Source organism: Corynebacterium marquesiae, assembly GCF_030229635.1.
GTDB classification, from domain to species: Bacteria; Actinomycetota; Actinomycetes; order Mycobacteriales; family Mycobacteriaceae; genus Corynebacterium; species Corynebacterium marquesiae.
This window is the reverse complement of record NZ_JASPII010000001.1, coordinates 1-230,686: the sequence shown is the minus strand read 5'-3', so window position 1 is coordinate 230,686 and position 230,686 is coordinate 1. Positions and strand designations below refer to the sequence as shown.

Below are 230,686 nucleotides of genomic sequence, written 5' to 3'. Positions count from 1 at the left end.
TTTATGAGATGATCTTCCAAGACGAGCGCCTGGCCATCATCTTGCAGGGACTTACCACGGACATTTTGGATAAAGTCTTTACCGTCCTCATTGCCTGCTTGGTCCTGCGCTTTATGCCAAAGGCAATCGCCCGGCACTACACGGTGACTTTCAACCACGAGGTGATGAGGAAGGTGCTGCATGCGCCTGACCCGCATGCAGGGCCAGACGCATCTGCGCAGTCAACAAAACAGCGAGCGACCGTCTAGGCGGCTTGGCTGAAGCCGGCGAAAAGTGACTCGGGGGAGTGGACCGGCTGATAGGAGCTATCCACGAGCCACACATAAGTGGCATTCGGGCCGCGGGAGACCTCGTGGACTGCACCAACCATCTCTGCCGGCACGAGCGTGCGTATCCAGCCCTCGGCCACAGCCGGATCTACCGGCTGACCAAAGTTCTCGGTAATGCGGATGGTAATCAGATACGCCGGAATACGGTCTTGCCCAAAGCCACGCACGCGGGCCTTCACGCGCGCACCCACGCGGTGGCGGGTGATGCTCATGCAATACTCTCCGCCCGGTCCACCGGCGGGCGTCGGCAGTTGCTTTATCGGTGGGCGCCAGGTGGGAGTAGGGCGCGCCAGGGAGCGTGGGTGGTGCATGATGGCGGCGATGGAATTGATGGTGTCATATTCGTGGTAGAGCAAGTCCGCCGCAATCTCGGAAGCGGACTGGGGCAGGTTCATTGCGGTGGGCTGGGGAAACTTCTTTTGTACGTTGTGCATGGCCATCACACTAGAGCCCAGCGTGGACATCAACCCACCAAAAGCAAACAGCTGTTCGAACATGAACTGCAAATGGCTTTCCCTGACGCCAAGGATTAGAGTTGCAGCCGATATGATGAATACACGCAGTGGGGAAGTAGAACACGGGGAAGCGCCAAAGATCCCGCGCGAAATCTGGGTCATGGTTACCGCCGCCTTTATTATCGCTTTGGGCTACGGCCTCATCGCCCCGCTGCTTCCGCAGTTCGTGGTGAGTTTCGATGTCTCCATGGCTGCCGCGGGCCTTGTGGTCTCCATCTTCGCCGCCTCGCGCCTGATCTTCGCGCCCATGTCCGGATCGCTTGTGGATCGCGTCGGCTCGCGCCGCGTCTACCTCATCGGGCTTATGACCGTCGCGGTGACCACGGGCCTAGTCTCCATTGCGCAAAGCTACTGGCACATCGTGGCCCTGCGTGCCCTGGCCGGCATTGGCTCGACCATGTTCACTGTCTCCGCCATGGGCCTTATCGTGCGCATGTCCCCACCGACGATTCGCGGCAAGTGCTCTGCCACCTACGCCACTGCCTTCCTGCTCGGTAACGTCGCCGGCCCAGTTCTTGGTGCCAGCCTGTCCTTCCTGGGGTTCCGCTGGCCTTTTTTCATCTACGGCGTGGGCGTGGCGCTGGCCGCGTTCGTCGTCTGGTGGCAAATGCCTCGCGTGAACCATAAACAAGCCAGCAAGGATAAGCTGCCACCCATGCGCTTGCAGGAGGCCTGGGGCGATACTGCCTACCGCGCGGTGCTGACCTCCAACTTTGCCCATAGCTGGATCAATATGGGTGTGCGCGTATCCGTCCTGCCGCTTTTTGCGGCCTCCATCTTCCACAATGGCGCGGCCGCCTCCGGCCTGGCACTCGCAGTCTTTGCGGCCGGCAACGCCATTGTGTTGCAGTTCTCTGGCAAGTGGTCCGATATCCACGGCCGCAAGCCACTTATCCTCATCGGCCTCCTTGGCTCCGCCATCTTCATGGTGCTCATGGGCATGGCTACCAGCGTGTGGTTCCTCCTGCTCGTCTCTGCCTTTGCCGGCGCCTCTTCCGGGCTAATCAACCCCTCCCAGCAGGCCGCGGTGGGTGACATCGTGGGAAATGATCGCTCCGGCGGCAAGGTGCTATCCACCTTCCAGATGGCCGGAGACTTCGGTCAAATCTTGGGTCCCATGCTCATTGGTCTGCTTGCCGACGCCTCCGGCTTCCCCCTCGCCTTCACCGTCTGCGGCGCCATCGCCTTCATCGGCATCATTGCCTGGGCATTCGGCCGCGACCCGCACGCAGGGGTGGGGAACAAGCCCAAGCGAGTGCCGCAGGGGAAGTAGGCACTTATTCTCGGCTAGAGAATTTCAGCCAATTGGGAAACGCATAGATAAACGAAGGCAACGGAGATTACCGCCATCAACGTGTTGACGATCCAACCGTTTCTCCATTGCTTTGGGGTGTGTTTGGTATTGAGTAGGACCAAAAGCGTAAGGCCTAAGAACGGCATAAACAAAGCGCCCAGGACTCCGTAGGCGATGATAAGGCCGGTTGGCTTTCCGAGGAGCAAAAGCAGCATTGGTGGGAAGGTTAGCCAGATGAGGTAAGCGCGGTAGTACTTTCCACCAGTACTGGTTCGGGGATCGCCTTGCGGGATCTTTTTGAGGTGACCTATGTAGTCGGCAAACATCAGGGATACACCGTTCCAAACACCAAGGCAGGAAGAGAACGCGGCGGAGAAGAACCCGACGATGAACAACTTAGACATGAACGTTCCGTAGCGGTCCTCGAGAACGTCTGCCATATCAACGAGCCCCTGATCATTATCGGAGACCGCGACGTTGGCGCTGTAGAGTAGTTCGGCACCCAGTGCGAGTGTGGCCAAGACAAAAATTCCGGTAACAGCGTAAGCCACCGCATTGTCCATGCGCATGACCTGCATCCATTTCGGTGTGTACCATTCCTTTTCTCTCAGCCAGTAGCCATAAGCGGCAAGCGTGATTGTGCCGCCCACTCCGCCGGCGATGGACAACACGTAGACGAAGGAGCCATCCGGAATCTGCGGTACCAAACCGCCGATGACTTCGGGAAGATTCGGGGCTGTAATGGCTGCTATACCCACCACGGTGACAAACATGATTCCGACCAAGATGGCTGATAGCTTCTCAAAAAGCTGATACCGCCCAAGCCAAGTTAGAGTAAAGCAGGATATTCCGGCAATAATGGCCCACATTTCTAGGCTGGTTCCTGGGAAAAGGGCGCTGAGGGCGAGGCCAGCGCCGGACATCGATGCGGCACCGTAGACAAGGCCCCAAATAACGATATAAGGGGCAAAATACCAGGAAGTCCACCGTCCCAACTCGCGCCAGCCATGGAACATGGTGTTTCCGGTAGCAAGGCTATACCGCCCGACACCTTCGACCAGCACAATTTTCATTATTGTTCCGATAATGACCGCCCACAGGAGAGCGTAGCCATAGCGTTGACCGGCAATCATGGTGGCAACTAGGTCGGCTGCGCCGACACCCGTCGCTGCCGCAACTAGCCCCGGACCGATCAGGGTCCATTTCACTCTTGTCTGGTCGGTTGATTCTGTGTCGTGCTTGCCCCCTGCAGGCCGGGCGGAACTCGATTCGCTGGTCTGGTTCATAGCACCCTCTCGATTCATTGTGTTTCTAATCACTATAGGGAGAGTGCTGCCTAGTATCAGGAAAACGAGAAATTCAATTCCCCGAGCGGAGATTTAAGCCACCGTTCTTCCCGCAGCATAGAGAGCCTTGGGCATCGACCTTTGGAGCTTCCACTCAAACTGAATCGGCTTTTCCCCATGGTGGGAAACATAATCCACTGCACCGAGGTAGGTATATGCGCTCGCTGTCCCTACTTCGTTTTTCTTGGTAAAGCGCGAGGCAATGAGGATTTTCCCATCACGTTCCTGATGGCCGATATATCGCCTAGCCGCCTTTGATTTCAAAGTCGTTGTTGATTGAGATTCCCAGTGCAAGAGATCGGGTGATATTGGATAGTCTCGGTAGTTCGTGGAGGCACTAACTTGTTCGTCCTTTTGGAACGTCACCAAGAAAAGATCAGTGTTGATATCGGGAAAATATTTCACACCTTCGCGTGGCAGGTTTACAAGCTGCTGAAGGCTTCCTGACTCTAAAGCGCCAATAAGCTCGGCCAACGAGTAATCCGCATGCGTTTCCAAAACTGAACTATCGCTATGCTGTGGAACGATACGCGAGGAGTCACTGCTCAGTTGCATAACCTGTTTCAACTCCCAAGCAACTTGTGGGTATTGGCGCAAAATCGTCAGGGCCGCGTCATAGGAACCAGGGTGCGGAGAATTTGAGTTTGCCCAGAATCCGAGTACGAGCATTCGGGTGAAGGCCTGGTCGGATGGCTCCATGTCGGCGTAGTGAAGACTTGGGGTGGAAAGGATGCGCAGATAGGCATCGATTCGGTGTGGATCGTTGACGTGAAGGAAGACTCGAATTCTGTTAAGTAGAAATGATTCGGTCTCATCGGCGTTTTGCTCTAGTAGGCCTTCTTCTCGAAGAAGCCGTGTCCACGAATATTTCGACGGGCGGTAGATATCCTCTAGTTGCAGGTTAGAATCCTCAAGGAACTCTTTGAGATTCGTGGTTCGAATTTCCGAGAGCAATGCCCGCACTTTGCGTAAGGAATTTCGTGAGACCTTCTTGACGTTTCGGAGAACCTGCTCGGTCGTCGATTGATCGAATTGAATATGCGAACCCGGTGGGGCGGTGGGAAAGCCCTGTTCAATTTCTTCAACCAAGCGCTTGCCGCGTTTTCTGGTTAAGGCATGGAACTTTCTCTCAAAATCAAAATCGACATGCTGCTGGCCAATGAAATCGAGAATGACGCAGGAGTCCTTGCCTGGAGATAGACGAAGACCGCGACCCAGTTGTTGTAGAAAGACCACAGGGCTTTGTGTCGGGCGGAGCAAAAGAAGGGTGTTTACAGCAGGGATATCAACGCCCTCATTAAATATATCTACTGAGAACAGGACTTTGACGTCGCCAGTCTCCAGATCTTTAATGGCCTGAGCACGCTCGGTGGCGGTGAGATCGCTTGTGACCGCTCGCGCTGGGATGCCAAATTGCTGGAATTGGCGCGCCATATATTCTGCGTGAGCAATCGTGACGCAAAAGCCGATAGCTTTCATATCTGAGAGATCGAAGATGCGTCGGTTTAGCTCGTTAACAATGAAGCGGGTGCGCTTCTCTCCCGCTTTGATGTAGAACTCGGAGAGCTCTTCTGTGTTGTAGTCCTTTTTTCCTCGGCTCCAAGTCAATGAGGAAAGGTCCGTTCCGTCGGCAATCCCGTAGTAATGCATAGGGACTAAGAGCTGTAGACGCAAGACATCCCATAAACGCAGTTCATGAGCTACGCGATAGTCAAAGTACTTCTGTACGTTTTCGCCATCACCACGTTCTGGTGTTGCCGTTAAACCCAGGAGCTCTTGAGGCTGGAGGTGGTCCAAAAGTGCTCTATAAGTGGGGGCCTGTGCGTGATGAAACTCGTCGATTACTACGACATCAAAATGCTTGCTATTTAGGTTTTGTAAACGGGAAGCGCTGAGAGATTGCACACTGGCGAACACATAGTCCCAGCGGCGAGGCTGAGCGCCGTCGACTAGCAGCTCGCCAAAGTCCGCGTCTTTAAGCACTTCCTGGAATGTCCGGCGGGCTTGTTGAAGAATTTCTTTCCGGTGTGCAACGAAAAGCAGCCGAGGGCGTCGCTTCCATTGTTCGCATAGGTTCCGGTAATCCAGTGCGGCAACTACTGTTTTTCCTGTTCCTGTAGCAGCAACCAGGAGGTTCCTATGCCGATCTTTTACCTCACGCTCTGAGCGTAGAGCCTCGAGCATTTCTTCTTGGTAGGGGTAAGGAGTTACCTCAAGGCCAGATAACTCCAGTTGGCGAAGTGCTCCGGAGGCCTCACTACCCTTGGCAACGCGGAGAGACTGCTCGAGTCTCTCCATGTCGCGATTTGGGTCGAAGGTCTTGAAATGGCTGTCGTGCCAGTAGCTATCGAAAGTCTTGATGAATTTATCGATTACTTCAGGAGTCGCGGTATTGGACCCGCGGACATTCCACTCCCAACCATCGACGAGAGCAGATCGGGAAAGGTTGGAACTTCCGATAAAGGCAGTATCGAATCCGGTTTTTCGGCGGAATAGCCAAGCTTTGGCATGAAGACGAGTGGATTTGTGCTCATAGCAAATCTTTACTTCGGCCTGATACTTGTCAACCAATCGCTTGAGCGCAGCTGCGTCGGACGCACCGCAGTAGGTAGAAGTGAGTAGACGGAAAGGGATCTCGTTATCGCGAAGGTACTCGAGTTGTCTATCAAGAACGCTGATGCCGGAGTTCTTGATGAACGCACAGAGCAAATCAACCGAATCAGCAGTTTTGATTTCTCTCTCGATTTCGCTGGTTAAACTAGATTCTCCTTGGGCGTTAGTGAATAGTGCACTCTTGGTGAGAGACACATCCGGAAGCAGGGGAGGGTCCGCCAATCCGGAGTTGTATACGGCGTAGAGGAGTTCTTCGGAATCAATTTCCTCATCTTCGCCCAGTAGAAGCGCGATGTTATTGATTAGGGCAACCCGGTCTTCGGGTGACTTCAAAGCGTATAGCCGTCGTTCTAGAAGTGAACCAATGTGGTGTGAAACCGCCGAGGTATAGCGGCCATGAGCTTCTTCGTCGGAGCTTCTTCCAATACCGAATCCTGCAGCAGGATGTTGGCTTAACGTTTCGTTCATGCGTTCACGGATTCGGGCCGTAATAGGGGTCTCGTAAACGCCGAAAGGTAGGGAAGAGTCGGGGTTAGTACTCATAATGACCAAATTTTAAAGGCTTCGGAATGCAAATTGGCTGATTCAAGGATTGGCGAATTAATTTTCTCCAGACGGTGTTGCCCTAAAGTGATCTTCATTGTTTGCACTCCTCAGAGACTTTGAACTCGATTAAGAAGTGCAATCCCAGCAGTCTAAATTTTTATCCCTTTTGATTGGAGAATGGATTGAGAAGTCCAAAGTGGCTACGAGATGAGATTCTGTTGGTGGCTGAAATCGGAATCCGTTTAGGATGGCCGGCTTCAGGACCTAAGGAGGAAATATCTCGGGTTTCCAATCTTCTGGCCAGGGGAGTCATGTATGGAGCCGAGTTCCAGCCAGGTCCTAAATTTAGGAATGTCAATGGCGTGAGGCGGAAATATTTTGATCTCTACTCGGCGCGCCCCTCCTATGAAGGACAAACGACAAACGGAGGGAAGGCAACGCAGGAAATCGCAGCATTAGCGGAATCCGACCCGCAATTGGTAGTGCGATTAGCAGAGGATATCCGCCGCATGCTGGCAGAAGGAGGATACGAGAGGAAGAATCTTTCTTTCCTTAGCTGTGACTAGAAGCAATAACTTCTACTGCCGGGATATCAGCGGGGGCCCACGTCAGATGCGCGGCCTCTGCGGAGGTAACCCATCTTGTATCGTCATGGTCGGTCAGGCGTAGGTCGCCGTCGACAAGCGTGCAGTAGAAAGTGGTTAGCTCAATGGTCGCAAAATCATACTCATAGGTTGTTGTCGTCACTTTCTGGCCGACCTCGGCGATGAGGTTGAGCTCCTCGCGAATTTCACGAGCTAGAGCTTGCTCAGGGGTTTCACCAGGCTCGATCTTTCCACCCGGAAACTCCCAATGGCCTTCCAGTGGCTTGCCTGGTTTCTTGCGGCAGGCGAGGAACCGCTCGCCGTCGTGGAAGACGGCGCCAACGACGCGAATGGGGTTAGACATGACTCCATTGTGCCTTGGATCTCGGAAACATCTAGACAGTGAGCTGTTACTTAGATAACATATCCCCAATGTTCGCGTAAGGCTGTCACGCGGGCTTGATTTTTGTATGCAAGCTTGAGGGGACGGTTTTACTGTGACTTCTACCGAATCTGTCTACACCTCGCACCAGAGCCACGACGGGGAAATCCCGCAGCCTGGGGGACGGTGGAAACTCTTTTTATATAGCGCCATCGGCGCGTTCGTATTCTTCCTGCCGGTGACGTATCAGGATAAGCGCTCCATTCCTTTGGACCACATGGTCACCATGGTGCGCGAGGGGATTCCAGCGGCGGTGCCGTGGATTATCTTTGCGCTTGCGGTCTATGGCACGGTGCGCAGCTTTACCACTGGGGCGTTTAAGGAAAGCGCGCTGCAGGCAGTCTTTGCGGTGCTCAACATTGTGGGCGCGGTGGTCTCTTTCCTCATGGTCATCGATGCGTTGCCGTGGGTGCTCGGCGATGAAGACCTGGTGCCGTTCCTGTGGAACTCCATCGCGATTCCGGTAGGCCTCATCGTGCCTATCGGCGGGGCGTTCCTGGCATTTCTCATTGGCTTTGGCCTGCTGGAATTTGTTGGCGTGCTCATGCAGCCCATCATGCGGCCGCTGTGGAAGACGCCGGGGCGCTCCGCCATTGACGCGGTGGCCTCGTTCGTGGGCTCGTACTCGCTGGGCATTTTGGTGACAGACCGCGTCTACCAAAAGGGCGGCTACACCGGGCGCGAGGCGGCCATCATTGCCACCGGCTTTTCGACGGTCTCTGCGGCCTTCATGGTTATCGTGGCCAAGCAGCTTGACCTGATGAAGATCTGGGGCACCTACTTCATTGTCACGCTCATCGTGACCTTTGTAGTGACGGCCATTACCGTGCGCATTCCGCCGCTGCGCACCATTCCGGATGAGTACTTTGCAGACGCGCACCCAGACCCGGAAAAGCCGGTGGAGGGCTCGCGCATCAAGAACGCGTGGCGCGAAGCAATGCTGGCGCTGCAGCGCGCGCCGTCCTTGTGGGAGTCCATCTGGGAGAATCTGCGCGATGGCGTGCGCATGGCGGCGGCCATCGTACCTTCCATCATGTCGGTGGGCCTTATTGGCCTACTGCTGGCGCGCTTTACGCCCATCTTCGAGTGGATTGGCTACCTGTTTTATCCGTTCGCGTGGGTAGTGCAGCTGCCGGAGCCGGTCCAGGCCGGCAAGGGCGCGGCCATGGGTATTGCGGAGATGTTCCTGCCCGCCACCGCAGTGGCAGGCAGCGACAGCATGGTGCTCAAGTTCGTCATCGGCGTGGTGGCAGTTTCTGCCATCATCTTCTTCTCCGCACTGGTGCCGTGCATTCTGGCCACCAAGATTCCGGTGAAACTGACCCACCTGGTCATCATTTGGTTTGAGCGTGTAGCGCTGACCATTCTTATCGCCACGCCGATTGCCCACCTGCTGTTTTGATAAGTTGAACCCAAGACGGATAAGAGGATCGATATCGCTGGAGAGCAATGATGCTTATAGCCACTATCGCAGCTGAGGTAGCTTTTTGGCTTTGCTTAGTGGCTGGCTGTCTCTTGCGCTACGTCTTTAATCTTCGCAACCTTGGCTTGATACTTATGGCCGCGACCCCAATCATCGACCTGCTGCTCTTGGTATTTTTCTATGTGAGCCTGAGCCAAGGCGGTACGGCCGAATTCATGCACGGCTTCGCGGCCTTTTATATTGCTTTCTCGGTTGTCTTCGGCAAAGACATTATTGGATTCGTTGACCAGAAAGTTTCTGGCGGCAGCACTCGCACAGGGCCCAAAGATGACCAGCGCAGTTTCACACAATGTGTCCTCGCAAGTGGAGGCGCAGCGCTTTTGCTGCTCATAGGCATTGCGGTGACTGGCTTAGCGGGTAGCTTCTGGCTTGTCTACTGGCTCATTGCCGTTGCCTTTACTCCCGCTATGTGGTGGGGAGTCCAACGCTGGATGAGTAAGAAAGCTACCCGATAAACTGCACGGCCCGGGTAAACCCCAAGGCCGTTGGCGTTTAGCTAGTGAGGTGCGACGTGGCGATGTCGTCGATGAGCCGCGCCGCTGCCTTGGCGGTGCGGTTATCTATGTCAAAGGTGGGGTTGAGCTCGACGACGTCCACCAGAGCCAGCTTTCCAGTCCGCGCAATAGCTACGGCCATAGCGCGGATGCGCTCATAGCTCACGCCCAGAGACGCCGGGGCGGATACGCCCGGCGCGGTGGACGCTGGCAAAACGTCGAGGTCGATAGATAGGTGGACCTTGTCCTTGCCCTCCGTGGCGCGGGCAGCGAGCTCGCCGCACTCGGCCGGGGAGAGGTTAACGAGCTCTTCGTCTAGGGTGATGGCCACGCCGAGGGATTCGGCTTCGTCGAAAAGCACTGCGGTGTTATTGGGGCGGGAGATACCCAGCACGGTGTAGTCGAAGTCGTCGGTGAGCTCCGAAATCTGCTTGAACGGGGTGCCGGAGGTGGCTTGGTCCGCCTGGCGCAGATCGAAGTGGGCGTCCAGGTTGATGATCTTGGTGGCGCCTATAGCGCGGTAAAGGCCGCGGTGGGAGCCAAAGGCAGTCTCGTGCCCGCCGCCCAAAATGATGGGGAGGGTGCCGGCCTCGACGAGTTGCTGCACCTTGTTAGAAAGCGCGTCGTGGGCGCCGTCGAGGTCATCGGCCTGGGTGGTGATCGTGCCGGCGTCGGCAAGCGCGTGCTCATGGTGCACCGCCAAGGAACCCAGCGCGGAACGCAGCGCGGCCGGGCCTGCGGCTGCACCCTGGCGGCCGCCGTTGCGCAGCACGCCTTCATCAGACGCAAAGCCTAGGAGGGTTACTGGGGCGGGGGATTCGGTGGACTGATTGATAACGCTATGCCAGCGAGCGTGTTCTGGTCCCGGGCCATCGGAGCGGCCGGACCATTCGGGGGCGGGGGTGAAAAGTTCAGCTTTTTCGGTGTTCATGGTTTTCGATGTTAGGCGGTGAGTTACATCAGCGCAGCGATGCCGTAGGCAAACGGCGCGGCGATGATGGTGGACAAAATGACGCGCTCGAACCAGATTATGATGATGTTCTTAATGCTCAGTGGAATGTCCGTGGCCAGCACGGAAGGCACCATAGAGGAGAAAAAGAATACCTGGGAGACTGACACCATGGCGATAATAAGCCTCAGGACATCGGATTCCGCGCCGGCAACCAAGGTAGCTGGTAGGAAGAGCTCAGATAGGCCAATGGCAAGTGCCTCGGAGCCAAGGCCCGGGTCCGGTACTCCCAAGATCCACAGCACTGGGTAGAACAGGTAGCCAAAATAAGTAAAGAACGGGGTGTAGAAGGCCACTACCAAGCCAAGGAAGCCCACGGACATGATGCCTGGTAGAACCTGCATGGTCATGAGCAGGCCATCGCGGAAGTTGTGTCACAGTACCTTCCAGAGCGGTGGTGAATCACGGAGAACTGCCTTTGCTTCTTCCCAGGCAGTGTGCGCACGGCTGTCATTGACCTCGGATTCCGGGTTGGGTTCCGCGCCGGGGTAGTAATCCTCCGAGATGGTAGCGATGGGTGGAATGCGCACCATTATTACTGTCACCAGGAAGGTGACGATAAGGGTGGCTCCGAAATACATTCCCCACACACTCATAAGGTCAAGGGCGCGGGCGATGACCACCATGAATGTGGCGGAGGCGGTAGAAAATCCAGCAGCGATGATGGCCGCTTCTTTCCCGGTATATCCACCGGCCTTATACACGCGGTTAGTCACGAGCAGGCCTAGCGAGTAGCTGCCGACGAAGGAGGCCACTGCATCAATAGCTGAGCGCCCAGGTGTTTTGTACAGCGGCCGCATGATGGGTTGGACCCACACGCCCATGTACTCCATGAGGCCGAAGCCAACCAGTAGGGCGAGGAAAATGGCACCCACAGGGATTAAGAGGCCTACGGGGATGACTAGTTTATTGAGGAGAAATGGACCGAGGTCTTCTTCAAAGACGAAGGCGGGGCCGAAATTAAACACCAGCATGGCCGTGATGAGCACCGCCAAGATATTCAAGAAGGCGAAGACCATGCGTGCGGCAGAGGACTTCCATGTGCCCGTGGCAAATGGGGCGATGGCACCGGCAACGATGAGCAGCAGCACTACGTACTTGGAGCCGCTACCTAGGGTGTCAGAAATCCAACCCACCAGGTGATCGAGCAGGATGGTGTTTTCTCCTCCGAAGGGAAAGGGGACGAAGAAGGCGAAGATGCCGAGTCCGCTATATACAAAGAATCGCCAGGTGTTTTTCACTGGAGGGGTGGAGGTTTTAGTGCGAGGATTTGTGGTGTTAGTCATGGTGTTTCCATTTCAGAATCATCCGCGCACCGGCTCAGCGAGCCATTCGGGGATATGGGCGTTGTGCTCTCCTAGTTGCGGTGCTGGCTCCGGCTGGCGCGAGCCAGTCAGACGCAGGGGAGAGCTTAAGGTAGTAAATCCATCGGATTCGGTAAAGAGAACTTCGCGTTCAGTGCCTACATCTCCGTGCAGGGCTTCGTCAACGGAATGGACCGGCGCGGTGGGAACCCCGTGTTCTTGGAAGAGGGCGAGCGCTTGCTCGACGGTCTTGCCCCGCAGGGCGTCCTCAATAATGGAGCGGACTTCTTCGCGGCGCTCTTTGCGGGCGGGATTGGAGTTGTACCGCGGATCATCGACCATGTATTCCAAGCCCAAGGCGCGAGTCAGGCATCCGAAGAGCTTCTCATTCAAGATGGCGATGACCACCTCACCGTCATCCACACGGTAAGTACTGAAGGGGACGGTCATGGCGTGGTCGCTACCAACGGCCGTGGGTACCTCTTCTTCATACAGGTCTCGCATGGCGACTGATTCCAGGATGGATACCAAGGAATCAAACATGGCGACGTCAACGTGCTGTCCATGGCCGGTGCGATGGCGCTCCTGCAAGGCGCCGAGCGTGCCGATAGCACCATAGAGTCCGGGGATCAGATCTCCCAGACTGATGCCTGCACGGGTGGGGCGCCCGCCTGGCCAGCCGGTAATGGACATGATGCCGCTCATAGCCTGGGCGACGAGATCGTAGGCTGGTGCCTTGCTCATCGATCCGGTTTGACCAAAGCCACTGATGCTGGTGACGATGAGCTGCGGGTTGAGCTCCATGAGGGATTCTGGAGAAATGCCCAGTTTTTCCATTACGCCGGGCCGGAAGTTTTCTACCAGTACGTCGGCACGCTGCACCAACTCGCGCAACGTGTTCAAGTCAGCCTCTTCTTTGAGGTTCAAGGTGATGCCCTTCTTAGACCGGTTAAATAGCCGGTAGTAGGCGGAGTCACCTTTGAAATCTGGGCCAAAATTGCGGGAGTCATCACCCCAGGGGGTTTCGATTTTGATGACCTCGGCCCCTAAGTCAGCCAGAATCATCGAGCAAAAGGGACCTGCTAGCACGCGTGACATATCCAGCACGCGCAGGCCTTCGAGGGAGTGTGGGTGTCCGGTATCGACCATGGGGGAGCTCCTTTCCAGAGAAGTGGTTTAGACAAAGGCGGAAATGCCGGTGATGGAACGGGCAGCAACGAGTTGGTTGATATCGAAGGTGCCTTCGTAGGAGTAGATTGCTTCGGCATCGCAGAAGTGCTTGGCGGCGGTGTAGTCAGAAATGATGCCGTTTCCGCCGAGGAGTTCGCGGCCAAGTGCGGCGGACTCGCGCATCAACTTGGATACGTGTGCCTTAGCTAGTGCAGAGTGCTCGCCGCGGGTCTCTCCTCGGGCCTCCAGGCGAGTAAGGGCCGCCATCATGGATTCGGAAGCGATGAGGTTGCCCAAAATGGTGGAAAGTTTGGACTGGTTAATCTGGAAGCTAGCCAGCGGCTTTCCAAATTGATTGCGCTTGCTGGTGTAGTCCAAGGCAGTATCCAGTACGCCCATTTGTAGTCCTACCGCTTGCCAGCCCACTGTGGAGCGGGCGGACTTCAACACCTTGTTGGTGTCTTTAAAAGTATTGGCGTGGGCCAGCTTGTAATCATCTGGAACAAAGACGTCGTTAAGCGTGATATCGGCATTTTGCACGGCGCGAAGCGCAATGCGGTTGCGCATGAGGGTGGCTTTGTAGCCTTCCCAGGAGGTATCGACGAGGAACCCCTTGACGTGGTTGTCTTCAGGGTCACGAGCCCAAACGACGACGTAATCGGACCAGGTAGCGTTGCCAATCCAGCGTTTCGCACCGTTGAGGATCCACCCGCCGTCGACCTTCGTGGCGGTGGTGGACATATCTTGCGCGACGTCGGAACCGGCATCCGGCTCGGTGATGGCGAAGACGCCGGTTTTCTTTACCGCGTAGATGTCTGGGAGCCACCGCTCCTTTTGCTCCTCGGAAGCGAGCAGCTCAATGGATCCCGTGAACAGACCATCCTGGCCACTGAAAAACGTTCCGACGGAGGCATCGGCGCGGTGAATTTCCGCCGTGACTAGGCCAGCCAGCAGATGGGAGCGGCCCTGGTGGCGAACCAAGCTGATGATGTCGAGTTCTTGGATAGAGGGGAGTAGCTCGTGGGGAAATTCGCAGCGATTCCAGTAGTCGGTGGCGATGGGGCGAACCTTGTCGTGGGTCCAATCGCGGACCTTGTGGAGAATCTCAAGTTCTTCCGCGGGTAGGTCCTGTTCGAATCCGTAAAAGTCTCCGTCTGGGTAGCGGCCGGGCATAGGGTTCTCCAATCCGATAAGTTAGACAAAACACATTCGGTGACAGAATGTAATCTGTAACACTATGTGTGGGATAGGCTACGGTGAGTGGAATGGGAAAGCACTAGTCGAATCGGGTGGAAAGTCTTGTATATGAGACCGTTAAGAAGTAAGTTATTTCTGTAAAGTAATAGTTATTTTCATAGTGGAGGCGGTTGACTGTGGCTAAATCTCATGTTCCAGCGGCGAGAAACGTGCTCGCTATCTTGCGGCTGCTTTCCACTATTGATGTCCCAATCTCTGCCAGTCGCATCCGTTCTGAACTGGACCTTCCCCGCTCGTCCACTTATCACTTGCTTAATGAAATGGTGGAATCCGGATTCGTGGTTCATATTGAGGAAAATCAAACCTACGGACTTGGTCTTGCGGCATATTCCATGGCTTCGGCTTATTCGACCCAGCAGCCCCTCGTACGCTTGGCGACAAGCCAGCTGCGCGACATTGCTACTTTCGTGGCTGGCTCCGGGCACATCGCCCGCATGTCTGGTGCTGAAATTGTCTACCTGCAAGAGGTCCGGGCGCCGGGCGCTGTGTCTCTGGTGACGGATAAGGGGGTTCGATTGCCGGCCTATAAAACTGCTTCCGGAAAGATCATGATGGCTTTTCAATCGGAGAGTGAAGTGCGCGCTGCATTTTCGGATAAGGGGGCATCTGCCTATTTCGCTCCGTATAAAAAGCAGGTGGGCACCTTGCGTGCGCGCGGTTGGGCGGAGGAGAGGGAAGAGGTATCTAAGGGGCAGGCCACGGTTGCGGTGGCAGTCAAGGATCACCTCGCCCGGCCGTCGGCGGCATTGGCGGTCACGTTTTCCATCAACGAGGAGAACCTTGCCAGGGAAGCCGCGGTGGTTGACCGGCTGGCGCTCTTGGCTGCAGAACTTTCGCGTCGCATTTATGGCAAGAAGGCGGCAGATTAACGGCCGAGCCCTCGCATGGTGAAAATATGATGTAGCATACATTCATCGCGTTAGGCTGTCGCGTGACACATGGAATTTATTGATCCCTTATTTAAAGGAGTTTTTGCCATGCCTAACGCCTACCCAACTACCGTGACCGTTAACATTGGCGCGCTGAGCATCGAGGATGTCGTTGCCGTTGCCCGCTATGGGGCGACGGTGGAGATTGCGCCCGAAGCCTTAGAAGAGGTGGCCGCCACCCGCGAGCGCGTAGAAGAACTCGCGCAAGATCCCACCCCGGTGTATGGCATTTCCACTGGCTTTGGCGCGCTCGCTCGCCGGCATATCCCAGAGGAGATGCGCGCCCAGTTGCAGCTTTCCCTTGTGCGTTCGCACGCTGCAGGCACCGGCCCAGAGGTAGAAGAAGAAGTTATCCGCGCACTGATGCTGCTGCGCCTGTCTACCCTGTGCACCGGCCGCACCGGTGTGCGCCCCGTGGTGGTGGAAACCTATGCCAAGGCCCTTAACGCCGGCATTGTGCCGGTGGTGCGAGAGTATGGCTCACTGGGCTGCTCCGGCGATTTGGCGCCGCTTGCTCACTGTGCGCTCGCCTTGCTAGGAGAAGGCGAGGTGCGCGTAAACGGCGAGCTGCAGGATGCGCGCGACGCCCTGGTCGCGGCCGGCATCGAGCCGCTGCAGCTGCGCGAGAAGGAAGGCCTAGCGCTTATCAACGGCACCGATGGCATGCTCGGCCAGCTCTGCCTGGCCATTACTGACCTGCGCGCGGCCGCAAAGACCGCCGATATTGCCACCGCCATGACCGTGGAGGGCCTGCTGGGTACCCTCGTGGTCTTTGCGGATGACCTGCAGCAGCTGCGCCCGCACCCAGGTCAGGCTGATGCCGCGGCCAATATCCTCCAGGTAGCCGAGGGATCACAGATCTTGGAAGCTGCACTCGAGGAGTTCAAAAAGAATCAGGTACAAGATGCCTACTCCGTGCGCTGCGCCCCGCAGGTAGCCGGAGGCTTCCGCGATACCTTGGCGCATACCACCCAGGTGGCCGAGCGCGAGCTCGCCGCCGCGGTGGATAACCCGGTGGTAACCAAGGATGGTCGCGTGGTCTCCAATGGCAACTTCCACGGCGCGCCGGTAGCCTATGCGCTCGACTTCCTGGCTATTGTCGCCGCGGACATGGCCTCCATTTCTGAGCGCCGCACCGACCGCTTTCTGGACCCGGCGCGCAACCGCGGGCTGAATGCCTTTCTTGCCGACGACCCTGGTGTTGACTCCGGCCACATGATTGCCCAGTACGCCCAGGCCGGCATCGTGAGCGAAATGAAGCGCCTAGCCAACCCATCTTCGGCCGATTCCATTCCGTCTTCGGCCATGCAGGAAGACCATGTGTCTATGGGATGGTCCGCCGCCCGCAAGCTGCGCAAGGCCGTGGATGGCCTACAGCGCGTGCTCGCTGTAGAGATCCTCACCGCCGCCCGCGCCATCGACATGCGCGAGGGCACCCCGGCCAAGGGAACCGGCGCGGTGATTGAGAAGCTGCGTGAAACCGTCAAGGGTCCAGGTGTGGACCGCTACCTGTCTCCGGAAATCGAGGAGACTGTACGCCTAGTCAAGGAAGGCGCTCTTGTCGGCGCCGTCGAGGACGCTACTGGAAAGCTGCGTGGGTAATATGTCGACCATTTCCTGGCATCCGTAGACCGAACCTAACCCCTTGCCATTTTCGCCCTTTAAGGCGAGCACGGTGGCACGACCTATTGGTTGGCTCTCTAGCGTCGACGGCCAAGGGTGCGAAAATATCGCTCCCTATAGCCAGCGGCAAAACCTCACCTTCGATCCACCCATGGTGAAGTTCTCGGCCAACCAGTACCCGGATGGTCGTCGCAAGGACACGGTGCTTAACGCAGAGGAGACCGGCTGGTTCGTGTGGAATATGGCCACCTATGACCTACGCAAGGAAGTCAATAAATCCGCCCAGGTGCTCGACTATGGCGACAGCGAGTGGGACCGCCTGTCCGTTACCAAGGAATATGCGGACAATTACCGCATTCCCATGGTGAAAGAATCGCCGGTGAAGTTCGAGTGCCAGTACAAGACCACGCTGCGCGTGCCTGGCAATTCCAAGGTGGGCAGCATCGACCTCGTGGTGGCGGATGTCAAGACCATTCACATCGATGAATCCGTCATTGACGAGGACGGCAAATTGGACATCCTCAAAATTAAGCCCATCGCGCGCATGGGCTACTTTGACTACACCGTGGTTACAGAGCGGTTCGAGATGCGCGTGCCCGGTTCCGATGAGGCCGCGCGCGCCGGACTAGAGGGCAGCGCGTAGCGCCTGGGCCATTGCCACCTGTCCCGCGTGGGTGGGATGCATGGGAAAGGAATCAGTCTCCTGGCCTGTGAAATCTACCCACGGTGAGGGGGAGCAGGCGGTGTGGTCTAGGGCGGCGTCGGCAAGCACGTAAGTAGCCCCGTTGTGCTCGGCGGCCTCGCGTACCGCCTGGTTGATGCGCTCGATGGACTCTGCCAACCATTCCCGGTCAGTGGCCGGGATTTTTTCTATGTAGGGGCAGGTCTCTCCAGGCTTAATCAATGGCAGATAGCCGGTGGCGAGGACCTTCGCATTAGGGGAGCGGTGGTGGATTTCCTCATAGACCTTGTCGAGCCGGCGGGGCAGATCGCGGATTTCTAAGTCAATCTGCGCGCCTGATTCCGCCTGGCAAATATCGTCCGTGGCGCACTGGGTAAGCCGCACGAAGCTGGCGTCATTGCCGCCGATGGATAGGCTGACCAGGTCGGTGTCTTCGCGTAGGGCGTCCACCTGGGCGGGGTGCTCGCCGGCCGAGGAGAGTACGTCGAGGGTGCTAGCGCCCTGGCAGGCAACATTGGTGAGCTCCGCATCCATCTCCTTGGCCGCGAGCTCGGGGTAGGAATCTTGTGCGCGTACGCAGGTATTGGGCGGATCTAGGGGCAGCGTGGTCGAGCCCATGGCTGCATAGGAATCTCCCAGCGCCACATAGTGGGGTGGCTGCGGTTCCTCGGCGGGGGTGGAACAAGCGGCGAGGAGGGCCACGGAAAGGAGGGGGATGAACCGACGCATGCAGGCCATCGTAGATCATTCCGCGGGTGTCTCATATACGAGACAGTTAGGGCTTATGTGTCATGGTACACAGAGCTGCGTCACAGTACCTTATGACATGTGACGCCGAGCAAGTCCTCGGGGACAGCCCCGGGAAACCGGCCTAGGGGGCTTGGGAGGGTGTCGAAAAGCACGACGAAAGGAAGCCATGTCTCAACCACGCGAAGTACGCGCGCCGCGCGGAACCGAATTGTCCGCCAAGTCTTGGCAGACCGAAGCGCCCTTGCGCATGCTCATGAATAACCTCGACCCCGAGGTTGCCGAGCGCCCCGAGGACCTCGTGGTCTACGGCGGCACCGGCCGTGCAGCGCGCAGCTGGGAAGCTTTTGATGCCATCGTAGAATCCCTTAAGGGCCTGGAATCTGATGAAACCCTGCTGGTGCAGTCCGGCAAGCCGGTGGGCATCTGGAAGACCAATGAGTGGGCACCGCGTGTACTTATTGCTAACTCCAACCTGGTAGGAGACTGGGCTAACTGGGAGCACTTCCGCAAGCTCGAGGATGAAGGCCTGATGATGTACGGCCAGATGACGGCCGGCTCTTGGATCTACATCGCCACCCAGGGCATCCTGCAGGGCACCTTCGAGACCTTTGCGGCCGTGGCTAAGAAGCGCTTTGGCGGCAGCCTGGCCGGTACTTTCACCCTGACCGGTGGCTGCGGTGGCATGGGCGGCGCACAGCCGTTGTCTGTCACCCTCAACGGCGGCGCCTGCCTCATCGTGGACGTGGACGAGACCCGCCTGAAGCGCCGCCAGCACAAGCGCTACCTCGATGAGGTGGTCACCGACCTCGATGAGGCCCTCAAGCTGGTCCTCGAGGCAAAGGAAAACAAGAAGCCGCTGTCTGTCGGCCTGGTAGGCAACGCCGCCGAGGTCTTCCCAGAGGTCCTGCGCCGCCAGCGCGCCGGGGAATTTACCGTCGACATCGTCACGGACCAGACCTCCGCACACGACCCGCTGTCCTACCTGCCTTCTGAAATCACCGTGGAGGACTGGCATAACGAGGCCAAGGCAGACCCAACCACCTTTACCAAGAAGGCCCGCGAATCCATGGCCGCTCAGGTCCAGGCCATGGTCGAATTCCAAGATGAAGGTGCCGAGGTATTCGACTACGGCAACTCCATCCGCGATGAGGCCCGCAAGGCCGGCTACCAGCGCGCCTTCGAGTTCCCTGGCTTCGTTCCGGCCTATATCCGCCCGCTCTTCTGCGAGGGCCTAGGCCCCTTCCGCTGGGCCGCGCTCTCCGGCGACCCAGAGGACATCAAGGTTACCGACCAGGCGCTCAAGGAGCTTTTCCCAGACAACGAGCACCTGCACAACTGGCTCGATGCCGCCGAAGAGTACGTCGAGTTCGAGGGCCTGCCGGCACGCATTTGCTGGCTGGGCTACAACGAGCGCCACAAGGCCGGCCTGCTCTTCAACGACCTTGTGCGCGAGGGCAAGATCAAGGCACCGATTGTCATCGGCCGCGATCACCTGGATTCCGGCTCCGTGGCATCCCCATACCGCGAAACCGAGGCCATGCTCGATGGCACCGATGCCGTGGCTGACTGGCCGCTGCTCAATGCCATGACCGCCGTATCTTCCGGCGCTACCTGGGTTTCCCTCCACCACGGCGGTGGCGTGGGCATGGGCCGCTCCATCCACGCAGGCCAGGTCACCGTTGCAGACGGCACCGAGCTCGCCGCGGCCAAGTTGCGCGCGGTGCTCACCAATGACCCGGGCATGGGCGTTATCCGCCACGTCGATTCCGGCTACACTCGCGCGAAGGAGGTCGCCGACGAGCGCGGCGTCCGCATTCCAATGGAATTCAAGGCAAGGGACTAGATGAGCACACTTTTTACCGGCATTTCAGAACTCCGTACGGTCAGCGAGCGCGGCACGCTTAACGACGCCGCAATTATCGCCCAATCCGGCACCATCGCCTGGGTCGGCCCAGCCTCCGAAGCGCCGGCGGCCGACGAAAAGGTGGACCTGGGCGGCCGCGCCGTCCTGCCCGGCTGGGTAGATTCGCACACCCACATGGTCTTTGACGGTGACCGCTCCGCCGAATTCGAGGCCCGCATCTCCGGCGGTTCCTATGAGGCAGGTGGCATCGCCGTGACCATGGACGCTACCCGCCAAGCCGGTACCGACCGCCTGGACAAGCTGGTGGCGGACCGCGTAGCCGCCGGCCGCCGCGGTGGCACCACCACCTTCGAGACCAAGACCGGCTACGGCCTTAACACCGAGTCCGAGGTGGAGGCCGCCAAGGTAGCCTCCCGCCACGTCGATGACGTGACCTTCTTGGGCGCGCACCTGGTCCCGCCGGGAGCGGACGCGGAGGAGTATCTCGATGAGGTCGTTGGCCCCATGCTCGAAGGCGTTGCTCCCTATGTGCAGTGGATCGACGTCTTCTGTGAGCGCGGTGCCTTCAACGAGGAACAATCCCGCCGCGTGCTGGAAGACGGTAAGAAGTTGGGCCTTGGCCTGCGCGTGCACGGCAACCAGCTGGGCGAGGGCCCAGGCGTTGCCCTCGCCGTCGAACTGGGCGCCGCCTCGGTAGACCACGTCAATCACTTGAGCGACGAGGATGTCGAGCTGCTGGCCAATTCCGATACCGTGGCCACGATGCTGCCGGCTTGCGATCTGTCCACGCGCGAGCCGCTCGCCCCAGGCCGCACGCTTCTCGACGCCGGCGCCACCCTCGCTATTGCCTCCAACCTCAACCCCGGCACGTCCTATACCTCCTCGATGAATTACTGCGTGACCACCGCGGTCCTGCAGCAACACCTCTCCGTCGATGAGGCCATTCACGCCGCCACCACCGGCGGGGCGACCGCCCTGCGCCGCCACAACGTGGGCAATGGTCTCGACCCGCAGGGCCGCCCTGCTAAGGGCACCATTGTGGAGGGTGCCGCAGCGGACCTGCACGTGCTCGACGCCCCCAGCGCCGTGCACTTGGCCTACCGCCCGGGCATGCCGATGAGCTACCGCACTTTCGTCGCGGGCGCTTAGGATATGGAGTTTGGGGCGGCAATCGCGTAGGGTTGGTGAAGCAATGAGCATTACCGATAACGCCACCGGCGGCGTCAACGAGCCGGAAGATTTTAATAAGTCGGAATCTCAGGACAACTCGCAAGGTGTCACCAAGGACACCAGGGCTGCGAATACTTCTGAGGACACCGGCGCTGAGTCCCAAGATTCAGCCAACGACAACTCCCAGGGGTTCGCGCATCTTGGCCTGCCAGAGAAAATTCTGGAGGCCGTTGCGAAAGTAGGCTTCACCAAGCCGTCCCCCATTCAGGAAGAAACCATCCCGATCTTGATGGAAGGCCGCGACGTAGTTGGCCTTGCCCAGACCGGTACCGGCAAAACCGCAGCCTTCGCGCTGCCGGTTCTGTCGCAGATTGACACCAAGGCCCGTCATCCGCAGGCACTCGTGCTCGCCCCAACCCGCGAGCTGGCCCTGCAGGTGGCGGACTCCTTCCAGTCCTTCGCCGAGTCTCTCAAGGGTGTCGAGGTGCTGCCTATCTACGGCGGCCAAGCCTACGGCATTCAGCTATCCGGGTTGCGCCGCGGTGCGCAGGTCATCGTGGGCACCCCGGGTCGCGTCATTGACCACCTAGAGAAGGGCTCGCTGGACCTGTCCCAGCTGCAGTTCCTCGTCCTCGATGAGGCCGATGAGATGCTGAACATGGGCTTCCAAGAAGACGTCGAGCGCATCTTGGAGGACACCCCGGACCGCAAGCAGGTGGCGCTTTTCTCGGCCACCATGCCGAACGCTATCCGGCGCCTCTCTAAGCAGTACCTCGATAACCCCGCCGAGGTTACGGTGAAGTCCGAGCGCCGCACCAATGACAACATTACGCAGCGCTTCCTCCTCATTCCGCACCGCGCGAAGATGGATGCCTTCACCCGCATCCTTGAGGTCATCAATTACGACGCCATTATCGTCTTTTGCCGCACCAAGCACGAGACCGAAGAGGTAGCCCAGACCCTGCGTGACCGCGGTTTCAGCGCCGCCGCCATCAACGGCGATATTGCGCAGGCGCAGCGTGAGCGCACCGTCGATCAGCTCAAGGATGGCCGCCTAGACATCCTCGTGGCTACCGACGTCGCCGCCCGTGGCCTCGACGTCGAGCGCATCACGCACGTGGTCAACTTCGATATCCCGAACGATACCGAGTCCTACGTGCACCGCATCGGCCGCACCGGCCGCGCGGGCCGCTCCGGCGAAGCCATCCTGTTCGTCACCCCGCGCGAGCGTCGCATGCTGCGCTCCATCGAGCGCGTGACCAACGCCCGCTTGCAAGAGATGGACCTGCCGTCCGTCGATGAAGTCAATGAAAAGCGCAAGGAAAAGTTCGCGCAGTCCATTACCAACTCCATGGACAATAAGCAGGCGGACTTCTTCCGCACCCTGGTGCGCAAGTACTCCGAGGACAATAACGCGGCTATGGACGACATCGCTGCGGCCCTCGCCGTCATGCTGCAGGGCGGCAAGAACTTCCTAATGGAAGACAAGCCGCTTCCCAAGCCGAAGCGCGACCGCGACCGCCGCGACGATCGCAAGCGCGATTTCAAGGGCGGCGGCAAGGGCCGTGGTCCTAAGCGGCCGGACGGAGACTTTGAGACGTACCGACTGGACGTCGGCAAGCGGCAAAATGTGCGCCCGGGAGCCATCGTGGGTGCTATTGCCAATGAGGGTGGCCTGTCTGCCAAGGACTTCGGCCGTATCACCATCGCGGTGGGCCATACCCTGGTTGACCTGCCAAAGAACCTTGACCCGGCAGTGCTGGACCGACTGAAGGATACCCGCATTTCCGGCCAGTTGATCAAGATTCAAAAGGACACCGGCCGCCCGCCACGCCGTGATCACGGCGGCGGACGCAAGCGCGGTGGACGCTGGCGCGATTAGCAATTTCGACTCAATGGGCCTCTTCGGAGGCCCATTTTTCGTGCCATTTGACCTGCGGTTTTACTATAAACGGGGGTAGGGTGTCGGAGGGGTTTTGTATACTGAAAGCGCAAACATGTTCTAGAGAAACTTCTGCGGGGAAGTCCATGAATGCGCCCTTCTTTGCCAATACCAATCCAGCAAATTCCACCTCACAAACAGCTACAGACATCCGCAAGGCCGAATATCTCCTTTGGAAGCGCCTGCATCCAGACCCGGATGACGATATCGAAATAATTAGCCAATCACTGTCGGATCTCACCGGAACGCGGCAGTCCCGAATTAGAAATATTATTTTCGCCTTTGAGCGATTACAGGAGCTGCCGCGCCTTAAAGCCCGGCAGGAAGAGCTTTACCACTTAGATTTAGACCGGTTAATTACTATTGACCAATCGCTGTCCAAGTTGGGCGAGATTGGCACCGAACAATGCCTGCTTATCGACGCCGAATTAACCACCTACCTCACCCCCAAACGCCCCAACCAAAAATTACCGTCCCATCGCAACCTGCGGCGAAAGCTGCGGGAGCTCATTGTCCGCCTTGATCCGACCATCGCCGCACGCGACCCGCGGCGCAAAGAGACTTATCACCTGGAGCCCACGGGCGGGGAGTGGGCCGCAGTTTGTCTCAACGTCGGCTTAGAAACTGCCGAGATCATTGATCGAAATATTCGCGGTGTGGCCGCGGAGAAGGACATTCCTTTGGCGCAAGCGGCGGTCGAGTTGCTTACTGGCGCGGCTGAGGCCAAGGCAAAAGTGGTGCTCAATATGTACCGCTGCGACCTGCCGGATGCGCCTGCTTTCGTCCAAAACCTGGGTTGGGTTTCGCCGGAGGTTGCGGATGACATGCAGTCGCGCGCCACGACCGTGCGCGACATGGATGCAGCAGCGGAGGATGAAAGCGGAAACTACGTCACACCGCCGCATATCCGCGCCTTTGTGGAAGGGCTCGATGGGACCTGCCGGTGGCCTGGATGTACGCGGCCGGCGATGGCTTCCCAGATGGACCATCGACACGATTTTGCCGAAGGGGGTCCTACCTCTGCAGCAAATTTGACCTGCCTTTGTCAACACCACCACAACATAAAGACCGATGGACGAGCCTTCTATATTAAGGACCCGATTAGCGGGGACGTCGTCTGGCTCTTTGAGGATTCCACTTGGGTCTATGAGGAGGCTAGCGGTCCTCTTGCACCGAAGAACCGGCGGTGGGCACAGACGGTGGCGCAGGCGACGCGGCGGCATCGAGAAAATGCGCACGAAGATGCACAAAAGTTGAAGGAGGAGCTCAAAAACGAGAAAAGGGACAGTGAAGACACTGTCCCAGAAGAATAAATGGCCTCTTAGAAGGCCACTTAGAAGTTGACGTACATCAGGATAAGGCAGACAATCCACAGCAGGTTGAACACGCCGCCGAATGCGGACAGTGGCTTCTTAGCAGCTGCATAGTCAAAGGTGGAGTTGGATTCTAGGGCCGTCAGGGACTTCTTCTGCTTCGGCAGAATAACGAAGAACAACAGGCACCACGCGATGATGGCCACGAGGATAGCGATGTGGAAATTGACTGCGGACTTGTAGGCGTCGATATCGGAAAGGAATACGCCGAGGCCCAGGATAGGCACGATGGCGGAGATGTAGCCGTAGGTATTGGTGATGTTGTGTAGAACGCGGGCGGAGCCAAGGGCTGCTTGGTCACCTTGTGCTGCCTTCGCCATTTGGGTCTGGTAGGAGGAAGTGGATACACACACCGGGCCAATCAAGAGGATGGCCGCGGCCACGTGGAGGAATACAAGGAAAGAAGTCATTGAAAGAACCCTTCAATCGTGGAAAGTTGCCACGTCAACCCTAATCAATTTCCAGTCAGGAGGGCTAACCGACATTGCCTTTGCATCGCGCGTACATCCTTGGAAGGTAGAGGAAGGGAGTACTTGCGGGCGATGTCGGCGAGGCGGCGCGAGTAGTCGCAACGGTTGGCCGGGGGAAGCCATTCCGCAGGGAGGGAATCTGACTTTTCTTGGTTGAGCTCACGGCTGGTGGCTACGAGGTTGAGCGGATCGTTGCCAAAGCGGACCTTGGTTTCGCGGTCCCACTCGGAAGCACCCATGTCATAGGCCGCGGAGAGGGGAAAAATGTGGTCGATCTCAATAGGGGAGGTAGCGGGAATCGTGGTGCCACTATAGGGGTCATAGAGAGTTCCGCTGCGGGCGTGGCAGGCGTGGAGGGGATCGCTGGATTGGCTTTCTAGAATGATCTCGCGAGTGGTGCAGGCGCCATGGGGTTGCCAGATGCCGAAGTCTTCACGGTTGTAGCCGGCGGCTTCGGGGCGGGAGGGGAGCGTGGTGACGTCAAAACGCGGAAAAGGCCACGCATACCATGCGCCGATAAGGACGGTGATGCATGATAGCGCGGCCAGGTAATAGGACTTCATGTCCTATTGGACTGCGCGGAGTCCGCGTTGGTTCCGACTATTTATCGGTGACCTTCTCTGCTGCTTCCTCGAAGTCGAGGTTGGAGTTATTTTCCACGAGCTTGGCCAGCTTGGTGGACTCTTCAAATTCGGCCACAACCTCTGGCTTAGGCTCCTTGGTGAGCTTGGCGACAATAACTGCCACGATGAGGGCTAGGAAGAAGCCTGGGACGATTTCATAGAGGACGTCGGAAAGCGGAGACATACCCCAGCCAATAGCAACGATGGCACCGGTAAGCATGCCGGCAATGGCACCGGCGGAGTTGAGGCGCTTCCAGTACAGGGAGAGCAAGATGATCGGGCCGAAGGCAGAGCCGAAGCCTGCCCAAGCGAATCCAACCAGACCCAAAATGGAGTCAGATGGGTTGATTGCCAGCAGGGCGGCAATGACCGCGATAGCTACGATGGCGGTGCGGGAGAGGTTGATGAGGACCTGCTCGCCTGGCTTCTTCTTGGCAAAGATGAGGAAGAGGTCCTCGATGAGGGAAGTAGAGACGACGAGCATCTGGGACGACATGGTGGACATAATGGCGGCTAGAACCGCGGTCAGGACGAAGCCTGCGGGCAGTGGGTGCATCATGGCCTGCGCCATATCCAGGAAGATGGTTTCGAAGTTTTCCTGGTCGGTGATGCTGTGGCCGGTCTGGGTGAAGTAAACGGTGCCGGATAGGGCGACGAAGATAGCGCCGATGACGGATAGTCCCATCCAAGTTACGCCGTAGAAGCGGCCTTGGCTGGCGTCGGAAGGCTTACGCAGCGCCATGAAGCGGACCACGATGTGCGGCTGGCCAAAGTAGCCCAGGCCCCAAGCCAGGTTGCCGATGATGACGCCAGCGGAAACGCCCGCGAACATAGAGAAGTAGTTGTCATTTTCCACTACGCCATCGGTGCCATAAGGATTATCTGCGGCAAACGTGAAGATCGAAGACGGATCGCTGAGAGAGACAATGGCCATAATCGGCACGATCATCAGGGCGACGAACATAAGAACGCCCTGGACGACGTCCGTATAAGACACCGCCAAAAAGCCGCCGACGAAGGTGTAGAAGATGGTCACCGCAGCGATGACGAGCATGCCGGTGAGGTAGTCACCACCGAAGGTGGACTCGAAGTAGCGGCCACCGGAAACCATGCCCGAGGAGACGTAGAAGGTAAAGAAGAAGATAATGATGGCTGCGGAGATGATGCGCAGCAGGCGGGACTTATCGTGCAGGCGGTTTTCAAAGAAGGACGGCACGGTGATGGAGTTGGCCGCGATTTCTGAGTAAGAACGCAGGCGCGGTGCGACCCACTTCCAGTTAGCCCAGCAACCGACGAGCAGGCCGATGGCCATCCACAGCTCGGACATACCGGAAAGGAATAGGGCGCCGGGCAGGCCCATCAGTAGCCAGCCGGACATATCGGATGCGCCAGCAGAAAGAGCCGCTACGAATGGGTGCAGGCCACGGCCGCCCAAAACATAATCGTCATATTGGTCGGTTTGTTTGTAGCTCCAATAGCCAATGGCTGCCATTGCGAAGAGGTACACGATCATCGCAATGACGTACCAAGTTGAATCTTGCACGTTTTACTCCTTGTAGTGATCTGTAGGACATACCCACGTTAACGAGGTCACAAGGTTAACCCAAGCGAGAATACAGGTGTGGCGCATATCTCCGTATGGATTTTCTATCGTTCAACTGGGAAAAGGGGAGAACATAACGAGCATGTAACAAAATGGGAAGGGCTGCTATGCTGGCGGTTATGGCTTCTTACCTCGTGCATGGACTGTGGCTCCCCGTTACGGGACTTAGTCTATGGATTGAACAGGTAGAAGGGCACAAGATTGTCATGCCGAATGCCGTTCCTGAAGGCACCTTCCCGCCGGCGGTGGAGTCCATCTTGGCGAAGAAATCCTTCCGCAACCGAGCACGGGTATCGCTGCGCACGCCCAAGGGTAAGGATGTGTCCTTGATGGTGCCGATGGCAATGTTCGGCCCAGAAGAGGCCGTGGCGGCGCTTGCTCAAATGGAACACCTGAATCACAAGCCGCCCGCCACCATCGCGCCGGATCTCCAATGGCTGATCCATGCTTACAGCGGGCTGTGCAAGTTCGTGCGCGCCGGGCGCGTGACCTTCCGGCTTGCTTACCAAGCCAATGAGTGGTTCCCCATGTGGCAGCTGGCCTCCGGCCTGGGTGAGCGCGGATGGCTTGCGGAGATGATGGCGGCTGCGCCGGGCATCTTGCACGTGAATAATCGGGCGCTGTCGGATGATATGGCCGATGAGCTCACCCACTGGATTGCCTTCCACGAGCTGCGGCCCGTGGCGGAGGCACCGCGGCCAATGCCATGGCACGAATTCGCCCGTGCGCTGCTCGATACGCGGCCGATCCGGCGTGGACGCGCGCAGCTTTTGCGCGGGCTCAATGAGTGGAAGAATTCCATTTACGAGGTAGAACTCCAGCTGGTCTACATCGTGGAGGAACCGCTTGACGATGACCCGGATGCAGCCAAGTGGCCGGTGCGCGTGCGGGTACGCTCGGGCACGGATTCTCCGCGGCCGGTGTCGGCGCAGAGTTTGGATAGGGCGAGTGTGGAAAAGCTGCGCGAGGCCCACCGCAAAGCCGTGCGCATCGCACCCACGCTGGGGGAGAGCGCGCAGCTGCCGCAGCCTGGCGACGGCGACTGGGACGTCTACCTTGAAACCCACCAGCTCACTCATTTTATTACCCACGAGGTGGATAAGCTCAAGGCCAGCGGCGTGACCGTCATGCTCCCCAAAGCATGGGCACAGATGGAGACCAAGGCCAAGCTGGAAACCCACGAGGCCCGCGATCCGGCCGAGGCCGCCACGAAGAAGCACATCGGCATGAATAAGCTGGTGGACTATAACTGGCGCATGTCCGTGGGCGATGTGGAGCTGACCGAGGAAGAGATGGAGGACTTGGTCAATTCCAAGTCCGGCCTCATCCAGCTGCGCGGCAAGTGGGTCATGGCCGATAAGCAGGTCGTTTCCCAAGTCTCCGGCTACATGGACGCGCTGAAACAGAAGTCCATCGCGCGTAAGAAGAAGGAGCTCGAGCAGCTAGCCGCCTCCGCGGAAATGGCCAAGCAGCTCGACCAGCCAGGGTGGGAAGCCCTGATGGCGGATGTGGAGCGCCGCCGCCAAGAATTCAACGAGGGCGGCGAGGAGCACGAACAGGTCACCGTGGCCGAACTGCGCGAGCTGGCGTTGGAGTCCATGACCCAAGAGCCCATCGAGTTCACCGGCAGCACCTGGCACACGGCGCTGCTCGGTGGGGTGGATAAGGTTGCCCCAGAGCGCGTGGAGATTCCCGCATCCGTACACGCGGAGCTGCGCGAGTACCAGCGCCGCGGCGTCGACTGGTTGTATTGGATGTCGCGCAGTGGCATTGGTGCCGTGCTTGCCGACGACATGGGGCTCGGCAAAACCCTCCAACTACTCTCCCTCCTTGCAGTGGAGAAGGAGCGCGGCGAGCAGACCGGCCCCACGCTCGTGGTGGCACCAACGTCCGTGGTGGGCAACTGGGCCCGTGAGGCTCAGCGCTTCGTTCCAGATTTTAAGGTCATGGTGCAGCACGGCTCGAGCCGCCCGCGCGGCGAGGACTTTATTAAGGAAGCCAACGAGTGCGACCTCGTCATCACCACCTATGGCACCGTGGGCCGCGACTTTAATGACATGGGCGAGGTGAGCTGGCAGCGCGTTGTCCTCGATGAGGCCCAGGCCATCAAGAACTCCGCGACCCGCTCGTCCAAGGCCGTGCGCTCGCTGCCCTCAGAGCACCGCGTGGCGCTGACCGGCACCCCGGTGGAAAATCGACTCTCCGAGATGCGCTCCATCCTGGATTTCTGCAATCCCGGAGTGCTGGGCACCGCCTCGTTCTTCCGCAATCACTTTGCCAAGGCCATCGAGCGCAATAATGACGAGGAAATGTCCGAGCGCCTCCGCCAGCTCACCGCGCCGTTTATCCTCCGCCGCGTCAAGACGGACCCGAATATCATCGATGACTTGCCGGAAAAGTCCGAGCAGATCCTCACCGTATCCATGACCACCGAGCAGGCCGCCCTATATAAGGCACTGGTCAACCAGGTAAAGAAGGATCTGCAGGAGGCTACGGGCATCAATAAGCGCGGTTTGGTGCTGGCCTCGCTAACCCGCATTAAGCAGATTTGTAATCACCCCGCGCACTACCTGGGCGATAACTCGCCGGTGACGCTGAAGGGCAAGCATCGCTCCGGCAAGGTCAAAGAGCTCATGCGCATCGTGGACGAGGCCACCGAATCCGGCGAGCGACTCCTCGTCTTTACCCAGTACAAGGCCTTTGGAGATATCCTGCAGCCCTATCTGAGTGACCAGCTGGGCCGCGAGATCCCCTTCCTCCACGGCGGGGTAAGCAAGAATAAGCGCGACCAGATGGTGGAAGATTTCCAGTCCGAGGACGGACCGCCGGCGATGATCCTTTCGCTCAAAGCCGGCGGCACTGGTCTGAACCTGACGGCCGCATCTATCGTCGTGCACATGGACCGCTGGTGGAATCCGGCGGTGGAAAACCAGGCGACGGACCGTGCCTTCCGTATTGGCCAGCGCCGCAATGTGCAGGTATATAAGATGATCACCGCGGGTACGCTGGAGGAATCCATCCAGGACATCTTGGACGGTAAGACGCAGCTAGCCGGCGCCGTGGTGGGCGAAGGCGAGGGCTGGCTCACGGAGCTGGACCCAGATCAGCTGGCTGCACTCATGAGCTACCGGGGGAGGGAGTAATCCATGGCCGTCAAAGGCGACGACAACGTCATCTATGCCAATTTTGGCACCCGCAAGCGGGTAAGCACCCCGGCCGAGGTCAATCACGTGGACCGCAGCGGGCGCATCCTGTCCACTACGGCTTCGCGGATCGCGGCCTTTACCTCCCACGGTGCGGACCGCGGCCGGATTACCCGCGGCCGTCAGTATGCCGAGGGAGGACACGTCGTAGGCCTCGAGGTGCGCAACGGCGCTATCCACGGCCGCGTGGCTGGCTCCCAGAACGAGCCCTTTGCGGTGCTCATCCAGCTGCCGTACCGCAATAACGATGATATTGCCCAGCTGGCCACCGAGTTCGCCCGCACCCCCAATTCCGTGGCCAATGCGCGCAAGGGCCTGCTTTCCGACGCCGCCCTGGACACCCTCTTTGCCCCCGAGGCCGAAGACCTGCGTCTGACCTGCGACTGCCCAGATGGCGAGTACGTGTGCAAGCACATCGTGGCGGTGGGCGATAAGCTCGCCACCCGTGCTGATGCGGACCCGGCCGTCATCTTTAATATGCGCGGGCTGGACTTTGCCCGGCTGGAGCGCATGGTCTTAGAGCAGGCCAAGACGGTAAGCCGCGAAAGCTTTACCCCGAGCGACCTGTCCGAGGAAGAAAAGAATGACATCTTCTGGAACGGCCGCGAGCTGCCGAAGCTGCCGCAGCCCAAGGTAGCCCCAGCCATCGATGACTCCGATCCGGACCTGTTGCGCAAGGCCATGCGCTCGGTTTCACACACCAATCTGGATCTCCTGCGCGCGGTATCCGATATTGAAGACCTCTACTATCACCTCTCGCACTAATGACTGCTACCACGTTTATCCATACCTCCGATTTTCAGCTGGGCATGACCCGGTGGTTCTTGAAGGGCGAGGCCCAAGGCCGCTTTAATGATGACCGCGAGGCCGCCATCGTCCGGCTGGGAGAGCTGGCTCAGGACACGGGCGCGGACTTCATAGTCGTGGCCGGCGACGTCTTTGAGCATAATGCCCTCTCGCGCGACATCCTCGCCCGCGCCACGGAGATGTTCAAGCGCCTGCCGGTGCCGGTCTATGTTCTGCCCGGCAACCACGACCCGCTGGTGGCGGATTCGGTCTTTTATAAGACCAGCGCGGACAATGTCCACGTCATCGCAGACTCGGAGCCCATCGAGGTCGCACCCGGCGTGGAACTGGTTGGCGCGCCGTACCTTTCCAAGCGCGCGAACCACGACTTGGTTCGCCAAGCGCTCGAACCGTTGGAGCCGGCTGCGGGCATTCGCATCGCCGTCGGCCACGGCCAGGTGGATTCCCGCTCCGGCGAGGATGACGCCGATACCATCGACCTTGCTTTCGTCGAGGACTGCCTGGACCGCGGGGTCATCGACTACCTCGCGCTCGGTGATACCCACTCCACCGCGAGCCTTGGCACGACCGGACGGGTGTGGTTCTCCGGTAGCCCGGAGACCACGGACTATAAGGAAACGAGCACTGGCGGCGGCGAATCCGATTCCGGCAATGCGTTGGTGGTGCGCGTGGGGGATGAGGTGGACGTCGATAAGCGCCGCATCGGCCGCTGGACCTTTGAAGCCCTCGACGCTGCCGTGGATTCCGCCGAAGACGTGGAACGCTTCCTTGCGCGCCTAGGCGAGTACCCCGATAAGGTGCGCACGGCCGTGAAATATAGCCTGCGTGGCACGCTCGGCGTCGCGGCCCATGCCCGCCTGCAGCGCGGCTTGGATGAGTACGAGGCCGTATTTGCATCCCTGCGCCCCCGCGAGCGCACCATGGATCTCTACTTGGAGCCCAGCGAAGAGGAATTGGCCAGCCTCGATATCTCCGGCTACGCGGCCGAGGCCTTGCATGAGCTGTTGGAGAACCGCGAGGATCCCGTCGCCCGCGACGCCGCCAACCTGCTATTCCGCCTGGAGGGACAGTCCTAATGCGCATACATCGCCTAGAACTTAGCAACGTCCGCGGCATTGAGCACCTGGTCCTCGATGAGCTGCCTGAGACCGGCGTCGTGGTCATCCATGGCGAGAACGAGGCCGGCAAGTCCACCATCGTGGAGGCGCTCGACGTGGTGCTCACCGAAAAACATAGCGGCCGCTCCAAGCGCATTCGCGCCCTGCAGCCGGTCGGCAAGGACGTTGCACCGGAAGTTACGGCCGAGCTGAGCGTGGGGGAGTACCGCTTCCGCATTGCCAAGCGTTGGCTATCTAAGAAGTCGTGCGAGCTTAATGTCACTGCTCCACGGCCGGCGCAATTTACCGGCAGCCAGGCCGACGATGAACTGGAGCGTATCCTTTCGGAGCACTTGGATCGCTCGCTTGTCGACGCTCTCTTTATGCGCCAAGACGACACCGGCGAGGCCATCTCTGCCGTCGGCATTCCCAGCCTGACCCGCGCGCTCGAGCGCGAATCCGGCCTGGCCGAGGACGAGGTTTCCGGCGATGATTCCGCGCTGCTGGCCCGCGTGGACAAGGAATACCAGCGCTACTTCACCGCGGCGAAGGGTAATCCGGCCGGTGAATACAAGGAGTCCGCCGCAGCTCTAGCGCGCGCCGAAGAAGAATGCGCAGAGGCTACCCGCGTACTGCGCGAGCTCGACTCCGTGGTCGAGCGCTACGAACAACTCGAGCGCGACCAAGCCGCCGCCGAAGCAGAGCTTCCCGCCGCCCGCGCCGACCTCGCAGAGAAACAAGCCCAGGCCGAGGAAGCCGCCACCGCGCAGGCCACCCTGGACTCCCATAAAGCCACGCTTGAGTGTGCCACGGACGATCTCGCTCGTGCGCAATCCGCAGTCACCGAGCGCGCCGAGCTCGTCACCGCCGCCGAGGAATCTGCCAGGGCCACCGAGGTGGCCCAGTACAAGCTCACCGCCGCGCAGGACAAGGCTAAAGAGGAGGCCGAGGAGAAGGAAAGATTAGAAAAGCGCCTGGCGGAGGCCAAAGAGGACTATGCCGCGGCTCGTAGCACACTTAAGCAAGCGCGCCGCCAGCAAGATAAGCAGAAGTTTGAGCAGCTCAGTGCCCGGCTAGAAGCGCTTGACGCCCTTGCCGCCGAGGCGGATCAAGCCCGCGCCGTCGTTGCGCAGCGCGGCCGCGAGGTGACCGCGGCCGATATCACCGGTTTGCATAAGGCGGACTCGGCCCTTTCGGTAGCAGAGCGCCTACACGAGGCCGCGGCCGCCAAGGTGCATTTTTCTGGGCCGGCGGGTTCTACCATTCGCGTCGATGGCGAGGACATCGAGGTGGGGGAGGGTGCCGCCATCGAGCTTGTTGATTCCCGCGTTATCACCATCGGTGATATCACCGCTCGCTTCTCGGCCGGTTCCTATTCCGCGGAGGACACCCAGCGTGATGTGAAACAGGCACGCATGCGGCTGCAAGAACTGCTCGATACCCTGGGCGTAGGTTCAGCAGCTGCGGCCGAAGAAGCCCATGAGACGCACCGTGCGCAGAACGATGCCCTCGATGCCGCTACCCGTGCGCTTAGTGTCGAGCTGGGTCCAGATGACTTGGCCGGCTTGCGCTCCCAGCATTCCGCGCTGGCCGAAAAGGTCGCGGACCTTGAAGATACCGCCGAGGTAGACCTTCCTGCCGCCGAAGCCGCGGAGGAAGCCGCGAGCGAAAAGGTCGATGCGCTCGACCGCGAGCTTGTGCCGTATCGCGAAAGCCGCCTTGCTCACGAGGTGGTGCGCCTAGATGCCGAGCTGGATGCCGCCCGCGAAAATGCGCAGCGCGTGACTCGAGACCTTTCCTCCGCGCGTGAACGCGCCGCCGACGAGGACCTGCGTGCCGAGGTTATCCGCCTAGAATCCGTAGTGGCGGGCCTGCGTGGGCAACTGGATCAGATGGAAGCTGTGGACCTTAAGACCGCCAACTCCTTGGTGGAAGGCGCGCAATCCCATCTGGATTACCTCACTGAACGCATACAGCGCTGCGAGGTGGACCTCGGCCGGCTCTCTAGCGAGGTGAACTTCCACTCCGGTGCCGCCGAGCGCGCACAGCAGGCCACCGCGGCGGTAGAGATGGCTCGGGCGGTGTACGAGAGCGTCGATAAGCGCGCCCAAGCAGCCCGTTACCTGCGCGACATATTGCTCAAGCACCGCGATGCCGCTCGCCAGCGCTACGCCGCGCCCTTCGTGGCTGCGCTCTCACAGTTGGCGCGCACCGTTTATGGTGGCGAAATCACCTTTGAACTCGATGAAGATCTACGTGTGATCGCTCGCACTCAGGACAATGAGACGGTAAGTCTGGCTAGCCTTTCTGGTGGTGCCCGCGAGCAATTGGCCATCCTCACCCGCTTTGCCATTGCGCAATTAGTGGGGGCGGAGTCGGTACCGGTCATCGTCGACGATGCGCTGGGTTCTACTGACGCACACCGTCTGCAACTTATGGCCACGCTCTTTTCCCATGTCGGCCGGGATAATCAGGTATTGGTCTTTACCTGCATGCCAGAGCGCTACTCCCGGGTGCCGGGACGCGACGAGCGCGACATAGCTTCCCTCAAAGGGGTAATCTAGGCCCATGTCTTATCAAACTCGCTGGTTAAACGACGAAGAACAGGAGCTATGGCGCCTGTTGCTTGCCGCTGTGCGCAAAATAGATAGGGGAATGGATGAAACGCTGAAAGCCGGCGGGGAAGTCTCTGCCTCCGAGTTTGCCGTCCTGGTCGCTCTTTCAGAGGCACCCGAACAGCGCCTGCGCCTGCGCGAGTTGTGCACGCAGCTGGAGTGGGACCGCTCTAGGGCCTCGCACCAGGTAACCCGAATGGAAAAGCGCGGCCTATTGTTTAAGGAACCGGACGAGGACGATGCCCGCGGCATCCAAGTGTGCGTGACTCATGTTGGCCTAGAACACCTACGCCGTGCCGCCCCCGAACACGTGGAATCGGTGCGGCGCATGGTCTTTGATCACTTGAAGCCCGAAGATATCCCGGCGCTTAAGCGCTTTTTCACCGGAGTTGTGCAGGTGACTAACCTGCCAGGCTACGAGGGGTATGTGCCGGATTCACTACTACACGGAAAGGATTAAGCTTCATGATGGGCCAAGAGCTCTTTGAGCACCCAAAGAAGCAATATAAAACCTACGGCATCACCGCGCTGGAGGAGCTTAGCCCGCGAATCGGCGACCCCGAGGCACACTTGGAGGATACGGCTAGCGCAGAACAAGTCGCCGCAATGGAAGAGGCGCTAGAGGCGTACCCAGACTCCGCGCTGACCTACGACCAAGACACCGAGCTGTGGATCGTAGGCGCGGAGGAAGACATCGAGCGCATGCTCGCGGATCGCGAGTCTTTCGTAGAAGCGCTGCTTAATAACGAGGACCCGGGGATCTAGAGTTCGGACTTCGGCGTCAATCAAAAGTGCGAGGAATGCGGCCTTGTAAGCACTTAACTGTTAAGATATCCGTAGTTAATCCTCGGTGGATCGAAAGGTTTTATCATTATGAACGAGCGTGAGGCTCAGGAACAGCGCGAAGCAGCAGCTCGCGATAAGGGCAATGGCTGGGTTCCAGTATTCCTTCAGTGGATTCCTTCCATGCTGCTATCCGTAGTGATGCTGGCAGCCATGTTCCTCGGCATGTACTACATCGAGCACGGCACCTTGGACATCACCCAGCCGATCACCAACGAGTTCATTACTCAGTAGCTTCGGCACATAGAAGAATCCGGCTCCCCCTGCACAAGGCGGGGAGCCGGATTATTTTTATTTGCCCAAGGCTTGGCGCCAGGTCATCTTGCGTCCATTATTCAAAATGGCGCGGCGGTAGATACGGCCGACTAGCACGATAATCAGTGCGGTCACCACAGCCATGAGCACATAGCTAGCTAGCAAGCCCAACCAGCTGAGGTTGCCCCCGGCCACCTGCAGCGGAGCGACCAGCATGGACACCGGCGGCAACCAGGTCATGACTTGCATCCACGTGGCATCCAGGTGCATCCAGCCGAACATCGGTACATACATGGTGGCAAAGACGAGGAACAGAATCGGTGTCTGCGTGGACTGGAGATCCTCGGTGCGCTGCACCATCGAGCCGGCTGCAGCGTAGAGGCTGCCGAAGAAAAGCAGACCTAGAATCTCACCAACAAGGAGGACCGCTACCAAGCCATAGTCCAGCTCGAGGTCACTAGCCAGACCGGACGCTGCAAGCGAGATCGCGCCACCACCCAGGATGAGGAGGGTGGCCAAGAAACCGATGATGGTATTGCCCAAAATCTTGCCGGCCAGGAAGTCCGCTGGGCGCACGGAAGATAGGATAATTTCCACCACGCGGGAGGACTTTTCCTCGGTGACGCGGCCGCCAATCAGACCAGCGAAAGTCATGACGGAAAAGACTACGACCATGGCTCCGATCATGACGGTGGCAACGCCGGCCCACTTTTGTTCAGTGCCGTCCTCTTCTTCTAGGTTCACCTGATTGACCGTGGTGGACGGGGTAGCCTTTTCTAACTCTTGCGGGTCGATATTGAGCTTATCCAGCGCCGTTGCTTGTGCTTGAGAAGCAACGATTTGGTTGACCGTGGTAGTTACCGCGGCAGGCGTATCGCCCTTGCTGAGGAGATCCCAACCGTCGTTCTCTGCCGGTACTAGGGCGGCATCGGCCTCGTCATTTTCCACCAATTGCTGGGCTTCCGCGCGGTCTTTTGCCTCTGTGGCATCGATACCGGAATCATCAAAGGCAGACGCTTCCATCCCCACGATAGCTACGGAATCCGGTTCGTCATCGCCGCTGAAGAAATTGATAGCAATGGGTGCGATAATGGCGCCGAGGATGAGTAGCAGCATTGTGCCCACTACCATCTTCGACTTCAGTGCGACTGCCATCTCACGCTTGGCTACAACCCCGATGGTCTTCATTGCAGAATACTGCATGGCTTAGGCCTCCTCATTCTGGTTGCTGGTGACGACGTCCTGGAAAAGCTCGGTCAGGTCTGGGATCTTGCGGCCGAAGGAATGCACCGGGCCTGCGGCAAGGGCTGCCTGCAGGATTGTCTGATCATCTACGGCGGGATCGGCTTGGAGCACTACGGCATCGGCAGTTTCTGTCACCAGCTCTGTGCTTTCCGGGTACCAGCCGCGCGCTGGGGTAGCGACCTCGAAGCGAGGCGGGCCTTGGCTGCGCAGCTTATCGACGCCCCCTTCAGCCACCATATGCCCCTTCGTCACAATGCCCACGCGGTCACACAAGCGCTGCACCAGGTCCAACTGGTGCGAGGAGAAAATGACGGGCACCCCGCGGTTGGCGCGCTCGCGCAGCATGTCTGACATGACGTTGACCGCAACCGGGTCTAGGCCGGAGAAAGGCTCGTCCAGAATCAGCATGTCAGGATCATGGATAAGGGAGGCCGCTAGCTGCACCCTCTGCTGATTGCCCAAAGACAGGTCATCGAGCTTATCGTCCATCCGCTCGCCCAGCCCTAACTGTTCAAGGAGCTCAGTGCCGGCGCGCTTGGCGGCGGGCTTATCCATGCCGTGCAGCGTGCCGAGGAAGACCAGCTGGCTAAGCAGCGGCTCTTTGCCATAGAGCCCGCGCTCTTCTGGCATATAACCAATGCGGCGGCGATTATCGTCATTAATTGGGGCGTTATCGAAGTAGACTTCGCCGGAGTCTTTCGCCAGCACACCAAGTGCAATGCGCATGGTGGTGGACTTTCCGGCGCCGTTGGATCCGACGAAACCGAAGATTTCGCCGTCACCCACGCTAAAGGTCATATCCCGCAGGGCTTGAGTGTCCCCGAAGGACTTATTGAGGTGGTCAATGGTCAAGGTGGGCATGTCTAGTCCTCCGAGGTCTGGTTGAAGGTCAGTGCGTATCCGACAGCGGGCAGGGTGCCAGAGATGAAGTAGCTAAAAAGTAGGTAGTAGCCGACTCCTAACAGAAATTTGGTGCTATTTATTTCGAAGGTATCTCCGTTCAGAAACCGAAAATTAGATGCGAAAGCAGCCAATCCTCCGACGAATAGCAATGTCGTTGACAGCTTGAACGCCTTTTGCCGCCAGTCGTCCAGCACTTGGGCCTCGTATTCATCGAGGGCGGCCAGAGGTTTTGTGTCCTTGGTGTCGATGGAAATTCGCAGAATGGTCCACGGGATGCACGACAGTGCGATTGTTATCGACGTAGCAAAGAGGGCCCAATAGGCGGAAAATGTCTGGGCAATGATGAGGAAAATCGCGGATACGGCTACGCAGCCATACATTGAGGCGATTAATCCACGGGTGGGGCCGGGCCTGCGGAACCGTTTGGCGCGGATCGTTGTTGAAACTGGGGCGTCGTTTGCTGTCATGCACCCAAGTGTTGCATAAACCCAACACTCTGGCAAGAGATTCTGCAGATTTTCTCCGGCGGTTGACCCTGACGCAGCGTAAGGCGCGACAATGAAGCCATGGACGACATCGATGAAGTTCTCTATACCGTTGGCGAGGTAGCAGCGCTCTTCCGCATCACGGTGCGCACTTTGCATCACTGGGAGGCACAAGGCTTGCTGTCTCCAACGTGGCGCAGTTGGTCCAACTACCGGCTGTACACCGAAGAAGACTGCGCCCGCGTGCAGAAGATTCTGATCTATCGCGCCACCGGTATGAAATTGACCGATATTAAACAGCTGCTAGATGGCGGTGCCTCCGACTTAGAACATTTGCGGAGGCAAAAGGAGAGCCTGCTCGCGCAGCGCGACAGCCTTACTGACATGCTGGCAGCAATTGACACCCTGATGGAGGATGCAATGAATAACCAAAAGCTCACCACCGAAGAAATCGGACAGATTGTCGGCGATGCCAACTTCGCCGCGCATCAACAAGAAGCAGAGGAGGCCTATGGATCGAGTGAGGATTGGGCTGTGTATCAGCAGCGCACTGCCGGCTGGTCGAAGGACAATTGGAGCGATGCGCAAGCCGGAGTCGCTGAGGTCGAAAAAGAGCTGGCCCAGGCCGTAGCGAGCGGTGTGGGTGCGGGGTCGGAGGAGGCCCAGGGGATCGTCGAAAAGCACCGCGAAGCATTAAGCGCCTTCTTTCCCGTCACGCCAGCGAAGCACTTCCTAATCTCGCGCGGCTACGTAGCTGACGAGCGCTTCCGTGCCCACTATGAGACGCAGCAGGAGGGGTTGGCGCAGTGGCTGGCAGACGCGATTGAGCATGCAGCTAAGGCACAAGGGGTGGATACGGACAACCCGGAGTGGGCATAGCTAGCGGGCCGGAAGATAAATAAACCGCTGACCACTAGACAGTCCTAGTGGTCAGCGGGGGAGATTCGGATATTCACTCTCCCAGCCGGTATGCCGGTTCCGGTTGAAGTTGATTCCCTAGCAGGATACCCGCCGATTCCCTATGGTGTAAGAAAGATTTCCGCGAGGTTAGCGAGAACCTCTTCCATAGCGGCGGGTGTAATCCCGTCCTGTGATAGACAGTCTTGTAGGTCGCTTTTGAGAAGGCGCTGGCAGTGGTCGACCCTCACCCAACTTCTTTTACGCAGCCCTCCTTCGTAAGCGGCAATTTTAACGTCGAAACTCGATGAGTTACCTCCACTTGAGAGGGGACACACGAAAACGGCCTCGTTTGACTCATCGCTATTCACTTTGTCGTGGGAGACCACCAGAACCGGGCGACGGGTGTCATGCCAGGTTCGCTTACCATTGGAGACGAATGTTATTTTCTCGTCGCTCACGAAGTAGAGGCGGCCTCGCCGGACAACTTTCGGGAAGGGTGAACTCATCGTTCGGTGGCGTGTCCGGCAAAAATGCTGTGGATTAGTTCTTTGTTTAATCCATCCGTTGAGTACGCGTCAATATGCGGGGGAAGAGTTTTGAGAGCGTCAACTCGGCGTCGCATTTCGGGTGAACGTTCAAAAACGTGGAGACCATTAATGAAGTCCGGCCACGCGTCGTGAATCTCATTCTTCGGGATAGTGATACCTCGAACGCCGACTCGATAATGGTGTTCATAAGGACCGTAAGTGTGCGTGAAGTTTCGCAGTTGAGTGGCAGTCATCCCGCCGAAGTTTTCCCAAATGCCATCGAAGATTTCCTCGACATCGCGCGGTATAGCGTCACCCGTCGAAAATGGCTCCAAAGGTGCGGCAGGGCTATCGCCAACCCGAGACTTGATAAACCGGTACAAATCTGGCTGCGCCGGTCCGTGGTCCCAAGCCTGGAAGGTTCCGTCGGATAAATCGCGGTTTTCCAAGTGTCCATAGAGGCTCTCCGCGAGGTAGGACAACTTCTGTGCCTTCATATTCGTAATCGAAGGGGTTAGACCTTCATCAGACTCACGTCGGGTAGCCCATGAAAGGAACTGCAACAGGGGTTCCATAACTTCACCTCCTCAACTTCTATTTGATCCTAACACTAGATTGGTTCGTCCCTTCGTATCCTCGGCTAGAAGGGCGGCAATCGACACCTGCATTTTGTTTTACAGGCAGGTTCGACATCGTCCCTAAACTAATCGAACATATATTCCCCATGTTATGAGGTCGTATTCATGCCCCGGGTGAACCGCGCAGGGAAATCGCCCTCCAAGTCGGCCGGTCGGCAAAAACAGCCGGGAGGTTGGTCACCTCCCGGCTGTGTCTTGGGAACTTGATTAGGAATAGTCAGTCGCTACGTCAGATGAGTACACGCTCACGGCACTATTCGCGTTCTTCACAGCGTTGCGGACAACCTCCTGCTGCATGTCCAGTACCCGGTACGTCCCGTCAATCTCGGCGACCGCCTCGATACGACCAAACGCCCCACCGTGGCGCTCCGCGTAGCGGGCAAGACCCTGGAGTTTCGCCAGCGCGTCACCCAAGTGCGCGCCGTGCGGGTCGACAATGTTCATCTCCACGTCGTCGCCGCGCTTGGTGAAGAAAATGAAGTCCGGGCACATCGCGCGCCACTCGTCCTCGTAGAGGTAGGGCACCACCACACTCGACGAACCGGCACGAGAGGGGTTGCGGTACCAGAACTGGTGCTTATCGTGCGCCTGCTCGGTTTCGAGGACGTGCCGCTCCCAGGTGTTCAACTCGACCGGGAACAGCCCTTTTTTGTCAGCGATGACGTGGCCCGTGTACGTCGCAGTGGTGTAGGCGTACTTGTCGCGCACCGGCTCACCATCGGCGTCGCGGACCTGCTCGCGCTGCACCATGATTTTGCTCGGCAGCACGAAGTCGGTCGTCAGTGGCTCGGCACCGGAGGCGATGACGCGCTCATAGTGCGAACGCTCCTCGTCAGATAGCGCCTTGCGCGCCGTGCGAGTTTCGGTCAACAGGGTCTTCACGCGGGTCGCTGCGTCCATACGCGCGCGGTCCACAACCTCGTCAACCCACCCTGCGGCAACACCTTGCAGCGTGGCGTCATAGGTGTCCATCGGGTTTTTCGGGTCGTCGATAAGGGAGTTGATGTACTTGTTCAACTGCCTGCCAGATAAGCCCCGCTCGGCCATCTTCTGCGACTGCTGAATCGAACGGTCGTCGGCAACCATCGTGTACTCGGACGCGGTGTAGTCGACGCCGCCGCCTACAACAGCCGTCACGTCCCGAAGTGAGGCGGTCTCGATGTCGCGCTTCGCGTCCTCGACTTTGTCCTCGTACATGTGGGCGGCAGCGCGAATCGCACGGGTCATAAAGTCGTCGGCCTGTGCGACACAACCCTTGATAATGCCGTGCTGGCTAAGCAGCAGGGACAACTCATTCAGTCGCCGAATGTCGTCTCGAATCGTCCTCGGCACGGCATAGGTCGGCACAGCGGAAAGCGCGCGCCACAGCGCCTTGTCGTTATCCACCTTGGGGTTGCGGCCGAGCGGGATTGCGTCGATGAGGACGGTCGGTAGCAGCGTGCCGCCGCCACCGAACTTGCCCTTGCTAATATGTCCCGCCATCGCCTTGGTGGTTTCCTCGTCGAAGCGCGGCAAGAGGCACCAGGTTGAGTTCAATAGGCCGTTGCCCTCGATACGACGCGCCAGCGGCGAGCGCACCATGCGACCGATAGTCTGTGTGATGTGGGTCTGGTCCTTGGCTGGTCGAAGCGACACCAACACCTCCGCACGCGGACAGTCCCAGCCCGTTGAGATAGCGGTCTTGGCGAACACGACGCGGATTCGCTCACGTCCCTGCACCTTGTCCGGCTCGATATACGGAATGTGCATGGAGCCGGGCAGCGCGATGTCCTGGTGCTCGCCGAGCACGTTGCAAAACGCCTCCGGTGCGATGTCGATGGTGTCGGCAATCGTGGAAACCCAGCGGCCAAAGTCCTCCGGTTTCGCGCCGTCCGGCACCTGGACCACCATCAACGGAATCACGTCAGCGAGTTGTTCGTCGCCCGCGGTGTACTCGGCCCACGCCGCGTGCGAGAGTGCGAGTTTCTCGGCACCCGCGCGCAACACCGTGGTCTCGAAGTCACCGACCTCGGTGGGGAACGTGAGCACAATCTCGTCTTTGATAATGCCGGAGTCCCGCACCCTCGCCGGGTCGACCTCGACGTTCGAGATGGTGTCGCGGTCGGCGATAGTGCCCATCGTCTCCTCGAATCTTTCCGGGGTGGCGGAGATACCGAAAAGAATCGGCACCGGGGGAGCACCGTGCGCGCCGTCGACGAGTTTTCGCACGATGGTGGTCCGGTTCTTCGGGTTCATGCCCCTGTGCGCCTCGTCAAGGAACATGTAGACGACCGTGCCGTCGTCGGCCGTGTTTCGCAGCACGTCCCAAAAATTGTGCTGGGCAGTGTCAGGGCGCGCCAGAAGGGGCTCTTGCTCGTCGTCCTGGGCACCGCGAACGAGACGTCCGTTCTTCGAGAGTTTGTCCGAGTTCAGGAAGTAGACCATGCCGGGGTCGAGTCGCTCGGCGGCGAAATCGGACTCGATGGTTTGGGTCCTAAACGCCAGAACCTCGCTCGCCTTGATAAGGCTCTTGCGAGATTGCTCGTTCAGACTGGGGTCGTCGGAGAACCATAAAATTGCTGCATTGGGGTCGGGCTCGAAGAGGTTGTCCTCACGTCCCTCGAAAATGGCCTCGATGACCGCCGCGGCCATGACCGTCTTGCCAGCGCCGGTTGTGGCTGACAGCGCGAAGGCGGACGGGGTGCCGTCGAACTCGAAGTTTCGCTTGGCGCGGGTGAGTTTTTGCAGTACCTCGCGCACTGCGTCTTCCTGGTAGTCCTTGAGGATATAGCGCATGGTTTATGCGTACCTTCCTGTGTTGACCTGAAAGTTTGTCAGGTACGACTCGTAGAGGCGCACGGTGTCGATACCGCTGGGCAGAAGGCCCGCGACGTGCTGGAACTGACGACGGTCGTCGGTGATGATGTAAATGAGGTCCGGGCGCTTGTCCTCGACCTCGGCGATGAAGTCGTCGAGGTAGTCGAGCGACTCAATAACGCCGTAGTAGGCGGAGACGCCGTAGCCCCTGTCGGTGAGGTCGTCGATGACCGGTCCTTGTTGGCCCGCGCGCAGCCACAGCAGGGGAGCGATACGGCTAAACCCGCGCGCGAGTTGGATAGCCAGCGGGTCCTCGTAGGTGAGCGTGAAGAACTTGGCGTTGGCTCGCATGCCGTCAGAAAAATCCGAACCGTCTTCACGGCGGCCGGTGATTATCGTTCGGGTACGTGGCTTAGTGACGTATTCGTAGACACCCTGGGATTCCCACTCGACGTCACCCTTGCGCAGACCGTCTTTGGTCATCGCGGCAGCCTGTTTCTTACCGACCTCGTTGTTGGTCACGACAATCGCGCGACGCTGTGACGAGGAGCGTTGGTTGACGAGCGCGACCGCCTCCAGCGTGGAACCGGAGCCGCCGAAGAAGTCCAGGACCACGCCGTCGCGCGGGGAGCAGACTTCAATCCATTGCGCAAGTACGGTGACGTCCTTCGGATTAGGAAAACGGTTCTCCGCGAACACGCCGCGAACTTCACCCTTGTTGTTCCAATGCAAGTGCCGTGAGCCGTGCGTTCGCTGCCGGTCAAATGCCGACAACAGGACAGTCCCGGAAGTCTGTTCCAGGGGTTGCTTGAGGCTGACCGGTTTGGTGTGGTCCTTACGAAAAATGACCCGCCCCGCCTCGACCTCTTCCTGCATACGCTCGGAAGTGGAGAAACGCCAACCTCTATCGGGAACAGGCACCGCCTTGCCCGTCACTGGGTGCAAAACGTCGTAGGCCGGACCGCCGCCACCCGGCCAGGTGATGTTGTCATCTCGGCAAAGGGTTCCATCGGGCAGGAAGTAGTTGTATCGCCCGAATGTCTTTCGTACGGGGTCGTCCGAGGGAAATTGCCGGTAGAACGCTCGCATACGCTGCTCTCCGTCCAGTTCCGCGCGTCGAAACAGTTGCTTCTGGTCGTCGGCGGGCAACACCTGGTTAATCGACGTATACACAGCGTCGAAGGCGGTGTTGTCTCCTGCACTCGCTAGGCGTGAGAACTCTGCGCTATCGGAGCCGAACTGTTGCTCAACCGCAGTAAGCCGTGCCTCACGCCAGACCTCGGCGCCCTTCTCAAGTACGGCCTCGTATCCCTCTTTCGGGGCGCGCCAGCGGGCACCTCTCTCCACAATGTCGTCGGCGGTTTCTAAACTGCTCACGTCCGGGGAGTCTTTGACCTTCACGCCCTCCTTAATCCACGCTGTTTTATCCTTGGCGTAGACGAGCATGTAGTCCTCTCCGTTGGAGACGAATCGGGAATCGTTCTTACGACCGCCATTCCATGTGACGTTGGAGAGGAAGTTTGTCTCCCCGAAAATCTGGTCGATGAGCATACGAAGGCGGTGCTGCTGCTCATTGCCGATGGCTACGATAATGACGCCAGTAGGACGCAGAAGGTCCCTCGCAATCCGAAGTCGTCTCTCCATGAAGGCGAGCCACTTCGAGTGGCGGTAGTCATCGGTGGGTTCGATGTAGCGGTCGCTGTAGATCCACTCGTCCTTTCCTGTGTTGTACGGGGGGTCGATGTATATGCAGTCCAGAGAGTTTTTGTGGGTGTAGGTCAACATCTCCAGCGCGTGATAATTCTCCGCGTTAATCACCACATGAGCAGGGTCATCGACGTCCCCACCGTTGACCTCGCCGTCCGGGACCAAGCCGGGGTAGATGGTGTCGTTGAACTCGGCCACGGCGACCAGGTCCTCAACCGGCCGCTCGGTCTCCTCAACCTGCTTATCCGTGCCAATGAACCGAAGAGTTGCGGTGTCGTCGTCTAGGGTCTTCACAGTCCATACTCGCCGGTCCACCTTCGTGGTTTCCCCGCGCGGTGGCAGCATGCGGACCTTCGAGCCGCGGCGGACCTTGCGGCCCGGGAGGTTCACTGACTCTGGTAGGTGGCGCTCGAAAACGAGCCCGAACTTGCGTTGGCTGTTAAGGTCTCGAACCTCGTTTTCGAGGTCTCTAGCGAGGTCCGGGTCGACCGAGCGCGCACGCTCAATCAATTCGGTGAAGTTGGACAACGTCCCACGTCCTTTCATCACGGTATCTCCCCAGCCTACCTTGACCGGTCGACACCACCTCGACAACACACACCGGGTGCTGATGTCACGTCCCCAGGCCACCGCCAAAAGTGGGGGTCTACGGCACCGTTCGAGGTGGTCTACAGACTGCGACACGCCGATGGGCGATTTTTGACGTACAAACGTGAGAACTCAAAATCGTTAATCACGAGGCAATAGTGTCGAGTCTCGGTCAAGCATGTCTGATGGGAACCTGTGCAAGATCGAGGCTGTGTTTTCGTCAACTCATGCTGGAGTTATGGGCATGAACATTTGTACGATTCACGGCCTAGTCGCCCTGGCGCCACAGCGGGCGAGCGCGTGGCCTCCGAAGCCTACGTCTGGGCCACAGGCGGGTGTCGAGCGCGCGCTCCATGACCGCAATGGACTGCACGCTCGGCCAGGTTTCACCCCGCAGGTAACGGTGCAGCGTCTTTTCGCTGATTCCCACGCGCAGCGCGAACTCGGTGTCGCCGCTGACCCAGCCCCGGCGAATCGCGGTATCGAGTTCCGACTGCAACGCGCGAGTGAACTCCCACACCTCCCGATAGGGGGTCTCCAGGTCAGCGGCATCCACTCCCGGCCAGTCGGGGAAACGGCGCTTGGGAACGGGCCACTCGGTCGAGGCCATTTAGCCGAGGAACTCCGGTTTGCTATGTGTCACGTCCCCGGTAGTGCTCGGCCAAATCGGTCGTTCAAGGGTGACCTCCAGGTAGGCGATAAGACGTGCCTGCGGCCAGACGAGACCGCGGGAAAGTCTCGACAGGGTGCTCTTCGGAAGGCCAAGTCGCGCAGACAGGTCAGCCTGGCTGGTGACCCAACCCTCGTTCACGAACTCGTTCACGACCGCGTTCAGGTTGTCGCGCAATTCGGCGGCGACCCGGTAGACGGGGTCGTCGATGTCGGCGGGGGAGAGGCTTACCCAGTTGGGGTGTCTGGTGGCGGGTGCCTCACTTTTAGCGGGCAGTTCGGGCATGGTGTCAGACTACGAGGGACGGACACCATTCCCGCGTATTGCGAGGGGGTGTCGCATGGGCAAACTCGCTGACCGTTACGCATGGGCTGACAAGGTCGCCCGGTCGTACACGCCTACCAAAACTCACGTCAATCTCGATGTATGGGACCACATACGTGACAACGTCGTCGAAATTTCGACCCGTTACTTTGAGGAGTCCCGCTGTGTTCCCGACTCAATGAACCGGGCGGACATCTCGTTTGAGCCGACCGTCTACCAAACGATGAGGGTTATCGCGGCACTTATGGGGTCCGGGTATGAGCAGGGTCGAACCTCCCCGGGAGAGGTCTTTAACGAGCGGTTCATTCTCTGGTACTTGAACAACTCGGGGATTACCGTGAATCTGCAACGGTCCACCCGAAAATACGCGATTCTCATTTGCGAAGAACTCTTTCCGGGTGTGAATCTGGAGGAAATTCGGGACTTCAAGACCCCCTCCCACAAGCGACTCCCGACGTACACCTCGGACGAGGTTTTAGAGTTTCGTCAAGTTGGTTTGGAAATTGGGCCTGAAAGCCGTCGCGTCCCGTATCTCGGTGCGCTCGCGCTCACGCTGGGTGCTGGGTTCAACCTCAAGGACATGCTCGCGGCTCGCGGGGCCGACTTCGCTAGGACGGACGGGATACTTACCGCGACCGTCACCGATGATTACACCCGCGTCGTGCCGGTTGCGCGGTCCTGGACCGACGACCTCCTGGCTCTCGTGGACGGTGTCGGTCCCGAAGAATATGTTTTCTACCACGGAGTTGAGGAGTACAAGCGCCGCGGCAGGCTCAAGGTTCCCCGGCTCACGCGCCACTATAAGGGTGACCGGGGTATTCCGAGGTTTACAACTCTCCGCAACACCTGGCTCGCAGGCTTAATCAACGAGGGGCTTGACTACGAAACCATCGCCTACCTGGCTGGTTTCCCAAACACCGAGTCTGTCGCTCACGCCGCTTACCGATTGGAGCAAGCCGGACCGCGTGACCCGAGGCGGGAACCCCTCGACCCGTTCATGGCGAACCGGGTTGCCAACTTGCGCTCGGGGGTGGGTCTCTAATGCGGCGTTGCAGGTTCCCGCACGCGGTTGGGGGTACACGGATTCCGAGAGGTTGCCTACAGGCAACCGTGACGGTTGAATCGCGCGTAAGAGTTGCGTACACGCAACCACCTGTCATGCACACCCCCGCGCGGTCTGACTCCACAATTAAGGCCGGGCGACTACCCGGCACTACGGGCTACTTCCTGGTGCCACGAAGCGAGTTTGCCGTGCTCGTTTACACGCACTACCGGCCCGCTCACCTCCACTGGGACTACTGGGACGAGATTCGATTCTTCGTCACGAAAGCGGTCTCCACCGTTTTGAACAACGAGGACGACGAGGACGACGAGGACGACGTTGTCCGCCGCTACATGCGGGTCTTCGCCTGGTTTTGCTACGACATGCACACCACCTCGGCGGGCGCGAACTGACCTACGAGTCGCTGCTGACGCGGGCGAATATCAACTACCACGTCGGGCACTACCTCAACGACAAGTCCGACAACGTCCGCGGAGCCTCGCGCGGTGTCCTAGAAGCACTTGCCCGAGCACTCAACCCGGATTGGGACGGCGACGACGGCAAGCGCCGATTCGGTGACTCCACGGCGGTCGCACCGTACACCCCGGACGAACTCGCGCTGGTCCGCAAATTCCCGGTGGCGCAGACGAACAAGGACCGCGTCGACAAAGCCCGTGTCCTGCTCGGGCTCACTCTCGGGGCAGGTCTGCGCCACTGCGAGGTTGAGGGCCTGCGCTACTGCGACGTTCGCGCCATTGGCGACACGCTGTGCGTGTACCCGTCCGGCTACCGGGGAGCGCCCGTGCGCGAGGTCCCGGTAAGCCACAAGTACGACGAGTGGTTGTCGTACTACGTCCAGATTCTCTCGGAGAACTTTCCGGCGCAGCGGGGTTTTCTTTTTGCTCCAGGCCGGGAGGTAGCGGACTCGGGCGTACTGCGCATGTTCCTGCGTAGAGCCGGGAAAGTCGGCGTGCCTATCCGTCCGGGTCAACTACGGGCTACCTGGATTGTCGACCACATGCAGGCGGGAGTGCCGGATTCGGTCATCTGCGCTGCCGCTGGTCTGCAAGACCTCCAGCACTACAAGCGTTACCGCCCGCCTGCGACCGGTGAACAGGCTCGGCGGCTCCTCGCGGGACCAGGTGGACCACAACCACTTCGACTCGTTTAACAGCACATTCGTTGTCCCCTGACTAAACCGAGAGGAGGTGAAGCACATGACCTACCGTGTCGCCAACCGTGACGTGTTCGAGGCCCTATCTGGCGACCTCGGCCTCGCACCCGACTACACGAGCGAGCGGGTCGCCGGTCGAAAATCGCTCTACCGAATTGACGCCTCCAAGGTGCGTCATGCGCTCCGCCTCTACCGCTCCTCGGACCTTCCACGGCTACTTGAAACGTGGCGCCGGGAGGACAACGAACTCACCAACCCCCGCGGTGCCGGGCCAAAACAGATTTTCAGCGACGAGGTTGTTCTCACACTGCTGCTCGTCCTCGCCCGCGACGGCAGGCCGATGTACCTCTCGACTCTCGCCGACCTGTTCGTGGACGGCGGGATTACCGACAATGCCATCGACGTGCTGGGGCTTACGGATAAAGCGACGCTTATCCGTGGGTTATCAAAGCGCAAAGACCGGCAGGAACAGAAGCGTGCCTGGTACGACCCGCTTTGGTACACATCGAAAACCGTTCGCAATCTCATCGACCCGTTCTGGGATATTCCCCGACAGCACCGACTCGTCAAGGCGGAGTTCGACCAGCGTGCCGGGGGACATGACGGAATTATCAGTCAGCGAGCACTTCGTCTCATTGCCCAGCGCGACGGCGAAACATTCACCGAGGCGCTCAACCGCCGCAGGGAAGTACACCGGGTGCGTGCGCTGGAGTTCGGCAATGCTCTTGCGCGAGCAAGCCACCTAGAGGTCAGTGACGAACTCTGGCAAACCTGGGACGGCTCCATCTCCCTCGACGCGACTCCAATCCGCGCACCCGGCCGACCCAACCCCAGGAACGCGCCTGAACACATGCACCGGAAGATGGGCTCCAACTTCGAGGCCGGTTGGTACAACAAGGAGAAAATCGTCAACGGCCTGGACGTTACGAAACGGCTCTGGGCGTACGAGGCGACCCTCGCAGTGGCGGTCGGCGGGGGATTCTCCGGCGAGGGTACCGTGCCAGGGCTCATCATGGGAATGAGTTTTGAAAAGCCCCACGTCCGTCCCGGCACCATCGGTATCGAGGCGCTCCGGTGGCTCATGGACGACCCGGACGTACCCAAGGGCTACCTCCTGTCGGACCGCGCGTATGTTCCGCAGCCGAAAGCGAAAGACTTCCAACTGCCGGTGCGCTGGGCGGGATACAAGATTGTCGCCGACCAGCGCAGCGACCAGTCAGATATCCAGTACGTCGACCCGTCGGGCGCGACCCTGGTGGACGGAAAGTTCCACTGCCCGCTAGTGCGCTACCTGGAGCACGGGATTGACCCCCGCGGCGACCTGCGAGACGGGGAGATTGACGACGACCAGTTCGAGCGCGTCATCGAGCAACGTCGACTCCTCGAACTGCGCCCAAAGGGCGGCATAGACCAAAACGGCAATCAGAAAATGATGTGTCCCGCAAAGGGGTCCGGCGCTCATGTGGTCTGTCCTTTTGTGAAGCGTCGCCACGTCAACGACCCGAACGGCTGGCCCATCGACCACCTTGTCGCCAAGGCCCGCAAGGCGAAAGACCCATCGTTGACAACCAGCCCCGCTGCTGCACAAACGTGTCGAGCGTGACCGTGCCGGTAAGAATCCCGGTGGAGCAAGCCCAGGACTCGACCGACCCACTCACTAGGGCAATGAAGTTCGTCCAGGACGGACCTGCGGTGTACTCGAAGCAGTGGGCCGAAATCTACGTTCGGCGCAATTCTGTCGAGTCCGTCAACGGCACACTCAAAGGTCCCCTCGGTGCGTTCATCGACGACCCAAGGACCCGGCTCATGCGAGGCTGGGCCTCGCAGTTCTTCTTGACGGCCTTTGCCGTGGCGGGCACGAATCACCGACTCATTGTCAGCAGTGCGAAGGACGACGTTTTCGACCGCGGCCCGGACCCGAAGCGTCCCGAGCCGCCGAAGCGCCGGAGGTTCGTCTCCGAGTACGAGGACGACGATTCAGACCTCGACTTCTACAAGAACCGTCGAACGAGGGGACCGGACCTCGTCCCCGGCGTAGCCTAGACCGACCGCAGATATGCGCTCGGTCTACTCGTCGTGGTGAAGCGTCGAAAAGGGACGTGAAGTCGAACAGATGAACGGCCCCGGTTCCTCATTCTTGAGGCTCCGGGGCCGTTTTCGTGCCGTTCATCGGCGCTGGTAGCCCGACGGTCGGCGCGGAGGGGTTTGGAGTTTAATTATCCGAACGAACATCGTCCAAATGTCCGAAACCCCCAGCGGTGAATGTGTCCCCGACAGGGATCGAACCTGCGACCTTCGGTACCGGAAACCGATGCTCTAATCCGCTGAGCTACGGAGACATCGCTGGGAAAATTCCCAACGATGTGATTTTAGCGCATGGGTTGGCGGGGGACTAAATCAACCCGGGGGCGTCGGCAGTAGTGGCTTCGCCGGTGCGCAGGTAGTGCACGCCGATGTCATCAACGACCTTATTCTTAGAGGCAAAGTGGCCATGACCAGGACCATGGACGGTGACCACGCGCGACTGCATCGGCTTCGAGAGGCTGGTGTGGTACTGATACGGTGTTTGTGGGTCGCCCGTAGCCTGGATCTGGAGGGGCTTGGTGGCCAGCTTGGAGCCGTCGAGAGGCGCCTGGCCCGTGATCGGCGCGCGGCCACCGCAGCCCGCGCCGGAGCCGTAGAGGGAATTGATGAGGGTGAAGGGATCAGCACTGACGAAGTTGGTCCACAGATAGCTCGGGTATAGCAGCGGATTGCCGGGCACGGTGTTTTCATTGCAGACGATGAGGTTTTGCATATTCATCGCTTGAGCGACGGACTCTTGATGTTTGCGCAGTGCCTCCGAGTCGGGCTGCTCAGCATCCATGGGCTCGATGCCGTTTAGGTGCTTGGCAAAGGCGTCCCACTGCGCAGGAACCGGAACGAGGATTCGTGTCATGTTCAATAGCGGGGAGGCTACCTGCACAGCGTTGGGGTTTTGAATTTTTTGGCTGAGGAACTCCGCCTGCACGCGCAGTGGGCCGGTGGCGGTCATAATGTCCGCACCAGGCTGACCAGCAAACTCGAGGCCTGGAGGCAGGTCACCAATCTTGGCGTTCGGTGGCAAAACTGTGGGGCGAACGCCGGCCTCGCGGGCTACCTTCTGTGACCATTTTTCATAGACCTGCAGCGGGGTGGTGCCGAGGTGGTACTTGGCGTCATTTTTGGCAATAAACCCGAAGAGATCGTGCAGTCCCTTTTCATAGCCACGCTGTTGCGAAGCAAAGATGCCATTCCACGCCAGTGTGGGGCTCATGCCCGAATCCAGCAAGACCTTGCCGGTGTGCTCTGGATACTTGGTGGCGTAGGCGGAGCCGAGATAGGTGCCATAGGAGGTACCGGCGATGTCAATCTTTTCCTCGCCCAAGGCGCGGCGCACCATTTCCCAATCTTGCAGGGTATTCGCAGTGGTCAGTGAGTTGGTATAGCCCGGAGTGTTCTTTTCACAGGCATCGCGGGTGAGCTTTCCTACTTGGAGGCTGCCTTGGATCGGATCGCTGGTGGCCGTGGCATCGCACTTAACTGGGGTGGAGCCCGGTAGGCCACGCGGTTGTACGCCGATGGTGTCCCACTCATCGCGCACGGCCTGCGGCCACGGAACAGCGGTATTTCCAGCCCACATATAGGCATCACCACTTGGGCCACCAGGGTTGGTAAACAGCGCGCCACGACGGGCGCCTGGGTTGGCGGCGGGAACGCGCACGAAGCCGACGCTAATGGTGCCGGCATCAGGGTTGTCGTAGTACGTAGGGACCTCGATGCGGCCACACTCGGCGCTGTCGATGTTCACCTGCTCTGGGCAGTCTTCCCAGGAAATGGCGGGCTTGGTGTCTTGTGGCGCGGCCATGGCAATCGGTGCAGTAACACCAATGGCGACCGCAGCAGCACCGAGCGTGGCCGCAAGTTTAGAAGAAAAAGAAAGCATAGGTTAGGTCTCCAGAATAAAAATTATTGGTAGACCTAGCCTATGCTTTCTTGATGCCTTTGGCATCATATTCACAGTAGGTGGGTGCCCTCATTGGCCGGAGCGGGTGAGGGGCTACGCAGAGCTACTTGACGATGAGAACGATAAGGTCACGCGGGCCGTGTACGCCCTCGACGCGAGCGAGCTCGATATCAGAGGTAGCGGACGGGCCGGAGATCCAGGTTGCGGGCTTTTCCGGGTTCATACGGGAGATGACCTCGGGGATGCCGTAGACGATCTCATCCTGGTGGACAATGCACAGGTGGCGATCCGGAACCAGGGTGAGCGCGCGACGGCCGCAACGCTCATCAGACTGGAGCACGATGGTGCCGGTCTGGGCGGAGGTGACGTGGGAATAAGTGACCACAGCGTCGGTCTCGTTCAGTGTGCGCGGATCGACAGATTTATCATCTGGCTTGGCGTCGAACCCTTCGAAGAGGCTGGCATCCAGGCCCTCAGCGTAGCGGATGTCATCGCACTTGCGGTCATTGAGGATCTTGGCGATGGCTTTCTTTAGCTCGCCTTCCTCGGTGACGTGCACCTCGGCCTTGTAATCCTCGAGTCGGTCAATGAGCATATTGCGCAGCTCGTCCGCGTTCAGGGTGCCCTCGTGGTGGTAGTCACGCGGGGCATCAACGTGGTCGGGGAGACCAGCCTGCTTCTGAGCGGAGCGGATGCGGCTTAGGATTTCCTGCTTTGCGTTCACTTTTGGGACTCCTCACGGGCCTCGGCAAGAAGCTCCTTGCCTTCTTCGGACTCGAACCACTGGCGGAAGGACTTCTTTGGCGGAACCGCGGTATCGCGGCCTTCGGACCAACCGGACATAAACAGTGGCAGGGATTCGATGGTCTTGTTGGTGCCACCCAAGATGCGGCCCAAGGCGACCATGTGGGTTGCCTTGTTCCACAGCTTCGGGTTGCTCCACAGCAGCTGAATGGTCTTGAAGAGCTTCGGCTCGATTGGTGGGGTGGCGTGGGTGACCTTCTGGTGGCGGTTTTCCAAAATGACGTCGGAAAGCGGAATCTTCACCGGGCACACCTCGTCGCAGCGGCCGCACAGGGAGCACGCATAAGGCAGGCTGGCGGAAGGATCGTTGTGGTCCTTCATACCGGTCAGCTGCGGCGTCAGGGAAATGCCGATCGGGCCAGGGTAGACGGAGCCGTAGGCGTGGCCGCCGGCGCGCTCGTAGACCGGGCAAACATTCAGGCAAGCCGAGCAACGGATGCACTTAAGGGCCTGGTGGCCAATCGGGGAGGACAGGGCCGCGGTACGGCCGTTATCCAGCAGCACCACGTGGAAGTTCTCCGGGCCATCGCCCTCAGTAACGCCGGACCACATGGAGGTGTATGGGTTCATACGCTCCGCGGTGGAAGACCGTGGCAGCAGCTGGAGGAAGACCTCCAAGTCCTGGAAGGTTGGCACCAGCTTCTCAATGCCCATGACGGTAATGAGGGTCTCTGGCAGGGTCAGGCACATGCGGCCATTGCCCTCGGACTCCACGATGTTGATGGTGCCGGTTTCTGCCACGCCGAAGTTGGCGCCGGAAATGGCAACCTTTGCCTGCATGAACTGCTCGCGCAGGAACTGGCGGGAAGCCTCAGCCAACTCTGCCGGCTCTGCCTGCAGGGAGTCATCGGTATTTGGCATCTTGTTGACGAAGATATCGCGGATCTCCGCGCGGTTGCGGTGGATAGCCGGAACCAGAATGTGGGAGGGCTTGTCTTCACCTAGCTGCACGATGAGCTCTGCGAGGTCGGTCTCGCGAGCGTTGATGCCCGCTGCCTCCAGGTGCTCGTTCATGCCGATTTCCTGGGTGGCCATGGACTTAACCTTGACCACATCGGTCTCGCCGGTGGCGCGAATCAGACCTTCGATGATCTGGTTGGCTTCCTTGGCATCGCGTGCCCAGTGGACAACGCCGCCGCGAGCCTTGACTGCCTCTTCGAACTGCTCGAGCAGTTCGGGCATGCGAGCGGCAACATCTTCCTTGATGGCGGAACCTGCAGCGCGCAGCTCCTGCCAATCGTCCAGCTCTTCTACAGCGTTGGAGCGCTTTTCACGAATAGTGGTGGTAGCGTGCTGCAGGTTGTGGCGCTGGGTGGCGTTATTCAGGCCAACGTGTGCCAGGGGAACAAAGGCCTTGCTGCCGCGCAGGTTGCCGTAGCCTTCCGGCGCGCGCGGTGGGGTGGTATCGAGGAAAGAGGTCATTAGAGCATCGTCTCCTTGGAGTAGGCGGCGGAGGTAGGAGTCCATGGGTGCTCCTTGGTAGAAGCCAAGATCTCAGCCATGTGAACGGCGCGGATACCGGAACGCTGGCGGCTCAGGGCACCACCGATGTTCATCAGGCAGGAAGAGTCACCGCCGGTGACGTATTCAGCCTCGGTTTCCTTAACGTGGCGAGTCTTATCGGTGACCATCGCGCGGGATACCTCTGCGTTCTTAATGGCAAAGGTGCCGCCGAAGCCACAGCATTCTTCCTTATTAGGAAGGGTGACCAGTTCGATGCCTTCGACTTCCTGCAGTAGCTGCAGTGGGCGGTCGCCCAGCTTCAAGAAGCGCAGGCCGTGGCAGGAAGGGTGGTAGGTCACGCGGTGTGGGAAGAATGCCCCCACATTGGTAACGCCTTCTACGTCTACCAGGAATTCCGGCAGGTCCAGGGTCTTCTGGGTGGTCTTGCGGGCGCCGTCGACGTCGGCGGAGTTGCCGTAACGGTCGGCGATGCGCTCGTGCTGCTCACGAACGGCACCCACGCAGGAACCAGAGGCAGCAACAACGTAGTCAATGGAAGGATCTGCGAAGGCATCCGCATAGGAGCGGATCATGCCCAGGGTTTCCTTCTGGTAGCCGGTATTAATGTGCATCTGGCCGCAGCAGGTCTGTTCCTCCGGGAAGACCACCTCGTGGCCCAAGCGGGAGAGAACCAATGCCGTTGCTTTTTGTACGTCCGGGAAAAGGGCGTCACCAATGCAAGTGGAAAATAGCGCAATGCGCATACGGTGCTCCTCGTTGATTTTTTACATGGGGGATAGACACAACCCTACTACCTTTAAGCAGTACGTGCGTAATGCGTCCCTTTGTTGACCAGCAATTATTTCGCAATATCAATGTTGCAAAAAGTTGCTATCAAACGTTTGGCCTGCAACGGGGAATATTCTGGCGCGGCCTTTTTCACACTTGACTTTTCAGTCCACTAGAATCGTGCGACATGACACCAGCTGATTTGGCCACATTGATTAAAGAAACTGCCGTTAAGGTCATGGAAAGCCATGAGCTTGATTCTTCCGTTTTGCCGGAAACGGTAACCGTAGAACGCCCACGTAATCCTGAGCACGGCGACTACGCCACCAACGTGGCGTTGCAGGTGGCCAAGAAGGCCGGCGCAAACCCGCGCGAGCTGGGAGGCTGGTTGGCAGAGGCCTTGGCAGACAATGATGCCGTTGCAGAGGCCGACATTGCCGGCCCTGGTTTCATTAATATCCGCCTTGCTGCCGACGCCCAAGGCGAGATCGTCGCGCAGATCCTTCGCGCCGGCACGAAGTACGGCTCTAACGAATCCTTTGCGGGTAAGAAGGTTAACCTGGAGTTTGTCTCCGCTAACCCCACCGGCCCGATCCACCTCGGCGGTACCCGTTGGGCGGCCGTGGGTGATTCCTTGGGCCGTGTGCTGGAGGCGTCTGGCGCTGAGGTGACCCGCGAGTATTACTTCAATGACCATGGTGGCCAGATTGACCGTTTCTCCCGTTCCCTCGTGGCTGCCGCGAAGGGCGAGCCTACTCCGGAGGATGGCTACGGCGGAGCCTATATCCAGGACATCGCTAAGGCCGTGGTGGAGAAGAACCCATCCGCGCTAGAGGGCAGCGACGAAGAGGTCCAGGAGGCTTTCCGCGCAGACGGCGTGGAGATGATGTTTGCGCAGATCAAGCAGTCCCTGCACGAGTTCGGCGTGGATTTTGATGTCTACTTCCACGAAAACTCCCTCTTTGAATCCGGTGCAGTGGATGCCGCGTTGGAAAAGCTCAAGGCCGAAGGCCATATGTACGAGGCTGAGAACGCATGGTGGCTCAAGTCCACCGATTATGGCGACTCCAAGGATCGCGTGGTGGTTAAGTCCGATGGCAATGCAGCTTATATTGCAGGTGACATCGCCTACGTGGCCGATAAGTTCGACCGCGGCCACGATTTGAATATCTACATGCTGGGTGCTGACCACCACGGCTACGTGCCGCGCTTGAAGGCTGCCGCAGCGGCCTTGGGATACAACGCCGACGCCGTCGAGGTGCTCATCGGCCAGCTGGTTAACCTCATGCGTGATGGTAAGCCAGTGCGCATGTCTAAGCGTGCGGGCACGGTCATCACTATGGAGGATCTCGTGGCTGCCATCGGTGTGGACGCCTCCCGTTATTCCCTGGTGCGTTCATCTGTGGACCAGAGCATCGATATTGACTTGGGCCTGTGGGAATCCCAGTCCTCCGATAACCCCGTCTACTACGTGCAATACGGCCACGCCCGCCTGTGCTCCATCGGCCGCAAGGCAGCCGAGCTGGGCATCGATTCGGACGGTGCAGACCTCTCCTTGCTCACCCATGATCGCGAGGGCGACCTCATCCGCACCCTGGGCGAGTTCCCGGCCGTGTTGGAAGAAGCCGCGCAGCTGCGCGAGCCGCACCGCATCGCCCGCTATGCCGAGGACCTCGCTGCGGTCTTCCACCGTTTCTATGACTCCTGCCAGGTCCTTCCCAAGGCTGGCGAGGACGAAGCTCCTATTCACGGTGCCCGCCTCGCGTTGGCGCAAGCCTCCCGCGTGGTCTTGGCCAATGCCTTGACCATGGTGGGCGTAAGCACCCCGGAGAAGATGTAAGTGGCGGATTTCAATGAGCTGCCGGCTCACGTCTGGCCGCGCAATGCCCAGCGCGAGGAAGACGGCGTAGTAACCATTGCTGGCGTTCCGCTGCCGGATTTGGCGGAGGAATTCCAGACCCCGCTCTATGTCTTCGACGAAGATGACTTCCGGTCCCGCTGCCAAGACATGGCCCGCGCGTTCGGTGGACCCGAGCACGTGCACTATGCCTCCAAGGCCTTCATCTCAAAGAAGATCGTGAACTGGGTCAATGAGGAAGGCCTGTGCTTGGATGCGGCCTCTCTCAATGAGCTCAAGATTGCCTTGGCCGCAGAGTTTCCGGCCGAGCGCATCACCACGCACGGCAACAATAAGGACGATGAATACCTGCGATTGTGTGTAGACGCCGGCGTGGGCCACGTGGTCATTGATAACGATCTCGAGCTGGAAGAACTCAATCGCATTGCGGGCGAGGCCGGCAAGGTCCAGCCGGTGATGATCCGCGTCAAGCCGGGTGTTGATGCGCATACGCACGAATTCATCGCCACGGCGCATGAGGACCAAAAGTTCGGCATTTCGCTCGCCACGGGCGCGGCCTTTGCTGCGGCCAAGCGTTGCTTGGAGGCGGATAACCTGCACCTGAGCGGCCTGCACTGCCACGTGGGATCCCAGGTCTTTAATGCGGAGGGCTTCAAACTTGCCGCGGAGCGCGTCATGGGGTTGTACCGCCAGATTTATACCGAGCTGGGCGTGACGTTGGAAGAGCTCGATCTGGGCGGCGGCTTTGGTATTCCCTATATGCCTTATGAGGAGGCGCTGGATATCGAGCGCGTGGCCGGCGATATGCTCGGCGCGGTCAAGCACACCGCAGAGGAGTTGGGCATTGAGGCGCCCTTCCTCTTGGTTGAGCCTGGTCGCTCCTTGGTTGCCGGCTCTGCGGTGACCGTCTACCGCGTGGGTACCGTCAAGGATGTAGAAACTGGCAAGTCAGATCTGCCGCTGCGTCGCTATATCTCCGTCGATGGTGGAATGTCAGATAATATCAGGCCAGCGCTCTACGGTTCGGCCTATGATGTGCGGGTGGTCAACCGCTTTAGCGATGGGGAAGAGGTGCCCTCCCGCGTGGTGGGCTTCCATTGCGAGTCCGGCGATATTCTCCTTGAGGACGGCGAGCTACCCAATGATATCCAGCCGGGAGACTTGATCGCCTTTGCGGCGACTGGCGGCTACCAGTACATGATGTCCTCGCGCTATAACGGTGCGGTGCGCCCGGCGGTCGTCGCCACGCGCGTAGGCGAGACCAAGCCTATGCTGCGCCGCGAGACCATCGAGGATCTTCTTTCCCTCGAAGTGGACTAGCCCGGCTACTCGGTCCCCGTCACAGCGCCTAATTTAATTCAGGCCCTGTGACGGGGGATTTTCTATCTATAGACCCATTTACGGCGAAAGTAGACAGCTTGTTCTGTATAGTGTCCTGTATCCGCAATTAGCGGGCACAACACCTTTACCCCCAAACCGCACAATGGAGACGGATTATGGCTGCATCTACTAGCGAGCTTCAGGCACACAAGCATTCCGGCAAGGGCGAGGGCGAGACCGTTGGCATCGCCCTGCTGGGCTTTGGCACCGTGGGTGCTGAGGTCTTCCGTCTGCTGGGAGAAAATGCTGATGCCTTTGCTCATCGCATCGGTGGTCCAGCCGAGATTCGCGGCATAGCCATCCAAAATAAGAATAAGCTGCGCCCAGGCGTGCCCCAGGAGCTTTTGACCGATGACGCCAAGGCGCTTGTCGCCCGCGATGATATCGACCTCGTGGTTGAGGTAATCGGCGGTATTGACTTCCCGCGCGAGCTGGTGCTCGCCGCACTTAATTCGGGAAAGTCCGTGGTGACCGCCAACAAGGCCCTAGTGGCCGCGCATGCTGACGAGTTGGCGGAAGCCGCCGACCGCGCCGGCGTAGATCTTTACTTCGAGGCTGCCGTGGCCGCTGCCATCCCAGTGGTAGGCATGCTGCGCCGGTCCTTGGCTGGCGATCAGGTAGAGCGCATCTCCGGCATCGTCAATGGCACCACCAACTTTATCCTGGACGCGATGGAGTCCACGGGCGCTTCCTATGACGAGGCGCTGGCAGAGGCTACCCGCCTAGGCTATGCCGAGGCCGATCCCACCGCGGATGTAGAGGGCCACGACGCCGCTTCTAAGGCCGCCATCATGGCGTCTTTGGGCTTTCACACCCGAGTGAAGTTCGAGGACGTCCATTGCGAGGGCATCACCAAGGTCACCGCCGCGGATATCGCCGCGGCAAATGATGCCGGCTATTCCATCAAGCTACTGGCCATTTGCGAGCGCCTCCAGCGTGCCGATGGCTCCGAGGCGGTCAATGCCCGAGTGCACCCCACCTTGGTGCCTAAGGAGCACCCGTTGGCTTCCGTGAGCGAGTCTTATAATGCCATCTTCGTTGAGGCAGAGGCCGCAGGTTCCCTGATGTTCTACGGCAACGGCGCGGGCGGCAATCCTACGGCGTCTGCCGTGCTTGGCGACGTCGTCGGGGCAGCCCGCAATATCGTCCACGGCGGTCGCGCACCGGGCGAGAATACCTATGCCAACCTGCCTATCGCAGACTTCGGTGAGGTAGAAACCCGCTACCACATCGATATGGAAGTCCAAGACCGCACCGGTGTGCTGGCCGCCATCTCCGCTGTCTTTGCCGACAATGACGTTTCCCTGCGCACCGTGCGCCAAGAAGACGGCGCGGACACCGCCCGCCTCATCGTGGTCACCCATGCCGCAAAGGAGGCCACCTTGGATACCATTGTGGCTGCTTTGGGCGAGCTCGAAGAGGTCAAGGCTGTTCATTCCGTAATCCGCCTCGGCAGCTAGCCCAGAGCAATAGACTGGACAGCTATGAGTATCGAAGTTGAAGTCGGCACCAAGGCAATTGTGACCGTTCCTGCCTCCACAGCGAACCTTGGCCCAGGATATGACACCTTGGGCATGGCGCTGAGCCTGTATGACACGGTCGAGGTAGAGGTCACCACCTCGGGCCTTGTGGTGGAGATTTTCGGCGAGGGTGCAGAAGACCTGCCGCGCGATGGCTCCCATTTGGTGGTCAAGGCGATTCGCTCCGCACTCTCGGCGGCCGACGCCACCGTGCCGGGCCTGCGCGTGGTCTCGCATAATACTATCCCGCAGTCGCGCGGCCTGGGCTCTTCCGCTTCCGCGGCAGTGGCAGGCGTGGCCGCCGGCAATGCGCTGGGGGGAAGCCCCCTGACCCAGGAGCAGGTGGTGCAGCTTTCTTCCGCCTTTGAGGGCCATCCCGATAATGCCGCCGCCTCCGTGTTGGGCGACGCCGTGGTGTCGTGGACAAATGTCCCCGTCGACGGCCATTCTTTGCCGGACTACCGCGCCGCGTCCATCAAGGTGCACGAAGATATCCGCGCCACCGCGCTCGTGCCAGATTTCCATGCCTCCACCCAGGCGGTGCGCCGCGTCCTGCCGTCGCACGTGACGCATTCGGATGCGGCGTTCAACGTCTCGCGCACCGCGGTCCAGGTGGCGGCGTTGCAGAACTACCCGGATCTCCTGTGGGAGGGAACCCGCGATCGCCTGCATCAGCCGTACCGTGCGGATGTGCTTCCAGTGACCGCGGAGTGGGTGAACCGCCTGCGCAATCGCGGCTATGCGGCCTACCTATCCGGCGCCGGCCCCACCGTGATGGTGCTGCACACCGACGACATCGATGAGGGCATTCTTGCCGACGCCCGCGAGCACAACCTCCGCGTCATCGATCTCACCGTCGCCGGCCCCGTCAGGGTGGAGCTTACGCAGGCTTAATCTTTAGCCGGCACACGTTGTGAGGCTGGCGCGGCACCAAGTTAATGATGGTGTCTTCATCGCTGGTTTCTTGCAGGAAGCCAGCGTGTACCGCACACAGGAACGGCGAAGGCGCAAGACCCGAAGAGACAAACGGGCAGGCATGGAGCTCGATGTCGGTTGAATCAGGCTTGGTGGCAGGATCAAAGCCCATATCGCGCAGGGTGGCAAAGAGCGTATCGAGCGCGCCATCGGAGGCTTCGGCACCTGCGGCGCGCGCCCAGCGTCGCCCGATCTCGAGGGCCTTGGCCGAGGCGGCGTCATCAAGCTCTTCCTTATCCGCTAGCATCGTGGTCAGCACTTCCACCAACGTGATGTATTCCTCTGCCACCGCTTTATTATCCGGTACGCGGGCTTGGAAGATGAGGGAGGGGCGCCCGCGGCCCTTACTCGGCGCGGAGACTACGTTGACGGCCCCAGCGTTGACCAGCTCATCGATGTGTCCGCGGGCGGTGTTGACGTGCATGCCTAGTTCCTCGGCGACGGTGCCGGCCTTGGCGCCTTCGGGGTGGCGCTGCACAGCGGTGAGCACCTCGCGCTGCTTGGGCGAGAGGTTGAGGGCCTCCGGAAAGAGTTCGGTGGTGGGCCGGGGAAGTGAATCAGGCATGGTGGAAATCCGCCTTGGGATCTGCGAAAACAGAAATATTAGTTGGGGTGGACAAAAACGTTTGCTTTAGACACTGTTAAGGATACGATGTTACCCACCCCAACGTCTAAAGCGAACTCGCGGTTTATCGGTACGCACGCCTCGTGGCCGCCCAGATCAACGCGCAGCTGCATCGCCGCGAGGCCGGTGGCCTCGATTGCAAGGACTCGCACCGTCCACTGATTGCACGTTTCCTGCGCGGCGCCAATTGTAGCCGCATGCGGGTCAAAGGTCACCGCCACCTTCTGGCCGGGCGCAAGAGGCGCATGCTCCGTGGCCGCCAGAACGGTAATATCGCCGCACGCGACTTCTACCGCGGACGCGCCGATCTCGGCTACGGTGCCCTCGAGGCGGTTAAGACCCGCTAGCGCCGCAACGAAGCCCGTTGGCGGTGCCTCAAGCAGACGCGCGGTTGCGCCGTGCGCCCGCACTTGGCCGGATTCCATGACCAGTATGTCCCGCGCCAGGTTCGCAATGTCGAGCGCATCATGGGTCACAAGCAGTGTGGTGCGGTCTGCGCGGGCCGCGTGCAAGAAGCGGCGCCACCTCTCGGCCGAATTCACGTCGACTGCGGCCAGGGGCTCGTCCACAATCAACACCGCCGGCCGTGCGGCCAGCGCGCGCACCAGCGCCACGTGGGCGGCTTGGCCGCCGGAGAGGGCGGGAACGGGGACGTCGGCAAGCTCGTGCAATCCCGCTGCCGCCAGGAGCTCCTGCGCACGTACCTTATCGCGGGTGACCATGGCCACCGCCTCCACGGCCGTCGAGCGCGGCGGCAACCCCGGCCGCTGGGTGAGCAAGACGACGTCGGCGCCCTCCGGGGAGACCTCACCGCCGCTCAGACGCCCAGCAATGCGCCCCATGAGCGTGGTTTTACCGGAGCCGTTTGGGCCCACTATGGCGGTAATAGCGCGTGGGGAAAAGTCCGTGCGCACCCCATCGACCTTCACGGAGACGGCCGGAACCTCAGCGGGTTGGGTGAGCTCGCGCAGCTTGTCGACGTCGAAGGTGTGCAACTTCCGCGCCCGCGGTTGGTAGTGCCTCCGCCGCAGGACAGGCAAGCCTGCTAGTGCCAGGCATAGTAATGCCAGGCCGATGAGCAGCGCCGAAAGTACATAAGCGCCGTCCGCGTCGACCTCGCGCTCTAAGTAAATGCCCAGCGGCATGGTGCGGGTAACACCGGGCTGCGAGCCGGCGAAGGTTAGGGTCGTGCCGAATTCGCCTAGGGATCGGGCGAAGGCTAAGCCGGCACCGGTAGCCAAAGCGGGCGCAATAGAAGGCAGGGTGATTTTGCCGAGTATCTCCCAGCGCCCCAAGCCCACGCCGCGCGCAGAGGCGAGGATTTCCTGGTCTAGCTGGCGCAGCGCCGAATCGACCGCCACCACCACAAAGGGCAGCGCCACAAAGGTCTGTGCCATAACGACTCCGGGGAAGGCGAAAGCGAAGTGGATACCTAGGGCGTCGAGAAGCGGGGCCAGATACCCCTTGCGGCCGAAAGCTGCGGTAAGTGCCAAGCCGCCCACCACCGGTGGCATGGCCAGAGGGAGGTAGACCAAGAGGCGTACTACGGCGCTGCCGCGGCCGAGCTGCTGCACCCACAGGGCCAGCCCCAAACCCAGCACGAGCGCAAGGACCATAGATTGGAAGGCGGCTGCCACTGAGATGAGTAGCATGTCTCGGATCTCGTCGCGCGCGAGGTAGTCGCCGATGCGATCCCACGGCACGCGCAGCCCGAGGGCCGCCACCGGAACAATGATGGTGGCTACCGCAATGAGGCCAATAAGGCCGATGAGCAGCGGGGCTTTGGGGCGAAGGGGCTGGGGTGCGGACATAGCCTACTCCGCCCGGGTGAAGCCGCGGTCGCGCCAGGTGGAATCAAAGTCAGTGGCCAAAAGATCTAGGACTTCCTGCGCCTCCTTGGGGTGTTCGGCTTCGGCCGTGACTGCGCCGACGATCTGGTTGGCGAATTTGTCTGCCCCAGGAATGTCCATTACTTCGACATCATCGCCAGCTGCGGCGGCATCGGTGGAATACACCCATCCGGCATCGGCTTCACCCGCGGACACTTTTCCTAAAACGTCCGCTACCTGGCGCTCTTGGGAGGAGGGGTGAACGTCGAGGTGCTTGTCATCGATGATCTGAGAGGAGATATCGCCGCAGGGTACCTGCGGATCACAGAGCACAAAGTGGCGGGCGCGGGAAAGATCCTGCAGCGAGTGAATATTGGCCGGGTTTCCCTTAGGCACCACCATGACCATGACGTTGGTGGCAAGCACCTTAGGTTTGGTGACGGTGCCATCTTTTACTGCTTGGTCCATGGTTTTCTTGGACGCCGTTAGGAGAAGATCTGCTGGGGCGCCCTCGCGCAGCTTGCTCACGAGATCGGAGGAGCCGCCATTGTCAAAGCTCAGATTCATTGGCGGCTCGAGCTGGCCTGCGCGCTGAGTGAGTTTTTCATTGATGACGCGGGTGGAGGACGCAGCCAGGACATTAAGCGTAGGAGCATCCGTGTCCTGGGCGGAGGTCGTTGACGTTGGGGGAGCGCAGGATGTAAGGGCGAATGCGATGGCGGCGAGGAGTGCGGCGGCGCGCTTCTTCATCTGCGGAGGGCTCCTTCTACAGCGGAGAGTGTGACCTATCCAGGATAGCCCTCCGCTCCGCGAAGGTTTAGCTCACGCGGGTGAACTTGATGTGGAAGTCGTTTTCTTCTTCCTTGAGGTAGTCCAGCTCGAATTTTTCCTCGCGAGCCTCGACTTCCTTGAGCAGTGGAACTGGATTATGCGGAGCGATGAGGATCATGGATTCGCCCACGTTGAGGGTGCCCAGCGCGCCATGGATGGCGCCGTGGCGAACGGCGTGCGGAATTTCGGAGGCGTTCAGAGTAGGGATGGAGTGCGGCTTATTGGCATCGGAAATGGGCAGTTGCATGGTTTGTAGTCCTTTCTAAAGGGGTGCGAGTTTCGCTCTGCTAGTAATATTAGTACGATAAAACCCGTGCAAAATAATAGCGTGGCGCATCGCTTCATCTTCCTCGCCTTCGCAGGCCTATCGCTTCTGGTAGGCCTAGCTGCGGGCGCCACTCTATTGGGGTTGACCGCCACCCCCGGCGCGTCCTTTGCCGCCGACCACGGACCGCTCATGGTCTTCGGCTTCGTGGGCGGAGCCATCGGACTGGAGCGCACCGTCGCTGTGCGCACCTCGTGGGCATGGGCCGGGCCCGTATGCCACGTTGCCGGCGTGCTGGGCATTCTCGCCGGCCTGCCGCGTGCGGTCCCCGCAGTGTGTTTTGCCGCCAGCTTCCTTGTGCTTGGCTTCATTTACGCCACCATCTATCGCCGCCAGGCGAGCCTCGCGATCTTGGTGCAGGCAGCTGGCGTTATCGGGGGAGTAGCAGCCGCTGCACTGTGGGCCATGGGCCCCGGGTTCGCTGCGGCGATGCCGTTGTGTGTCCTCTACGCCGTGGCCACCATCATCGGCGAGCGCATGGAACTAGCGCGCGTCACCATGGCCGGAACCCGCGCCGAAAACCACCTGACCCTCCTAGTTCTGGGGCTGGCGGCGGCCAGCGTCATCTACGTGCTTGCCCCTGTGGTGGGCTATCGCGCCATGGGCTTGGTACTCATCGCCATCGCTGCGGCCACCGCGCGGGTAGACGTGGCCAAGAATCTGGTGCGCTCTCACGGCCTGCCGCGCTACTCGGCAGCGTGCATGTTGGCTAGCTATGGCTGGCTCGCCCTCGGCGGTTACCTCTGGCTGCTGCACGGACAGTCCACCGGCTTTGCCTATGATGCCTCAGTGCACGCCATCTTCTTGGGCTTTGTCATGTCCATGATTTTCGCGCACGCTCCTATCATCTTCACCTCCGTTATCCGCCGCCGATTGCCGTATCACCCGGTGCTCTATGTGCCGGTGGTGCTCTTACATGGCGGCCTCGCGTTGCGTCTCCTTGCCGATTGCGCCGAGCACACCACTGCCCTCCACACCGGCGGGGTGGTTACGATATTCGCAGTGTTAATTTTTCTCGCCTGCGGCATTGCCTTGACCGTAAAGGAGGCGCGACGTGCGCATTCATGACGTATCCCTGGCCCCGCGCGGCCGCTGGCATACCCTGAGCGCCGCCATCATTGGCTTGTGGATCTTTATTGGCCTCGGTCTGCTCATTGCGGGATCCTTGGGTGCTCCCGTGGTGTGGTGGGATATCATCCACCCCTTTACTATTGGCGCGCTGACCACGGCGATCATCGTCTTTTCCACCCATTTCACTGAGGCGTTGACCCGGACTGCGGGTGGGGACTATCGGGGCGTCGGCAGTCGCGTGGGCCTAGTGCAGCTCGGGCTAATCCTGCTGCTCATTGATAGGGCGGGCTATGACTGGGGCCCGCTTGCCGACGCCGCCTCTGCCCTCATCATCGCCGCCCTCACCTGGCACCTGTGGTTCGTCGCGCGGCGCCTACGCGGCTCATTGTCTGGTTCTTTTGCCGTGACCGTGCCTTTTTATATCGCGGCGGCCGTGTTCATGATTGCCTCCGTGGTGCTTGTCATCCTCAGCGGTAATGGGGTAGGCGAGTATTCCCTCCTCGTCAGCGCCCACTCGCGCGGCATGATCTGGGGCTTCGCGTGGCTTACCGTCATCGGCACGGTGGTCACGTTGCTCCCCACGCTATCGGCCACCGCGATATCGCCCACCGCCCGCGCGCGGTGTACTCGCGCGCTCATCGTGCACTGCGTTGGCCTGTCCTTGGCGATGGCGTTATACGCGGTGGGCCTTACCCGCGTCGCAGGCGTGGCCCAACTGCTCGTGGTCCTCGCGGCGGTGCTCGTCATCCAGCCGGTGCTTGCCACCGTCATGGGGCGCTCGCCGCGGCTGACCACCGCCACCGTGTCCGTTATCGCCGGCCTGGTGTGGATGCTGGCGCTGTGTGCCGGTGACGCCATTTCCGCAGCGGTGGGCGCCTACCCGCGCACCATCACGCTGGTTTTGCTGCCCGCCTTCCTCGGTGCCGGCCTCTTGCAGTTGGTTACCGGTGTCCTTCACCACTTGCTACCCATCCTTACCGGCGCACGCCCTAATAGCACCGAGCGCACCGGCTACGCCCGTCTGCTGCTCATCAACGTGGGCGGACTGCTGACATTGCTAGGCGCTACCGTGGCCGGGCTTATCATGATGGGGATAGGCCTTGCCACCAACGTTATTGCCGTCGGCCGAGCCATCTACCTACAGAAAAGACTGGAGAGTTAAATGCTGAGCGTTTCTTCCTCACAACCTGCGGAAAAACCCGCGCCGAAGGATTCATCGTGGGCCTCGTGGCTGCTCATCGGCATCGCGCTGGCGGCGGTCATCGCGCTCGCCGTGGTCAATTCCACCGGCAAGGGCACGGAGTCTGCCGCACCGGTATCCTCTGGCGAAACGCAGACCATTGACGTGGGCGTGGATGGTATGGCCTTTACCCCCTCGTCCATTGACATCGAGCCCGGCACCCACCTGGTGGTCAACTTCACCAACTCCGGCGACCAAGTCCATGACCTTAAGATTGGCGACGCCGAGACCGGCCGCGTCGACCCCGGCGAGACCGTTCAACTCGACGCCGGAGTCATCGACTCCTCCGTGGAAGGCTATTGCACCATCGCCGGCCACAAGATGCAGGGCATGACCTTCCAGGTCAACGTGGGAGACGGCGCCGCTGCAGGACATGACCATGCGGTGTCCTCAGCTAGCAATCCGCACGTAGACGTGCCAACTGCCGCCGAACTCGGCGCACAGCGCGACGATTTTTCCGCCTTTGACGCCACCTTGCAGCCGGCCGCTGAGACGAAGACGCACAAAGAGACCTGGACGATGACCGAGGAAGTCGTGGAGGTCGCCCCTGGCATCAAGCAGATGCGTTGGCTCTTCAACGGCCAAGCCCCGGGGCCCACCCTGCGTGGCAAGGTGGGCGATAAGTTCGAAATCACCATCAAGAACGAGGGCTCCATGGCCCACTCCATTGACTTCCACGCCGGCGAGGTCAACCCAGATAAGACCATGAAATCCATCCAGCCGGGCGAAGAATTGACCTACAAGTTCACCGCGAACCGCTCCGGCATCTGGATGTATCACTGCTCCACGATGCCCATGTCCCTTCACATCGCCAACGGCATGGCCGGCAATGTCATCATCGATCCGCCGAACCTCAAGCCCGTTGACGCGGAGTATAACTTCATGGCTACCGATGTCTTCCTGGGCGAGGAATCCACCGGCGCCGACGCCCAGCGCGTTGCCGACGGTCGTTTCGACCTGATGGCCTTCAATTACTACCCTGGCCAATATGACGCAGAGCCCATCAAAGCCAAGGTAGGCGATACCGTCCGCCTGTGGTTGACCAATTTAGGCCCCGACCAGCCGCTGAGCTTCCACGTTGTGGGCGAGCAATTCGATACTGCCTACAAGGAAGGCGCCTACCTCATCAAAAATGAGGACTCGACCGGCTCGCAAGCTCTGGACCTCCTCCCGGCGCAAGGAGGATTCGTCGAGATGACCTTCAACGAGCCCGGTACTTATTCCTTTGTCAATCACATCATGACTAACGCGGAGAAGGGCCAGCACGGCAAGTTCATCGTCACCGAGTAGTCCTCCCGCGGTTCGGCTCCTCTCGCCGCTCGGTCCTCCCGCCCTTCGCGCTCACCAGCGACCGTTCGTGGTCACATTTGGTGCCCACCGTGAGCGCGAAGGGAGGGGAGGCCGAGACTTCTTCCCTTGGCGCTCAGGTGAGTTAGGTCAGCGGCTGCCGGTGAGCGCGAAGGGCGGTGTGGGGAGGGAACGCAGGAAGCTCGCGCAGCTCCGAACGGGTGTCGTAGTCGCGTTCGGCGCCGGTGCCGGGAATCTCGATGAAGTCGGCGCCATGGATGAGGCGACGGACGGAGACGTTCCGAGCCGTAGGAAGGGAATCGAGCTGAGCTTGGAGCGCGGGAGCGCGCCAGAGGGAACACAGCGGCTGGAGGTAGCCGTCGGCGGCGCGGGTGAGTACGGCATCGGCCGTGGAGAAGGCGAGGGTCGAGCGCAGACGGGGAAGCAGTAGCGGCGAATCGGGGGCATCCACGGCGAAGAGGGCGAGCTCGGAGCAGTGGGATAACGCCTGGGCACCGGCCGCGATGCCGGCGACAGGACCACCGTAGAGCGGTGACTCGCACACCTGGGGCACGCCGAGGCGATGCGGGGAGACAACCACGGTCGGGGTGCCGTAGGGAAGCTGGGCGAGCAGGCGGTCGATAAAGCGCGTGCCGTGGACAAAAAGGGAGGCCTTATCGGCGCCGCCCATGCGCCTGCCGTGGCCGCCGGCGAGGATGACCGCGCCGAGCATTAGGACTCCGGGAGGGTGCGGGACCAGTCCCCGGAGCGGCCGCCGGATTTCGCCACGATTCCGCAGCGGCGGATATACGCGGAGCGGTCCACGCCCTTGACCATGTCGATGATGGCGAGCGCGGAAACGTTCACGGCAGTCAGAGCCTCCATTTCCACGCCGGTGCGGTCGGCGGTGCGGACGGTGGCGGAGATGGACACGTGGTCGTCGGCAAGCGTGAGCTCGACTGCGCAGCCGTGTACGCCGATGGTGTGTGCCAAGGGAAGTAGCTCGGGAACCTTCTTGGCGGCCGAAATGCCGGCGATGCGGGCAACGGCGAGGACATCGCCCTTGGGCACGGTGCCATCGCGCAAGGCGGTCATGACTTCCGGGGAACAGGCTACCTCGCCCTCAGCGGTGGCGGTGCGCACCGTGGGCTGCTTCTCGGTGACGTCGACCATGTAGGCGGCGCCGTCAGAGTTCAGGTGGGTAAATTCCATGGTTACTCCTTAATACAGATAAACGGTGATGTCCTCGCCCATGGCCGGCGGCGCGGAGTCAATGAGGCAATAGCCATTGGTGCCGGCCAGCGACACGATGCGGTGACTGCCGTGGGGCAGGTGCGAGGTGATGGCGGGCGCTGCCTGAAAGTCTACGGTGACGGGAACAATGGTCGGCCGTCCGCGGGAGGCGGGAAGGGGCGAATCCACCCGGGCGCGCAGGTTGACCCGCTGGCGTGGTGCGGGGTGTCCGGACAGTGCGGCGATAAGTGGCCGGGCATAGAGCTGGAAATCGACGAAGGCCGCTACGGGGTTGCCGGGCAAGCAAAGCACCGGGGTGTCATTCCACAGCGAGTAGCCCTGCGGGGCACCCGGGCGCTGATCGACGTGCCCGAACCACGCGGAATCCGTGCGCCCGAGTACGGTGTGGACGACGTCGAAGGCGCCGGCGGATACTCCACCTGAGGTGATGATGAGGTCGTGGGACGGGGCTAGCTCATCTAGTGCAGAGGCTAGGTCCGCAGGGGCATCGCCCACATGGACGTGTGTGTCTGCGCCACAGAGAGCGGCGAGCATCGGGCCATTGGAATCCGGTAGTTGGCCGGGGGCGAGCTCTACTGGGGAAGGGACGAGTTCTTCGCCGGAAGAAATGACCGCGATGCGCGGGCGCCGGTAGGCCGCGACGGAATATACGCCGGCGGAGGTGAGGGCGGCGATGACGGCGGCATCGATAAGCGTGCCGGCGGTGGCGACTGGCGCGCCGGGCTGGATGTCCTCGCCGGCGGGGCGGATGTGCGACTTGGCGGGGGCCTCCGTGATGGTGACCTCGTCCGGAAGTGCTACGGGGCCGGCCGGGGTGGTGGTGGTTTCGACTGGGACGACGAGCATCCCTGCGGTATCGGCCACGGGGGCGCCGGTCATGATGCGGACGGCGTGGCCGGCGGGCACATCGATGGGAGCCGCGCCGGCCGGTACATCGCCGGCGACGGGGAGGGTCCACGGTGCGGAGGAAGAAAGATCCGCGGCATGGACGAGGAAGCCATCCATCGCTGAATTGGCATGGGGTGGCACGGGAAAGCGCGCGGTGGCGTCGGCGGCGAGGATGCGGCCGATGAGGGAGGCATCGACTGGTGCGGACTCGGCCGGTGGCGTGGAAGCCAGCGCGAGTACGGCGTCGAGGTGCGCGGAGATGCTGCGGGGCGTGGACATAAGACTCAGGTTAGCCGCCGATGGCGGACATCGGGCGGTCTGGTTGGAGAAAGCCCTCGTCGTCGATGCCGTGACCGGGCTTTTTGCTCCACATTTCCCCGGCCCAAGCCTCCATGATGTCCTCATCGCTCGCGCCGGAGCGCAGCAGGTCTCGCAGTGGGGTTTCGGAATTGCCAAAGAGGCAATTGCGAATGGCGCCGTCGGTAGTAAGGCGGGTGCGGTCGCAATCGCCGCAGAAGGGGTGGGTGACCGAGGCAATGATGCCCAGCGTGCCGCGCGTGCCGTCCGGAGCGCTGACCTCCCATAGGGCGGCGGGGGCGGAACCGCGTGGTTCGCGTGCCGGCGCCATAGAAAAGTGGGTGCGCAGGCGGGCGAGGATATCCTCGGCCGTGACCATGTCCTCGCGGCGCCACTGCTCGCGGGGACCAAGCGGCATCTGCTCGATGAAGCGGAGCTGGGCGCCGTGGTGGACGGCATAGTCCGCCAGTGGAACGATGTCTTCTTCGTTGACCCCGGGCATGACTACGGCGTTGATCTTGATGGGATGCAGGCCCGCGGCATCCGCGGCGGCGATGGCCTGCAACACGTGGTCGAGCCGATCGCGGCGGGTGAGCGCGGCGTAGCGCTCACGGTCGATGGTGTCGAGCGAGATATTGATGCGGTCGAGCCCGGCCGCGGCGAGGGCGCCGGCGCGCTTTTCCAAACCGAGTCCGTTGGTGGTCAGCGCAGTGGATGGGGAGCGGCCTTGGTCGGTGCGCAGCTGTTTGGTCGCGGCAATAATTTTCTCCAGCGACTTGCGCAGCAGGGGCTCGCCGCCGGTAAAGCGCACTTGGCGGATGCCTAGCTTGCCGACGCCTATCCGGATCAGCCGGATGGTTTCCTCATCGCTCAAGGTTTGCTCTGTGGGCATCCACTCCAAACCTTCGGCCGGCATGCAATAGGTGCAACGCAGGTTGCAGCGATCCGTGAGGGAGACGCGCAGGTCACGGGCTTGGCGTCCATAGCGATCCAGCAGTGCGCGCGTGCCATCAGCGGCCGGTGCAGGTAGATCCGCCGGCGGTTTCGCTCGGCCTACGGTAGGGAGGGGCAAGGAAACCACGGGCTGCTGGGAGGAAGAGGTCATTGGTGCCAGTCTAAGAGAGGGGACGAGGTACACCAAGCTGCAACGGCGACTGACGCGAATTTATTCCTAGTTTTCCCGGCTTAAATCGGCGGCGCCGGTGACGTCGAGCCGCTGGGATTCACCCGGGCCCTTGAGCCGGATGATGTTGTACTCGCCCTCTGCCAGGTGGGCGCGCAAATCTTTCTTATCGAATTTGCCCACGGATGTCTTATCGATGGACTTCACAAAGGTCCAATACTCCGGCAGCATCCAGCTCGGCAGTTCCTTGCGCATGCTGGCGCGCAGGCGCTCCGCAGTCTCGATGGTGGGTGAGGCGCCCTCGGCCAATACGGTGACGGCGAGTGGGCGCTCGACCCATTGCTTATCGGGGTAGCCAATGACGGCGGCCTCGACGACAAGCTCGTCGGACATGATGAGGTTTTCTAGCTGCACGGAATAGATCCATTCGCCGCCGGAGCGAATGACATCGCGGGCGCGGTCCTCCACGGTAAGGAAGCCGTCCTTGGTAACAGAGCCGACGTCGCCAGTGCGCAGCCAGCCATCGGCGGTGAACTTATCCTCCGCGGCCTCGACTTGTTTGCCGCGGAATTCGGAGGCGATTTCGCCCGGCTCAGCGGTGGGCGAGTGGTAGTAGGAACCGGTGACCAGGTTACCGCGCACCTGCAGCTCGCCGGCATTGCGGTCGGTGCGAGCGACGACTTGCCCGTCGTTGACTACGCGGTATTCCAGTGAGGCGGGGATGCGGCCTTGGGATACGCGGTAGGCCCAGCGGGTATCGCCGGAGGCGCCCTGGGGCGGGCGGGCAACGCTGCCTACGGTGGAGGTTTCCACCATGCCCCACACGTGGACCACATCGACGCCGTAGCGCTCCTCCCACATCTTGATCAGCGTCGGCGGGACGGGGGAGCCGCCGGCGTAGATCTCGGTGAGCGTCATGCGCTCTGGTGGATGGTGCATGTAGTGGACAAAGAGCTGAATCCAAATGGTGGGCACGCCGTGTGCCACGCGCGGAGAGGTAGCGGCGATGGCTTTGGCTAGGGTGGGGGCGGACACATCGGCGTCGGGAAGCACCAGCGGGGTGCCCGTCATGAAACAGGTGAAGGGAACGCCCCAGCTGAGCACGTGGCAGATAGGAATGCAGCACAGGAAGGTCTCGCCGTGGGTAATGCACAGCGAGTCTGAGGAACGCAGCTGCATGGCCTCCAAATAGAGAGACCGGTGTGAATACAGCACTCCCTTGGGCGCGCCCGTGGTGCCCGTGGAATAGCACAGCGCCGCGGCCGTGCGCTCATCTAGTTCGGGCCAGTCATAGACGGTAGAGCGGCCGTCGATAAGAGCCTCATAGGAATACACCTCAACCCCGCGGGGGAAAAGGTGAGCAAACTGCTGCGCTGGTTGGGCGCCGGTGATGATGACGCTTCCCACGGAGTCGGTGCCCACGAGCACCTTGCCTAGCTGCTGCGCCAAGCGGGGATCGCACACGATGGCGGAGACTTCCGCATGGTTAATAATGTGGCGGATCTGGTCATTCATCAGCTGCTTATTCAGCGGGGCAAAAATCGCGCCCTTGCAGGCGGTGCCGAACATTACCTCCAAGTGCTCGGCGCAATTCCACATAAAGCTGCCCACGCGCTCATCGCTGGTGATGCCCAATTCATCGTGAATGGCGTGGGCGAACGCGGCGGCGCGGGCAGCGATATCGCGGAAGGTAACTTCCTCGGCCGGATCGAATTCTGAGCCGGTGCCCTCACCGTGCCAGGTGGTAACCGTGGTGTCCCCGTGTACCGAGGCACCGTATTCCAAAATGCGGGTCAGGGAGAGGGGGATATCCATCATCGTGGAAAGCATGCCTCTACTGTAGCGGTGTCATGGTGCGGGCGTTGCTCCCTATGCGTTATACTTGTTCGCGACTGGTAGGAAACCGGAAAATTTTAGCTCCCCTTTCCTATGCATTCGGGCCCAGAGAAGTAGTTTTGCCCGCAGTCGTTTCTTGATTTCTTCCGGTTCGTGCACTCGCTGTGCGAAGTCTCCACAAGGACACGGAAGAGGCCTCATACTTATTGCCCGGCAGGACGCGCATGCGCCTTGGCACGAGGGCGAGAAGTCCTAGAAAAATACACATTGGCTTCCAGTGCAACGCCGCGAGCATAGGCTGCGGCGGCTCCCGCATAATCGGACCTGGTCAAGCAACGAAAGGATATCCGTGAGCGAAACGGACAACACCGCAGCACAGGATCTTGCATCCCTGAAGCTGCCGGAATTGCGCAAAATGGCCGCAGAGCGCGGCCTACGTGGTGTCTCTGCCCTGCGCAAGGGGGATCTCATCACCGCCATCAAGACCGGACAGGTTCCGCCTAAGGCCAAGGCCAAGGTGGAAAAGGCCGTTCAGGTAGAAAAGGCGGAGAAGCCTGAGAAAGCAGATAAGCCGCGCAAAAAGGCGCAGGAAGATGCGCCGCAGAAGGCGGAAAAGCAGGAAGAATCCGGCGAGAAGCAGGATAACCGCCAGCAGAGCTCTGGCGAGGAGCAGCGCTATGAATCGCGCTCCCAGGCCCGCCGCGCTCGCCGCAACCGGGCCCGCCGCCAAGAGCGTCAGGAGCGCCAAGAACGGCAAGAGCGCGAGGAGCGCAACCGCAACGAGGAGCAGGGCGGCGCTAAGGACAACCGCGACAATAGCTCCCAGGATGGCTCCGATAATCAGGGCGAGAAGAATGACCGCGGCGATAATAAGCAGCGCGGCAACCGCCACGAGGACAACAATAACCACGAGCGCGGCAACCGCCGTGGGCGCCGCAATCGCCGCAACCGCCGCGGCCGCGGAAATAACAATGACAATAATGGCGGCAATGATTTGCAGGTCCGCGAGGGCGATGAGCTGCAGGCTGTCGGCGGCATCTTGGACGTCGTAGACAATAATGTCGCTTTCCTGCGCACCACGGGCTACCGCGCCGCGGCTTCCGACGTCTTTGTCAACAACGGCATCGTCCGCCGCCTAGGTCTGCGCTCTGGTGACGCCATTACCGGTCAGGTCAAGGTTTCCGGCCCGACGCATACGCACGGCAATGGCCGCAACCGCCGCAAGTACAATCAGCTGGTGCAGGTCGATACCGTCAACGGCATTGATCCGGAAGGCGCAAAGCAACGCCCGCACTTTAATAAGCTGACCCCGCTGTACCCGAATAAGCGCCTGCGTTTGGAAACGGATCCGAAGATCCTCACCACCCGCGTCATTGACCTCATCATGCCGATTGGTAAGGGCCAGCGCGCGCTTATCGTCTCCCCGCCAAAGGCCGGCAAGACGACGATTCTGCAGAATATCGCCAACGCGATTTCTACCAATAACCCGGAGTGCTACCTCATGGTCGTCCTCGTAGACGAGCGCCCTGAGGAAGTTACGGACATGCAACGCTCCGTCAACGGTGAGGTAATTGCCTCCACCTTTGACCGCCCGCCATCAGAGCACACCTCCGTGGCGGAGCTGGCTATCGAGCGCGCCAAGCGCCTGGTGGAGCAGGGCAAGGACGTCGTGGTCCTGCTGGATTCCATTACCCGCCTCGGCCGTGCTTATAACAATTCCTCCCCGGCTTCTGGCCGCATTCTCTCCGGCGGTGTGGACTCCAATGCGCTCTACCCGCCAAAGCGTTTCCTGGGTGCCGCCCGCAATATCGAAGAGGGTGGTTCGCTGACGATTATCGCCACCGCCATGGTGGAGACCGGCTCTACCGGCGATACCGTCATCTTCGAGGAATTCAAGGGCACGGGCAACGCCGAACTGAAGCTGGACCGTGGCATCTCTGAGCGTCGCGTCTTCCCGGCGGTGGACGTCAACCCGTCCGGTACTCGTAAGGACGAGCTGTTGCTCGTTCCAGAGGAAGCACGCATCATGACCAAGCTGCGTCGCATCCTCTCCGCCCTGGACTCCCACCAGGCCATTGACCTGCTCATTAAGCAGCTGAAGAAGACCCGCTCCAATGGCGAGTTCTTGATGCAGGTGGCCTCCTCGGCCCCGATGGCTGCGGATAAGGATGAAGAAGATTATGTCTAATCAGGTTTCGCTCGTTGATGACATCGTGTCCGAGTACCAAGGCATTGAGATGCAGATGGGCGATCCGGAGGTTGCCGGCGACCAGAAGCAATTCCGCAAGCTCTCCAAGCGCTACGCGGAACTGCGTCCCATCATCATGGTCAATGATGAGCTCACTCAGGCTCGCGAGGACCTCGCCGACGCCAAGGAGATGGCCTATGAGGACCATGACTTCCAGGAGGAAGCGGATCGCCTAGAAAAGTCCGTGGAGAGCTTGGAAGAAAAGCTCGCTGACCTGCTCGCGCCGCGCGATGAGCAGGATTCCGAGGACATCATTATGGAAATCAAGGCCGGCGCGGGCGGCGAAGAAGCGGCCCTCTTTGCCGGCGACTTGGCCCGCATGTACGAGCGTTATGCGGACAAGACGGGCTTTAATTGGGAGGTCTTGGGCCTCAATGAGTCCGATTTGGGCGGTGTGAAGGATATGACCATTTCCTTCCGCTCCAAGTCCCCGTCGCGCGATGGAGCCTGGTCCGTATTCAAGTTTGAGGGCGGCGTGCACCGCGTGCAGCGTGTTCCGGTTACCGAGTCCCAGGGTCGCATTCAGACCTCTGCCGCCGGCGTGCTGGTCTACCCGGAGCCGGAAGAGGTCGAGTCCGTCAATATCGATGACAAGGATATTCGCGTCGATGTCTACCGTTCTTCCGGTAAGGGCGGTCAGGGCGTGAACACCACCGACTCCGCGGTGCGTATTACCCACCTGCCTACTGGGCTTATCGTGACCTGCCAGAAGGAGCGTTCCCAGATTCAGAATAAGGCGCGTGCGCTGCAGGTTCTGCAGGCCCGTCTGGATCAAATGGAGCGCGAGGCGCGCGAGGCTGAGGCCGGCGAGCAGCGCGCCTCTCAGGTGCGCACCATGGACCGTTCCGAGCGCATCCGCACCTATAACTGGCCGGAAAACCGCATTACGGATCACCGCATTGGTTACAAGGCTAATAACTTGGATTCCGTGTTGAACGGTGACATGCATGACCTTATTAAGGCCCTGCAGGACCAAGAGCGCGCTGAGCGCCTCGAGGCCGAGGGGTAACTCAGCGTGGATAACACGTATGGACGGGCGCTGCGCCGCGGGGTGCAGCGCCTTCGTGCTGCCGGGGTGGCCAGCCCTGAATGGGATGCACGCATCATGGCCGCGCACCTAATCCACTGCGGCCACATGGATATCCCGCTCGATCAGTCTCCTATGCCCGGCTTCGACGTGGCCTTTGATGCACTGCTGCGCCGCCGGGAGGCCCGCGAGCCTTTGCAGTACGTACTAGGCAGCGCCTGGTTCGGCCCGCTGGAGCTCAAGGTGGGCCCGGGCGTGTTTATCCCGCGGCCGGAAACCGAGGTTATGGCGGACTGGGCGGTGCGCAATGCCGAAGGCCCGCGGCTGGTTGATTTGTGCACCGGCACGGGCGCGTTGGCGCTCTACCTCCACCACTATCTACCTGACGCGCAGGTGAAGGCAGTGGAGCTTGCCGACGCCGCCTTGGCCTACACTCAAGCCAATACCCATAACACCGGGGTAGAGGTCATCCAGGCTGACGCCACGGCCGACGATACCTTGGCGGACTGGAATGGGACCGTGGACCTCCTCGTGACTAACCCGCCCTATGTGCCGGAGACCCCGGATCTTGAACCGGAGGTATATCACGACCCGCATAACGCGGTCTTCGCCGGGGCGGATGGGATGGGGGTCATCACCGGCCTTATCCCGACCATTGCGCGCCTTGTGCGCCCAGGCGGCAAGGCGGCCATCGAACACGACGATTCCACGAGCGAGGCCGTACAATCCGCATTGGCCCGACACGGCGGCTTTAAACAGATCGCCCCGCTGCAAGACCTGACGGGAACGCCCCGGTTTGTCACTGCGGTGCGCGGGGTAGACTAAGACACCATTGAGGGCAAGAAGGGGAAAAGATTATGCAAGGAAAGATTTTTAACTGCGCCAACGATGCCGAGCGCGAAGAGGGCATGAACATTGCGGTCAAGGCTGCGCAATCCGGTCGCCTTGTGGTCATGCCCACCGATACGCTCTATGGCCTCGGCTGCGATGCCTTTGATAACGATGCCGTAGCCAACCTCTTGGCCACCAAGCAACGCGGCCCGGATATGCCGGTGCCGGTATTGGTGGGTTCCTGGGATACCGTTCGCGGTCTGGTTGCTTCCTATACCGATACCGCGCGTGACTTGGTGGAGGCCTTCTGGCCCGGTGGTCTGTCCATCGTCGTTCCGCAAGCGCCGTCGCTGCCGTGGAACCTCGGCGATACCCGCGGCACCGTGATGCTGCGCATGCCATTGCACCCCATTGCCATCGAGTTGCTGCGCGAGGTTGGCCCCATGGCAGTGTCCTCCGCCAATATTTCTGGCCACCAGCCGCCGACCACGGCACTTATGGCCAAGCAGCAGCTTGGTAAAGCCGTGACGGTTTACTTGGATGCGGGAGAGACGGCCGTCGGCAAGCCGTCGACCATCATTGATCTCTCCGGCGAGCGCCCGTACCTGCTGCGCGAAGGAGCGCTCTCGGCCGAGGAAATCGGCGAGGTTATTGGCGTCGACGCGCAGACCCTGCGAACCCGCCCACAGGCTTAAGGGGGAATTCGCGTGAGCGGCAGTGGTGTCCCGCTGCGCGAGCTGGCCCTCGTCATCCTCGTCGCAGCAGCATTTACGTATCTCACCACCGGTGTGGTGCGCTCCTTTTTGGTGCGCACCGGCCGCGTGGCGGAGATTCGACTGCGCGACGCCCACACACAGCCCACCCCGCGCATGGGTGGGGTGGCCATGTTTACCGGCTTCGTGGCGGCGATATTCCTCGCAGCCCAGCTTCCAGCCTTGACTCGGGGCTTTATGCCCGTCACTCCGGAGATGAATGCGGTGCTCTGGGCGGCCTTGGCACTCGTGCTCGTCGGAGTGGTTGATGACTTGGTGGAACTGAGTGCCATAGTGAAGCTTTTTGGTCAGCTCTTTGCGGCCACCTTGATGAGCGGGCTGGGCCTTACCTGGACGCTGCTTTTCATTCCTTTTGGCGGCGGTACCACGGTCGTCCTCGACCAATTGCAAAGTACCCTGCTTACCGCATTCTTTACCGTTCTGCTCATCAATGCCATTAACTTTGTTGACGGCCTCGATGGTCTAGCGGCAGGCCTTGGCATGATTGCGGGCGGGGCAATTCTGGTATTTTCTTTGACGGTTCTCCACGACCAAGGCGGTGCAGTCTCGGCCTACCCACCGGCCATTATCAGCGCTGCCCTGGTGGGAATGTGCGCTGGATTCTTGCCGCATAACTTCGAACCGTCTCGCATCTTCATGGGCGATTCTGGCTCGATGCTTATTGGTCTTTTGCTCGCTGCGGCCTCGACTTCCGCGTCTGGCAAGATTAACATGTCGCTTTATGGCACGGTGGACATTGTCGCCTTGATGTCGCCCATCATTGTGGTGGTCGCAGCAGTGTTTATTCCAGTCCTAGACCTTGTCTGGGCGGTGATTCGCCGTCTGTCTCAAGGGCGCTCGCCGTTTGCTGCAGATAAGGCGCACATCCATCACCGCCTACTCTCGCTCGGCCATACTCACCGCCGGACTGTGCTGGTCCTTTACCTGTGGGTCTCCGCCGTGGCCTTCGGCGCGGTGTCCTTTTCCATCGTGCCCGCGCCGGTGGCCATCGGCGTCACCATCGTTGCCTTGGTCCTTGCGTTTGCGGCGACCCTGGTACCTTTGCGGCAAGGAAAGATTGGCCCCGCTGTGCGGGAGACTGTCGTGGTGAAGGAATCCGAGCCCACGTGAGGTAGGGTGTGTAGCCGTGAGTGAAGCACAAGCGACTACGCAACCCTCGGAATTTGATGACCACCGCCGTCCTATGCAAAGGGCGGTCAAGCTGGGTGGTCTTGCCCTGCTGGTTATTACGGTGGTCTCCTTAGCCGTTTGGGGCGGTATCAGTGGCCTGCCCGGTATTTGGGGAGTCCTAGTCGGTGCCGCTATCGGTGGCGGCTTCGTCTTATTTACCGCCTTGTCGGTCCTGCTGACTGCCAATACCACTCCTGCCAACACCATGGCCGTGGTGCTGGGCGGTTGGCTGCTCAAGGTCATCGTCTTGGTCATGGTGCTTCTCGTAATCCGAGATATGGATTTCTATGACAACGTGGCGCTGTTCGTGACCGTGATGCTGGCCCTTTTTGCCACTTTGGGCACGGAGGTATGGGCCGTCGTTACCTCGCGGGTCACCTACGTCTCGTAGCAGGCAAGTGGCCTTTGTACGGGCCCACCGCTTTTCCTTAAGGAAAGGTGGTGGGCCCTTTTGCTCTGTGTGCATGCAATCGTTTCTGTTGGGGTTACCCCCGTCAAGGTGGGGAAATAGGCCAGTGTGATGAACTCCACGTAGCAGGATTTCGGCAGAATGTGGCCTTTTTGTTGTGAATTTGTGGCGGAATTGAGCCTGCAGTGGCGAAACTAGGGCCGTTAGTGGCCCCCCACGTGCGAAAACTCTTGATCTAACTGATACGCTTTTCTTCGGGTTACCGCGGGCTAGCGCAAAAGCTGGCTTTCGCAGCGGTGAATCCCTGTCTTGCGCACGCTGATGTGCGACGGAGTCCGTGTGTGAGGCAGAGAGTTTGAGACGTCCATCGCACCACACGGCCTTCGACAAGCTGTGTGGCCCGAACACGGGAGAGAACGCTGAGCGTTACAACATTGGCCATGAAGGGTAGCTTCCACGCACCCGAACTGGACCCAGAATTTTTCCCGGGGCACGTAACCGAAGATGGCGGAGTCGTTGACCTCTGGTTGAGCGATTTTGCCAACGGTTGGTTCGCTTTGGATCGCATCATGCTCGTTCGCCTTCTGATGGCGGCCGTGCTGGTGCTCCTATTTGTTGTCGCCTTCAGGAACCCCAAGCTGGTTCCTAAAGGAATTCAAAACGTAGGCGAGCATGCGATTGACTTCGTGCGAGTTCAGATCGCAGAAGACATCTTGGGCAAGAAGGAAGGACGTCGCTTCCTTCCACTTTTGGCCTCTATCTTCTTTGCAGTTTTGTTCTGGAACCTCACAACTATTGTGCCGGGTCTGAACATTTCTCCGAACGCCCGTATCGGTATGCCAATCGTCTTGGCAGCTGTTGCGTATATCGCCATGATTTACGCCGGCGCTAAGCGCTATGGCTTTGGCAAGTTCATCAAGTCCTCGGTGGTTATTCCTAACCTGCCGCCGGCCTTGCACATTCTTGTCGTGCCGATTGAGGCATTCTCTACGTTTGTTATGCGCCCAGTCACCCTGGCTCTTCGTCTTATGGCGAACTTCCTGGCTGGCCACCTCATTTTGGTCCTGTTGTACTCGGCTACGAACTTCTTCTTCTTCCAGTTCAACGCCTGGACCGCAGTGGGTGGCTTGACCCTGGTCGCAGCGGTTCTGTTCACGCTTTACGAGCTTATCGTCATCTTCCTGCAGGCATACATCTTTGCCCTGCTGACGGCGGTATACATCGAATTGTCGTTGCATGCAGATTCGCACTAACAACAACGCGAACCTCGCGGTTAACTAAATACCCCAAAATCAAACCAACACCGCCCCGCAGGACACTCCCGCGGGATATACATTGAAAGGGAACGACTTTCACATGAACGAGATCATCCTGGCTCAGGACGCAGCAACCACCTCCTTCGACGGCCTTCAGTCCCTCGGCTACGGCCTGGCCACCATCGGCCCGGGCCTGGGCATCGGCATCCTCGTTGGCAAGACCGTTGAGGGCATGGCACGCCAGCCTGAGATGGCCGGCCAGCTGCGTACCACCATGTTCCTGGGTATCGCCTTCGTTGAGGCACTTGCCCTCATCGGCCTCGTTGCAGGCTTCCTGTTCTAAAGAACGCTTTACACAAGTAAATCGAACTTTAAGAACGGAGTCCCATGAACAACGTCATTTACTACCTTGCAGCAGAAGGAAGTGAGCACCTGCCGCTGGAGAGCGGCAACTCCATCCTCCTGCCCAAGATGTACGACTTAGTCTGGTCAATCATTCCGTTCGCCATCATCTTGCTGATTTTCGCGAAGTTCGTTCTTCCGAAGTACAGCCAGATGCTGCAGGAGCGTGAAGACCGGATCGAGGGCGGCTTGAAGCGTGCCAAGGCTCAGCAGGCCGAGGCTAAGGCTGCTCTGGAAAAGTACAATGCTCAGCTGGCCGATGCCCGTGCAGAGGCAGCCGAGATCCGCGAGCAGGCGCGCGAGCGCGGTAAGCAGATTGAGGCCGAGGCTAAGACCAACGCGGAAGAAGAGTCCCGCCGCATCGTCGCCAATGGCGAGAAGCAGCTGGAGGCTTCCCGCTCGCAGGTTGTTACTGAGCTGCGTTCCGAAATGGGCCAGAACTCCATCAACCTGGCGGAGAAGATTCTGGGCGGCGAGCTTTCCGACGCCTCTAAGAAGTCCTCCACCATTGATGGCTTCTTGTCCGAGCTCGACTCTGTGGCACCGGCCGGAAAGTAGGCAACTATGAAGGCAGCTAGCCGCGAAGCACTCGCAACCTCACAAACCCGCTTGGATGAGATCCTGGGAGGCGACAACAATGTCGCGACCGCCGCGCAGGCGGGCCTGGATATCTTCGAGGTTGTCGATGTCTTGGATGCAGACCGCGAATTGCGCGTCGCATTCACCGATATCGCCGCCCCGAGCGAGGCACGCAAGTCCCTGGCTGAGACCCTGTTTGGCTCCAAGATTTCCGATGGCGCATTGCGCATCATCCAGGAAGCTGCGGCCGCACAGTGGTCCACCCCGAAGGACTTTGTCAAGGGCTTGGTGTCCCTGGGCCGCCGCGCACTGCTGCGTGGTGCTGAGGCGCAGGGTCAGCTGGGCCAGGTAGAAGACGAGCTCTTCCGCCTGTCCCAGATTCTTGACCGTGAGGGCGAGCTCACCCAGCTGCTTTCCGACCGAACTGCTGATTCCGCCCGCAAGCGCGGATTGCTGGCAAACGTGCTCTACGGCAAGGTCACGATGTTTACTGAGGCCCTGGTGCTTCAGTCCATCTCCCGCCCAGAGCAGAACCCGATCGATGACGTAGCCGCTCTGGCTGATTCTGCAGCTGACCTGCAGGACCGGACCATTGCGCGCGTTACCGCAGCGGGTGAACTAAACGAAGGTCAGCAAGCAGTACTCGCTGAGAAGCTGGGCAAAATTTATGGTCGTGCGATGTCCATTCACTCTGAGGTTGACACCAGCCTCCTCGGTGGCATGCGCATCCGCGTCGGCGATGAAGTCATTGATGGCTCCACGGCAGGCAAGATTGCCCGCCTGCGTGCCCAGATGGCGTAGCCGAAACGACAGAAACGATTTAAGTAAGTGCTGGAAGATACTACCGAGAGCAGGAAGAACATGGCGGAGCTGACGATCTCCTCCGACGAGATCCGTAGTGCGATTGCGAACTACACCTCGAGCTACTCCGCGGAGGCCTCCCGTGAGGAGGTCGGCGTGGTCATTTCGGCAGCTGACGGTATTGCGCAGGTTTCTGGCCTGCCGTCCGTTATGGCGAATGAGCTGCTCGAGTTCCCAGGCGGCGTGATTGGCGTCGCACAGAACCTTGACACTAACTCGATCGGTGTCGTGGTCCTGGGCAACTTCGAGTCCCTCAAGGAGGGCGACGAGGTTAAGAGGACCGGCGAGGTTCTCTCCATCCCAGTGGGCGAGGAATTCCTCGGCCGCGTAATTAACCCATTGGGTCAGCCGATCGACGGCATGGGCCCAATCAACGCTGAAGAGGAGCGCGTCCTCGAGCTGCAGGCACCATCCGTGCTGCAGCGCCAGCCGGTTGAAGAGCCAATGCAGACCGGCATCAAGGCTATCGACGCAATGACCCCGATCGGCCGCGGCCAGCGCCAGCTGGTCATCGGTGACCGTAAGACCGGTAAGACCGCGGTCTGCATCGATACCATTTTGAACCAGAAGGCTAACTGGGAGTCCGGCGACAAGGACAAGCAGGTACGCTGCATCTACGTCGCTATCGGCCAGAAGGGCTCGACCATCGCTGGTGTGCGTCGCACCCTTGAGGAGCACGGTGCACTGGATTACACCACCATCGTGGCCGCACCGGCTTCCGATTCCGCCGGCTTCAAGTGGCTAGCGCCGTTCTCCGGTGCAGCGCTGGGCCAGCACTGGATGTACCAGGGCAACCACGTCTTGGTAATCTACGATGACTTGACCAAGCAGGCTGAGGCCTACCGTGCCATTTCCTTGCTGCTGCGCCGTCCGCCGGGACGCGAGGCATACCCAGGCGATGTGTTCTACCTGCACTCCCGCCTGCTGGAGCGTGCTGCAAAGCTTTCCGACGACATGGGTGCCGGCTCCATGACCGCCCTGCCGATCATCGAGACCAAGGCAAACGACGTCGGCGCCTTCATTCCGACTAACGTCATTTCCATTACTGACGGCCAGGTCTTCTTGGAGTCCGACCTGTTCAACCAGGGCGTTCGCCCGGCTATTAACGTCGGTGTTTCCGTCTCCCGTGTCGGTGGCGCTGCACAGACCAAGGGCATGAAGAAGGTCGCCGGTAACCTGCGTCTGGACCTGGCTTCCTACCGTGACCTGCAGGCCTTCGCGGCATTCGCATCTGACCTTGATGCTGCCTCCAAGGCTCAGTTGGAGCGCGGTTCCCGTCTGGTCGAGCTGCTGAAGCAGTCGGAGTCCTCCCCGCAGCCGGTGGAGTACCAGATGGTGTCCATCTACCTCGCCGAGGCTGGCATCTTCGACGTCGTTCCCGTTGAAGACGTCCGCCGCTTCGAGGACGAGGTGCACGAGTACCTCAATGCCAATACCCCAGAGGTCTTTGAGCAGATTTCCGGCGGCAAGCCGCTGACCGATGAGTCCAAGGACGCATTGGTTGCGGCAGCTAAGGACTTCCAGCCGACCTTCCGCACCTCCGAGGGCCACAACCTAGGCTCCGAGGCGCCGGTAGAGCCGTTGGATGAAAGCGACGTAAAGAACACCGAGCTCAACGTCTCCCGCAAGACGGCTAAGTAGAGTTCAGAACTCAAAACTAACCGTCTAGATTAAAGAAGGGAGGAGAAACGATGGCTACTCTTCGCGAACTACGTGACCGCATCCGGTCCGTCAATTCGACTAAGAAGATCACCAAGGCCCAGGAGCTCATTGCTACCTCGCGCATTACCAAGGCGCAGGCTAGGGTAGAGGCCTCACAGCCGTACGCGGCTGAGATGACCAGCATGATGAACAAGCTGGCTGCGGCTTCTACGTTGGAGCATGACATGCTGCGTGAGCGTGAAGACGGAAACGTCGCCGCCATCCTCGTGGTCACTTCTGACCGCGGTATGTGCGGTGGCTACAACAACAACGTCTTCAAGAAGGCGGCACAGCTGCAAGCTCTCCTGGAAAGCAAGGGCTACGAGGTAGTTCGCTACGTTACCGGTAATAAGGGCATCGGCCACTACAAGTTCCGCGAGGACGAGGTAGTTGGCAGCTGGGGCGGTTTCTCTCAGGATCCTACCTGGGAGACCACCCACGATGTGCGCCGTCACTTGATTGATGGCTTTGTTGCTGGTTCTCATGGCACTACTAAGGGCCGCGACGGCCTGCATGCGCAGGGTGAGGGCGCCGGTGTACGTGGCTTTGACCAGGTACACGTTGTCTACACTGAGTTTGAGTCCATGCTGACCCAGACTGCGCGTGCTCAGCAGCTGTTGCCAGTTCAGCCGGTTATTCAGGATGAGGAGTATCACCTCGGTGAATCCGCTCTGACTGACTCCGAGTCTGCGGACGATGTCGCCGCAGGATTCGAGTTTGAGCCAGACGCAGATACGCTGATGGAAGCGCTGCTTCCGCAGTACGTCTCGCGTATCCTGTTTGCCATGTTCTTGGAAGCTTCTGCTTCCGAGTCCGCTGCACGCCGTACAGCTATGAAGTCTGCTACTGACAACGCAACCGAGATGGTCGAGGACCTCTCTCGCGTGGCTAACCAGGCCCGTCAGGCACAGATTACCCAGGAAATTTCAGAGATCGTCGGTGGCGCTGGCGCGCTATCTGACAGCGCAGAAAGTGACTAGATTATGACTACAGCTCTGCAAGAGCAGAATGCACAGTCTTCGGCAGTCGCCGGTCGTGTCGTGCGCGTCATCGGTCCGGTTGTGGACGTGGAATTCCCACGTGAGGCACTGCCGGCCCTGTACAACGCACTGCACGTCGACATTAAGCTCGAAGCTGTTGCAAAGACCGTCACCCTCGAGGTCGCTCAGCACCTCGGTGACAACCTTGTCCGTACCGTGTCCATGGCACCCACCGACGGCCTCGTCCGCGGTGCCGAGGTCATCGACTCCGGAAAGCCAATTTCCGTGCCGGTCGGCGACGTCGTCAAGGGCCACGTCTTCAACGCCCTCGGTGACTGCCTCGACGAGCCGGGTCTCGGCCGCGATGGTGAGCAGTGGGGCATCCACCGCGAGCCGCCAGCGTTCGACCAGCTTGAGGGTAAGACCGAGATTCTGGAGACCGGCATTAAGGTCATTGACTTGCTGACCCCGTACGTTAAGGGCGGCAAGATTGGCCTCTTCGGCGGCGCAGGTGTGGGTAAGACCGTTCTCATTCAGGAGATGATTACCCGTATCGCCCGTGAGTTCTCCGGTACCTCCGTCTTCGCCGGTGTCGGCGAGCGTACCCGTGAGGGCACCGACCTCTTCCTGGAGATGGAAGAGATGGGCGTGCTGCAAGATACCGCACTTGTCTTCGGCCAGATGGATGAGCCGCCAGGAGTCCGTATGCGCGTGGCTCTGTCCGGCCTGACTATGGCGGAGTACTTCCGCGATGTGCAGAACCAGGACGTGCTGCTGTTCATCGACAACATCTTCCGTTTCACCCAGGCCGGCTCTGAGGTTTCGACCCTGCTGGGTCGTATGCCTTCCGCTGTGGGCTACCAGCCAACCCTGGCTGATGAGATGGGTGTCCTGCAGGAGCGCATTACCTCGACCAAGGGCCGTTCCATTACGTCCCTGCAGGCCGTTTACGTTCCTGCCGATGACTACACCGACCCGGCTCCAGCAACGACGTTCGCTCACCTGGACGCCACCACCGAGCTGGACCGTGCTATTGCTTCCAAGGGTATTTACCCAGCAGTGAACCCGCTGACCTCTACCTCTCGTATCCTCGAGCCGGGTATCGTTGGCGAGAAGCACTACGAGGTTGCACAGCGCGTCATCGGTATTCTGCAGAAGAACAAGGAACTCCAGGACATCATCGCCATCCTTGGTATGGACGAGCTGTCCGAGGAGGATAAGGTCACCGTTCAGCGTGCCCGCCGTATCGAGCGCTTCTTGGGCCAGAACTTCTTCGTCGCACAGAAGTTCACCGGCCTGCCGGGCTCTTACGTGCCGCTGTCTGAGACCATCGATGCTTTCGAGCGCATCTGCGATGGCGAGTTTGACCACTACCCAGAGCAGGCTTTCAACGGCTTGGGTGGTTTGGACGACGTCAAGGCTGCATACGAGAAGTTGAACGAGAAGTAGGGAGAGGCACATGGCTGACATCACCGCCGAATTGGTTTCCGTCGAGCGCCTGCTGTGGTCTGGACAGGCCTCCATGGTCACGGCTGAGACCACCGAGGGTGAGATCGGCGTGCTTCCCGGTCACGAGCCAATGATCGGTCAGCTGATCGATAATGGCGTGGTGACCATCCACCCAGTGGACGGCGAGCGCCGCGTCGCCGCCGTGCAGGGTGGTTTCCTCTCCGTTACCCAGGACAAGATTACCGTCCTCGCTGATTGGGCCATCTGGTCCGATGAGGTGGATGAGGAGAAGGCTCAGAAGGATGTCGCTTCTGAGCACGAGCTCACCAAGTCCCGTGGCGAGGCCGCACAGCGTGCAGTTCGCCGCGCCAAGGCTTAATACCTTGGATTGGTAGGAGAGGGCAGCAATAGCCGCCCTTCCTGCTCTCTTAAGGCGCATCGGTTTATAGCCGGTGCGCCTTCTTCGTTTTTTCTTTGCCTATTCTTATTGGCATACTGGGACCGCTAGGCGCTACAATTCAAGAAATCAGTATCTCCACAGAGCGAGGATGGCGTGAATTAGCCCATGAATTCAACGTTTGTTGCAGTGCTTCTGTGGGCCTTCGGAGTGGCCCTGTTATTAGTCCTCTTTTTGGCGGCGCTCCGGTTTTTTACTATCCGCTCTCGCGGTACCTCTGTGCTTTTGCGCCGTTATCCTGCCAGAAACTCCCTTTCCTGGCGCCATGGTTCGTTGCGTTATGAAGGCGAATTTGTGGAGTATTTCAAGCTCCGTTCTGTCTCTCCGCGCTGCGATCTGCGCATCAATCGCCTCGACATCGAAGTAGTAAGCACCCGCCCGCTTGATGATGACGAGGCTTCTTTTATGTCCGCTGCCACCGAGGTCGTTCGCTTTCGGGCCAAGGGGAAAGAATATGAGCTGGCGTCCGACGCACACGGCATCATGGCCTTCGGGGCGTGGGTAGAAGCCGCTCCATCAAAGCGCCAGCAGCGCTTTGACTTCCGGGAATTGCGCGAGCGTGCTACCCGTCAATCCAAACGATAACTCCACCCGCTAGGGTAGAGAACATGCGTTTAGTAATCGCCCGATGCTCAGTAGATTACGTGGGCCGCTTGGATGCCCACCTGCCGATGGCAGACCGCCTGCTCATCGTCAAAGCGGACGGTTCCGTGTCCGTACATGCCGACGACCGCGCTTATAAGCCGCTTAACTGGATGACACCCCCGTGCACCCTGAAGGAGTCAGCGATTGAGGACCTCGACGGGGAAGACACCGGCGAAGTTTTGTGGCTGGTGGAAAACCCCAAGGGCGAGCAGTTGCGTATCACCATTGCTGAGATTCATGAAGAAATCTCCTATGAGATGGGCGAGGATCCAGGCCTAGTCAAGGATGGCGTCGAAGCTCACTTACAAGAGCTCTTGGCGGACCAGATTGATACCTTGGGCGAGCGCTACACTTTGGTGCGCCGCGAATATCCCACGGCCATCGGTCCTGTGGATATTATGGCTAAGGATGAGAACAATAATAACGTCGCCATCGAGGTAAAACGCCGCGGTGGCATTGATGGCGTAGAACAGTTGACACGGTATCTAGAGCTGCTTAACCGCGATGAGCTTCTCGCCCCTGTGTCCGGTGTATTTGCGGCCCAGGAAATCAAGCCGCAAGCTCGTACCTTGGCTGAGGACCGCGGCATTCGGTGCGTCGTACTGGATTACCAAGAGCTGCGTGGGCTTGAGTCTAATGAATTGCGGCTGTTCTAATGCCACGGCGGAATAGGCGTAAACCCTTAGAAGTTCGATCCCTACCTAAGGACGGCTCAACCTTCCTGGGCTCGCAAACGGTCGAGGGACCAAGCTGGACGCACGGCGAACCCTACGTCATGCGGCATATCGGTTCTGCTCGCGCTCAGAAGTACTACTTGTGCCCTGGCTGTAACCAAAACATTCCGCCCGGGGTGGCGCACATCGTCGCCTGGCCGCGGGACGTGGGCCGCCAGGGCGACGATCGCCGGCATTGGCACCGCCACTGCTGGGAGCGTAGGTAGACTAGCGGGCATGATTGTTGCATTTTCTGTAGCCCCTGCGGTGGTCAATAATGACTCCCAAGAAATGGCCGATGCCGTGTCCGAGGCTGTTCGCGTGGTCCGCGAATCCGGCCTGCCCAACGAGACTAATGCCATGTTCACCTTGCTAGAAGGCGAATGGGACGAGGTCTTTGACACGATTAAAAAGGCCACTGATGCAGTGCGTGCGGTTTCCCCACGCACTTCTTTGGTAGTCAAGGCCGATATTCGCGAAGGCGTAACTAATCAGCTAACGGACAAAGTGGATGCGGTTAACCGCCGCCTTGCAAAGGAGGACTAGATGACTTCACCAAATAATGCTTATGTAGGAGGAGCGCTCGACCTCAGCCAGGTCAAGGCGCGAGCCGAGGCTCGGCAGAAGGCGCAGGAATCGCCGCAGACAAGTGCCGGCGGCGTCCAGCCCTTCTTCACGGTGACCGAGGCCAACTTCGATCAAGATGTGGTTCGCCGGTCTACGGAAGTTCCGGTCGTGGTCCTCATCGGTACTGCTCGCTCTACCCAGTCGGAGCAGTTGAAGACTGACCTTGCGGATTTGGCCGCGCAAGGAAACTTGAGCTTCTTGGTTGCTTACGTGGATGCGGATGCTACTCCGCAGGTTGCGCAGGCCTTTGGTGTTAAGAATCTGCCGACAGTCGTGGCCTTGGGCGCTGGGCAGCCACTGACGAACTTTGAGGGTGCGCAACCCAAAAACGCCCTAAAACAATGGGTCGATACCCTGGTGCAAAATGTTGGACCACAGCTGAAGGGCCTGCAAGGCAATGAGGCATCGGAACAGCCACAAGAGGAAGAAGAGGATCCGCGTCTCCAGGAAGCAGAAAGCTTCTTGAACGCCGGTGACTTTGATGGCGCTCTCAACGTCTACAACTCCATCTTGGAATCCGAGCCCGATAATGTGCAGATCAAACAGGCGCGCGACACCACAGTCTTGCTCCAGCGCCTCGATCCTGCCAACCAGACCGAAGACCCGATTGCGGCCGCGGAAGGGGATAAAGGGGACGTCGATAAGCAAATGCGAGCTGCCGACGCCGAGGTGGTAGCCGGAGCCCCAGAAAAGGCCTTTGATCGCCTCATCGAGACGATGAAGACAACAGCTGGTGATGAGAAAGCGCACGTGCGCGAGCGCCTGCTGGAGCTCTTTGGCCTTTTTGAGGGGAATGACCCGCGCGTGATGGAAGCTCGCACCAAGCTGGCAAGTGCCTTGTACTAGCTCGGTAGTATAAAAGCATGACTTCAGTGCTTTTCCTGTGTAATACAAATCGCGGCAAGTCGCAGATGGCTGCGGCGCTAGCCGCCAAGCATGCGCCTGACTGGGATATTTACTCGGCTGGGGTGCAAACTACCCCGGAGCATACCCAGCAGGGCATCAATCAAGAAGCCAAAGCTTCCCTCGCGAAGGTGGGCGCAGAAATGACTGGTACCCCTGCTCTAGTGGATCCCCACCTGGCTGCCGCTGTCGACCACGTCATCGTAGTAGGTGATGCGAAATATGAGGGGCCAGCGCAGCGGTGGGACATCGAGGATCCTTCGCTGCGTGGTTTGGAGGGTGAAGAGCGCATGGACGCGTTGCGCGATGACATAGATGCTCGCGTAGCTGAGTTCGTGCGCGCCCAGCGATAATTCTCTATCCTTCCAGCACGTACCACTGCACGGAATTGGCCGGCAGATGCAGCGTCGTGGAGTTGTTCTCCACGCGGATGCGCTGGGGAAGTGGGTTCCCAGCGCCTTCGTAGACGGCGTCATCGGTGTTGAGCACCATCTGCCATTCGCCGTCCTGTGGAACCCAGAGGCCATAGTTGGGGATGGAAGAGCCAGAAAGGTTGCACACGGCGAGCAGAGCAGAGCCATCTGCACCGTAGCGGACGTAGCCTAGGACGTTATTGGTTGAGTCATCTGCCTTGACCCATTGGAAGCCATCCTGGTTGAAATCCTGGCTCCACAGTGCTGGGGTATCGCGGTAGACGAGGTTGATATCCCTTACGAGGCGCTTGATGCCCTGGTGCCATTCGCTGCCCCAACCGTCGAGGTTGCTCCAGTCCACGGAATACCCCTCGGCCCACTCGGTAGTCTGGCCAAACTCCTGGCCCATGAAGAGCAGGTTCTTGCCGGGGTGGGAGAACATGTAGCCATAGAGGGCGCGGAGGCCGGCGGCCTTATTCCAGTCGTCGCCAGGCATGCGCTCCCACAGCGAGCCTTTGCCGTGCACAACTTCGTCGTGGCTAAACGGGAGGACATAGCGCTCAGAATAGGCATAGACCATGGAGAAGGTGAGCTCGCCGTGGTGATAGGAACGGTGAATGGGCTCGTGCTTGAAGTACTCCAAGGTGTCATTCATCCAGCCCATATTCCATTTCAGGGAAAAGCCTAGGCCCTTTTCAGAGGTGGGGGCGGTAACGCCCGGCCAGGAAGTGGATTCCTCGGCAATGGTGAGTACGCCTGGATGCGTGCGGTTGAGGGTGGCGTTGGTTTCCTGCAGGAATTGCACGGCCTCCAGGTTCTCGCGCCCGCCATATTGGTTGGGCAGCCACTCATCGCGGGAGTAATCGAGGTAGAGCATGGAAGCCACGGCGTCTACGCGCAGGCCGTCGATGTGGAATTCTTCGGCCCAATACAGGGCGTTGGCCACGAGGAAATTGCGGACCTCATTGCGGCCGAAGTCAAAGACATAGGTGCCCCAATCGGCCTGCTCGCCGCGGCGGGGATCGGGGTGCTCGTAGAGAGCCTGGCCGTCAAAGCGACCCAGGGCCCAATCATCCTTGGGGAAGTGTGCGGGCACCCAGTCCACGATGACGCCGATGCCATTCTCGTGCAGGGCATTGACCAGCTCTCGGAATTCATCCGGCGAGCCCCAACGTGCAGACGGCGAGTAGTAGCCAGAGACTTGGTATCCCCAGGACCCGCCGAAAGGATGCTCGGCCACGGGCAAGAGCTCGACGTGGGTGAAACCGTGCTCCTTAAGGTATGGGATGAGATCCTCGCGCAAGCGGTTGTAGTTGGCGCCGATCTTCCATGAGCCGACGTGCACCTCATAGATGTTCATGGGCACATCGAGGTTGCCGGTACGCTTGTCCATCCAGGCAGAATCGGACCAGGCGAAACTGGTGGAATCCACGATAGAGTCCGTCTCCGGCGGGCAGGCGGTGCGCTTGGCTAGAGGATCGGCCTTGTCCTTGCGGCCCTCGTGGCTAAAGATGGCGAACTTATAGTGCTCGCCAGCACCGATGTCCGGAACAAAGACCTCCCATACGCCGGTAGAGCCGAGTGAACGCATCGGATAGTGGGTGGGGTTCCAGCCACAGAAATCGCCTACTACGGCAACGCCCTGGGCATTGGGTGCCCACACGGCAAAGGAGACGCCGGAAACGGTACCCATTTCGGTGTCATAAGAACGCAGGTTGGCGCCGAGGACATCCCAGAGGCGCTCGTGGCGGCCTTCCCCAATCAGGTGCAGATCCAGCGAGCCCACCGTGGGAAGGAAGTGATAGCCGTCTGCCACGGTGCGGGTAGGTGCCTCTGGATAGGAGATTTCTAAGCGGTAATCGCAGTTATCGCCAATTTCTGCCTCCCAGATGTCGTCGCCGACCAATTCCATGGACACGGATTGCGTGGGAGTGTGAAGCTGCACCTCGCAAGCGCCTGGTTGGCGGGTGCGGACGGTTCCTTCGTGCCAGCCGTAGAAACCGTGCGGGTCATGGTGGCGGCAGTCATTGAGGCGGGCGAGGTCAGCGGCCGGGATAGTCATACAATCAGAGTACCTAGTTCGAGTGCGGTCCGGTGGGCGAATATTTACGGGCGATAGTCGCTAACTACGCGCCAGGTGAGCTGTTCCTGGAGGGCGTGGTCGGCAGGGGGAAGGACGAAGACATGGGCGACGTCGCGAAGCGGCTCTAAGCGCACAAAGTTGCGCTCGGACCAGTGGTAGGCAGAGCCGGTAATCGTGTCCTGGACGGTATAGGACTCGCCGGGGTGGCGGCCGATAGCCTGCATATCTACCGTGACGGTGGCTTCCTGTGCATTGCGCGGATCCAGGTTGACCACAACGAGGACTACATTGCCGGAGGCTGGATCCGCCTTCGAATAGGCAATTATGGCTTCATTGTCGGTGTCATGGAAGCGCAGGGTGCGCAGTTGCTGCAAAGCGGGATTATCGCGGCGGATCTGGTTGAGCAGCCGGATATAGGACTCGAGGGAATCTCCTGACGCAGCCGCCGCCGCAAAATCGCGCGGGCGCAGTTCGTACTTCTCAGAGTCGAGATATTCCTCGGAGCCTGGGGCTACCGGGGTGTGCTCGTAGAGTTCAAAGCCGGAGTACACGCCCCATAGAGGCGACATGGTGGCGGCTAGGACAGCGCGAATGGCGAACATGGCACGCCCGCCGGTCTGCAGGGACTCGTGCAGGATATCCGGAGTATTAACAAAGAGGTTAGGGCGGCAGATATCTGCTTGTTCGACGTGCATCCGGCCAAACTGGGTGAGTTCTTGTTTAGAGGTCTGCCAGGTGAAGTAGGTATAGGACTGAGAGAAACCCGCCTTCGCTAGACCGAAGAGGCGAGGCGCGCGGGTAAAGGCCTCCGCCAAGAAGATGACATCCGGGTGGGTGGCATGTACGCGGGTAATCAGCCAGTTCCAAAAGTTTGCCGGTTTGGTATGCGGGTTATCCACGCGGAATATACTCACCCCGGCTTCCACCCAAACCATCAAGGTCTCATAGATCTCGTGGTAGATGGCTTCAGGAGCGTTATCGAAGTTAAGCGGATAAATATCCTGATACTTCTTCGGCGGGTTCTCGGCGTAGGCGATGGAGCCATCCGGAAGGACGGTGAAAAATTCTGGGTGGCTGCTAGCCCATGGATGATCGGGCGATGCCTGAAGCGCGAAATCAAGCGCTACCTCCAGGCCGAGTTCCTGGGCGCGGGAGACGAGTTTTTGGAAATCCTCCATCGTGCCCAGGTCCGGATGGGTGGTGGAGTGGTCCTGGATGGCCCAGGGGCTTCCCACATCGCCGGGCTCGGCCACGACCGAATTATTCTTTCCCTTGCGGTGTACCTTGCCGATGGGATGGATGGGCGGAAAGTACACCGTATCGAATCCCATATCGGCCACCCGCTCTAGTGCCTTGGCAGTGGTATCAAAAGTGCCGTGGACTGGATTTCCCTCTTTATCCCAGCCTCCCGTGGAGCGGGGAAAAAGCTCATACCACGAGTTATAGAGTGCGGCCCGGCGCTCCACATATACCTCGTGGATTGCGCCCTCCACCAGCAGGTCGCGCAGGGGATGCGAGTGCAGGATGCCTGCTACTTCCTCCGAGAGCGCTACCTGCACGCGCTTATCGACGTCCGAGGACTCATCCTCCAAGTCCCGAGCGGCCGTAAAGAGCGGTTCCACCACATCCGACGGGGTTTGCAGAGCCGCACGAGAAAACAACTCGGCGCCATGCTGCAGGTCATTGGCCAGCTCAGCAGCGGATTGCTCAGCCGCCATTTTCTTGGTTACCGCGTTCTTCCACGTGGCGATGGGATCGGACCAGGCATCGACGCGGAAGTACCAGGTGCCTTGGGTGCCCGGGGTAAATACACCGTGGACGCGATCCTGGTCATCGGGATCGACTTGCATGGTGACGGAGGAGGTAGCCGTGGTTCGTGCCGCCCACGCAGACAGGGTTGCCGAGACCGCATCGTGACCCTCGCGCCAGACGAGGGCGGTGACAGGAATTACCTCGCCTACAACGGCTTTGGAGGCTACAGAACCGGCGGAGATAAGCGGGCGGACATCGTCAATACCAAGGCGAGTAGTCATGCCCATAAGACTAATGCAGCTGTGTCAATTTCACCGGGCAAAGAACAAATCAGTCACAATGGAAGGCGTGAACGACGTAACTCCCACTGATCAAGATTGGCTCGTAGATTTTCGCGGCGTCGAGCTGCGCCGTGGCGGCAAGACCCTCGTCGGACCCGTGGACTGGCAAGTAGAGCTCGATGAGCGCTGGGTCATTATTGGCCCCAATGGCGCGGGCAAGACCTCGCTGGTGCGCATGGCCGCGGCCGAAGAGTTCCCCTCGAAAGGCACCGCCTTTTTGATGGGGGAGCAAATCGGCAAAACCGACATGCGCGATCTGCGTGCACTCATAGGCATCTCTTCCGCGGCGGTGCAATCGCGCATCCCGGACACTGAGCGAGTAGACGATCTAGTTGTCTCCGCCGGTTACGCTGTGTTGGGCCGCTGGCGGGAAGAATATCAGGACATGGATTTCTCCCGCGCGGATGACATCTTGGCGCAAGTTGGTGCCACCCACCTCAAAGAGCGCACGTGGGGAACCCTGTCTGAGGGAGAAAAGAAGCGCGTCGTCCTCGCTCGCGCACTCATGTCTAACCCGGAGTTGCTCATCCTCGATGAGCCGTCCGCAGGAATGGACCTGGGAGGCCGCGAAGACCTCGTGGGATACCTTGGCAATCTAGCCATGGACCCCGATGCCCCAGCGATTGTCATGATCACCCACCACGTGGAGGAGATCCCCTATGGCTTCACCCACGCCATGCTGCTGGATGAGGGTAAAGTTGTGGCAAAAGGACTGATTAATTCCGTCCTCACCTCCGAAAATCTGACTCGCGCCTTCCACCAACCCATACAGGTGGACCGCATTGGACAGCGATACTTCGCCCGCCGAGCTTCTCTATGACCAATCCTTTTCATGACCGTCTCGATGCCATTGACGCCAGCGATACCACCGGCTTCCACGGTGGACGCCTGGCGGCAACCGTCCTGCTCCTACGGGACGGCGCTGACGGTCTTGAAGTGTGGGTACAAGAGCGCGTCCACACCATGCACAACTACCCGGGACATTCAGTATTTCCGGGCGGCGGTGTAGACCCACGTGACTTTCCGCCGCGTGCCTGGGACTCGGGCGAGCTGTGGGCCGGAAAGTCTGTCATCTCCATGGCGCGCCGGATGGGGGTGACCAAGTACAAGGCCCACGCCCTTGTTTTCGCCGCTGCCCGCGAGCTCTTCGAAGAGGCCGGCACCCTTTTCGCCATCCGCGAGGACGGCATTGTCTCCAATGCGCGGCGCTATCACAAAGAGCGAAAACTACTAGAAAACCACACAATTTCCTTTACCGAATTCCTCAGCAATAACGGAATGCGCGTCGACGCCGATATGCTTCTTCCTTGGGCCCGCTGGGTAGGAAAGGGGAAAAGCCATTGGTTCGACACCTTCTTCTTCGTTGGGGTGTTGCCCTCCGGCCAAGAACCCGACGGGGATACCGATGAAGCAGACGATGCCGGATGGTTCTCCCCGCAGCTCATCCTGGACGGCTGGCGCGCCGGGCTGGTGCGCCTTGCCATCCCCACGTGGGCACAGATGCAAAGGCTGAGCAACTATTCCTCCGTACAAGAGGTCGTAGAGGACGCGTCCTTTTCGGACCTGCGCCCCGTCATTGGGGATCCACGCGAAGATCCCCGTTACCGCGAATTCTTTTCCACCACCCCTTTAGACCGAATATGAGTTATACCCCCGCAGAAGTCGACTTCCTTGCCGAACATCAAGAGGAAATAGCACACCTCGACCTCACCTTAACCAAGGCTTCTCGGCTCAAAGACACCGAAATCCTCAAAGCTAAGTTCGGTGAGTATGGCCGCGCGGTCATGGAGCTGGTAACCGCCCGCAGTTCCGGAAAGCTCCCGCACGATTGGCTTATGGACACAGACTCTGCCCAGCAAGCAACCCCCATCGAAGTGGCGGCGTATCGGACGAAATTCCTTGCCGAGCAGGGGGTGCGCAGCGTCCACGACGTCACCTGTTCCATCGGCACCGAAGGCTATAATTCTCCGCTCGACTACATTGGCTCAGACCTGGATGAATCACGGGTAAGAATGGCGAGACATAACCTCTCTTCCGCCAAGATTTTCCGTGCGGATGCGCTGACGACTACTACCACCGCTGATGTTCTCCTTGCAGACCCGGCCCGCCGCGCCGGTGGCAGGCGAATCACGCGGCCGGAGGATTTGGTGCCACCGCTCCCGGAGGTCGTCGATAAGCATCGCGACAAGGAACTGGCCATCAAGTGCGCTCCTGGCCTTGATTTTAGCGAGTGGGACGGCCTCGTCACCGTCGCGAGCGTCGATGGCGGGGTAAAAGAAGCCTGCCTTTATACCCCAGGCCTTGGCAGCGGCCGAAGAGCGGTAATGATTCGAGGAAACAAGCTGGATGTCCTCGATGACCACGCAGACAACCTACCCGATGCTGGAGACATTGGCAGTTACCTCATCGACCCGGATGGGGCCATCGTTCGAGCGGGATTGGTCCAGCACTACGCGGCCAGGGAAGGGCTGCACCAAATCGATCCGCGCATCGCATACCTGACAGGAGAGAGGATTCCGGAGGGGACTTCGGGATTTCCATTCATAGAAAAAGTACCCCTAAAGAGATTAAAATCCGTACTTAAATCCTATGACGCAGGAAGCTTAGAAATCCTTGTACGCGGGGTAGAAGTGGACCCTGACCAGCTGCGGAAGAAGATGAAGCTGAAGGGGACGAGGCCTTTTGCGGTCATCATTACGCGAATTGGCTCACAGGGAATCGCCTTGCTGTGTCAACCCCGAGTATCATCGTCCGAGGATAATTACGCAACATAAATATATCGGAAAGGTGAGTGCCCAATGCCAACTATCGTGGCTCTGGTCAAACACGTGCCGGATACGTGGTCTACCAAGTCTTTGAACGATGACCACACCCTGGATCGCACCTCCGTGGATAACGTCATTGATGAGGTTAATGAGTACTCCGTGGAACAAGCCCTGCGACTGCGCGACGATAACCCCGATGCGGGCTACAAAGTCGTAGCACTGACGATGGGGCCGGCCCAGGCCGACGAGGCACTGCGTAAGGCTTTGGCTATGGGCGCCGACGATGCCGTGCTCGTCTCCGATGATTCCTTGGCCGGAGCGGACGCGCTATCGACCGCTTGGACCCTCAATGCTGCGCTCAATCAGCTTGACGACGTCCAGCTGATCACCGCCGGCACCGAAGCTTCCGACGCCTCCACCGGCCTGCTTGCCGGCCTGCTCGCCGAATACCGCCAGCTGCCGGCCCTTACCGGCCTGCACAAGGTAGAGCTAGCTGACGGCACCCTGCAGGGCACCCGCGATGATGCGCGCGGCACCTGGGAACTCGAGGCGCCGCTGCCAGCGATCGTTACGGTGAACGATAAGAGCGACAAGCCACGATTCCCCAACTTCAAGGGTCTTATGGCAGCTAAGAAGGCGGAAATCACCACCTTCACCCTGGCTGACCTGGGCATCGAGGCCATCGCGCCGACAACCTCCGTGTCGGCCGCTGAGAAGCGCCCACCGCGCACCGCCGGCGAAGTTATTTCGGAGCCCAACCCGCAAGATGCAGCGAAGAAGATCGCTGACTTCCTGTCCGCAAAGAACTTGATTTAGGAGTAGATATGTCGCACGTTTACGTACTAGTTGAGCACGACGCGGACAACCTCCTTCCCGTTACCGGCGAGCTGATTACGGCCGCGCGGGAATTGGGTACGGTGTCCGCAGTGGTCGTCGGCAAGCAGGCCGATAAGTTCGATGCCGACCTTGCCGCCCTCGGTGCCGCACAGGTGGTTCAGGCAACGGCCGAGGATTATGAACAGCGTTTCCTCACCCCGGAGGTCGATGCCCTGCATGCGCTTGGCGCTGCGAACCCAGCGCCCATTGTGCTGGCCGCAACTCCGGCCAATAACGAGATTGCCGGCCGACTTGCGGCTCGCCTCGCCTCTGGCGCACTGGTCAATGTTAGTGGCATCGCCGCCGATGGCTCCGCCCAGATGAGCATTTTCGGTGGTTCCTATGAGACCACCTCTACCGCCGCTGGGCAGTGCCCGATCTACACCCTTCGACCGGGCGCGGTTGAGGCTGCACCACAGCAGGTGGAGGCGCAGCCGGCGCCGATGCCGTTGCCGGCCGCCACGGACAAAGACGTCAAGGTAACTTCCTTTACCCCGGCACAGAAGTCCGCACGACCAGAAATTACCGAGGCCAAGGCAGTTGTCGCCGGCGGCCGTGGCGTGGGCGACGAGTTCGGCGCCGTTGTCGAGCCGCTTGCCGATGCCCTCGGGGCCGCAGTCGGCGCCACCCGCGACGCCGTCGATGAAGGCTTTTATGACGCCGCCTATCAGATCGGCCAGACCGGTGTTACCGTCTCGCCCGACCTCTACATCGGCTTGGGTATCTCTGGCGCTATCCAGCACACCTCTGGCATGCAGACTTCCGGCACCATTGTGGTGGTCAACCAAGACCAAGATGAGCCGTTCTTCCAGATCGCTGATCTCGGCGTCGTGGGCGACCTGCATGAAATCGCACCTGCCCTGACCGAGGAACTGAAGGCGCGCCGGTAATGCCGCACTACTTTGACTATGCCGCTACCCAGCCGATGCGTCAGAGCGCGATTGACGCGTGGGTGGCGGCGGCTGGATCCCTCAACTCCGGCGCGCAGTATGGTTCTGGCCGCAAGGCTCGGTCCGTGCTGGATGATGCCCGTGAAAAGGTGGCTTCCCTCCTCGGCTGCGAGCCCATCGAGGTCATCTTTACCTCTTCTGGCACCGAGGCGGACAATATCGCCATTCAAGGTCTCTACGCGGCTGGGCAAACAAACCGCATTATTTCTACCGATATTGAGCACCCGGCCGTGCGCGATACCGTCTCTAAGCTGGAGAAAACCGGAGCAGCTGTCGATATCCTTCCCGTCGACCGTTCCGGGCACATTGCAGATCTATCGGCCCTAGACACGCTTGCCGACGTCGCTACCTGCATGTGGGCCAACAACGAGACCGGGGCCATTCAGCCCATCGAAGAGATAGCCACACGTGCGAATGCGACAGGCACACCCGTGCACGTGGATGCGGTGCAGGCTGTGGGCAAAGTTCCCATCAATTTTTCTGATTTAGGGATCACCAGCCTCGCCGCCAGCGCCCACAAGTTCGGCGGCCCCCGCGGCATCGGTCTGCTTTTGGCCAAGCGCAGTCCTGCGCCCCAGCCGATTGCTTACGGCGGTGGCCAAGAACGGGGCATCCGCCCTGGCACCGTGGACGTGGCGGGCGCTTCCGGTCTAGCTGCGGCATTGGAGGAATCCGTCTCCGAAATCACCGCCCAGGGTGAGCGAATTACTGCTCTCCGCAATAAGCTGCGCGACGGAATTTTCGCCACCATCGACGACGTAGTGGTCAACTCTGCCGAGCCGTGCTTGCCTTCCCATCTGCACGTCTCATTTCCCGGTGCTGATGGCGATAGCCTCATCATGCTGCTGGATTCCTTGCAGATCGAGGCCTCTTCCGGCAGTGCTTGCAGCGCTGGCGTAAACCGCATGTCTCATGTCCTCGAGGCAATGGGCGTAAGTGAGGCGGAAGGAATCGGTTCCCTGCGTTTTACTCTCGGCAGGCTTACTTCGGAAGAGGATGTTGACTACGTCTTGGCTCATCTTCCGGAGGTTATTTCCCGAGCCCGTTCCGTCTAGTTATCATTCCTTTCTTTCGCCGCAGCTCGCCGGGCGGCGATAGCTTGGCCTACCGTAAGCGCCCAGTTCTTGTTCTTGGGCGCTAACGGTCCTTGGGGCTCATCATATTCCCAGCGGCCATCGTCAAAGAGCCATACTATGTCTCCAGTATGCGGATCCATGATGTAGAAGGCACCACCATCGGTTTTGATGTTGTGGTGATGCTGGCAGAGTGATGCCAAGTTGCTCCCCGCCGTTTTCCCTCCCTGTGCATGGTCAATCCGGTGGTCCTTTTGGCAGTTCTCTGCGGGGCGATTACAACTTGGCCAGCGGCACACGCCATCGCGGCCTTCCACGTAGGCGCCAACGAGCGGGGGAGTAACGTAGCTTTCGCTCTCCATCCTTTTTGCAAGGTCCATATCCCGCGTCTGGGTGGGACGCAGACTGTCAGCGGTCTCAGGGCTTACCCATCCGAATCCCCGGATAAATGCGGGAGCAGCCTCCTGGTCGAGGGCTCGGTACATATGAAGAACCACTTTTGCCCGCGACTCAATTTCGCCCAGAATCAACTTGGCTAGGGCTTCAGCTTTCGTGAGGTTATGCTCTTCGGCTGCCTTACTAACGTGTTCATCGATGGCTAGCATGGTAGCTTCATCGAACTCCACTGCTAGCCCAGCCTTCCCGCCGAAACTGTGGTAGGTGAAATAGGAGTCGTTCCCTGCATCAGGCTCCTTATCTTCATTGGGGTGTGGGTCCTCCACAGCGATGAGGCCATTTAGCTTTCGCCGCAAATTGGTATTCGAAGGCAGTACCTGGCCGGGCTTCGTGGGGGTCAGGTAACGCGCAAGCTCTTGGTCTATCCGCTCGAGAATTTCGGTCGGGATGTCGCCCAGCTTGCTAAGCACGGCGTCGATAGTAATAAGACGAGAGAAATCCAGGAAGTAATAGGTTTCCTGGAGCGCCTTTGTCAGTGGTAGCTCTGCGAGTCGATAAAGGGCCATTGTTATGTCTCGCGTGCGCCGCTCGCTTAAGCCCGTGCGGGTGGAAAGTGTGTGGCAAGATATGTCGAAATCTTCTTCTAGGTCTGGCTTCACCTCATTCCAGAATAGGTAATCTTGTTTTCTGATTTCTGTGGCTTTAACTGCAAGCGGATCGTTGGGGTCATTGACTATGTAGTAGGCGTCCAAGATGAAATCCCCCGATTTGTAGAACATGTGTACTTAACTCCATGGTGAATATTTTAAGCCGTGCCCTGCCCCTTTGCAAGGGGTGTGGGCAAAGATATGTTCTAAAGGGATGTATTCCAAGAGGGAGTGAAATGGAGGTAAAGAAAATTATTTCAAGTGGCGCGTGTTAAAGATGTGACACGAGTGAAGGCCTTGCTAGACTCACGCGCATGACATCAAAGAAGGCACTCCGAAAGAGCATTACTGCGGTGGTCACCGTGGCTGCACTAGCCGTAAGTGGTACCGCCGTCGCCCAGGCGGTGAGCCTCGGTGCACCTAAGGGCATTGACGTTGCAGCGCACCAGCATCCAGGCGGTACACCTATCGATTGGTCAAAGGTGCGTACCGACGGTCAGTCCTTTGCATTCGTGAAGGCTACCGAGGGCGGTGATTGGGTAAACCCCCACTATGTAGAGGATATTCAGGCGGCTAATGCTGCTGGACTCAAGACCGGTGCATACCACTACGCACGTCCGGCTGGCGACGCCAAGACTCAGGCGGCCAATTTTGCCGCGCAGATCGCCCTAGCCCCGGATCAGACATTGCCTCCTGCACTTGATATCGAGGTGGCGGAAGGAAAGTCTGCGGCACAGCTGGAGCAGTGGATTGAAGAATTTACTAGCGAGCTCAAGCGTCTTACCGGTCGCACGCCCATGATCTACACCTACAAGTACTTCTGGATGGGGCAGATGAATAACTCCCAGAAGTTCTCGGATATGCCACTGTGGCTCGCGGCCTACCAAGATCAAGCGCCCGATGCCGTAGGCGGTTGGAACAAGCTATCCTTCTGGCAGCGCTCTGGCTCCGGCAAGGTGGCAGGCATTCCTACCGACGTCGACATGAACCTGTTTAATGGTTCCAAGCAGCAACTGCAGTCCTTCAGCGACGGCAACTACGTAGACGTGGGCGGCGCGCTAGAGCAGCTGGTTGTGAGCGATGGGCTTGATTTGAGCTCCGATAGTACGCCGCTCATCGGTGCTATTTTGGCCTTGGCGGCGGGGCTGATTGCGATTCCGCAGCTTGCCGACGCCGCCGAGAAGTCCGGCCTCGATCCCCAAGCGGCGGAGGGCTTGGCTGGCTTCGTAAAGACCCTGCAAGACAAGGACGCCCTTCCAGTGGAGGACCTGGGCGATATGGCCAAGGGCAACTTCTCCGTCAGCGACCTAGCTATCCTGCTGGACAATGCCGGTCACGTGAACAACGTTAAGTCAGGCAACGTCTCCGAGTCGGAGGTATCGGAAGCTAAGAATGCCGCCAAGAACGCCGGCGCTGACGTACCCGATTTTGACGCGGGACAAGTAGCTACGCTGCTTAATCGCGTACTGCAGTAGCACCGGTGAAAAACGCGCGGATCCAGGCCTCGTCTTTGTAATGGGCGGGCACGGCCCCGCCTAAGAGTGCCTTTGCCAGCTGGGCGGCTTCGACGGAGCCCTCGGCTGGCATTTCTGTATCTGAGGCTACCAGGATGATGTTCCCGTAGCGCCGACCCTTGAGCATCGGTGGGTCCGCGATGACGGCGAGGTGGTCAAAAACTCGATCGAGGCCCGCCAGCTCGCTCTTTGCCAGCTGTAGATCGGAATGGTCGCCGCAGTTGGCTACGTAGAGGCCACCCGGCGCCAGCGACTGCTTTGCAACCTGAAAGAACTCCACGGTGGTGAGGTTGGCTGGTGTCTTGTCGCCAGCAAAGACATCGCGGATGATGATGTCGCGGCTGGACGGCAGGAACCCCTCAGTTTCTTGGCGGGCCTCGCCGGCACGGATTTTGACGGTGGGGGAACGGGGGACGTCGAAAAGCGTACGCACCAACTCGCCCAACTTGGCGTCGAGTTCGACCACCGTGTGGCGGCTGCCCGGAAGCTTGCTGGCAAAATAGCGCGGAAGGGAGCATCCCGCGCCGCCTAGGTGGGTCACGCGGAGCTTATTCGCTGGCCGAGTATTGAGGTGCTCAACCGCCGCCGCAATCCAGCGCATGTACTCAAACTCCAGCTCCTCCGGCTCACCGAGTACAATGTGGCTGCTCGGCACGCCATTAACGTTGAGAATATAGGCGCGGTCGCGAAACTCATCCGGCACAACCTCGGCTGTGCCGGTAGAAATATCGTAGGTGCCGGTAATTCCCGGATCGGTGGAAGCTCGCTTTCTGCCCATGTCACACAAGCTTAGGGAATGGATTCGATTTAAACCGCGTTGGGGCTAGGGAGTAGACTTTCGGGCCTGTAGTCAAGGTGAAATGGGGAGCACAATGCGAGTATTGGTTGCCATGTCCGGCGGCGTGGACTCATCGGTTGCCGCCGCCCGTGCAGTAGAAGCCGGCCACGAGGTAATTGGCGTTCACCTCGCGCTGCACAAAGACGCGCAGCAGACCAGGGAGAAGGCCCGCGGTTGCTGCTCATTGGAGGATTCGGCCGACGCCCGCCGCATCTGCGATAAGCTGGGCATTCCCTTTTATGTCTGGGATTTTTCGGAGGAATTCAAAGAAGAGGTCATTACGGACTTCGTGGATTCCTACGCCCGCGGCGAGACCCCCAATCCCTGCCTTCGCTGCAACGAGAAGATTAAGTTCCGAGCGCTGCTGCAAAAGGGCATGGCGCTTGGCTTCGATGCGGTTGCGACGGGCCACTATGCCACTATCGACGAAAACGGCTATATGCGCCGCTCCTTGGACGAGAATAAAGACCAGTCTTATGTGCTCGGCGTGATTTCGGCCGAGGAGTTGGAGCACTGCTTTTTCCCCATCGGCGATACTCCTAAGCCGCAAATCCGCGAAGAGGCTGCTGCGCACGGATTTTCCACCGCGAAAAAGCCGGATTCCTATGACATTTGCTTCATTCCCGACGGCAATACGCAGGCGTTTCTGGGCGCCCGTATTGGATTGCGCCCCGGCATGATCGTGGATCAAGAGGGCACGGAGCTCAAGGAGCACGATGGCGCGTGGAACTACACCATCGGCCAGCGCAAGGGCCTGGACATCAAGGCGCCGGCTGCCGACGGCCGCCCCCGCTACGTCACCGATATTGATGCTGCTACCGGCACGGTTACCGTCGGCGCCCGCGAGGACTTGGCCGTAACCTCGATTCAGGCCGATCGCCTGAAGTACCTCCACCCGGGCATGGATGGGGATTTCGAGTGCGAGGTTCAGGTGCGCGCACACGGCTCCGTGGTGCCATGTACCGCCCACGTTGACCGCGAGGCGGACGAAATGCACCTCGAACTCAAGGAGCCGCTATCTGGTGTCGCCCGCGGCCAAGCGGCGGTGCTGTACTTGCCTTCGCCGGATGAGCTGGGAGACATCGTCATCGGCTCCGGCACCATCTGTGGAACTAATTAAGCACGCAGTTGGCAATGAGCCGATCTAGCGCTCGGACATCGATATCGGGGCCAATGTTGATTTTGAATTCGCCAGCCCTAGTCCACAGCTGCAGCTCAGCATTGAAGTCAAGGAGCTTTCCCGCGTTTTCCGTAGACCACATGTTAATGGAGGAATAGGGCAGGGAGTACATTTCTACCTTTTTGCCTGTAAGGCCTTGCGCGTCGCGGATGATGAGGCGCCTATTGGTAAATACGGCGGCATCGCGGACTGTCTTGAAAGCGCAGACGGGATATTCCTGTTCGGCCAAAACAGTGGAAATGTCCTGGGGAATTTCGCACTCGTTGTAGAAGGTCCAGCCGGAGTATTTTTCCACGCCCATAGTAAGGTTCCTTTCGAAGTGATACGTCGCGTATCGGATGGATAATTTTGAGAAATAATACTAGCGCCGAGGTGAATATGGACGCTTTTGGCTTAGGCCCTATGCCGGGATACTCCATGAGTGAGGCGGCAGACATCGTGATGGGTGAGACGGGTGGTCTCCCGCACCTTCCGCAGTTACCGGACCGCGGGATTTATGCTGGGGCCATTGGGCGCACAGCGAGCTTGTTGGAAGCAGTCTCCATTGACCGCGGACCGCGCTCGTGGGTGCTCAGTGATCGGCCACAGCTCATTTCGCACCGGATTGTTGACCAGATGAGCCGCGACCTGGACGAGATTCAGGAGGTGTGGGGCGAGTCAGTTCCCCGTATCAAGATTCAAGCGGTAGGCCCGTGGAGTTTGGCGGCCGCTGTGGAGCTAGGGAACGGGCACCGCGCGATTACTGATTCGGGTGCTTTCCGGGACCTGTGTGGTGCACTATTGGCCGGAATTCAGGAACACAAGGCACAGGTGGCACAGCGCTTTGGGGCAGAAGTGCGAGTGCAGCTGGACGAGCCTCTGCTTGCCGACGTCCTTTCAGGCACCCTTCCAGGCACCACCGACTTTGATACGATCAGGGCTTTTCCCGCGGACCAGGTCAATGCGACATTGGTGGAGTTTGGCGCGGACTACCTTCGGCTTCGCGAGCCATTATGGGAAGTGGCGGCGAAGACGGTGCTGCTCGATTTTGTTGGTCTGGCCTCGCCCGAGCATCTCGATGGCTTGGGGCAGTGGATTGATGGCGGCGCTCGCGTCGGATTGGGCGTGGCAGGGCAAGATGCTCGCACGGAGGCTATTTCTATTGCACAGCACTTTGACCGCATGGGCCTGTCGCGGGAGCGAATTCCAGAACAGGTTGATATCTTCCCCTGGCCGGTGGAAAAGGCCGCGCCCAGCTATTCTTTTGCTGCTGAGGTGGCGGGCATCCTCATTCGCGACGCCGGTGATCTTTAATCGACGCGCCCGCGGCTATCCGTGGTGGTGAAGTATTCGCCCATATAGGGAATGACATAGCGCAGCTTGCCGTGTGCGGTGGGTTCGATGAGGTCGGCGTCGATAAGCCGCTGGCGGGTGGCCGACAGTGAGCGCACCGTGCGGTCCATGTGGCCCGCGATGTCTGCGATGGTGGCGATGCCATCGACTTCGACTGCGGCCATCGCTTCCAGGAACTCCCGCTGCGCCGGCGGCAGGGCTAGCGTCGCAGGCTGGTGCACCTGCGCGCCCATGATCGATATTGCATCTGGGGCGATAGAGGCGATTGTCTGCTGGGAAATGCCGCCTTCTTGGTTGCGGCGACTGCGCTCCCATGCCAGTGAGCCGACCAATTGCACGAGGTAGGGGTAGCCGCGGGTGAGCGCGGCGGCGTCGGTAATCGCTTCGTGGCTAAACTCCAGCCCCGACCCCGAGGCCGTGTGCTCTAGGGCCTGCTCCGCATTGGCTGGCGACAAGGGGCCGAGCACGAATTTTTGGGCCCGGCGCAGGAAGGTTACCCCGGGCAGGTCCAGCAAGTGGTTGACTCCCTGCGGCAGGCCAGCGGCGACCAAGGCGATATCGATTTCATCGCGTACCAAATCTTGGTAGGCCACGGCGATGGTGGTGAGCTCTTCGACGTCGGCGTCTTGAACCTCGTCGATGGTGAGGAGGATGCCGGTGCCTTTCAGCTTGGAGGAAAGCTCGCGTAGGCGAGTATTCAACGTGGGGGTGAAGCGGGTTTCATTCTGGTGGTCGAAACCGATCGATCCTACGCCGCCGATGCCGATGCGGCTGACCTTCTTCTTATCGCTGGGCGAAAGCCGCTCGAGAAGCCTCGGAATCGTGGTGTTGACCAGTTCCTCCACCATGGTGGAGCGCCCGGAGGCGCGTAGCGTTACCCAACCGCGCGCTTCAGCAATATCTTCCAACTCGTTGATAAGGACCGTTTTGCCGATGCCCCTAGCGCCGCTTAGCACCATGGAACGGGAGGCATTACCTGCTGAACCATCGAGGGCAGTGCGGAAACTATCGAGCACGACGCCGCGGCCGACCCAGAACAGGGGAGGGGCGCCGAATGTCGGGCGGAATGGGTTGTCCATGCGGCTAGTGTAACCTGTTTTGTCGGAGATTTGGGAGACTTTCGGCTCAATGTGGAGATTTGGGAGACTTTATAGGTTTCTTACTATGGAGACAGCCTAGGCGCCAAGCGATGGCACCGATATGAAGAGAGCCAGCGGCTACGAATGCGTACCACCATCCAAAATCTACTGCTCTGTACCACGGCATTGCAATGCCGACAAGCGTAATGATGGCGATCGTGAAGATTGCGTCTATAACCAGCATAGGGGAAGAAACTGGCTTCTTTAGGGTCTTCCATGCAGACCAGAGTTCGAACGCAGTGATAGCGGCAGGGATTAATGTGAGGAGCATTGCGGTTTCCTAAATCCTCTCGAAAAGCGCTTCTGTGAGTCCTTCAGTTCCCGCTGGCGAGTCATTATTTGCGAAGGCAGCGCGATTTTCCTTCGGGTCAATGACGAGCATTGTGGAATAGCCAGAGGTACCGCCGTTGTGCCAGAAACTCTTGCCGTCATCATTCTTCTGCCATCCATAGCTAGTGTCGCCATGTTCCATAAACCATGCAGTGAAAGCTGCCATGTCCTGGGCGGTGGACCGAACGGCTCCAGCTGCGGCAGGGCATCCTTCCATCTCCCAAGGCTCAGCTTCTCGGCCTGCGGCCGTGAGCCCACGAGGGGCATCGTCAGGGACGGAACCTGGTGTCATAAGGTAGGTTTCCTTCATTCCGGCGGGCTTAAGGATTCTCTCGTGGAGCAATTGTTCGTATGGCGTGTCGGCGGCGGTTTCTAAGGTGTGGCCGAGCAGTGCGTAGCCCAAATTGGAATAGGATTCTGTGCCACGATCTGCAAGCTCTGATTCGGTTGCTGAATCCACGATATCTTCTGTGGATACACCTGCGTACGGGTTTGAACCGGTGATGCTAAAGACAGCAGAAGAGAAAGTCATGGCTTTTGCCTGTCTGGGCAAACCCGAGGTGTGATCGAGTAGCTCACGAACTGTTACATCGGAGACTGGTGAGTCACCGACCTCGAGGACTTCACCCATCGTGGTGTCGAGGCGAATTTTTCCCTCTTCTACTAGTTGGTGGGCAATTTCTGCGGTGAACATCTTGGTTACAGAGCCGATTTCCACCTCGGTATGCTCATCGGCGCCGAGTCCGGCGAAGGTGGCCTTTCCCTGATCAAGTGTGAAGGCTGTGAGGTTGTTGAAACCAGCTTCCGGGTGTTCCCGTAGGTGTGTAGAGAGTTCCGGATCTCCGGTTGCGGTATCGGCCATCGAGATTCGCTGGGGTCCAACGATGAGTAAGAAGGTGGCCGATACCACGGCTGCGACGGCGGCGAGGGCTAATTTGCGCATTAGTGAGCCTCGCTTGCGGTAATGATGGTCAGGAGAGGAACCACTCGGGCGGCTCGAATTGCGTATTTTCCGCCTGCCTTGGTAGTCCAGCCCGCGCTCGTGAGGGCGCTGAGGTGGTGATAGGCCGTACCGGTAGACGTGACGATTTCTTCTTCGACAAGTTCTGTGGCGCTGGCCGGTGCGGTAAGGAGCCGGCGCAGGATGGCGCTACGAATCGGGTGGGCCAGAGCGGCAAGGCGGTCGAGGTTCTCGGACCAGTCGCCATGTGTCACTGCTTCTGTAGGCTGCTGCCATTGGTAGATATAGGAATTCTCACCGATAGTGAGGTTGCCACCAAAGATTACGGACCCCTCGGGAAGCTCTTCAGAAGGCTCGAGGGCATCCGCAAGCCACATGGTGGACTCGTCAGCGGAAGCTTCTGCCGAGGGTGGTGTGGGTTGTTCGAGCTTGGCGACGCGCTCCTCGAGGGCTAAAACTCGGGATTCTATAGATTCCATAGTTCTAGAATTCCAAAAAGCTAGAACTTTGGCAACGTGTTTAAGAAATCAGCGGCCACGCCGTCGAGACGTCCGAGGCATCGCGGCCCTTTCCCTCTAGATACTTCTTAAAGGCGACGCGGTCCTCATACCACTTGACTGCCTGGAACTCCATGAGTTCGTTTTCCTCCATCTGCGCCAGGTTGGGGTAGTGTTGGCGAACCTGCTTCCACGCCACGCGGGCGGCCGCTAGGGCATCGGCTGTAGCTTCGTGGGCGTTGCCCAACTCGACGCCGTAATGTTCGCACACTGCGCCAAGGGTGCGTTTTCCTTTTCGCCACTTATCGCTGACGCGGTCGATCACATAGGGGTCATAGACCGGGCCGGTTACCGTAAAATCACCGGTAAGGCTGCGCAATACGGTGAGATCAAATGCTGCGTTGTAGACGATCAGCGTCAGGCCATCCTCCCATGCAGCCTTGATTGCCTCGACCGTATCTTTGAGCACAACTTCGTGGGGGCGGCCCTCTGCGCGGGCCTTTTCCGTGGTGATTCCATGGACATTGGTCGCTTCCTGTGGAATTTCGATTCCGGGATCGGCTAGGTGCTCAATTTTTTGCACATCGCGGCCGTCAATGCGGACCAGGGCAGAGGTAACAATGCGGGCTTGTTTAGGGTTGGCCGAGGTGGTCTCAAGGTCGAAGGCGAGCATGCGGGAGGCGTCGAAGTTCATGATTCATACCTTAGTAGCTAGCTCCGACACGAGGGATAGCTACACTTGTGCAGCGTGACTAATCCAGTTGATCTGCACCGTGAATGGAACGACCTCGCGCAGGAAGTGCGCCGCCACCGCAATCTGTACTACAACGGTGAGCCGGCTATTCCCGACGCCGACTTTGATGCACTCTTTCAGCGCCTTCTTGCGCTAGAAGAAGAGCACCCAGAGCTTGCCGTGCCTGATTCGCCCACCCAGCAGGTAGGCGCCGCTCCGAGCGGCGGCGAAGATATTGAGCACCTTGAGCGCATGATGAGCTTGGACAATGTTTTTAGCGCTGGCGAGATGCAGGATTGGTTGGATAGAACTCCGGCACAAACTTATCTCACTGAGCTGAAGATTGATGGTTTGTCTATCGATTTGGTTTATCGTGATGGGCGTTTGACCACCGCTGCGACTCGTGGCGACGGCACGGTGGGCGAGGAGATCACTGCCAATGCACGCGTAATCGAGGATATTCCGCACGAGCTGACGGGGACTGATGAATACCCAGTTCCGGAGCTTATCGAGATCCGTGGCGAGGTATATATGTGCCCCGAGGACTTCGAGGAGATCAATGAGGAACGCGTGGCTGAGGGCAAGGATAAATTTGCTAATCCGCGCAATGCCGCGGCCGGTGGACTGCGCATGAAGGATCCCGCCGAGGTGAAAAAACGCCGCCTGAAAATGGTGTGCCACGGCTTGGGTGCGCGCGAGGGATTCTCGCCCAGCTCACAGCACGATGCCTATAAGGCGATTGCGGCTTGGGGGCTACCCGTTTCCCCGTATACCAAGCAGGTGCACTCGGCCAAAGAGGTTCAGGAAGAGGTGGCGCATTGGGCAGAACACCGCCACGACGCCATCTTTGAAATGGACGGACTCGTGGTCAAGGTGGATGATTTGGCTTCGCAGCGCGCACTTGGTTCGACTTCCCGCGCGCCGCGCTGGGCCATTGCCTATAAGTATCCGCCGGAAGAAGTGACCACGAAACTCAAGAATATTGAGGTGGGGGTAGGGCGTACCGGGCGAGTGACGCCCTTCGCCATTATGGAGCCGGTCTTTGTCTCCGGTTCCACGGTGTCCATGGCAACCCTGCACAACCAATCCGAGGTCAAGCGCAAGGGCGTGCTCATCGGGGATACCGTCATTATCCGCAAGGCGGGCGAAATTATTCCGGAGGTCCTTGGGCCGGTGCGCGAGCAGCGCGATGGTAGCGAGTATGAGTGGACCTTCCCAGAGAACTGTCCCGCGTGTGGTACGAAATTGGCCCCGCAGAAGGACGGCGACGCCGATTGGCGTTGCCCCAATACACAGTCCTGTCCGGCGCAGCTCTCGGCACGCCTGGAGTATCTGGCTTCCCGCAAGGCGTTGGATATTGAGGCTTTGGGCGAGAAGGGTGCGATGGATCTGATCGACAACGGCATTCTCGTTGATGAGTCGGAGCTTTTTGAGCTCACCGCGGAAAAGCTATTGGCCTCAGATGTCTATACCGCAAAGAAGGACACCAAAGACAAGCGCTCTAAGAAGGAGGGCAATGTCAAGGTCAATACGGCAGGCCAGAACTTGCTAAACAACCTGGAGGAGGTAAAGGGACGCGACTTCTGGCGCGTCTTGGTCTCGCTGTCCATACGTCACGTGGGCCCGATTGCGGCTCGGGCGCTTGCTTCCCGCTATGGTTCCATGGACAAGCTGCGGGCTGCGAAGACGGAGGAGCTTGCAGAGGTCGATGGCGTCGGCATGACCATCGCGCAATCCTTCCACGATTGGTTCGAGGTGGATTGGCACCGCACGATTGTGGACAAATGGGCTGCTGCGGGCGTGGCCATGGAGGTAGCGGCCGAGGATCACAAGGAGCAGACCCTCCAGGGCTTGACCATTGTGGTTACCGGCAGCTTGGAGAACTTCACCAGGGATTCCGCGAAAGAAGCTATTGTCTCGCGCGGCGGCAAGGCCACCGGTTCGGTGTCGAAGAAAACCTCGTACCTAGTTGCCGGCGAAAAGGCTGGCTCGAAGGAGGATAAGGCTCGCGAGCTGGACATCCCAATTCTCAACGAGGCGCAATTCCAGCAACTACTCGAAACCGGCGAAGTCTAATTCGCTTCAGTTACTTCAGGAAGCTGCCCAAGATAGTGCCGATGTGGCCCAAGTGCTCGACCTCGGAGGCGAGGTAGTCAGGGCCGCCGGTTCGCCCCATGGCGATGACCAATCCGGTATCGCCGAGTGGGGCGGCGGCGAGTGCGGAGTCAAGCAGGGACCAGCTTTCTGGCACCCACTCGTCGCGCTCGGGATGGAGGACGCGGGCGCTTTCGACCTCAATGTCGTGAGGAACGGTGCCGTCATCTTCCGGGGCGGCGTTGGAGGAGGCCAGGCGGCGGATAGGCTCGTTATTATCAATGACGATGCACCAGGTGGAGGTGAGTGCCTTCGGGATGGCCGCGACGACCTCTTCCATGGCCGCAGTGACATTGGTGGCATTAGCTACACGCGCGAGCAGCTCAATCTGGCCGCGGCGGTCTACTCGGCCGCTAAACGGGCGGATGGAGTCAATTTCCACGCCGTCGACGGAGGAGGCGGCGGTGATGAGGACATCGGCCATGGCGCCTTGGGGCAGCTCGATGACAATGTCATCCATAACAGTGCCGTCGGGGAAGTTTTCTACGATATCGACCGATTGGATATTGCCGTCGACGAGTCCAAAGGCGTCGGCAAGCTGGCCCAGGCTGCCAGGGGCATCGGGGAGCAGTACACGGATCAAAAAGGACAAGGTCTCGCACGCTTTCGGTAGTTTGTAGTCCCAGACATGATACGTGCGTCACAATGCAGGCTTCAAGCAACGCAAATTTGGGGTGACGCGGCAACCGTCGCGGTAGGTGCAGTACCATGGGTCGTTAGCAATTCACATAGTACATGCATCGTGTGAATATTTTTCACCCGCATGTCGATTATGCAGATAAAGGATGGAGTTCGCGTGTCTGAGATTTCGCGTGATGAGGTAGCCCACCTCGCCAAGCTTTCCCGCCTGGCCCTCAGTGAGGAAGAGCTAGCCCAGTTTGCAACGCAGATTGATGAAATTGTTGATTCCGTTTCCGCGGTAGGAAACGTGGATACCGAGGGTGTGGAGCCGATGAGTCACCCGCACTCCGTGGACGCCCCGATGCGCGAGGACGTTATTGTGCGCACCCTTACTGCAGAACAGGCTTTGGATCAGGCGCCGGCCGTAGAGGATGAGCGCTTCGTCGTGCCACAGATTTTGGGAGGAGAATAAATGTCTAACCTGACCGTTCCTGCGGAGGGATTGACCTCCCTGACCGCCGCCGAGTTGGCGGAAAAGATTCACTCCCGCGAAATTACCTCCCGCGAGGTTACTCAGGCCTTCCTGGATCGCATCGCAGAGACCAATGAGGAGCTTAATTCCTTCCTGCACGTGGGGGCGGAAGAAGCCCTCGCGGCTGCCGACGCCGTGGATAAGGCCCTCGATGCCGGCGAAGAGCCAGCTTCTGGTCTGGCAGGCGTGCCCCTGGCGCTGAAAGATTTGCTCGTTACCACCGATGCGCCGACCACCGCAGCCTCCAAGATGCTGGAAGGCTACGTTTCTCCCTACGATGCCACCGTGACCAAGCGTCTGCGCGAGGCCGGAATTCCCATCCTGGGCAAGACCAACCTGGACGAGTTTGCCATGGGTTCTTCTAATGAGAACTCTGCCTTTGGTCCGGCTCATAACCCTTATGACACCGAGCGCACCCCGGGCGGCTCGGGCGGCGGTACCGCAGCTGCACTCGCTTCCGGCCAAGCGCCACTCGGCATTGGTACCGATACCGGTGGCTCCATCCGCCAGCCAGCCGCGCTGACCAATACTGTGGGTGTTAAGCCAACCTACGGCACCGTGTCCCGCTATGGCCTTATTGCTGCCGCATCTTCCCTGGATCAGGCCGGCCCGTGTGGCCGTACCGTCCTCGACACCGCGCTCCTGCACGAGGTCATTGCTGGCCACGATGCCTTCGATGCGACCTCCGTGGATAAGCCGGTAGCACCGGTTGTCGCCGCCGCACGCGAAGGTGCCAAGGGTGACCTTTCTGGTGTCAAGGTCGGTCTTATTAAGCAGTTTGAGCGCGATGGCTGGCAGGAAGGCGTGATGGAGAACTACCACGCCGCCGTTGAGCAGTTGCGCGAGCAGGGTGCCGATATTGTTGAGGTTGATTGCCCGCATTTCGATGACGCCTTGGCAGCGTACTACCTGATTATGCCGTGCGAGGTCTCGTCCAACCTGGCACGTTTCGATGGTATGCGCTATGGCCTGCGTGCGGGCGATGACGGCTCCCACTCCGCCGAGCAGGTCATGTCCCAGTCCCGTGCAGAAGGCTTTGGCCCTGAGGTCAAGCGCCGCATCATGCTGGGTACTTATGCGCTGTCCGTGGGCTACTACGATGCCTACTATCTGCAGGCGCAGCGCGTGCGTACCCTCATTGCGCAGGACTTCGCTCGTGCCTTCGAGCAGGTTGACGTGCTCGTTTCCCCGACCACCCCGACCACGGCATTCAAGCTGGGGGAGAAGGCCGAGGATCCGATGGCAATGTATAACTTCGATCTGTGCACCCTGCCGCTAAATCTAGCCGGCCTGTGTGGCATGTCTGTGCCCTCCGGTACGGCGAGCGATACCAACCTGCCGACTGGCCTGCAGATCATGGCGCCGGCATTCGCGGATGACCGCCTCTACAAGGTGGGCGCTGCCTATGAGGCTGGCCGCGATAAGTAAATCGTCGCCTGTGGAGTCCCTAACGATTCCATAAAGGTTTCTTTGCTCCCGTTGAATTTATATTCGGCGGGGGTAAATTATTGGGCATGCATTTCAAGAAGACCGCACTATTTTCGTTGTCCGCCGCTGCACTGATGGGCGCGGGTATTGCCAACGCCGCGCAGGTGCCCTCCGTTGATCCCGGGTTCAGCATGACCGCGCCGACTCAGTCTGACCTGATTTCTCCGCTGCCGAAGGGTGCGGAGAAGCTGGAGCCCCAGATCGAGGGCCAGACGATCACTGGAACTCTCCACTCCGTTAAGGAAGAAGGCAAGCTTAGTGTTGGGTTTGCCAAGGACCACTCCTTGGTGATGAATGATGGCTGCAATACCTACACCTCTACCTACGAGGTGGCTAAGGATGGCACCATCAGCGTGGGCGAGTTCAACTCCACCCGTGCGGCTTGCGATGAGCACACCCAGCAGCTTTCCGACGCCCTGCTGGGCCTCTTTGAGTCCAAGCCTTCTTTCTTCAACCTTCCCGGCGGCACCGTAGCCTTGGGCAGCAAGGAAGCTGCGGCCGAGTTTACTGTTGACAAGTAAAAACTCGTAGCACACTAAAATTTAAAATGCGCACCATGTCTTCGGCCATGGTGCGCATTTTTGTGTGGGGGACTATTTGGCGTCGGAAAGCGCATAAGCCGCGCCCGCCGAAGCCGCGGTCACGCTAAGGACGGCTGGCCAAGCGCCAATCTTCTTAGCCAACGGGTGGGAGGCGCCGAATGCACCCACGTAGAGTGCGCACAGGCCGGCAGTGGTAACCGGGGTGGTTTTCTTGGCCCAAGAGCGACCCGCCCAGACACCGGCAGCGGCGAGGATTACGCCGCCCAGCGGGCGAATTCCGGTCTCGCGGGCGGTGACCCAGCCACCGATAAGGCCGAGGGTAACAGTGGTGGCGGTAGAAACGTCTTGGGGCTTTTTAATATCGATCATGGACATGTGACCAGTCTAGGTCGACATTTCTCGGCCCGCTAGACTCTAAGGCCATGACTGTGGAGACGCATCTGCCGCCCGAGCGCCAAGCATGGCGCGCCATGTTTGCATTGTCCCTCGGATTCTTTGTGTCCCTGCTGGACCAATCCATGGTGGCGGTGGCGCTGCCTGATCTGCAACGTGAGCTGAACGCAGGCGTAAACCACACCATGTGGGTATCCGCGGCCTATTTGCTGGCTGTGGTGGTGCCGCTGCTCTTTGCCGGCCGCTTGGGCGATGTTTTAGGCCAGCGCCGGATGTTCTGTTTGGGCGTGGGCGTTTTCGGGCTGGGTGCGGTGGCGTGTGCCGTGGCGCCCACTGTGGAAGTACTCATTGCGGCGCGTGCCGTGCAAGGCATGGGTGCGTCCCTCCAGATGCCACAGACCATGTCCGTTATCAATCGCATCTTCGCGCGTGAGCGGCGTGGGCGCGCACTGGGCGTATGGGGTGTGATCGGCTCTGTAGCAGCACTTGCCGGTCCACTCGCCGGCGGGTTCCTTGTGGGGCACTTTGGGTGGCAAGCCGCCTTTTGGGCACACGTTCCCTTCGTGGTCCTAGCCATTGTCTTCGCGCTGCTGTGGGTGCCTGAGTTACCCACGACCGCGCAGTCTATCGATGCGCCCTCGGCCATCGTTTCGCTCATCGCCTTGGCAGCAATCGTCTTTGGCATTCAGCAGGGCCCGGTGCTTGGCTGGGGTTGGACCATCTGGTTGATCCTGCTCGCTGGAGTTGCCGCTAGCGTCTGGTTTATTCGATTGCAGGCAACCGCCCAGGCCCGCGGGTCGAGTCCGCTGGTGCCGCTGGCGTTATTTAGTGACCGTAATTACCTGGCGGGCTCGGTAGGCATCATCGCAATGGGGTTTATGGCTGCTGCGGTGATGCTCCCCATCATGCTGTGGCTGCAGACCATGCAGGGAGTGCCTGCAGACGAAGCCGGCATCATCGTGGCTCCTATGGCGCTGGTGTCTCTCCTGATATCTCCGCTGGCTGGAATCATGGCGGATCGCGTCAATCCACGGATTCTTGGGGTAATGGGATTTTCTATCCTTATCTTCTCGCTCCTTGCGGCATGGTGGGTCATGCAGGTCGACGCCCTTCCGTGGGTACTCGGGCTGCCTATTGCCGGCCTAGGTGTGGGGCAGTCGTTCATTTGGGGTTCCAACGCAGCCACCACCTTGCGCGATATCTCACCGGAACTTATGGGCGCTGCCTCCGGTGTGTACAACACCTCCCGCCAGGTGGGATCCGTGGTGGGAGTTGCCCTGGTATCCGCAGTTATGCAAACGGGTAGCCCAGAGGCGGCAATTATTAATTCGCTGCTCGTCATCGTGGCTGCGCTGGTGGTGGGCCTGGTTTCTGCCCTAGGTTTTAGGGACACTCTGCAGGCCTAAAAATCGCGCGCTAGATTGGTAGGTATGCGTCTAGGTGTTTTAACGTCCGGCGGCGATTGCCCCGGCCTCAATGCTGTAATCCGTGCGGTAGTGCGTACCGCGTCCAATGAATTTGGAGATACCGTTGTAGGTTATGAAGACGGCTGGGTGGGCCTGATGGAAGACCGCCGCCGCGATCTTTATGACGATGCGGAAATCGACCGTATTCTGTTGCGTGGCGGCACCATCCTGGGCACCGGTCGCCTGCATCCGGATAAGTTCAAGGCCGGCCTTGACCAGATTAAGTCCAACATGGCGGATGCCGGGGTAGATGCTCTAGTCGCCATCGGTGGTGAAGGTACCCTCAAGGGTGCAAAGTGGCTTTCTGATAACGGCGTGCCGATAGTGGGCGTGCCGAAGACCATTGATAATGACGTCAATGCCACCGACTACACGTTTGGTTTCGATACTGCGGTTTCTGTGGCCACCGATGCTATCGACCGTCTGCACACCACCGCGGAGTCCCATAATCGCATCCTGATCGTGGAGGTTATGGGCCGCCACGTGGGATGGATTGCCCTGCATGCGGGCATGGCCGGCGGTGCGCACTACACCGTGGTACCGGAAGAGCCCTTCGACATCGCGGAGATTACGAAGGCGATGGAACGCCGCTTCCAGATGGGTGAGAAGTACGGCATTATCTGCGTGGCAGAAGGCGCCCTCCCGAAGGAAGGGACGATGGACTTCGAGGCTGGCGGCGTCGATCAGTTCGGTCACCAGACCTTTAACGGCATCGGCCAGGTAATCGGCGATGAAATCAAGGCACGCACCGGGTATGACGTGCGTACGACCGTGCTGGGGCATATCCAGCGCGGCGGCACGCCGACGGCCTATGACCGCGTCCTTGCAACTCGTTACGGTGTACATGCAGCCCGTGCTATTCACGAGGGCAAATCCGGCATGTGTGTTGCCCTGCATGGTGAAAATATTGACCTAGTTCCACTCGAAGATGCCGTGGGCCAATTGAAGACGGTACCGGAATCGCGTTACCGCAACGCCCAGGCGCTCTTTGGCTAAAGGCATTCCGTGTTCCGAATATTAAGATAGCGCTCCCACTGGGTGGGAGCGTATTCTTTTGTTCATGAGTATCGATAGCATGACAGATAATCGGGTAGAGGTGCCCTCTGCGCCCTCCGCAGCACAAGACCGTCAAGCGCTCATTGCAGCGCTAGGCTTTCCCGTGCTCGTGATTATCGGTGGCGTGGTGGGATACCTCGCGCCAGAAACCGCAGCTTCCTTCGCCCCCCAGGTCACCCCGCTGCTGGGGATTGTCATGTTCGGTATGGGCCTAACCCTCAAGCCGGTGGATTTTGCTTTGGTGGCACGCCGTCCGCTGCCCGTTTTCATTGGAGTGGTAGCGCAGTTCGTTATCATGCCGCTGGTGGCGCTGCTGGTAGTCGCGGTGATGGATCTTCCCGATGCTGTAGCTGCCGGCGTTATCCTTGTAGGATGCGCGCCCGGCGGTACGAGTTCCAATGTGGTGTCTTATCTTGCGCGCGGTGATGTGGCTCTGTCGGTAACCATGACGTCCATTTCCACCCTGTTGGCGCCGGTCCTTACCCCATTGTTGACCTTGTGGCTGGCAGGGGAGTACATGCCGGTCTCCGCTTCAGCCATGGCGGGGTCCATTGTCAAGGTGGTTCTCATTCCCGTCGTTGCCGGCATCCTTATCGGCATGCTGGTTCCGCGCCTGGTGGCAAAGATTAACGCGGCATTGCCGTGGATCTCGGTTGCGGCCATTTCGGCCATCGTGTGCATCGTGGTCGGCGGCGCGCACGACACCATCGCTACGGCGGGTGCGCTGGTCTTTGCGGCCGTAGTTGCCCATAATGCCTGTGGCTATCTGCTGGGCTACATTGCAGGAGCGGTCACCAAGCAGCCGATCTCCGCGCGGCGCACCATGGCCGTCGAGGTGGGCATGCAAAACTCCGGCTTGGCCACCTCCCTGGCATCGACCTATATGAACCCATTGGCCGCCCTACCAGGTGCCGTCTTTTCAGTGTGGCACAACCTCTCTGGTGCGGTGCTTGCAGCCATCTGCCGCTATTCGGATTCCCGGAAGTAGGGCGGAAGAACTGCTAAAAAATAATCGTGACCGCAGGGTAGGACTCGTCTACATACCAGGGCTCTTTTTGCACGGTGAGTGGGGGCTGGCCTTGCTCGAAAGATAGGGTGTCGCCGTCTTTGACGGTGGCGCCTTGCAGAACATGGTCTGCGATATTGGCCAGCTTGTAATAGAGATCGGTGGGATCCATGGATTCGGTGGCCGCCTGGACTTCCGGGTGTCCGGCTTGGACCAGCCCAACGGTATAACCCAAGATTTTGTTTTCTTTTTGGGTAAGCCACACCGGAGCGATGTGCATTGGTGCAAGGTTATCCCGAACGGCCTCGAGGAAAGTATTCGGCGCGATAGAAACGTTGCCGCGCGGGTTATGGACTATCAGGCAGTCGGGGTGCTCGGCTACCACCGCAGTGGCCTTGGAGAGTAGCTCAAGGTGATCGCGGCGGGCCTCGCGGAATTGCTTCGCGCGATCAAGTTCGGTCTCACGGGGAAGCACGGACACGAGGATTTGTGCGGTGGCGGAATCGAGGCCGCGGGCATCCGCGCTCAAAATGGGGTGGAGGCCATAGCTATCGCGGGTGGGAGGGGTATCGACGGCTTGGTAGTGCAATAAAAATGAATCATTAAGCTCAACCATGATGCTTCCTGGATTCTTACCCGGTGTGATTTCTCCCAGGCGGTCGCCAAAAGTGGTGGTCAGGCGCTCGCTTACCTCCTCAGGGGTAGGGGCAGTGCGGAAGACTGCGATGTTGATCAATGGGGCATCGATAAGGGTGGCATCAACGCTATGTGGTGTAGTCATAATATTCAGCTTAGGGGCGTGAGCGCGCGGGCGCATGGACGTATTAAGATGGCACGCATGACTGCTGCGATGTATGACCTGATGGACTTCGATGAGGTCCTAGAAAAGTTCGAACCGGTAATGGGCATGGAAGTCCACGTAGAGCTGGATACGGAAACCAAGATGTTTTCTACCTCTCCTACGAACTTCAACGCAGCGCCTAATTCCAACGTTGACCCGGTATCCCTGGGCCTTCCCGGTGCGCTGCCGGTAGTTAACTCCAAGGGTGTGGAGGGTGCCATCAAGATTGGGCTTGCGCTTAATTGCTCCATTGCGGAGTCCTCACGCTTTGCCCGCAAAAATTACTTTTACCCGGACCAGCCGAAGAATTACCAGATTTCCCAGTACGACGAGCCGATTGCCTATGACGGCTACCTGGACGTTGTGCTGGAGGACGGCACCGAGTGGCGCGTAGAAATCGAGCGTGCCCATATGGAGGAAGACACCGGCAAGTTGACCCACCTCGGTGGTACGGACGGTCGTATTCACGGCGCCACGGCGTCCCTGGTGGATTGTAACCGTGCGGGTATTCCTCTCATTGAGATTGTTACCAAGCCGATCATTGGCGCCGGTGAGCGCGCGCCCGAGGTGGCTAAGGCCTACGTTTCCGCCCTGCGCGAGCTCGTTGCAGCCTTGGGCGTTTCCGACGCCCGCATGGACCAAGGCTCTATGCGTGTGGATTCCAACCTATCCCTGCGCCCGGTGGGCCAGGAAGAGTTTGGTACCCGTACCGAAACCAAGAACATTAACTCCCTGCGTTCCGTGGAGCAGGCGGTTCGCTTCGAGATGCAGCGCCAGGCGCAGGTGCTCGAAGATGGCGGCACTATTGACCAGGAAACCCGCCACTATCAAGAGGCCGATGGCACCACCTCCAAGGGTCGTCCGAAGGAAACCGCGGAAGACTACCGTTACTTCAATGATCCGGACCTGCCGCCGGTCATCGCCCCGCGCGAGTGGGTAGAAGAGCTGCGTCAGACCCTTCCGGAGCTGCCATGGGTTCGCCGTGCGCGCATCCAGGAAGAGTGGGGTATCAAAGATGAGGAGATGCGCGACCTGGTTAATGCCGGTGCCCTCGACCTCATCGTGGATACCGTCGAGGCCGGTGCGAAGCCAGACGAGGCACGCTCCTGGTGGGTTTCCTACCTAGCCGGCAAGGCCAACGAGCAGGATACCGATCTTGCTGGTTTGTCCATTACTCCGCAGCACGTGGCGCGCGTTATCGCGCTCGTCAACGAAGGCAAGCTGACCACCAAGCTCGCGCGCAAGGCCGTCGATGGTGTGTTGGCGGGCGAGGGTGACGTCGACGAAGTCGTCGAAAAGCGTGGTTTGGAGGTCGTGCGCGATGACGGCGCCATCGAGAAGGCCGTAGATGACGCGCTGGCCGCCAACCCGGACATTGTGGAAAAGTACCGTGCCGGCAATAAGAAGGTCACCGGTGCCATCGTGGGTGCGGTCATGAAGGCCACGCAGGGCAAGGCCGATCCAGGCCAAGTCAATAAGCTTATCGCAGAGAAGCTGAACTAAGACCCCCAAAGAACCAGCCGCGCTTTCCCTCCTCAACGAGAGGGGCGTGGCTGTTTTTAGTTTTCCTCCCCTGCCGGAAATGGTGATTACTTTCGTTAGGCGAGGTCAGTGGGGTTACGCGTAGGGTCGTGGGCATGACAATTAAGAGCAAAGTATTGCAAAAGGAAAGCCCTGAAGCGCCATTCAAAATCGTAGAAATCGAGCGCCGCGATCCGCGCGAAGACGATGTGGTCATTGATATCAAGGCTGCAGGTATTTGTCACTCCGATATTCACACCATCCGTAACGAGTGGGGTCAGGCGCACTTCCCCCTGACAGTGGGCCATGAGATCGCCGGCGTTGTGGAAGCTGTGGGTGATAAGGTCACCAAGTTCAAAGTGGGCGACCGCGTGGGCGTGGGCTGCCTAGTGAACTCCTGTGGCGAGTGCGAACAGTGCCGCAACGGCCAAGAGCAGAACTGCCTGAATGGCAACGTGGGCACCTATAACTCCGAAGACGTAGACGGGACCATTACTCAAGGCGGCTATGCCCAGAAGGTAGTAGTCAACGAAGACTTCGTGTGCACCATTCCAGAGGGTATTGACTTTGACGTCGCAGCCCCGCTGCTGTGCGCCGGAATCACCACCTATTCGCCGCTGGCTCGCTGGCAGGTTAAAGAAGGCGACAAGGTTGCCGTAGTAGGCCTAGGCGGCTTGGGCCACATGGGTGTGCAGATCGCTGCGGCAAAGGGCGCGGAAGTAACCGTGATTTCCCGCTCCCTGTGCAAGGAAAAGGAAGCCTATGAGCTGGGTGCAAAGCATATTCTGGCCACCGGTGAAGAGGAAGACTTCTTTGCCAACCACCGCGGCGAATTCGACGTCATCTTGTCCACCATATCTGCCCGGTACTCCCTCGATGACTATCTGCAGCTACTGAAGCCGCGCGGCATCATGTCCGTTGTCGGACTTCCGCCGGAGGAGCTGGGGATCCATATGAGCAGCCTCGTCGGCGGCGGCAAGGTGCTTACAGGTAATAATATCGGCGGCATTGCAGAGACCCAGGAGATGCTGGACTTCTGTGCCGAGCACGGTATCGGCGCCGTTATTGAAAAGATTGGCGTCAACGATGTTGATGACGCCTATGAGCGCGTAGTGCAAGGCGATGTAAAGTTCCGCTTCGTGATTGATACCGCGACCTTTGACGACTAAAGCGTTAGGTTGAATTCGCGGAACGTCAGAATGTGATTTAGCACAACATCGGTATGTGCCAGTAGGTGTTTAACGGGTCACTTACGTACCATTCCTTAAGGAACGCATATCGGTGTTGTGTAGCCCACGTGCTGGGGAGTGGGGGACAGGGGCCGCGCGCACCAGTATGCGAAAGATATTCGCTACAAAAGTTAGGCAACCGTGTCTTCTAAAAACATTATCGCCATTGCCATGTCCTTCGTGGGCTTGTTGGTCGGCGCCGGCTTTGCCACGGGCCAAGAGGTGGTGCAGTACTTCACCGCCTTTGGTTCTTGGGGCATTCCTGGCCTCATCATCGCCGCACTCGTCATGACCCTTGCCGGTACCGTGTTCTTGCAGTTGGGCAGCTACTTCCACGCTTCTGAACACAACACCGTTTTCCGCAATGTCACCCACCCGATCGTCTCCAAGTTGCTGGACATCGCGGTCATCATCACCCTCTTTGCTATTGGCTTTGTGATGTTGGCCGGCGCGGGTTCCAATATGGAGCAGCAGTTTGGCTGGAAGACGTGGATCGGCTCCACACTCATGCTGGTCTTGGTGCTTGTCGTGGGCATGCTCGACGTGGACAAGGTATCCAAGGTTATCGGTGCTGTAACACCGACCATCATCATTGCGGTCATTGGTGTAGCCATCTACACCGGCCTTAATATGCCGGATGACATCGGCGCCGCTATGGACGCCTCCAGTCAAATCGATACTCCGATTGGGAATTGGCTGATTTCCGCACTGAACTACAACGGCCTTGCCCTGATGCTTGCTGTGTCCATGTCCCTGGTTATCGGTGGCGATAATATTAGTCCGCGCGAGGCCGGCTGGGGCGGCGTTGTAGGCGGCGTCATCTACTCCATCATGATGGGCCTTGCCGGATTCTCCTTGTTGATGAACTCGGATAAGGCGCAAGGCTCCGATATTCCGATGCTGTCTTTGGTCGATGACGTCAATCCAACGTTGGGTGCGGTTATGGCGGTCATCATTTACTTGATGATCTTCAATACCGCCATCGGCATGTTCTACGCGCTGGGCAAGCGCCTATCTGCCGGTCATGAGAAGCGCTTCCCGGTTATCTTCGTTATCGGCTGCTTGGCTGGTTTCGCCGTTTCCTTCGCCGGCTTCAAGACCCTGATGAACTACATCTACCCCGTCATCGGTTACATGGGCATTCTGATGGTGGCCATCCTGGTCTTTGCTTGGTTCCGCAGCCAGTCGCAAATCCAGGATGAGGCCGTGCGCCGTGAGCGCGTACGTGCCCTCATGCACCTGAAGCTGCACCCGGACAAGGCATATGATGCTGAGCGCTATGACGATGAAATTGGCCAGCACATCGAGGACTCCAATATGGATAACGAGGCCCTCTACGATGAGCTGGTGGAGGAAGTCGCCGAAGAGCTCGATAGTGACGATGACGTGGACTTTGACAAAAAGGATTACGCAGAAAAGCGCCACGACTACTCCTATTACACCGAACGCGACGCGGTAGAAACCGACCGTACGCCGGAAGAAATTGAAAAGTGGGTCGAAGAAACCGGCGCATCCGGCGACCCGGAAGAAGATGAGGATCTGCCACAGGCTGACAATTCCAAGAATTAAGCGGACAATGGGTGCCATGAGCATCTATGCACCCGCATCTGACCGTTATGATTCGATGGAGTACCGCCGAGTAGGCAACTCTGGGCTGAAGCTGCCGGCCATTTCCCTTGGCCTATGGCAGAACTTCGGCGACGATCGTCCCCTGGCCACGCAGCGCGAAATCCTGCGCGCGGCGTATGACCGGGGGATTACTCATTTCGATTTGGCCAATAACTACGGCCCTGAACCAGGTGCCGCGGAGGAAAACTTCGGCCGCATCTTCACCCGCGATTTCCGCCCCTTCCGCGATGAAATGATCATTTCTTCCAAGGCGGGTTGGGTAATGAATGATTCACCCTACGGTTTCGGCGGCTCTCGCAAATACCTGGTGAGCTCCTTGGACGCTTCCTTGAAGCGCATGGGCTTGGACTACGTGGACATCTTCTACCATCACCGTCCGGACCCGGACACTCCGCTGGAAGAGACTCTTTATGCGCTGCGCGATATCGTGGCTTCCGGCAAGGCCCTCTATGTGGGCATTTCCTCCTATGGGCCGGAGCTTACCGCGGAGGCCATGGAGTTTATGGAAGATGAAGGCTGCCCGCTGCTGATTCATCAGCCCAGTTATTCCATTCTGAACCGCTGGATTGAGCGCCCGGGCGAGGATGGTGAGTCCCTTCTTGATGTCACGGCGCGCAGTGGGTTGGGTGTCATCGGCTTTGGTCCACTAGCACAGGGCATGCTGACGGATCGCTATATCGATGGCATCCCCGCAGATTCGCGCGCGGCGAAGAATAAGACCTTGGAAAAGGATTGGCTCAATGAGGAAAACCTTTCCATGATCCGCTCGCTCAACGATATTGCAGGCAAGCGTGGTCAGTCTCTGGCGCAGATGGCTATCTCGTGGGTGCTGCGTGATCAGGGGGATCGCACGCTTACCTCGGCGCTGTTGGGTGCTTCTTCGGTGGAGCAGCTTGAGCACAACTTGGGCGCGCTGGACAAGCTTGACTTCAGCGCAGACGAGCTTGCTGCTATTGATGACGCCGCCCATGACGCCGGAATCAACCGGTGGGCCGAGGCCACTGCTTCGCGCGTTCGCGGCGACTAGGCCGCTCCCGAGCCCCGGCCCCCTAGAGCAGGAGCAACTTGAGCGTTAGGCCAATCATGATGACGCCGATGCCGAAGTTGATCCAACGCCACACTGTGGGCCGGGACAGCACGTGGGAAAAGCGCGCGGCACCGAAGCCGATAAAGGGGAACCAGGTGAAGCTGGCACAGATTGCACCCACGGCGAAAAGCCAGCGCCCCGATTCGCCATATTGATTAGCAATGCTGCCGAGCATGACCACTACGTCCACGTAGGCGCCTGGGTTAAGCCACGTTAAGGCCAGGGCGGTCAATAGCGGCTTAACCCACGAAGGGGAGCGCTTGATCTCGACGCGAGCTGCGGTCTTGGTCGTGCTGCGTGCCTGAGAGCCATCGAAGGAAGCGACTTCCTGCGGAGATTTCGGCTCTGTCGATTCCACCTCGATGGCCTCGCCTTTGGTCTTGACCACATCGCGGAAGCAGGTAAAGGTGAAATACGCTAGGTAAGCGGCGCCAACATATTTCAGAACCTTAAGGGCGTTGGGGAATTTTTCTACCAAGTAGCCCACGCCGGCCGTGCCGGCGGTAATCAGGATGACGTCGGAAAGTGCGCAGACGGCAATGATGAGGCCAATGTGGTCTCGGCGGATGCCGTACTTGAGCAGCATGGCATTTTGCGGGCCGACGGCCACGATGAGCGATAATCCTAAAAAGAAACCAGCAAGCACGATGGACATGCCTTCTAGTGTGAATTCTTGGGCTGGATTAATCCAGTTAATGAATCTACAGTTGGTTTAGAATAGCTTCATGAACCCGGTGCACTTAGAAACATTGCTCGCCATCGTGGACGAAGGCAGCTTCGATGTCGCCGCTGCTGTACTCGGCATATCGCCGTCTGCGGTAAGCCAGCGAATCAAAGCCTTGGAGTCGAGCACGGGACGAGTACTCCTTCGCCGTGCCACCCCAGTAACCGCCACGGAAGCGGGGGAGATCCTGGTTCAATCCGCACGCCGCATGGCGTTGGTGCAGGCGGAGACGGATGCCCGCCTAGGCCACCGCTTGGCCCGGGTCCCGCTCTCTGTCGCGGTGAACTCGGATTCTCTAGCGACATGGTTTCGTAGGGTGCTTAGCGATACCGCGCGGCAGGGTGATGTCGCCCTGCGCATCCGGATTGAGGATGAGGCCCGCACCTTAGCCATGCTGCGGCGGGGCGATGTGCTTGGCGCGGTAACGAGGGAAGCCACGCCGGTCTCGGGCTGCGAGTCTAGCTTTTTGGGTACGATGCGGTATTTCCCAGTCGCGGCACCACATATTGCAGAAAGCTTCCATAGCGGCCACTTGACTTGGGAAACTATGCCCCTTGTAGGCTATGGGCCCAACGATCAAGTACTGGATGATGCGATGCGCGAGCGCTTCATTGATTCGGCCGTGGTGCGTGCCCGGGTATCACAGATTCCCTCTTCCGAGGGCTACCTGGAGGCCGTTCGCGTTGGCCTGGGGTGGGGATTGTTGCCCCAGGCCCAAGCGCTGCCCCTATTGGCGGCAAAAGAGCTGGTGCTTCTCGACGACTCGCCGCTCGATATTGACCTTTATTGGCAGCGTTGGCGCTTGGAGTCAGAGGTTTTGAGCGAACTTACGCGTTCGGTAATCGAGGCTGCGGGCGATCTAGTGGCGACGTAGTACGCATGCTCGCGCGGCGCGCCGTGGTGGGTACCACAAAAGTGCAGGCACGTCCCCTAAGTTGGAGCTATGAGCGATAAGCAGCAACCGGATAAAGCCACCCCGTTTGATGAGGATATGGACGTCCCTACCTACAACGCGAAGCCCGCTAGTAAGGATTCTGTCTCCGGCCAGGGAAAGTCGAAGCCTGGCCTCTTCGAGCGCGCCGGCCGCGCTGAGCCGCAGGAGATCAAGCCTTCCCAGGCGCAGCAGGATCACCCGGAAACCGAGGTACTGTCCTACTCCAGTGCGAATGAGGCCGCGCGTCGGGACAGTGGCGCCGGCGAGGAGACCGTAGCCTTCGCGCAACCGGAGTCCACCACGCCGGCCAGCGTAGAGCAGGAGACGGCACTTGCTACTGCCGACGCCCCTGCGGAAAACACCCTCAGCACTGAAACCGCAGAGGAGCGTGAGGCACGCCTACGGGCGGAACAAGAAGAAAAGGAAGGCTATCAACGCTATGGCCGCCGTGGCACCATCGATTTTGGTCTGCTATTCATTCGCATCGCACTGAGCGCCTACCTGATCATTGCCGGTGCAAAAACCTTTTTCGAGCTCGGTGATAGTCAGGGCTTGTCCGGTCTAGAGGGCGACTTTGCTAATTATGCCTGGGATACCGCACTGTCCATTGCGGTGCCGACCATGCAGCTTATCGCTGGTGTATTCTTGCTGCTCGGCCTCATTACGCCGCTGGCGGCCATGATTGGCCTGGTAGTGACCGGCTTTACCGCCGTCCACGAGCTAGCCCAGGCCGATGCCGGCCTGGACGTTTTTAGCTGGCCAGAATCCGTATGGCTTTCCTTGGTCCTCTTTGTCATCGCAGTGGGCCTGCAGTTTACTGGCCCAGGCTTTATCTCCCTAGACTTCAAGCGTTCGTGGGCACGCCGCCCACTGGGTACCTCGTGGATCTTTGTGCTCATCGGCGTAGCCATTCTCGTAGCACTGTGGTTCTTCGGCGCAGGAGTTAATCCGCTGAATTAGGTCTTGATAGATAGTCCGTCGCAATAGCGACGGATTTTCTTTTACTCTTGCTTTCCGGGGTGGAAAGTATGATACTTTCTAAAGTGGAAAACAACGAAAGGTTGAAGGCGAAAGGAACGACGATCATGGACGAGAGCGTGCACGAGGCACTGGCCTTCAATGAAGAAGTGGAGAAGGAACAAAGCGACAGACGGCGGACTGCGCTTAATGCCTTGTTTGCTGCAGCGCTGGCAGTACTTTGGTTTATCTTGATCCAATGGGGCAATGGCATGCCGTGGTGGTTGTCCCTTGGTTTAGTGGTGGTCTGCGTGGGAGTAGCTCTCTGGGTTGGCGCTCAGAAGCGCGACGTGCGCGCAGGTTATAGGCAAGATCCTTTCGCCCAGCCGCAGCCGGATAAGAAATACTACTTCGGAATCATTCTGATTTTTGTCCCTACGTTTTTCCAGACCTTTTTCGAAGGACACATGGTAATTGCGGCCGTAGCATCCACGCTGTGGGGACTCGCTGTCTTCTGGGTTTTTAACTCCGGTGCGATGGATCTGTCCACGCGAGACCACGAGAGTAATAAGCAGGCAAGCGACGATGAGTGAGCTTGATCCGGTAATCCACCCGCTTAATCGGTTTAAGATTTGTGCGGTGCTCAATGCGGCTGGCGCAGTGGAAGGCGCCATCAACAAAGAGATGCGCTTTGCAGCGATTCGGGACAAAGTTAATCAATCCGATGCCACGCTGTCTAAGCAGCTAAGCGCACTGGAAAAAGAGGGTTATATCAGCCGTTTTCGTGAGTATGGATCCTCGCGCGGCAAGGACACGGTATGGGTGATGCTCACGGCCAAAGGCAAGGCCGCATTCGATTCGCACCTTGCAGCGCTTAAGACGTTAGCAGGGCAGGAGTAGCGGTATTCGCGTTCCGGTTATTGTGCTGGGAGGCATAGAAAGCGGCTGCGAAAAGCGCGACGGTCAGTATGGTTAGCCACACAAAGTCATCCACCCAGAACTTCTGGTAGCGCTCCATGGCGTGGACATCGACTTGATCGCCCCACCACCATTTGGGAGGGACGGTTAGCAGCATGGCTGCCCAGGCGATAAGGACGGTCAAGAGGCTGCCCGCAGCCCCTCCAGACGGCAGCCAGGACCAAGCGCGGTAGACGAAGACCGGGATAATGAGCGTGAGCCAGACCCAGTGGTGCGACCAGGAAACAGGGGAGATGAGGAGGAGGGTGAGAGCGGTGACCAATTGGGCGTCGACAAGCAAGTGCTTCTCGCACAGTCGCTTGATAAGCCACGCAGCAAAGGCAATAACTACTAGGGAAGCTGCGAGCCACGCAAGGTTGATCGTCAGTCCATTGGCGTCCATGGCTTCCGTAGAGGAATACATGCGCTGAATGGCGCCCTTGATGGAACTATTGGACTGGTAGTCGGTTGCGACGCCGAAGTCGCCGCCAGAGCCCATATCGAGCAATTTTGAGCTGAAGAACTCTACGAATGCGTCCCAGCGGAAGGCTGCGGCGAGGAGGGTGGCAGCGACTGCGGAAAGGAAAGCCGTGGCAATCTGCTTCCATTCCTTGCGCACGAGGAAGTAGAGTAGCATCGCCAGTGGGGTAATTTTGATAGCGGCGGCCAAACCAATCAAGACGCCCTGCGGCAGTAAGCGCTTGCGCGGAACGAGGTCGAGGATAACGAGTGTCATGACCACGATATTGATCTGTGCAAAACCATTGTTGAGGTCAACCGGTTCGAAGCGCAAGGCAATGGCCCAAGTAATGGCGGTAACGGGCAGGAGGAACTCCGGCTTCTTTAGCACCGCCTTGAAGACAAAGTAGAGGCAGACAAGCAGGAGTAGATCGGAAAGGACGACCATAATGTCGCCCGCCATATCGTGGTCAATGCCGTCAAAGGCCGTGATCGGAACCATGACGAGCGCGCCAAAGGGCGGATAAATGAAGGGAAGTTCGACATCGCCGGCCAGCATGGGCTCGCTATAGACGGAGCGATGCTCAAGGAAGGCCTTGACGCCTTCGCGGTAGATCACCATATCGATGGGGAAGTCCGTGATGCGGGTGTCCTGAACAACCTTTCGGGCGCCACAGAGGAGCCCCAGCAGAGCTAAGGCATAACGGAAAAATGGGGTGCGCGCGAGTTTCATCGCAGTACACTTTATGCGATCTGCAGGTAAACGGGCGTGCACCCCACCGAGGCACAGCAATTTAGCAGCTATCTCCTGCTAATTCACATAACCGTCGACCACGCGTACCGCGCCGCGGTCGGCAGAGGTTGCCATGGCCGCATACGCGCGCAGCGCCTTGGTGATCGGTCGGTTGCGGCTCACTGGAGTCCAGGGGTGCTCGCGCAGTTCTTGGGCAGCGCGGCGGCGCTCCAGCACGTCCTCGTCCACATCCAGGGTGAGTTGGCGCTCGTGGATGTCGATGGTGATGGTGTCGCCATTTTCGATGAGCCCGATTAGGCCCTGGTGGGCCGCCTCGGGGGAAATGTGGCCGATGGAAAGGCCGGAGGTGCCGCCGGAAAAGCGGCCGTCGGTAATCAAGGCGCATGCCTTGCCCAACCCGGCGCCCTTGAGGAAAGAGGTTGGGTGGAGCATCTCCTGCATGCCAGGGCCGCCGGACGGGCCTTCATAGCGAATGACCACCACGTCGCCCGGTTGAACTTCCTTGTTCAGGATTATCGATACGGCCTCTTCCTGGGATTCGACCACACGAGCAGGTCCAGAGAAGGTCCACAGCTCTTCATCGACGCCCGCTGCCTTCACGATGGCACCGTCTGGAGCCAGGTTTCCGCGCAGGACAACGAGGCCGCCGTCGGAAGAAAAGGCATGATCGGCGTCATGAATGCAGCCATTAGCGGCGTCAGTATCGAGCTCGTCCCAGCGGTTGGATTGGGAAAATGGTTCGGTGGTGCGCACGCCGCCGGGGGCGGCGAGATAAAGCTCACGGGCCTCATCGGTGGCGTGCGGGTTGCGGATATCCCAATCATCGAGCCACTGCTCGGCGTTATCGTACAGCGCCGTATGCACCTTCAAGTTCAGGTGCCCGGCGCGGCGAAGTTCTCCCAAGATGGCGGGGATGCCGCCGGCGCGGTGGACATCCTCAATGTGGTAGGTGCCATTGGGCGCGACCTTGGACAGGCAAGGCACGCGGTAGGAGATGTCATTAATGTCATCGAGGGTGAAATCCACCTCGCCTTCCTGTGCGGCTGCAAGCGTGTGCAGGATGGTGTTGGTGGATCCGCCCATGGCCATGTCTAGCGCCATGGCGTTGGTGAAGGCTTCCTTGGTGGCGATATTGCGGGGGAGAACGGATTTGTCCTCCTCGCCGTAATAGCGGCGGCACATATCGACGATGGTGGATCCGGCCTTTTCAAATAGGCTGCGGCGAGCCGTGTGGGTGGCCAGGGTGGTGCCGTTGCCGGGCAGCGCCAGGCCGAGTGCCTCGGTCAGGCAGTTCATCGAATTGGCGGTAAACATGCCAGAACAGGACCCGCAGGTGGGGCAGGCGGATTCCTCTACCTGGGACAAGCCTTCATCAGATACCGCGTCATTGGCGGAGGCGGTGATAGCGGTGATGAGGTCAGTGGGGGCGTGGGCTACGCCATCAACCACGACGGCTTTGCCGGCCTCCATCGGTCCGCCGGAGACGAAAATGGTGGGAATGTTCAGGCGCAGCGCCGCATTGAGCATGCCCGGGGTGATTTTATCGCAGTTGGAGATGCACACCAGGGCGTCGGCAGTGTGGGCATTGGCCATGTACTCGATGGAATCGGCGATGATTTCGCGCGAAGGCAGCGAGTAGAGCATGCCGCTGTGCCCCATGGCGATGCCATCATCGACAGCGATGGTATTGAATTCCTTCGGTACACCGCCGGCCTCGCGTACGGCGTCGGCGACGATATCGCCAACGTTTTTAAGGTGTACGTGGCCGGGGACGAATTGGGTATAGGAGTTGGCAATGGCGACGATCGGCTTGCCAAAGTCATTTTCCTTGGTGCCGGTGGCCCGCCAGAGGGCGCGGGCTCCAGAGGCTTGGCGGCCGACGGTAGTTACTTTTGAACGCAGCGGGAACATGGTTTTCAGTCACCATTCCTTCAAGGATGTGTGTGGGGGTGTAGGCGGCGTATTTAGTTTTCGGCCGAAGGCTTGAGCTCGGGGTGGCGCTCGAGGTAGTCCTCATACTCTTCTTTGCTGAGGAGGACTTGTTGGCCGTCACGGTGGACAATTACCACCTTGTCATCTGCCGCTTCACGGCCCTGGGTAAGGGCGTCAGGGATGCGGCCGCGGGAGGCCTCCGAAAGTCGCGGGAGCGAGTTAAAGGTAACGCCGGGCAGGCTGTGCTCCGCGCCGGCCTTGGTGCGGGCGAAGGCGCGGGCGCGTTGGAAGCCGATTCCGGCAAAATCGTCCCATGCGATCTGGATATTTTTCCGGAATGCGTAAGAGATGGCGATTCCAGATTCGGAGACTTTGGTACGGGATTTTATGACCCACCACAATCCGAGGATGGGGATTATGAACAGCCATGCGAGGTATTTGGGGGCCCATCCGATGCTTAGTAGAGCAATGGCGGACAGGATGAGGATGCCCAAGATGTGGTCGCGGGATGGCTTGAAAACCTCTGCCTGGGTGGTGGACTGACGAGGTTTGTTGTCCTTAGGTGGTGGAGTCATAGTGTGCAAGCCTAATTCACTAAGGCCGGCAAGGGCGAACCTATTTTTCAGGCGTGTCCCACCAGGTGGGAATGCGATCCCAAAAGGGGGTAATCTCCACGAGTGTAATACCTATCAATGTATAGTCATGCCCATGATCATTATTCGACTTCAGGTAGTACCAACGCGGTGGTGACCGCGACGCCTCATGACGTCGACGCATTTCGCCCCCGCAGACAGAAAAGCCCGCGGGGGCTTTGTTCATATCTGGAGCCGGTGCCAATGATGATCAGGACCAGTAATAGACCATTCCAAGGAGCACATTAACCGTGGTTACGACAACTTCGCCCACGCCCGCTTCGGTGGCTGCAGCCTCACGCGCCCACGCTCCGGAGCGGATGAGTGGTGCCCACGCCATTGTCCGCACTCTCGAAGACTTGGGAACCGATCTCGTCTTCGGCATTCCAGGCGGTGCCGTGCTTCCTCTATACGATGCCTTGCACACCTCGACCAAGCTGCGCCATGTGCTCACCCGCCATGAACAGGGTGCCGGCCACGCCGCCGAAGGCTACGCCCAAGCTTCCGGCAAGGTAGGCGTATGCATTGCCACCTCCGGGCCGGGTGCGACCAACTTGGTGACAGCGCTTGCCGACGCCAACCTGGACTCCGTTCCTATCGTTGCCATCACCGGCCAGGTGGGCAGCAACCTCTTGGGAACCGATGCCTTCCAAGAGGCCGATATTCGCGGCGTGACGATGCCGATTACCAAGCACAACTACATCGTGACGGAACCGAGCCAGATTCCAGCTGCCATTGCAGCCGCATTCCATCTGGCGTCTACGGGCCGTCCGGGGCCGGTCTTGGTGGATATCCCGAAGGACGTGCAAAACGGTGAATTGGAATATTCCTTCCCGGCTACGTTTGACCTGCCTGGATATAAACCGACGACCAAGCCACACTCTCGCCAGATCGCGCAAGCGGTTGAGCTCATTGCACAGGCAGAAAAGCCGGTCATCTATGCCGGCGGCGGTGTCATCAAGGCCGAGGCAGCCAAGGAGCTGCGCGAGTTTGCGGAATTTTCCGGAATCCCTGTCGTGACTACGCTCATGGCCTTGGGGGCCTTCCCGGAATCTCATCCGCTCCACATGGGCATGCCGGGCATGCATGGCACCGTCCCTGCAGTTGCGGCCATGCAGCGAGCTGACCTGTTGATTACTATCGGCGCGCGATTTGATGATCGAGTAACCGGTGATACCTCCACTTTTGCCCCTGAGGCCCAGGTAATTCATGCTGATATTGACCCGGCTGAAATTGGGAAAATCCGCGACGTTGCCGTGCCAATCGTGGGTGATGCCCGCAACGTGTTGGCAGGTCTCTTAAAGGAGTACCGTAAGAACTCCGCGGTGAAATCTCCGGAAGTAGGCCCATGGCGGGATTACCTCGATGGGCTCAAGGAACGGTTCCCCCGTGGCTATGATCCCATTCCGGATGGGCAGCTCAATCCCCAATTTGTGTTGGAAAAGCTGAGTGAAACCGTAGGTCCTGAGGCTATCTACTGTGCCGGTGTGGGACAGCACCAGATGTGGTCGGCACAGTTCATTGATTTTGAGCATCCACGCTCTTGGATCAACTCCGGCGGTGCCGGAACCATGGGCTATGCCGTGCCGGCGGCCCTCGGCGCCAAGGCAGCATGCCCGGATAAAGAAGTGTGGGCGATTGACGGTGACGGTTGCTTCCAAATGACCAACCAGGAACTCACCACCGCGGCATTGGAGGGCTTTCCGTTTAAGGTTGCCGTCATTAATAACGGCAACCTCGGTATGGTCCGGCAGTGGCAGACACTATTCTTTAATGAGAACTACTCCAATACCAAGCTGCGAGAACGAGATGTCTATACCCCAGACTTTGTCCGCTTGGCAGAGGCGCTGGGATGCGAGGCCATCCGAGTCACCTGTGAGGAAGAAGTAGTGCCGGCCATTGAACGGGCCCGCGCAATCAATGACCGCCCAGTGGTCCTTGACTTCATCGTTGGTGAGGATGCCCAGGTCTGGCCAATGATTGGCGGTGGGGCGTCCAACGAAGAAATTCAATATGCCCGTGGCTTGCGCCCGCTGTTTGATGACAATGAATCGGCAGCAGAAGCTCCTGCCGATATCGACGAGACTATCCAGGAGGTATAGGCATGGCACCCAGTGACGTTTCCCGGCATACTCTGTCGGTCCTGGTAGAAGACGTCGAAGGGATCCTGTCCCGTGTGACCGGCATGTTTTCCCGGCGTGGGTACAGCATCATTTCGCTGGTTTCTGCCCAGACGGAAAATCCAGGGATTAACCGGCTGACCATCGTGGTTGATGCTTCCGAAAGGATTATGGAGCAGGTAACCAAGCAGCTCAACAAGATTGTGCCGGTCATCAAGGTGGTGGAGCTCGAGGCGGACTCGACCGTGGCGCGTGCCCTGATGCTGGTCAAGGTGGCTGCGAATAACGCCAACCGGCCGCAGGTGGTCGATGCCGTTAATATCTTCCGTGCCCGCGTGGTAGACGTGGCACAAGAATCAGTGGTGGTGGAGGCTACCGGTACTCCTGGAAAGCTAGCGGCGCTTCTCGACGTCCTGGAGCCATTCGGTGTGCTCGAGCTGGTGCAGTCTGGTGACGTGGCCTTGGGGCGTGGTCCCAAGGCGATGGCACCCCCACGAAATTAAATCCCACTATATGGGCGCTGCGTCTCACACAGTGGTATAGTGCTAGGTGGGACGTTAACTCATTGAACTTACAATCACTACAGAATTGAGGACTACGACATGGCTATTGAAACCTTCTACGACGATGATGCGGATCTGTCCATCATTCAGGGTCGCAAGGTAGCCGTTATTGGTTACGGCTCCCAGGGGCATGCACACTCGCAGAACCTGCGCGATTCCGGCGTCGAGGTTGTTATTGGTCTGCGTGAAGGTTCCAAGTCGGCGGCCAAGGCTGAGGAAGCAGGCTTTGCGGTCAAGACCGTTGCAGAGGCTGCCAAGTGGGCAGACGTAATCATGCTGCTGGCACCAGATACCTCTCAGAAGCAGATCTTTGAAGATGAAATTGCCCCCAACTTGGAAGACGGCAATGCGCTGCTGTTTGGGCACGGCTTGAATATCCACTTTAAGCTGATTGAACCGCAAGCCAATGTCACCGTTGGCATGGTTGCGCCTAAGGGGCCTGGTCATCTGGTTCGCCGCCAGTTCGTTGATGGCAAGGGTGTTCCGTGCCTGATTGCTACCGAACAGGATCCTAAGGGCGAAGGCCACGATCTGACCCTGTCTTATGCAGCAGCCATCGGTGGTGCGCGTGCCGGCGTTATCCCGACGACCTTCGAAGCAGAGACGGTTACTGACCTCTTTGGTGAGCAGGCTGTTCTGTGCGGTGGCGTAGAGTTCCTGATTCGCACCGGCTTCGAGGTTCTGACTGAGGCTGGATACGAGCCAGAAATGGCCTACTTTGAGGTGCTGCACGAGATGAAGCTCATCGTGGACCTGATGTTTGAGGGCGGCATCGCCAACATGAACTACTCGGTATCTGATACCGCCGAGTTTGGCGGCTACATTTCTGGCCCTCGCGTTATTGATGCCGATGCCAAGCAGCGCATGAAGGATATCTTGTCCGATATCCAGGATGGCACCTTCACCAAGCGCCTGCTGGCCAATATTGAGGGCGGCAACAAGGAGCTGGAGAGTCTGCGTGAGGAATTTGCGCAGCACGAAATTGAAAAGACCGGCACCAAGCTGCGCGATTTGATGAGCTGGGTCAAGAACCCGCTGGATGCTACTGCCTAGAAATAAAAGGCGGCGTCTATAGTGCAAACCAGTGCAAACCCACGGTGAACAGGCATGTTTACCGTCGGTTTTGCTTTATTTGTTTCAGGTAAAACTCCAGTGCGGGGAGTAGGATGAGGGCCATGGGTTTTACGACGCCAAGCTATGACCTCAAAGACCTCTTTGCACGAATTGATCGCGGGGATATCCAGTTACCTGACTTCCAGCGCAGCTATGCCTGGGATGAAGATCGTATTCGATCTCTTATTGTTTCCGTGCTGCGCGGCTATCCCATCGGCGCGCTCATGGCTCTTGACACCCGAAACGAAAAGATGCGCTTCCGTCCCCGTGCCCTTGCGGGCGCACCTGACACTGGCGTCGACCCCGGCTTGCTCCTTTTGGACGGGCAGCAGCGCCTGACCACCCTGTATCACTGCTTCAACGGCGAGGGCTTTGTAGATACCACTGACTTCCGCAAGAAGAAGATTCACCGCCGCTTCTTTATCGATATTCGCGCGGCCGTTCGCGGAGATCTAATGCCGGATGATGCCATCTTCGCGGTCAATCAAGACGGTAAGATTCGCTCGCACTTTGCACCAGCAATTGAGGGCGATGTCCTAACGCGCGAAGATGCACTAGAGAATATGTGCATTCCCGTGGCTTCTTTGCTCAGTGAAGACGGCGTCGGCATGCTTTTTGAACTTGCGGCAACCAAGCAGGAATACAGCGCGGAACTGGCTGCCTTTAATAATCGCATCGTTCGACCTTTGTCCGGCTATGACCTGCCAATGATTCGACTTTCCCGCGAGACGGAGCGAGCCGGAATCGGCTCGATTTTCGCTCAAGCGAACTCGGCCGGTTTGCAGATGGACGTATTCGATCTGCTTACTGCCGTCTTTGCCTCTGAGGACCCCAGCTTCCACTTGGCCGCTGATTGGCACGAAGTGGAAAAGGACCTGCGGAAGTCTCCAGCCTTGGACGGAATTGGCCGCACCGAGTTTCTCTCCGCAATATCGCTTCTGGTCTCCGGTGAAAAGGGCTGTGCCGGTGGCCAGCGCGAAGATATTTTGAAATTGTCATTGGCGGAGTACAAGTCGGCAGCTAACGATCTGCGCATCACCTTCCGCGAGGTATCAGAGTTCTTGGCGCAGCGCTGCATCCTTAGCATGGATCAGGTTCCGTTTAATGAGCAGATTGTTCCCCTAGCAGTCATTATCGCCCGCTTGGCCAAGCGCGGGGGAGCGCTTTCTACCGAGCAGTCCTGGAACCGTATTAACCAATGGTTCTGGTGTGGCGTCTTTGGCGAGCTCTACGGCTCTTCTGCGGTGCAGCTGCGCGCAGCTCGCGACGTGGATGAGGTCACCGAATGGGTAGCCGGTGCAACGGATGAGGCGCCGAAGACCGTTACCGATGCCACCTTCCGTGAGTCCCGTCTGCTTTCCGTAGATGGCAAAGATGGCGTATGGCACGGACTCTATGCCCTCCTCATGGCGCGCGGCGCGAAGGACTGGCGCACCGGAAAAGCCTTTACCCGGCATACCTTTGAAGAGCTCAAGCCAGGCTTTTTCCCTGTGTTCCCGCTCAATTGGTGCAAGCGTCACGGAGTTGATCCCGTCTTGGCTGAGTCGGTGATGAACTACACCCCGATGGGCAAACGAACCGAGGTAGTGCTCGACGGTTTCGCCCCCAACCGCTACCTACCTCGCGTTCAGTCCAAGTCCATCATGGAAGATGCGCAATTTGATGAGGTGCTAGCATCCCACGAAATGAACCTGGATTTCCTGCGCGCATCACAGCCGCGTGAATTCCTTGCGGACCGCCGTCACCGTTTCTTGGGCATCGTGGAATATGCTTTAGGTAAACCCGTTATCCGCGATGTGGATGAAGCAAACCTGTGTGGTGGAGAGGAAGGTCCGCAAGCTTTTGATCGCTAAATCTGTGCGCTTGGCCGCTACAGTGCTTGTTGCTTCCCTAGCGCTAGCAGCCTGTGGCACTCCGGTCACAGAATCCAAGCTGGTCAGGCGCGGTCTGTCCGATTTGGATGAGTCCGAAATCGATCTCAGCAAGGCCAAGGCGGAAAACCAAAACCGTCTTATTGATCCGAAATTTGATGGCAAGTTGGTCATTGTTAATGACCCCATTGGAATTGAAGCCAGCCGCCTATTTTTTGAAGATTCGGATTCGCTTGTCCTTTTTTCCCCGGATGATAAATCCATTCTTCGTGCAGCAACCTTGGCGGTAAACCAGCATTTGCCGGCGGTGCAGTATGACGATGCTAGGCGTTTGGAAATCCATAAGCTGCTCACGGACTTGGGAGTAAGTCGCCTGGTGGTAATCGGTGACGTGCCGTGGACGGAAACCTCTGGTGAATTCAGCGTGATCAAGGATCCAGGAACGCATAGGGCACTAGGGGAGTTCACGGCATTCCAGTATGGTTCCAAGGTGGTAGCCTCGCCGGAGCAGATGGTAAAGGATATCGCACGGCTGGATAAGACTCCCCATATGGAGCTGCGTCCTGCCTGGGTGCCGTATGAAGGCGAACTTGATGCTGGCGAGGAAAAGAATCAACCCATCCCAGCACAGTCCCGCAGGGACGGCCAGATGGCGCCAAATATTGTTGCCACTAAGGATAGCCCCATCGCAAACGTCATTACTGCGGCAGCCTACGGCGGAAGAGTTTTGGTCATGCCGACTGCCGATCCGCTAGCGGATAAGCACAGCATGGCTGCTGTAGCGGGCCTGGAGGACGGCGCCTTAGTAGCCTTGGGGCCGGAATTCGGTCGAGTGAAAGAATTTAAGGCAAAAATCAAGCAGGGCACTCCTGACTGAACTACACTTCCTTGACATGCGGACAACCCGCGTGCACCGCATTTCACTTAAGCGAAGGAAGATATGTCGAAGCCGGTAGTCCTTATTGCCGATAAATTAGCCCAGTCCACGGTTACGGCCTTGGGGGACTCTGTTGAGGTCCGTTGGGTGGATGGGCCGAATCGCGCCGAGCTCCTTGCCGCGGTTCCGGAAGCCGAGGCCTTGCTGGTGCGCTCTGCCACAACCGTTGATGCAGAGGTATTGGAAGCGGCCACAAAGCTCAAAATTGTGGGCCGGGCCGGAGTAGGACTGGACAATGTCGATATTCCGGCAGCCACAGACAAGGGCATCATGGTGGTCAATGCGCCAACATCGAATATTCACTCTGCGTGTGAACAGGCCATCGCACTGCTCTTAGCGACGGCGCGCCAAGTACCAGCGGCCGACCGGTCCCTGCGCGAAGGGGAGTGGAAGCGCTCTTCTTTCAAGGGCGTAGAGGTCTACGGAAAGACCATCGGCATTGTTGGCTTTGGGCACATTGGCCAGCTTTTTGCCCAGCGTATGAAGTCCTTTGAGACGACCATCATCGCGCACGATCCCTATGCCAACCCAGCTCGCGCGGCGGCGTTGGGCGTGGAATTAGTTGAGCTAGAAGAGCTGATGTCGCGTTCCGATTTCGTGACCATTCACCTGCCAAAGACTCCGGAGACGGCCGGAATGTTTGATAGGGAACTTTTGGCCAAGGCGAAGCCAGGACAGATTCTCATTAACGCAGCGCGAGGAGGTTTGGTAGATGAAGCGGCTCTGGCTGAGTCTATCGAGTTGGGACCTCATCGAGGTGCGGGCTTTGACGTTTATGCCACGGAACCGTGCACTGATTCTCCGCTCTTTAAGCTGCCGCAGGTCACCGTGTCCCCGCACCTAGGCGCCTCCACTGTAGAGGCCCAGGACCGTGCGGGAACCGATGTAGCGGAGTCTGTCTTGAAGGCGCTTGAAGGAGAGTTTGTGCCGGATGCGGTCAACGTCTCCGGCGGGGCAGTGAGAGAAGAGGTTGCTGGTTGGTTGGACCTCGCCCGCAAGCTAGGACTTACTGCTGGCCGTCTTTTGGGTCAGGCCCCCGTTGCCGTCGAGGTGGAGGCCTGTGGCGAGTTGTCTACCGAAGACGTGGAGGTGCTAGGACTTTCTGCCGTCCGAGGTCTGTTTAGCGGCGTGACTTCGGAGCCGGTGACCTTTGTCAATGCAATGCAGATCGCGAATAGTCGTGGGGTAGAGGTGGAGGTTTCTACTAATGCGGAATCCAAGGGGCACCGCTCTTCCTTGCAGGTGAAGGTTATTGGTGCCGATGGCGAGATCTCCTCGCTCACCGGCGCACTTATCGGCATCGATGGAACCGAAAAGTTCATTCGCATCAACGGCCGCGGCGTAGATATGCGTGCTACCGGCCGCAACCTCTTCTTCCGCTATGCGGATGCCCCAGGTGCATTGGGAACGGTAGGCACCAAGTTGGGCGCTGCGGGAATTAATATCGTGGCGGCCGCTCTTACACACGGTAAACAGGAATCTGATGCTGTGTTAATTCTGCGCGTGGAAGCCGAGGTGCCAGAGCATCTCATCGCCGAAATTAATGCGGCCTTGGGGGCTGAATGCGAACAGCTGAACATGGAAGCATAAGGCTGCAGCCGGTAACAGAATCTCAACCCGCGTGGTGCTAGGTAATTTCCTGCGCTACGCGGGTTTGTTTTGATAAGGTACTTCCATATCCACTCTGCGAGAAAGGAATCTTACCTAATGAAACTTGCGGTGATTGGCGGCGACGGAATTGGACCAGAAGTGACGGCTGAAGCGCTCAAGGTGCTGCGAGCCGTTCGCTCCGATATCGAGACTACCGAGTACGACCTCGGTGCGCGGCGTTATCTGCGCAATGGGGAGCTTCTCACGGACGCTGATTTGAAGAGCCTGCGCGAGCACGATGCGATCCTTTTGGGAGCGATCGGCGCCCCAGGTGAGGTACCGCCAGGCGTGCTGGAGCGGGGGCTTTTGCTTAAGATGCGGTTTGCGCTGGATCATCACGTGAACCTGCGCCCCTCCAGGCTTTATCCCACCGCTTCCTCGCCGCTGGCTGAACCGGGCGATATCGATTTCGTTGTGGTGCGCGAAGGTACCGAGGGTTTGTACTGTGGAAACGGCGGTACCTTGCGAGAGGGAACTGAGCACGAGGTGGCCAGCGAGGTATCGCAAAATACTCGTTTCGGCGTGGAGCGTGTAGTGCGCGATGCGTTTGCGCGGGCAGCGCAGCGCCGTAAGCATCTGACCTTGGTGCACAAAACAAATGTCTTGGTCAATGCTGGTGGGTTGTGGCAGCGCACCGTTAATGAAGTCGCCGCCGAGTTTCCAGAGGTTCGGGTGGATTACCAGCATATTGATGCTGCAACCATCTATATGGTGACAGATCCGGCGCGCTATGACGTTATTGTCACCGATAACCTTTTTGGAGACATTCTCACCGATTTGGCGGGCGCGGTAACTGGCGGTATTGGCCTTGCTGCCTCCGGAAACATCGATGCCTCTGGCACGAATCCTTCCATGTTCGAGCCGGTGCATGGTTCTGCGCCAGATATTGCGGGTAAGGGGATTGCAGACCCAACGGCGGCAATCTTGTCCGTCGCTATGCTTCTTCGTCACCTAGGTGATGGGTCTAATGCGCAGCGGATTGAGGATGTGGTGGCACAGGATGTTGCGCACCGCGATGCCGAACCAATAAAGACCGTTGAAGTCGGTGACCGGATCGCCAAGCTTCTCGTCGCATAGAGGTGGGCCTCTTATGTCAGGCGCTTTCCGACGCCCCAGGCGCCCAGCGTTTCCTGGCGTAGCCCGCAGTAGGGCCAGCAATGGCATTTAAAGGGTAAAGGAAATTTACTCAAATTAACTAATTAACACCGTATCCTTTGCACACATGTGAAGGTGGCTATTGAGTAGGATTACCGCTATGCGTTTAGGACGAATTGCACACCCAGAAGGAATCTGTTTCGCCGTTATCGATGGGCCAAAAGACGCCCCAATGGAAGATCTAGTAGCAAAGGAAATTGCCGGCACGCCCTTCACCCCACCGGAGCCGACCGGTCGCGAGTGGAACCTTAACGAGGTTCGCCTGTTGGCGCCGACCCTTCCCACCAAGGTGGTAGCGCTTGGACGCAACTATGCGGACCACGTTGCCGAGGTTTTCAAAAAGTCTGCTGATAGCCTGCCTCCCACTATTTTTATCAAGCCATCTACCGCGGTCATTGGCCCGGATGCCGCGATCAAGATCCCGGACTACGCCACCAACGTCGAGTTTGAGGGCGAGCTAGCCGTGGTCATTTCTAAGCCGTCGAAAAACATCAAGGCCGAGAACTGGAAAGACCACGTGTTGGGATACACCATCTGTAACGACGTTTCCTCCCGTGACCTGCAGTTCAAAGACGGTCAATGGGCTCGTGCCAAGGGCATTGACACCTTCTGCCCGCTCGGCCCGTGGATCGAAACCGATCTGGATAGCTTGAATCTAGACGATCAGAAGATTAATGCTTATCTGACGCACGAGGATTCTCGCGAGCAAAAGCAGGATTCCAATACGGACCAGATGATCGTGAAGATGGGCGGAATTTTGGAGGAGATCTCCGCTGCCTACACCTTGCTGCCCGGCGATGTCATCACCACCGGGTCCCCAGCCGGCACCGCTCCCATGGTTCCAGGAGACACCATCGAAATCGAGATCCCAGGCCTCGGCACCCTGCGCAATTCCATTCACCGTGTATAACCCATGCCACCAAGAACACCGCGCCTACGTACCCACCTCCGAGGAAATGGAGGAACGCTACCAGAGTACTGAGCGGCTGTGGTCGGGCAATCCCAATGAGACCCTTGTCGATTATGCTGCGAAGCTGACTCCTGGCACGGCCCTTGATATCGGGTGTGGAGAAGGCGCGGATGCGCTCTGGCTAAAGAACCACGGCTGGGAGGTGTTGGGCATTGATTTCGCTCCGACTGCTGTGGCGCGCACCAAAGCCCACGGCGTCGCAGCGCAGGTCACAACGTTTAGCGACTTTAGCCATGAGCCCTTTGACTTGGTCAGCGTCCATTATGGTGGGGTACGCGCCACACTAAAAGAGGTGGAAAAGCTAGAGCGATTGGTGGCTCCAGGCGGAACACTGCTCTTTGTCCATCACGATATGGAGTCGGCAGAGGTAGCGATGCCGGAATGGTTAGCGGAAAACCTGCGCGAGCTGGAGACGGTCGAGCTAACTCGTCGTGAGCGCCATCTGACGGAAGGCGCGGGTGCGCACCACCAAAGCGATGTCGTGCTCGTCGCCAAGCGTGCAGCCTAGAGGCTGAGCGCCTTCAAAATGGTGCGCAGCTTGGCTGTGGTTTCTTCCAACTCCGCTTGGGCATCAGAATCGCCGACGATGCCTCCACCGGCCCAGGCGCGCGCCGATAGCCCATCGCCGGCCACTTCTGCGCAGCGGATGGCTACCATGTACTCGCCGTCGCCGGAGCTATCGCACCAGCCGACCGCTCCGGCATAGAATCCACGGTCCGTTTCCGCAGTCTCAATAAGGGCCTGGGCGGCTTCGGCCGGGGTGCCACAGATGGCCGGTGTGGGGTGTGCTGCCAGGGCAAGCTCAAGAGCAGTCAAGTCTTTATCCTTGAGTGTTCCGGAAATTGGCGTACCAAGGTGCCACATCTCATTGGTGCTAATAAGTTGCGGGGTGTCCGGAATGTCTAGCCGCTCGCATAACGGGCTAAGCGCCCGCCGCAGGTGTTCCACTACGAAGGAATGCTCGTGGAGATCCTTGGCAGAATGCAAGAGATCTTGACCAGCGATGTGGTCCTCAGCCGCTGAGGTGCGGCGCGGAGAGGAGCCCGCCAAGGGGAAAGCAGAAACGGTTGAGCCCTGACGCTTGACCAAAACCTCTGGGGAAGAACCAACCAGCATCGCGCCCGGCCGGCCAGCCGGGGAGAGATCAGCAATGAATCCGTCACGGTTGGCGGAGAGATCGATAAGGCGCGCCGCTACGAGGCGCGGATTGATAGCTTCCGGGAATTCGATGTCTACAGCGCGGGCTAAAACTACCTTTTCTAGTTTGGAGGTTTCGATCGTGCCGATGGCTGCCTCCACGCGGCGAAGGTGCTCCTCAGGCTCCGGATCGAAGCCAACCACGCGGGAGCTTAAACTTTGGTTGCGATAATAGGCGTGTGGCTCCAGTGGGCCTTCTTCGCGGATAATCGTCTCCGGAACGGTGAGTGCCGCGGGGGTGTCCGAATCGAAAGGGATTGCACCGACGACCATCTCTACGTCTTTGCTGCGGAGAGCGGAAATTGCCGTATCGGCGTCATTAAAAGTGTGGCGCGCACCTTGGGTACGGACAGACCCCGTTGCTCGCGAGAGCAAAAAATCGGGGGCGGTGCTTGGTCTGTCTTCGTGCATGAAAATATAGCTTAATGCCTTGGGCTTTTCTTACAGAATTGAGTGTGCACTGGGCGTGTAAACAGTGTCTCTAGTGAAGATTGTGGTTAATTTTAACTTTGTGGCTAATGTTACTAAGTTTCTTCACTATTCCCTGTACCTGATCCTTATTGGTGTGCTGGCTAGTGGGGCGCTGCTGAGTGCTTCTCCTGCCCGCGCTCAAGAGGCGCCTGCTCCTGCACCGGCTCCAGCGCCAGCACCGGCCCCAGCTCCGGCGCCCGAAAACGCGAAGCCGGTTATTCCGCAGCCAGATGGATCCCACCTTGTTCCAGAAGGCGCTAAAGAATCTACCCCGGCGCCAGCAGGAAAAGGTAGCGGAGAAGACAACCCAGCACCTGCGCCTGAGGGTTCATCGCTGCCGGAGCCGGCGCCGCGGCCAGCGATGGTAGATACCAGCATTAATCCCAACCCCCCGTTTAAGCCGGGTTCCATACAGTCGCTCAATATGGAGCATGAAGGAAAGACCCGCAGGTATCTATTGCGTATTCCCAATAACTATTCGCCGGATAAGGCTGCGCCTGTTCTTTTTGGATTCGGTGGGTGGGGAGATTCCCCGGAGAACTACTCCAGCTACGCACGCATGCAGACCACTGAGGCCCATAACGAGGCCATCATCGTCTATCCAGAGGGATTTGAGCGAGCTTGGGAGGCAGCGCCCTATGCCAAGACCCGCGATGGGGAGGACATCCGCTTCATCAAGCGCATTCTTGACTCTGTGGACAAGGACTACCACGTTGATAGAAACCGCGTATACGCCATGGGCATGTCCAACGGCGGCGGCTTTACCTCTGTGCTGGGCTGCCACGCCCAAGATACCTTCGCCGCTGTAGCCATGGTCTCGGGTGCATTTTATAACCCGGTCGAGGTCAACTGTGCAGATGCGCCGATGAATACCCTCATCATGCATGGTGTCAATGACAAGATGATGACCTATGAAGGCGGTGACCGGCACGAGGCTGGTTACTTGCCAGTGCGCACCGTGCTCGGCGGCTACCTGAAGCGCAATCGCTGCGATATGACCTTCCAATCCACTCCGGAGGCTGGCGGTTCCGAACGCCTGAGCTTCAATGGCTGCCAGAAGGATGTACAGCTGGTCAAGGTTCCACAGGACCACACCTGGTTCTGGCAGCCAGATACTCCACGGGTGGTCTGGGACTTCCTCTCGTCCAAGGCCAGGGTATAAAACAGCGGCGCTTAGTCACGGATAAGGCCCAGAGGAGAGATCCTCTGGGCCTAGTTTTATTGTTGGCTGCTCAAGAGCACTGTGCTAGTCGACGCGCGGCAGGTGGGTCGTAGCATCATCGGCAGGCTGCTGGGTTGGGGCCTTCTTCTTGCGGAAGAACTGGACATAGACCAACAGGCCGATGCCGAGCACCAGTGCGAATGCGCCTAGTCCGGCTAAAAGGCCCGCCCAGAAGCTGCTTTTTGCCAGGGTAGCGGTATACGCAGCGGCATTAGTCAGTACATTCTCAGAGTTCCTGCCTTCCGCAGCACCGGCATCCGGAACCTGCTGTGCACTAGCGGAGCCCGCAGCCTTGCCCTTAGTACGCTTAGCAGACTTTGCGTCCCGTGAGCCGGTGGACTTTTTGGCCGTCGAGTGGGAAGAACCGCTGGTGGAAGCAGAACGGTGCGAGCTTGTGCCAGTGGCCGCGCTTTTGCCGGATTTCGCAGTGGAGGCAGAATCATTCACACGGCTAGCAGAATGGTGGGTCGTAGCTCCAGAACCAGAACCGGACTTTCGCGGAGTACCAGAGGTTTGAGCTGAGCCCGTGGAGGGCGTGCCATGTGGAGCTCCATCCTTCCCAGCGTCTTTTGCCGTGGTGTGGGAGGCCTGCTTGCGCTTGCCCGCGCTATCCTCGCCAGAGTCCTTGTCGCCTTGTTGCGGCTTACCACCTTCTAGGAATTTCTGACCCTCCTGCAGGGTCTTGTCGAGCTCTTTGTCCAAGCCAGCGATGGCTTTGTCTACGTCTTTGACGTCTTTCTCTAGTTGCTTGGGGCGGCTATTTGAGTCAGCTCCGTTGCCGGTAGCAGCGTCAGCATCGGTATAGTCTACGCCGCACAGGTCTGTCGCCGTGGCCTGCTCTCCGACGAGGAAACCGGCATGGAGGTGGTGCCGGGAGCCGTCGGGAAGCTCAAAGGTAAAGCTCACCGCGTAGGTTCCCGGCTCGGTAAAGACAAAGGCCGGGTGGGAATGGGAATTGCCGGGGTAGTCCCAGGCAGAGCCATCGGCAGTATCCATAAGTACCTTGGGGCCACCAAGCTCCATCTGGTAGGCCACGATACGGCCATCCTCGGGGCCTTGTGCGATAGCCATGCTCAAAGTAGCGGTGTCTCCGGCGGCGAGGAGATCCTGAGATAGCTCTTGGGTATTAAAACCTAGCCAGGGGGCGTTGGGATCTTGCGTTTGCGGCAGTACCCAGCCTTCATCGGGCAAGGAACTATCGCTGAGCTCGGAAAGCGGCTGCTTAAGGTCATCAGATACCTCTATGGCAAAGGACTCAGAGTCATGCTCGATGCCCTTATCATCATCTTTGACCTTGAAGCTGAGATCGCCGGAATCGCCGCTGAGCGCCATGTCCTGGTGTCCCTTGGTGATGAGCTCGAAATCGCTGGAAGTGCATGCTTCAGTGGCTTCTTCTGCATATGCGGTGGCGGGCTCGAAGAGTTCTACCCCCGCTCCCGGAAGGGCGCTGAGGCTTATCAGTCCCGCGGTGCCGAGGGCCACCGCGGTGCGGCAGACAGGTTTCATGAGGAGACGGATTCCTTTCGTGGGGTGGGGTGTGGGGCGTCGGAAAGCGAGGCACCTGCGTGCTTGCGGGCGCCGAGAAGTGGATGGATGGCCCATACAACCAAGAAAATGGCGGTGAGGGTGAGCACGATGGTGGCGCCAGCCGGAAGATCAATGGCCCATGCCAGGTAGATGCCGAGGAAGCTGGACAGCGCGCCGATGAGGGCGGAAAGCCACATCATGGTCGTTAGATTTGTGCTCAGCAGGCGTGCTGTCGCGGCCGGAGTGATGAGCAGCGCGAGGACCAAGATATTGCCGATGGTGCTCACGGAAATGACCACTGCGGCCGTGACACACAGGTACAAAATGATGTCCAAAACAAAGACAGGCAAGCCCATTGCGCGGGCAGTTTCCCGGTCCAAGCACGTGGCGTTGAGCTGGGGTCCAAAGGCTATAACGATGGCGACAACTACGGCGCATACGCAGCCCGCGACGATAATATCGGTGCGGGAAACGCCGGTGAGTGAGCCGAAGAGGAAGCTTGTCAGCGAGGCACTATAACCATCGGTGCGCGAGATTATCACCATGCCCAAAGCGAAAGCAGCGGCGAAGAAGATACCGATGATGGAATCCGCTCGCACGTGGCGACGCTGCGAAAAGGCGGCGATGAGCAAGGCCACAACTGCACCGGCGACTGCGCCACCCACGAGCACCGAGGCTTGCAGGGCGAAGGCAATGGCTAGGCCCGGGAATACGGCGTGGGAGACGGCGTCGCCAATAAAAGCCATGCCGCGTAGCACGACATAGCAGCCGATGACGCCGCATACGATGGCCGCAAGCAAGGAGATGCCTACCGCGCGGGCGAGAAAGTCAAGGTGGGGATTGACCAGGTCGCGCAGGAAATCGAGGAAGGAAATTTCTATCATGCGGTGACTCCAATGGCAGAAAGCAAAGGGGAACCGGCACGCACGCCAAAGGTTTGCGTCCACGGGTCCGTCTGGTGAAGAAGGTGCGAGGCGGAATCATCGGCTATCACGGTGCCGTTGAAAAGGACGAGGCGGTGACAGGAATGTGCCGCCTCGGCGAGGTTATGGGTGGACATGACGATGGACTTGCCGCGCTGAGAAAGCTCTTCAAAAAGCTCGAGGAGCGATTCGGTATTGGGCGCATCTAGTCCGGTAAAGGGCTCATCGAGCAACAGCACGTGTGGTTGTGTGGAGAGGGCCCGGGCGATGAGTACGCGTTGGCGTTGACCACCGGAGAGTTCTTCGATGGGGCGGGTAGAAAATTCTTCCATGTTCACCAAACGAAGCGCCTCTGTTGCTGCGGCATGATCCTTAGCGCGCGGCCGCTTGAGCCAGCCGATAAGGCCGGTCCGACCGCTGAGCACGGTGCGATAGACATTGATAGGAAAGCCCCATTCCACTTCGTGACGCTGGGGAACATACCCCACGGTGCCGGAGATGCTGCGAGTTCCGGAGGAAGGGATGAGCCCTAAAATGGCGCGCATGAGGGTGGTCTTACCAGCACCATTGGGCCCGAGGAGCCCGATGAATTCGCCGGGGTGGACCTCTAAATTGGCAGCGGTGATAACGCTGCGGTGCGAGAGCGAGACGTTTAGATCGCCAACGGAAATGAGCGGTTTAGCCACGGCTATCGCCCCGCTTGGCTGAACGCAGGGCGAGCCCTAGGGCCAGCAGTAGTACTACGACGCCAACGCCGGCGAGGACAAAGACCCAGGTGGGAATAGAGGAGCCTGCGGTCTGAGCGTTGTCTGGATTCCAGGTAGTGTCTTGGGCCGCTTGGACGTCGGCATCATCGCCCACGGCGAAGGTGAGTGCGCCATCGGTGCTGAACTCGGCGCCGTCCTTGGTCTTGCCCTTCACCCTGATGCCTACCTGATGGGTGCCTGGCTCCGTAAACGTCCAGTTGGCGTGGGTGTGGGTATTGAGGTCTACCCAGAAGTCCTCGTCGCTCTTCTGCGCGGTGGACCACAAGAGCTGTGGCGCTTCAAAGCCGCCGTTTTGTAAGAAGAGGGAGAAATCGCCCGGGCCGGAGTGGCCGAGGAATTCCATGGTGATGCCGCGGTCGGCGGCGGCGACAAGGGAGGGCGCCTGGGTATTCCAGCCCAGCCAGGGAACGCCGACTTGCTCGGTTTGGGGAACCACCCAGACCTTATCACCGGACTCAGCTCCAACGAAGCCAAGGTCATCCGTATCGGGAAGGGCTTGCTGTGCTTTATCGCCCACGGAAAACACGAGGTCGTCCAAGTGACGCCAGACTGGCTTATCGCCGGCATCATCGCGGGCCATAAGCTCAGAATCCGTACCATCAAGCAGGGCACCAACGTCTACGTGACCGGTGTCGATGACCTTTTCTTCGCCCTGGGGGGCAACGTGTTCATCGGCACCGACCACCTGGGCGAGGTCGCCCGCCCAAGCAGGGCTGGTAGAAAGTGCCAGACCTGCAGTAAGGACGCAGGCGGCGGTGCGGGTGGCGGTTCGAGTAGCGAATTTAAGCATTTTTATCTCCATGGGTGGGGTTGGGGTTCAGGCAACGCTGCAGGGAATCAGCGTTAAATTTCATGAGGTCGATGTAGGAGCTGACGGTGTCATCGAACGTGTCGCCGTAGATGGGGCACAGTTCCACGCCTTGCTCCGCGGCAGCCTGCTTCAGGGTCTCGGTGCTTGCCTGCTGCACGGGTTCTACAAACACGGCTGGTAGATGGAGGTTCTCCAGCGTGCGACGTAAGGAAATGACCTCGCGTGGGGAAGGCTCGATGGCCGGATTGGGAGTGACGAAGCCGGCCACAGAAATGTCATATCCTTGCTCCAGGTAGGCGTAGCCATGGTGGGTGGTCACTAAGTGCCGGTTTTCTTGAGGAATGGAAGAAATGGCGTGCTCTACGTAGGAATCCGTATCCCGCAGGCGCTTGGTGTAGGCCTGCGCTCGTTGACGGTAGGACGCCCCGTGGGAAGGATCTGCCTGCGCCATTTCCTCGGCAATGACATCGACGTAGGCGATGGCATTGTCCACGTTGTGCCACAGGTGAGGGTCCACCTCGCCGTGAATGTGCTTTCCTAGTACGGCCTGCGGCAGGAGGTAGGTATCCTCGCCTGGCGTGCCCAGGAAGCGGTAGGCCGGATCCGGCGGGATGGGCTGCAGAACCGAAGACGGGATAGAAATCGCAGTGGTGGCGGGGTCAAAGCGCCTGTCTTGGTCGCGCAGATCAATGCGCCCTTGGGTCAAGTCGCCTTCAATATCCAGGTGCCCGGAATCGATGGCTTGCATGCCGTTAGGCGGGTTTACTCCCACGGCCACAGTGAGGTGTTGGACGTCGGTGCCCTCTGCTTGGAACCCGAGGTCGTAGATTCCCGGCTGGGAAAAACCCCAAGACACGTGCGTGTGGGCGTTGGCCGGCAGAGTCACGGAGTCTTCCTCGTCATCGACGCCATCGGCCGAGTTAAAAAGGACCTCCGGGGTGCCGAAGGTAGAGACCACATAGGCCGCGACGTTACCTGGCCCATCGGCAGAGACCATGCGGAAGTCCACTCCGGAAGAACGCTGCTGTGCGCCGCTGATGCGCAGGCCCAGCCAAATTGCCTCGAGCGAGACATCTTCTACCAGCGGCACCAGAGTGGCACCGCGGGTGGAGGCGGCATCAGCGACTTCCACCACGGGGGCATCGGTGGATTCGTGCAGCGTATCGATGAGAGACTGTGGCTCCAGCAAGTAGCCATTGCTCAGTGCCAAATCGGCATTGGCAACATCGCGCACCGTGCGCAGCGTTGGCTCAAAGGTATGCGGATCTTTTCCGCTGGGGATAAGGCTTTGTACCCGGGCATCTTCTCCCACGACGTTGCGCGCAAGATCCGCGAGGATCGGGGTGGTGGCCACCACGGCGAATTTTTCTCCGCTTCCGGTATCCAACGCAGCCGAAGGGGCACAACCAGTGGCCAGCAGGCAGGAGCCCAGCAGCGCGCCTATGGTCCGAAGCCGGCGTCTATGGGAAAGCGCACGCGCCATTAGTCCGCTGCCTTAGCTACAGCTAGACGGGCAATGCCTAGGCCGAGGAAGAGCATGCCCAAGCCCAACGCTCCGATGCCAAAGGGAACAATAGGAGTCCCCGTATTGGCTAAAGAACCGCCCTTGCTGTGTGCCTGCCCGGACTGGCCAGTGTTTGATCCGGTACTTGCGGTAGAGCCACCAGCGCTTGCCGACGCCCCACCTGCCGCAGCACCATGCCCGCAGTCGCCGCCCTCCGGATTGACCGCAGCGCCCAAGTCGAAGTGCCCGTTGTCAAAGGCTTCAGCCGGCTTGTCGCCGCCGACCACGAAGTGAAGTGTCGCTTCACCGGCAACTTGCTTGCCCCCATCGGTCTTGGCCACCTGGCGGATGGTGACGTCATAGGTGCCCTGCGCACCAAAGACCCAGTTGGGGTGCACGTGCGTATTGGGGGCAATCGAATAGGTACCCTCCGCCGCATCTGCATTGCCGCGGAACCACTCATCGCCCACGATCTTTCCCAATCCACCCTGGGAGTAGACCATCATCGGGCCGGGTCCCTTGAAGCCTGCTAACTCCCAGGTGACATCGCCAGGGATATTCTCGCGCATGGTCGGACTTTGGGTATTAGCGCCGAGCCACGGCACACCATCGACCTGGGTAGAACCAATCATCCACGCCTGACCAGCTGGCACTGGACCTACCTCTTGCGGCAGATCGACGCTGGATTTATCGGAGAGATAAAAGGTAGCGCCTTCAGCATCGCGCCACTGGGAAGGGGAGACCGTATCGTCCTTGATTTGCGGCGTCATGCCCGGGGTGCACTCTTCGTCCCCGGAGGCGCCGGACTTATCGGCAGCTGGAGCGCCGCCCTTGTCTGCTGACCGTTGGTCGCTCGTAGCCTCTTGGTCATTGTTTACCTCGCCCGTGTCAGCCGATCGATCCGCTGTGGACGCATCGCCGCCGTCGCCCACTTCCCAGGTATAGGTCACAGCATTGCTGGTTTCGCCGTTGGAGTGGGCTCGCACCGTCATGGTGTAGGTGCCGGCCTCACTAAAGGCCCAGTTGACGTGCTTGTGAGCAGGAGTGGGCTGATTGATAACCTCACCGCTGGTGAGCTCCATTGAACCGGAATCTGTAACCGTCTTGACATCGCCAAAGCTGCTGGTTTCAAAAACATACACTGAACCAGGTCCAGAGACTTCTGCGAATTCTAGGTCAACGTTGTCAAAGCCGCCATCGCGTGCAGGCTGGGTATCCCAGCCCGGCCAAATAATGCGCTGATCTTGCGTCTGCGGCAGGAAGTAGGTCGGCTGGCCTATCTCCGGCACTGCCTCGGTGGCATCCGACCAGGCATCCTCGACAACTTTGAGCACCACATCATCGCCGGAGCGTGGAACGCCCGATCCAGTGATGTCTTCCTTCATTGACAGATGTAGCTGACCATCTGGGGCCGTGACATAGAAGGCGTCTACATGCCCAGAGTCGAAGACCTCATCAAAGGCAAGTGCCGCGGCGGGGGAGAAGAAGGCCAATGCTGTGGCAAAGACGGCGGCAAATACCTGAATAAATCGGCGCCGCAGCGGGACGCGCCGGGAGGCAAAAGATGGTGAATAGTGCATTGTGGTTTCCCGTCTATTTGGTGGGGTAGAAGAGGCTTAGAAGTTGAGGCCGAAGCGCTTGCGGATGAGGTCCTCGTTATCTCGGAAGAAGTTATAAAAGGCCTTGAAAATCACCACGAGGACCGCTGGTAGGACCAAACTCCACGGGCTAAACGAGGACCCTGTGGGCTCTTCTGGCCGGCCGGGGTGGGCTGGTGTGTCCGGGGTATCTGGGGCGGACGGTCGCGTGGAAGGCTCCTGGGAAGGCTTGTCTGTTGGACTTTCGCTGGGCTCTCCGCTCCCGGTCGTGCCCGGTGCGAGGAAGGAACAGGAGTCCAATGTCTTATCGCCTACGGCAAAGGTGAGGGTTTGGGGCGCGGACTTTAGTTCCTTGCCGTCCGTGCCCGTGGCCGTATAAGTAGCCTCAAAGCTGTACAAGCCAGGCTTGGAAAAGGCCCAGTGCGTATGGGTATGGGCCGGAAAGTTGGTTTCGATGGTGTAGTCCTTAGCCGCAGAATTGGCGAGGACCGAAAAACCTTTGCCATGGGTGCCATCGATAAATGCGCCCCATTCGGCACCGTCCGGTGTGGAGGTGGGCTTCAAGTTGAGGTTGACGGCATTGTCCTTGGTTGAGGAATAATCCAGGTCCTGGGTGTTATAGCCGGGCCAAATGATGTTTTGATCCTGGGTTTGTGGCAAGTGATAGAAGCGCTCACCAGGCTTTCCTAGGAAGTCGAACTCTTTTCCCGCGAGCTTCTTATTGCGCGGGGTGAGTGCATTATCGTGTACGCCGAGCACCACGTCATCGAGTTTGCGGTCAACAGATTTCTTGTCCACCTGTGCCGTGTCATCGCGCAGAACCGTTGCAAAGCCTCCCTCGGCAGGCTGGGCCTTGATGTCTACATGACCACGGTCTAGTAGGTACTTTTCGCTGCATTGTGCATTGCCGGCTTGCGGTTCTTCGGTGCCAGGCTGCGGCGCGGAAGACGGAGTGTCTTCCTTGCCTGGGGTAGCCTCCGGTTCCTCATTGGAAGTGGAGAACTTCCCACTGACTTCATAGTTTTCACCAAAAGCAAAATACTCCGTAATAACGCTGCTAGCGTGTCCGGCCTTAACAGTGGAATGGGGGAAGAGGTTAACCTTGGCAAAATAGCCTTCGAAGTACTCGCCCTCATCAAAGGCGACCTCGCCGTGGCCGTTAGTAATAGGGGTTTCCAGATCCACAGTGGGGTATTTAGCCCCCTTCGTGTCATAGAGCCCGCCGGTGAGAAGGCCATTGAAGTTTTTATCCTCGGTATCCACCACAATCTTGGTGCCGCCCTTGCCCTGCTTGCGCATGCGGATGGTGTAGCCCAGCTCTTTTAGCTCGGTCTCCTCGGTGGGGGCCAGCTGGCGCGGGTGGGAGGCTTCCTGCCACGTCTCAGCGGCGGAAGAAGAATCTGTCTGGACGGGCGCGCCGGGCTGGAAATCAAGGGGACTAGAAATCCAGCGCGGTGCATCACCCTCTGGGGTAAACACAGCCTGCACCTGGGAAGGCTCTGGCCCCATGTACTCGTCCCAGCGCGCGCGGCCATTGTTAACGGGAAGGTCGGTGAGGAAGTAGCCGTCGATAAGCAGCGTGAGGGTGCCTTGTGCCTTGTTCTTGGCGTCGAAGGAAATGGTGGTGAGCTTGTCGTCACCGTCTTTTTCGGGATTGGACTTGGGGGCCATGCGCAGGCTGTAGCCTGCAGCAGCGGCGTCGCCAGCTGCGGACTGTGCGAAGCGCTCCTTAAGGCTCGGCGTTTTTTCCTCTTTGGGCTTTTGCCCGCCAACTTGGATGGTGGTGGTCTGTGGCTCATTGGCTATGAGCTGGCCATCCTTTCCGCGCGCACTGGTGCGGTAGGTCAGGCGGTATCGTCCTGGCTTGGTAAACAGAGTGGAGTTGTGCGTATGTGTGCCGGCAACAATGTAGGCAGAGTGCGGCGAATCCGGGAAGGACCCGAGCATGCGGTGCAGCTGGGTGCCGTCCTCATCATCTTTATTGGTAAAAAGCTCCACCTCGCCGGGACCATCGACGCTGAGCAGGTCAAGGAAGGCTACGTCATCCCGAAATTTGTCAGTGGGCAGGGAAGCATCTGCGCCAAAGCCCAGCCAAATGGGCGAAGTATTACCGGATACTTGGTGCGGCGCTGTGTAGTAAGTCGTGCCAGGGGCCCCAATGTAGTCTTGGGTCCCGTTTGCCGGAAGCGTATAGAGATACTGGTTGCTGTTATTCGTAGCGCTGTAGCCCTTGCCCACCCAGGCAACAGTGTCTGCAATCGGGGGCTCTTGACCGCCAAACTCGGACTTCAGGACGAAATGGTTGTTCTCCCAGAAAGACTTGGGGGAGTCAACGTGGGTATTGGTAGCGATGTGCTTGCCATCATCGGGGCCTGCTACAGCCGTGGCGGGAGTGATAAGTGCCAAAGTGCTCAGCGTGGCAAGGAAACGGGTGCGTGGGGAAGCCACAGTTGGGAAGGCCTTTCTACAGTTCTCACAAGTTCACCAGAAACTATAGAAAATGAATCCCATAACCCGTTAGCCGTAATGGAAACCGATTTCACTGACCAGTGGCTTTGTAGTGAAACCCGTTTCCAATTACCCCAATTTGTGTGTAGGAATAGACTGCAAGCCGCTGCGCGCCGGGCAGGATTCAGGGGCGCTTGGGCTGGTGCGGACTGGAATCGGCGGCTCCACTACGATGGTGGGTATGACTGAAGTACGCGTTAGATTCTGTCCGTCCCCAACCGGCACACCGCACGTAGGCATGGTGCGCACCGCACTATTCAACTGGGCCTACGCCCGCCATACCGGTGGCAAGCTGGTATTTCGCATCGAGGACACCGATGCTGCCCGTGACTCCGAAGAGTCCTACCAGGCCATCATTGATTCCCTGACCTGGCTTGGCCTGGGCTGGGATGAGGGCATCAATGTTGGCGGCCCACATGAGCCTTACCGTCAGTCCCAGCGCATGGACATCTATAAGGAAGTTTTGGACAAGCTCATCGAAGGTGGCTTTGTCTACCCGGCATATTCCACTGCCCAAGAGGTAGAGGAGCGCCACAAGGCGGCCGGCCGTGACCCGAAGCTGGGCTATGACAACTTTGACCGCGATCTCACCAAGGAGCAGATCGATGCTTTTGAGGCCGAAGGTCGCAAGCCTGTCTGGCGCCTGCGCATGCCGGAGCAGGACTGGACCTGGACTGACCTGGTGCGCGGGGAAATGACCTTCAAATCTGAGACCCAGCCGGACTATGTGGTGGCTCGTTCCAATGGTGCGCCCCTCTACACCCTGGTTAACCCGGTTGATGATGCCCTGATGCGTATCACCCACGTGCTGCGTGGTGAGGACCTACTTTCTTCTACTCCGCGTCAGCTCGCGCTTTACGACGCCCTTAAGAAGATTGGCGTTGCCGAGTTCACCCCAGAGTTTGGCCACCTACCCTTCGTGATGGGCGAGGGCAATAAGAAGCTGTCTAAGCGCGACCCGCAGTCCAACCTGTTTAACCACCGCGATAACGGCATCATCCCGGAGGGCATGCTCAACTACCTGTCCCTGTTGGGCTGGTCCCTGTCCGCGGACCAGGACATCTTCAGCATGGATGACTTGGTAGAAAACTTCGACGTCCACGACGTGCTGGGTAATCCCGCACGCTTTGACCAGAAGAAGCTCGAGGCCATCAACGCGGATCACATCCGCCAGCTAGACCCAGAAGAGTTTGCCTTCCGTCTGCGTAACTACTTGACCGAATACACGGATTTCCCGGCTGACTATGACGGTGAGAAGTTCGCCTTCGCCGCAGATCTTGTACAAACCCGCATCAAGACTCTGTCTGATGCCTATGGTCTCATGAGCTTTTTAGTGACCCCGGATGCCGACCTAAAGCTCGATGAGAAGGCGGCGAAGAAGAACCTTAAGGAAGAGGCCATTCAGCCGCTCGAGGTGGGTATCGAGACCCTCGAAGGTGTTGCGGAGTGGAAGACCGAGAATATCGAGGCGGCACTATCCAAGGCCCTTATTGAAGACCTTGAGTTGAAGCCTCGTAAGGCTTACGGTGCACTGCGTGTAGCTATTTCCGGCGCCCAGGTTTCCCCACCGCTCTTTGAGTCCATGGAGCTGCTGGGTAAGGAGTCCACCCTGGCCCGCCTTCGTGCGGCCCGTGAAGTGACTCCCTACGTGCCGGCGGCGCAGTAGGGGGAGCGTCTCCCATAAGGCGGCGATAGATATCTAATCCCGCCCTTCGATGCGGCGAATGATAGCTGAACTACAGCGCTGTCATTCGCCGCCTTTTTATTAACCACTCTACTGGCCTGAAAATGGCGTGTGTGCTGGCGATTTGGCAGTTTACGCGTTGATCATTATAGTTATTACACGTTGCAGCGAGCAAGGGAGCGAAGCCGGAAGGCAGTAAGCTTCCAGCGCAAGTTAGCAAATGGCCTATGGTGTAATTGGCAACACAGCGGTTTCTGGTACCGCCATTCTAGGTTCGAGTCCTGGTAGGCCAGCAGTGAAAATGCTTTAAACGGCAGGCTCACTAGTTCTATGCCCCGTTCGTCTAGCGGCCTAGGACGCCGGCCTCTCACGCCGGTAACACGGGTTCAAATCCCGTACGGGGTACAAAGACCTCCAGCCTAAAGGTTGGAGGATTTTTCATATCCGGGGCAATGTCTTTTTCTAGCGACAGTCTGGGGCGCGACCACGGCGCAAGCAAAACTGGTTATAACCTACCCCCAGACCATTGGACTCGTCCGCGCAGTTAGCCGCGTCCTGCCAATGGAACCAGGGTTAAGACCACCGCGAAGTTGCGCAAAACCCTTCCTGCCCTGCACGTGCAGGCATAGACTGCAAGTACAGCAGAAAACAAACAGAAAGGAGAGCGGGTGACAGAAAGCGAAACGCACCACAGCCAAGGCGCACAGCCCGAAAGCACAGCCAGGTAGTAACGCTATAATCCACAACTTCCTTCCCACCAACGTTTGCATGAAGTATAGGAGCCTGCAGCATATGCACTTCGACGCACAGCGCCATCCCGAGTCCTACTAGCACAGCGTTCTCGGCCACGGACTATCCACAGATTGCTTGCGGAATAACCACTGACTCGATCCGCACCTCGGCCACGAAGAACCCTCACTGCAGTACCGGACCCGGGAATTTTTGCGTTTTCCTTCGCCTGCCCTCAAAACCCTCCGTGACCGCGCGATTTGTGCTGAATTAACCCATCGTTTACTCTTAACAAGTCCGCAACGCACAGTGTGCGAATGCTGCGAACGCGCCCCGTTCGTCTAGCGGCCTAGGACGCCGGCCTCTCACGCCGGTAACACGGGTTCAAATCCCGTACGGGGTACCAACGGAAAGCTGCGAGCCACATGGTTCGCAGCTTTTTCTTTCCCTAAGACCTGTTCGGTCTAGCGGCATGTAGGGCAGGCCTCGATGTCCAAGCGCTAACCGTCGTGCCCGCGGGACGGTATAGGAGCTGAGGTAAAGAGCGGGGCACAGACTCCCGTAGCGGTCCTTCAGTAGGGACTCAGGTGGGCTGTAAGTGGTTACGTGCCCGATAGCTGCGTTCGAGGGAATCCTTTAAGAAGGAGCTAGACCTAGCGTTAAAGGGTATCCCAGTCCTTCCTAGCAGATGCGTATTCGGCTTTTCCAGCCCCTTCTAGGTCTTTCGGGCACTAGCGTGGGACCCGACCATGAAAAAGCCCACCAAACCGTGAAAAGGGCGTGGTGGGCGGTGTAGGAAGGGTGGAAGAGGAGACGTCGGCAAGCGTGGCTACGCCATAACCTTCGTCTTTTTAATCGCTTTCTGCAGGCGCTTGTGATAGGCATCCATGGCGCGGCGGAGAACGAGGCCGACGATGAGTGCAGGGATGGTAAATAGCAGTAGCATGCCCAACTCGCGCCAAATATCGCCGTGATAGGTGCCCGCAATGGCGCTGCGGAAAGCATCAATGGCGTACGTTGCTGGCAGCCACGGGCTCACGTTCTGGAACCATTCAGGCAGCAAAGGCAGCGGGTATGCGCCGCCGGAGCCGGAGACTTGTATCACGAGCAACAACACCGCTAAGGCCTTGCCGGCACTATCGAGTGTGATGACAAGTGCATAGATGATCAACATAAACACCAGTGAGACTATCCATGCGGCAAACATGAGCATGAATGGGTGAGCAGGCTCGATCTGGACGAAGAAGATGAGGCTGAGAACCACCAAGGTGGCCTGCGCGAGGCCGACCAGGCCGAGTGTGGCAAAGCGGCCGAAGAACGCTTGACCACGGGTGAATTCGCTCTCGTCGTACTTCCCGTTCTCGTCCTTGCGCAAGTATTTACGCTCGGCGTTGGTATGCACCAGCACGCATGCCAGAAGGGCGCCTACCCATAGCGACAAGGTGAGGTAGAACGGCGTCATACCCACGCCAAAGGCAGCGACAGGGTAGACCGGCTGGCGGTCTACAGCTACGGGAGCGGCGATGCGAGAGGCAAGCAGTTCTGGATCGTTGCCGACGATTTCCGCCAGCTTGGCCAAATCGCCGCCACGGCGCGCCTCGTCGATCTTGCGGCCCATGTCCGCAAATCGGCCGCTTTGCTCCCGCAGGGTGCCGGCAAGGCCGGCAGTGGTATCGCGGGCGCGCGCCAGGCTTTGCTGTGGCGACTCGTCATTCTCGGAAACCGAGGAGCGAATGCCTGCGATGTCCTGCTTGACAGCATGAATATCGTCCGCGACAACCGAGACGCTCTGGTTGAGCTGATCTAGCTGCGGTTTGAGGTTCTCGTTATAGGAATTGCGTGCCTTTTCAGCAGCCTGCTTGGCATTGGCGATGGCATCCTTGGTGCGCTGCCGGGAGTCTTGGGACGTGCCACGGCCTTGCTCAAGGTCATTGGCGGTAGATACGAGCGAATCATGCAGAGCGTTGCTCTGGGCAATGGAGGCATCAATCTGGCCCACCATCGCCTTATATCCACCCGCGACCGCGGCAGGTAGAGCTACTTTATCGGCTTGGTCCTTGATGGAAGTGCGAACTCCCTCAAAGGCCTGAGTTTGCTCATTCACCCGTTCAGCGGCGGTGCGGTAGGTCTGCGCCGTTTGTGCGCTGGTGTTGCTTGCATTATTGAGCAACTCATCGACCTGGGCAGAGAGTGCATCGTAGCTTTGCGTTGTAGCCGCCAAGGAAGCGTCGAGCGAACCAGCCGAGTCATTGAGGGTAGAGCGCAGAACGTCGATGGGGTTTTCGCCTTGGTCATTGTTGGTCTTCGTAGCCTGGCGTCCAGCCTCGGCGAGAATATTGTCCGCAGCCTGCGTAAGAGGCAGGGTGGAGTCGACCAGATTGCTTAGTGCACCTACGGTGCCAGCCGCAGCATCAAGGCGGGTGCTGACGTTATTGACGCGATTGTGCAGGTTATTGAGTGCAGTCTGGGTATCGTCCGCATTGAGGTATTTATCAAAATCCGAGACGACGCCAAGGCCGACATTGGATACCACGCGGGTGAAGGACTCGTCGATTTTCTGGATGACGCCGTCCGCACTCTTTTGCGTGATGGTGGTAGACAGCGCATTCTTCTTCTCATTTGTATAGAGGTTGAGCTTGCTTGGTTCGGTTCCTTCTACATAGAACGTGAGAAGGTCCGTGCTGAAGTCTTTGGGAAGGACAATGCCGGCATAGTATTCGCCGGACTTTGTTCCTTCGACTGCATCGGCGCTATCAGTAATGACCCAATCGATATCGTGATTGCGGCTGAGCTGCGAGAGCACCTCATCGCCCAGATTAAGCTTCAGGGAGGCGAGGTCGCTTTCGTGGCCTTCATCCTCGCTGGCCACAGCAATCTTGAGCTGGTTGGTATTAGCAAAAGGATCCCAGCTAGCCAGCACGTTGAAGGACGTGAAAAGCAACGGGATGATGGCAAGGCCAAAGATGATGACCGCAGTCATTACATTGGTGCGAATGGCGTGGAGGTCATCGCGGAGGATGGTCAGAATGTTTTTCATGACTTACTCGCCTCCCTTTCCGGAGTCATCACCATCAACGGCGGGCATTTCCTTGGTCTCGCTCGTATTAGAAGGTGTGGATTCCTCGTCTAAGTCCTCTAGGAGGTAGCGGTTTGGGTGTTCCTGTTGGTGCTCTAGGTGCTCCTGGATTTCCTCATCGCTGAGATCCGCCAGGCGGTTATCGTGCGCGATGCTCTGCTTGACGTACTCAAGGGAGCAGATAACCCCCACCGCAATGAGCGTAACCAGGCAGGCCAGGCCGAAGATGATGGCCTTTTCTTCAGGATTAATGCGTGAGTAGATGCCTAAAGCGACGACTAACGCTAGGCCTACCGCGACGGTAATCTTCATCAGCTGGGAGTAATTCCTGCGCGCCATGCTCCATTTATCTTCCAAGCTTTGTTGGTACGCCTCGCGGTCATTCAAGGCATAGAGGAGGTCGGTAAAGCGGTACCGGCTGCCGACCAGATGGACCTGCTCATTGATAACGAGACCGCCCTTATGCAGTTCGTCGTTGACCAGCATGTTGACGTTGGACAGGCCGCGGCGCAGCACAGTACCGATGAGGTAAGCGATCGCGGCCATGCCGATGAGCGCGGCAAGGTCGCGTGCATAGTGGTTGCCGTAGAAACCACCAACGGTCTCGCGCATGGCATCGATGCCGTAGGTAAAGGGCAGGAATGGGTGTACGACGCGGAAGAAGTCCGGCGTCATTTCAATGGGGTAGAGGCCGGATGCGCCCGGAATCTGGATGAAGGCGATGACCACCGCGATGCCGCGGCCTACGTGTCCAAACGTAGAAATCAAGCTATAGGTAATGCTCAGGTAGCACAGGCCTACGATGACTGCGGTAACGACGTAGGCCAATGCATTGGCATGTTCAACTCCAATGGCCAGGTTGCCGATGGACACGATGAGTGCCTGTGCGATGGCAAAGAAGGAAAGCAAAAGGAAGCGGGCAAGGTAAGCCTTGGTAATGGTGAGGTTCTTGCGGCCCTGCGGGTCTACCTCCGCGCGGAAGATGATGAGCAGCATGAACGCGCCGATCCACAGCGTGAGGTTGATAAAGAGCGAGGACATGCCGGAACCGTAGTGCTTTACAGGGAATACGGCGTGGCTTTCCATCTCTGCAGGGGAGGCAAGGAAGGAAGACACCTCATCGGTGTTCAGCCCCTTGACAGACTGCAGGATGGAATTGTTATTGGCGGTATTGCTCAGCGCAATCACGTCGCTGCGGGAGGCGCGAAGCCCCTCCTCAATACCTTCGAGGTCCACAGAAAAGCGCTCAACTACTTGCTGGGCCTGGCTTAGCTGCTCGTCGACGCCGCCCAAGAGCCCATCGGTTTGCCCTACCAGTGCCTGCTGGCTTTCGAGTGAGGCGGAAAGCTTGCCGGCGGTAGCGGTGACGTCGGAAAGCGCAGCATTGAGCTTGGGTAGGCCTTCGGCCACATTATCGCGCAGCGCGTGGGAATCATCGCGCGTTTGGGCGGCCATCTTTTCCAACATGCCCGTGGTCTTATTGAGCGAATCGATGGTGTCGTTCGTATCGCTGTTGAGAGTATCTAAGTCACCGAGAACGGCCTTATTCTGGTCATTGCGTTCGCGGAGGTCTCCTACCTGATCCTTAATCTGTTGGGAAACTTGTGGGGGCAGGGCCGGTGAAGACGCAAGCTTTTCAAGCTGATCGATAGCCCGGTCAGCCTCACCGACGATTCCTGACGCGCCCGCAGATGCGGCACCGACGCGATTGAGTGCGCCGCGTAGTTTGCCGGAGACTGAGCCTACGGTGGCATTGGCGGAGGCGGTTCCGTCCGCCATGGCGGTAGTGCCTTCTACATAGGCAGCGGTGGCATCGTCCGAGAAAGAAGTGACTTCCCGCTGGACCTCTGCAGTAATGGAGTTAAGTTCATCCAGGGCGGTCTGGGCATCATCGACGGTCTTTTGCACCGTGCCCAAAGACTCGCGGGCTTGCGCGATGGTAGGGCGCGCGTCTTCGATGGTGGAATGCACGTCAGCAAGCTGGCTGCGGGAGTTAGCTACCGTATCTGCAGTATCTGAAAAAGAATCCGCGGTCTTGCTTGCGGTACTGTTAATCTTCTGGCTCAAATCGCCACCGGAGTTCTTTAGCTCAGTGGCCACCGAATCCGCTACCTGCTCATTAAAGGTAGAGCTAATGGTGGTGTCTAGGGTCGAAGCGCCAGTATCAGTAATCTTCGGTGCAATGGCATTCAGCTTTTCATTGACGTGATATTCCAGCGTGGGCTGAGAATAGGTACCTTTAAAAAGGCTAACGAAATCGGCCGAGAAGTCCTCGGGGACGATTACCGAGGCGAAGACGTCACCCTTCTTAACGGCGTCTTCGGCTTCCTGGCGGTCCATGAACTGCCAGCCCAGCTTGTCATTGTCATGCAGCTTGTCAATCATCTGCCCGCCGACGTCTAAGTGGCCGGTCATCTCCGAGGATGCGCCTTTGTCCTCATTAACTACGGCGACTTTGAGGTGTTCTGTGTTTCCGTATGGGTCCCAGAAACCGGAGATGTTTACCCAGGAATACAGGGCTGGGGTGATCATCAAACCAATGAGGATCACCCAGACCTGAGGGGTCCGCCACAAGCGGACAAAATCTTGGAGAAAAATCTTCCAACTAGTAATCACTCGAAGAACCGTAGCACCCAACCGGAAAGAACTAATAGTCTGACTGTCGGTTTTAACAGAAATGAGAGAGTGCGTCATGTCGAGCTTGCAGATATGTTTCTGGTGTGAATTTCGAAGACGATTTCAGCAGCAGTCGTGGGCATAGAAAAGGCCGCCTAGGCCCACAGTTCAAAGGGCCTAGGCGGCAAGCGATATGGGGCTAGGCCCCGGGGTGGCGTTTAGTGCTCGTCGTAGTGATCGCCGTGGGCGGCGTGGCGGTGGCCGTCGTGCAGGTAGTCCACGTGGTCGCCGTGCGGGATCGCTACGTGGCCGCAGCCTTCACCATGGGTGTGGTCGGCGTGCGCCTCGGCTTCAACGTGCTCGGTGGTCTCGCACTCATCCCAGTGGCCATTATGCTCACGGTGAATGTGGCCCTCGTGGAGATAGTCGGTGTGGTCACCGTGCGGGAAAGAAACGTGGCCGCAATCGGTGCCATGGGTGTGGGTATGATCTTCGTGGGTGTTGTGGGTCATGATGCCTGATCCTCTCTTGTAGGGGACGTTCCCCGTTGTTTTCAGTGTGTTTTCATTAAAGCGTATTTTCATTTGAGTTTCAATAGGCGTGGGTGTCTTTCTCTAATTTTCTGGTTTGGGAAATAAAAGGACCCGCCTCCTTGGGGTTAGGTGGAGGCGGGCGTCGTAAAGCTGGGGAGGGCCCTAGAGGAGGTTGCTCAATTCGCGTGCGGCGGAAGTGAGAATGTTGGCGTATTTCTGGGCCGGGGAAGGTCGGAAACGCTCGGCAGATCCGGAAATCGACAACACTGCGAGGAAGGTTCCGGAACTATCGAAAACCGGCGCTGAGATGGAGGCTAAGCCGGCTTCGCGTTCCTCAATAGATTCGGAATAGCCTTGGTTTCGGGCCGCCTCAATGTCTTCTTGGGTAAACGAGGCGTCTTCGGTATTGATGTCTACATATGCGGCAATGATGCGTGCGGCAGAGCCGGAGCTAAGTGGTAGCTGGCGTCCGACTGGCACGACGTTGTGGAGGCCGGATTCCGGCTCCCTAGTGGCAATGCAGGTGCGGGTATTTCCGGTGACCTCGTAGAGCTGGATGGATTCTCCGGTGCGTTCGCGCAGCTTCTCCATGATTGGCTCGGCTGCCTCGAGGAGGTGATCGCGGTTGCCGGGAAGGGCTGGGCCGGCCTTCCACTTTCCATCGGGGGTGCGAACGAGGATGCGGTGTGCTTCGAGTGCGGTGGCCAATCGGTGTGCTGTCGCCCGAGGCAGCCCCGTGGTTTCGCATAACTCATTGAGGGTGGAGGGGTGGTTGGCGGCGGCCATCATTATGGCCATTGCTCGATCCAACACCTTAATTCCGGAAACTGCGCTATACTCTCCCATACAATGAAATCTACGTCCCAACTTATGAGATTTCAAGTGTGGAGAGATGTTTATGAACCAGAAGCTGACATTGGCAGAAAAAGTGTGGCGCGATCACGTCGTCCAATACGGCGATGCTGGGGCGCCAGACCTTATCTTTATTGACTTTCAGCTACTACATGAAGTTACCAGTCCGCAGGCATTTGATGGCTTGCGGCTGGCCGGCCGCACGTTGCGTCACCCTGAGCTGCACTTGGCCACCGAGGACCATAACGTTCCCACGCAAGGCATCAAGTCCGGCAACCTCTTGGAAATCAAAGATGAGGTTTCACGCACCCAGGTATCGACCCTGCGCAAGAATTGCGAGGAATTTGGAGTGCGCTTGCACTCTATGGGTGATGCCCAGCAGGGCATTGTGCACACAGTTGGCCCGCAGCTGGGGATCACCCAGCCGGGTATGACAATCGTGTGTGGCGACTCGCATACCTCCACGCATGGCGCCTTTGGTTCTATCGCCATGGGTATTGGCACCTCTGAGGTAGAACACGTCATGGCTACGCAGACGCTTTCTTTAAAGCCATTCAAAACCATGGCTATTGAGGTGACTGGCGAGCTGCAAGAGGGGGTATCTGCCAAGGACCTCATCTTGGCCATTATCGCGAAAATCGGTACCGGTGGCGGGCAGGGCCACATCATTGAATATCGCGGTGAGGCCATCCGCAAGATGTCCATGGAAGCGCGCATGACCATCTGCAATATGTCGATTGAGGCAGGAGCCCGCGCTGGCATGGTCGCTCCCGATGAGACGACCTTCGAGTATGTCAAGGGCCGCGAGTTCGCTCCCACAGGAGCAGACTGGGATGCTGCAGTTGAGTATTGGAAGACACTTCCCACGGACGAAGGCGCAGAATTCGAGACTGTCGTGGAAATTGATGGCTCCTCGCTGACCCCATTTGTTACGTGGGGAACTAATCCTGGGCAGGGCCTTCCGTTAGGGGAGAAGGTCCCAGATCCGGAAGATTGTGGTGATGATAATGAAAAGGCCACTGTGGAAAAGGCTTTGCAGTATATGGACCTGCAGCCAGGTACTCCGCTGCGCGATATCAAGATCGACACCGTCTTCGTCGGTTCCTGTACCAATGCCCGCATCGAAGACCTGCGCGCTGCGGCTGACGTGGTCAAGGGGCACACCATCGCTGCCAATACGCGGATGATGGTCGTGCCGTCCTCCGCCGTGGTCAAGGCCCAAGCGGAGAAGGAGGGCCTCGACGAAGTCTTCCGGCAGTTCGGCGCGGAGTGGCGTACCGCCGGCTGCTCGATGTGCTTGGGTATGAACCCAGATCAATTGGCTCCGGGCGAGCGATCCGCCTCCACTTCCAACCGCAACTTCGAGGGGCGTCAAGGCCCTGGTGGGCGCACGCACCTTGTCTCCCCGCAGGTGGCCGCCGCGACTGCCGTGACCGGTTACCTGTCTAGCCCTGCAGATCTGGATTAAGCGCTTAGAAAGGCATTGGCAATGGAGAAATTTATTACGCATACGGGAACGGGCGTGCCCCTGCGCGCTTCCAACGTGGATACTGACCAGATTATCCCCGCGCGCTATTTGAAGTCGGTCAAGCGTACCGGCTTTTCAGATGGCCTATTTTCAAATTGGCGCTCCGATGACAACTTTGTACTCAACCAGGCGCAATTCAAGGATGGCTCGGTGCTTTTCGCGGGCAGTGATTTTGGCACCGGATCCTCCCGTGAGCACGCAGTGTGGGCGTTGAGCGAATACGGCTTCCGCGCGGTGTTTTCTTCCCGCTTTGCTGATATTTTCCGCGGCAACGCTGGAAAGTCCGGACTGCTTACTGGATTGATGGAGCAAGAAGATATTGAGCTCATCTGGAAACAGCTGGAAGCAGGAGAAACCCAGGTCACCGTGGACCTGGAGGCTCGAACGGTCACGGTGGGTGAAAATACCTACCGCTTCGATATTGATGACTACACCCGTTGGCGGTTGATGGAAGGGCTGGATGACATCGGCATTACGCTCCGCAACGAGGATGCAATCGCTGCCTACGAATCGCATCGCCCCAGCTTCAAGCCCGCTGTTCACGCCCAATAGCAGAAGAATCGATGGCGATCGACGGGCCAGCAGTGCCCCTACAGTCCTGCTACGCGAAGAGGCCGTAGGGGCGCCCTGCGCTCACACGTGAACTTTAAACTTCCGTCTTGGGGTAAATGGGGGTATAACTCGGTAACGTATAGGTAACAATTGCTTGCTCGAGTTTCCCGCACCAATGTATGCCCCTAGCTTTAGATTTATGAGCAATCCCTATTCGAATAATGATTCCTTTAATTCAAGAAACAACGGTGCAGAGTATCCCGGAGCTGGCAATGAGTCTGCATCTCGTGGGCACGACGCGAATGGCCAGTCTGGCTACGGACAACAGCACTTTGGTCAACAGCAGTTCGGCCAGGAACAATATGGACAGCAGCAATACGGCCAGCCTGGGTACGCCGGAAGCCCGTATCCGGGAGACGATTCCCTGTTTGGCCGGGATGTAGACGCCATTCAGTTAATCGGCGATAGCTTCCGCTATTTCGGCCGCAATTGGGCGCAGTGGATTTTCGGTCCGCTGGTGCAGATGGTAGTTGTCTTCATCCTCTATTTGCTAATGTTCGCCGTCCTAGCAGGCAGCGGTGCATCCATTGATGCTCTAGCCAATAGTGGCTCGGGTTCCGATGCCGCGCTTACCGGTGGGCTCATTGCGATAATGGTCCTAGCGTTTATCGCTATGTTCCTCGTGCTTATTTGGTCAGTTAGCACTTGGTACAAGGCTGCTAATAAACAGGTGGATACCGGGACGCTGGAGATAGAGGACTTTCTGAGCTTTAAAAATGTCGCCGGTCTCATGGCGGTGAATGTGCTTTCGTCCCTGGTTATTTCCCTGGGCTTCATTCTCCTGGTTATTCCGGGACTCTTCGCCGCTTTCTTCTTTACCTGGATGCCGGCTGTTAAGGCCGTACGCCCTGAACTATCCGTTGGCGAGACCTTTGGGGCTTCCATCGAGGTCGCGAAGAAGAATGTCGGAGTGACCATCTTGGTGGCCGTCCTGATTGCCGTCCTGTACGCCGTGCTGAGCTTTACCATTGTCGGCGCCATTTTGTTCCCGGCGCTGAATACACTCATTTCGGTTCTCTTCGTCCGTCGCACGCTCGGCTTGCGCGGTTAGAAACCCGCAGCCGCACGATAGTCACGCAAATAGGGCCCTGCCGGTCCACCGAATCAGGTGGCAGGCAGGGCCTTAGTCGTAGCGTGCGGAAGAGCCGAGCAGCTAGCGCACCGGCAGCGGGCTAGCTAGGTAATCGGCACCGGTCAGCTCGCCGTTGTTAAAGGAAAGGACCCATACAGAAGCTTTCTTGAACTTCAGCTTGTCCACCGGCTTTTTGAGGAACTTTGGGGCGAGGTCTTCAATGATCCCAGGAATAGTGGCGCCCTGGCTTACGATGACGGGAACGCCGCCGTCGTTGACCACGCGGCGGAAAGCTTTCTTGGCTGCATCTGGGTCGTTCTCCCAGGCCTCGTCACCAAAGTTTTTGTTGATGGAGATGTCCTTGCCCAGTTCGTCGGCAAGCGGGGCGGCTGTCTGCTGGCAGCGCTGGGGCAAGGCCGAGTAAATCGCGGTGGGGTGGAAGGCACTCAGCATCGGAACCAGCATCTCTGCTTGGCGGCGACCCTTTTTATCCAGTGGGCGCAGGTTGTCATCGCCTTGCCAGCTGCCGCTTTCATGCGCGCGTGCGTGGCGCACATAAAGCACGCGGGTAGCGGGCGCGATGCGTAGGCGCTTAGCCGCCTTGGCCACTACCGCGGTATCAACGTCGTAGGACAGGAGGTCTTGCGCTTCGTCGATGGGCAGCCACCGTAGCTCATCGGTTTCACTATTGGCGGAATAGGTTCCGCCTAGGTACTTGGCCACCCAGTAGTAGACCACTTTAGTGCGGCCCTGGACTGGGTACGTTACCTTGCCGATGAGCTTGCCTAGACGCACGCTAAAGCCGGTCTCCTCCAGGATTTCCCGGGCCGCGGTAGTGGGCAGGGATTCGCCGGGATCGACCTTGCCCTTGGGCAGAGACCAATCATCGTAATGGGGGCGGTGGATGAGCGCGATTTCTGGGTCCTGCGGGGACCCGCGCCAGATTACGGCGCCGGCCGCAAGCGTAGTGCGGTGGAATTCCTTGGCGGGGTCCACCGGGATTTCCTGGTGGCGGCCGGAAATAAACTCCTCGTGCTGCTGATCCTTGTCGGTTTCGTGCATCTTTTTAATATTGGGCATCGTCTGCCTCCATGGGGCCTTTCCACAGAAATTGGGTGTTTGAAAACAACGTCTAAGCGCCCATTGTCCCACGGGTAAGGCGCGTTGTGCATCCTCGCCCCACGTGGGACGGGCATGCTTTAAGGTTGGGGTTATAGATTTGCACGTATGGAGGAGACACCATGGTTAATGTTGCCGTGATGGGTGCTGGTTCTTGGGGCACTACCTTGGCCAAGGTCTTTGCGGACGCCGGAAATGATGTTCGCCTGTGGGCGCGCCGCGCGGAATTGGCGCAGGCCATCAACGAGACCCACACCAATCCGGACTATTTGCCGGATACCCGGCTGCCGGCCGCAGTGAGGGCCACCCATGATGATGCGGAAGCGCTGGCGCTTGCCGACATCGTCGTGTTCGGCGTTCCCTCCCAAACCTTGCGCGCCAACGTGGAAAAGTGGGCGCCGCACTTGCCGGAAGACGCCACCTTGGTCTCCATTTCTAAGGGCGTAGAGACCGCCACGCTCAAGCGAATGAGCGAGGTCATTATGGATGCGGCCGGCGTGCCAGCAGACCGCGTGGCGGTACTGTCTGGCCCGAACTTGGCCAAGGAGATTGCTGCCGGCCAAGTGGCCGCCACGGTGATTGCCTGCTCCGATGAAGGCCGCGCTCAGCGCGTGCAAGCAGCGGTCGCCGCGCCGTACCTGCGGCCATACACCAATACCGATGTTATAGGCGCGGAAATCGGCGGCGCCTGCAAAAACGTCATCGCCTTGGCCTGTGGTATCGCCTCCGGCAAGGGGCTGGGCAATAACACCATGGCCACCATCATCACCCGCGGTCTGGCGGAAATTACTCGCCTGGGAGTGGAGCTGGGGGCGGATCCATTTACTTTCTCCGGCCTCGCAGGCATGGGCGACTTGGTGGCAACGTGCACCTCGACATTGTCGCGCAACCGCACCTTTGGCTACCGCCTGGGCCAAGGCGGCACGATTGAAGAGGCCAAGGCCGCGACCAATGGCCAGGTCGCTGAGGGCGTCTACTCCTGTGACTCCATCTATCGCCTCGCCCAGCAGGCCGGGGTAGAGATGCCTATCACGCACGCGGTTTATGGCGTGTGCTACGAGGGCATGGCAGTGGAAGATATGATCATCGCTTTGATGGGTCGGTCCAAGAAGTCGGAGTAGGTCGAGGGTAAAATCTGCGGGCATGACTGAAAAGACCCGCGTGGCCGTTATCTATGGCGGCCGTAGCACCGAGCACTCCGTATCCTGCGTGTCCGCAGGCGCGATCATGAACCACCTCGACCCAGAGAAGTTCGAGGTGGTGCCCATCGGTATCACCCGTGAGGGCACGTGGACGCCCGGCACCACTGAGGGCTTAGAAATTGTCGATGGCGTTATGCCGGAGGTCAGCCCAGGTGCGGAGCTGACCCTCTCTCTTGATCCCAATGCCAGGGGACAATTCCACAACGTCACCGACGGCACGCTCTTCGCAGAGGTCGACGTGGTATTTCCCATTCTGCACGGCCCCTTCGGTGAGGACGGTACAGTCCAAGGACTGTTTGAGCTTTCCGGCCTGCCCTATGTAGGCCCAGGGGTCTTGGCGTCCTCGGTGGGCATGGATAAGGAATTTACCAAGAAGGTGCTGGCGGCCGCAGACCTGCCAGTAGCGCCCGAGGTCATCCTCAAAGGCCGCACCGAGCTAAGCGAGGACGAAAAGCAGCGACTAGGCCTGCCCGTCTTTGTAAAACCCGCACGCGGTGGATCCTCCATTGGCGTATCCAAGGTCTCTACTTGGGAGGAATTCCCCGCCGCCGTCGACTTGGCGCTCGAGGATGACGAAAAGATCCTGGTGGAGCCGGAAATCGTTGGCCAAGAGGTAGAAATCGGCGTACTTCACTATGCCGATGGCACCTTGCTGGCCTCCGTCCCAGCGCTGCTCGCCGGCATCGATGATTCCGACGAGGGCTTTTATGGCTTCGACACCAAGTACCTCGACAATGTGGTTACCGCCGAAATCCCGGCGCCGTTCGCACCTGAGCTGACTGAGAAACTACGAGGCATGGCAATCCGCGCCTTCGAGGCGCTCAACTGTGAGGGCCTGTCCCGAGTCGACTTCTTCGTCACCGAGGACTCCGTGTACATCAACGAGATCAATACCCTGCCGGGCTTTACCCCGATCTCCATGTACCCGCAGGTGCTCTCGGCTTCCGGGGTGGAATACCCGGCGCTACTTGAGGCGCTTATCGAGCAGGCCCTAGCCAAGTAGGCCTAAGCGCTGCCTACTTTTCGGTCGTGTGCTCTGCGAGCACGTCGCCGATTTCCACCAGTGCCGCCTGCGCGGCATCTTGTGGGGCGTGTAGCGCAAGGTAGTCCTCGCGGCCGAGGGCAAACCATGTGCCTGCGGTCGTGCCATGAGCCAAGGTAGTGTCCTCGAACCACGGAATATCGTTAACCTGCTGGAGCTTGACTCCGGCGCGATAGTTCTCCGGCTTGGCTACGCCGCATCGCGCAACGATGTCTTCGCGGCCATCGGCGCTCCACACATAGGTATTCTTTTCTTCTACCTTGCGGCGGTTGTATCCCTCAGCCACCGAATCAGGCAGGGCCTTGTCCACCTCGGCGCACATCTGGTCATTGCCCGCCTTGAGCGCCTTGAGTGGCGCGTCGTGCGCGGTGGCTGGCTTTTCTTCGAGGGAAGAGAGGGCGTCGTTAAGCTCGCCCGGCTCTGCATCAGTGGAGGCAGTGACCGCGACAATGGGGAAGCGTTGTGCCGCATACCAGGTGGTGAGGTTGGAGCCAGGGGTGGCATCACGCACCTGGAACCACTGTTCGCCCTCTACGTCCTGCGTCTGGGAGTACTCGGTGTACTGGAAAGGCATATCCACGCCACAGCGCACGGTGACCTTATCGTCTGAGGTAGCGGCCCAAGCCGCGACACCAGAAGGCACGGGATCGGCAATGTCTGCCCGCGGTTTATCCATCACCTTGTCCGGCAGGGCGTCGATAAAGCTGCGGCAGGCTTGCGAGTCTGCCTCCTTAGACTCCACGGGGGAGACCGCCACGGGTGCTTTGGCGACGTTATTGAATACGTATTTTGCGCCGAAAAGGACCGCTAGAACCATCACTATGGACAACCCAAGTGAAATGAAGATCGCGGTGCGGTTAAATTGGGATGTCATAAGGGCTCATAGTATCGAAAGGAAGCTGGTGAACTTAACTCAGACTCTCGCAGATGTGGGAGAACGCGCCGCCATCCGGGAAATTACCTCCGTGGCCTCCAGTGGGCTCAATGGAGACGATGCCGCGGTTCTGCCCAGTGCGCCGCCGAATTCCCGCACCGTGACGGCCACTGATTTGATGGTGGAGGGACGTCATTTCCTGCGCGAGTGGTCCACCCCGCGCGAGATTGGCAAGAAGGCCATCTTGCGCAATTTTGCCGATGTGGAAGCTATGGGTGCTCGCCCGGTGGCCGCCCTCCTTGCTATCGCCGCGCCAGGTGATACCCCGGTGCCCTTCGTGCGCGGCATTGCCGAGGGAATTGCGGAGCATAGCTCTTTCTATAACGCCGAGTTGGTAGGCGGTGACCTTACGAAGTCCGATCTTTTGGTCATTAATATCACGGCCGTAGGCTTCCTGGGCGGCAGTCTTCCCGCCTTGACTTTGGACGGGGCGCGGGCAGGTCAGCAGGTGGTAGCGCACGGCAAGATCGGCCACTCGGCCGCCGGCTTGGCCTTGTTGCAGCGCTTCGGCCGGAACCTGCCTGCAGGGCATGAGCACCTGCAGCCGCTTATCGACGCCCACTGTGCCCCCTGGCTCAACCCCGGCCGCGGCGTCATTGCCCGAGCCGCGGGGGTGACCGCAATGACCGATAACTCAGACGGGCTGATTCAAGACTGCACTACGATGGCCGAGCACTCCTGTGTGCATATGGACTTGGATCCGCAGGCCTTGCAACCGGAAGAATTGCTGTGCCAAGCCGCGGATTTACTCGACTGCGATCCGTGGGAATGGGTACTCAGCGGCGGCGAAGACCACACCCTCATCGGCACGACCGCAAAGGACGCGCCCTCGGGATTCCGAAAGATTGGCACCGTAACCCGCGGCTGCGGGGTTACGCTGGGAGGCACCACACCGAGCTATCAGAAAGGCTGGCTGAGCTTTTAACCATGCACCCCACCTACCACCCTTCCTGGGAACCGGTGCTGGCGCCGGTAGTAGAAGAGCAATGGCCGCAGATCTCTCACGCTCTTGAGGGCCAAGACTATCTGCCCCCGGCCGAGGACGTCTGCCGCGCGTTGCGCATGCCGCTGGATAAGGTCCGCGTGCTCATCGTGGGCCAAGACCCCTATCCCACACCAGGACACGCCATGGGCATGGCCTTCTCGACTCGCCCGGGTGTGAAACCGCCGCGTTCCTTGGTTAATATTTACCGCGAGCTGCACGATGATCTGGGTATCAACGGCCGGGAGGATGGTGACCTGAGCGCCTGGGCAGACCAGGGAGTGTTGTTGCTCAACAGAGTGCTTACGGTAGCCCCAGGCCAGGCTGGGTCGCACGGCCGCATCGGCTGGGAAGAGATCACCGAGGCTGCGATTCGCGCGCTCAACCGCAGCCCCATGGTCGCGATTCTCTGGGGCCGGGATGCGCAAGCGTGTGAGCGCTTTCTTCCCGACGTCCCTTGTATCAAGTCCCCACATCCCTCGCCGCTATCTGCCAGCCGCGGTTTCTTTGGTTCTCAGCCCTTTTCCCGGGCAAACGCCCTTTTGCGGGACCAAGGCGCACAGGAAATAGACTGGCGCTTGTAAACTATTGCGCATGTCCTACCCCAGCACGCTGGATTTCCACGGAATGCGCAATTGGGCTACCCGCGCCGTGGGGGAATTAGCCCATCGCCGCGATGAGATCAACGCGCTCAATGTCTTTCCTGTACCGGATTCCGATACAGGCTCGAATATGGCGCACACCATGGAGGCAGCGGTTGCGGAGCTGGACAATGGCGGCGATGTCGCCGACTCCCTTGCACTCGGGGCGGTGCGTGGTGCCCGCGGGAACTCGGGAATGGTGCTGTCCCAGGTTCTGCGCGGCGTTGCCGAGTCAACTGTGGACTCAGTTATCGACGGCGACGTCTTTGCCCGCTCCCTGCAGCAGGCCGTGGAGCTGGTGGACCGAGCCATCGCCGAGCCGGTGGAAGGCACAGTCATCACGGTTCTGAAGGCAGCCGCCGAGGCCGCCGACGACGCTGAAGCGCAGTCAGGCGCCACCTTGCACAGTATTGTGAGCGCCGCGATCGCTGCCGCGGAAACGGCCCTCGAGCGCACTCCTTCGCAATTGCCAGCCCTGCGCGAGGCAGGAGTGGTGGATGCCGGCGGCGCCGGCCTCGTTATCCTTTTAGAGTCTCTTCTCGCAGAAATTGAAGGCTCGACCGGGCACACAGGCCTGTCCGAACCGGAGCCGGATACTGAATTGGAAGTGGTCTTTTTCTTCGAGGGAGATATAGACACGCTGCAGGCAGCAATTGCCCCGTTGGGAGACAGCCTCGTCATCGCTCGGGCCACCGAGGACAGCGCTAATGTACATATCCACTCCCGCCAGGCAGGCAAGGTCATTGAAACCGCCTTTGGTACGGGAAAGGTAACCAACCTGCACCTGGAGGTGTTGCCTCCTTACGCCGAAGCTGTTTCCGAAGAGCCGATTGCTCGCCGAGTGTTTGCTGCCGCACCGGCTGGGCCTATCAGCGATCTTCTGGCATCTGCGGGGGTTAGCGTGGTATCTCCGGATGATCCTATTGCGGCTAGGGACGAGGACATCGTTCTTGCCACCGAGGTGAGTTCGCAGACCGCTACTGGGCGAGTAGTGCCCGCGCAATCGCTGGTTGCAGCCTTAGCCGCGATTTCCGTTTATGAACCGGATAACCCAGATACTGGTGCCGTCGTTGCTGCCATGCGTGATGCTGCCAAGTCCATGCGAGTGGCTTACCCGAGCCAGGAAACCCCGCAGTCAATCATTGCCACTTGCCGCGATCTCTTGGCAGAAGGCGGTGAGCAGGTCACAGTCCTAAGCGCCTTAGACCTAGACCAGGAGGAACTAGCTCAACAGCTTCGCGTAGATGTTATGGCACTGAAAGTACCGGAAATCGCAACTGAAATCGGAGTGGAATAGCAATGCTCGGCTGGCAGGACAACCGCCCTTTGACAGAGGTGCTTGCGGCGAAAGACGCCGCGAAGATTACCAAAGCATTGGGATATGAGACCTGCGGTGAGCTCTTAGCTCACTATCCGCGAGACTATATCCGCCACAACAAGGACGTCGGCCTAGGAGACGCTGCCGAGGGCGATATCGTCACGGTTACCGGAACTATTACCGGATTCACCCGCCATGACTCGGGCAAGACCACCATCATCAATGTGCAGCTCGATGGCAGCATCATTGCGACGTTTTTCAATGCCAATTACGTGATGCGGATGTTGCACCGCGGACAGCGCGTGATGATGAGTGGCAAGCTCAAATTCTTCCGTAACCAACCCCAATTACAGCAGCCGGACTTTGTAGAGATCGATGCCTTCGGTCGCCCCGATGGCGAACTGGATGATTACCGGCAGCCAGCGGCTGGGTCCGGCAAGAAGCACCGCCCAAAGGCCACCGGCTCGCTGCGGAACCTGTCGCAGTTTGGCAGGCTCGACCAGCTCCTTTTGGAACGTGAATGGATACCGGTGTACCCAGCCACGTCCAAGGTGACCTCGTGGTACATCATGGGCGCCATCCACTACGTCCTATCTAAGACCCCGCCGATTGCGGAACCGCTGGATTATCAGATGATTATCAGCCTCGATAAGGCAGTGCGGGAAATCCATGAGCCGGGGGAGGCAGGCCCCTACCGTGCGATTCAGCGGCTGAAGTACAACGAGGCTCTGTCTATTGGTCTGGTGATGGCATTGCGCCAGCGAGATGCCGAAGCCCGGACCGCTTCTACCATGCCGGCTACCTTAGGCGGCTATCGCGAGGAACTGCTGAGCCATCTGCCCTTTGACCTGACCGAAGGGCAGCGTCGCGTCATTAGCGAGATTGAAGACGATCTGGCTCGTCCGCTGCCCATGATGCGCTTGTTGCAAGGCGAGGTTGGCTCGGGCAAAACCATGGTGGCTACCTGCGCTATGTTGCAGGCTGTCGACGCAGGAACGCAGGCCGCACTGTTGGCGCCTACGGAAGTACTTGCTTCCCAACACACTGCCTCCATTGGAACCTCGGTTCCCGAAGGGGTCAAGGTGGTACTCCTGACCGGCTCCATGCGTACGGCGGACAAGCGGCAGGCTTTATTGGATATTGTCTCCGGTGACGCGGACATCATCATTGGAACCCATGCGATTATCCAAGACACCGTGGAGTTCTTTAACCTGGGATTGGTCGTCGTAGATGAGCAACACCGGTTCGGTGTAGAGCAGCGCGATAGCCTGCGGTTAAAGGCACGTGAAGGCCTCAGCCCCCACGTACTGGTGATGACAGCAACACCGATTCCGCGCACCATTGCGATGACCGTCTTTGGCGACCTCGCTGTATCAACGCTGACCGAGCTGCCCGGTGGTCGCAAACCTATTCAATCAGCGGTGGTGGCCGAGTGGCGGCCGACCTGGGTGCTGCGCGCCCTTGAGCGGATACGCGAGGAGGTGGCCCACGGCCATCAGGCCTATATCGTTTGCCCGCGCATTGAAGGCAAAGGCGGAGTGCTAGAGCTTGCACAGCAGCTAGAAAACGGACCGTTTAAGGGACTGCGCGTAGCCATCTTGCACGGAAAGATGCCCAATAAAGATGAGGTAATGACGTCATTTGCTAGGGGAGAGATCGATATCTTGGTCTCTACGACGGTCATCGAGGTAGGTGTGGATGTTCCCAATGCCACGGTGATGCTCATTCGCGAGTCCGAGCAATTCGGCGTTTCCCAGTTGCACCAGTTGCGCGGGCGCGTGGGACGAGGCGGTAATGCCTCCATTTGTCTTCTGCACACAACGGCAGCCGATAACACTCCATCCTTCCGTCGCATCACTCAGATCGCCCAAACTTCCTCGGGTTTTGAACTGGCCGAGCTTGATTTGCGCCAGCGCCAAGAAGGCGACATCTTGGGCACCATGCAGTCCGGAACGCATCGCACACTGCGGCTACTGAACTTGGCGGATGACCAAGACATTGTGGAGCGCACCCATGCGGATGCGCGCGCCATGGTGTTGCGCAATCCCGAGTTGGCTGAGGAACTCACGCGCAATTTGAGCGAAAGCGAACAGGAATACTTGGAGAAGAACTAAGACGGGTTAACCTAGAAGCATGAAAATTTACGCCCCCTTCGCGGGCATCGTCCGCTGCCATGTGAATGTGGGAGACACTGTTGATACCGGAGTACCGCTTGCGACCGTTGAAGCCACGAAGCTTGAGGCTCCCGTAGAAAGCCCGGGACCAGGAAAGGTCTACCGTATCGTGGTCTCTGATTTTAGTGACGTGCTGGGCGGAGACCTTTTGATGGAGATTGGAGAAGCATAAATGACGCGCATTATTGCCGGCGAAGCCCGCGGCCGCACCATTAAAGTGCCTGCAGAAGGAACCCGGCCTACTGCAGACCGCGCCCGCGAAGGGCTGTTTTCATCCCTCACTGCACGCTGGGGCTTTGCTGGATCTTCGGTGCTCGATCTTTTTGCAGGCTCTGGTGCCCTAGGCCTTGAGGCAGCGAGCCGTGGGGCAGATGAAGCAGTGCTGGTGGAATCTTCGGCCGATGCGGTAAAGATCATCCGGCACAACATGGGCGTCGTCAAGCATCCCGGCGTGCGTGTGCAAGAGATGAAGGTAAGCACTTACCTGGCTAGTGCCCCGCGCAAACACTTTGACCTGGTGCTGGCGGACCCGCCCTATGCTTTTGATGAAGTGGATGAACTCATTGCTGCCATCGAACCAGTGCTTACCGATCGCGCAATGGTAGTAATTGAGCGCCATGTTGATTCCGCGGATACTGAGTGGCCTGTTGGTTTTGAACCCACCGGCCAGAAGCTTAAGAAGCGCACCTTTGGCATCGCACGCATGGATATGGCGGTTTATACCCGCCCCGGTAGCCAGGACACCGAAGACTAAACCACTGAAAAGAAAGCGAAAGTAGCATGACTAAGGCCGTCTGCCCTGGATCCTTTGACCCCGTCACCTTAGGCCACGTCGATATCATCAACCGCGCTAACCAGATGTTTGATGAGGTCACCGTGTTAGTAACCGGTAACCCAGACAAGCCCTCCGGCCTCTTTAGCGTGGAGGAGCGCATGGAACTTATCCGTCAGAGCGTGGATTCTTCCATCAAGGTGGACTATTGCTCCGGGCTTTTGGTGGATTACACCACGGAGCATGGGGCGGACGTTTTGGTGAAGGGACTGCGAAGCTCTCTCGACTATGAATATGAGCTGCCCATGGCGCAGATGAACCGGCGCCTTTCCGGTATCGATACCGTCTTCCTACTCACGGACGAGAAGTACGGATATATCAGTTCCTCGCTGTGTAAGCAGGTAGCAAAGTTTGGCGGCGACGTAACGGGTATGTTCCCCGAATCCGTAGGTCGTGCGGTAAAGGAGAAATACCGTCAGTGAGCCTCGCACTGGTTATTTTCCTCGTCGTTGTCGTTGGTTCGACACTGCAACGGGTATCCGGAATGGGGCTCGGTCTCATCGGCGGTCCCATCCTCATGCTGATTATGGGGCCGGTCGAAGGCATACTAGTCATCAACGTTCTGGCTTGTGTTAACGCGATGTTGACCACCTATTCCGTGCGCGAGAATGTGAGCTGGAAGAAGTTCGGGCTAATAGCCCCAGTCATGGTGATTGGCTCCTTGGCCGCGGCGCTGCTCATTAGGCGTATGGACACGGCAGGGCTCATGATTGTGGTGGGTGCTGCGCTTCTGGCCGCACTGGCGGTGGTCACTTTTGGAAAGAAGTTTGTCCCGCCGATGGAGGGCAAAGGCCCTGCCATCTCCGCCGGTATTCTCGGCGGCTTTACCAATACCTTGGCGGGCGTTGCGGGCCCGGTTATTACCGTCTATGCGCAGGCGGCAAAGTGGCCCCAACATGTTTACGCCGCCACGCTGCAGCCGATTTTTGTCGTAGGCGGATTCTTCTCCGTGATGACCAAGACTCTCACAGGTGCGGCACACTTTGATGGCCTGCCTTGGATGATGTGGCCCGCGGGAGTATTAGGCATGTGTGTAGGAATTTGGGCCGGAACCCGGATTGCCCAGCGTGTTCCACGAGATAAAGCCCGCGTGCTTTCGCTGAGCGTCGCCAGCTTGGGTGCGGCCAGCGCATTGATTCGGGGTCTTTTAACACTGGTGTAGAGGAATGAATCACGACAAAGCCCGCCGGTCCTCTCTTTTAGCTGAAAGACGGCGGGCTGAAGGCACTCTGTTGAGTGCAGTGGGGGGGCTACAGCAGCGAAGCCAAAAAGTCCTTGGTGCGTGCCTGTTGCGGGTTATCCAAAACCTCAGCTGGACTGCCGGACTCGATGACAACGCCGCCGTCCATGAAGAAGACCTTATCGGCTACCTCGCGCGCAAAACCCATCTCGTGGGTGACTACGAGCATGGTCATGCCTTCGGCTGCGAGGTCCTTCATAACGCGCAGCACTTCGCCGACGAGCTCGGGGTCGAGGGCGGACGTAGGTTCGTCGAAAAGCATGAGCTTAGGATCCATGGCCACCGCACGAGCGATGGCAACGCGCTGTTGCTGGCCGCCGGAGAGCTGTACCGGGTAGTTATTGGCCTTGGAAGCAAGGCCAACGTCTTCCAACAGCTCCATAGCGCGGGCGCGGGCGGTTTCTTCCGGAATCTTTTTCACCTGCACCGGTGCCTCGATGATATTTTCAATCACCGTGCGGTGGGGGAAAAGGTTGAAAGACTGAAAGACCATGCCGATATCGGAGCGCTGCTCTGCGGCTTCCTTCTCGCTGATCTCATAAAGGGTGCCGTTCTTTTCGCGATAGCCAATCAGCTCGCCGTCGACGTAGAGTCGGCCCGCCGTCGCCTTATCAAGGTGGTTGACGCAGCGCAGGAAGGTGGACTTTCCGGAGCCCGAGGGACCCAATAGGCAGGCCACTTCGCCGGGCTGGACCTCAAGGTCAATGCCTTTGAGGACCTCGAGCTGTCCGAAGGACTTATGGACGTTCTGGGCGGAAATCATGGGAGTAGCCATTAGTTTTTAGCCTCCGAAATCACGGATACGTTGCGGGGGATGGTGCCTTCAGCGTCTGCCAGCGCAGCAAGTTGGCGGCCGGTGAGTTCGCGGGTGGCACCGCGCTCAAAGCGGCGCTCCAGGAAGTACTGTCCCACCATCAGTAGGGAAGTAACCACGAGGTACCAGGACGCTGCGACCAGCAGCAGCGGGATGGGCTGGAAGAGGGCGGCGGAAATATCAGTGGAGCGGCCGAAGATCTCCTCGGTATAAGGAATGGCCACCACGAGGGAAGAGGTCTTGAGCAAGGAAATGAATTCATTGCCTGTAGGCGGAATGATAATGCGCATGGCCTGCGGAAGGACGGTGCGGCGCATGGTCATCCACCAGGACATGCCGAGTGCCTTGGAAGCTTCCTTCTGCCCCTCGGGAACGGAGGTGATACCGGAGCGCACAATCTCGGCCATATAGGCAGCTTCATTAAGCCCCAGGCCCATCACCGCAAGGAAGAAAGCGTTGGTGAGGATCGTCTGCAAAGATACCTCGGTAAAGCCCAGGTTGATGGACTGATAGATGGCGGAGAGCAGGCCCCAGAACACCAGCTGCACATAGATCGGCGTGCCGCGGAAGACCCAGAGGAATATCCAGGAGACGCTGCGCAGCACCGGGTTCGGGGACATGCGCATAACCGCAAGGATGGCACCACCCACAACGCCGATGATCATTGACAAAATGGTGATGGCAATGGTGTGCAGGGAGGCAAGCGCAATGCGCTTATCAAAGAGATACTGGAAGTAGGTGTCCCAGCCAAAAGCCTCATTGCGGGCGGAGGCGATGATGAACCACACGCCGAGCACGATAAGCAGGCCGGCGAATACCCAGCGCCACGGGTGGCGTAGAGGTCGTGCCTCGATTTTGGCGGGCTTTTCCTTAGGCTCTGCCGTAGCTGGCGTCGCCGCATTTTCATTAACCATTGATCGGCCTTTCATTAATCATTGCCTGGTCTATTAAGCCATCCTCGATGCCCCAGCGGGACAAAATTTCTGCATACTCACCGGTTTCGATGAGGTGTTGCAGTGCCGCGGCAGAGGCCTTGCCCAAATCGGAATCCTTGGGTACGGCAAAGCCATAGGGCGATGCTTGGAACATATCGCCTACCTGCCGCATCTTTCCTTCGGAGCGATTCACAGCCCACGCCGTTACTGGGGAGTCTGCGGACAGGGCATCTGCGCGTCCCATAAGTACCGCCAGCGCGGCGTTGTCACCGGTGTCATAAGACAAGACCGTGAGATCGCCGTTGCACGCATCCTTCTTGGGCCGTACATCGTCGGTTTCAGATACCGTGGTGCGCTGCACCGCAACGGTCAAGCCGCAAGGATTATCCGGGTCAACCTTCTTGGGGCCATCTACTCGCTCGGCCCACTGGATGCCGGCGTAGAGATGATCTACAAAGTCGAACTCATTTCGGCGCTCGGGGTTATCCGTGAACCCGGATGCGCCCATATCAATCTGGCCCGATTGCACGGCGGGCAAGATCATGGAGAAGTCATGTTCCACGGGCTGGAAATCGAGTCCCAAGACGCCGGCAACGGCGTGAGCAAGATCGAGTTCAACGCCCTGGAGCGCCCCGTGGGAATCCTTAAGCTGAAATGGGGCATAGGGTGGGTTAGTTCCGGCAGTGAGGACGCCATCGTTGTCGTCATACATGGCGGCAATTTCCGGCACCATTGCGGAATGGGGTTCTTCCCAGCCGTCCGGAGTGGAATCTTCCTCGTTGGTGACGCAGGCGCCTAGGCTCAGCGTGGGGACGAGGACCGCGGCGATAATCGCGCGGCGAGAAAACGAGCGCGGCATTACTTTTGCGCCGTCCTTTCATCTATAGCGCGGGCTTTCTTCGTATCTACGACGATGAACGCGGAGACGAGGAGTGCACCGAGGATGAACATGCCGATGATGATGCCGCTAGAGGCATCTTGGTCAGCTCCCCACGGCCACAGTGCGCGCAGAGAACCGAGCATGAAACCGGCCATAGCCATCAGGGTCGGGGCGCGGTGGTGATCCAGCAGGAAGTTCAACACCTTGATAAATGCCGCCAGGCCGCACAGGGCACCCAGCGCGAAGACCGCGATAGTGCCTAGGTCACGATCCGAGACGGCTCCAATAATGGGCTGGTAGAGGCCCATGGTCAACAGGATGAGCGAGCCGGAAATGCCCGGCAGGATAAGTGCGCAGACCGCGATGGCGGCGGCGAAGAAGACCGCGATGAGGCTGGGGTTCTCGTGCGGTTCGGAGGTGAATCCGGTGATAAAGAAGATGGCAATCGCGGCGATTATAAATGCGATGATAGAGGAGGGGCGCAGCCTCTCTTGCTTAGAAAGCATGGATAGTGGCACAAAAATGGACACAGCCACCATGCCCAAAAATAGCGCTCCGGAAGCCGATACATGATTATCCACGAAGTTAGAAAGCACGGTGGACATTCCGAAAACGGCAATAAACATGCCGATAGCTACGGAGAGAAGAAAGCTCCATTCGACCTTTTTGAAGCGGCCGGAAATGAGATCGTTGGCGTTGTGGACTGCCCGTTCATAAATGCCCACGATGAGTGCCACGGTGCCACCGGAGATGCCCGGTACGAGCTCGGCCATGCCGATGAGGGCACCGCGGATAGCGTTCAAAATGTACTGCATAAAATAAAAATCTACCTGGGAGGGGGCTGGTGCGGAGAGCGACTGGCCTAGCAAGGTGGCAGAAAAGTGCCGAAGGGGGACGTTAGGCGAACCGCTGTGAAGCGTAATGCATATCTTTCATTAGAGGGCGGTGATCTACCTACCGCGGTTAGGGAGGATCTTCTCCCTAACCGTAGAGGTAAAACCGTATTCATGAATATTCTGTCAGTTTAATGCACCCCAATGCAACTATGCAGTTTGGGGCAGGATATGCGGAATCTCACACGGGCAAATGCTCTCTTTGGCAGAAACCATAAGTTTCCCATTATTCAGTCTGATGTTTACGCGGGCTTCAACTAGCTGAAAGATTCACGCCCTAGAATCCCTCGCGTATTCCCGCCATTTCCCCTGTGCAAGCTTTCCTTTCCAGTCATAAAGGACTCTCTATGAAAAATCGTTTCGTCCTGCCTGCGTTAACTGCAACCGCGGTGGTGGGAAACCTCATTGTTATACCGGCGGCGAGCGCTGCGGAGGTTGGGGCCGAGGGCGCATCGGCCAGCGAGGGCTCTCGCTTTAGCATCGGCGTCTTGCCGGATACCCAGTTCTATTCGCGCTATTCCACCCCGGAGACCGGCAACTTGGCCCAAGCTCGTTATGGAAGCGAACCCTACTTGGCCCAAACCCAATGGTTGGTGGAGCACCAAGATGAGCTGAACATGGACTTTGTCACCCATCTGGGTGACGTTGTAGACCAGTGGAACGTGGAGGGCGAATGGCAGGTGGCTGATAAGGCCATGCGGGTCCTCGATGATTCGGATCTAAACTACTCCATCCTGCCCGGCAATCACGATATGGACGTGGAGGGTGCGTCGGCTCACCCTTATGACAAGTGGTTTAGTGCCGATCGTGCCAAGGCCGCTAATCCGGAGACCTTCCAAGAGCGCTACACGGCCATCAATAATGACTCCGAGGCTCACATCTTTGAAGCCGAGGGCCAGAAGTACCTCAACCTTGCGCTGGGCTGGCGCGCCGATGATAAGGCCCTTGCGTGGGCGCAAGGCATCATCGATAAGCACCCCAACCTCCCCGTCATCGTCACGACGCACGAAGCCCTCAATATCGATGGTGAAGGAGACGTCTTCTATTCCGATGACTACGGCAAGGGGTTATGGGATAAGTTCATCAAGCGCAACGACCAGATTTTCCTGGTGATGGGCGGCCACCACCATGGTGCGGGCTACCGCGTGGATAAGAACGATGCCGGCCATGACGTCGTCTCCATCTTGCAGGACTATCAGATGGCTTACCAGGGCGGAAATGGTCTGCTAGGAGTGCTCGAGTTCGACCTTTCCGGCAAGCAATTGGAAATGACCGCGCTCTCTCCGTGGGTGGCGCAGAAGCCGCACGAGGAGCTGACGCAGTTCGACAAGCTCACCCTAGATGATAAGGGCGATAGCTACGCCATTCCGTTCGACTTTGAGCAGCGCTTTTCTTCCTTTTCCCCGGATTTCACCGTGGGCGAGGGCCACCAGCCGGACCTAGCACAGCGTGCACGTGACATCGCCGCTGAAGGCTTTAGGCCCTATACCATTGCGGAAGACGAGCTTCCCAAGGGTGCGGATGACTTTGCCAAGAACGACCACACCGTATTTCACTGGCGCCCAGGCCAGGCCCAGGACAAGGATGGCCATGCGCTTGCCGACGGCGCCCCTGCCGACCGTGGCACCACCATCCCCGATATTGCCAGCGATTCCGGCAGCGACCTGCATCGCTCTGGCGCCATGCTAGGCGATCGAGTGACCTATAGCTCTGACCACCACCCGCTGTCTTCAGATGCCGGCTCCCTCTTTTGGTCCGACCCAGCAGGCAAGGTAGGCAATGCCGAGTTCCGCACCGACAAGGACGCGCCTGCAAATAATGTGGATACCACCAAGGGGTACACCTTCGAATCCTTCGTCAAGATTCCTAAAGATTTCAATGGCGCACAACATGGCTGGGGAAGCGCGCTGAGCCGCGACTCTGCCATTAATAAATTGGTCGACGGCTCTGATGACACGGACCCCACCGTCATGTTTGGTATCTCCAACCTCCGCGAGCTGCGCTGGTGGGCGGAGCCGAAGCAGGGAAGCGGTTCTACCGTATGGTCCCACGAGGTGCCCAAGAACGAGTGGATGCACATCGCCGTGGTCAACGATCCGCAGCGCGATAGCGTGGAGATGTTCATCAACGGCGCGCCTATCTTGCGCAATGCCGTAGGTGCCGAAGGCCTTCTCCCGCGTGACCTGCAGTGGGTTATGGGCGGCGGCTTTGATAACCAGCGCCCGCAGGACCCCTGGTACGGCTGGATTGGTGAAACCCGACTGACCCAAGGTGTTCTGGGCAAGGAGGAATGGCTTACCGCCCGTGCGCATGATTCCGGCAAGCCGGCCGATACCACGCAACCTGCCACGGGGAGCTCCGCATTGAGCTCCAGAATAAGCTCAAAACCCGCCATGTTGGGAGCAATCCTCGGCATCGCAGGCGTGGCCGGACTCATCGGCCTGGCCCTGCCGCAACTAAAGGCCTCGATCCCAGATATCAACGCGCTCCTGCGCAAGTATCACCTGCCAACGCTGCCTGAACTGGGCTAAAGCGAAGACCTCGGTTTCCTAACTTAGTGGAAACCGAGGTCTTTTCTAGTCGTGCCCCTGGTGAGACTCGAACTCACACTGGACGGGTTTTGAATCCGTTGCCTCTGCCAATTGGGCTACAGGGGCGCACAGTGTAAAGGCTGTCTGCCTTTGACTGTGAAAATAGTAGCGCAGGCACTAGGCGAATTCCTAATTGGGTAGGGGGCGGCGGGGGAATGACCACGTCATCCACAAAATCTGCACCGGGGTGTTCGGATGTCGGCGTGCTTCTCTAGGATGGGGCAGGTGACTACTAATCAGCCTCGACTTCTGCTCATTGACGGCCACTCTATGGCCTTTCGCGCCTTCTATGCCCTGCCGGTGGATAATTTCTCTACCTCAGGAGGTCAGCACACCAATGCCGTGTATGGCTTCTTATCGATGCTCTCTAATATCGTGGCGGAAGAGACCCCCGACGCCATTGCGGTGGCATTCGACGTGGGGCGCAAGACCTTCCGCACTGAGATGTTCCCAGACTATAAGGCCCAGCGCGAGGCCGCGCCGGAGGAGTTCAAGGGTCAGGTAGACCTCATTCGCGAGGTGCTCGAGGTACTGGGCATTACCACCCTCTCTCGTGAGAACTTCGAGGCCGATGACATTCTGGCTACTCTCGCAACCGAGGCACAGGACTATGAGACTCTCATCGTTACCGGCGACCGTGACTACCTGCAGTTGGTTAATGAGTCCACGACGGTGCTCTATCCCATGAAGGGCGTATCCACGCTCCACCGCTTTACCCCTTCCGCGGTAGAAGAGAAGTACGGTCTCACCCCCGCGCAGTACCCAGACTTTGCCGCGTTGCGTGGCGATCCTTCCGATAATTTGCCGGGCATCCCAAAGGTAGGTGAGAAGACCGCCACCAAGTGGATAGTCAAGTATGGGGACTTGGCATCCTTGGTAGAGCACGCGGAGGAAATTAAGGGTGTGGTAGGCAATAACTTCCGCGAGCGCATTGAACAGGTGCAGATGAATCGCAAGCTCACCCAGATGATTACGGACATGGATCTAGAGGTCGGCCCCGATGACTTGGCCTTTAAGGAAGCCAAGGTCGCCGATGTAGCGGCCAAGTTCGACGACCTGGAGTTTGGTACCAACCTGCGCGATCGCGTACTGGCTGCCATTCCCAATGATGGCGCTGAGGCAGCGGAGCAGTCCGAGGAAGTCCAAGAGCTAGAGACGGTCATCGATGACGAGCCTTTGTCCCAGTGGCTGCCCGGCCGAGAGCATGTCGCGGTGTATGTCCAAGGCGAGGGAACCCCGGGACAGGGCGACGCTTCGGCGATTGCTTTCGTGGACCAAGACCGTCACGGCCTGCAAGTGGAGCTGGGCGATCTTTCTGCCGAGGACGATAAGGCCTTGGCTCAGTGGTTAGCGTCTGATACGCCGAAGTATTTCCACGAGGCAAAGGCGGCCTTCCATATGCTTGCCGGTCGTGGGATTGAGCTGGCTGGCATTGCCCATGACACAGCCCTTGCCGCCTACCTTCTTCGCCCAGGTCAGCGCACTTACGCGCTTGCCGACGTCTACCAGCGCCACCTCCAAAAGACGCTCGGCGCCGCCACGGAGCAGCTGTCTCTTTTGGATAATTCCTCCCTGGTTGACCAGGCCGCGGCAATTATGGAGCTGGCAGAACGGCTCACTGCGGAGCTACAGGAGATTGACTCTTTTGAGCTCTATACCGACCTCGAGTTGCCGCTGGTAACCATCCTGGCGCGCATGGAGGCTACCGGAATCGCCGTTGACGTTGACATTCTCGAAACGCAAAAGGATGCCTTTGTAGAGCAGGTCGCCGAACAAGAGCGCGCCGCCCGTGAGCTTGCCGACGATGACAAACTCAACCTTAACTCGCCGAAGCAGCTGCAAACCGTGCTCTTTGAGACTTTTGAGCTGCCCAAGACCAAGAAGACGAAGACGGGCTATTCCACCGCGGCCAAGGAGATTGAACAACTCGCGGCTAAGAATCCCCACCCGTTCTTAGACCACCTCTTGGCTCACCGTGAGTACCAGAAGATGAAGACCACCCTCGAAGGTCTAATCAAAACCGTGCAGCCGGATGGGCGCATCCACACCACGTTTAATCAGACGGTGACATCGACTGGCCGCCTGTCTTCTACCGAGCCAAATCTGCAGAATATTCCGGTGCGCACCGAAGCTGGCCGACAGATTCGCTCCGCGTTTGTCGTAGGCGAGCGCTACGAAGAACTTATGACCGCGGACTACTCGCAGATTGAGATGCGTGTCATGGCACACCTCTCCGCTGACCCGGGCCTCATCGAGGCCTATAAGGACGGCGAAGACCTGCATAACTATGTTGGCTCTCGAGTCTTTGACGTCCCCGTTGACCAAGTGACACCCGAGCTGCGCCGCCGGGTTAAGGCCATGTCTTATGGGTTGGTATACGGACTTTCCGCTTTCGGTCTATCCCAGCAATTAGGCATTCCGGCGGGGGAGGCAAAGTCCATCATGGAAAGCTACTTTGAGCGCTTTGGCGGCGTGAAGAAGTACCTCGATGAAGTGGTGGTCCAAGCTCGCAAGGATGGCTACACGGCAACGCTCTTTGGCCGTCGCCGCTACTTGCCAGAGCTCAACTCCGATAACCGCCTAGCGCGCGAGAACGCGGAGCGCGCAGCGCTTAATGCACCGATTCAGGGCACTGCCGCGGACATTATTAAGGTGGCGATGATTCGCGTGGACCGCGCACTGCAAGGAATGAAGTCTCGCGTGCTGCTTCAGGTACACGATGAATTGGTAGTCGAAGTCGCCCCCGGTGAGGCCGACACGGTTCGAGAGATTCTCGAACGAGAGATGGACTCTGCCATCGAGCTCAACGTGCCTCTAGAGGTCTCCGCCGGTGCAGGTAAGGATTGGGATGCCGCAGCCCACTAGCTCGGTTACTTTCTCCCGCCGAGAAAAGGCGCGCCTTAGGCTCGCCTCGCAAGGCCTAACCGTGCCGCGGTGGGAGAGTGCTGAGGAGGTGGTTCGCGCCTTCGGTGTAATACAAGGCCAGGACCTGCATTCTGTGCACCGGTCACTGGCCTTGCGGGCGAAAGACCACTCGGATGCAGGAAACATTGTGCGTGGATATCCCATGCGCAATACCCTTTTCGCGGCTTCTGTCAAGGACATAGGCTGGATAACTGAACTGTGCGCTAAAGGGCGCAAGGGGGACGCAGAGTTGCGAGCAAAGGTGGCCGAGCTCATCGATCGTCCGCTTTCGCGTGCCGAGCTTAAGGAACGGGCGACCACAGCGTTGCCTGAAGTGCCCTTCTGGCACGTTGTGCGCGTAGCAATGGAAAGCGGTCACGCCGTCTACTGTGGAGCCGAGCAGCTCATCACACCAGTGGAGCTGCCGGGGATAGACGAAGCTTTCAATGGAGACAAGGTCGCAGCTACCGCTGACCTAATGGTCCGGTATTTCCGCACTCATGGCCCAGCGACGCTGCCGGACTTTGCTTGGTGGACAAAGCTACCGCAAAGACTAATAAAGCCAGCAGCTGAAAACCTTCCGCCGGATATCGTGCGGTGTGGGGAAGAATCCCAGGACTTTGTCTCGTTAGAAGTAATAGATATGGCCGAGGCGCGAAGAAAGCGTTCGGTGTTCTTGTTGGGGGCTTTCGACGAGTACATCTTGGGATACCGAGATCGGTTATTCGCAATGACTTCAGAGGTTCACGAGATACTTGCCCCTGGAAACCGCGGTGTATTTCGCCGCGCCATTGTGGTGGACAGCCAAGTTTGTGGGACGTGGAATAAGCAAGCTATCGAGGATTTGGGCATACCGGGCTATGCTGAGCGGAAAGTTCAGAAACTGTGGCGGAATGCGCGCTAAGTTTTTTAGGTAGCCTTTTCTGTGCGGAGGAATTTATGCGTGCAAATGGAGAAACTAAGAAGGGAAATATTGTTCAGTGACTCTGGAAGAGAAAATGAATAAATGGAATCTCCGCTTTTTTGAAAGCCTGTGGGCCATTCAAGTGAATCTTCTTGCAGCCGATATTAATGACCTCGGGCTAGCCCAATTTCTTGAAGAGCATAAAGCCTCTGCAATTTCGTACCCGGTTTTTGCCGGGTCTTACTTTTTGATGGCCATGATCATAGCGCGCGTGGCGCCAAACCCTAAGGTTAGGAGATTAACGGCTGCTGGGGTGATGGTCGTATCCACGGCGCTTGCGTTTCTCTTTCCGTCCGCGTGGATGTTTGCCGCGTTGGTTATTTTCGCACTTGCTTATTACCTCTGGCCACGCAAAGAAGGCGTATCCATCTGAGGTCGGCGCTCCACTAGGCAATTGGCCAGCATGTCGAAAGGGGTTTGACCAAAAGCGAGCATGCTTATGCTGAGAATTGCTAAAAGTAGCGGCATGACTCCGGGCCAGCCTGTCAGCGTAAGCATTGTTAGCAATAGCCAGGAATTGCGCAGGCAAGCGGTGAAGAATCCTGGGTGGGTAGCAATGATTTCTAGCTGCAGGGACCATTTACCTAGCGAGGTGGATTTCGTGGCTTCCACCCATACTCGATAGGCGTAAAAGACCACGGCGGCGGCAATGGCATTATAGAGTTCTAAGGTCTCTCCCGTGAGTGGATGGTCGGCTACCGCGTTTACTACCCATCGCATTACCATGACGATGGCAGCGGCTAGGAAACTATCAATCCACCAGGCAATGCCACGTCGTATCAATAAGCCAATCCGGTCCAAAACCATGTCTATAGGTTAGCGGGAATTGCGGCAGACGAAAATAATCGTGCCGGGAAAGATTTCGCCTCGCTGTGGTGACCATTGGCCCCACGTAGTGGTGAGCTCCCTTGGCCATTCGGGCTCGATGATGTCCTCTATCAGGTAGGGGCCTTCGCCCTGTAAGGCCTTAAACCAGTCGGCGATGGTGCGGTGGAACTCCGCATAGGTGAGGTTGCCATCGCGGTCTTGTTCCACATAGGCGCGGTTGAAATAGCTGATACCGGCGGTGAGATCGGTGGGGTCGTCGGGGAAAATCCAGCGCATCGGGTGGTTGGCCGAAAGGACAAAGCGACCGGATGGTTTAAGAACGCGGGAGACTTCACCTAAGGCTAAGTCAAGGTTGGCAAGGAAGGGAAAGGCTCCGAACGCCGAAAATGCGGCGTCGAAGGAGCCGGTGGCGTAGGGGAGTGACAGTGCATCGGCCTGCGTTAAGGGGAGTCCGGGTGCAGCGTGGTTAAGCATGCCGCGGGAGATATCGAAGCCGGTGGCGAAGTGTGCGCGCGACTGCAGCCATTCGGTGCACGGGGCGGAGCCGCAGCCAATTTCGAGGACGGAGGAAGCCGAGACGTCGCCTAGCAAGTGCGCTTGGTCTTCGTGCAGAATTTCTGGGCACCAGTAAAAGGAAGATAGGTAGTCGGGGTGCTCGGCGTGGTAGTTGGCGGCGTCGCTATCCCAGTAGGCCTGGTTTGCGTGCGAGGGGGAAGTCACGGTGGAAGAAATTCCTTTGCGAAATAGTTGGTCCGCGTATTTGCCCTTTTAGCTGGACAGATGTAGTGTTAAACGGGCGTGTCTATGCCGCGGGTTGTTCTAAGCCCCTGTAGGAAGGCTTTAAGCAATCACGAGGCGGGATCGATTATTTCTCTTTTTAGCTGCATTTGTGCAGCTTAGCAAGCTTTTTTCGAGAGACGCGCAGTTGTCCAATTTCGATTTCCTACATTTATTCGGAGCATTTTTCAATATGCCATCTTCTAACACCCCGCAGGTTGCGATTAACGATATCGGAACCGCAGAGGACTTCCTCGCAGCTGTAGACGCCACCATCAAGTACTTCAACGATGGTGACATTGTCGAGGGTACTGTCGTCAAGGTTGACCACGACGAGGTACTGCTGGACATCGGATACAAGACCGAAGGTGTTATCCCTTCCCGCGAGCTGTCCATCAAGCACGACGTCAACCCGGACGAGGTTGTTGAGGTCGGCGATGAGGTTGACGCACTTGTTCTCACCAAGGAGGACAAGGAAGGTCGTCTGATCCTGTCCAAGAAGCGTGCGCAGTACGAGCGTGCATGGGGCGCCATCGAGGAGCTGCAGGCCAAGGAAGAGCCTGTTACCGGTACCGTTATCGAGGTTGTCAAGGGCGGCCTCATCCTGGATATCGGCCTGCGTGGCTTCCTGCCTGCATCCCTCGTTGAGATGCGTCGCGTCCGTGACCTGGAGCCGTACATCGGCCAGGAGCTGGAAGCAAAGATCATCGAGCTGGACAAGCAGCGCAACAACGTTGTCCTCTCCCGCCGTGCATACCTCGAGCAGACCCAGTCCGAGGTTCGCTCCGAGTTCCTGCACCAGCTGCAGAAGGGCCAGGTCCGCAAGGGCGTTGTTTCCTCCATCGTCAACTTCGGCGCCTTCGTCGATCTCGGCGGTGTCGACGGCCTGGTTCACGTTTCCGAGCTGTCTTGGAAGCACATCGACCACCCATCTGAGGTTGTCACCGTTGGTGACGAGGTAACCGTTGAGGTTCTGGACGTCGATCTGGACCGCGAGCGCGTTTCCCTGTCCCTGAAGGCTACCCAGGAAGATCCGTGGCGCGTATTCGCCCGTACCCACGCTGTGGGCCAGATCGTTCCGGGCAAGGTCACCAAGCTCGTTCCGTTCGGCGCCTTCGTTCGCGTCGAGGAGGGCATCGAGGGCCTGGTTCACATCTCCGAGCTGGCTCAGCGCCACGTCGAGGTTCCGGATCAGGTTGTCACCGTTGGCCAGGAAGTTATGGTCAAGGTCATCGACATCGATCTCGAGCGTCGTCGTATCTCTCTGTCCGTTAAGCAGGCAGACGAGGACTACACCGAAGAGTTCGATCCGTCCAAGTACGGCATGGCTGACTCCTACGACGAGCAGGGCAACTACGTCTTCCCTGAGGGCTTCGACCCTGAGACCAACGAGTGGAAGGAAGGCTTCGACGAGCAGCGTCAGGCTTGGGAAGCACGCTACGCAGAGTCCGAGCGTCGCTTCAACCTGCACACCGCTCAGATCGAGCGCAACCGCGCCGCAGCCGCTGAGGCTGCTGAGTCTGCAGAGTCCTCCAACTACTCCTCTGATTCCTCCGATGCAGCTCCGGCATCCGAGACTCAGGCAGAGGTTGGCGGCTCCCTGGCTTCCGACGAGCAGCTCGCCGCACTGCGCGATAAGCTGGCTGGCAACTAAAGCTTCCGCTTAGTTTCCGCTAAGCCTTAGGGCTTTGCTCACCGCCGCGCCCACTTCATCACCTAGATGAGGTGGGCGCGGCTTTTGTGATCTTATAGACAATTTGTGCAAACGTTTGCCAGATTGTTTAATGCCGCTAGGTGGTTGACCAGCGACGAAGTAAAGACAAATAGAAAAACTTCCTGGCAAGTCCACAAAACGGGCTTTTGTTCATGTGGGAATCTTCTTATACTCAAAGGTGACGTTATAGCCAGTGCAGTACTGGTTATAAGTGGTATCGAATTGAGGAGTAAGAAGTGGCATCTATCAAGGACACTTCCGCCCACATCGTTGAAAGTATTGGCGGCGCCGACAACATCACGTCGCTGACGCACTGTGCGACGCGCTTGCGCTTTCAACTTGCTGATGCGGGGAGAGTTGATCAAGAAAAGCTCGATAGCGATCCAGCGGTGCTTGGCACCGTGCCGCAGGGCGCTCACGGCTACCAGGTAGTCATGGGCGGCGGCGTTGCTGACTACTACAACGAGATCATCAAACAGCCCGGTGTGCATTCCTCCGGCGACAAAGAGGCGTCCTCGAAGAAGGAATATGACGGGGTTCGCGGTAAGTACGACTGGGTGGATTACTGCTTCGAGTTCCTTTCTGATACGTTCCGCCCTGTTTTGTGGGCGTTGCTTGGTGCCTCGCTCATCATCATGTTGCTGATCCTGGCAGACACCGCGCACATTCAGGATTTCCGCGCTCCGCTGGAGGAGCAGCCGGAAGGCTTCCGCTTGGCTCACGCCATGTACCAGTCGGTCTTCTACTTCTTGCCGGTGATGGTCGGTGCGACCGCGGCCCAAAAGTTGGGTGCGAATATGTGGGTCTCCGCGGCTATTCCCGCAGCTCTGCTGACTCCTGAATTTATGTCGCTGGGTGAGCAAGGCGATACGGTCAACGTATTTGGCCTGCCGCTGGTTATTAACTCTTATGGTTCCCAGGTTTTCCCGCCCATTTTGGCCGCAATCGGCCTGTACTGGGTGGAAAAGGGGCTAAAGAAGATTATTCCTAGCGCGGTTCATATGGTCTTCGTGCCGTTCTTCTCTCTGCTCATTATGATTCCGGCAACGGCCTTCTTACTCGGCCCGTTCGGCATTGGCGTGGGCAACGGCATTTCCTGGATCCTGTACCAGATCAATGATTTCTCGCCGTTCATCCTGGCTATCGTTATTCCGCTGCTGTACCCGTTCCTCGTTCCGATGGGCTTGCACTGGCCGCTGAACGTCATCATGATTCAGAACATCGCAACCTACGGCTACGACTTCATTCAGGGCCCGATGGGCGCATGGAATTTCGCTTGCTTCGGCGTCGTAGGCGCGGTCATGGTTATCTCCTTCAGGGAGAAGAACAATGCCATGCGCCAGGTTTCTATCGGTGCCTTCGCTGCGGGCATGCTTGGTGGCGTGTCGGAGCCTTCCCTCTACGGTATCTTGTTGCGCTTCCGCCGCAGCTACTACCGGTTGCTGCCAGGTTGTGCGATAGGCGGCGCCATCATCGGTCTCTTCGATGTCCGCGCTGAGGCCTTCGTCTTTACCTCTGCGTTGACCACTGGCGCTATGACCCCGCAGCTGGGTTACGTACTTGGTATCACGGCTGCGTTCCTTACCTCTTTCTTCCTGACCTTGTTCTTCGGCTACCGCACTGCAGAGGAAAAGCAGGCAGACTTGGAGCGCATCGCCCGCGAACAGGGCGAATCTGTGGAGGACGTAGCTGCTCGTTCGGAGTTTAAGCCCACCAATGCTGGGAAGGAAGAGTCCTCGAATGCGGGTGGCGCAGTTGCTGCCAGCGCTGCGGGCGCTGCTGCTACTGGTGTTGCCGCCAAGCAGGCTGGCAAGGACGACATCGTGCTGGATTCCCCTCTGGAAGGCGAGGCAGTAGATCTTTCGGAGGTTCCGGATCCGATCTTTGCTGGAGCAAAGCTGGGACCTGGCATGGCTGTGCTGCCAACTGGCAATACCGTCTATGCGCCTGCCGACGGCAAGGTGCTCACCGTTCAAAAGTCCGGCCATGCGGTAGGCCTAAGCCTCGACAATGGCGTGCAGCTACTCATTCACGTAGGTCTCGATACCGTTGAGCTGGGAGGCGAAGGCTTCGATGTGCACGTGGAAAAGAAGCAACGCATATCCGCAGGCGACAAATTGATTAGCTTTGACCCAGAGTTCATTCGTTCCAAGGGCTATAACTTGATTACTCCAGTTGTGGTCACTAACGCCACTAAGTTCGGCGCGGTCTCCGGCGAAGCCGGCCAGGTTACCCTGAATGATGATTTGCTCCGCATTCCACCGAAGCCAGAGGAAGCAGCGGAATAAGGGATCGCTGACACCTATAGCGACAGAGGAACCTCACATCATCGCGTATGGTGGGGTTCCTTTTCGCGTAGGGTGGCTGCCATGAAACTCATTGGGCTTACAGGTGGTATTGGCAGTGGCAAGTCAACAGTCGCGAGGATCTGCCGCGAACGCGGATGGGAAGTGGTCGATGCCGATAGCATTGCGCGCGACGTCGTCAAGCCCGGGCGGCCTGCGTTAGCGGAGCTGGCGTCAGCATTTGGAGAAGATATTTTGCTGGCAGATGGCAGCCTTAACCGCAAGGAATTGGCTCGGCGAGCCTTTGCGGACAACGAACGCACCGAGTTGTTGAATTCCATTACCCATCCACGCATCCAAGCGGAAACGCAGCGCCAATTCGCGGCGGCACGTGAAGATGGCTATGATTTTGCGGTTTACGATATGCCGCTTTTGGTAGATAATGGCTTAGACAAAGACATGGACTACGTCATCGTGGTGGACGTGGCGGTAGAAGAGCGCGTCCGTCGTCTCGTAGCTTCACGCGGGTTGGAAGAGGAAGACGCGCGCCGTCGCATTGCAGCGCAGGTACCTGATGAGGTGCGATTGGCCGCGGCTACGCACGTCATTGACAACAATGGGACGTTGGAGCAGTTGCGCGCGCGAGCGGCCGAGGTCATGGACCGCATAGAAGCGGACTCTTAGATGCGGAGTCACCCAAACTTTAACCGTTGGGCGGTTAGAGTTTACGCAGTTTAGAAGTTGTGTTAACTTTCGCGTCTTAAGCTACTCGCCGTGGGAACGTGGGATACTGGACCTTTTGATAATCACGCTGCGCGAGAACTGCTCGCTAGCCTGCGTGATGGTTCTTTCGATCTCACAGCCTTTCAGAAGTCATGTGCCGTGGAGCCCTTAGACTCTGATGACGCGGAAACCATGATCGCGCTGGGCGCTCTGTTAAAGCTGAAGGCTGATGCACTGCCGGAAGGCATTCACCGCGAGGAACTTGCACCCCTGTATACACCGCAGTCTAAAGCATGGTTGCGTCGCCGCATTAATAGTGCAATGTGCCCAGAGACGTCTTCTGTCTATGCGCTGTGGGAGACCACCGGCGAGCTGGAAGAGTGGCTGCGCACCGCGCAGGACTCCTTGCCGTGAACATAGCTAGCCGCGCCATATAAGCAGTAGAGTAGTGGGCATGGCTTTTGCTGCTGAACATCCTCTTATTCCAAATTCCGAGCACCGCGTCGTCAGCGAGGTCGAGCGCACCCCAGGTGAGTTTCAGGTTGTCTCTGAATACGAACCGGCCGGCGACCAGCCCGCTGCTATTGCAGAGCTCAATGAGCGCCTCAACCGCGATGAACGCGATGTAGTACTCATGGGTGCTACCGGTACAGGTAAGTCCGCCACAGCTGCGTGGTTGATCGAAAAACAGCAGCGACCCACGCTGGTGATGGCACCAAATAAGACCCTGGCAGCGCAGCTAGCGAACGAGCTGCGCCAACTTTTGCCGCATAACGCGGTGGAGTACTTCGTTTCTTATTATGACTACTACCAGCCAGAGGCTTATATTGCGCAGACGGATACCTATATTGAGAAGGATTCGTCTATCAACGAGGACGTAGAGCGCCTGCGCCACTCGGCCACCTCGGCGCTGCTGTCCCGCCGGGACGTGGTGGTTGTATCCTCCGTGTCCTGCATCTATGGCTTGGGTACACCGCAGTCCTATTTGGATCGCTCGGTCATTATTTCCGTGGACGAGGAGCTAGACCGGGACCGCTTCCTCCGTTTGTTGGTGGATATCCAATACGAACGCAACGACGTAGGATTTACCCGCGGCACCTTCCGCGCCAAGGGCGACACGGTCGATATCATTCCGGCGTATGAGGAACGTGCGGTGCGCATTGAATTCTTCGGCGATGATATTGATTCTCTCTACTACATTCACCCCGTCACTGGCGATGTCATCGAGGAAGTAGATGAGGTGCGCATCTTCCCCGCGACCCACTACGTGGCCGGACCTGAACGCATGGAAAAGGCCGTAGCTGCCATCAAAGAGGAATTGGCCGAGCGCCTGGACGATCTAGAAAACCGCGGCAAATTGCTGGAGGCACAACGACTTCGCATGCGCACCGAATACGATCTAGAAATGATCGAGCAGGTAGGTTTTTGCTCCGGCATCGAGAACTACTCCCGCCACGTCGATGGCCGTCCAGCCGGTTCCGCGCCGGCTACGCTGCTGGATTACTTCCCCGAGGATTTTCTCACCATTATTGACGAGTCTCACGTCACGGTCCCACAGATTGGCGGCATGTTCGAGGGCGATATGTCCCGCAAGCGCAATCTGGTGGAATTCGGCTTCCGTCTGCCCTCCGCGGTGGATAACCGCCCGCTGACCTTCGATGAGTTTGAACAACGCGTGGGACAAACCGTCTACATGTCCGCCACCCCTGGCGACTTTGAACTTACGTCCTCGGACGGTGAGTACGTGGAGCAGGTGATTCGCCCAACTGGTCTGGTGGATCCGAAGGTTACCGTCAAACCTACGAAGGGCCAGATTGATGATCTTATCGATGAGGTACGCACCCGCATTTCGCAGCAAGAGCGAGTACTGGTGACCACGCTGACTAAACGCATGGCAGAAGACCTCACCGATTACCTGCTGGAGCAGGGGATTAAGGTGCGTTACTTGCACTCGGATATCGATACCTTGCAGCGAGTGGAGCTTTTGCGGCAATTGCGCCTCGGCGAGTTTGATGTGCTGGTGGGCATTAACCTCCTGCGTGAGGGCCTTGACCTCCCCGAGGTGTCGCTCGTTGCCATCTTGGATGCAGACAAGGAAGGCTTCTTGCGCTCTACCACCTCGCTCATCCAGACCATTGGCCGTGCTGCCCGTAACGTCTCTGGCGAGGTGATTATGTATGCCGATAAAATCACCGATTCGATGCAAGAGGCAATCGAGGAGACGGAGCGACGCCGCGAAAAGCAAATAGCCTATAACAAGGAACACGGCATTGACCCGCAGCCTTTGCGGAAGAAGATTGCCGATATCCTTGACCAAGTCTATGAAGACGGCGGGGACGAAGAGTCTAACTCTGATCCCTCTACAGTGGTGGAGAAGCGGGATATTTCCAGCATGGCTACCGATGAGGTGCAGGCGCTTATCGATGACCTCTCGGCCCAAATGGGTGCCGCCGCGCGCGAGCTTAAATTTGAACTGGCTGGTCGTCTGCGCGATGAGATTGCTGATCTAAAGAAGGAATTGCGTGGATTGAAGGAAGCGGGAATTTAGTTTTCTCCCCCTGAAAGTGATGATTGGCTCAGAGGGTACTTTTCTAAAAGGCTGCGCTAGTTATACTGGATAAGTGCCAGAAGCGCCGTTTAGTTGTCACTGCGAAATAGTTCAACTGCAAGGAGAATAATGCTTACTTATAAAAACATTGCCGTCGGCACCGATGGCTCTGAAACCTCCCTGCGCGCAGTCCGCGCTGCGGCGTCCATGGCACGGGCGTACGACGCTAAGCTGATTATTATCTCAGCTTTTTATAACCACGCTGGATCCATGCTTGGTGCTCCGAGGGGCGACGAAGCCGGTCTGCCCGTTGTAAGTGAGGACATGGCCGGTACCTACCTGACCAATGCCACCCGTATCGCCGAGTCGGAGGGTGCGGAACACATTGAGATCGTAGGGAAATCTGGAGACCCAGTAAAAGCCTTGTTGGAAGTAGGCCAGGACTATGACGTGGACCTGTTCGTGGTGGGAAACCGCGGCGTGAATTCCGTTCGTGGTCGAGTCTTCGGTTCTGTCCCAACGGAACTAACCCACAAGTCAAAGGTGGACGTCGTCGTAGTTAATACCAGCGAGAAACGTTAATCTTTTTTCGTTGTTACACTGGCAGTAATGCCTCTGTAGGCTAAATAAACACTCCGGGTACACACCCACAAAGAAAGGTCATCATGAGCGACTACAACTCGATCGTTGTCGGTACTGACGGTTCTAAGTCTTCTCTCCTCGCTGTAGAGCGAGCAGCTAAGATCGCCGCTGCATTCGATTCCAATCTGATTATCGGTTGTGCTTACTACGAAAACCAGGAGCAGGCTTCCAAGACCCTGCGCCAGGATTCCGTAACCATTTTGGGCGATGAGAAGGCGGAGGCAAACCTCCAGGAGGCTAAGGCACACGCAGAGAAGTTCGGCGCTTCCAAGGTAGAAACCGCTGTTCGCCCGGGCACCCCAGTGCAGGCCCTGATGTCCATCGTCAACGACAACCATGCTGACCTGCTTATCGTGGGCAACCGCGGCATCAACTCCCTGACCGGTCGCCTGCTGGGCTCCGTGCCAGCAGACGTCGCTCGCCAGTCTGACTGCGATGTAATGATCGTTCACACCGTCAGCTAAAAGCGGTGATCAAAACCCGCCTTGGTCTTGTTCTGGAAAGACCAAGGCGGGTTTCGTCGTTAAGCGCAGCTTAGTCCTTAGGGCGTGCAGCGTTAAATGCGGCGGCGATGGCGTTGCCGTTCGCGCCCTGAATCAAGGGGATAGAGAAGTGACCCTCCTCATTGGCATCGGCCAAAGGGCTCAGGGAGCCGTGGGAGAGCAACTGCTCCTGCGGGCTCAGATTGCGGATGAGCACAGAGTGAATCCGGTCCGGATGCTCATTAGCCACATCGCCGTAGGTCAATGGATCATGTTGTCCGTCATCGCCAATGAGAATCCATTGCATATCCGGGTAGGCAATGAGCAGATTGCGCAGCTGAACACGCTTGTGCTCCTGACCGCTGCGGAACAGTCCCGTTTCCGTTGGGCCCCAGTCCGTCAGCAGCATGGGACCCGCGGGGAAACCATGGTGAGACAGGAATTTCTTGAGCGAGCCAAAGGTATTCCAAGCGCCCGTAGAAAGATAAAACACTGGGGCTTGGGGGAAGCGTTGTTGTAGTTGAGCATAGAATTCGGCCATTCCGGGAACGGCCTGTCGCTTGCTAGGGCGCTTGGCCCAGGAATTCCACGCCGCGGTGAGCGCACGCGGCAGCCAGGTGACAAGCACCGTGTCATCGATATCGCTAACAATGCCGATCTTGGCCGCCGGATCAACGATAAGTAGTTGGATCTCCACGGCCTTCGCGTTTGCGGCCTCGATTGTTGCCGTATGCCACCCGGGCTCTAATTCGTGGTCATAGACTAGTAAGTCAATGTATCCGTTTCGATCGGTGGTGCCGGCGACAGTCTTTTCCCCAATAGTTACCGAAACGTCGTGGTGTCCTACTTGAATGGTAAGAAACTGCTGGTAGCCGGGTTCGCCCCACGTATCCCTCTTGCCTTCATCAGGATCGTGCATGAGTACGCGGCCGAAGACTCTCACCTGATCGGTGGTGCCATAACCTGTATATCCCACAATCAGGGGCTGCCATCCACGCCGTTGGGAGCGCTTCAAAGTAATGGAGTTTAGTGAGCTTTCAGCTTTGCGCATGATGTCAGATAAGGCCATGGCATAAAGCTTACGGGAGCCTAAAGGACTTCGCCGCAGTCACCAACGAGCGTGAGCGATTGAGTGGCACGAGTGATGCAGACATAGAGGTTCTGCAATCCCTGTGGGGAGGCGTCCACGATGCGCTGCGGATCGAGCACGACCACGTGGTCAAACTCCAGGCCCTTGTAGTGCTCCGCCGTAGCGGCGTCAATAACTGCTGTGAGCCTGCCGTCCTCTTCGCTATGTACTCCAGGGGTGTAGGTGCCGTGCTCAAGCCGGCGGACCTGCACTCCATCACGGATGGCTGTCGCCGGAATGGCGTCAGGGTTAATCATTTCCAATAGTCCATTGGCCAAATCCGTGATGGGCTGCGGGGTGCGATAGTTGACGGTAAGAAAATGGTGCCGAAAGCGTTGAGCCACAAAGGGCTCAAGGGCCTCGCCCCAGTCATCAACACCTGCTGGGGAACCAGTCTGGGAGGTATCACCCACCAAAGTCATCCACCGGGAAGGGCAGCGGCGGAAGAGCATTCGCCACTCCATAGGTGTTAATTCCTGGGCTTCGTCCACGATGATGTGACCATAAGCCCACGTATGGTCTTCGCGGGCGCGTTGGGCAGTGGTGCGTTTATCGCGTACCTCCTGGCGGTGCGCCAGGGTCTCGGCGTCGATGACATCGTGGGCAGAGAGGATTTCTGCTTCAAACATGTCATCATCATTATCTGTGGACTCGGAGGAGGACAAGATATCCAATGCGTCTTCCGCATCAGCCACTTGCTCACGCCACGCGGCATCATCGGCTGCCTTCTTTTCTTCAGGGTTGGGCAGGCCGATGAGGACGGCAAGCTCGTCTAACAAGGCCGCATCCGAATCCGTCCATGCTCGTCCCTCTGCCCGGTAGAGCGCTTCTTGGGTTTCCTCGTCATATCCGTGCGCGGCAGAAGCGATGCGCTCGCGCGAGGAGACTAGAGCAGCAAGTACATCGGTGGGATGTAGTTCGGGCCAAAACTCATCGATCAAGGCAGTGACGGCCGCGTCCTCAGCAAGGTCATCGTGGAATTGATCGACATCAGCGCGCGAAAGAAGATTTTTTCCGCCAAGCGGATCGGCACCGACCTTTTCTGCCATTTGCTGGGCTAGGTCTTCTACGAGGTGCTCAATGAAGGCACCACGCGCCTCATTGTGTGGCTTTCGTGAGCGCCGTGCACGTGTGCGGGCGCTTTTCACCATGTTTGGTGTGACGCTTAGGATAAGGCCGTCGACTGCTAGCTCACGGGGGGCGTCGGGAAGCAGCTGGTAGTCCTTGACCGCGGCGGAGAGGATTTCCACCATGGCGTCGCTACCCTTGATTTCCCGAGCTACGAGGTCTTCCTCGTGGCTTGGTTCAATTCCAGGGAAGAGCCCGCCAATGGTTGAGAGCACCACGCCGGTCTCACCCAGTTCGGGGAGCACGCGCGAAATATAGTCCAAGAAGCTGCTATTGGGGCCAACGATGAGTACGCCCGTGGCAGAAAGTAGCTCGCGGTGGGTATAGAGCAGATAAGCAACGCGATGCAGCGCAACTGCGGTTTTACCGGTACCGGGGCCGCCTTCTACCACCATCACGCCGCGGGTGTTATCGCGGATAATCTCGTCCTGCTCCCGCTGAATGGTCTCCACAATGGAGGCCATGTGGCCCGTGCGGGCTCGCTGCATAGCGTGATAGAGAGCGGATTCGCTCGCTACGCCGGTCTCTTCTTCACGCACTCCAGGGCCGGACAGAACCTCATCATGAATTCCGGTGACGTTGCGCCCTTTGGTCCGGATTTGGCGGCGGGTGTGTACGCCTTCTGGTTGGGCGGTGGTAGCGAGATAGAAGGGCCGTGCCATGGGGGCACGCCAATCTAGAAGGAGCGTGCGATAGTCATCTTCACGCGCATCGAGTCCCATGCGGCCGATATAGCGGCGATCTGGGCCTTCCGAGGTGGGATTGTCACCTGGGGCATCGATGTCGATGCGGCCAAAGACCAAACCCATTTGGGCCACATTGAGACGATCCAGCTTGGCTTGAAGCCCGTGGTATTCCGTTTCGCGGCGCACCAAGGCATCCGCGTCCGGGGTGGAAGGATCTACGTCCGCCTGCACCTCATTAAGCCGTTCATTTGCCGCGGCCACCTCATCGTCGAGGCGGGAGAATAGGCCGTCCACATAATCTTGCTCCGTAGCGATGGCTTCGCGCTCCGAGGAACCTGCGGCCGCCGCGTGCTTATTGGATGCTGAGTTCACGTGACTCCTTGGTGATTGGACGTTGATGGGGTGGAAGGTGCCGGGCACGCTGTCCGGCGAGGGGGAGAGATGAGTTTAGACTCTGCTGTGACAAAGAACAACGGCCCAGCATAAGGCTGGGCCGTTGAGTCATCGCCGAGATAGTCGGCCGAGGAAGATGTGGCTACTTAGAGCGCTTTTCCAGCTTCTTGATAGCTGCCTCAATCTTCTTATTTGCCTCCTGCTGTAGCTTTTCAGCGTGCTTGGAGGCCTTCTTGTTTGCGCGCTTGGACTTTGCGCCATCCAGCTTGGCGACGGCCTTATCGGCACGTGCCTGAGCCTTGGTAGCTGCCTTCACCGCACGGGTACGGGCGATGTCGCGATTAGCCTGCGCGGTCTCGAGCCAGTCACGCTTATTGTCTTCAACGTAAGTCTTGGCGTTGTCGACCGAGTCCTCAATGAAGGACTTGGCGTTGCCCAGCAAGTCGCGGCCAGACTCCTGCCAATCGTCCTTGTTGTCCTCTACGTAGGTCTTGGCATCGTCAACATAGGACTTTGCGGTATCTAGCAGACCACGGCCGGTGGACTGCCAGTCATCCTTGTTGTCGTCTACGTAAGCCTGTGCCTTGGCAGAGGTCTCGTTGATCCAGTCGCCGGCCTTGGAAGACAGCTCGTTAGCACGGGCAGAGAGCTCTTCGCGCTTCTGCTCGGATTCAGACTTAGTAGGCAGCGCCTGCTGAATCTTTTTGTTGGTGCGCTTGCCGGCCTTCTGTGCGCGCCAACGCAGGGAAGGCTTGCCCTCGGTGTCCTGGGTAGCGATAAACAGTGCGCCGAGCAAAGCGGTGTTGGTAACGAATCCGTTGCGGCGGGATTCCTTGTCTTCCTTGTTGTCTGCAGCCCAGAAGTTGTTCTTGCCAATCAGGTTGGGAAGGGTAGCAGCGGCCAGCACCGCAGCGGAAGTGCGCGGTGCCTTGCCCAGAGCCAAGGTGGAGCCGGCGCCTACCTTAGCGCCGCCAATGGCGCGGGTAACTAGTTCTGGGTCATTGGGGATGTAGCCCTGGTACTCAGAAGGAACGGCCTTGCGCACGGTCTTGAGGAAACCCTCGGTTTCCTTGACGTGCTCGGACGCGTTGCGCAGGTTGTCTACGCCTTCCCATACAAATACGGATGCCAGCATGGGGCGGGCAAGCTTGCGAATCATAGTCCTTAAAGCTCCTTAGCTCGTTGTTCTAGACCTATCGTGTGCTAGACCATTGTACGCGGAAATTAGCCACTGGATCACCAGCGGCGTTCCCACCAGTCACCAAGCTTGGGGCGCTCCTCGCCCAAGGTTGTGGACTTGCCGTGTCCCGGGCGCACGATCGTATTGTCGGGGAACTCATCAAAGATACGCGCCGTAACGTCCTTATAGAGGCGTACGAAGTCACCCTCAGAGGTGGTCTTGCCCAGGCCGCCGGGGAAGAGGGAATCGCCTACGAAGAGATTGGTCACGCCATCGATGCTTGCAACCAGAGCTGCCCCGCCGGGGGTGTGGCCGCGCAAGATGATGACTGGCAGCTGAAGACCCGCGAACTCGATGGAATCGCCATCGCGCAGCTCCACGTCTACCTCAGCCGGGAAGGCGGGGGAATCCAAGAAGGAGGCGTAGTGAGTGGCACCCGTTTCGGACAAAATCTCCTCGAGCGCGCGCACGTGATCCCAGTGGCGGTGCGTCGTGAGAACCGCGGTAATTTTCACTCCAGCTTTGCGGGCCATGTCGAGGATTGCGGGGGCGTCATCGGCGGCGTCGACAAGCAAGCCCTCTTCGCCCGCCTGTAGGAGGTAGCAGTTATTGTCCATTTCGGACACGGAAATCTGATGTAGCTCAAGCTCGTTAGTCATGTTTCCTAGCCTACGGGTACATTCGAGGGGAGATTGCAATCCCTAGTACTGGAGGTCTGAGCACAGTGGCTGATCGTTTGGTGGTGCGCGGTGCCCGCGAGCACAACCTCAAGGGCGTGGATATCGATATCCCCCGCGATAAAATGGTTGTTTTTACCGGTCTATCCGGCTCCGGTAAATCTTCGCTGGCCTTTGACACCATCTTCGCTGAAGGTCAACGCCGCTACGTGGAATCCTTGAGTTCTTATGCCCGCATGTTCTTAGGGCAGATGGACAAGCCGAACGTGGAATTTATTGATGGCCTGTCACCCGCGGTGTCCATTGATCAAAAATCCACCAACCATAATCCACGTTCTACGGTGGGCACGATCACGGAGATCTACGACTATCTGCGCTTGCTATTTTCCCGTGCTGGTACCCCGCACTGTCCAAAATGCGATGCGGTGATTGAGCGCCAAACACCGCAGCAGATTGTGGATGCGGTGCTAGATCTGGAAGAAAAGCTGAAATTCCAGGTACTTGCACCGGTAGTGCGCAAGCGCAAGGGCGAGTTTGTGGATCTTTTCCAAGACCTGTCGGCTCAGGGTTTTTCCCGCGTGCGAGTGGATGGAGAGACCCATCAGCTCAGTGATCCTCCCAAGCTAAAGAAGCAGATCAAGCATAATATTGAGGTAGTGGTTGACCGTCTGCAGGTAAAGGCCTCGCAGAAGCAACGCTTAACGGATTCGGTGGAAACGGCCCTGCGCTTGGCGGATGGCCTAGTCACCATCGAGTTCGTGGATAGGGAAGAGCTCACCCACACGTACTCGGAGAAGGCCGCCTGCCCGAATGGCCATACGCTGACCATCGAAGAGTATGAGCCCCGTGCTTTTTCTTTCAATGCCCCGTTTGGTTCTTGCCCGGTGTGTGACGGTTTAGGTACCAAGTTGGAAGTCGATGTTGACCTGCTTATTCCGGATCCAGAGGCCCCGGCGGTTGATGCGATTCAGCCGTGGCACTCCTCTCCCAACTCCCGCTACTTTGTCAAGCTAGTGGAGGGACTGGGTAAGGCAATGGGGTTTGACCCTAAGACGCCAGTGAACGAATTGACCAAGGAGCAGCGCCACGCGTTCATCTATGGCACGGACGAGGAGGTGCAGGTTCGGTACAAGAACCGCTACGGGCGCCAGCGTAATTGGACCGCGCCGTTTGAGGGCGCGACCGGTTTCATTCACCGCAAGCTGGAAACGACCGATTCTCAGTCCCAAAAAGACCGCCTGCTGCAGTACACCCGCCGCGTGCCGTGCAGCACCTGTAAAGGCACGCGCTTGAAGCCGGAGATCTTGGCTGTCCGCTTGGCTTCTACTACTCATGGTGAGCAGTCCATTGCGGGACTGTGTGCGCTTTCGATTGAGGATGCCTCTGAATTCCTGGACTCTTTGGTGCTGGGACACCGCGAGGAAATCATTGCCGGTGCGGTACTCAAGGAAACCCAGGCTCGGTTGCGCTTCCTTCTGGACGTTGGTCTGAATTACCTGACGCTGGATCGCGGCGCATCCACGCTTTCGGGCGGCGAGGCACAACGCATCCGTTTGGCCACGCAGATTGGTTCCGGTTTGGCCGGTGTACTTTATGTGCTCGATGAACCTTCTATTGGCTTGCACCAACGCGATAATCACCGGCTTATTAAGACGCTGCAGCGTTTGCGCGATATTGGCAATACCCTCATTGTGGTCGAGCATGATGAAGACACCATTCGGGAGTCCGATTGGCTCGTAGATGTGGGCCCGCGTGCCGGTGAATATGGTGGCGAGGTGGTCTACCAAGGCGAACCGGCAGGAATTGAAAAGGTAGAGGAGTCCCTGACCGGCCAGTATCTATCTGGCAAGAAGGTGCTCGCAGTCCCGGATCACCGCCGTGAGATCGACAAGGACCGCACCCTGAAAGTCGTGGGTGCGCGCGAGAATAACCTCAAGGGCATAAACGTCGAAATCCCGCTGGGAGTGCTGGCGTGCATTACCGGCGTTTCCGGCTCGGGTAAATCCACCGTGGTCAATGAGATTTTGGCCAAAACTTTGGCCAATAAGCTCAACCGTGCCCGCCAAGTCCCCGGCCGTGCCCAGCGCGTCGAGGGTGTGGAACACTTAGATAAGCTGGTCCAGGTAGACCAGAGCCCGATTGGCCGTACCCCGCGTTCCAACCCAGCAACCTACACGGGCGTCTTTGACAAGATCCGAAACCTTTTTGCCGAAACCCAGGAGGCCAAGGTTCGCGGCTACAAGGCCGGCCGCTTCTCCTTCAACGTCAAGGGTGGGCGCTGTGAGGCATGCCAAGGCGATGGCACCATCAAGATCGAGATGAACTTCCTGCCGGACGTGTATGTTCCGTGTGAGGTGTGTGAGGGCGCTCGCTATAACCGCGAGACCTTGGAGGTGCACTACAAGGGCAAGAACATCGCCGAGGTGCTCGACATGCCAATTTCTGAGGCAGCGGACTTCTTCGAGCCCATCAACTCGATTCACCGCTACCTTGCCACGCTTGTCGACGTCGGCTTGGGCTACGTTCGCCTCGGCCAAGCCGCTACCACGCTTTCGGGCGGTGAGGCGCAACGCGTTAAGCTCGCCTCGGAGCTGCAAAAGCGCACCAACGGTAGGACCATCTACATCTTGGACGAGCCGACCACTGGTCTGCACTTTGAGGACATTCGCAAGTTGATGTTGGTTATCCAAGGCCTCGTAGACAAGGGCAATTCGGTGCTTGTCATTGAGCACAACCTCGATGTCATCAAGGCTGCGGACTGGATCGTGGATATGGGGCCGGAAGGCGGTGCCGGCGGTGGCACCGTAGTCGCCCAGGGCACCCCGGAAGATGTTGCGCAGGTGGAAGGCTCCTATACCGGAAGGTACCTAAAGGAAATGTTGAAGTAGGGGCACAATGAATAGTTACCGCCTCGGCGTTAGCCTGCTGGCAGCGCTCACTCTGTTTACGGTGAGCGCCTGCTCTAGCGATCCTGAGACTAAGAAGGCCTCAGCACCCGCGACGGCCCCTTCGGCACCCAACCCGGACTCAGTGCGCACACAGCTTGACCGTGCAGTGGAGAAGACCGCAAGGAAGTACCACGCGAAGGTTGGGGTCGCTATTTCAGCCGGCAATGACACCATTGCTGTGGGCGATAAGGGCAAGGGCCCTGTCTGGTCCACCATTAAGGTGCCGATCGCCATCGCGGCGCTGAAAGACGGCGCGGATAAAAGCCTGGTTGACTTGGCAATCAAGGAATCAGATAACGATGCCGCCTACTCCTTGTGGTCCCAGGTGCAATGGCACGAAGGCTCCGCCGATAAGGCCGTAGAGGAATTGCTCGAAGACTATGGATCGCACGCGGATATCCATGACACCGCCTTCGGCTACTCCACGTGGTCATTGAAAGACCAGGCAGTCTTCGGTGCCGAATTGCCCTGCATTGAGGAGGCGGACTACGTCCACAAGGTACTCAAAGACATTGTGTCCTGGCAGAAAATTGGCCTGTCGAAAGAGGAGCGAACCCGCGCCAAAAGTGGCTGGGGCTTGGACGAGGACGAAAATGAGTACACCTACCGCCAATTTGGTGTTCATGAGGTCACCGGAAAGCGCGTTGGTGTCGCGTTATCTGTGGTTACCGATGGTGAGGATTATGCCAAAGCTGAGCCAGCGGTAAAGTACCTCGCCCATGAAATGGTGGGCATCGTTGATAGAGGGGTAAAGAAGGGCATTATTAAACCAGCTGCCCATTGCAAGGACAGCTAAGCGAGTTGCGATTTGGTGGAAAGGGGAGAAGCTGCTATCCTCAAAGCCACTACCGCCCATGACGCCTTTTCAAGGTTCGTGGGTCACAAGCGGAGTATCTCCCACCCGATGCCGCGAACACTGTTCGTAGGATAAAGGTAAAGGTAACCAAGCAAACGTGCTTGGCACTGTGAGAACTCCCGGCTGTCTTTGGCAGACCGGGTTTGATTCGTTTGTGGTCCCGGTAGGTGAACTACTTACTCATACACCCCCTAATCGAGGAGAACCACAATCAGCGCTGAAGCTCGCATCAATGAGCGTATCCGAGTACCCGAGGTCCGTTTGGTAGGCCCCGGTGGTGAACAGGTGGGCATCGTCCGTACTGATGATGCTCGCAAGCTTGCATACGAGGCTGACCTTGACTTAGTTGAGGTCGCCCCGAAGGCAAAGCCCCCAGTGGCCAAGATCATGGACTACGGCAAGTTCAAGTACGAGCAGGCTCAGAAGGCTCGCGAAGCCCGTAAGAACCAGCAGCAGACCGTGGTTAAGGAACAGAAGTTCCGCCCGAAGATCGATGATCACGATTATGAGACCAAGAAGGGTAACGTAGTTCGCTTCCTCGAGAAGGGATCCAAGGTCAAGGTGACCATCATGTTCCGTGGCCGTGAGCAATCGCGTCCGGAGCTGGGTTTCCGCCTCTTGGAGCGTTTGGCCGATGACGTCGCTGAAGTTGGCGTTGTTGAGTCCCGCCCCAAGCAGGATGGTCGCAATATGACCATGGTTTTGGGTCCGGTTCGCAAGGGCAAGAAGTAGACCAGATTCCACGTAGGATTTAAGGACTTAATACTCATGAAGCAGAAGACCCACAAGGGCACCGCAAAGCGTATCAAGGTGACCGGTTCCGGCAAGCTGCGCCGTGAGCAGGCTGGCCGCCGCCACCTGCTGGAGGGCAAGCCGTCCAAGCGTACCCGTCGTTTGAAGGGCACCGAGGCAGTCGCACAGCCTGACACCAAGCGCGTCAAGCGCCTGCTCGGCCGCGCATAATAGCGCCGAATCAACCCACATCCGCCATCACAATTCGAATTAAGGAAGTATCACTGTGGCACGAGTAAAGCGCTCAGTTAACGCAAAGAAGAAGCGTCGCGCGATTCTGAAGTCCGCTAAGGGCTACCGCGGCCAGCGCTCCCGCCTGTACCGTAAGGCGAAGGAGCAGTGGCTGCACTCCATGACTTACGCTTACCGCGATCGTCGCGCTCGTAAGTCTGAGTTCCGTAAGCTGTGGATCCAGCGCATCAACGCTGCTGCCCGCATGAATGACATCACCTACAACCGTCTCATCCACGGCCTGCGCCTGGCTGAGATCGAGGTTGACCGCAAGATCCTGGCTGAGCTTGCTGTCAATGACTTCGAGGCATTCTCCGCACTGTGCGAGGCTGCCAAGGCTGCCCTGCCTGAGGACGTTAACGCTCCTAAGGCTGCCTAGTTACTAGGAATACAACGCCCGTTTCTCCGGTTTATGTGCCAGGCGAAGCGGGCCTTGTTGGTTTTACGCTCTATCTGTCTAGTGAGCTAGGCCTCGCATGCTACATTGGGTCGAGACCCCGAGTAACCCTGAGACCGAGGAGCAGATTTCCCTGTGACAAACCCAAATGGTGGCTACCAACCAGAAAACGGCGAGTATTCTGGCCACTCTTATGACAACAACCAGAGCCAGCAGTACAACCCCTATAACCAGCAGGCCGGTTACCAGCCGCAGTACCACCAAGGCTATGCACCACAACCGAATATGGGTTCCTATCCGGTGCAGCAGCAGTATGTGGCGCAGGGACCACAAAAGTCTTGGATCGCGACTTTGCTTCTGTGCTTTTTCTTGGGCTTCTTCGGCGCGCATAACTTTTATACCGGCCGCACGAGCTTTGGCGTAGCGCAGCTGGTGCTTAATATCTTGGGCTGGGCTACTTTCTGGTTCTTGCTCGGATTCGCGTTTTGGGCCATCGTCGGAATCTGGGTCTTTATTGAGTTCATTATGATCATTGTCGGCGCCGGTGATTACGATAAGGACGCCCGCGGCGTGCCACTAGCTAAGTAGCACCCAACATTGTGATCCTGTTGCCAAATCGGCAACAGGACTTTTATTTTGCCTACGCAGCAGGGGCTGAGCCTGGGGCTAGGCAACTAGTAGGTAGGGTAGGAGCCATGAATTTGGATTTTGACTCTGCCTTTACTGAACGCACTCCGCGCATTGTTAACGCAGCCAAGCTGCACCGTGCGGCTAACCGGAAGAAGGCGAAGCAATTCCTGATTGAAGGAGAAAACGCCGTAGATGCCGCGGTGTCTACAGGCGCGGCTGTTGATGTTTTCGTCACTGAAAAGGCCGCAGAACGCTTCGGTGACATTATTACCGCCTGTGGATACATGGGGGTGTACGTACATCCCATTACCGATAAAGCGGCTAAGCATTTATCTGATACCGCCACCACCACGGGGCTTTTCGCGCTATGCAAGCCAGTGCTGTGGTCCGCGGGCAAAATCCTTAACGGCAAGCCAAGTTTGGTCTCTGTTCCCGTGCTCACTTCGGAGCCGGGCAATGCAGGCACGTTGATTAGGACTTCTGACGCCATGGGCGCAGATGGAGTAATTTTTGCGGGCGAGACGGTCGATCCCCTCAGCTGCAAGGTAGCGCGCGCTTCAGCCGGTTCGCTATTTCATGTCCCAGTAGCGCGGGATCCCAATATCAAAGACGTTTTGGGGCAGCTGCGTAAATCAGGCATGCAGATTGTGGCGACGGCCGCTGATGGGGAAGTAGACCTCGCAGAGGCAGATCTATCTCAGCCAACGGCGTGGCTTTTTGGCAACGAGGCCCACGGATTGGGCGAGCTACTGGAAGAAGCCGATATGCGGGTGCGTATTCCGCTACGTGGGCGCGCAGAGTCACTCAACCTAGCGACCGCGGCGAGTATCTGTCTTTATGAGTCAGCAAAAGCCCAAGAGCACAGCTAAGCAGATCCCCGAATGAAAAGGGGGTCCCTGGGGCGGTCGGACTAGCCGGGACAGAGTAAGATTGCACGCGTTAGTTTTCGCGCGAGAAGAAGGTACGAAGTACGTGTCCGATACACCGCAGATCGAATTGACCGAAGAGGCTCTTGGGGCCGCGGCCGAAAAGGCTATCGCAGCCTTCGACGCAGCCGAAACGCTCGATGAGTTGGCTGCAGCCCGCCGCGAGCACCTAGGAGATGGCGGCTATATTCCGCAGGCTCGCCAGTCATTGGGGCAGCTGCCCAAGGACCAGCGCAAGAGCGCTGGCAAGGCTGTCAACATGGCCCGCGGCAAGATGGAAAAGCGCTTTGCCCAGGTTAAGGACGTCTTGGAGCAAAAGGCCCGCGAGGAGCAGTTGCGAGCAGAGACCGTAGATGTGACGATTCCTACCACTCGCACCCAGACTGGTGCGCTTCACCCGATTACCGCATTGTCAGAACGCATTGCGGATATTTTCGTCGGCATGGGCTGGGAAATCGCGGATGGCCCCGAGGTTGAGGCGGAGTACTTTAACTTCGACGCTTTGAACTTTAAGCCGGATCACCCAGCGCGTACCCTGCAGGATACGTTCCACGTCTCCGGCGAGGGCTCTAAGCAGGTGCTACGCACGCACACCTCTCCGGTACAGGTACGCACGATGCTGGAGCGCGATGTGCCGCTGTATATCGCTTGCCCAGGTCGCGTATTCCGCACCGATGAGCTGGATGCCACCCACACCCCGGTTTTCCACCAGGTAGAAGGTTTGGCCGTGGATAAGGGCCTGACCATGGCTCACCTGCGCGGCACCCTTGAGCACTTGGCCAAGGTGTTGTTCGGTCCGGAGACCACGACGCGCATGCGCGTGAATTACTTCCCGTTCACCGAGCCCTCTGCCGAGGTTGATGTGTGGTTCCCGAATAAGAAGGGCGGCGCCGGTTGGATCGAGTGGGGCGGCTGCGGCATGGTGAATCCCAATGTGCTGCGCGCCGTTGGTGTTGACCCAGAGGAATACACGGGCTTTGCCTTTGGCATGGGCCTCGAGCGCACGCTGCAGTTCCGCAATGGCTTGACCGATATGCGCGACATAGTCGAAGGCGATGTCCGCTTCACCCTGCCGTTTGGCGTGCAGGCTTAAAACCCAGAAAGGATAGACACACTAATGCTTATTTCCCAAGACTGGGTCACCCGCATCCTGGGCGCTAAGAACCCTGGTTGGAACGTTTCCGCTGCTGATATGGACTCCGGATTCGTGCGCGTCGGTTTTGAAACCGAAGGTTATGCTGCTGTTCCGGAGAGCACCGGTCCGCTGGTCATCGGCCAGGTGGTAGAGATCGAGGAACTTACTCAGTTCAAAAAGCCCATCCGCTACTGCCAGGTGAATGTTGGCCAGGCTAATGGGACCGGCGAGCTGCAGGGCATCATTTGCGGTGCTCGTAATTTCCGTTTGAATGACTATGTCGTTGTGGCGCTTCCGGGCTCGGAACTGCCAGGTGGCTTTAAAATTGCGGCTCGCGAGACCTACGATCACATCTCCAATGGCATGCTGTGCTCCGGCGCTGAGCTCGGTTTGGGCGCGCAGGCCAACGGCATCATCGTCTTGGGCGATGACGTCGCCGACAAAGTAGGTGAGGATGCTCGCCCGATTATTGGGCTGCACGATACCGATTTTGATGTCAACATCACCCCGGATCGCGGCTACGCCCTATCCGCGCGCGGTTTGAGCCGTGAGATTGCCTCCGCTTTCGATCTAGAATTTGCCGATATTGCCGAGGATCCGTCGGTTGCTGGAATTGATACATCTGCTGTTCCGGCGGCGCAGGGCTCGCTTATCGACGTCACTCTAGACCCCGCGACCAAGGCGCAGCGTTTCGGCCTCCGCAAAGTCAGCGGTATAGACCCGCAGGCGCGTACCCCGTTCTGGCTGGAGCGCGAGCTCATGCTCTGCGGCCAGCGCAGCGTGAACCTGCCTACGGACATTACAAACTATGTGATGTTGCTGTTGGGCACCCCGATGCATGCCTTTGACGCTAACGTGATCCAAGGAAACCTTGTTGTCCGTAACGCGGAGGAGGGTGAGAAGTTCGAGACTCTGGATCACGTAAAGCGTGAGCTTTCTGCAGAAGACGTGGTCATCTGCGACGACAATGGCATCCAGTCCCTGGCCGGTGTCATGGGCGGTACAACCTCCGAAATCTCGGCGGAGACCACTGATGTTGTCTTCGAATCCGCTATCTGGGATCCGATCATCGTGGCGCGCACCTCCCGCCGCCATAAGTTGTCTTCCGAGTCCTCCCGCCGCTTCGAGCGTGGCGTGGATCCAGCGGTCGTCGAGGTCGCTCTAGACACCGCATGTGCGCTCTTGCAGCAGCTGGCGGGCGGCACCATTGAGGAAGGCCGGACGCTTATCGGGGGCGTCGCCAAGCGCGAGCCTATTGCCCTGCGCACCGCAAAGGCTAGCGAGTATGCAGGCGTTGACTATTCCCGTGAAACCGTTATTTCCCGCCTCGAGGAAGTCGGTTGCACTGTTGCCGATGAGGGGGAAATGCTGCAGGTAACGCCTGCCACGTGGCGCACCGATATCTCTATGGATGTTGACCTCATTGAGGAGGTCCTACGTCTGGAGGGCTTGGAGGACATTCCCACCGTCTTGCCTACTCCGGCCGGCGGCCGCGGTCTGACCCCAGCGCAGAAGCGTCGCCGCGCTATTGGTCACGGCCTGGCCTATGCCGGTTATGCAGAGGTATTGCCGGCCCCGTTCGTGGCGAACGACACCTTTGATGTGTGGGGCTTGGACAAGGATGATGCTCGCCGCCGCACCGTAGAGGTGCAGAACCCGCTAGAGGCAGATAAGGCCATCTTGTCCACGACTCTGCTTCCGAACATGCTGGAGGCCATCGGCCGCAATGTTGCGCGTGGCCGCAGCGACCTCGCCCTGTATGGTCTGCAGCAAGTGGCATTCAAGCGCGCCGCGGCGTCGCCCATGCCTTCTGTCGAGCAGCGACCTTCTGAGCAGGTTGTTTCCGATCTTCTTGATACCCTTCCTGAGCAGCCGCTGCACGTTGCAACGGTGGCCACCGGCAATATTGAGCATGAGGGACCGTGGGGCGAGGGTCGCGCATATAGCTACGCCGACGCTATCGAATCCGCCCGCCAGGTCGCTCGCGCCGCCGGTGTGGATATCGAGCTGGAGGCCGCGCACGTTCTTCCCTGGCACCCAGGTCGTTGTGCTGCCGTGAAGGTTGCTGGCACTGATGTGGTTCTGGGCCATGCCGGTGAGCTTCACCCGCAGGTTCTGGAAGCGCTGAACCTGCCGGCGCGTACCTGCGCTATGGAGCTGGACGTTACCGCTATGCCATTGGAAGAGAAGTTCCCTGCGCCGGTACTGTCCTCCTTCCCAGCATTGCACCAGGACATTGCGCTCGTGGTGGATGAAGACGTCCCAGCAGAGCGCGTGCGCGCCACCGTGGAAGAGGGGGCGGGCGAACTCATCGAGACCGTCGAGCTCTTCGACATTTTCCGTGGTGAGCAGTTGGGTGAGGGCAAGAAGTCCTTGGCCTTCCAGCTTCTGTTCCGTGCAGCGGATCGCACGTTGACTGATGAGGAAGTCAATGAGCACCGCACGGCGGCAGCGGAGCTGGCTAAGCAACGCTTGGGCGCAGAGATGCGCGCATAGCTTTCCCAAAAGGGGCGGTGAGATATAGCTCACCGCCCCTTTTTTCATACATTTTTCGCTCTTAGCGAAGCTTTAACCAGGTATTTTTCGCAATTTGTATGAATAACATACGGGCGAGTGTATTTATTGCTATAGTCACCCCTATGACGATTTCAGTAGCAATAGCAGGCGCCACCGGATACGCAGGAAGCGAGATCCTTCGCCTGCTGCTATCTCATCCGGCCTATCTTTGCGGCCGCCTGCGCATTGGCGCACTCACGGCACATTCCACCGCCGGGAAGACGGTAGCTGAGCTCATGCCGCACCTGCCTCAGTTGGCGAACAGAGTCATTGAGGAGACGGCCGTTGAAAAGCTCCGTGGGCACGACATTGTTTTTCTGGGCCTACCGCATGGGCACTCTGTTCACATCGCCCAGCAACTGGGCGAGCAGACCACCGTGATCGATTGTGCAGCCGATTTTCGCCTTCGTAGCAAGTCTGACTGGGATTCCTTCTACGGCGGCCACTATGCCGGAAGCTGGCCCTATGGAATTCCGGAGGTGCCCGGCAATCGGGAAGCGCTGCGGGGTGCTCACCGAATAGCAATACCGGGATGTTTCCCTACAGCGGTTACCCTTGGGGTTCTGCCGGCCGTGGCGCACGAGCTCGTGGAGCCGACCCTTTCGGTCATCGCTATCACCGGCGTCTCTGGTGCCGGGAAGAAAGCTTCTGTAGCGCACCTTGGCGCGGAGACCATGGGAAACCTCAAAGCATATAAACCTGGCGGGACGCACCGACACACCCCAGAGATCCTGCAGAACCTGCAGCCTTTTGCCCAGCAGAAGCTCTCCGTCAGCTTTACACCGGTTCTTGCGCCCTTACCCCGTGGGATTTTGGCCACGACTACGGCGGGGCTTAGAGGGGGCGTCGGCAAGCGTGACGTGGAGACAGCATTCCGCGACTTTTATGCCCAAGAGAGCTTTTGCCACGTCCTTCCAGGCGGGCAGCAACCCGAAACCCAGAACGTCGTGGGCACCAACATGGTCCATATCCAAGCTCACGTGGACGAACGCGCCCGACGGCTCGTTGTCACTTCAGCGCTAGACAACCTGTGCAAGGGAACAGCTGGCGCCGCGTTGCAATGTATGAACCTGGCACTTGGCTGGGATGAAACCGCGGGCCTGCCGCAAGCGGCCGTGGCCCCATAACACTAGGAGAATAAAATGAATACAGCTGGGATTACCGGCCCCGCCGGCTTTAGCGCCGGCGCAACTACAGCGGGGATTAAGCCCTCCGGCACACCCGATATGGCCTTGGTGGTAAATAATGGTCCGTGCTTCGATGCGGCGGCGGTTTTTACCCGCAACCGCGTGGTGGCCTCGCCGGTGAAACTGTCCCGCAAGGCGCTAAGCGATGGCCAGCTTGCTGCGGTCATCTTCAATTCTGGCAACGCCAATGCGTGCAATGGTGCGCAGGGGGACAAGGACGCCTCTGCACTGGTAGCTGAGGTTGCTCACTCCCTGCATCTTCCCGAGGGAGACATTGCCGCCTGTTCGACGGGGATTATCGGTGAGCCCATGCCAATGCACAAGGTGCTGGCTGGTGCGGCCGACGTAGTGAAGGGCCTTGGCACGAGTGCGGAACACGCCCACGCGGCAGCCGCAGCCATTATGACCACCGATACCGTGACCAAAGAAGCGACCTATGCTGCGGACGGCTGGTCAGTGGGGGCCATGGGCAAGGGAGTAGGCATGATGGCTCCTTCTCTCGCAACAATGTTGGTATGCCTTACTACCGACGCCGCCGCGAGTGCTCCCGCACTCCACAGCGCCCTAGACAAGGCCGTAGCCAAGACTTTTAACACCCTCGACGTGGATGGGTCTACCTCCACCAATGACACGGTAATCCTCATGGCCTCTGGGGCATCGGGTATTGCACCCAGCCAAGAAAAGCTGGATGCGGCGGTGCTCGCGGTGTGCGCGGACATTGCGGACCAATTGCAAGCGGATGCGGAAGGCGTGACTAAGCGCGTCAAAATCACGGTAGAGGGCACTGCCACGGATAACCAGGCCCTCAATGCCGCGCGCACCTTGGGCCGCGACAACCTGTTTAAGTGCGCCATGTTTGGTTCCGATCCTAATTGGGGACGTGTCCTCGCCGCTGTGGGAATGGCAGATGCAGAAATGGAGCCGGATAATATCTCCGTCTATTTCAATGACCAGCCGGTCTGTCGGGCATCAACGGGCACGCCGGGGGCGCGTGAGGTGGACCTTAGCGGCGCCGATATCGATGTTCGCGTGGATCTGGGCACGGGAGGCGCGGGGTCGGCATTCGTGCGCACGACGGATCTCTCCCATGCCTACGTGGAAATCAATTCGGCGTATAGCTCCTAGGGAAGAGATGAGAATGTTTAGCGGACTTAGTGACCACGAGCGCGCCGCTGTCTTGGCGGATGCCCTCCCATGGCTCCAGCACTATCGGGACACCATAGTGGTGGTGAAATATGGCGGAAATGCCATGGTGGATGAGGAGCTCCAGGCGGCCTTTGCGGCGGATATGGTCTTTTTGCGCACCGTCGGTGTCCATCCCGTGGTGGTCCACGGTGGCGGGCCGCAGATCAACTCCATGCTGCAAAAGCTCGGCATTGAAGGGGAGTTTCGAGGCGGCTTCCGCGTGACCTCGCCGGAAGTCATGGACGTCGTGCGCATGGTGCTGTTTGGGCAGGTGGGCCGCGGATTAGTCAACCTCATCAATTCCCATGGTCCTTATGCAGTGGGGACCTCGGGAGAAGATGGAGGACTATTTCGGGCTACGAAACGGCTGGTGGAGATCGATGGCGAACCTACCGATATTGGCATGGTCGGCGACATCGTAGAGGTTAATCCTGCTGCCGTTATGGACATTGTCCAGGCCGGACGCATCCCTGTGGTCTCGACCATTGCACCGGGAGAAGATGGCGCGATTTATAACATCAACGCCGATAGTGCGGCGGGCGCTTTGGCCAGCGCGATTGGAGCAGAGCGATTAGTCATTTTGACCAATGTGGAAGGACTATACACGGACTGGCCGAACCGGGAGTCCTTGGTGTCAAAGATCGAGTGTGGCCGGCTATCCCGCTTATTGCCGTACTTGGACTCCGGCATGATTCCCAAAATGGAGTCCTGCCTTAAGGCGGTAAAAGCTGGGGTATCGGCCGCCCACGTTATTGATGGCCGGATTGGTCACTCGGTGCTTTTAGAACTTCTAACCCCAGGCGGCGTCGGAACCATGGTGCTGCCAGATGACTATGACCAACACGACTATCCCGAAGGGACCATCTTTAGGAAGGACGATGCAGCATGAAAAAGCCACCAAGCTTGACCCCGCGGTGGTCGAAGACGATTGTAGATACCTACGGCACGCCACCAGTAGGCCTCGTCTCCGGCCAAGGAGCAACGCTGACCGATGAGGAGGGGAAGAGCTATATCGACCTTCTCGCTGGGATTGCTGTCAATTCTTTGGGCTATGGCAATGCGCAGGTGGCGCAGGCGGTTTCGCGCCAGGCCCGCACCTTGGTGCATACCTCGAACCTCTTTGCCACGCAGCCGGTGCTCGACGCCGGGGAGAAGTTGATTAGGCGAGTAGGAGATAGCGATGCCCGCGTCTTCTTCTGCAACTCTGGCGCCGAAGCGAACGAGGCCGCATTTAAGCTTGCCCGCTTGACTGGCAGGCGCCGAATCCTCGCGGCAGAGCACGGCTTCCATGGCCGCACCATGGGTGCGCTCGCCCTGACCGGCCAGCCCGATAAGCAGCGCGCCTTCCACCCACTACCGGGCGGGGTGGAGTTCTACCCGTTCGGGGACGCGGACTACCTGTGTCAGTTGGTAGAGCAAGATCCCACCGATACCGCGGCGATCATCCTTGAGCCAATTCAGGGAGAGACCGGCGTCATTCCGGCCCCTGCGGGATTCATGCAGAAGGTAAGCGAGCTGTGCGATGAATACGGCATCTTGCTCATCGTGGATGAAGTGCAGACGGGCGCAGGACGTACCGGCACCTTTTTCGCCCACGAGGTAGAAGGCATTCAACCGGACGTCATCACCATGGCGAAGGGCTTAGGTGCCGGAGTACCCATCGGCGCGACCATTACCCGCGGTCGCGCGAGGGATTTGTTTAAACCTGGCTCTCATGGCACCACCTTTGGCGGAAACCCCGTGGCCTGCGCTGCGGCGAACGTAGTACTTGACACGGTGGATGCGGATTTTCTTGCGGAAGTTACCCGTAAGGGTTCCTATCTGCGGCAAGAGATTGAAAAATTGCCGCTTGTAGAACGCGTACGCGGCCGCGGCCTGATGCTCGGCATTGTTTTAGCACAACCGGTGGCTAAGCAGGCCGTGCGCGACGGGCTTGCACAGGGGCTCATCCTCAACGCACCCAGTGAGAATGTACTCCGCCTCACCCCGCCCTTGGTTATTTCCCACGATGAACTAGACACAGCACTGACAACATTCCGGACGATAGTGGAGGAACTGGCATGAACCTGCGACACTTTCTGGCTGACGACGATCTCAGCCCACAAGAACAAGCAACCGTTTTGGACCTAGCTGAAAGGCTCAAGAAGGATCCCTTTGTGGAGCGCCCACTAGAGGGGCCTAAGACCGTGGCGGTGCTTTTTGATAAAACGTCTACGCGGACCCGCTTTTCCTTTGAAACCGCAGTAGCGAATATGGGCGGCAAGGGCATTACCGTCGATACTTCTACGACTCAGATGGGCAAAGGGGAGTCCTACCAAGATACGGCGGCGGTGCTTTCGCGGTACGTGGAGGCAATCGTGTGGCGCACCTTTGACCATGACAACCTCCTTCAGATGGCGGAGACTGCGACCGTTCCTCTGGTCAATGCGCTTTCCGACGACCTGCATCCCTGCCAGATTCTGGCTGACCTGCTGACCTGTCGCGAGAATTTGGGTGACCTCAAAGGTAAAAAGGCCGTCTACCTAGGCGATGGCGATAATAATATGGCTAACTCCTACATGATTGGTTTCGCCACGGCCGGCATGGATGTCTCTATTATCGCGCCCGAAGGATTCCAGCCGCGCCAGGAATTCGTCGACCGCGCGCGCAAGCGGGGCAACATCACCATTACTGATGACGTGGATGAAGTTGAAGGTGCAGACGTAGTCATCACCGATACGTGGATCTCTATGGGGCAGGAAAATGATGGCCGAGATAGGCGTACGCCGTTCCTGCCATATCAGGTTGATTCGACCATAATGAGCAAAGCGCATAAGGATGCAATATTCTTACATTGTTTGCCGGCGTACCGTGGAAATGAGGTCACGGCTGAGGTAATTGATGGACCACAGTCGCGCGTCTTTGATGAAGCGGAGAACCGCCTGCATGCTCAGAAAGCGCTTCTTGTCTGGTTGCTCGAAATAAATAAGGAGATCAACTAAGTAATGAACACCCCGACCACCCGCAATGCTCGGCAGGCCAAGATCTTGGAGATTTTGGATCGCAATCGCGTCACCAGCCAGGTGCAACTATCCGAGCTTCTTCTCGCAGACGGCATCGACATCACCCAAGCCACTTTGTCCCGTGACTTGGATGAGCTGGGGGCGAAGAAGGTAAAGCGCGATGGTGGCCGTTCCTACTACGTGGTCGGCGGTGAACTGGAGCAATTTGAAGACCAGGTGGGCGGCCCCCGTGAAAAGCTGCGCCGCATGCTCGATGAGCTGGTGGTATCCCATGATTCTTCCGGCAATATAGCTATGCTGCGCACCCCAGCTGGTGCGGCCCAGTACCTTGCCAGCTTTATTGACAGGGTGGGGCTGCACGACGTCATCGGTTGCATCGCCGGAGATGACACCATCTTCGTCTTGGCGCGCGAGGGCGTCTCGGGCGCAGATCTGGCAGTGACACTTACCACGCGAAATATTTAGACGGCGGTGGTGGCAATTCACACCACCATCGTATATTATGTACTTAGATGAATTGTTTCCAATAGAACAAGGAGCTTAACCATGTCCGCACGCGTAGTCTTGGCTTACTCTGGTGGCCTTGATACTTCCGTTGCCATCCCGTACCTAGCAAAAATGACCGGTGGTGACGTTGTCGCCGTTTCCCTGGACTTGGGCCAGGGTGGCGAAGATATGGAATCGGTTCGCCAGCGTGCACTTGACTGCGGTGCCGTAGAATCCATCGTTATCGATGCCAAGGATGAGTTTGCAGAGGAATACTGCGTTCCCACCATCAAGGCAAACGGCATGTACATGAAGCAGTACCCGTTGGTATCGGCTATTTCCCGCCCCCTCATTACCAAGCATTTGGTGAAAGCGGCGCAGGAATTCGGCGGCACCCACGTCTCCCACGGCTGCACCGGCAAGGGTAATGACCAGGTACGCTTCGAGGTTTCCTTCCGTGCGCAGGATCCTTCCCTCGAAATCATTGCCCCTGCACGCGATTATGCCTGGACCCGCGATAAGGCTATCGCCTTCGCGGAAGAGATCAACCTGCCGATTGAGCAGTCCGCTTCCTCGCCATTTTCCATCGATCAGAACCTGTGGGGTCGCGCGGTAGAGACCGGTTTCCTTGAGGATCTGTGGAACCCGCCAACGAAGGATCTCTATGCCTATACCGAGGACCCGAGCCTGGGTAATGCCCCGGATGAAATCATCATCTCCTTTGAGAAGGGCATCCCGGTGGCAGTTGATGGCCAGAAGATGTCCCCGCTGCAGATTATTGAAGAGGTCAACCGCCGCGCCGGTGCGCAGGGCATTGGCCGTCTGGATATGGTGGAGGACCGCTTGGTAGGCATTAAGTCCCGTGAGGTCTATGAGGCTCCGGGCGCCATGGTCCTCATCCAGGCCCACGAGGCGCTGGAGGATGTCACCGTGGAGCGCGAGTTGGCCCGCTACAAGCGCTTGACCGATGCCCGCTGGTCCGAAGAGGTCTATGACGGCCTCTGGCACTCGCCGCTGAAGCGTTCTCTGGATGCCTTCGTTGAGGAGTCCCAGGAAAACGTCACTGGCGATATTCGCCTGAGCATGCATGCCGGTACCGCCACGGTCACTGGGCGCCGTTCCGGTCAGTCGTTGTACTCCTTTGACCTGGCTACTTATGACACTGGCGATACCTTCGACCAGACCGCAGCCAAGGGCTTTGTGCAGCTGCACGGCCTGTCCACCCAGATCTCCAACCAGCGTGACCGCGACGGCGGTTTCCCCACCAGCGCGCAGAAGTAGGAGCACATGGAACCGCATAAGACTAATGAGGGTGCCCTATGGGGTGGCCGCTTCTCCGGCGGTCCATCTGAGGCGATGTTTGCCCTCTCTGTATCCACCCACTTTGACTGGGTGCTGGCACCATATGACGTACTAGCCTCCAAGGCGCATGCCAAGGTGTTGCATAAGGCTGGCTTGCTTTCCGACGACGATTTGGACACCATGCTCTCCGGCCTCACCGAACTAGGCGAGAAGGTGGCCTCTGGTGAGTTCCGCCCAGCGCCCACGGATGAGGACGTCCATGGTGCGATGGAGCGCGGGCTTATCGAGATTGTAGGCCCAGAGGTAGGCGGTCGCCTGCGCGCCGGTCGTTCCCGTAATGACCAGGTCGCGACGCTGTTTCGCATGTGGGTACGTGATGCCATTCGCGATACCGCGGCTCAGGTGAGCGACTTGGTGGATGCCTTGGCCGATCAGGCAGCAGCACATCCGGACGCCATAATGCCGGGCAAAACTCACTCGCAGGCGGCGCAGCCAGTTCTTTTGGCGCATGAGCTTTTGGGCCATGCGCAGCCACTTCTGCGCGATATTGAGCGTCTGCAGGACCTGGATAAGCGCTTGGCTGTATCGCCCTACGGCTCAGGCGCTTTAGCCGGTTCCTCCTTGCAGCTAGATCCGGAAGCCATTGCGGAGGAACTCGGCTTTGATGCCGCCGCGGAGAACTCCTTGGATGGCACTGCGGCTCGTGACTTCGCCTCCGAGACGGCTTTCGTCTTGGCGCAGATTGCCGTCGATATGTCCCGACTTTCGGAAGAAATTATCTACTGGTGCACGCCGGAATACGGCTACGTCACCCTGGATGATGCGTGGTCGACCGGCTCGTCCATCATGCCGCAAAAGAAGAATCCGGACGTTCCGGAGCTCACCCGCGGCAAAACTGGCCGCCTTATCGGTAACCTCACTGGCCTGTTGTCTACGCTAAAGGCACAGCCGCTGGCCTATAACCGCGACCTGCAGGAAGATAAGGAGCCCATCGTTGATTCGGTGGCGCAGCTTAACCTGCTGCTGCCGGCAATGACCGGGCTGGTGTCCACACTGACTTTCCACGAGGACCGCATGCGCGAACTTGCCCCGCGAGGGTTCACGCTGGCTACCGACTTGGCCGAATGGATGGTTCGCCAAGGCGTTCCTTTCCGCGAGGCGCACGAAGCGTCCGGCGCCTGTGTGCGCATCGCTGAGGAGCGGGGAGTTGACCTAGTGGAGCTCACCGATGAGGATTTGGCGGGCGTCGACAAGCGGCTGAAGCCTAGCGTCCGTGACGTGCTCACTATCGACGGGGCAGTGGCCTCTCGTGCCACCAAGGGCGGCACCGCTGGTGTCCGCGTGGCGGAGCAGCGCGAGACTGTCCGCGAGCGTGCTGCGGCTGCTCGCACGTGGGCGCAGAAGCCGCTGCGCTAATTCTCGGGGCTGTTTAAAACCGCATGGTCACTGGCCATGCGGTTCTTTTATATCTCGCTGCGGGGGTGGGAGATTGACCCCCATCCCCAACCTGTCAGCTGCGTTGTTGAACACAATGGGGGTAGTGGTGACATGGGTAACAGTGTGGTGCGTTAGTATTCATGCAGAGAATGTGACCTAACAGACTCATTTATCGTAAGGAAAGGACGATCTCTCCTATGACAGTAAATTCGCCCCCGCCCACAGCGGGGCCGCACGAGAACGAGAAAGCGGTCTACGCCTCAGAAGACCACGGTCTGCAAAAGGGAATGGGCAATCGCCAGCTGCAGATGATCGCCATCGGTTCTGCCATCGGTACCGGTCTTCTTCTGGGCACCGGAAGTCGTTTGCAAGACGCCGGACCGTTTCTCGCGGTGCTCTATCTTATTTGTGGCTTCTTCGGCTATATCATCCTGCGTTCTCTTGGCGAGCTCATCGTCTACCGCCCCAGCTCCGGCTCCTTCGTTTCCTATGCCCGCGAGTTTTACGGCGAGAAGACCGCCTTTGTTACCGGCTGGTTGTACTGGGGAAATTGGGCCATGACCCTGGTGGCGGATGGCACAGCCGTAGCTATCTACATCAAATGGTTTAGCCAATACACGTCGTGGCTCGATTCCGTTCCGCAGTGGACACTTGCCCTCGTAGTTATCTGCGGCATCCTGGTATTCAATATGCTCTCGGTGAAGATCTTCGGCGAGCTGGAGTATTGGTTCTCGCTGATTAAGATTGTTGCATTGATCATCTTCATGCTGGTGGCCATCGGTGTCCTCATCTTCGGCCACCCGAGTGGCGACCCGACCGGCTTTAGTCTCATTTCTAATACCGGTGGCTGGTTGCCCAATGGCCTCATGCCTGCCGTCATTGTGGTCCAAGGTGTCGTCTTTGCCTACGCTGGCATTGAGCTCGTTGGAACCACCTCCGGCGAGACCAAAAACGTAGAAAAGCACATTCCGCGTGCGGTCAACAACGTGTTGCTGCGCATCCTGATTTTCTACTTCGGCTCCGTGCTGCTGCTCACGCTCGTGCTGCCGTACACCACTTACGTCGCTGACGTGTCGCCATTTGTGACCTTCTTTGAGTCCCTCGGTGTAGGTGTGGCGGCCCCGATTTTCCAGCTTGTCGTTATCACCGCTGCGATTTCCTCGCTCAACGCCGGCTTGTATTCCACCGGCCGCATTATGTACAACATGTCCACCTCCGGCTCCGGCCCGAAGTTTGGCGCTCGCATGTCCAATTCTGGTGTTCCCTACGGCGGCATCGTCATGGCGGCTTTGGTGGGCTTGGTAGGCGTCTTCCTCAACTATGTGGTGCCGGAGATGGCGTTTGAAATCGTGCTCAACCTGGCAGCCTTGGGCACATTGGCGTCCTGGGCGGCAGTTGCGCTCTCGCACCTCAAGTTTGTGCGCCTGGCCAAGAGCGGAAGCTACACCCGGCCGGGATACCGCTCGCCGTTTGGCGAAGGCGGAGACTGGGCCGTACTCATCTTCATTGGCCTGGTCATTGTCCTGATGGCCTTTGATTATCCAATCGGTACCTATGCGCTGGCATCCACTCTGCTCCTCGTCCCGGTCTTTATGGCAATGTGGTACGCATGGCGCGACCGCATCCGTACTATCGCGGAAGAGAGGAAGGCGAAGCACCTACCTACCTCCAGCTTCCCGGCCGCACCGCAAACAGACCTTCACCCGAAGAACTAAATCTAAGAAAGGACTTCTTATGAACCACGCTGTTAAGTTCGTAGACGTAGAAAATATGGCGCGCTGGATTCAGCGCGAGGGCGTTGAAAACATCATTACCGGAATGGTGGATTACCTCGAGGCTGACTACCGCGAGTGGGAGCGCTTTGACAAGATTCCGCGCGTTGCTTCCCACACCCCGTTCGGAGTCATTGAGCTTATGCCTACGTCCAACGGTAAGGAGTACTCCTTCAAGTACGTCAACGGTCACCCGTCCAATCCGGCCCGTGGTTTCCAGACCGTTACTGCCTTTGGCGTGCTTGCCGACGTCGACAATGGTTACCCCACCTTCGAAGCCGAGATGACGCTGCTTACCGCACTGCGTACCGCCGCGACCTCCGCCATGGTGGCAAAGCACTTGGCACGCAAGGATTCCAAGCGCATGGCCATGGTCGGTGCCGGCTCCCAGTCCGAGTTCCAGGCGCTTGGCTTCCGCGGCGTTATGGGAATTGAGGACATTACCATCTATGACATCGACCCTGAGGCGGTAGAAAAGTTCAAGCGCAACTTGGAGCCACTGGGCTTTAATATCACTGCTTGTTCCAGCGTCGACGAGGCGGTTTTGGGTGCAGACATCATCACCACCTGTACCGCAGACAAGGCTCAGAACCAGATTCTGGCTGAGCGCCACGTCGCCCCAGGCGTCCACCTCAATGCCGTTGGCGGTGACTGCCCGGGCAAGACCGAGCTGGAGAGCTCCATCTTGGACAAGTCCAAGGTCTTCGTAGAGTTCCCAGAGCAGACCCGCATCGAAGGTGAAATCCAGCAGAAGCCGGAAGACTTCCCGGTTGTCGAGTTCTACCAGGTACTCACCGGTCAGGCCACTGGCCGCGATGACGACGAGCAGATTACCCTCTTCGACGATGTCGGATTCGCTATCAACGACTTCTCCGCGCTGCGTTACCTGCGCGATTCCGTCAAGGGCACCGACTTGGAGTCCGAGATCGACATCATCGCCAACCCGGATGACCCGAAGGATCTCTTCTCCCTGGTTGCTAACGTTCCGTCCCTGCTCTAAGCCGCAGGTGGGGTAGAGGGATCCAACTTCTTCCTCGACCCGCTAAGATAAGACGCATGAGTCTTGACCCGAAGTTGCTAGAGGTCCTTGTCTGTCCGCAAGACAAGGGCCCTTTGACATATCTGGAAGATAAACAGGTCCTCGTCAACGAGCGGCTGGGCATTGCCTATCCCATTGAGGATGACATCCCAGTAATGCTTGTAGACCACGCCCAGAAATGGCCAGCTTAACTTCGACTTTTAGAAAGATCCCCATGAATATCATCGATGAACTGCAATGGCGTGGACTGATCAACCAGTCCACCGATCTTGAGTCCCTGCGCGAGGCATGCGAGAACCCCATCGCGCTGTACTGTGGGTTCGACCCCACGGGTGACTCCCTCCATGCAGGCCACTTGGTCCCACTCATCATGCTGCGCCGCTTCCAAAACGCGGGCCACCACCCAATTGCACTGGCGGGTGGCGCAACTGGCTTCATCGGCGATCCGCGCGACGTCGGCGAGCGTTCCATGCTGAGCGAGGAAGACCTGGCCCATAACCTCGAGGCCATCAAGGGGCAGCTACGACGGTTCATCGACTTCGACGGTGAACAGGCTGCCACCATGGTCAACAACGCCGACTGGACCATGAACATGTCCGTCATCGACTTCTTGCGTGACGTGGGAAAGAACTTCTCCCTTAACACGATGCTGGATCGCGATACTGTCAAGCGGCGCCTCGAGGGCGACGGCATTTCTTATACCGAGTTCTCCTACATGCTCCTGCAGTCCAATGACTTCGTGCAGCTTCGCCGCGAGCGCGATTGCGTATTGCAGATCGGCGGCGGTGACCAGTGGGGCAATATCGTCTCTGGCGTTGACCTAAACCGTCGTATTGATGGCGCCAAGGTACATGGTCTTACGGTGCCGCTCGTCACCGACGCCTCGGGCCAGAAGTTCGGTAAGTCCACCGGCGGCGGAAAGCTATGGCTTGATCCGGAAAAGACGTCCGCATACTCCTGGTACCAGTACTTCCTCAATGCCGGTGACTCTGTGGTCATCGACTACTTGCGCTGGTTTACCTTCTTGACGCAGGAGGAAATTGCCGAATACGAGCGCGCAGTGGAAGAAGAGCCTTATAAGCGCGCGGCTCAGCGTCGCCTGGCTCAAGAGATGACCGATTTGGTTCACGGTAAAGAGGCAACCAAGGCTGTCGAGCTTGCCGCTCAGGCGCTATTCGGTAAGGCGGAACTTTCTGAGCTAGACGAGAAGACCCTTGCCGGCGCACTTTCTGAAACCACTGTGGCGGACATTGCCGCCGGCGAACCGCGCACCATTGTTGACCTTTTGGTGGCTAGCGGTTTGGCCGATTCCAAGGGCGCTGCTCGCCGCACCATCAAGGAAGGCGGCGCCTACGTCAATAACCAGCGCATCGAATCGGCAGAGTGGGAGCCGTCTGCGGAAGACCTTCTGCACGGCAGCTGGCTCGTTCTGCGCCGAGGCAAGAAGAACTTCGCTGGTGCCAAGTTGAGCTAAAGAGCAGTAGATGACGTCCGTTCCACGTGTTGGAAGGACGTCATTTCTCATTTTTGTACTCTGTCCTGCAGGTTTGTGTTGTTTGGTTGTGGTGGACTACATTAATCCAAGTCGCAGCGAGGTAGCCGGTTGGTTACTTTAAGCGAATTTTGTGCGGACTTGGTTCGATGATTTGACTTGGTTCATTTGGTTGGGTAAGTTTGTACGAGCCGCCAACGAGAGGTTAACGAAAAGTTAATTTTTTGTGGTGTGCGGATGATGTTTGAGAACTCAATAGTGTGCCAATGTACTTTTTATTTTTTGTGTGCATGGTTGTGTGTTGATTGGTTTGTCTGCCAATGAGCCTTTAGGTGGTTTGTTGGTTGGTGTGTGCCGGTTGGGTATGTGGAACACGTACTCATTTGAATGCTGTTTGGTGTTTCGGCTGCATTGAGATGGATTGGTTGGCATGTGATTGTGTTCAACTTTTTTGGTTTCCTTATTTTTGACCCCGTCGGGTTGAGGGAACTGTATTTTTCTTTGTAGTAATTTTTGGACGCCAGCATGAGCCTTGTGTGGTTTGTGGTGGTTTGTTTCTTTTGTTGGGTTTCGGGCTTTTCACGGCCTGTTTCGGATTTTTGTTCTGAAATTTTTTTGTGGAGAGTTTGATCCTGGCTCAGGACGAACGCTGGCGGCGTGCTTAACACATGCAAGTCGAACGGAAAGG

206 protein-coding genes, 5 tRNA genes and 1 rRNA gene (1 of these 212 cut by a window edge) are annotated in these 230,686 nt (G+C 58.6%); 135 read left to right on the top strand and 77 right to left on the bottom strand.

The features are described from left to right. Positions 1-248 carry the end of a hypothetical protein gene (locus QP971_RS01055; RefSeq protein WP_284810589.1) on the top strand. It extends 595 nt beyond the left edge of the window, so the window shows 248 of its 843 coding nt (coding positions 596-843); the start codon falls outside the window, past its left edge; the stop codon is at positions 246-248. On the opposite strand, the gene QP971_RS01050 is transcribed toward QP971_RS01055, so the two are convergent. Further along, positions 245-826 (bottom strand): hypothetical protein, encoded by a 582-nt coding sequence (locus QP971_RS01050; RefSeq protein ID WP_284810587.1) that lies wholly within the window; start codon positions 824-826, stop codon positions 245-247. The two genes, QP971_RS01055 and QP971_RS01050, sit on opposite strands and share 4 nt — an antisense overlap. Before the next feature lie 49 nt (positions 827-875). On the opposite strand from QP971_RS01050, the gene QP971_RS01045 reads away from it, so the two are divergent. Then, complete coding sequence (locus tag QP971_RS01045; protein WP_284810585.1) at positions 876-2,117, top strand: MFS transporter; 1,242 nt, start codon at positions 876-878, stop codon at positions 2,115-2,117. 14 nt (positions 2,118-2,131) lie between these two features. Here the strand turns inward: QP971_RS01045 and QP971_RS01040 are convergent, their stop codons facing one another. The 3 genes from QP971_RS01040 to QP971_RS01030 all read right to left on the bottom strand — a co-directional run bounded on the left by QP971_RS01040 (position 2,132) and on the right by QP971_RS01030 (position 7,591). Beyond that, the gene (locus QP971_RS01040) at positions 2,132-3,424 is read right to left on the bottom strand and encodes an Nramp family divalent metal transporter (protein WP_284810584.1); all 1,293 of its coding nucleotides are present in this window, start codon (positions 3,422-3,424) and stop codon (positions 2,132-2,134) included. A 93-nt stretch (positions 3,425-3,517) separates the two neighbouring features. Then, complete coding sequence (locus QP971_RS01035; protein ID WP_284810582.1) at positions 3,518-6,640, bottom strand: DEAD/DEAH box helicase; 3,123 nt, start codon at positions 6,638-6,640, stop codon at positions 3,518-3,520. Between the two features lie 555 nt (positions 6,641-7,195). Next, positions 7,196-7,591 carry a (deoxy)nucleoside triphosphate pyrophosphohydrolase gene (locus QP971_RS01030; protein ID WP_284767532.1) on the bottom strand — a complete coding sequence of 132 codons (396 nt, stop codon included), beginning with the start codon at positions 7,589-7,591 and terminating at the stop codon, positions 7,196-7,198. Positions 7,592-7,724: 133 nt separating this feature from the next. Between QP971_RS01030 and QP971_RS01025 the strand changes: the two genes are divergently transcribed. Then, on the top strand, positions 7,725-9,071 hold the full coding sequence (locus QP971_RS01025; protein ID WP_284786618.1) for a YjiH family protein: 1,347 nt from the start codon (positions 7,725-7,727) through the stop codon (positions 9,069-9,071). A gap of 47 nt (positions 9,072-9,118) precedes the next feature. Further along, a complete protein-coding gene (locus QP971_RS01020; RefSeq protein WP_284786619.1) occupies positions 9,119-9,607 on the top strand; it encodes a hypothetical protein in 489 nt (162 codons plus the stop codon). Between the two features lie 37 nt (positions 9,608-9,644). On the opposite strand, the gene hutG is transcribed toward QP971_RS01020, so the two are convergent. From hutG to QP971_RS00995, 5 genes are read right to left on the bottom strand one after another with little or no spacing between them, the layout of a single operon-like run. Next, positions 9,645-10,577: a formimidoylglutamase gene (gene hutG, locus QP971_RS01015; protein ID WP_239272870.1), complete on the bottom strand. Its 933-nt coding sequence runs from the start codon at positions 10,575-10,577 to the stop codon at positions 9,645-9,647. 23 nt (positions 10,578-10,600) lie between these two features. Further along, a complete protein-coding gene (locus tag QP971_RS01010; RefSeq protein ID WP_284810580.1) occupies positions 10,601-11,005 on the bottom strand; it encodes a hypothetical protein in 405 nt (134 codons plus the stop codon). Between the two features lie 24 nt (positions 11,006-11,029). After that, positions 11,030-11,941, bottom strand: coding sequence for a YjiH family protein (locus QP971_RS01005; RefSeq protein ID WP_284810579.1), 912 nt, complete (start codon positions 11,939-11,941; stop codon positions 11,030-11,032). Between the two features lie 18 nt (positions 11,942-11,959). Continuing rightward, entirely contained in the window at positions 11,960-13,108 is a 1,149-nt protein-coding gene (locus QP971_RS01000; protein ID WP_284786620.1) for a CaiB/BaiF CoA transferase family protein, read from the bottom strand. Between the two features lie 27 nt (positions 13,109-13,135). Beyond that, on the bottom strand, positions 13,136-14,302 hold the full coding sequence (locus QP971_RS00995; RefSeq protein WP_284786621.1) for an acyl-CoA dehydrogenase family protein: 1,167 nt from the start codon (positions 14,300-14,302) through the stop codon (positions 13,136-13,138). Between the two features lie 200 nt (positions 14,303-14,502). On the opposite strand from QP971_RS00995, the gene QP971_RS00990 reads away from it, so the two are divergent. The 3 genes from QP971_RS00990 (at position 14,503) to QP971_RS00980 (ending at position 17,581) form a co-directional block, all read left to right on the top strand. Further along, positions 14,503-15,255, top strand: a complete 753-nt coding sequence (locus QP971_RS00990; RefSeq protein WP_269953347.1) for an IclR family transcriptional regulator — start codon at positions 14,503-14,505, stop codon at positions 15,253-15,255. A 108-nt stretch (positions 15,256-15,363) separates the two neighbouring features. Then, positions 15,364-16,917, top strand: coding sequence for a histidine ammonia-lyase (gene hutH, locus QP971_RS00985; RefSeq protein ID WP_284810577.1), 1,554 nt, complete (start codon positions 15,364-15,366; stop codon positions 16,915-16,917). A 73-nt stretch (positions 16,918-16,990) separates the two neighbouring features. Continuing rightward, complete coding sequence (locus QP971_RS00980) at positions 16,991-17,581, top strand: flavin reductase family protein (protein WP_284786625.1); 591 nt, start codon at positions 16,991-16,993, stop codon at positions 17,579-17,581. Here the strand turns inward: QP971_RS00980 and QP971_RS00975 are convergent. After that, on the bottom strand, positions 17,564-18,349 hold the full coding sequence (locus QP971_RS00975; protein ID WP_284810576.1) for an SGNH/GDSL hydrolase family protein: 786 nt from the start codon (positions 18,347-18,349) through the stop codon (positions 17,564-17,566). The two genes, QP971_RS00980 and QP971_RS00975, sit on opposite strands and share 18 nt — an antisense overlap. A 187-nt stretch (positions 18,350-18,536) precedes the next feature. Here QP971_RS00975 and hutU point away from each other — a divergent pair, with 187 nt between their 5' ends. The 4 genes from hutU (at position 18,537) to QP971_RS00955 (ending at position 24,659) form a co-directional block, all read left to right on the top strand. Next, positions 18,537-20,213: a urocanate hydratase gene (gene hutU / locus QP971_RS00970; RefSeq protein WP_284786627.1), complete on the top strand. Its 1,677-nt coding sequence runs from the start codon at positions 18,537-18,539 to the stop codon at positions 20,211-20,213. Further along, positions 20,214-21,383 carry an imidazolonepropionase gene (gene hutI, locus QP971_RS00965; RefSeq protein ID WP_284810574.1) on the top strand — a complete coding sequence of 390 codons (1,170 nt, stop codon included), beginning with the start codon at positions 20,214-20,216 and terminating at the stop codon, positions 21,381-21,383. Positions 21,384-21,426: 43 nt separating this feature from the next. Then, positions 21,427-23,286 carry a DEAD/DEAH box helicase gene (locus QP971_RS00960; RefSeq protein ID WP_049378342.1) on the top strand — a complete coding sequence of 620 codons (1,860 nt, stop codon included), beginning with the start codon at positions 21,427-21,429 and terminating at the stop codon, positions 23,284-23,286. Between the two features lie 146 nt (positions 23,287-23,432). Then, positions 23,433-24,659: an HNH endonuclease signature motif containing protein gene (locus QP971_RS00955; RefSeq protein ID WP_284821724.1), complete on the top strand. Its 1,227-nt coding sequence runs from the start codon at positions 23,433-23,435 to the stop codon at positions 24,657-24,659. A gap of 20 nt (positions 24,660-24,679) precedes the next feature. Here the strand turns inward: QP971_RS00955 and QP971_RS00950 are convergent, their stop codons facing one another. The 3 genes from QP971_RS00950 to putP are packed head-to-tail and all read right to left on the bottom strand — an operon-like array spanning position 24,680 to position 27,355. After that, complete coding sequence (locus QP971_RS00950; protein WP_239272881.1) at positions 24,680-25,129, bottom strand: DUF2269 domain-containing protein; 450 nt, start codon at positions 25,127-25,129, stop codon at positions 24,680-24,682. Positions 25,130-25,173: 44 nt separating this feature from the next. After that, positions 25,174-25,752, bottom strand: coding sequence for an HNH endonuclease family protein (locus QP971_RS00945; protein WP_284810571.1), 579 nt, complete (start codon positions 25,750-25,752; stop codon positions 25,174-25,176). 37 nt (positions 25,753-25,789) lie between these two features. Further along, on the bottom strand, positions 25,790-27,355 hold the full coding sequence (gene putP, locus QP971_RS00940; protein ID WP_284786631.1) for a sodium/proline symporter PutP: 1,566 nt from the start codon (positions 27,353-27,355) through the stop codon (positions 25,790-25,792). A gap of 167 nt (positions 27,356-27,522) precedes the next feature. Here putP and QP971_RS00935 point away from each other — a divergent pair, with 167 nt between their 5' ends. The 7 genes from QP971_RS00935 to QP971_RS00905 all read left to right on the top strand — a co-directional run bounded on the left by QP971_RS00935 (position 27,523) and on the right by QP971_RS00905 (position 36,214). Further along, a complete protein-coding gene (locus QP971_RS00935) occupies positions 27,523-30,558 on the top strand; it encodes a DEAD/DEAH box helicase (RefSeq protein ID WP_284810645.1) in 3,036 nt (1,011 codons plus the stop codon). A 3-nt stretch (positions 30,559-30,561) separates the two neighbouring features. Next, complete coding sequence (locus QP971_RS00930) at positions 30,562-31,383, top strand: SWIM zinc finger family protein (protein WP_284786633.1); 822 nt, start codon at positions 30,562-30,564, stop codon at positions 31,381-31,383. Beyond that, entirely contained in the window at positions 31,383-32,501 is a 1,119-nt protein-coding gene (locus QP971_RS00925) for a metallophosphoesterase family protein (RefSeq protein WP_269953358.1), read from the top strand. Before QP971_RS00930 ends, QP971_RS00925 begins: the two co-directional genes overlap by 1 nt. Next, positions 32,501-35,086, top strand: coding sequence for an AAA family ATPase (locus QP971_RS00920; RefSeq protein ID WP_284810569.1), 2,586 nt, complete (start codon positions 32,501-32,503; stop codon positions 35,084-35,086). Before QP971_RS00925 ends, QP971_RS00920 begins: the two co-directional genes overlap by 1 nt. Positions 35,087-35,090: 4 nt before the next feature. Next, on the top strand, positions 35,091-35,597 hold the full coding sequence (locus QP971_RS00915; RefSeq protein ID WP_284810568.1) for a MarR family winged helix-turn-helix transcriptional regulator: 507 nt from the start codon (positions 35,091-35,093) through the stop codon (positions 35,595-35,597). Between the two features lie 5 nt (positions 35,598-35,602). Then, positions 35,603-35,902, top strand: a complete 300-nt coding sequence (locus tag QP971_RS00910) for a hypothetical protein (RefSeq protein ID WP_005327602.1) — start codon at positions 35,603-35,605, stop codon at positions 35,900-35,902. 108 nt (positions 35,903-36,010) lie between these two features. Then, on the top strand, positions 36,011-36,214 hold the full coding sequence (locus QP971_RS00905) for a hypothetical protein (protein WP_239272888.1): 204 nt from the start codon (positions 36,011-36,013) through the stop codon (positions 36,212-36,214). A 57-nt stretch (positions 36,215-36,271) separates the two neighbouring features. Here QP971_RS00905 and QP971_RS00900 read toward each other — a convergent pair whose 3' ends face one another. Genes QP971_RS00900 through QP971_RS00890 form a run of 3 tightly spaced genes read right to left on the bottom strand, consistent with a single transcriptional unit; the run spans position 36,272 to position 38,850 of the window. Further along, the gene (locus QP971_RS00900; protein ID WP_284810565.1) at positions 36,272-37,438 is read right to left on the bottom strand and encodes an ABC transporter permease; all 1,167 of its coding nucleotides are present in this window, start codon (positions 37,436-37,438) and stop codon (positions 36,272-36,274) included. 3 nt (positions 37,439-37,441) lie between these two features. After that, positions 37,442-38,341 carry an ABC transporter ATP-binding protein gene (locus QP971_RS00895; RefSeq protein WP_284810564.1) on the bottom strand — a complete coding sequence of 300 codons (900 nt, stop codon included), beginning with the start codon at positions 38,339-38,341 and terminating at the stop codon, positions 37,442-37,444. Positions 38,342-38,343: 2 nt separating this feature from the next. After that, the gene (locus QP971_RS00890; RefSeq protein ID WP_284810563.1) at positions 38,344-38,850 is read right to left on the bottom strand and encodes a hypothetical protein; all 507 of its coding nucleotides are present in this window, start codon (positions 38,848-38,850) and stop codon (positions 38,344-38,346) included. 99 nt (positions 38,851-38,949) lie between these two features. Between QP971_RS00890 and QP971_RS00885 the strand changes: the two genes are divergently transcribed. Further along, a complete protein-coding gene (locus tag QP971_RS00885; protein ID WP_284810561.1) occupies positions 38,950-39,747 on the top strand; it encodes a MerR family transcriptional regulator in 798 nt (265 codons plus the stop codon). 140 nt (positions 39,748-39,887) lie between these two features. Here the strand turns inward: QP971_RS00885 and QP971_RS11365 are convergent, their stop codons facing one another. The 6 genes from QP971_RS11365 to QP971_RS00860 form a co-directional block, all read right to left on the bottom strand. Continuing rightward, entirely contained in the window at positions 39,888-40,274 is a 387-nt protein-coding gene (locus QP971_RS11365; RefSeq protein ID WP_431831065.1) for a type II toxin-antitoxin system PemK/MazF family toxin, read from the bottom strand. Then, positions 40,271-40,792, bottom strand: a complete 522-nt coding sequence (locus QP971_RS00880; protein ID WP_284810560.1) for a Panacea domain-containing protein — start codon at positions 40,790-40,792, stop codon at positions 40,271-40,273. The genes QP971_RS11365 and QP971_RS00880 overlap by 4 nt, the downstream gene beginning before the upstream one ends. Before the next feature lie 348 nt (positions 40,793-41,140). Next, on the bottom strand, positions 41,141-43,708 hold the full coding sequence (locus QP971_RS00875) for a DEAD/DEAH box helicase (protein ID WP_284810559.1): 2,568 nt from the start codon (positions 43,706-43,708) through the stop codon (positions 41,141-41,143). A 3-nt stretch (positions 43,709-43,711) separates the two neighbouring features. Beyond that, positions 43,712-45,964, bottom strand: a complete 2,253-nt coding sequence (locus tag QP971_RS00870; RefSeq protein WP_284810558.1) for a site-specific DNA-methyltransferase — start codon at positions 45,962-45,964, stop codon at positions 43,712-43,714. 328 nt (positions 45,965-46,292) lie between these two features. After that, on the bottom strand, positions 46,293-46,544 hold the full coding sequence (locus tag QP971_RS00865) for a helix-turn-helix domain-containing protein (protein WP_284810557.1): 252 nt from the start codon (positions 46,542-46,544) through the stop codon (positions 46,293-46,295). Between the two features lie 90 nt (positions 46,545-46,634). Next, on the bottom strand, positions 46,635-46,979 hold the full coding sequence (locus QP971_RS00860; RefSeq protein WP_284810556.1) for a helix-turn-helix domain-containing protein: 345 nt from the start codon (positions 46,977-46,979) through the stop codon (positions 46,635-46,637). 55 nt (positions 46,980-47,034) lie between these two features. Here QP971_RS00860 and QP971_RS00855 point away from each other — a divergent pair, with 55 nt between their 5' ends. The 5 genes from QP971_RS00855 to QP971_RS00835 all read left to right on the top strand — a co-directional run bounded on the left by QP971_RS00855 (position 47,035) and on the right by QP971_RS00835 (position 51,277). Next, the gene (locus QP971_RS00855; protein WP_284810555.1) at positions 47,035-48,060 is read left to right on the top strand and encodes a hypothetical protein; all 1,026 of its coding nucleotides are present in this window, start codon (positions 47,035-47,037) and stop codon (positions 48,058-48,060) included. 116 nt (positions 48,061-48,176) lie between these two features. Then, on the top strand, positions 48,177-48,473 hold the full coding sequence (locus QP971_RS00850; protein ID WP_284810553.1) for a hypothetical protein: 297 nt from the start codon (positions 48,177-48,179) through the stop codon (positions 48,471-48,473). Continuing rightward, positions 48,434-49,231 carry a tyrosine-type recombinase/integrase gene (locus QP971_RS00845; RefSeq protein WP_284810551.1) on the top strand — a complete coding sequence of 266 codons (798 nt, stop codon included), beginning with the start codon at positions 48,434-48,436 and terminating at the stop codon, positions 49,229-49,231. Before QP971_RS00850 ends, QP971_RS00845 begins: the two co-directional genes overlap by 40 nt. A gap of 46 nt (positions 49,232-49,277) precedes the next feature. Next, entirely contained in the window at positions 49,278-50,837 is a 1,560-nt protein-coding gene (locus QP971_RS00840) for a hypothetical protein (RefSeq protein ID WP_284810550.1), read from the top strand. Beyond that, positions 50,834-51,277, top strand: coding sequence for a hypothetical protein (locus QP971_RS00835; RefSeq protein ID WP_284810548.1), 444 nt, complete (start codon positions 50,834-50,836; stop codon positions 51,275-51,277). Before QP971_RS00840 ends, QP971_RS00835 begins: the two co-directional genes overlap by 4 nt. A gap of 222 nt (positions 51,278-51,499) precedes the next feature. Here the strand turns inward: QP971_RS00835 and QP971_RS00830 are convergent. The 5 genes from QP971_RS00830 to QP971_RS00810 form a co-directional block, all read right to left on the bottom strand. Beyond that, positions 51,500-51,573: transfer RNA gene (locus QP971_RS00830), tRNA-Arg, on the bottom strand. Positions 51,574-51,626: 53 nt separating this feature from the next. Beyond that, positions 51,627-53,198 (bottom strand): alpha/beta fold hydrolase, encoded by a 1,572-nt coding sequence (locus tag QP971_RS00825; protein WP_284810546.1) that lies wholly within the window; start codon positions 53,196-53,198, stop codon positions 51,627-51,629. 124 nt (positions 53,199-53,322) lie between these two features. Next, positions 53,323-53,943, bottom strand: coding sequence for a LutC/YkgG family protein (locus QP971_RS00820; RefSeq protein ID WP_284810544.1), 621 nt, complete (start codon positions 53,941-53,943; stop codon positions 53,323-53,325). Beyond that, entirely contained in the window at positions 53,940-55,445 is a 1,506-nt protein-coding gene (locus tag QP971_RS00815) for a lactate utilization protein B (RefSeq protein WP_284810644.1), read from the bottom strand. Before QP971_RS00815 ends, QP971_RS00820 begins: the two co-directional genes overlap by 4 nt. Then, on the bottom strand, positions 55,445-56,230 hold the full coding sequence (locus QP971_RS00810) for a (Fe-S)-binding protein (RefSeq protein WP_284810543.1): 786 nt from the start codon (positions 56,228-56,230) through the stop codon (positions 55,445-55,447). Before QP971_RS00810 ends, QP971_RS00815 begins: the two co-directional genes overlap by 1 nt. A gap of 212 nt (positions 56,231-56,442) precedes the next feature. On the opposite strand from QP971_RS00810, the gene argS reads away from it, so the two are divergent. The 4 genes from argS to thrB all read left to right on the top strand — a co-directional run bounded on the left by argS (position 56,443) and on the right by thrB (position 61,907). After that, positions 56,443-58,095, top strand: coding sequence for an arginine--tRNA ligase (argS, locus tag QP971_RS00805; protein WP_284810542.1), 1,653 nt, complete (start codon positions 56,443-56,445; stop codon positions 58,093-58,095). Next, positions 58,096-59,433 (top strand): diaminopimelate decarboxylase, encoded by a 1,338-nt coding sequence (gene lysA, locus QP971_RS00800; RefSeq protein WP_284810540.1) that lies wholly within the window; start codon positions 58,096-58,098, stop codon positions 59,431-59,433. A 176-nt stretch (positions 59,434-59,609) separates the two neighbouring features. Further along, positions 59,610-60,953 (top strand): homoserine dehydrogenase, encoded by a 1,344-nt coding sequence (locus QP971_RS00795; protein ID WP_225747109.1) that lies wholly within the window; start codon positions 59,610-59,612, stop codon positions 60,951-60,953. Between the two features lie 24 nt (positions 60,954-60,977). After that, complete coding sequence (gene thrB, locus QP971_RS00790) at positions 60,978-61,907, top strand: homoserine kinase (protein WP_284810539.1); 930 nt, start codon at positions 60,978-60,980, stop codon at positions 61,905-61,907. Here the strand turns inward: thrB and QP971_RS00785 are convergent. From QP971_RS00785 to QP971_RS00770, 4 genes are all read right to left on the bottom strand, one after another. Beyond that, the gene (locus QP971_RS00785; RefSeq protein WP_284810538.1) at positions 61,894-62,553 is read right to left on the bottom strand and encodes a helix-turn-helix transcriptional regulator; all 660 of its coding nucleotides are present in this window, start codon (positions 62,551-62,553) and stop codon (positions 61,894-61,896) included. The two genes, thrB and QP971_RS00785, sit on opposite strands and share 14 nt — an antisense overlap. Positions 62,554-62,591: 38 nt before the next feature. Next, on the bottom strand, positions 62,592-64,424 hold the full coding sequence (locus QP971_RS00780; protein ID WP_284810537.1) for an ATP-binding cassette domain-containing protein: 1,833 nt from the start codon (positions 64,422-64,424) through the stop codon (positions 62,592-62,594). 3 nt (positions 64,425-64,427) lie between these two features. Continuing rightward, the gene (modA, locus tag QP971_RS00775) at positions 64,428-65,192 is read right to left on the bottom strand and encodes a molybdate ABC transporter substrate-binding protein (protein WP_269953372.1); all 765 of its coding nucleotides are present in this window, start codon (positions 65,190-65,192) and stop codon (positions 64,428-64,430) included. 67 nt (positions 65,193-65,259) lie between these two features. After that, positions 65,260-65,520: a DUF2249 domain-containing protein gene (locus tag QP971_RS00770; protein WP_049378366.1), complete on the bottom strand. Its 261-nt coding sequence runs from the start codon at positions 65,518-65,520 to the stop codon at positions 65,260-65,262. A 66-nt stretch (positions 65,521-65,586) separates the two neighbouring features. Here QP971_RS00770 and QP971_RS00765 point away from each other — a divergent pair, with 66 nt between their 5' ends. From QP971_RS00765 to QP971_RS00755, 3 genes are read left to right on the top strand one after another with little or no spacing between them, the layout of a single operon-like run. Next, complete coding sequence (locus tag QP971_RS00765) at positions 65,587-66,666, top strand: DUF8744 domain-containing protein (RefSeq protein WP_284810535.1); 1,080 nt, start codon at positions 65,587-65,589, stop codon at positions 66,664-66,666. Next, positions 66,653-67,831: a beta-carotene 15,15'-monooxygenase gene (locus QP971_RS00760; RefSeq protein ID WP_284810533.1), complete on the top strand. Its 1,179-nt coding sequence runs from the start codon at positions 66,653-66,655 to the stop codon at positions 67,829-67,831. Before QP971_RS00765 ends, QP971_RS00760 begins: the two co-directional genes overlap by 14 nt. Continuing rightward, on the top strand, positions 67,832-69,199 hold the full coding sequence (locus tag QP971_RS00755) for a multicopper oxidase domain-containing protein (RefSeq protein ID WP_284810532.1): 1,368 nt from the start codon (positions 67,832-67,834) through the stop codon (positions 69,197-69,199). A 142-nt stretch (positions 69,200-69,341) separates the two neighbouring features. Here QP971_RS00755 and mobA read toward each other — a convergent pair whose 3' ends face one another. The 5 genes from mobA to QP971_RS00730 form a co-directional block, all read right to left on the bottom strand. Then, positions 69,342-69,929, bottom strand: a complete 588-nt coding sequence (gene mobA, locus QP971_RS00750; RefSeq protein ID WP_284810531.1) for a molybdenum cofactor guanylyltransferase — start codon at positions 69,927-69,929, stop codon at positions 69,342-69,344. Further along, on the bottom strand, positions 69,929-70,408 hold the full coding sequence (moaC, locus tag QP971_RS00745; RefSeq protein ID WP_198492889.1) for a cyclic pyranopterin monophosphate synthase MoaC: 480 nt from the start codon (positions 70,406-70,408) through the stop codon (positions 69,929-69,931). Before moaC ends, mobA begins: the two co-directional genes overlap by 1 nt. Before the next feature lie 9 nt (positions 70,409-70,417). Further along, complete coding sequence (locus QP971_RS00740) at positions 70,418-71,617, bottom strand: molybdopterin molybdotransferase MoeA (RefSeq protein ID WP_284810530.1); 1,200 nt, start codon at positions 71,615-71,617, stop codon at positions 70,418-70,420. A gap of 10 nt (positions 71,618-71,627) precedes the next feature. Beyond that, positions 71,628-72,740 carry a GTP 3',8-cyclase MoaA gene (moaA, locus tag QP971_RS00735; protein WP_284810529.1) on the bottom strand — a complete coding sequence of 371 codons (1,113 nt, stop codon included), beginning with the start codon at positions 72,738-72,740 and terminating at the stop codon, positions 71,628-71,630. A 66-nt stretch (positions 72,741-72,806) separates the two neighbouring features. Further along, a complete protein-coding gene (locus QP971_RS00730) occupies positions 72,807-74,588 on the bottom strand; it encodes a long-chain fatty-acid--CoA ligase (RefSeq protein ID WP_284786662.1) in 1,782 nt (593 codons plus the stop codon). Between the two features lie 355 nt (positions 74,589-74,943). On the opposite strand from QP971_RS00730, the gene rho reads away from it, so the two are divergent. The 20 genes from rho (at position 74,944) to QP971_RS00630 (ending at position 91,978) form a co-directional block, all read left to right on the top strand. Next, the gene (rho, locus tag QP971_RS00725; protein ID WP_284810528.1) at positions 74,944-76,782 is read left to right on the top strand and encodes a transcription termination factor Rho; all 1,839 of its coding nucleotides are present in this window, start codon (positions 74,944-74,946) and stop codon (positions 76,780-76,782) included. Then, positions 76,775-77,851: a peptide chain release factor 1 gene (gene prfA, locus QP971_RS00720; RefSeq protein ID WP_023021759.1), complete on the top strand. Its 1,077-nt coding sequence runs from the start codon at positions 76,775-76,777 to the stop codon at positions 77,849-77,851. Before rho ends, prfA begins: the two co-directional genes overlap by 8 nt. A gap of 6 nt (positions 77,852-77,857) precedes the next feature. Continuing rightward, positions 77,858-78,694, top strand: a complete 837-nt coding sequence (gene prmC / locus QP971_RS00715; protein WP_269953381.1) for a peptide chain release factor N(5)-glutamine methyltransferase — start codon at positions 77,858-77,860, stop codon at positions 78,692-78,694. A 32-nt stretch (positions 78,695-78,726) separates the two neighbouring features. After that, positions 78,727-79,395, top strand: coding sequence for an L-threonylcarbamoyladenylate synthase (locus QP971_RS00710; protein ID WP_049378377.1), 669 nt, complete (start codon positions 78,727-78,729; stop codon positions 79,393-79,395). A 12-nt stretch (positions 79,396-79,407) separates the two neighbouring features. Continuing rightward, a complete protein-coding gene (locus QP971_RS00705; RefSeq protein ID WP_269953382.1) occupies positions 79,408-80,583 on the top strand; it encodes an MraY family glycosyltransferase in 1,176 nt (391 codons plus the stop codon). Positions 80,584-80,656: 73 nt separating this feature from the next. Continuing rightward, positions 80,657-81,034, top strand: coding sequence for a Cg1360 family ATP-synthase-associated protein (locus QP971_RS00700; RefSeq protein ID WP_269953440.1), 378 nt, complete (start codon positions 80,657-80,659; stop codon positions 81,032-81,034). A 458-nt stretch (positions 81,035-81,492) separates the two neighbouring features. Beyond that, the gene (gene atpB, locus QP971_RS00695; protein WP_049378380.1) at positions 81,493-82,305 is read left to right on the top strand and encodes a F0F1 ATP synthase subunit A; all 813 of its coding nucleotides are present in this window, start codon (positions 81,493-81,495) and stop codon (positions 82,303-82,305) included. Positions 82,306-82,408: 103 nt separating this feature from the next. After that, on the top strand, positions 82,409-82,651 hold the full coding sequence (locus QP971_RS00690) for an ATP synthase F0 subunit C (protein ID WP_049361381.1): 243 nt from the start codon (positions 82,409-82,411) through the stop codon (positions 82,649-82,651). 44 nt (positions 82,652-82,695) lie between these two features. Then, the gene (locus QP971_RS00685) at positions 82,696-83,268 is read left to right on the top strand and encodes a F0F1 ATP synthase subunit B (protein ID WP_049361380.1); all 573 of its coding nucleotides are present in this window, start codon (positions 82,696-82,698) and stop codon (positions 83,266-83,268) included. A 6-nt stretch (positions 83,269-83,274) separates the two neighbouring features. Further along, a complete protein-coding gene (locus tag QP971_RS00680) occupies positions 83,275-84,090 on the top strand; it encodes a F0F1 ATP synthase subunit delta (protein ID WP_284810526.1) in 816 nt (271 codons plus the stop codon). 60 nt (positions 84,091-84,150) lie between these two features. Next, positions 84,151-85,791: a F0F1 ATP synthase subunit alpha gene (gene atpA / locus QP971_RS00675; protein ID WP_023021750.1), complete on the top strand. Its 1,641-nt coding sequence runs from the start codon at positions 84,151-84,153 to the stop codon at positions 85,789-85,791. 50 nt (positions 85,792-85,841) lie between these two features. Then, on the top strand, positions 85,842-86,831 hold the full coding sequence (locus tag QP971_RS00670; protein ID WP_049378383.1) for a F0F1 ATP synthase subunit gamma: 990 nt from the start codon (positions 85,842-85,844) through the stop codon (positions 86,829-86,831). Between the two features lie 3 nt (positions 86,832-86,834). Beyond that, positions 86,835-88,280 carry a F0F1 ATP synthase subunit beta gene (gene atpD / locus QP971_RS00665; RefSeq protein ID WP_005323378.1) on the top strand — a complete coding sequence of 482 codons (1,446 nt, stop codon included), beginning with the start codon at positions 86,835-86,837 and terminating at the stop codon, positions 88,278-88,280. Positions 88,281-88,290: 10 nt separating this feature from the next. Next, positions 88,291-88,659, top strand: a complete 369-nt coding sequence (locus QP971_RS00660) for a F0F1 ATP synthase subunit epsilon (RefSeq protein ID WP_049378384.1) — start codon at positions 88,291-88,293, stop codon at positions 88,657-88,659. Positions 88,660-88,845: 186 nt separating this feature from the next. Beyond that, positions 88,846-89,322, top strand: coding sequence for a DUF2550 domain-containing protein (locus tag QP971_RS00655; protein WP_284810525.1), 477 nt, complete (start codon positions 88,846-88,848; stop codon positions 89,320-89,322). 23 nt (positions 89,323-89,345) lie between these two features. Further along, positions 89,346-90,038: an endonuclease NucS gene (gene nucS, locus QP971_RS00650; RefSeq protein ID WP_049378385.1), complete on the top strand. Its 693-nt coding sequence runs from the start codon at positions 89,346-89,348 to the stop codon at positions 90,036-90,038. Beyond that, the gene (locus QP971_RS00645; RefSeq protein ID WP_080970426.1) at positions 90,038-90,322 is read left to right on the top strand and encodes an Rv1322 family protein; all 285 of its coding nucleotides are present in this window, start codon (positions 90,038-90,040) and stop codon (positions 90,320-90,322) included. Before nucS ends, QP971_RS00645 begins: the two co-directional genes overlap by 1 nt. A gap of 10 nt (positions 90,323-90,332) precedes the next feature. Beyond that, on the top strand, positions 90,333-90,641 hold the full coding sequence (locus QP971_RS00640; protein WP_005323373.1) for a thiamine-binding protein: 309 nt from the start codon (positions 90,333-90,335) through the stop codon (positions 90,639-90,641). Next, positions 90,642-91,568 (top strand): tetratricopeptide repeat protein, encoded by a 927-nt coding sequence (locus QP971_RS00635; RefSeq protein WP_284810524.1) that lies wholly within the window; start codon positions 90,642-90,644, stop codon positions 91,566-91,568. A gap of 17 nt (positions 91,569-91,585) precedes the next feature. After that, positions 91,586-91,978, top strand: a complete 393-nt coding sequence (locus QP971_RS00630; protein ID WP_284810522.1) for an arsenate reductase/protein-tyrosine-phosphatase family protein — start codon at positions 91,586-91,588, stop codon at positions 91,976-91,978. Between the two features lie 4 nt (positions 91,979-91,982). On the opposite strand, the gene glgB is transcribed toward QP971_RS00630, so the two are convergent. Continuing rightward, positions 91,983-94,100, bottom strand: a complete 2,118-nt coding sequence (gene glgB, locus QP971_RS00625; protein WP_284839640.1) for a 1,4-alpha-glucan branching protein GlgB — start codon at positions 94,098-94,100, stop codon at positions 91,983-91,985. A 44-nt stretch (positions 94,101-94,144) separates the two neighbouring features. Continuing rightward, the gene (locus QP971_RS00620) at positions 94,145-96,154 is read right to left on the bottom strand and encodes a maltotransferase domain-containing protein (RefSeq protein ID WP_284810518.1); all 2,010 of its coding nucleotides are present in this window, start codon (positions 96,152-96,154) and stop codon (positions 94,145-94,147) included. Positions 96,155-96,212: 58 nt separating this feature from the next. Between QP971_RS00620 and QP971_RS00615 the strand changes: the two genes are divergently transcribed. The 6 genes from QP971_RS00615 to QP971_RS00590 are packed head-to-tail and all read left to right on the top strand — an operon-like array spanning position 96,213 to position 101,860. Continuing rightward, positions 96,213-97,034 (top strand): ABC transporter ATP-binding protein, encoded by an 822-nt coding sequence (locus QP971_RS00615; RefSeq protein ID WP_005327654.1) that lies wholly within the window; start codon positions 96,213-96,215, stop codon positions 97,032-97,034. After that, positions 97,031-97,858, top strand: a complete 828-nt coding sequence (locus QP971_RS00610; RefSeq protein ID WP_284810517.1) for an NUDIX hydrolase — start codon at positions 97,031-97,033, stop codon at positions 97,856-97,858. Before QP971_RS00615 ends, QP971_RS00610 begins: the two co-directional genes overlap by 4 nt. After that, a complete protein-coding gene (locus QP971_RS00605) occupies positions 97,855-98,988 on the top strand; it encodes a THUMP-like domain-containing protein (protein ID WP_049378390.1) in 1,134 nt (377 codons plus the stop codon). The genes QP971_RS00610 and QP971_RS00605 overlap by 4 nt, the downstream gene beginning before the upstream one ends. A 24-nt stretch (positions 98,989-99,012) precedes the next feature. Then, entirely contained in the window at positions 99,013-99,795 is a 783-nt protein-coding gene (locus tag QP971_RS00600; protein WP_049378391.1) for an electron transfer flavoprotein subunit beta/FixA family protein, read from the top strand. 8 nt (positions 99,796-99,803) lie between these two features. Continuing rightward, complete coding sequence (locus QP971_RS00595) at positions 99,804-100,745, top strand: electron transfer flavoprotein subunit alpha/FixB family protein (RefSeq protein ID WP_284810515.1); 942 nt, start codon at positions 99,804-99,806, stop codon at positions 100,743-100,745. After that, positions 100,745-101,860 carry a cysteine desulfurase family protein gene (locus QP971_RS00590; RefSeq protein WP_049378393.1) on the top strand — a complete coding sequence of 372 codons (1,116 nt, stop codon included), beginning with the start codon at positions 100,745-100,747 and terminating at the stop codon, positions 101,858-101,860. The genes QP971_RS00595 and QP971_RS00590 overlap by 1 nt, the downstream gene beginning before the upstream one ends. Here the strand turns inward: QP971_RS00590 and QP971_RS00585 are convergent. Then, a complete protein-coding gene (locus QP971_RS00585) occupies positions 101,857-103,053 on the bottom strand; it encodes an HNH endonuclease signature motif containing protein (protein ID WP_284810513.1) in 1,197 nt (398 codons plus the stop codon). The genes QP971_RS00590 and QP971_RS00585 overlap by 4 nt on opposite strands. 182 nt (positions 103,054-103,235) lie before the next feature. Here QP971_RS00585 and QP971_RS00580 point away from each other — a divergent pair, with 182 nt between their 5' ends. After that, the gene (locus QP971_RS00580; RefSeq protein WP_049378395.1) at positions 103,236-104,396 is read left to right on the top strand and encodes a glycoside hydrolase family 25 protein; all 1,161 of its coding nucleotides are present in this window, start codon (positions 103,236-103,238) and stop codon (positions 104,394-104,396) included. On the opposite strand, the gene QP971_RS00575 is transcribed toward QP971_RS00580, so the two are convergent. Next, the gene (locus tag QP971_RS00575) at positions 104,377-105,213 is read right to left on the bottom strand and encodes a spermidine synthase (RefSeq protein WP_284810512.1); all 837 of its coding nucleotides are present in this window, start codon (positions 105,211-105,213) and stop codon (positions 104,377-104,379) included. The genes QP971_RS00580 and QP971_RS00575 overlap by 20 nt on opposite strands. Positions 105,214-105,307: 94 nt before the next feature. Here QP971_RS00575 and mnmA point away from each other — a divergent pair, with 94 nt between their 5' ends. Further along, positions 105,308-106,393 carry a tRNA 2-thiouridine(34) synthase MnmA gene (gene mnmA / locus QP971_RS00570; RefSeq protein WP_269953392.1) on the top strand — a complete coding sequence of 362 codons (1,086 nt, stop codon included), beginning with the start codon at positions 105,308-105,310 and terminating at the stop codon, positions 106,391-106,393. On the opposite strand, the gene QP971_RS00565 is transcribed toward mnmA, so the two are convergent. Then, positions 106,386-106,754, bottom strand: a complete 369-nt coding sequence (locus QP971_RS00565) for a PH domain-containing protein (protein ID WP_049378398.1) — start codon at positions 106,752-106,754, stop codon at positions 106,386-106,388. The genes mnmA and QP971_RS00565 overlap by 8 nt on opposite strands. A gap of 77 nt (positions 106,755-106,831) precedes the next feature. Here QP971_RS00565 and QP971_RS00560 point away from each other — a divergent pair, with 77 nt between their 5' ends. Beyond that, entirely contained in the window at positions 106,832-107,746 is a 915-nt protein-coding gene (locus QP971_RS00560) for a uroporphyrinogen decarboxylase/cobalamine-independent methonine synthase family protein (RefSeq protein WP_284810511.1), read from the top strand. Here the strand turns inward: QP971_RS00560 and QP971_RS00555 are convergent. The 4 genes from QP971_RS00555 to QP971_RS00540 form a co-directional block, all read right to left on the bottom strand. Continuing rightward, positions 107,743-108,864, bottom strand: coding sequence for an ATP-binding protein (locus tag QP971_RS00555; protein ID WP_284810509.1), 1,122 nt, complete (start codon positions 108,862-108,864; stop codon positions 107,743-107,745). The two genes, QP971_RS00560 and QP971_RS00555, sit on opposite strands and share 4 nt — an antisense overlap. Positions 108,865-109,204: 340 nt before the next feature. After that, entirely contained in the window at positions 109,205-110,197 is a 993-nt protein-coding gene (locus QP971_RS00550; RefSeq protein WP_284810507.1) for a serine hydrolase domain-containing protein, read from the bottom strand. After that, complete coding sequence (locus QP971_RS00545; protein WP_049377146.1) at positions 110,197-110,694, bottom strand: ArsR/SmtB family transcription factor; 498 nt, start codon at positions 110,692-110,694, stop codon at positions 110,197-110,199. Before QP971_RS00545 ends, QP971_RS00550 begins: the two co-directional genes overlap by 1 nt. Before the next feature lie 40 nt (positions 110,695-110,734). Continuing rightward, positions 110,735-111,406, bottom strand: coding sequence for a 3'-5' exonuclease (locus QP971_RS00540; protein WP_269953397.1), 672 nt, complete (start codon positions 111,404-111,406; stop codon positions 110,735-110,737). 45 nt (positions 111,407-111,451) lie between these two features. Between QP971_RS00540 and ligA the strand changes: the two genes are divergently transcribed. Next, on the top strand, positions 111,452-113,521 hold the full coding sequence (gene ligA / locus QP971_RS00535; protein WP_431831064.1) for an NAD-dependent DNA ligase LigA: 2,070 nt from the start codon (positions 111,452-111,454) through the stop codon (positions 113,519-113,521). A gap of 10 nt (positions 113,522-113,531) precedes the next feature. Here the strand turns inward: ligA and QP971_RS00530 are convergent, their stop codons facing one another. Further along, positions 113,532-114,191 (bottom strand): ACT domain-containing protein, encoded by a 660-nt coding sequence (locus QP971_RS00530; RefSeq protein ID WP_049377149.1) that lies wholly within the window; start codon positions 114,189-114,191, stop codon positions 113,532-113,534. A gap of 204 nt (positions 114,192-114,395) precedes the next feature. Between QP971_RS00530 and gatC the strand changes: the two genes are divergently transcribed. The 3 genes from gatC to QP971_RS00515 all read left to right on the top strand — a co-directional run bounded on the left by gatC (position 114,396) and on the right by QP971_RS00515 (position 116,761). Then, positions 114,396-114,692: an Asp-tRNA(Asn)/Glu-tRNA(Gln) amidotransferase subunit GatC gene (gene gatC, locus QP971_RS00525; protein WP_005327681.1), complete on the top strand. Its 297-nt coding sequence runs from the start codon at positions 114,396-114,398 to the stop codon at positions 114,690-114,692. Further along, complete coding sequence (gene gatA / locus QP971_RS00520) at positions 114,693-116,180, top strand: Asp-tRNA(Asn)/Glu-tRNA(Gln) amidotransferase subunit GatA (protein ID WP_284786699.1); 1,488 nt, start codon at positions 114,693-114,695, stop codon at positions 116,178-116,180. It begins immediately after the preceding gene. Between the two features lie 86 nt (positions 116,181-116,266). Next, entirely contained in the window at positions 116,267-116,761 is a 495-nt protein-coding gene (locus tag QP971_RS00515) for an META domain-containing protein (protein ID WP_284810502.1), read from the top strand. 72 nt (positions 116,762-116,833) lie between these two features. Here QP971_RS00515 and QP971_RS00510 read toward each other — a convergent pair whose 3' ends face one another. After that, positions 116,834-117,157, bottom strand: a complete 324-nt coding sequence (locus QP971_RS00510) for a hypothetical protein (protein ID WP_049377152.1) — start codon at positions 117,155-117,157, stop codon at positions 116,834-116,836. A gap of 47 nt (positions 117,158-117,204) precedes the next feature. Here QP971_RS00510 and QP971_RS00505 point away from each other — a divergent pair, with 47 nt between their 5' ends. The 3 genes from QP971_RS00505 to QP971_RS00495 all read left to right on the top strand — a co-directional run bounded on the left by QP971_RS00505 (position 117,205) and on the right by QP971_RS00495 (position 120,685). Beyond that, a complete protein-coding gene (locus QP971_RS00505; protein WP_284810501.1) occupies positions 117,205-118,581 on the top strand; it encodes an MFS transporter in 1,377 nt (458 codons plus the stop codon). A 24-nt stretch (positions 118,582-118,605) separates the two neighbouring features. Beyond that, positions 118,606-119,637, top strand: coding sequence for an ATP-dependent 6-phosphofructokinase (locus QP971_RS00500; RefSeq protein WP_049377154.1), 1,032 nt, complete (start codon positions 118,606-118,608; stop codon positions 119,635-119,637). A 79-nt stretch (positions 119,638-119,716) separates the two neighbouring features. Beyond that, positions 119,717-120,685: a bile acid:sodium symporter family protein gene (locus QP971_RS00495; RefSeq protein WP_419126976.1), complete on the top strand. Its 969-nt coding sequence runs from the start codon at positions 119,717-119,719 to the stop codon at positions 120,683-120,685. A gap of 13 nt (positions 120,686-120,698) precedes the next feature. Here the strand turns inward: QP971_RS00495 and QP971_RS00490 are convergent, their stop codons facing one another. Beyond that, positions 120,699-121,484: a DUF4261 domain-containing protein gene (locus tag QP971_RS00490; RefSeq protein WP_284786704.1), complete on the bottom strand. Its 786-nt coding sequence runs from the start codon at positions 121,482-121,484 to the stop codon at positions 120,699-120,701. A gap of 57 nt (positions 121,485-121,541) precedes the next feature. On the opposite strand from QP971_RS00490, the gene gatB reads away from it, so the two are divergent. From gatB to QP971_RS00470, 4 genes are all read left to right on the top strand, one after another. Further along, positions 121,542-123,047 (top strand): Asp-tRNA(Asn)/Glu-tRNA(Gln) amidotransferase subunit GatB, encoded by a 1,506-nt coding sequence (gene gatB, locus QP971_RS00485; protein WP_284786705.1) that lies wholly within the window; start codon positions 121,542-121,544, stop codon positions 123,045-123,047. A 134-nt stretch (positions 123,048-123,181) separates the two neighbouring features. Further along, positions 123,182-124,234 carry an NAD(P)-dependent alcohol dehydrogenase gene (locus QP971_RS00480; RefSeq protein ID WP_284786706.1) on the top strand — a complete coding sequence of 351 codons (1,053 nt, stop codon included), beginning with the start codon at positions 123,182-123,184 and terminating at the stop codon, positions 124,232-124,234. Positions 124,235-124,435: 201 nt separating this feature from the next. After that, complete coding sequence (locus QP971_RS00475) at positions 124,436-125,863, top strand: YkvI family membrane protein (RefSeq protein ID WP_284786707.1); 1,428 nt, start codon at positions 124,436-124,438, stop codon at positions 125,861-125,863. Between the two features lie 16 nt (positions 125,864-125,879). Continuing rightward, the gene (locus QP971_RS00470) at positions 125,880-126,950 is read left to right on the top strand and encodes an aldo/keto reductase (protein ID WP_284786710.1); all 1,071 of its coding nucleotides are present in this window, start codon (positions 125,880-125,882) and stop codon (positions 126,948-126,950) included. Between the two features lie 22 nt (positions 126,951-126,972). On the opposite strand, the gene QP971_RS00465 is transcribed toward QP971_RS00470, so the two are convergent. Next, on the bottom strand, positions 126,973-127,665 hold the full coding sequence (locus QP971_RS00465) for a LysE/ArgO family amino acid transporter (protein WP_284810497.1): 693 nt from the start codon (positions 127,663-127,665) through the stop codon (positions 126,973-126,975). 70 nt (positions 127,666-127,735) lie between these two features. Between QP971_RS00465 and QP971_RS00460 the strand changes: the two genes are divergently transcribed. The 4 genes from QP971_RS00460 to QP971_RS00445 all read left to right on the top strand — a co-directional run bounded on the left by QP971_RS00460 (position 127,736) and on the right by QP971_RS00445 (position 130,525). After that, a complete protein-coding gene (locus QP971_RS00460; protein ID WP_284810496.1) occupies positions 127,736-128,608 on the top strand; it encodes a LysR family transcriptional regulator ArgP in 873 nt (290 codons plus the stop codon). A gap of 69 nt (positions 128,609-128,677) precedes the next feature. Further along, positions 128,678-129,628, top strand: coding sequence for a DoxX family protein (locus QP971_RS00455; protein WP_284810495.1), 951 nt, complete (start codon positions 128,678-128,680; stop codon positions 129,626-129,628). A gap of 83 nt (positions 129,629-129,711) precedes the next feature. Further along, positions 129,712-130,218, top strand: a complete 507-nt coding sequence (locus QP971_RS00450; protein ID WP_284810494.1) for a hypothetical protein — start codon at positions 129,712-129,714, stop codon at positions 130,216-130,218. Beyond that, positions 130,211-130,525: a transcriptional regulator gene (locus tag QP971_RS00445; RefSeq protein WP_239235847.1), complete on the top strand. Its 315-nt coding sequence runs from the start codon at positions 130,211-130,213 to the stop codon at positions 130,523-130,525. Before QP971_RS00450 ends, QP971_RS00445 begins: the two co-directional genes overlap by 8 nt. Here the strand turns inward: QP971_RS00445 and QP971_RS00440 are convergent. The 3 genes from QP971_RS00440 to QP971_RS00430 all read right to left on the bottom strand — a co-directional run bounded on the left by QP971_RS00440 (position 130,500) and on the right by QP971_RS00430 (position 134,302). Beyond that, entirely contained in the window at positions 130,500-131,774 is a 1,275-nt protein-coding gene (locus QP971_RS00440) for a glycosyltransferase family 87 protein (protein WP_284810492.1), read from the bottom strand. The genes QP971_RS00445 and QP971_RS00440 overlap by 26 nt on opposite strands. A gap of 78 nt (positions 131,775-131,852) precedes the next feature. After that, a complete protein-coding gene (gene ilvD, locus QP971_RS00435) occupies positions 131,853-133,706 on the bottom strand; it encodes a dihydroxy-acid dehydratase (RefSeq protein ID WP_284810491.1) in 1,854 nt (617 codons plus the stop codon). 53 nt (positions 133,707-133,759) lie between these two features. Further along, on the bottom strand, positions 133,760-134,302 hold the full coding sequence (locus QP971_RS00430) for a PH domain-containing protein (RefSeq protein WP_198492929.1): 543 nt from the start codon (positions 134,300-134,302) through the stop codon (positions 133,760-133,762). Positions 134,303-134,610: 308 nt separating this feature from the next. Between QP971_RS00430 and QP971_RS00425 the strand changes: the two genes are divergently transcribed. The 9 genes from QP971_RS00425 (at position 134,611) to QP971_RS00385 (ending at position 145,246) form a co-directional block, all read left to right on the top strand. Further along, on the top strand, positions 134,611-136,461 hold the full coding sequence (locus QP971_RS00425) for an acetolactate synthase large subunit (protein ID WP_239272954.1): 1,851 nt from the start codon (positions 134,611-134,613) through the stop codon (positions 136,459-136,461). Positions 136,462-136,463: 2 nt separating this feature from the next. Next, positions 136,464-136,982 (top strand): acetolactate synthase small subunit, encoded by a 519-nt coding sequence (gene ilvN, locus QP971_RS00420; RefSeq protein WP_005327728.1) that lies wholly within the window; start codon positions 136,464-136,466, stop codon positions 136,980-136,982. Positions 136,983-137,081: 99 nt separating this feature from the next. Then, positions 137,082-138,095: a ketol-acid reductoisomerase gene (gene ilvC / locus QP971_RS00415; protein WP_005327729.1), complete on the top strand. Its 1,014-nt coding sequence runs from the start codon at positions 137,082-137,084 to the stop codon at positions 138,093-138,095. A 122-nt stretch (positions 138,096-138,217) separates the two neighbouring features. Next, positions 138,218-140,008: a GmrSD restriction endonuclease domain-containing protein gene (locus QP971_RS00410; protein ID WP_284810489.1), complete on the top strand. Its 1,791-nt coding sequence runs from the start codon at positions 138,218-138,220 to the stop codon at positions 140,006-140,008. Further along, positions 139,998-140,903, top strand: a complete 906-nt coding sequence (locus tag QP971_RS00405) for a hypothetical protein (protein ID WP_284810487.1) — start codon at positions 139,998-140,000, stop codon at positions 140,901-140,903. The genes QP971_RS00410 and QP971_RS00405 overlap by 11 nt, the downstream gene beginning before the upstream one ends. 63 nt (positions 140,904-140,966) lie before the next feature. After that, the gene (gene serA / locus QP971_RS00400) at positions 140,967-142,553 is read left to right on the top strand and encodes a phosphoglycerate dehydrogenase (RefSeq protein WP_284810486.1); all 1,587 of its coding nucleotides are present in this window, start codon (positions 140,967-140,969) and stop codon (positions 142,551-142,553) included. 117 nt (positions 142,554-142,670) lie between these two features. After that, positions 142,671-143,690 carry a 3-isopropylmalate dehydrogenase gene (locus tag QP971_RS00395; protein ID WP_284810485.1) on the top strand — a complete coding sequence of 340 codons (1,020 nt, stop codon included), beginning with the start codon at positions 142,671-142,673 and terminating at the stop codon, positions 143,688-143,690. 178 nt (positions 143,691-143,868) lie between these two features. Continuing rightward, entirely contained in the window at positions 143,869-144,678 is an 810-nt protein-coding gene (locus QP971_RS00390; protein WP_284810484.1) for a fumarylacetoacetate hydrolase family protein, read from the top strand. 46 nt (positions 144,679-144,724) lie between these two features. After that, positions 144,725-145,246: a class I SAM-dependent methyltransferase gene (locus QP971_RS00385; protein WP_284786792.1), complete on the top strand. Its 522-nt coding sequence runs from the start codon at positions 144,725-144,727 to the stop codon at positions 145,244-145,246. On the opposite strand, the gene QP971_RS00380 is transcribed toward QP971_RS00385, so the two are convergent. After that, positions 145,243-146,346 carry an isochorismate synthase gene (locus QP971_RS00380; RefSeq protein WP_284810483.1) on the bottom strand — a complete coding sequence of 368 codons (1,104 nt, stop codon included), beginning with the start codon at positions 146,344-146,346 and terminating at the stop codon, positions 145,243-145,245. The two genes, QP971_RS00385 and QP971_RS00380, sit on opposite strands and share 4 nt — an antisense overlap. A 100-nt stretch (positions 146,347-146,446) precedes the next feature. On the opposite strand from QP971_RS00380, the gene QP971_RS00375 reads away from it, so the two are divergent. Further along, on the top strand, positions 146,447-147,568 hold the full coding sequence (locus QP971_RS00375; RefSeq protein ID WP_284810482.1) for a CE1 family esterase: 1,122 nt from the start codon (positions 146,447-146,449) through the stop codon (positions 147,566-147,568). An 84-nt stretch (positions 147,569-147,652) separates the two neighbouring features. On the opposite strand, the gene QP971_RS00370 is transcribed toward QP971_RS00375, so the two are convergent. The 7 genes from QP971_RS00370 to QP971_RS00340 are packed head-to-tail and all read right to left on the bottom strand — an operon-like array spanning position 147,653 to position 157,206. After that, positions 147,653-149,134 carry a choice-of-anchor M domain-containing protein gene (locus QP971_RS00370; protein WP_284810480.1) on the bottom strand — a complete coding sequence of 494 codons (1,482 nt, stop codon included), beginning with the start codon at positions 149,132-149,134 and terminating at the stop codon, positions 147,653-147,655. Next, complete coding sequence (locus QP971_RS00365) at positions 149,131-150,039, bottom strand: anchored repeat-type ABC transporter permease subunit (RefSeq protein ID WP_049377177.1); 909 nt, start codon at positions 150,037-150,039, stop codon at positions 149,131-149,133. Before QP971_RS00365 ends, QP971_RS00370 begins: the two co-directional genes overlap by 4 nt. After that, a complete protein-coding gene (locus tag QP971_RS00360; RefSeq protein WP_420361647.1) occupies positions 150,036-150,770 on the bottom strand; it encodes an anchored repeat-type ABC transporter ATP-binding subunit in 735 nt (244 codons plus the stop codon). Before QP971_RS00360 ends, QP971_RS00365 begins: the two co-directional genes overlap by 4 nt. Beyond that, the gene (locus QP971_RS00355) at positions 150,757-151,635 is read right to left on the bottom strand and encodes a choice-of-anchor M domain-containing protein (protein WP_284810478.1); all 879 of its coding nucleotides are present in this window, start codon (positions 151,633-151,635) and stop codon (positions 150,757-150,759) included. Before QP971_RS00355 ends, QP971_RS00360 begins: the two co-directional genes overlap by 14 nt. Continuing rightward, positions 151,628-153,139, bottom strand: a complete 1,512-nt coding sequence (locus QP971_RS00350) for an anchored repeat ABC transporter, substrate-binding protein (protein WP_284810477.1) — start codon at positions 153,137-153,139, stop codon at positions 151,628-151,630. The genes QP971_RS00355 and QP971_RS00350 overlap by 8 nt, the downstream gene beginning before the upstream one ends. Next, positions 153,139-154,740: a choice-of-anchor M domain-containing protein gene (locus tag QP971_RS00345; RefSeq protein ID WP_284810475.1), complete on the bottom strand. Its 1,602-nt coding sequence runs from the start codon at positions 154,738-154,740 to the stop codon at positions 153,139-153,141. Before QP971_RS00345 ends, QP971_RS00350 begins: the two co-directional genes overlap by 1 nt. Positions 154,741-154,776: 36 nt before the next feature. Continuing rightward, positions 154,777-157,206: a choice-of-anchor M domain-containing protein gene (locus QP971_RS00340; RefSeq protein ID WP_284810474.1), complete on the bottom strand. Its 2,430-nt coding sequence runs from the start codon at positions 157,204-157,206 to the stop codon at positions 154,777-154,779. A gap of 232 nt (positions 157,207-157,438) precedes the next feature. On the opposite strand from QP971_RS00340, the gene gltX reads away from it, so the two are divergent. The 4 genes from gltX (at position 157,439) to QP971_RS00320 (ending at position 160,085) form a co-directional block, all read left to right on the top strand. Then, entirely contained in the window at positions 157,439-158,932 is a 1,494-nt protein-coding gene (gene gltX, locus QP971_RS00335; protein ID WP_284810642.1) for a glutamate--tRNA ligase, read from the top strand. 239 nt (positions 158,933-159,171) lie between these two features. Next, positions 159,172-159,243, top strand: a tRNA-Gln gene (locus QP971_RS00330). A 39-nt stretch (positions 159,244-159,282) separates the two neighbouring features. Further along, a tRNA-Glu gene (locus tag QP971_RS00325) sits at positions 159,283-159,355 on the top strand. A gap of 654 nt (positions 159,356-160,009) precedes the next feature. Further along, positions 160,010-160,085: transfer RNA gene (locus QP971_RS00320), tRNA-Glu, on the top strand. Positions 160,086-160,508: 423 nt separating this feature from the next. Here QP971_RS00320 and QP971_RS00315 read toward each other — a convergent pair. The 4 genes from QP971_RS00315 to QP971_RS00300 form a co-directional block, all read right to left on the bottom strand. Next, complete coding sequence (locus QP971_RS00315) at positions 160,509-162,716, bottom strand: YhgE/Pip domain-containing protein (RefSeq protein WP_284810473.1); 2,208 nt, start codon at positions 162,714-162,716, stop codon at positions 160,509-160,511. 3 nt (positions 162,717-162,719) lie between these two features. Next, complete coding sequence (locus QP971_RS00310) at positions 162,720-165,329, bottom strand: YhgE/Pip domain-containing protein (protein WP_239661043.1); 2,610 nt, start codon at positions 165,327-165,329, stop codon at positions 162,720-162,722. Between the two features lie 260 nt (positions 165,330-165,589). Continuing rightward, the gene (locus QP971_RS00305) at positions 165,590-165,883 is read right to left on the bottom strand and encodes a hypothetical protein (protein WP_080970356.1); all 294 of its coding nucleotides are present in this window, start codon (positions 165,881-165,883) and stop codon (positions 165,590-165,592) included. Positions 165,884-166,066: 183 nt separating this feature from the next. After that, the gene (locus QP971_RS00300) at positions 166,067-166,750 is read right to left on the bottom strand and encodes an IclR family transcriptional regulator (protein WP_284810472.1); all 684 of its coding nucleotides are present in this window, start codon (positions 166,748-166,750) and stop codon (positions 166,067-166,069) included. 52 nt (positions 166,751-166,802) lie between these two features. Between QP971_RS00300 and leuC the strand changes: the two genes are divergently transcribed. From leuC to QP971_RS00285, 3 genes are all read left to right on the top strand, one after another. Further along, positions 166,803-168,224, top strand: a complete 1,422-nt coding sequence (gene leuC, locus QP971_RS00295) for a 3-isopropylmalate dehydratase large subunit (protein ID WP_284810471.1) — start codon at positions 166,803-166,805, stop codon at positions 168,222-168,224. Between the two features lie 21 nt (positions 168,225-168,245). Beyond that, the gene (gene leuD, locus QP971_RS00290; protein WP_049377122.1) at positions 168,246-168,836 is read left to right on the top strand and encodes a 3-isopropylmalate dehydratase small subunit; all 591 of its coding nucleotides are present in this window, start codon (positions 168,246-168,248) and stop codon (positions 168,834-168,836) included. A gap of 199 nt (positions 168,837-169,035) precedes the next feature. Continuing rightward, the gene (locus QP971_RS00285; protein WP_284810470.1) at positions 169,036-169,947 is read left to right on the top strand and encodes a YciC family protein; all 912 of its coding nucleotides are present in this window, start codon (positions 169,036-169,038) and stop codon (positions 169,945-169,947) included. Between the two features lie 102 nt (positions 169,948-170,049). Here QP971_RS00285 and QP971_RS00280 read toward each other — a convergent pair whose 3' ends face one another. Further along, positions 170,050-171,048 (bottom strand): NUDIX hydrolase, encoded by a 999-nt coding sequence (locus tag QP971_RS00280; RefSeq protein ID WP_284810469.1) that lies wholly within the window; start codon positions 171,046-171,048, stop codon positions 170,050-170,052. A gap of 161 nt (positions 171,049-171,209) precedes the next feature. Between QP971_RS00280 and QP971_RS00275 the strand changes: the two genes are divergently transcribed. Continuing rightward, positions 171,210-172,208 (top strand): NAD(P)H-dependent glycerol-3-phosphate dehydrogenase, encoded by a 999-nt coding sequence (locus QP971_RS00275; protein ID WP_284810468.1) that lies wholly within the window; start codon positions 171,210-171,212, stop codon positions 172,206-172,208. A gap of 22 nt (positions 172,209-172,230) precedes the next feature. Beyond that, positions 172,231-173,292 (top strand): D-alanine--D-alanine ligase family protein, encoded by a 1,062-nt coding sequence (locus QP971_RS00270; protein WP_284810466.1) that lies wholly within the window; start codon positions 172,231-172,233, stop codon positions 173,290-173,292. Between the two features lie 13 nt (positions 173,293-173,305). On the opposite strand, the gene QP971_RS00265 is transcribed toward QP971_RS00270, so the two are convergent. Then, positions 173,306-174,205, bottom strand: a complete 900-nt coding sequence (locus QP971_RS00265; RefSeq protein ID WP_269953432.1) for a DUF3515 domain-containing protein — start codon at positions 174,203-174,205, stop codon at positions 173,306-173,308. Between QP971_RS00265 and QP971_RS00260 the strand changes: the two genes are divergently transcribed. The 8 genes from QP971_RS00260 to QP971_RS00225 are packed head-to-tail and all read left to right on the top strand — an operon-like array spanning position 174,153 to position 181,374. Next, the gene (locus QP971_RS00260; protein WP_239272980.1) at positions 174,153-175,190 is read left to right on the top strand and encodes a thiamine-phosphate kinase; all 1,038 of its coding nucleotides are present in this window, start codon (positions 174,153-174,155) and stop codon (positions 175,188-175,190) included. The genes QP971_RS00265 and QP971_RS00260 overlap by 53 nt on opposite strands. Before the next feature lie 2 nt (positions 175,191-175,192). Continuing rightward, positions 175,193-175,831 carry a uracil-DNA glycosylase gene (locus QP971_RS00255; protein WP_284810465.1) on the top strand — a complete coding sequence of 213 codons (639 nt, stop codon included), beginning with the start codon at positions 175,193-175,195 and terminating at the stop codon, positions 175,829-175,831. Positions 175,832-175,841: 10 nt separating this feature from the next. Further along, positions 175,842-177,185, top strand: a complete 1,344-nt coding sequence (locus QP971_RS00250; RefSeq protein ID WP_284810464.1) for a DAK2 domain-containing protein — start codon at positions 175,842-175,844, stop codon at positions 177,183-177,185. 2 nt (positions 177,186-177,187) lie between these two features. Then, positions 177,188-179,320, top strand: coding sequence for an ATP-dependent DNA helicase RecG (locus tag QP971_RS00245; protein WP_284810463.1), 2,133 nt, complete (start codon positions 177,188-177,190; stop codon positions 179,318-179,320). A gap of 19 nt (positions 179,321-179,339) precedes the next feature. Then, positions 179,340-179,552: a biotin/lipoyl-containing protein gene (locus tag QP971_RS00240; protein ID WP_049377113.1), complete on the top strand. Its 213-nt coding sequence runs from the start codon at positions 179,340-179,342 to the stop codon at positions 179,550-179,552. Next, positions 179,553-180,134: a 16S rRNA (guanine(966)-N(2))-methyltransferase RsmD gene (gene rsmD, locus QP971_RS00235; RefSeq protein WP_284810461.1), complete on the top strand. Its 582-nt coding sequence runs from the start codon at positions 179,553-179,555 to the stop codon at positions 180,132-180,134. It begins immediately after the preceding gene. Positions 180,135-180,160: 26 nt separating this feature from the next. Next, entirely contained in the window at positions 180,161-180,634 is a 474-nt protein-coding gene (gene coaD / locus QP971_RS00230) for a pantetheine-phosphate adenylyltransferase (protein ID WP_005323291.1), read from the top strand. Then, positions 180,631-181,374: a sulfite exporter TauE/SafE family protein gene (locus tag QP971_RS00225; protein WP_239272986.1), complete on the top strand. Its 744-nt coding sequence runs from the start codon at positions 180,631-180,633 to the stop codon at positions 181,372-181,374. Before coaD ends, QP971_RS00225 begins: the two co-directional genes overlap by 4 nt. A gap of 88 nt (positions 181,375-181,462) precedes the next feature. Here the strand turns inward: QP971_RS00225 and QP971_RS00220 are convergent, their stop codons facing one another. The 4 genes from QP971_RS00220 to QP971_RS00205 are packed head-to-tail and all read right to left on the bottom strand — an operon-like array spanning position 181,463 to position 184,896. Continuing rightward, entirely contained in the window at positions 181,463-182,227 is a 765-nt protein-coding gene (locus QP971_RS00220; protein WP_049377109.1) for an amino acid ABC transporter ATP-binding protein, read from the bottom strand. Beyond that, complete coding sequence (locus tag QP971_RS00215) at positions 182,227-183,180, bottom strand: amino acid ABC transporter permease (RefSeq protein ID WP_150851377.1); 954 nt, start codon at positions 183,178-183,180, stop codon at positions 182,227-182,229. The genes QP971_RS00220 and QP971_RS00215 overlap by 1 nt, the downstream gene beginning before the upstream one ends. Beyond that, entirely contained in the window at positions 183,173-184,060 is an 888-nt protein-coding gene (locus QP971_RS00210; protein WP_284810459.1) for an ABC transporter substrate-binding protein, read from the bottom strand. The genes QP971_RS00215 and QP971_RS00210 overlap by 8 nt, the downstream gene beginning before the upstream one ends. Next, complete coding sequence (locus QP971_RS00205) at positions 184,060-184,896, bottom strand: DUF368 domain-containing protein (protein WP_284791292.1); 837 nt, start codon at positions 184,894-184,896, stop codon at positions 184,060-184,062. Before QP971_RS00205 ends, QP971_RS00210 begins: the two co-directional genes overlap by 1 nt. A 425-nt stretch (positions 184,897-185,321) precedes the next feature. On the opposite strand from QP971_RS00205, the gene QP971_RS00200 reads away from it, so the two are divergent. Then, positions 185,322-187,505: a LamG-like jellyroll fold domain-containing protein gene (locus QP971_RS00200; protein ID WP_284810458.1), complete on the top strand. Its 2,184-nt coding sequence runs from the start codon at positions 185,322-185,324 to the stop codon at positions 187,503-187,505. Positions 187,506-187,557: 52 nt separating this feature from the next. Here the strand turns inward: QP971_RS00200 and QP971_RS00195 are convergent. Next, positions 187,558-187,631 (bottom strand) — tRNA-Leu (locus QP971_RS00195). Positions 187,632-187,781: 150 nt separating this feature from the next. On the opposite strand from QP971_RS00195, the gene polA reads away from it, so the two are divergent. From polA to QP971_RS00180, 3 genes are all read left to right on the top strand, one after another. Then, positions 187,782-190,430, top strand: coding sequence for a DNA polymerase I (gene polA, locus QP971_RS00190; protein WP_284810456.1), 2,649 nt, complete (start codon positions 187,782-187,784; stop codon positions 190,428-190,430). Then, positions 190,414-191,373, top strand: a complete 960-nt coding sequence (locus QP971_RS00185; RefSeq protein WP_284810455.1) for a DNA glycosylase AlkZ-like family protein — start codon at positions 190,414-190,416, stop codon at positions 191,371-191,373. The genes polA and QP971_RS00185 overlap by 17 nt, the downstream gene beginning before the upstream one ends. Positions 191,374-191,449: 76 nt before the next feature. Further along, positions 191,450-191,806, top strand: coding sequence for a hypothetical protein (locus tag QP971_RS00180; RefSeq protein WP_284766196.1), 357 nt, complete (start codon positions 191,450-191,452; stop codon positions 191,804-191,806). Here the strand turns inward: QP971_RS00180 and QP971_RS00175 are convergent. Beyond that, entirely contained in the window at positions 191,770-192,240 is a 471-nt protein-coding gene (locus QP971_RS00175; protein WP_284766195.1) for an RDD family protein, read from the bottom strand. The genes QP971_RS00180 and QP971_RS00175 overlap by 37 nt on opposite strands. Positions 192,241-192,249: 9 nt before the next feature. Further along, positions 192,250-192,981, bottom strand: a complete 732-nt coding sequence (locus QP971_RS00170) for a class I SAM-dependent DNA methyltransferase (RefSeq protein ID WP_284810454.1) — start codon at positions 192,979-192,981, stop codon at positions 192,250-192,252. A 250-nt stretch (positions 192,982-193,231) separates the two neighbouring features. Here QP971_RS00170 and rpsA point away from each other — a divergent pair, with 250 nt between their 5' ends. The 7 genes from rpsA (at position 193,232) to QP971_RS00135 (ending at position 201,414) form a co-directional block, all read left to right on the top strand. Further along, positions 193,232-194,692: a 30S ribosomal protein S1 gene (gene rpsA, locus QP971_RS00165; RefSeq protein WP_023021654.1), complete on the top strand. Its 1,461-nt coding sequence runs from the start codon at positions 193,232-193,234 to the stop codon at positions 194,690-194,692. A 296-nt stretch (positions 194,693-194,988) separates the two neighbouring features. Further along, complete coding sequence (locus tag QP971_RS00160) at positions 194,989-197,040, top strand: glucose PTS transporter subunit IIA (RefSeq protein ID WP_284786764.1); 2,052 nt, start codon at positions 194,989-194,991, stop codon at positions 197,038-197,040. A gap of 81 nt (positions 197,041-197,121) precedes the next feature. Continuing rightward, complete coding sequence (gene coaE / locus QP971_RS00155) at positions 197,122-197,721, top strand: dephospho-CoA kinase (RefSeq protein ID WP_284810453.1); 600 nt, start codon at positions 197,122-197,124, stop codon at positions 197,719-197,721. Between the two features lie 90 nt (positions 197,722-197,811). Continuing rightward, positions 197,812-198,174 (top strand): DUF4259 domain-containing protein, encoded by a 363-nt coding sequence (locus QP971_RS00150; protein WP_284810452.1) that lies wholly within the window; start codon positions 197,812-197,814, stop codon positions 198,172-198,174. Positions 198,175-198,214: 40 nt separating this feature from the next. Beyond that, on the top strand, positions 198,215-200,308 hold the full coding sequence (gene uvrB, locus QP971_RS00145) for an excinuclease ABC subunit UvrB (protein ID WP_198492974.1): 2,094 nt from the start codon (positions 198,215-198,217) through the stop codon (positions 200,306-200,308). 129 nt (positions 200,309-200,437) lie between these two features. Then, on the top strand, positions 200,438-200,890 hold the full coding sequence (locus QP971_RS00140; RefSeq protein ID WP_005323274.1) for a universal stress protein: 453 nt from the start codon (positions 200,438-200,440) through the stop codon (positions 200,888-200,890). An 83-nt stretch (positions 200,891-200,973) separates the two neighbouring features. Further along, positions 200,974-201,414, top strand: a complete 441-nt coding sequence (locus QP971_RS00135; RefSeq protein WP_049378698.1) for a universal stress protein — start codon at positions 200,974-200,976, stop codon at positions 201,412-201,414. A 70-nt stretch (positions 201,415-201,484) separates the two neighbouring features. Here QP971_RS00135 and QP971_RS00130 read toward each other — a convergent pair whose 3' ends face one another. The 4 genes from QP971_RS00130 to QP971_RS00115 all read right to left on the bottom strand — a co-directional run bounded on the left by QP971_RS00130 (position 201,485) and on the right by QP971_RS00115 (position 206,607). After that, positions 201,485-202,501, bottom strand: coding sequence for an App1 family protein phosphatidate phosphatase (locus QP971_RS00130; RefSeq protein WP_239272997.1), 1,017 nt, complete (start codon positions 202,499-202,501; stop codon positions 201,485-201,487). Between the two features lie 20 nt (positions 202,502-202,521). Beyond that, the gene (locus QP971_RS00125) at positions 202,522-204,747 is read right to left on the bottom strand and encodes a HelD family protein (protein ID WP_284810450.1); all 2,226 of its coding nucleotides are present in this window, start codon (positions 204,745-204,747) and stop codon (positions 202,522-202,524) included. Between the two features lie 163 nt (positions 204,748-204,910). Further along, positions 204,911-205,927: a DoxX family protein gene (locus tag QP971_RS00120; RefSeq protein WP_284786771.1), complete on the bottom strand. Its 1,017-nt coding sequence runs from the start codon at positions 205,925-205,927 to the stop codon at positions 204,911-204,913. A 77-nt stretch (positions 205,928-206,004) separates the two neighbouring features. Beyond that, a complete protein-coding gene (locus QP971_RS00115; protein WP_284810448.1) occupies positions 206,005-206,607 on the bottom strand; it encodes an MBL fold metallo-hydrolase in 603 nt (200 codons plus the stop codon). A 65-nt stretch (positions 206,608-206,672) separates the two neighbouring features. On the opposite strand from QP971_RS00115, the gene uvrA reads away from it, so the two are divergent. From uvrA to QP971_RS00005, 22 genes are all read left to right on the top strand, one after another. Next, positions 206,673-209,513 (top strand): excinuclease ABC subunit UvrA, encoded by a 2,841-nt coding sequence (gene uvrA / locus QP971_RS00110; RefSeq protein ID WP_284810447.1) that lies wholly within the window; start codon positions 206,673-206,675, stop codon positions 209,511-209,513. 7 nt (positions 209,514-209,520) lie between these two features. Further along, the gene (locus QP971_RS00105; protein WP_284786774.1) at positions 209,521-210,369 is read left to right on the top strand and encodes a serine hydrolase; all 849 of its coding nucleotides are present in this window, start codon (positions 209,521-209,523) and stop codon (positions 210,367-210,369) included. A 270-nt stretch (positions 210,370-210,639) separates the two neighbouring features. Further along, entirely contained in the window at positions 210,640-211,161 is a 522-nt protein-coding gene (infC, locus tag QP971_RS00100; protein ID WP_080970442.1) for a translation initiation factor IF-3, read from the top strand. A gap of 36 nt (positions 211,162-211,197) precedes the next feature. Further along, positions 211,198-211,392, top strand: a complete 195-nt coding sequence (rpmI, locus tag QP971_RS00095) for a 50S ribosomal protein L35 (protein ID WP_005323265.1) — start codon at positions 211,198-211,200, stop codon at positions 211,390-211,392. A 55-nt stretch (positions 211,393-211,447) separates the two neighbouring features. Further along, positions 211,448-211,831 (top strand): 50S ribosomal protein L20, encoded by a 384-nt coding sequence (gene rplT / locus QP971_RS00090; protein WP_005323264.1) that lies wholly within the window; start codon positions 211,448-211,450, stop codon positions 211,829-211,831. 153 nt (positions 211,832-211,984) lie between these two features. Then, complete coding sequence (locus QP971_RS00085; RefSeq protein WP_284786776.1) at positions 211,985-212,437, top strand: NINE protein; 453 nt, start codon at positions 211,985-211,987, stop codon at positions 212,435-212,437. A gap of 107 nt (positions 212,438-212,544) precedes the next feature. Beyond that, positions 212,545-213,348 (top strand): TrmH family RNA methyltransferase, encoded by an 804-nt coding sequence (locus tag QP971_RS00080; RefSeq protein WP_005323262.1) that lies wholly within the window; start codon positions 212,545-212,547, stop codon positions 213,346-213,348. Between the two features lie 103 nt (positions 213,349-213,451). Further along, positions 213,452-214,498, top strand: coding sequence for a phenylalanine--tRNA ligase subunit alpha (gene pheS / locus QP971_RS00075; RefSeq protein ID WP_284786778.1), 1,047 nt, complete (start codon positions 213,452-213,454; stop codon positions 214,496-214,498). 24 nt (positions 214,499-214,522) lie between these two features. Continuing rightward, positions 214,523-217,036, top strand: a complete 2,514-nt coding sequence (gene pheT / locus QP971_RS00070) for a phenylalanine--tRNA ligase subunit beta (RefSeq protein WP_284786779.1) — start codon at positions 214,523-214,525, stop codon at positions 217,034-217,036. Positions 217,037-217,179: 143 nt separating this feature from the next. Next, positions 217,180-218,223 carry an N-acetyl-gamma-glutamyl-phosphate reductase gene (gene argC / locus QP971_RS00065; RefSeq protein ID WP_284786780.1) on the top strand — a complete coding sequence of 348 codons (1,044 nt, stop codon included), beginning with the start codon at positions 217,180-217,182 and terminating at the stop codon, positions 218,221-218,223. 15 nt (positions 218,224-218,238) lie between these two features. Further along, positions 218,239-219,408 carry a bifunctional glutamate N-acetyltransferase/amino-acid acetyltransferase ArgJ gene (gene argJ / locus QP971_RS00060; RefSeq protein ID WP_049378712.1) on the top strand — a complete coding sequence of 390 codons (1,170 nt, stop codon included), beginning with the start codon at positions 218,239-218,241 and terminating at the stop codon, positions 219,406-219,408. 13 nt (positions 219,409-219,421) lie between these two features. Next, on the top strand, positions 219,422-220,357 hold the full coding sequence (gene argB / locus QP971_RS00055; RefSeq protein ID WP_284791277.1) for an acetylglutamate kinase: 936 nt from the start codon (positions 219,422-219,424) through the stop codon (positions 220,355-220,357). Then, on the top strand, positions 220,354-221,532 hold the full coding sequence (locus QP971_RS00050) for an acetylornithine transaminase (protein WP_284810446.1): 1,179 nt from the start codon (positions 220,354-220,356) through the stop codon (positions 221,530-221,532). Before argB ends, QP971_RS00050 begins: the two co-directional genes overlap by 4 nt. Further along, the gene (gene argF, locus QP971_RS00045) at positions 221,529-222,449 is read left to right on the top strand and encodes an ornithine carbamoyltransferase (protein ID WP_284810445.1); all 921 of its coding nucleotides are present in this window, start codon (positions 221,529-221,531) and stop codon (positions 222,447-222,449) included. Before QP971_RS00050 ends, argF begins: the two co-directional genes overlap by 4 nt. Positions 222,450-222,452: 3 nt before the next feature. Then, positions 222,453-222,935, top strand: a complete 483-nt coding sequence (locus QP971_RS00040; protein ID WP_179386459.1) for an arginine repressor — start codon at positions 222,453-222,455, stop codon at positions 222,933-222,935. Positions 222,936-223,016: 81 nt separating this feature from the next. Beyond that, the gene (locus QP971_RS00035; RefSeq protein WP_049378720.1) at positions 223,017-224,237 is read left to right on the top strand and encodes an argininosuccinate synthase; all 1,221 of its coding nucleotides are present in this window, start codon (positions 223,017-223,019) and stop codon (positions 224,235-224,237) included. A 6-nt stretch (positions 224,238-224,243) separates the two neighbouring features. Then, positions 224,244-225,674: an argininosuccinate lyase gene (gene argH, locus QP971_RS00030; RefSeq protein WP_284786787.1), complete on the top strand. Its 1,431-nt coding sequence runs from the start codon at positions 224,244-224,246 to the stop codon at positions 225,672-225,674. Positions 225,675-225,892: 218 nt separating this feature from the next. Next, positions 225,893-227,410: an amino acid permease gene (locus tag QP971_RS00025; RefSeq protein ID WP_284786788.1), complete on the top strand. Its 1,518-nt coding sequence runs from the start codon at positions 225,893-225,895 to the stop codon at positions 227,408-227,410. A 19-nt stretch (positions 227,411-227,429) separates the two neighbouring features. Then, positions 227,430-228,467 (top strand): ornithine cyclodeaminase, encoded by a 1,038-nt coding sequence (ocd, locus tag QP971_RS00020; RefSeq protein ID WP_005323253.1) that lies wholly within the window; start codon positions 227,430-227,432, stop codon positions 228,465-228,467. Positions 228,468-228,523: 56 nt separating this feature from the next. Then, positions 228,524-228,697 carry a Trm112 family protein gene (locus tag QP971_RS00015; RefSeq protein ID WP_005323252.1) on the top strand — a complete coding sequence of 58 codons (174 nt, stop codon included), beginning with the start codon at positions 228,524-228,526 and terminating at the stop codon, positions 228,695-228,697. A gap of 23 nt (positions 228,698-228,720) precedes the next feature. Next, entirely contained in the window at positions 228,721-229,980 is a 1,260-nt protein-coding gene (gene tyrS, locus QP971_RS00010; protein ID WP_049378725.1) for a tyrosine--tRNA ligase, read from the top strand. Between the two features lie 632 nt (positions 229,981-230,612). Continuing rightward, positions 230,613-230,686 (top strand): 16S ribosomal RNA (locus QP971_RS00005); the annotation flags it as partial.

Bases quoted from the DNA above. Each gene is read 5' to 3' on its own strand.
- QP971_RS00410 (WP_284810489.1), top strand. From the start codon at position 138,218: ATGGGTTTTACGACGCCAAGCTATGACCTCAAAGACCTCTTTGCACGA.
- QP971_RS00600 (WP_049378391.1), top strand. From the start codon at position 99,013: ATGCCAACTATCGTGGCTCTGGTCAAACACGTGCCGGATACGTGGTCT.
- QP971_RS00395 (WP_284810485.1), top strand. From the start codon at position 142,671: ATGAAACTTGCGGTGATTGGCGGCGACGGAATTGGACCAGAAGTGACG.
- QP971_RS00950 (WP_239272881.1), bottom strand. From the start codon at position 25,129: ATGACTTCTTTCCTTGTATTCCTCCACGTGGCCGCGGCCATCCTCTTG.
- QP971_RS00175 (WP_284766195.1), bottom strand. From the start codon at position 192,240: ATGGTTTTGGACCGGATTGGCTTATTGATACGACGTGGCATTGCCTGG.
- QP971_RS00640 (WP_005323373.1), top strand. From the start codon at position 90,333: ATGATTGTTGCATTTTCTGTAGCCCCTGCGGTGGTCAATAATGACTCC.
- QP971_RS00495 (WP_419126976.1), top strand. From the start codon at position 119,717: ATGACAGATAATCGGGTAGAGGTGCCCTCTGCGCCCTCCGCAGCACAA.
- QP971_RS00390 (WP_284810484.1), top strand. From the start codon at position 143,869: ATGCGTTTAGGACGAATTGCACACCCAGAAGGAATCTGTTTCGCCGTT.
- argC (WP_284786780.1), top strand. From the start codon at position 217,180: ATGACGATTTCAGTAGCAATAGCAGGCGCCACCGGATACGCAGGAAGC.
- QP971_RS00280 (WP_284810469.1), bottom strand. From the start codon at position 171,048: ATGCCCAATATTAAAAAGATGCACGAAACCGACAAGGATCAGCAGCAC.
- prfA (WP_023021759.1), top strand. From the start codon at position 76,775: ATGTCTAATCAGGTTTCGCTCGTTGATGACATCGTGTCCGAGTACCAA.
- QP971_RS00880 (WP_284810560.1), bottom strand. From the start codon at position 40,792: ATGAAGGCACAGAAGTTGTCCTACCTCGCGGAGAGCCTCTATGGACAC.
- argB (WP_284791277.1), top strand. From the start codon at position 219,422: ATGTTTAGCGGACTTAGTGACCACGAGCGCGCCGCTGTCTTGGCGGAT.
- QP971_RS00350 (WP_284810477.1), bottom strand. From the start codon at position 153,139: ATGGCGCGTGCGCTTTCCCATAGACGCCGGCTTCGGACCATAGGCGCG.
- QP971_RS00860 (WP_284810556.1), bottom strand. From the start codon at position 46,979: ATGCCCGAACTGCCCGCTAAAAGTGAGGCACCCGCCACCAGACACCCC.
- QP971_RS00460 (WP_284810496.1), top strand. From the start codon at position 127,736: ATGAACCCGGTGCACTTAGAAACATTGCTCGCCATCGTGGACGAAGGC.
- QP971_RS00995 (WP_284786621.1), bottom strand. From the start codon at position 14,302: ATGCCCGGCCGCTACCCAGACGGAGACTTTTACGGATTCGAACAGGAC.
- QP971_RS00035 (WP_049378720.1), top strand. From the start codon at position 223,017: ATGTCCGCACGCGTAGTCTTGGCTTACTCTGGTGGCCTTGATACTTCC.
- QP971_RS00825 (WP_284810546.1), bottom strand. From the start codon at position 53,198: ATGCTTTCTTTTTCTTCTAAACTTGCGGCCACGCTCGGTGCTGCTGCG.
- QP971_RS01010 (WP_284810580.1), bottom strand. From the start codon at position 11,005: ATGACCATGCAGGTTCTACCAGGCATCATGTCCGTGGGCTTCCTTGGC.
- QP971_RS00510 (WP_049377152.1), bottom strand. From the start codon at position 117,157: ATGTCCATGATCGATATTAAAAAGCCCCAAGACGTTTCTACCGCCACC.
- QP971_RS00140 (WP_005323274.1), top strand. From the start codon at position 200,438: ATGCTTACTTATAAAAACATTGCCGTCGGCACCGATGGCTCTGAAACC.
- QP971_RS00905 (WP_239272888.1), top strand. From the start codon at position 36,011: ATGAACGAGCGTGAGGCTCAGGAACAGCGCGAAGCAGCAGCTCGCGAT.
- QP971_RS00635 (WP_284810524.1), top strand. From the start codon at position 90,642: ATGACTTCACCAAATAATGCTTATGTAGGAGGAGCGCTCGACCTCAGC.
- QP971_RS01005 (WP_284810579.1), bottom strand. From the start codon at position 11,941: ATGACTAACACCACAAATCCTCGCACTAAAACCTCCACCCCTCCAGTG.
- QP971_RS00630 (WP_284810522.1), top strand. From the start codon at position 91,586: ATGACTTCAGTGCTTTTCCTGTGTAATACAAATCGCGGCAAGTCGCAG.
- QP971_RS00785 (WP_284810538.1), bottom strand. From the start codon at position 62,553: ATGCCTGATTCACTTCCCCGGCCCACCACCGAACTCTTTCCGGAGGCC.
- QP971_RS00850 (WP_284810553.1), top strand. From the start codon at position 48,177: ATGCACACCCCCGCGCGGTCTGACTCCACAATTAAGGCCGGGCGACTA.
- QP971_RS00930 (WP_284786633.1), top strand. From the start codon at position 30,562: ATGGCCGTCAAAGGCGACGACAACGTCATCTATGCCAATTTTGGCACC.
- QP971_RS01020 (WP_284786619.1), top strand. From the start codon at position 9,119: ATGATGCTTATAGCCACTATCGCAGCTGAGGTAGCTTTTTGGCTTTGC.
- QP971_RS00680 (WP_284810526.1), top strand. From the start codon at position 83,275: ATGAAGGCAGCTAGCCGCGAAGCACTCGCAACCTCACAAACCCGCTTG.
- QP971_RS00220 (WP_049377109.1), bottom strand. From the start codon at position 182,227: ATGGCTACTCCCATGATTTCCGCCCAGAACGTCCATAAGTCCTTCGGA.
- QP971_RS00685 (WP_049361380.1), top strand. From the start codon at position 82,696: ATGAACAACGTCATTTACTACCTTGCAGCAGAAGGAAGTGAGCACCTG.
- QP971_RS00945 (WP_284810571.1), bottom strand. From the start codon at position 25,752: ATGAAGTCCTATTACCTGGCCGCGCTATCATGCATCACCGTCCTTATC.
- QP971_RS00465 (WP_284810497.1), bottom strand. From the start codon at position 127,665: ATGTCCATCGTGCTTGCTGGTTTCTTTTTAGGATTATCGCTCATCGTG.
- argS (WP_284810542.1), top strand. From the start codon at position 56,443: ATGACACCAGCTGATTTGGCCACATTGATTAAAGAAACTGCCGTTAAG.
- rpmI (WP_005323265.1), top strand. From the start codon at position 211,198: ATGAAGCAGAAGACCCACAAGGGCACCGCAAAGCGTATCAAGGTGACC.
- QP971_RS00545 (WP_049377146.1), bottom strand. From the start codon at position 110,694: ATGGAATCTATAGAATCCCGAGTTTTAGCCCTCGAGGAGCGCGTCGCC.
- QP971_RS00515 (WP_284810502.1), top strand. From the start codon at position 116,267: ATGCATTTCAAGAAGACCGCACTATTTTCGTTGTCCGCCGCTGCACTG.
- QP971_RS00105 (WP_284786774.1), top strand. From the start codon at position 209,521: ATGAATAGTTACCGCCTCGGCGTTAGCCTGCTGGCAGCGCTCACTCTG.
- mnmA (WP_269953392.1), top strand. From the start codon at position 105,308: ATGCGAGTATTGGTTGCCATGTCCGGCGGCGTGGACTCATCGGTTGCC.
- QP971_RS00915 (WP_284810568.1), top strand. From the start codon at position 35,091: ATGTCTTATCAAACTCGCTGGTTAAACGACGAAGAACAGGAGCTATGG.
- QP971_RS00590 (WP_049378393.1), top strand. From the start codon at position 100,745: ATGCCGCACTACTTTGACTATGCCGCTACCCAGCCGATGCGTCAGAGC.
- QP971_RS00210 (WP_284810459.1), bottom strand. From the start codon at position 184,060: ATGCCGCGCTCGTTTTCTCGCCGCGCGATTATCGCCGCGGTCCTCGTC.
- QP971_RS01000 (WP_284786620.1), bottom strand. From the start codon at position 13,108: ATGGTCGATACCGGACACCCACACTCCCTCGAAGGCCTGCGCGTGCTG.
- uvrB (WP_198492974.1), top strand. From the start codon at position 198,215: ATGGCTTTTGCTGCTGAACATCCTCTTATTCCAAATTCCGAGCACCGC.
- QP971_RS00275 (WP_284810468.1), top strand. From the start codon at position 171,210: ATGGTTAATGTTGCCGTGATGGGTGCTGGTTCTTGGGGCACTACCTTG.
- hutU (WP_284786627.1), top strand. From the start codon at position 18,537: ATGTCTCAACCACGCGAAGTACGCGCGCCGCGCGGAACCGAATTGTCC.
- QP971_RS00240 (WP_049377113.1), top strand. From the start codon at position 179,340: ATGAAAATTTACGCCCCCTTCGCGGGCATCGTCCGCTGCCATGTGAAT.
- QP971_RS00730 (WP_284786662.1), bottom strand. From the start codon at position 74,588: ATGCTTTCCACGATGATGGATATCCCCCTCTCCCTGACCCGCATTTTG.
- QP971_RS00365 (WP_049377177.1), bottom strand. From the start codon at position 150,039: ATGATAGAAATTTCCTTCCTCGATTTCCTGCGCGACCTGGTCAATCCC.
- QP971_RS00795 (WP_225747109.1), top strand. From the start codon at position 59,610: ATGGCTGCATCTACTAGCGAGCTTCAGGCACACAAGCATTCCGGCAAG.
- QP971_RS00500 (WP_049377154.1), top strand. From the start codon at position 118,606: ATGCGTCTAGGTGTTTTAACGTCCGGCGGCGATTGCCCCGGCCTCAAT.
- QP971_RS01040 (WP_284810584.1), bottom strand. From the start codon at position 3,424: ATGAACCAGACCAGCGAATCGAGTTCCGCCCGGCCTGCAGGGGGCAAG.
- QP971_RS00610 (WP_284810517.1), top strand. From the start codon at position 97,031: ATGACCAATCCTTTTCATGACCGTCTCGATGCCATTGACGCCAGCGAT.
- QP971_RS00370 (WP_284810480.1), bottom strand. From the start codon at position 149,134: ATGAAACCTGTCTGCCGCACCGCGGTGGCCCTCGGCACCGCGGGACTG.
- gatB (WP_284786705.1), top strand. From the start codon at position 121,542: ATGACTGCTGCGATGTATGACCTGATGGACTTCGATGAGGTCCTAGAA.
- QP971_RS00755 (WP_284810532.1), top strand. From the start codon at position 67,832: ATGCTGAGCGTTTCTTCCTCACAACCTGCGGAAAAACCCGCGCCGAAG.
- QP971_RS00585 (WP_284810513.1), bottom strand. From the start codon at position 103,053: ATGTTCTACAAATCGGGGGATTTCATCTTGGACGCCTACTACATAGTC.
- ilvD (WP_284810491.1), bottom strand. From the start codon at position 133,706: ATGTTCCCGCTGCGTTCAAAAGTAACTACCGTCGGCCGCCAAGCCTCT.
- QP971_RS00245 (WP_284810463.1), top strand. From the start codon at position 177,188: ATGCTCGGCTGGCAGGACAACCGCCCTTTGACAGAGGTGCTTGCGGCG.
- QP971_RS00615 (WP_005327654.1), top strand. From the start codon at position 96,213: ATGGAAGGCGTGAACGACGTAACTCCCACTGATCAAGATTGGCTCGTA.
- atpD (WP_005323378.1), top strand. From the start codon at position 86,835: ATGACTACAGCTCTGCAAGAGCAGAATGCACAGTCTTCGGCAGTCGCC.
- QP971_RS00900 (WP_284810565.1), bottom strand. From the start codon at position 37,438: ATGCAGTATTCTGCAATGAAGACCATCGGGGTTGTAGCCAAGCGTGAG.
- QP971_RS01030 (WP_284767532.1), bottom strand. From the start codon at position 7,591: ATGTCTAACCCCATTCGCGTCGTTGGCGCCGTCTTCCACGACGGCGAG.
- QP971_RS00215 (WP_150851377.1), bottom strand. From the start codon at position 183,180: ATGGTTAATGAAAATGCGGCGACGCCAGCTACGGCAGAGCCTAAGGAA.
- QP971_RS00130 (WP_239272997.1), bottom strand. From the start codon at position 202,501: ATGGCCTTATCTGACATCATGCGCAAAGCTGAAAGCTCACTAAACTCC.
- QP971_RS00440 (WP_284810492.1), bottom strand. From the start codon at position 131,774: ATGAAACTCGCGCGCACCCCATTTTTCCGTTATGCCTTAGCTCTGCTG.
- QP971_RS00550 (WP_284810507.1), bottom strand. From the start codon at position 110,197: ATGCGCAAATTAGCCCTCGCCGCCGTCGCAGCCGTGGTATCGGCCACC.
- tyrS (WP_049378725.1), top strand. From the start codon at position 228,721: ATGAATATCATCGATGAACTGCAATGGCGTGGACTGATCAACCAGTCC.
- QP971_RS00885 (WP_284810561.1), top strand. From the start codon at position 38,950: ATGGACGACATCGATGAAGTTCTCTATACCGTTGGCGAGGTAGCAGCG.
- QP971_RS00560 (WP_284810511.1), top strand. From the start codon at position 106,832: ATGGACGCTTTTGGCTTAGGCCCTATGCCGGGATACTCCATGAGTGAG.
- moaC (WP_198492889.1), bottom strand. From the start codon at position 70,408: ATGGAATTTACCCACCTGAACTCTGACGGCGCCGCCTACATGGTCGAC.
- QP971_RS00840 (WP_284810550.1), top strand. From the start codon at position 49,278: ATGACCTACCGTGTCGCCAACCGTGACGTGTTCGAGGCCCTATCTGGC.
- thrB (WP_284810539.1), top strand. From the start codon at position 60,978: ATGAGTATCGAAGTTGAAGTCGGCACCAAGGCAATTGTGACCGTTCCT.
- QP971_RS00480 (WP_284786706.1), top strand. From the start codon at position 123,182: ATGACAATTAAGAGCAAAGTATTGCAAAAGGAAAGCCCTGAAGCGCCA.
- QP971_RS00690 (WP_049361381.1), top strand. From the start codon at position 82,409: ATGAACGAGATCATCCTGGCTCAGGACGCAGCAACCACCTCCTTCGAC.
- mobA (WP_284810531.1), bottom strand. From the start codon at position 69,929: ATGCTCGGCGCGGTCATCCTCGCCGGCGGCCACGGCAGGCGCATGGGC.
- gatA (WP_284786699.1), top strand. From the start codon at position 114,693: ATGTCTAACCTGACCGTTCCTGCGGAGGGATTGACCTCCCTGACCGCC.
- gltX (WP_284810642.1), top strand. From the start codon at position 157,439: ATGGTGGGTATGACTGAAGTACGCGTTAGATTCTGTCCGTCCCCAACC.
- QP971_RS00490 (WP_284786704.1), bottom strand. From the start codon at position 121,484: ATGACTACACCACATAGCGTTGATGCCACCCTTATCGATGCCCCATTG.
- QP971_RS00505 (WP_284810501.1), top strand. From the start codon at position 117,205: ATGACTGTGGAGACGCATCTGCCGCCCGAGCGCCAAGCATGGCGCGCC.
- QP971_RS00470 (WP_284786710.1), top strand. From the start codon at position 125,880: ATGAGCATCTATGCACCCGCATCTGACCGTTATGATTCGATGGAGTAC.
- QP971_RS00445 (WP_239235847.1), top strand. From the start codon at position 130,211: ATGAGTGAGCTTGATCCGGTAATCCACCCGCTTAATCGGTTTAAGATT.
- QP971_RS00670 (WP_049378383.1), top strand. From the start codon at position 85,842: ATGGCTACTCTTCGCGAACTACGTGACCGCATCCGGTCCGTCAATTCG.
- moaA (WP_284810529.1), bottom strand. From the start codon at position 72,740: ATGACCTCTTCCTCCCAGCAGCCCGTGGTTTCCTTGCCCCTCCCTACC.
- QP971_RS00810 (WP_284810543.1), bottom strand. From the start codon at position 56,230: ATGCGCATTGCGCTATTTTCCACTTGCATTGGTGACGCCCTTTTCCCG.
- QP971_RS00620 (WP_284810518.1), bottom strand. From the start codon at position 96,154: ATGACTACTCGCCTTGGTATTGACGATGTCCGCCCGCTTATCTCCGCC.
- QP971_RS00200 (WP_284810458.1), top strand. From the start codon at position 185,322: ATGAAAAATCGTTTCGTCCTGCCTGCGTTAACTGCAACCGCGGTGGTG.
- QP971_RS00895 (WP_284810564.1), bottom strand. From the start codon at position 38,341: ATGCCCACCTTGACCATTGACCACCTCAATAAGTCCTTCGGGGACACT.
- QP971_RS00385 (WP_284786792.1), top strand. From the start codon at position 144,725: ATGGAGGAACGCTACCAGAGTACTGAGCGGCTGTGGTCGGGCAATCCC.
- QP971_RS00710 (WP_049378377.1), top strand. From the start codon at position 78,727: ATGCAAGGAAAGATTTTTAACTGCGCCAACGATGCCGAGCGCGAAGAG.
- QP971_RS01035 (WP_284810582.1), bottom strand. From the start codon at position 6,640: ATGAGTACTAACCCCGACTCTTCCCTACCTTTCGGCGTTTACGAGACC.
- atpA (WP_023021750.1), top strand. From the start codon at position 84,151: ATGGCGGAGCTGACGATCTCCTCCGACGAGATCCGTAGTGCGATTGCG.
- QP971_RS00565 (WP_049378398.1), bottom strand. From the start codon at position 106,754: ATGGGCGTGGAAAAATACTCCGGCTGGACCTTCTACAACGAGTGCGAA.
- QP971_RS00185 (WP_284810455.1), top strand. From the start codon at position 190,414: ATGCCGCAGCCCACTAGCTCGGTTACTTTCTCCCGCCGAGAAAAGGCG.
- QP971_RS00960 (WP_049378342.1), top strand. From the start codon at position 21,427: ATGAGCATTACCGATAACGCCACCGGCGGCGTCAACGAGCCGGAAGAT.
- nucS (WP_049378385.1), top strand. From the start codon at position 89,346: ATGCGTTTAGTAATCGCCCGATGCTCAGTAGATTACGTGGGCCGCTTG.
- QP971_RS00455 (WP_284810495.1), top strand. From the start codon at position 128,678: ATGAGCGATAAGCAGCAACCGGATAAAGCCACCCCGTTTGATGAGGAT.
- QP971_RS00265 (WP_269953432.1), bottom strand. From the start codon at position 174,205: ATGACATCCCAATTTAACCGCACCGCGATCTTCATTTCACTTGGGTTG.
- serA (WP_284810486.1), top strand. From the start codon at position 140,967: ATGTCGAAGCCGGTAGTCCTTATTGCCGATAAATTAGCCCAGTCCACG.
- pheT (WP_284786779.1), top strand. From the start codon at position 214,523: ATGCTTATTTCCCAAGACTGGGTCACCCGCATCCTGGGCGCTAAGAAC.
- QP971_RS00430 (WP_198492929.1), bottom strand. From the start codon at position 134,302: ATGACTCCACCACCTAAGGACAACAAACCTCGTCAGTCCACCACCCAG.
- QP971_RS00345 (WP_284810475.1), bottom strand. From the start codon at position 154,740: ATGCACTATTCACCATCTTTTGCCTCCCGGCGCGTCCCGCTGCGGCGC.
- QP971_RS00120 (WP_284786771.1), bottom strand. From the start codon at position 205,927: ATGATTCGCAAGCTTGCCCGCCCCATGCTGGCATCCGTATTTGTATGG.
- QP971_RS00355 (WP_284810478.1), bottom strand. From the start codon at position 151,635: ATGCTTAAATTCGCTACTCGAACCGCCACCCGCACCGCCGCCTGCGTC.
- QP971_RS00205 (WP_284791292.1), bottom strand. From the start codon at position 184,896: ATGCAGTACATTTTGAACGCTATCCGCGGTGCCCTCATCGGCATGGCC.
- QP971_RS00380 (WP_284810483.1), bottom strand. From the start codon at position 146,346: ATGCACGAAGACAGACCAAGCACCGCCCCCGATTTTTTGCTCTCGCGA.
- QP971_RS00935 (WP_284810645.1), top strand. From the start codon at position 27,523: ATGCTGGCGGTTATGGCTTCTTACCTCGTGCATGGACTGTGGCTCCCC.
- QP971_RS00025 (WP_284786788.1), top strand. From the start codon at position 225,893: ATGACAGTAAATTCGCCCCCGCCCACAGCGGGGCCGCACGAGAACGAG.
- QP971_RS00575 (WP_284810512.1), bottom strand. From the start codon at position 105,213: ATGGGCAGAAAGCGAGCTTCCACCGATCCGGGAATTACCGGCACCTAC.
- QP971_RS00300 (WP_284810472.1), bottom strand. From the start codon at position 166,750: ATGGGAGAGTATAGCGCAGTTTCCGGAATTAAGGTGTTGGATCGAGCA.
- QP971_RS01050 (WP_284810587.1), bottom strand. From the start codon at position 826: ATGTTCGAACAGCTGTTTGCTTTTGGTGGGTTGATGTCCACGCTGGGC.
- QP971_RS00925 (WP_269953358.1), top strand. From the start codon at position 31,383: ATGACTGCTACCACGTTTATCCATACCTCCGATTTTCAGCTGGGCATG.
- QP971_RS00975 (WP_284810576.1), bottom strand. From the start codon at position 18,349: ATGCGTCGGTTCATCCCCCTCCTTTCCGTGGCCCTCCTCGCCGCTTGT.
- rsmD (WP_284810461.1), top strand. From the start codon at position 179,553: ATGACGCGCATTATTGCCGGCGAAGCCCGCGGCCGCACCATTAAAGTG.
- QP971_RS00740 (WP_284810530.1), bottom strand. From the start codon at position 71,617: ATGTCCACGCCCCGCAGCATCTCCGCGCACCTCGACGCCGTACTCGCG.
- QP971_RS00920 (WP_284810569.1), top strand. From the start codon at position 32,501: ATGCGCATACATCGCCTAGAACTTAGCAACGTCCGCGGCATTGAGCAC.
- QP971_RS00255 (WP_284810465.1), top strand. From the start codon at position 175,193: ATGCACCCCACCTACCACCCTTCCTGGGAACCGGTGCTGGCGCCGGTA.
- ilvN (WP_005327728.1), top strand. From the start codon at position 136,464: ATGGCACCCAGTGACGTTTCCCGGCATACTCTGTCGGTCCTGGTAGAA.
- coaE (WP_284810453.1), top strand. From the start codon at position 197,122: ATGAAACTCATTGGGCTTACAGGTGGTATTGGCAGTGGCAAGTCAACA.
- QP971_RS00655 (WP_284810525.1), top strand. From the start codon at position 88,846: ATGAATTCAACGTTTGTTGCAGTGCTTCTGTGGGCCTTCGGAGTGGCC.
- QP971_RS00605 (WP_049378390.1), top strand. From the start codon at position 97,855: ATGAGTTATACCCCCGCAGAAGTCGACTTCCTTGCCGAACATCAAGAG.
- QP971_RS11365 (WP_431831065.1), bottom strand. From the start codon at position 40,274: ATGAGTTCACCCTTCCCGAAAGTTGTCCGGCGAGGCCGCCTCTACTTC.
- QP971_RS00770 (WP_049378366.1), bottom strand. From the start codon at position 65,520: ATGCAACTGCCCATTTCCGATGCCAATAAGCCGCACTCCATCCCTACT.
- atpB (WP_049378380.1), top strand. From the start codon at position 81,493: ATGAAGGGTAGCTTCCACGCACCCGAACTGGACCCAGAATTTTTCCCG.
- QP971_RS00595 (WP_284810515.1), top strand. From the start codon at position 99,804: ATGTCGCACGTTTACGTACTAGTTGAGCACGACGCGGACAACCTCCTT.
- QP971_RS00080 (WP_005323262.1), top strand. From the start codon at position 212,545: ATGAATTTGGATTTTGACTCTGCCTTTACTGAACGCACTCCGCGCATT.
- rpsA (WP_023021654.1), top strand. From the start codon at position 193,232: ATGCCATCTTCTAACACCCCGCAGGTTGCGATTAACGATATCGGAACC.
- QP971_RS00580 (WP_049378395.1), top strand. From the start codon at position 103,236: ATGACATCAAAGAAGGCACTCCGAAAGAGCATTACTGCGGTGGTCACC.
- QP971_RS01045 (WP_284810585.1), top strand. From the start codon at position 876: ATGATGAATACACGCAGTGGGGAAGTAGAACACGGGGAAGCGCCAAAG.
- leuC (WP_284810471.1), top strand. From the start codon at position 166,803: ATGAACCAGAAGCTGACATTGGCAGAAAAAGTGTGGCGCGATCACGTC.
- QP971_RS00540 (WP_269953397.1), bottom strand. From the start codon at position 111,406: ATGAACTTCGACGCCTCCCGCATGCTCGCCTTCGACCTTGAGACCACC.
- QP971_RS00700 (WP_269953440.1), top strand. From the start codon at position 80,657: ATGCAAAGGGCGGTCAAGCTGGGTGGTCTTGCCCTGCTGGTTATTACG.
- QP971_RS00050 (WP_284810446.1), top strand. From the start codon at position 220,354: ATGAAAAAGCCACCAAGCTTGACCCCGCGGTGGTCGAAGACGATTGTA.
- QP971_RS00315 (WP_284810473.1), bottom strand. From the start codon at position 162,716: ATGAAAAACATTCTGACCATCCTCCGCGATGACCTCCACGCCATTCGC.
- ocd (WP_005323253.1), top strand. From the start codon at position 227,430: ATGAACCACGCTGTTAAGTTCGTAGACGTAGAAAATATGGCGCGCTGG.
- QP971_RS00645 (WP_080970426.1), top strand. From the start codon at position 90,038: ATGCCACGGCGGAATAGGCGTAAACCCTTAGAAGTTCGATCCCTACCT.
- QP971_RS00305 (WP_080970356.1), bottom strand. From the start codon at position 165,883: ATGACCCACAACACCCACGAAGATCATACCCACACCCATGGCACCGAT.
- QP971_RS00115 (WP_284810448.1), bottom strand. From the start codon at position 206,607: ATGACTAACGAGCTTGAGCTACATCAGATTTCCGTGTCCGAAATGGAC.
- leuD (WP_049377122.1), top strand. From the start codon at position 168,246: ATGGAGAAATTTATTACGCATACGGGAACGGGCGTGCCCCTGCGCGCT.
- coaD (WP_005323291.1), top strand. From the start codon at position 180,161: ATGACTAAGGCCGTCTGCCCTGGATCCTTTGACCCCGTCACCTTAGGC.
- polA (WP_284810456.1), top strand. From the start codon at position 187,782: ATGGGGCAGGTGACTACTAATCAGCCTCGACTTCTGCTCATTGACGGC.
- QP971_RS00270 (WP_284810466.1), top strand. From the start codon at position 172,231: ATGACTGAAAAGACCCGCGTGGCCGTTATCTATGGCGGCCGTAGCACC.
- QP971_RS00015 (WP_005323252.1), top strand. From the start codon at position 228,524: ATGAGTCTTGACCCGAAGTTGCTAGAGGTCCTTGTCTGTCCGCAAGAC.
- hutH (WP_284810577.1), top strand. From the start codon at position 15,364: ATGCCTAACGCCTACCCAACTACCGTGACCGTTAACATTGGCGCGCTG.
- ilvC (WP_005327729.1), top strand. From the start codon at position 137,082: ATGGCTATTGAAACCTTCTACGACGATGATGCGGATCTGTCCATCATT.
- QP971_RS00955 (WP_284821724.1), top strand. From the start codon at position 23,433: ATGAATGCGCCCTTCTTTGCCAATACCAATCCAGCAAATTCCACCTCA.
- QP971_RS00875 (WP_284810559.1), bottom strand. From the start codon at position 43,708: ATGCGCTATATCCTCAAGGACTACCAGGAAGACGCAGTGCGCGAGGTA.
- QP971_RS00815 (WP_284810644.1), bottom strand. From the start codon at position 55,445: ATGACCTCTTTCCTCGATACCACCCCACCGCGCGCGCCGGAAGGCTAC.
- QP971_RS00250 (WP_284810464.1), top strand. From the start codon at position 175,842: ATGTCCTACCCCAGCACGCTGGATTTCCACGGAATGCGCAATTGGGCT.
- argJ (WP_049378712.1), top strand. From the start codon at position 218,239: ATGAATACAGCTGGGATTACCGGCCCCGCCGGCTTTAGCGCCGGCGCA.
- QP971_RS00890 (WP_284810563.1), bottom strand. From the start codon at position 38,850: ATGACAGCAAACGACGCCCCAGTTTCAACAACGATCCGCGCCAAACGG.
- QP971_RS00780 (WP_284810537.1), bottom strand. From the start codon at position 64,424: ATGTCCGCACCCCAGCCCCTTCGCCCCAAAGCCCCGCTGCTCATCGGC.
- hutG (WP_239272870.1), bottom strand. From the start codon at position 10,577: ATGAACACCGAAAAAGCTGAACTTTTCACCCCCGCCCCCGAATGGTCC.
- QP971_RS00040 (WP_179386459.1), top strand. From the start codon at position 222,453: ATGAACACCCCGACCACCCGCAATGCTCGGCAGGCCAAGATCTTGGAG.
- QP971_RS00260 (WP_239272980.1), top strand. From the start codon at position 174,153: ATGGACAACCCAAGTGAAATGAAGATCGCGGTGCGGTTAAATTGGGAT.
- QP971_RS00660 (WP_049378384.1), top strand. From the start codon at position 88,291: ATGGCTGACATCACCGCCGAATTGGTTTCCGTCGAGCGCCTGCTGTGG.
- hutI (WP_284810574.1), top strand. From the start codon at position 20,214: ATGAGCACACTTTTTACCGGCATTTCAGAACTCCGTACGGTCAGCGAG.
- argF (WP_284810445.1), top strand. From the start codon at position 221,529: ATGAACCTGCGACACTTTCTGGCTGACGACGATCTCAGCCCACAAGAA.
- glgB (WP_284839640.1), bottom strand. From the start codon at position 94,100: ATGACTATCCCGGCCGCTGACCTCGCCCGCCTCAATGACTGCCGCCAC.
- argH (WP_284786787.1), top strand. From the start codon at position 224,244: ATGGAACCGCATAAGACTAATGAGGGTGCCCTATGGGGTGGCCGCTTC.
- QP971_RS00555 (WP_284810509.1), bottom strand. From the start codon at position 108,864: ATGGACAACCCATTCCGCCCGACATTCGGCGCCCCTCCCCTGTTCTGG.
- QP971_RS00135 (WP_049378698.1), top strand. From the start codon at position 200,974: ATGAGCGACTACAACTCGATCGTTGTCGGTACTGACGGTTCTAAGTCT.
- modA (WP_269953372.1), bottom strand. From the start codon at position 65,192: ATGAAGAAGCGCGCCGCCGCACTCCTCGCCGCCATCGCATTCGCCCTT.
- QP971_RS00285 (WP_284810470.1), top strand. From the start codon at position 169,036: ATGAGCAATCCCTATTCGAATAATGATTCCTTTAATTCAAGAAACAAC.
- QP971_RS00855 (WP_284810555.1), top strand. From the start codon at position 47,035: ATGGGCAAACTCGCTGACCGTTACGCATGGGCTGACAAGGTCGCCCGG.
- QP971_RS00910 (WP_005327602.1), top strand. From the start codon at position 35,603: ATGATGGGCCAAGAGCTCTTTGAGCACCCAAAGAAGCAATATAAAACC.